This window comes from Lactobacillus sp. CBA3606 (genome assembly GCF_002970935.1).
Lineage (GTDB): Bacteria > Bacillota > Bacilli > Lactobacillales > Lactobacillaceae > Lactiplantibacillus.
In genome coordinates, this window is sequence record NZ_CP027194.1 from 1 (window position 1) to 230686 (window position 230686).

The 230686-nt window shown below is 42.7% G+C and carries 223 protein-coding genes, 16 tRNA genes, 3 rRNA genes, 6 pseudogenes, 1 riboswitch and 2 other annotated features; of the genes and pseudogenes, 204 read left to right on the plus strand and 44 right to left on the minus strand.

Features of this window, described 5'->3' with window-relative positions:
• Nucleotides 1-212: 212 nt before the first annotated feature.
• The 29 genes from rpsJ (at nucleotide 213) to rplQ (ending at nucleotide 14172) form a co-directional block, all read left to right on the plus strand.
• Nucleotides 213-521, plus strand: a complete 309-nt coding sequence (rpsJ, locus tag C5Z26_RS00005) for a 30S ribosomal protein S10 (protein WP_003638059.1) — start codon at nucleotides 213-215, stop codon at nucleotides 519-521.
• 34 nt (nucleotides 522-555) lie between these two features.
• Nucleotides 556-1185 (plus strand): 50S ribosomal protein L3, encoded by a 630-nt coding sequence (rplC, locus tag C5Z26_RS00010; RefSeq protein WP_105448014.1) that lies wholly within the window; start codon nucleotides 556-558, stop codon nucleotides 1183-1185.
• A gap of 18 nt (nucleotides 1186-1203) precedes the next feature.
• A complete protein-coding gene (rplD, locus tag C5Z26_RS00015) occupies nucleotides 1204-1827 on the plus strand; it encodes a 50S ribosomal protein L4 (protein ID WP_105448015.1) in 624 nt (207 codons plus the stop codon).
• Nucleotides 1827-2120 (plus strand): 50S ribosomal protein L23, encoded by a 294-nt coding sequence (rplW, locus tag C5Z26_RS00020; RefSeq protein ID WP_105448016.1) that lies wholly within the window; start codon nucleotides 1827-1829, stop codon nucleotides 2118-2120. The genes rplD and rplW overlap by 1 nt, the downstream gene beginning before the upstream one ends.
• A 25-nt stretch (nucleotides 2121-2145) precedes the next feature.
• The gene (rplB, locus tag C5Z26_RS00025) at nucleotides 2146-2985 is read left to right on the plus strand and encodes a 50S ribosomal protein L2 (RefSeq protein WP_105448017.1); all 840 of its coding nucleotides are present in this window, start codon (nucleotides 2146-2148) and stop codon (nucleotides 2983-2985) included.
• A 37-nt stretch (nucleotides 2986-3022) separates the two neighbouring features.
• Nucleotides 3023-3298, plus strand: a complete 276-nt coding sequence (gene rpsS, locus C5Z26_RS00030; protein ID WP_105448018.1) for a 30S ribosomal protein S19 — start codon at nucleotides 3023-3025, stop codon at nucleotides 3296-3298.
• 20 nt (nucleotides 3299-3318) lie between these two features.
• Nucleotides 3319-3666: a 50S ribosomal protein L22 gene (gene rplV, locus C5Z26_RS00035; protein ID WP_105448019.1), complete on the plus strand. Its 348-nt coding sequence runs from the start codon at nucleotides 3319-3321 to the stop codon at nucleotides 3664-3666.
• Nucleotides 3667-3678: 12 nt separating this feature from the next.
• A complete protein-coding gene (rpsC, locus tag C5Z26_RS00040; RefSeq protein ID WP_105448020.1) occupies nucleotides 3679-4335 on the plus strand; it encodes a 30S ribosomal protein S3 in 657 nt (218 codons plus the stop codon).
• A gap of 2 nt (nucleotides 4336-4337) precedes the next feature.
• Nucleotides 4338-4772, plus strand: coding sequence for a 50S ribosomal protein L16 (gene rplP, locus C5Z26_RS00045; RefSeq protein WP_105448021.1), 435 nt, complete (start codon nucleotides 4338-4340; stop codon nucleotides 4770-4772).
• Nucleotides 4762-4956 (plus strand): 50S ribosomal protein L29, encoded by a 195-nt coding sequence (rpmC, locus tag C5Z26_RS00050; protein ID WP_003638068.1) that lies wholly within the window; start codon nucleotides 4762-4764, stop codon nucleotides 4954-4956. The genes rplP and rpmC overlap by 11 nt, the downstream gene beginning before the upstream one ends.
• A 22-nt stretch (nucleotides 4957-4978) precedes the next feature.
• A complete protein-coding gene (gene rpsQ, locus C5Z26_RS00055; RefSeq protein WP_105448022.1) occupies nucleotides 4979-5248 on the plus strand; it encodes a 30S ribosomal protein S17 in 270 nt (89 codons plus the stop codon).
• Between the two features lie 42 nt (nucleotides 5249-5290).
• The gene (gene rplN, locus C5Z26_RS00060; protein ID WP_105448023.1) at nucleotides 5291-5659 is read left to right on the plus strand and encodes a 50S ribosomal protein L14; all 369 of its coding nucleotides are present in this window, start codon (nucleotides 5291-5293) and stop codon (nucleotides 5657-5659) included.
• Nucleotides 5660-5694: 35 nt separating this feature from the next.
• Complete coding sequence (gene rplX / locus C5Z26_RS00065; RefSeq protein ID WP_105448024.1) at nucleotides 5695-6006, plus strand: 50S ribosomal protein L24; 312 nt, start codon at nucleotides 5695-5697, stop codon at nucleotides 6004-6006.
• Between the two features lie 30 nt (nucleotides 6007-6036).
• Entirely contained in the window at nucleotides 6037-6579 is a 543-nt protein-coding gene (gene rplE / locus C5Z26_RS00070) for a 50S ribosomal protein L5 (protein ID WP_105448025.1), read from the plus strand.
• A 20-nt stretch (nucleotides 6580-6599) separates the two neighbouring features.
• Nucleotides 6600-6785, plus strand: coding sequence for a type Z 30S ribosomal protein S14 (locus C5Z26_RS00075; protein ID WP_003638073.1), 186 nt, complete (start codon nucleotides 6600-6602; stop codon nucleotides 6783-6785).
• A 34-nt stretch (nucleotides 6786-6819) separates the two neighbouring features.
• Entirely contained in the window at nucleotides 6820-7215 is a 396-nt protein-coding gene (rpsH, locus tag C5Z26_RS00080; protein WP_105448026.1) for a 30S ribosomal protein S8, read from the plus strand.
• A gap of 29 nt (nucleotides 7216-7244) precedes the next feature.
• The gene (gene rplF, locus C5Z26_RS00085; protein ID WP_105448027.1) at nucleotides 7245-7781 is read left to right on the plus strand and encodes a 50S ribosomal protein L6; all 537 of its coding nucleotides are present in this window, start codon (nucleotides 7245-7247) and stop codon (nucleotides 7779-7781) included.
• Between the two features lie 34 nt (nucleotides 7782-7815).
• Nucleotides 7816-8181 (plus strand): 50S ribosomal protein L18, encoded by a 366-nt coding sequence (rplR, locus tag C5Z26_RS00090; RefSeq protein ID WP_304466361.1) that lies wholly within the window; start codon nucleotides 7816-7818, stop codon nucleotides 8179-8181.
• A 20-nt stretch (nucleotides 8182-8201) separates the two neighbouring features.
• Nucleotides 8202-8702, plus strand: coding sequence for a 30S ribosomal protein S5 (rpsE, locus tag C5Z26_RS00095; RefSeq protein ID WP_105448029.1), 501 nt, complete (start codon nucleotides 8202-8204; stop codon nucleotides 8700-8702).
• Between the two features lie 13 nt (nucleotides 8703-8715).
• The gene (rpmD, locus tag C5Z26_RS00100) at nucleotides 8716-8898 is read left to right on the plus strand and encodes a 50S ribosomal protein L30 (protein WP_105448030.1); all 183 of its coding nucleotides are present in this window, start codon (nucleotides 8716-8718) and stop codon (nucleotides 8896-8898) included.
• A 31-nt stretch (nucleotides 8899-8929) separates the two neighbouring features.
• Nucleotides 8930-9361 (plus strand): 50S ribosomal protein L15, encoded by a 432-nt coding sequence (rplO, locus tag C5Z26_RS00105; protein ID WP_105448031.1) that lies wholly within the window; start codon nucleotides 8930-8932, stop codon nucleotides 9359-9361.
• Between the two features lies 1 nt (nucleotide 9362).
• Nucleotides 9363-10658, plus strand: coding sequence for a preprotein translocase subunit SecY (gene secY / locus C5Z26_RS00110; protein WP_105448032.1), 1296 nt, complete (start codon nucleotides 9363-9365; stop codon nucleotides 10656-10658).
• 64 nt (nucleotides 10659-10722) lie between these two features.
• Nucleotides 10723-11373, plus strand: a complete 651-nt coding sequence (locus tag C5Z26_RS00115; protein WP_304466367.1) for an adenylate kinase — start codon at nucleotides 10723-10725, stop codon at nucleotides 11371-11373.
• 178 nt (nucleotides 11374-11551) lie between these two features.
• On the plus strand, nucleotides 11552-11770 hold the full coding sequence (gene infA, locus C5Z26_RS00120; protein WP_003638082.1) for a translation initiation factor IF-1: 219 nt from the start codon (nucleotides 11552-11554) through the stop codon (nucleotides 11768-11770).
• A 36-nt stretch (nucleotides 11771-11806) separates the two neighbouring features.
• Nucleotides 11807-11926 carry a 50S ribosomal protein L36 gene (gene rpmJ / locus C5Z26_RS00125; RefSeq protein WP_003638083.1) on the plus strand — a complete coding sequence of 40 codons (120 nt, stop codon included), beginning with the start codon at nucleotides 11807-11809 and terminating at the stop codon, nucleotides 11924-11926.
• A gap of 30 nt (nucleotides 11927-11956) precedes the next feature.
• Nucleotides 11957-12322, plus strand: coding sequence for a 30S ribosomal protein S13 (gene rpsM, locus C5Z26_RS00130; RefSeq protein WP_105448034.1), 366 nt, complete (start codon nucleotides 11957-11959; stop codon nucleotides 12320-12322).
• A gap of 24 nt (nucleotides 12323-12346) precedes the next feature.
• A complete protein-coding gene (gene rpsK, locus C5Z26_RS00135; protein WP_105448035.1) occupies nucleotides 12347-12736 on the plus strand; it encodes a 30S ribosomal protein S11 in 390 nt (129 codons plus the stop codon).
• A gap of 86 nt (nucleotides 12737-12822) precedes the next feature.
• Nucleotides 12823-13767 (plus strand): DNA-directed RNA polymerase subunit alpha, encoded by a 945-nt coding sequence (locus C5Z26_RS00140; protein WP_105448036.1) that lies wholly within the window; start codon nucleotides 12823-12825, stop codon nucleotides 13765-13767.
• A 21-nt stretch (nucleotides 13768-13788) separates the two neighbouring features.
• Nucleotides 13789-14172 (plus strand): 50S ribosomal protein L17, encoded by a 384-nt coding sequence (gene rplQ, locus C5Z26_RS00145; RefSeq protein ID WP_105448037.1) that lies wholly within the window; start codon nucleotides 13789-13791, stop codon nucleotides 14170-14172.
• Between the two features lie 210 nt (nucleotides 14173-14382).
• Here rplQ and C5Z26_RS00150 read toward each other — a convergent pair whose 3' ends face one another.
• From C5Z26_RS00150 to C5Z26_RS00165, 4 genes are all read right to left on the minus strand, one after another.
• Nucleotides 14383-15372: a polyprenyl synthetase family protein gene (locus tag C5Z26_RS00150; protein ID WP_105448038.1), complete on the minus strand. Its 990-nt coding sequence runs from the start codon at nucleotides 15370-15372 to the stop codon at nucleotides 14383-14385.
• 6 nt (nucleotides 15373-15378) lie between these two features.
• Entirely contained in the window at nucleotides 15379-15948 is a 570-nt protein-coding gene (locus tag C5Z26_RS00155; RefSeq protein WP_105448039.1) for a Gx transporter family protein, read from the minus strand.
• 4 nt (nucleotides 15949-15952) lie between these two features.
• A complete protein-coding gene (locus C5Z26_RS00160; protein ID WP_105448040.1) occupies nucleotides 15953-16432 on the minus strand; it encodes a NusG domain II-containing protein in 480 nt (159 codons plus the stop codon).
• A 92-nt stretch (nucleotides 16433-16524) separates the two neighbouring features.
• Complete coding sequence (locus tag C5Z26_RS00165; RefSeq protein ID WP_105448041.1) at nucleotides 16525-18390, minus strand: NAD(P)/FAD-dependent oxidoreductase; 1866 nt, start codon at nucleotides 18388-18390, stop codon at nucleotides 16525-16527.
• A 285-nt stretch (nucleotides 18391-18675) separates the two neighbouring features.
• Between C5Z26_RS00165 and pplA the strand changes: the two genes are divergently transcribed.
• From pplA to C5Z26_RS00220, 11 genes are all read left to right on the plus strand, one after another.
• A complete protein-coding gene (pplA, locus tag C5Z26_RS00170) occupies nucleotides 18676-19602 on the plus strand; it encodes an extracellular electron transfer flavoprotein PplA (RefSeq protein ID WP_105448042.1) in 927 nt (308 codons plus the stop codon).
• Between the two features lie 142 nt (nucleotides 19603-19744).
• Nucleotides 19745-20857: an FAD:protein FMN transferase gene (locus tag C5Z26_RS00175; RefSeq protein WP_105448043.1), complete on the plus strand. Its 1113-nt coding sequence runs from the start codon at nucleotides 19745-19747 to the stop codon at nucleotides 20855-20857.
• Nucleotides 20858-20916: 59 nt separating this feature from the next.
• Entirely contained in the window at nucleotides 20917-21750 is an 834-nt protein-coding gene (locus C5Z26_RS00180; RefSeq protein WP_105450096.1) for an energy-coupling factor ABC transporter ATP-binding protein, read from the plus strand.
• A complete protein-coding gene (locus C5Z26_RS00185) occupies nucleotides 21726-22613 on the plus strand; it encodes an energy-coupling factor ABC transporter ATP-binding protein (protein ID WP_105448044.1) in 888 nt (295 codons plus the stop codon). Before C5Z26_RS00180 ends, C5Z26_RS00185 begins: the two co-directional genes overlap by 25 nt.
• The gene (locus C5Z26_RS00190; protein WP_105448045.1) at nucleotides 22603-23403 is read left to right on the plus strand and encodes an energy-coupling factor transporter transmembrane component T family protein; all 801 of its coding nucleotides are present in this window, start codon (nucleotides 22603-22605) and stop codon (nucleotides 23401-23403) included. Before C5Z26_RS00185 ends, C5Z26_RS00190 begins: the two co-directional genes overlap by 11 nt.
• Nucleotides 23404-23455: 52 nt before the next feature.
• Nucleotides 23456-24244 carry a tRNA pseudouridine(38-40) synthase TruA gene (truA, locus tag C5Z26_RS00195; protein ID WP_105448046.1) on the plus strand — a complete coding sequence of 263 codons (789 nt, stop codon included), beginning with the start codon at nucleotides 23456-23458 and terminating at the stop codon, nucleotides 24242-24244.
• 103 nt (nucleotides 24245-24347) lie between these two features.
• Nucleotides 24348-24791: a 50S ribosomal protein L13 gene (gene rplM, locus C5Z26_RS00200; protein WP_105448047.1), complete on the plus strand. Its 444-nt coding sequence runs from the start codon at nucleotides 24348-24350 to the stop codon at nucleotides 24789-24791.
• 13 nt (nucleotides 24792-24804) lie between these two features.
• Complete coding sequence (gene rpsI, locus C5Z26_RS00205) at nucleotides 24805-25197, plus strand: 30S ribosomal protein S9 (RefSeq protein ID WP_105448048.1); 393 nt, start codon at nucleotides 24805-24807, stop codon at nucleotides 25195-25197.
• A 301-nt stretch (nucleotides 25198-25498) separates the two neighbouring features.
• Complete coding sequence (locus C5Z26_RS00210) at nucleotides 25499-26245, plus strand: metal ABC transporter ATP-binding protein (RefSeq protein WP_105448049.1); 747 nt, start codon at nucleotides 25499-25501, stop codon at nucleotides 26243-26245.
• Nucleotides 26238-27107, plus strand: coding sequence for a metal ABC transporter permease (locus C5Z26_RS00215; protein WP_105448050.1), 870 nt, complete (start codon nucleotides 26238-26240; stop codon nucleotides 27105-27107). Before C5Z26_RS00210 ends, C5Z26_RS00215 begins: the two co-directional genes overlap by 8 nt.
• 47 nt (nucleotides 27108-27154) lie before the next feature.
• Entirely contained in the window at nucleotides 27155-28051 is an 897-nt protein-coding gene (locus tag C5Z26_RS00220) for a metal ABC transporter solute-binding protein, Zn/Mn family (RefSeq protein ID WP_370447990.1), read from the plus strand.
• 57 nt (nucleotides 28052-28108) lie between these two features.
• Here C5Z26_RS00220 and C5Z26_RS00225 read toward each other — a convergent pair whose 3' ends face one another.
• A complete protein-coding gene (locus tag C5Z26_RS00225) occupies nucleotides 28109-28420 on the minus strand; it encodes a hypothetical protein (protein ID WP_105448052.1) in 312 nt (103 codons plus the stop codon).
• A 65-nt stretch (nucleotides 28421-28485) separates the two neighbouring features.
• Entirely contained in the window at nucleotides 28486-29367 is an 882-nt protein-coding gene (locus C5Z26_RS00230) for a LysR family transcriptional regulator (RefSeq protein ID WP_105448053.1), read from the minus strand.
• Nucleotides 29368-29502: 135 nt separating this feature from the next.
• On the opposite strand from C5Z26_RS00230, the gene C5Z26_RS00235 reads away from it, so the two are divergent.
• From C5Z26_RS00235 to C5Z26_RS00250, 4 genes are all read left to right on the plus strand, one after another.
• Nucleotides 29503-31128: a malolactic enzyme gene (locus C5Z26_RS00235; protein ID WP_105448054.1), complete on the plus strand. Its 1626-nt coding sequence runs from the start codon at nucleotides 29503-29505 to the stop codon at nucleotides 31126-31128.
• 63 nt (nucleotides 31129-31191) lie between these two features.
• Entirely contained in the window at nucleotides 31192-32163 is a 972-nt protein-coding gene (locus tag C5Z26_RS00240; protein ID WP_105448055.1) for an AEC family transporter, read from the plus strand.
• A gap of 236 nt (nucleotides 32164-32399) precedes the next feature.
• Nucleotides 32400-33818, plus strand: coding sequence for an amino acid permease (locus C5Z26_RS00245; RefSeq protein ID WP_105448056.1), 1419 nt, complete (start codon nucleotides 32400-32402; stop codon nucleotides 33816-33818).
• 91 nt (nucleotides 33819-33909) lie between these two features.
• Complete coding sequence (locus C5Z26_RS00250; RefSeq protein ID WP_105448057.1) at nucleotides 33910-34497, plus strand: ECF transporter S component; 588 nt, start codon at nucleotides 33910-33912, stop codon at nucleotides 34495-34497.
• Between the two features lie 84 nt (nucleotides 34498-34581).
• Here C5Z26_RS00250 and C5Z26_RS12525 read toward each other — a convergent pair whose 3' ends face one another.
• Nucleotides 34582-34755 carry a hypothetical protein gene (locus C5Z26_RS12525; RefSeq protein ID WP_199774968.1) on the minus strand — a complete coding sequence of 58 codons (174 nt, stop codon included), beginning with the start codon at nucleotides 34753-34755 and terminating at the stop codon, nucleotides 34582-34584.
• A gap of 203 nt (nucleotides 34756-34958) precedes the next feature.
• Here C5Z26_RS12525 and C5Z26_RS00255 point away from each other — a divergent pair, with 203 nt between their 5' ends.
• The 4 genes from C5Z26_RS00255 (at nucleotide 34959) to cydC (ending at nucleotide 40944) form a co-directional block, all read left to right on the plus strand.
• Nucleotides 34959-36398 (plus strand): cytochrome ubiquinol oxidase subunit I, encoded by a 1440-nt coding sequence (locus C5Z26_RS00255; RefSeq protein ID WP_105448058.1) that lies wholly within the window; start codon nucleotides 34959-34961, stop codon nucleotides 36396-36398.
• Nucleotides 36391-37386, plus strand: coding sequence for a cytochrome d ubiquinol oxidase subunit II (cydB, locus tag C5Z26_RS00260; RefSeq protein WP_105448059.1), 996 nt, complete (start codon nucleotides 36391-36393; stop codon nucleotides 37384-37386). The genes C5Z26_RS00255 and cydB overlap by 8 nt, the downstream gene beginning before the upstream one ends.
• Nucleotides 37387-37465: 79 nt before the next feature.
• Entirely contained in the window at nucleotides 37466-39202 is a 1737-nt protein-coding gene (gene cydD / locus C5Z26_RS00265) for a thiol reductant ABC exporter subunit CydD (protein ID WP_105448060.1), read from the plus strand.
• The gene (gene cydC, locus C5Z26_RS00270) at nucleotides 39199-40944 is read left to right on the plus strand and encodes a thiol reductant ABC exporter subunit CydC (RefSeq protein ID WP_105448061.1); all 1746 of its coding nucleotides are present in this window, start codon (nucleotides 39199-39201) and stop codon (nucleotides 40942-40944) included. Before cydD ends, cydC begins: the two co-directional genes overlap by 4 nt.
• Nucleotides 40945-41028: 84 nt before the next feature.
• Here the strand turns inward: cydC and C5Z26_RS00275 are convergent, their stop codons facing one another.
• Entirely contained in the window at nucleotides 41029-42006 is a 978-nt protein-coding gene (locus C5Z26_RS00275; RefSeq protein ID WP_105448062.1) for a polyprenyl synthetase family protein, read from the minus strand.
• 123 nt (nucleotides 42007-42129) lie between these two features.
• Between C5Z26_RS00275 and C5Z26_RS00280 the strand changes: the two genes are divergently transcribed.
• Nucleotides 42130-43041 (plus strand): prenyltransferase, encoded by a 912-nt coding sequence (locus tag C5Z26_RS00280; protein ID WP_105448063.1) that lies wholly within the window; start codon nucleotides 42130-42132, stop codon nucleotides 43039-43041.
• 65 nt (nucleotides 43042-43106) lie between these two features.
• Here C5Z26_RS00280 and C5Z26_RS00285 read toward each other — a convergent pair whose 3' ends face one another.
• Complete coding sequence (locus C5Z26_RS00285; RefSeq protein ID WP_105448064.1) at nucleotides 43107-44081, minus strand: Gfo/Idh/MocA family protein; 975 nt, start codon at nucleotides 44079-44081, stop codon at nucleotides 43107-43109.
• Between the two features lie 203 nt (nucleotides 44082-44284).
• Between C5Z26_RS00285 and C5Z26_RS00290 the strand changes: the two genes are divergently transcribed.
• The 11 genes from C5Z26_RS00290 (at nucleotide 44285) to rlmD (ending at nucleotide 58274) form a co-directional block, all read left to right on the plus strand.
• Complete coding sequence (locus C5Z26_RS00290; RefSeq protein WP_105448065.1) at nucleotides 44285-44926, plus strand: glycoside hydrolase family 73 protein; 642 nt, start codon at nucleotides 44285-44287, stop codon at nucleotides 44924-44926.
• A 44-nt stretch (nucleotides 44927-44970) separates the two neighbouring features.
• On the plus strand, nucleotides 44971-45552 hold the full coding sequence (locus C5Z26_RS00295) for a xanthine phosphoribosyltransferase (protein WP_105448066.1): 582 nt from the start codon (nucleotides 44971-44973) through the stop codon (nucleotides 45550-45552).
• 106 nt (nucleotides 45553-45658) lie between these two features.
• Nucleotides 45659-46831, plus strand: coding sequence for a 5-(carboxyamino)imidazole ribonucleotide synthase (locus tag C5Z26_RS00300; protein ID WP_105448067.1), 1173 nt, complete (start codon nucleotides 45659-45661; stop codon nucleotides 46829-46831).
• A 152-nt stretch (nucleotides 46832-46983) separates the two neighbouring features.
• Nucleotides 46984-49242 (plus strand): DNA helicase PcrA, encoded by a 2259-nt coding sequence (gene pcrA, locus C5Z26_RS00305; protein ID WP_105448068.1) that lies wholly within the window; start codon nucleotides 46984-46986, stop codon nucleotides 49240-49242.
• Between the two features lie 27 nt (nucleotides 49243-49269).
• On the plus strand, nucleotides 49270-51306 hold the full coding sequence (gene ligA / locus C5Z26_RS00310) for an NAD-dependent DNA ligase LigA (RefSeq protein ID WP_105448069.1): 2037 nt from the start codon (nucleotides 49270-49272) through the stop codon (nucleotides 51304-51306).
• Between the two features lie 2 nt (nucleotides 51307-51308).
• Entirely contained in the window at nucleotides 51309-52484 is a 1176-nt protein-coding gene (locus tag C5Z26_RS00315) for a CamS family sex pheromone protein (RefSeq protein WP_105450097.1), read from the plus strand.
• 34 nt (nucleotides 52485-52518) lie between these two features.
• On the plus strand, nucleotides 52519-52833 hold the full coding sequence (gene gatC, locus C5Z26_RS00320; RefSeq protein WP_105448070.1) for an Asp-tRNA(Asn)/Glu-tRNA(Gln) amidotransferase subunit GatC: 315 nt from the start codon (nucleotides 52519-52521) through the stop codon (nucleotides 52831-52833).
• The gene (gatA, locus tag C5Z26_RS00325) at nucleotides 52833-54296 is read left to right on the plus strand and encodes an Asp-tRNA(Asn)/Glu-tRNA(Gln) amidotransferase subunit GatA (protein ID WP_105448071.1); all 1464 of its coding nucleotides are present in this window, start codon (nucleotides 52833-52835) and stop codon (nucleotides 54294-54296) included. Before gatC ends, gatA begins: the two co-directional genes overlap by 1 nt.
• Nucleotides 54296-55720: an Asp-tRNA(Asn)/Glu-tRNA(Gln) amidotransferase subunit GatB gene (gene gatB, locus C5Z26_RS00330; RefSeq protein WP_105448072.1), complete on the plus strand. Its 1425-nt coding sequence runs from the start codon at nucleotides 54296-54298 to the stop codon at nucleotides 55718-55720. The genes gatA and gatB overlap by 1 nt, the downstream gene beginning before the upstream one ends.
• A 39-nt stretch (nucleotides 55721-55759) precedes the next feature.
• Nucleotides 55760-56770, plus strand: coding sequence for a diacylglycerol kinase (locus C5Z26_RS00335; protein ID WP_105448073.1), 1011 nt, complete (start codon nucleotides 55760-55762; stop codon nucleotides 56768-56770).
• A gap of 133 nt (nucleotides 56771-56903) precedes the next feature.
• Nucleotides 56904-58274 carry a 23S rRNA (uracil(1939)-C(5))-methyltransferase RlmD gene (gene rlmD, locus C5Z26_RS00340; RefSeq protein ID WP_105448074.1) on the plus strand — a complete coding sequence of 457 codons (1371 nt, stop codon included), beginning with the start codon at nucleotides 56904-56906 and terminating at the stop codon, nucleotides 58272-58274.
• Nucleotides 58275-58375: 101 nt separating this feature from the next.
• Here rlmD and C5Z26_RS00345 read toward each other — a convergent pair whose 3' ends face one another.
• A complete protein-coding gene (locus C5Z26_RS00345) occupies nucleotides 58376-59125 on the minus strand; it encodes a DUF4811 domain-containing protein (protein ID WP_105448075.1) in 750 nt (249 codons plus the stop codon).
• A complete protein-coding gene (locus C5Z26_RS00350) occupies nucleotides 59122-60564 on the minus strand; it encodes an MDR family MFS transporter (protein WP_105448076.1) in 1443 nt (480 codons plus the stop codon). Before C5Z26_RS00350 ends, C5Z26_RS00345 begins: the two co-directional genes overlap by 4 nt.
• A gap of 266 nt (nucleotides 60565-60830) precedes the next feature.
• Between C5Z26_RS00350 and C5Z26_RS00355 the strand changes: the two genes are divergently transcribed.
• The 7 genes from C5Z26_RS00355 (at nucleotide 60831) to C5Z26_RS00385 (ending at nucleotide 67319) form a co-directional block, all read left to right on the plus strand.
• Nucleotides 60831-61388, plus strand: a complete 558-nt coding sequence (locus C5Z26_RS00355) for a TetR/AcrR family transcriptional regulator (RefSeq protein ID WP_105448077.1) — start codon at nucleotides 60831-60833, stop codon at nucleotides 61386-61388.
• A gap of 138 nt (nucleotides 61389-61526) precedes the next feature.
• On the plus strand, nucleotides 61527-61877 hold the full coding sequence (locus C5Z26_RS00360) for a PadR family transcriptional regulator (RefSeq protein ID WP_105448078.1): 351 nt from the start codon (nucleotides 61527-61529) through the stop codon (nucleotides 61875-61877).
• The gene (locus C5Z26_RS00365) at nucleotides 61870-63192 is read left to right on the plus strand and encodes a DUF4097 family beta strand repeat-containing protein (RefSeq protein WP_105448079.1); all 1323 of its coding nucleotides are present in this window, start codon (nucleotides 61870-61872) and stop codon (nucleotides 63190-63192) included. Before C5Z26_RS00360 ends, C5Z26_RS00365 begins: the two co-directional genes overlap by 8 nt.
• Before the next feature lie 128 nt (nucleotides 63193-63320).
• Nucleotides 63321-64649 (plus strand): PTS transporter subunit EIIC, encoded by a 1329-nt coding sequence (locus tag C5Z26_RS00370; RefSeq protein ID WP_234005695.1) that lies wholly within the window; start codon nucleotides 63321-63323, stop codon nucleotides 64647-64649.
• Nucleotides 64639-65511 carry an alpha/beta hydrolase gene (locus tag C5Z26_RS00375; RefSeq protein ID WP_105448080.1) on the plus strand — a complete coding sequence of 291 codons (873 nt, stop codon included), beginning with the start codon at nucleotides 64639-64641 and terminating at the stop codon, nucleotides 65509-65511. The genes C5Z26_RS00370 and C5Z26_RS00375 overlap by 11 nt, the downstream gene beginning before the upstream one ends.
• A 111-nt stretch (nucleotides 65512-65622) precedes the next feature.
• Complete coding sequence (locus C5Z26_RS00380) at nucleotides 65623-66501, plus strand: MurR/RpiR family transcriptional regulator (RefSeq protein ID WP_105448081.1); 879 nt, start codon at nucleotides 65623-65625, stop codon at nucleotides 66499-66501.
• A 41-nt stretch (nucleotides 66502-66542) separates the two neighbouring features.
• Nucleotides 66543-67319: a GH25 family lysozyme gene (locus C5Z26_RS00385; protein ID WP_105448082.1), complete on the plus strand. Its 777-nt coding sequence runs from the start codon at nucleotides 66543-66545 to the stop codon at nucleotides 67317-67319.
• A gap of 47 nt (nucleotides 67320-67366) precedes the next feature.
• Here the strand turns inward: C5Z26_RS00385 and C5Z26_RS00390 are convergent, their stop codons facing one another.
• A complete protein-coding gene (locus C5Z26_RS00390; protein WP_105448083.1) occupies nucleotides 67367-67750 on the minus strand; it encodes a DUF4828 domain-containing protein in 384 nt (127 codons plus the stop codon).
• A 218-nt stretch (nucleotides 67751-67968) separates the two neighbouring features.
• On the opposite strand from C5Z26_RS00390, the gene C5Z26_RS00395 reads away from it, so the two are divergent.
• The 9 genes from C5Z26_RS00395 to C5Z26_RS00430 all read left to right on the plus strand — a co-directional run bounded on the left by C5Z26_RS00395 (nucleotide 67969) and on the right by C5Z26_RS00430 (nucleotide 77366).
• Nucleotides 67969-68979 (plus strand): Gfo/Idh/MocA family protein, encoded by a 1011-nt coding sequence (locus C5Z26_RS00395; protein ID WP_105448084.1) that lies wholly within the window; start codon nucleotides 67969-67971, stop codon nucleotides 68977-68979.
• Between the two features lie 12 nt (nucleotides 68980-68991).
• Entirely contained in the window at nucleotides 68992-70341 is a 1350-nt protein-coding gene (locus C5Z26_RS00400) for a DEAD/DEAH box helicase (RefSeq protein WP_105448085.1), read from the plus strand.
• A 48-nt stretch (nucleotides 70342-70389) separates the two neighbouring features.
• Nucleotides 70390-70462, plus strand: a tRNA-Arg gene (locus C5Z26_RS00405).
• A 222-nt stretch (nucleotides 70463-70684) separates the two neighbouring features.
• Nucleotides 70685-71707 (plus strand): minor capsid protein, encoded by a 1023-nt coding sequence (locus C5Z26_RS00410; RefSeq protein ID WP_105448086.1) that lies wholly within the window; start codon nucleotides 70685-70687, stop codon nucleotides 71705-71707.
• Nucleotides 71704-71961: a hypothetical protein gene (locus C5Z26_RS00415; protein WP_105448087.1), complete on the plus strand. Its 258-nt coding sequence runs from the start codon at nucleotides 71704-71706 to the stop codon at nucleotides 71959-71961. The genes C5Z26_RS00410 and C5Z26_RS00415 overlap by 4 nt, the downstream gene beginning before the upstream one ends.
• A complete protein-coding gene (locus C5Z26_RS12470) occupies nucleotides 71961-72116 on the plus strand; it encodes a hypothetical protein (RefSeq protein ID WP_158682760.1) in 156 nt (51 codons plus the stop codon). The genes C5Z26_RS00415 and C5Z26_RS12470 overlap by 1 nt, the downstream gene beginning before the upstream one ends.
• A 191-nt stretch (nucleotides 72117-72307) precedes the next feature.
• Nucleotides 72308-72838, plus strand: a complete 531-nt coding sequence (locus C5Z26_RS00420) for a phage scaffolding protein (protein WP_105448088.1) — start codon at nucleotides 72308-72310, stop codon at nucleotides 72836-72838.
• A 547-nt stretch (nucleotides 72839-73385) separates the two neighbouring features.
• On the plus strand, nucleotides 73386-76463 hold the full coding sequence (locus C5Z26_RS00425) for a mucin-binding protein (protein WP_105448089.1): 3078 nt from the start codon (nucleotides 73386-73388) through the stop codon (nucleotides 76461-76463).
• A gap of 513 nt (nucleotides 76464-76976) precedes the next feature.
• Nucleotides 76977-77366 (plus strand): hypothetical protein, encoded by a 390-nt coding sequence (locus C5Z26_RS00430; RefSeq protein WP_105448090.1) that lies wholly within the window; start codon nucleotides 76977-76979, stop codon nucleotides 77364-77366.
• A gap of 655 nt (nucleotides 77367-78021) precedes the next feature.
• On the opposite strand, the gene C5Z26_RS00435 is transcribed toward C5Z26_RS00430, so the two are convergent.
• From C5Z26_RS00435 to C5Z26_RS00445, 3 genes are all read right to left on the minus strand, one after another.
• Complete coding sequence (locus C5Z26_RS00435) at nucleotides 78022-79632, minus strand: ABC transporter permease (protein WP_105448091.1); 1611 nt, start codon at nucleotides 79630-79632, stop codon at nucleotides 78022-78024.
• 13 nt (nucleotides 79633-79645) lie between these two features.
• The gene (locus tag C5Z26_RS00440) at nucleotides 79646-80527 is read right to left on the minus strand and encodes an ABC transporter ATP-binding protein (protein WP_105448092.1); all 882 of its coding nucleotides are present in this window, start codon (nucleotides 80525-80527) and stop codon (nucleotides 79646-79648) included.
• A gap of 214 nt (nucleotides 80528-80741) precedes the next feature.
• Complete coding sequence (locus C5Z26_RS00445; RefSeq protein ID WP_105448093.1) at nucleotides 80742-81182, minus strand: universal stress protein; 441 nt, start codon at nucleotides 81180-81182, stop codon at nucleotides 80742-80744.
• A gap of 143 nt (nucleotides 81183-81325) precedes the next feature.
• Here C5Z26_RS00445 and C5Z26_RS00450 point away from each other — a divergent pair, with 143 nt between their 5' ends.
• On the plus strand, nucleotides 81326-82621 hold the full coding sequence (locus C5Z26_RS00450; RefSeq protein WP_105448094.1) for a PTS transporter subunit EIIC: 1296 nt from the start codon (nucleotides 81326-81328) through the stop codon (nucleotides 82619-82621).
• Nucleotides 82618-83484, plus strand: coding sequence for an alpha/beta hydrolase (locus C5Z26_RS00455; protein WP_105448095.1), 867 nt, complete (start codon nucleotides 82618-82620; stop codon nucleotides 83482-83484). Before C5Z26_RS00450 ends, C5Z26_RS00455 begins: the two co-directional genes overlap by 4 nt.
• 97 nt (nucleotides 83485-83581) lie before the next feature.
• On the opposite strand, the gene C5Z26_RS00460 is transcribed toward C5Z26_RS00455, so the two are convergent.
• The gene (locus C5Z26_RS00460) at nucleotides 83582-83797 is read right to left on the minus strand and encodes a hypothetical protein (protein WP_105448096.1); all 216 of its coding nucleotides are present in this window, start codon (nucleotides 83795-83797) and stop codon (nucleotides 83582-83584) included.
• Nucleotides 83798-83995: 198 nt separating this feature from the next.
• Here C5Z26_RS00460 and C5Z26_RS00465 point away from each other — a divergent pair, with 198 nt between their 5' ends.
• Together C5Z26_RS00465 and C5Z26_RS00470 are read left to right on the plus strand one after the other, a co-directional pair.
• Nucleotides 83996-84442 (plus strand): hypothetical protein, encoded by a 447-nt coding sequence (locus tag C5Z26_RS00465; protein WP_105448097.1) that lies wholly within the window; start codon nucleotides 83996-83998, stop codon nucleotides 84440-84442.
• A 479-nt stretch (nucleotides 84443-84921) separates the two neighbouring features.
• Nucleotides 84922-85476, plus strand: coding sequence for a hypothetical protein (locus C5Z26_RS00470; protein WP_105448098.1), 555 nt, complete (start codon nucleotides 84922-84924; stop codon nucleotides 85474-85476).
• Between the two features lie 222 nt (nucleotides 85477-85698).
• Here the strand turns inward: C5Z26_RS00470 and gdhA are convergent, their stop codons facing one another.
• Entirely contained in the window at nucleotides 85699-87054 is a 1356-nt protein-coding gene (gdhA, locus tag C5Z26_RS00475; protein WP_199774969.1) for an NADP-specific glutamate dehydrogenase, read from the minus strand.
• 213 nt (nucleotides 87055-87267) lie between these two features.
• Here gdhA and C5Z26_RS00480 point away from each other — a divergent pair, with 213 nt between their 5' ends.
• The 3 genes from C5Z26_RS00480 to wecB all read left to right on the plus strand — a co-directional run bounded on the left by C5Z26_RS00480 (nucleotide 87268) and on the right by wecB (nucleotide 91233).
• Nucleotides 87268-88413, plus strand: coding sequence for a serine hydrolase domain-containing protein (locus C5Z26_RS00480; protein WP_105448100.1), 1146 nt, complete (start codon nucleotides 87268-87270; stop codon nucleotides 88411-88413).
• Between the two features lie 19 nt (nucleotides 88414-88432).
• Nucleotides 88433-89998: a serine hydrolase domain-containing protein gene (locus tag C5Z26_RS00485; protein WP_158682762.1), complete on the plus strand. Its 1566-nt coding sequence runs from the start codon at nucleotides 88433-88435 to the stop codon at nucleotides 89996-89998.
• 122 nt (nucleotides 89999-90120) lie between these two features.
• Nucleotides 90121-91233 (plus strand): non-hydrolyzing UDP-N-acetylglucosamine 2-epimerase, encoded by a 1113-nt coding sequence (gene wecB, locus C5Z26_RS00490; protein ID WP_105448102.1) that lies wholly within the window; start codon nucleotides 90121-90123, stop codon nucleotides 91231-91233.
• A 51-nt stretch (nucleotides 91234-91284) separates the two neighbouring features.
• On the opposite strand, the gene C5Z26_RS00495 is transcribed toward wecB, so the two are convergent.
• Nucleotides 91285-92226: a glycosyltransferase family 2 protein gene (locus C5Z26_RS00495; RefSeq protein ID WP_105448103.1), complete on the minus strand. Its 942-nt coding sequence runs from the start codon at nucleotides 92224-92226 to the stop codon at nucleotides 91285-91287.
• A gap of 123 nt (nucleotides 92227-92349) precedes the next feature.
• Between C5Z26_RS00495 and C5Z26_RS00500 the strand changes: the two genes are divergently transcribed.
• The 12 genes and pseudogenes from C5Z26_RS00500 to C5Z26_RS12810 all read left to right on the plus strand — a co-directional run.
• Nucleotides 92350-93276: a YihY/virulence factor BrkB family protein gene (locus C5Z26_RS00500; RefSeq protein WP_105448104.1), complete on the plus strand. Its 927-nt coding sequence runs from the start codon at nucleotides 92350-92352 to the stop codon at nucleotides 93274-93276.
• 165 nt (nucleotides 93277-93441) lie between these two features.
• Nucleotides 93442-94158, plus strand: coding sequence for a D/L-lactic acid transporter LarD (larD, locus tag C5Z26_RS00505; protein WP_105448105.1), 717 nt, complete (start codon nucleotides 93442-93444; stop codon nucleotides 94156-94158).
• 281 nt (nucleotides 94159-94439) lie between these two features.
• Complete coding sequence (gene glf / locus C5Z26_RS00510; RefSeq protein WP_105448106.1) at nucleotides 94440-95558, plus strand: UDP-galactopyranose mutase; 1119 nt, start codon at nucleotides 94440-94442, stop codon at nucleotides 95556-95558.
• 35 nt (nucleotides 95559-95593) lie between these two features.
• On the plus strand, nucleotides 95594-96253 hold the full coding sequence (locus C5Z26_RS00515; protein ID WP_105448107.1) for a Wzz/FepE/Etk N-terminal domain-containing protein: 660 nt from the start codon (nucleotides 95594-95596) through the stop codon (nucleotides 96251-96253).
• Nucleotides 96254-96257: 4 nt separating this feature from the next.
• Nucleotides 96258-96788, plus strand: coding sequence for a hypothetical protein (locus C5Z26_RS00520; protein ID WP_105448108.1), 531 nt, complete (start codon nucleotides 96258-96260; stop codon nucleotides 96786-96788).
• Nucleotides 96789-96899: 111 nt separating this feature from the next.
• Nucleotides 96900-97913, plus strand: coding sequence for a serine hydrolase domain-containing protein (locus C5Z26_RS00525; protein ID WP_158682764.1), 1014 nt, complete (start codon nucleotides 96900-96902; stop codon nucleotides 97911-97913).
• Nucleotides 97914-97917: 4 nt separating this feature from the next.
• The gene (locus C5Z26_RS00530) at nucleotides 97918-99105 is read left to right on the plus strand and encodes a hypothetical protein (RefSeq protein WP_105448110.1); all 1188 of its coding nucleotides are present in this window, start codon (nucleotides 97918-97920) and stop codon (nucleotides 99103-99105) included.
• Between the two features lie 6 nt (nucleotides 99106-99111).
• Complete coding sequence (pssD, locus tag C5Z26_RS00535; RefSeq protein WP_105448111.1) at nucleotides 99112-99570, plus strand: PssD/Cps14F family polysaccharide biosynthesis glycosyltransferase; 459 nt, start codon at nucleotides 99112-99114, stop codon at nucleotides 99568-99570.
• Entirely contained in the window at nucleotides 99570-100067 is a 498-nt protein-coding gene (locus C5Z26_RS00540) for a glycosyltransferase (protein WP_105448112.1), read from the plus strand. The genes pssD and C5Z26_RS00540 overlap by 1 nt, the downstream gene beginning before the upstream one ends.
• A 3-nt stretch (nucleotides 100068-100070) precedes the next feature.
• Nucleotides 100071-101207 (plus strand): CDP-glycerol glycerophosphotransferase family protein, encoded by a 1137-nt coding sequence (locus C5Z26_RS00545; protein ID WP_105448113.1) that lies wholly within the window; start codon nucleotides 100071-100073, stop codon nucleotides 101205-101207.
• Complete coding sequence (locus C5Z26_RS00550; RefSeq protein ID WP_105448114.1) at nucleotides 101194-102051, plus strand: glycosyltransferase family 2 protein; 858 nt, start codon at nucleotides 101194-101196, stop codon at nucleotides 102049-102051. Before C5Z26_RS00545 ends, C5Z26_RS00550 begins: the two co-directional genes overlap by 14 nt.
• Nucleotides 102052-102581: 530 nt before the next feature.
• A pseudogene (locus C5Z26_RS12810) lies at nucleotides 102582-102701 on the plus strand (IS30 family transposase); the annotation flags it as partial.
• Between the two features lie 220 nt (nucleotides 102702-102921).
• Here the strand turns inward: C5Z26_RS12810 and C5Z26_RS00560 are convergent.
• Nucleotides 102922-103938 carry a glycosyltransferase gene (locus C5Z26_RS00560; protein ID WP_105448116.1) on the minus strand — a complete coding sequence of 339 codons (1017 nt, stop codon included), beginning with the start codon at nucleotides 103936-103938 and terminating at the stop codon, nucleotides 102922-102924.
• Between the two features lie 199 nt (nucleotides 103939-104137).
• Here C5Z26_RS00560 and C5Z26_RS00565 point away from each other — a divergent pair, with 199 nt between their 5' ends.
• The 16 genes from C5Z26_RS00565 to C5Z26_RS00640 all read left to right on the plus strand — a co-directional run bounded on the left by C5Z26_RS00565 (nucleotide 104138) and on the right by C5Z26_RS00640 (nucleotide 120773).
• The gene (locus C5Z26_RS00565) at nucleotides 104138-105550 is read left to right on the plus strand and encodes an oligosaccharide flippase family protein (protein WP_105448117.1); all 1413 of its coding nucleotides are present in this window, start codon (nucleotides 104138-104140) and stop codon (nucleotides 105548-105550) included.
• 82 nt (nucleotides 105551-105632) lie between these two features.
• Nucleotides 105633-106031: a glycerol-3-phosphate cytidylyltransferase gene (gene tagD, locus C5Z26_RS00570; protein WP_105448118.1), complete on the plus strand. Its 399-nt coding sequence runs from the start codon at nucleotides 105633-105635 to the stop codon at nucleotides 106029-106031.
• Between the two features lie 208 nt (nucleotides 106032-106239).
• Complete coding sequence (locus tag C5Z26_RS00575; RefSeq protein WP_234005697.1) at nucleotides 106240-107439, plus strand: pectate lyase family protein; 1200 nt, start codon at nucleotides 106240-106242, stop codon at nucleotides 107437-107439.
• Nucleotides 107440-107529: 90 nt separating this feature from the next.
• A complete protein-coding gene (locus C5Z26_RS00580) occupies nucleotides 107530-108552 on the plus strand; it encodes an acyltransferase family protein (RefSeq protein WP_105448119.1) in 1023 nt (340 codons plus the stop codon).
• Between the two features lie 445 nt (nucleotides 108553-108997).
• Complete coding sequence (locus C5Z26_RS12765) at nucleotides 108998-109483, plus strand: IS3 family transposase (protein ID WP_158682768.1); 486 nt, start codon at nucleotides 108998-109000, stop codon at nucleotides 109481-109483.
• 166 nt (nucleotides 109484-109649) lie between these two features.
• Nucleotides 109650-109868: an IS3 family transposase gene (locus tag C5Z26_RS12560; protein WP_234005699.1), complete on the plus strand. Its 219-nt coding sequence runs from the start codon at nucleotides 109650-109652 to the stop codon at nucleotides 109866-109868.
• Between the two features lie 376 nt (nucleotides 109869-110244).
• On the plus strand, nucleotides 110245-111366 hold the full coding sequence (glf, locus tag C5Z26_RS00595) for a UDP-galactopyranose mutase (RefSeq protein ID WP_105448122.1): 1122 nt from the start codon (nucleotides 110245-110247) through the stop codon (nucleotides 111364-111366).
• 63 nt (nucleotides 111367-111429) lie between these two features.
• Nucleotides 111430-112557, plus strand: coding sequence for a polysaccharide biosynthesis protein (locus tag C5Z26_RS00600; protein ID WP_105448123.1), 1128 nt, complete (start codon nucleotides 111430-111432; stop codon nucleotides 112555-112557).
• A 12-nt stretch (nucleotides 112558-112569) separates the two neighbouring features.
• Complete coding sequence (locus C5Z26_RS00605; RefSeq protein WP_105448124.1) at nucleotides 112570-113214, plus strand: polysaccharide biosynthesis protein; 645 nt, start codon at nucleotides 112570-112572, stop codon at nucleotides 113212-113214.
• Nucleotides 113186-114478 carry a polysaccharide biosynthesis protein gene (locus tag C5Z26_RS00610; protein WP_234005700.1) on the plus strand — a complete coding sequence of 431 codons (1293 nt, stop codon included), beginning with the start codon at nucleotides 113186-113188 and terminating at the stop codon, nucleotides 114476-114478. The genes C5Z26_RS00605 and C5Z26_RS00610 overlap by 29 nt, the downstream gene beginning before the upstream one ends.
• Nucleotides 114471-115589 (plus strand): polysaccharide biosynthesis protein, encoded by a 1119-nt coding sequence (locus C5Z26_RS00615; RefSeq protein ID WP_105448125.1) that lies wholly within the window; start codon nucleotides 114471-114473, stop codon nucleotides 115587-115589. Before C5Z26_RS00610 ends, C5Z26_RS00615 begins: the two co-directional genes overlap by 8 nt.
• Nucleotides 115564-116652: an acyltransferase family protein gene (locus C5Z26_RS00620; protein WP_105448126.1), complete on the plus strand. Its 1089-nt coding sequence runs from the start codon at nucleotides 115564-115566 to the stop codon at nucleotides 116650-116652. The genes C5Z26_RS00615 and C5Z26_RS00620 overlap by 26 nt, the downstream gene beginning before the upstream one ends.
• A 217-nt stretch (nucleotides 116653-116869) precedes the next feature.
• On the plus strand, nucleotides 116870-117646 hold the full coding sequence (locus C5Z26_RS00625; protein ID WP_105448127.1) for a DUF4422 domain-containing protein: 777 nt from the start codon (nucleotides 116870-116872) through the stop codon (nucleotides 117644-117646).
• Between the two features lie 20 nt (nucleotides 117647-117666).
• The gene (locus tag C5Z26_RS00630; protein ID WP_158682770.1) at nucleotides 117667-118584 is read left to right on the plus strand and encodes a glycosyltransferase family 2 protein; all 918 of its coding nucleotides are present in this window, start codon (nucleotides 117667-117669) and stop codon (nucleotides 118582-118584) included.
• Between the two features lie 23 nt (nucleotides 118585-118607).
• A complete protein-coding gene (locus C5Z26_RS00635) occupies nucleotides 118608-119657 on the plus strand; it encodes a glycosyltransferase (RefSeq protein WP_105448129.1) in 1050 nt (349 codons plus the stop codon).
• Between the two features lie 6 nt (nucleotides 119658-119663).
• Complete coding sequence (locus tag C5Z26_RS00640; protein WP_105448130.1) at nucleotides 119664-120773, plus strand: glycosyltransferase; 1110 nt, start codon at nucleotides 119664-119666, stop codon at nucleotides 120771-120773.
• Between the two features lie 63 nt (nucleotides 120774-120836).
• Here C5Z26_RS00640 and C5Z26_RS00645 read toward each other — a convergent pair whose 3' ends face one another.
• On the minus strand, nucleotides 120837-122249 hold the full coding sequence (locus C5Z26_RS00645; RefSeq protein WP_105448131.1) for an oligosaccharide flippase family protein: 1413 nt from the start codon (nucleotides 122247-122249) through the stop codon (nucleotides 120837-120839).
• A gap of 364 nt (nucleotides 122250-122613) precedes the next feature.
• Here C5Z26_RS00645 and C5Z26_RS00650 point away from each other — a divergent pair, with 364 nt between their 5' ends.
• Nucleotides 122614-123594: a glycosyltransferase gene (locus C5Z26_RS00650; RefSeq protein ID WP_105448132.1), complete on the plus strand. Its 981-nt coding sequence runs from the start codon at nucleotides 122614-122616 to the stop codon at nucleotides 123592-123594.
• A 57-nt stretch (nucleotides 123595-123651) separates the two neighbouring features.
• On the opposite strand, the pseudogene C5Z26_RS00655 reads toward C5Z26_RS00650, so the two are convergent.
• A pseudogene (locus C5Z26_RS00655) lies at nucleotides 123652-124319 on the minus strand (sugar transferase).
• Between the two features lie 471 nt (nucleotides 124320-124790).
• On the opposite strand from C5Z26_RS00655, the gene C5Z26_RS00660 reads away from it, so the two are divergent.
• Nucleotides 124791-125096, plus strand: a complete 306-nt coding sequence (locus C5Z26_RS00660; protein ID WP_105448133.1) for a hypothetical protein — start codon at nucleotides 124791-124793, stop codon at nucleotides 125094-125096.
• A 128-nt stretch (nucleotides 125097-125224) separates the two neighbouring features.
• Here the strand turns inward: C5Z26_RS00660 and C5Z26_RS00665 are convergent, their stop codons facing one another.
• The 4 genes from C5Z26_RS00665 to C5Z26_RS00680 all read right to left on the minus strand — a co-directional run bounded on the left by C5Z26_RS00665 (nucleotide 125225) and on the right by C5Z26_RS00680 (nucleotide 126581).
• Complete coding sequence (locus C5Z26_RS00665; protein ID WP_105448134.1) at nucleotides 125225-125452, minus strand: DUF2922 domain-containing protein; 228 nt, start codon at nucleotides 125450-125452, stop codon at nucleotides 125225-125227.
• A 17-nt stretch (nucleotides 125453-125469) separates the two neighbouring features.
• A complete protein-coding gene (locus C5Z26_RS00670; RefSeq protein ID WP_105448135.1) occupies nucleotides 125470-125682 on the minus strand; it encodes a DUF1659 domain-containing protein in 213 nt (70 codons plus the stop codon).
• 82 nt (nucleotides 125683-125764) lie between these two features.
• Nucleotides 125765-125962 carry a DUF1659 domain-containing protein gene (locus C5Z26_RS00675; RefSeq protein ID WP_105448136.1) on the minus strand — a complete coding sequence of 66 codons (198 nt, stop codon included), beginning with the start codon at nucleotides 125960-125962 and terminating at the stop codon, nucleotides 125765-125767.
• Nucleotides 125963-126038: 76 nt separating this feature from the next.
• Nucleotides 126039-126581, minus strand: a complete 543-nt coding sequence (locus C5Z26_RS00680) for a sigma-70 RNA polymerase sigma factor region 4 domain-containing protein (protein ID WP_105448137.1) — start codon at nucleotides 126579-126581, stop codon at nucleotides 126039-126041.
• 200 nt (nucleotides 126582-126781) lie between these two features.
• On the opposite strand from C5Z26_RS00680, the gene C5Z26_RS00685 reads away from it, so the two are divergent.
• From C5Z26_RS00685 to C5Z26_RS00715, 7 genes and pseudogenes are all read left to right on the plus strand, one after another.
• The gene (locus C5Z26_RS00685; RefSeq protein ID WP_158682772.1) at nucleotides 126782-127606 is read left to right on the plus strand and encodes a hypothetical protein; all 825 of its coding nucleotides are present in this window, start codon (nucleotides 126782-126784) and stop codon (nucleotides 127604-127606) included.
• Nucleotides 127607-127662: 56 nt separating this feature from the next.
• Nucleotides 127663-128466: a recombination regulator RecX gene (recX, locus tag C5Z26_RS00690; protein ID WP_105448139.1), complete on the plus strand. Its 804-nt coding sequence runs from the start codon at nucleotides 127663-127665 to the stop codon at nucleotides 128464-128466.
• 102 nt (nucleotides 128467-128568) lie between these two features.
• On the plus strand, nucleotides 128569-129117 hold the full coding sequence (ntdP, locus tag C5Z26_RS00695; RefSeq protein ID WP_105448140.1) for a nucleoside tri-diphosphate phosphatase: 549 nt from the start codon (nucleotides 128569-128571) through the stop codon (nucleotides 129115-129117).
• A 179-nt stretch (nucleotides 129118-129296) separates the two neighbouring features.
• Nucleotides 129297-129549 (plus strand): annotated as a pseudogene (locus C5Z26_RS12815) (transposase); the annotation flags it as partial.
• Nucleotides 129506-130645, plus strand: coding sequence for an RNA-guided endonuclease TnpB family protein (locus tag C5Z26_RS00705; RefSeq protein ID WP_105448141.1), 1140 nt, complete (start codon nucleotides 129506-129508; stop codon nucleotides 130643-130645). The pseudogene C5Z26_RS12815 and the gene C5Z26_RS00705, both read left to right, overlap by 44 nt.
• A 217-nt stretch (nucleotides 130646-130862) precedes the next feature.
• The gene (locus C5Z26_RS00710; RefSeq protein WP_105448142.1) at nucleotides 130863-131228 is read left to right on the plus strand and encodes a helix-turn-helix domain-containing protein; all 366 of its coding nucleotides are present in this window, start codon (nucleotides 130863-130865) and stop codon (nucleotides 131226-131228) included.
• 174 nt (nucleotides 131229-131402) lie between these two features.
• Nucleotides 131403-131597, plus strand: a complete 195-nt coding sequence (locus C5Z26_RS00715; protein WP_105448143.1) for a type II toxin-antitoxin system Phd/YefM family antitoxin — start codon at nucleotides 131403-131405, stop codon at nucleotides 131595-131597.
• A gap of 114 nt (nucleotides 131598-131711) precedes the next feature.
• On the opposite strand, the gene C5Z26_RS00720 is transcribed toward C5Z26_RS00715, so the two are convergent.
• The gene (locus tag C5Z26_RS00720) at nucleotides 131712-132638 is read right to left on the minus strand and encodes an L-lactate dehydrogenase (protein ID WP_105448144.1); all 927 of its coding nucleotides are present in this window, start codon (nucleotides 132636-132638) and stop codon (nucleotides 131712-131714) included.
• Between the two features lie 166 nt (nucleotides 132639-132804).
• Between C5Z26_RS00720 and C5Z26_RS00725 the strand changes: the two genes are divergently transcribed.
• The 5 genes from C5Z26_RS00725 to C5Z26_RS12680 all read left to right on the plus strand — a co-directional run bounded on the left by C5Z26_RS00725 (nucleotide 132805) and on the right by C5Z26_RS12680 (nucleotide 137436).
• Nucleotides 132805-133989: an AI-2E family transporter gene (locus C5Z26_RS00725; RefSeq protein ID WP_105448145.1), complete on the plus strand. Its 1185-nt coding sequence runs from the start codon at nucleotides 132805-132807 to the stop codon at nucleotides 133987-133989.
• Nucleotides 133990-134080: 91 nt separating this feature from the next.
• Nucleotides 134081-134473, plus strand: coding sequence for a glycerol-3-phosphate cytidylyltransferase (tagD, locus tag C5Z26_RS00730; protein ID WP_105448146.1), 393 nt, complete (start codon nucleotides 134081-134083; stop codon nucleotides 134471-134473).
• A gap of 118 nt (nucleotides 134474-134591) precedes the next feature.
• Nucleotides 134592-136169, plus strand: a complete 1578-nt coding sequence (locus C5Z26_RS00735; protein WP_105448147.1) for a peptide chain release factor 3 — start codon at nucleotides 134592-134594, stop codon at nucleotides 136167-136169.
• Between the two features lie 135 nt (nucleotides 136170-136304).
• Entirely contained in the window at nucleotides 136305-137156 is an 852-nt protein-coding gene (locus tag C5Z26_RS00740) for a GRP family sugar transporter (protein WP_105448148.1), read from the plus strand.
• A 151-nt stretch (nucleotides 137157-137307) separates the two neighbouring features.
• Nucleotides 137308-137436 carry a hypothetical protein gene (locus C5Z26_RS12680; RefSeq protein ID WP_255414936.1) on the plus strand — a complete coding sequence of 43 codons (129 nt, stop codon included), beginning with the start codon at nucleotides 137308-137310 and terminating at the stop codon, nucleotides 137434-137436.
• Nucleotides 137437-137516: 80 nt separating this feature from the next.
• Here the strand turns inward: C5Z26_RS12680 and C5Z26_RS00745 are convergent, their stop codons facing one another.
• Nucleotides 137517-138569 carry a MucBP domain-containing protein gene (locus C5Z26_RS00745; RefSeq protein WP_105448149.1) on the minus strand — a complete coding sequence of 351 codons (1053 nt, stop codon included), beginning with the start codon at nucleotides 138567-138569 and terminating at the stop codon, nucleotides 137517-137519.
• Nucleotides 138570-138706: 137 nt separating this feature from the next.
• Between C5Z26_RS00745 and C5Z26_RS00750 the strand changes: the two genes are divergently transcribed.
• The 11 genes from C5Z26_RS00750 to C5Z26_RS00800 all read left to right on the plus strand — a co-directional run bounded on the left by C5Z26_RS00750 (nucleotide 138707) and on the right by C5Z26_RS00800 (nucleotide 149685).
• Nucleotides 138707-139588, plus strand: coding sequence for a LysR family transcriptional regulator (locus C5Z26_RS00750; protein WP_105448150.1), 882 nt, complete (start codon nucleotides 138707-138709; stop codon nucleotides 139586-139588).
• A 228-nt stretch (nucleotides 139589-139816) separates the two neighbouring features.
• Nucleotides 139817-140662, plus strand: a complete 846-nt coding sequence (locus C5Z26_RS00755; RefSeq protein ID WP_105448151.1) for a sulfite exporter TauE/SafE family protein — start codon at nucleotides 139817-139819, stop codon at nucleotides 140660-140662.
• Complete coding sequence (locus tag C5Z26_RS00760; protein WP_105448152.1) at nucleotides 140662-141039, plus strand: DUF1634 domain-containing protein; 378 nt, start codon at nucleotides 140662-140664, stop codon at nucleotides 141037-141039. The genes C5Z26_RS00755 and C5Z26_RS00760 overlap by 1 nt, the downstream gene beginning before the upstream one ends.
• Nucleotides 141040-141423: 384 nt before the next feature.
• A complete protein-coding gene (locus tag C5Z26_RS00765) occupies nucleotides 141424-143076 on the plus strand; it encodes a peptide ABC transporter substrate-binding protein (protein ID WP_105448153.1) in 1653 nt (550 codons plus the stop codon).
• A 160-nt stretch (nucleotides 143077-143236) separates the two neighbouring features.
• A complete protein-coding gene (gene opp3b, locus C5Z26_RS00770) occupies nucleotides 143237-144166 on the plus strand; it encodes an oligopeptide ABC transporter permease (protein ID WP_105448154.1) in 930 nt (309 codons plus the stop codon).
• Nucleotides 144167-144169: 3 nt separating this feature from the next.
• Nucleotides 144170-145204, plus strand: coding sequence for an ABC transporter permease (locus C5Z26_RS00775; RefSeq protein WP_105448155.1), 1035 nt, complete (start codon nucleotides 144170-144172; stop codon nucleotides 145202-145204).
• A gap of 15 nt (nucleotides 145205-145219) precedes the next feature.
• The gene (locus tag C5Z26_RS00780) at nucleotides 145220-146296 is read left to right on the plus strand and encodes an ABC transporter ATP-binding protein (RefSeq protein ID WP_105448156.1); all 1077 of its coding nucleotides are present in this window, start codon (nucleotides 145220-145222) and stop codon (nucleotides 146294-146296) included.
• 5 nt (nucleotides 146297-146301) lie between these two features.
• Nucleotides 146302-147261, plus strand: a complete 960-nt coding sequence (locus C5Z26_RS00785; protein ID WP_105448157.1) for an ABC transporter ATP-binding protein — start codon at nucleotides 146302-146304, stop codon at nucleotides 147259-147261.
• Nucleotides 147262-147427: 166 nt separating this feature from the next.
• Entirely contained in the window at nucleotides 147428-148363 is a 936-nt protein-coding gene (locus C5Z26_RS00790; protein ID WP_105448158.1) for a hypothetical protein, read from the plus strand.
• Nucleotides 148364-148471: 108 nt separating this feature from the next.
• Nucleotides 148472-148714 (plus strand): CsbD family protein, encoded by a 243-nt coding sequence (locus C5Z26_RS00795; RefSeq protein ID WP_105448159.1) that lies wholly within the window; start codon nucleotides 148472-148474, stop codon nucleotides 148712-148714.
• 113 nt (nucleotides 148715-148827) lie between these two features.
• Nucleotides 148828-149685 (plus strand): ribonuclease H family protein, encoded by an 858-nt coding sequence (locus C5Z26_RS00800; RefSeq protein WP_105448160.1) that lies wholly within the window; start codon nucleotides 148828-148830, stop codon nucleotides 149683-149685.
• A gap of 129 nt (nucleotides 149686-149814) precedes the next feature.
• On the opposite strand, the gene C5Z26_RS00805 is transcribed toward C5Z26_RS00800, so the two are convergent.
• Nucleotides 149815-152040, minus strand: a complete 2226-nt coding sequence (locus C5Z26_RS00805) for an ATP-dependent Clp protease ATP-binding subunit (RefSeq protein ID WP_105448161.1) — start codon at nucleotides 152038-152040, stop codon at nucleotides 149815-149817.
• A gap of 420 nt (nucleotides 152041-152460) precedes the next feature.
• Between C5Z26_RS00805 and C5Z26_RS00810 the strand changes: the two genes are divergently transcribed.
• The 7 genes from C5Z26_RS00810 to C5Z26_RS00840 all read left to right on the plus strand — a co-directional run bounded on the left by C5Z26_RS00810 (nucleotide 152461) and on the right by C5Z26_RS00840 (nucleotide 159660).
• A complete protein-coding gene (locus C5Z26_RS00810; protein WP_105448162.1) occupies nucleotides 152461-152658 on the plus strand; it encodes a protein YkzS in 198 nt (65 codons plus the stop codon).
• A 148-nt stretch (nucleotides 152659-152806) separates the two neighbouring features.
• Nucleotides 152807-153073, plus strand: a complete 267-nt coding sequence (locus C5Z26_RS00815; protein ID WP_105448163.1) for a phosphocarrier protein HPr — start codon at nucleotides 152807-152809, stop codon at nucleotides 153071-153073.
• Nucleotides 153073-154803, plus strand: coding sequence for a phosphoenolpyruvate--protein phosphotransferase (ptsP, locus tag C5Z26_RS00820; protein WP_105448164.1), 1731 nt, complete (start codon nucleotides 153073-153075; stop codon nucleotides 154801-154803). The genes C5Z26_RS00815 and ptsP overlap by 1 nt, the downstream gene beginning before the upstream one ends.
• 302 nt (nucleotides 154804-155105) lie before the next feature.
• Nucleotides 155106-156284, plus strand: a complete 1179-nt coding sequence (locus tag C5Z26_RS00825) for a glycosyltransferase family 4 protein (protein WP_105448165.1) — start codon at nucleotides 155106-155108, stop codon at nucleotides 156282-156284.
• An 11-nt stretch (nucleotides 156285-156295) separates the two neighbouring features.
• Nucleotides 156296-157318 (plus strand): glycosyltransferase family 4 protein, encoded by a 1023-nt coding sequence (locus C5Z26_RS00830; protein ID WP_105448166.1) that lies wholly within the window; start codon nucleotides 156296-156298, stop codon nucleotides 157316-157318.
• Nucleotides 157319-157320: 2 nt separating this feature from the next.
• Nucleotides 157321-158355: a lysylphosphatidylglycerol synthase transmembrane domain-containing protein gene (locus C5Z26_RS00835; protein WP_105448167.1), complete on the plus strand. Its 1035-nt coding sequence runs from the start codon at nucleotides 157321-157323 to the stop codon at nucleotides 158353-158355.
• A 54-nt stretch (nucleotides 158356-158409) separates the two neighbouring features.
• A complete protein-coding gene (locus C5Z26_RS00840; RefSeq protein WP_105448168.1) occupies nucleotides 158410-159660 on the plus strand; it encodes a D-alanyl-D-alanine carboxypeptidase family protein in 1251 nt (416 codons plus the stop codon).
• A 77-nt stretch (nucleotides 159661-159737) separates the two neighbouring features.
• Here the strand turns inward: C5Z26_RS00840 and C5Z26_RS00845 are convergent, their stop codons facing one another.
• Complete coding sequence (locus C5Z26_RS00845; protein ID WP_105448169.1) at nucleotides 159738-160925, minus strand: pyridoxal phosphate-dependent aminotransferase; 1188 nt, start codon at nucleotides 160923-160925, stop codon at nucleotides 159738-159740.
• Between the two features lie 187 nt (nucleotides 160926-161112).
• On the opposite strand from C5Z26_RS00845, the gene C5Z26_RS00850 reads away from it, so the two are divergent.
• From C5Z26_RS00850 to C5Z26_RS12565, 20 genes are all read left to right on the plus strand, one after another.
• Nucleotides 161113-161349: a YkuJ family protein gene (locus tag C5Z26_RS00850; RefSeq protein WP_105448170.1), complete on the plus strand. Its 237-nt coding sequence runs from the start codon at nucleotides 161113-161115 to the stop codon at nucleotides 161347-161349.
• Nucleotides 161350-161496: 147 nt separating this feature from the next.
• Entirely contained in the window at nucleotides 161497-163602 is a 2106-nt protein-coding gene (locus tag C5Z26_RS00855; protein WP_105448171.1) for an LTA synthase family protein, read from the plus strand.
• Between the two features lie 511 nt (nucleotides 163603-164113).
• A 16S ribosomal RNA gene (locus C5Z26_RS00860) occupies nucleotides 164114-165687 on the plus strand.
• An 87-nt stretch (nucleotides 165688-165774) separates the two neighbouring features.
• Nucleotides 165775-165848 (plus strand) — tRNA-Ile (locus C5Z26_RS00865).
• 29 nt (nucleotides 165849-165877) lie between these two features.
• Nucleotides 165878-165950: transfer RNA gene (locus C5Z26_RS00870), tRNA-Ala, on the plus strand.
• A gap of 158 nt (nucleotides 165951-166108) precedes the next feature.
• Nucleotides 166109-169029: ribosomal RNA gene (locus C5Z26_RS00875) — 23S ribosomal RNA — on the plus strand.
• A gap of 74 nt (nucleotides 169030-169103) precedes the next feature.
• Nucleotides 169104-169220 (plus strand): 5S ribosomal RNA (gene rrf, locus C5Z26_RS00880).
• Together the 16S, 23S and 5S rRNA genes with 13 tRNA genes alongside form the textbook arrangement of a ribosomal RNA operon.
• Nucleotides 169221-169225: 5 nt before the next feature.
• Nucleotides 169226-169298: transfer RNA gene (locus tag C5Z26_RS00885), tRNA-Asn, on the plus strand.
• A 17-nt stretch (nucleotides 169299-169315) separates the two neighbouring features.
• Nucleotides 169316-169405: transfer RNA gene (locus C5Z26_RS00890), tRNA-Ser, on the plus strand.
• 21 nt (nucleotides 169406-169426) lie between these two features.
• Nucleotides 169427-169499: transfer RNA gene (locus tag C5Z26_RS00895), tRNA-Glu, on the plus strand.
• A 4-nt stretch (nucleotides 169500-169503) separates the two neighbouring features.
• Nucleotides 169504-169576 (plus strand) — tRNA-Val (locus tag C5Z26_RS00900).
• A gap of 55 nt (nucleotides 169577-169631) precedes the next feature.
• Nucleotides 169632-169704 (plus strand) — tRNA-Phe (locus C5Z26_RS00905).
• A gap of 5 nt (nucleotides 169705-169709) precedes the next feature.
• Nucleotides 169710-169792, plus strand: a tRNA-Tyr gene (locus C5Z26_RS00910).
• Nucleotides 169793-169801: 9 nt separating this feature from the next.
• Nucleotides 169802-169875 (plus strand) — tRNA-Trp (locus C5Z26_RS00915).
• Between the two features lie 5 nt (nucleotides 169876-169880).
• Nucleotides 169881-169953 (plus strand) — tRNA-His (locus C5Z26_RS00920).
• 7 nt (nucleotides 169954-169960) lie between these two features.
• Nucleotides 169961-170032, plus strand: a tRNA-Gln gene (locus C5Z26_RS00925).
• A 21-nt stretch (nucleotides 170033-170053) separates the two neighbouring features.
• Nucleotides 170054-170124, plus strand: a tRNA-Cys gene (locus tag C5Z26_RS00930).
• Nucleotides 170125-170173: 49 nt separating this feature from the next.
• Nucleotides 170174-170258, plus strand: a tRNA-Leu gene (locus tag C5Z26_RS00935).
• A gap of 260 nt (nucleotides 170259-170518) precedes the next feature.
• On the plus strand, nucleotides 170519-170611 hold the full coding sequence (locus C5Z26_RS12485) for an IS3 family transposase (protein WP_158682776.1): 93 nt from the start codon (nucleotides 170519-170521) through the stop codon (nucleotides 170609-170611).
• A gap of 1394 nt (nucleotides 170612-172005) precedes the next feature.
• Nucleotides 172006-172290 (plus strand): hypothetical protein, encoded by a 285-nt coding sequence (locus C5Z26_RS12565; protein ID WP_234005701.1) that lies wholly within the window; start codon nucleotides 172006-172008, stop codon nucleotides 172288-172290.
• A gap of 56 nt (nucleotides 172291-172346) precedes the next feature.
• Here C5Z26_RS12565 and C5Z26_RS00950 read toward each other — a convergent pair whose 3' ends face one another.
• From C5Z26_RS00950 to C5Z26_RS00960, 3 genes are all read right to left on the minus strand, one after another.
• Nucleotides 172347-172868 carry a GNAT family N-acetyltransferase gene (locus C5Z26_RS00950; RefSeq protein WP_105448172.1) on the minus strand — a complete coding sequence of 174 codons (522 nt, stop codon included), beginning with the start codon at nucleotides 172866-172868 and terminating at the stop codon, nucleotides 172347-172349.
• Nucleotides 172869-172986: 118 nt separating this feature from the next.
• Nucleotides 172987-173820: a metallophosphoesterase family protein gene (locus C5Z26_RS00955; RefSeq protein WP_105448173.1), complete on the minus strand. Its 834-nt coding sequence runs from the start codon at nucleotides 173818-173820 to the stop codon at nucleotides 172987-172989.
• A gap of 318 nt (nucleotides 173821-174138) precedes the next feature.
• Complete coding sequence (locus tag C5Z26_RS00960) at nucleotides 174139-175518, minus strand: amino acid permease (RefSeq protein WP_105448174.1); 1380 nt, start codon at nucleotides 175516-175518, stop codon at nucleotides 174139-174141.
• Nucleotides 175519-175620: 102 nt separating this feature from the next.
• Between C5Z26_RS00960 and mmuM the strand changes: the two genes are divergently transcribed.
• Nucleotides 175621-176556, plus strand: coding sequence for a homocysteine S-methyltransferase (gene mmuM, locus C5Z26_RS00965; RefSeq protein ID WP_105450100.1), 936 nt, complete (start codon nucleotides 175621-175623; stop codon nucleotides 176554-176556).
• 92 nt (nucleotides 176557-176648) lie between these two features.
• Here the strand turns inward: mmuM and C5Z26_RS00970 are convergent, their stop codons facing one another.
• On the minus strand, nucleotides 176649-177368 hold the full coding sequence (locus C5Z26_RS00970; RefSeq protein WP_105448175.1) for a hypothetical protein: 720 nt from the start codon (nucleotides 177366-177368) through the stop codon (nucleotides 176649-176651).
• A 108-nt stretch (nucleotides 177369-177476) separates the two neighbouring features.
• Nucleotides 177477-177618, plus strand: a riboswitch (SMK box riboswitch).
• Here C5Z26_RS00970 and metK point away from each other — a divergent pair.
• Both metK and C5Z26_RS00980 read left to right on the plus strand, forming a co-directional pair.
• The gene (gene metK / locus C5Z26_RS00975; RefSeq protein ID WP_105448176.1) at nucleotides 177616-178803 is read left to right on the plus strand and encodes a methionine adenosyltransferase; all 1188 of its coding nucleotides are present in this window, start codon (nucleotides 177616-177618) and stop codon (nucleotides 178801-178803) included. (Overlaps the previous riboswitch by 3 nt.)
• Before the next feature lie 136 nt (nucleotides 178804-178939).
• Nucleotides 178940-180433: an MDR family MFS transporter gene (locus tag C5Z26_RS00980; RefSeq protein WP_105448177.1), complete on the plus strand. Its 1494-nt coding sequence runs from the start codon at nucleotides 178940-178942 to the stop codon at nucleotides 180431-180433.
• A 121-nt stretch (nucleotides 180434-180554) separates the two neighbouring features.
• Here C5Z26_RS00980 and C5Z26_RS00985 read toward each other — a convergent pair whose 3' ends face one another.
• Nucleotides 180555-181211 carry a phosphatase PAP2 family protein gene (locus C5Z26_RS00985; RefSeq protein ID WP_105448178.1) on the minus strand — a complete coding sequence of 219 codons (657 nt, stop codon included), beginning with the start codon at nucleotides 181209-181211 and terminating at the stop codon, nucleotides 180555-180557.
• 143 nt (nucleotides 181212-181354) lie between these two features.
• Nucleotides 181355-181560, plus strand: a binding site (T-box leader).
• 88 nt (nucleotides 181561-181648) lie between these two features.
• Between C5Z26_RS00985 and leuS the strand changes: the two genes are divergently transcribed.
• From leuS to C5Z26_RS01055, 13 genes are all read left to right on the plus strand, one after another.
• Nucleotides 181649-184072, plus strand: coding sequence for a leucine--tRNA ligase (gene leuS, locus C5Z26_RS00990; protein ID WP_105448179.1), 2424 nt, complete (start codon nucleotides 181649-181651; stop codon nucleotides 184070-184072).
• A 173-nt stretch (nucleotides 184073-184245) separates the two neighbouring features.
• On the plus strand, nucleotides 184246-185916 hold the full coding sequence (locus C5Z26_RS00995) for a putative polysaccharide biosynthesis protein (RefSeq protein ID WP_105448180.1): 1671 nt from the start codon (nucleotides 184246-184248) through the stop codon (nucleotides 185914-185916).
• Nucleotides 185917-185923: 7 nt separating this feature from the next.
• Nucleotides 185924-186664 carry a pseudouridine synthase gene (locus tag C5Z26_RS01000; protein WP_105448181.1) on the plus strand — a complete coding sequence of 247 codons (741 nt, stop codon included), beginning with the start codon at nucleotides 185924-185926 and terminating at the stop codon, nucleotides 186662-186664.
• A gap of 523 nt (nucleotides 186665-187187) precedes the next feature.
• Complete coding sequence (locus C5Z26_RS01005) at nucleotides 187188-188657, plus strand: MFS transporter (RefSeq protein ID WP_105448182.1); 1470 nt, start codon at nucleotides 187188-187190, stop codon at nucleotides 188655-188657.
• A complete protein-coding gene (aroC, locus tag C5Z26_RS01010) occupies nucleotides 188650-189816 on the plus strand; it encodes a chorismate synthase (protein ID WP_105448183.1) in 1167 nt (388 codons plus the stop codon). The genes C5Z26_RS01005 and aroC overlap by 8 nt, the downstream gene beginning before the upstream one ends.
• A 2-nt stretch (nucleotides 189817-189818) precedes the next feature.
• Nucleotides 189819-190346, plus strand: coding sequence for an amino acid biosynthesis protein (locus C5Z26_RS01015; protein ID WP_105448184.1), 528 nt, complete (start codon nucleotides 189819-189821; stop codon nucleotides 190344-190346).
• Nucleotides 190347-190357: 11 nt separating this feature from the next.
• On the plus strand, nucleotides 190358-191668 hold the full coding sequence (aroA, locus tag C5Z26_RS01020) for a 3-phosphoshikimate 1-carboxyvinyltransferase (protein WP_105448185.1): 1311 nt from the start codon (nucleotides 190358-190360) through the stop codon (nucleotides 191666-191668).
• Entirely contained in the window at nucleotides 191665-192762 is a 1098-nt protein-coding gene (locus tag C5Z26_RS01025) for a prephenate dehydrogenase (protein ID WP_105448186.1), read from the plus strand. The genes aroA and C5Z26_RS01025 overlap by 4 nt, the downstream gene beginning before the upstream one ends.
• Nucleotides 192762-193289 (plus strand): shikimate kinase, encoded by a 528-nt coding sequence (locus tag C5Z26_RS01030; RefSeq protein ID WP_105448187.1) that lies wholly within the window; start codon nucleotides 192762-192764, stop codon nucleotides 193287-193289. Before C5Z26_RS01025 ends, C5Z26_RS01030 begins: the two co-directional genes overlap by 1 nt.
• Nucleotides 193290-193427: 138 nt before the next feature.
• Entirely contained in the window at nucleotides 193428-194081 is a 654-nt protein-coding gene (locus C5Z26_RS01035; RefSeq protein WP_105448188.1) for an NAD(P)H-binding protein, read from the plus strand.
• 175 nt (nucleotides 194082-194256) lie between these two features.
• Nucleotides 194257-194616: a cyclophilin-like fold protein gene (locus C5Z26_RS01040; protein ID WP_105448189.1), complete on the plus strand. Its 360-nt coding sequence runs from the start codon at nucleotides 194257-194259 to the stop codon at nucleotides 194614-194616.
• A gap of 131 nt (nucleotides 194617-194747) precedes the next feature.
• The gene (locus C5Z26_RS01045; RefSeq protein ID WP_105448190.1) at nucleotides 194748-195353 is read left to right on the plus strand and encodes an NAD(P)H-binding protein; all 606 of its coding nucleotides are present in this window, start codon (nucleotides 194748-194750) and stop codon (nucleotides 195351-195353) included.
• Between the two features lie 248 nt (nucleotides 195354-195601).
• Nucleotides 195602-195967 carry a nuclear transport factor 2 family protein gene (locus C5Z26_RS01055; protein WP_105448191.1) on the plus strand — a complete coding sequence of 122 codons (366 nt, stop codon included), beginning with the start codon at nucleotides 195602-195604 and terminating at the stop codon, nucleotides 195965-195967.
• Nucleotides 195968-196178: 211 nt separating this feature from the next.
• Here the strand turns inward: C5Z26_RS01055 and C5Z26_RS01060 are convergent, their stop codons facing one another.
• Together C5Z26_RS01060 and C5Z26_RS01065 are read right to left on the minus strand one after the other, a co-directional pair.
• Nucleotides 196179-196721, minus strand: a complete 543-nt coding sequence (locus C5Z26_RS01060; protein WP_105448192.1) for a hypothetical protein — start codon at nucleotides 196719-196721, stop codon at nucleotides 196179-196181.
• 21 nt (nucleotides 196722-196742) lie between these two features.
• Nucleotides 196743-197567, minus strand: coding sequence for an NAD(P)H-hydrate dehydratase (locus C5Z26_RS01065; protein WP_105448193.1), 825 nt, complete (start codon nucleotides 197565-197567; stop codon nucleotides 196743-196745).
• Between the two features lie 126 nt (nucleotides 197568-197693).
• Here C5Z26_RS01065 and pepV point away from each other — a divergent pair, with 126 nt between their 5' ends.
• The 9 genes and pseudogenes from pepV (at nucleotide 197694) to C5Z26_RS01110 (ending at nucleotide 207827) form a co-directional block, all read left to right on the plus strand.
• Nucleotides 197694-199097, plus strand: a complete 1404-nt coding sequence (pepV, locus tag C5Z26_RS01070; RefSeq protein WP_105448194.1) for a dipeptidase PepV — start codon at nucleotides 197694-197696, stop codon at nucleotides 199095-199097.
• Between the two features lie 34 nt (nucleotides 199098-199131).
• Entirely contained in the window at nucleotides 199132-199638 is a 507-nt protein-coding gene (locus C5Z26_RS01075; RefSeq protein ID WP_105448195.1) for a universal stress protein, read from the plus strand.
• A 175-nt stretch (nucleotides 199639-199813) separates the two neighbouring features.
• The gene (locus C5Z26_RS01080; protein WP_105448196.1) at nucleotides 199814-201859 is read left to right on the plus strand and encodes a cation:proton antiporter; all 2046 of its coding nucleotides are present in this window, start codon (nucleotides 199814-199816) and stop codon (nucleotides 201857-201859) included.
• A gap of 175 nt (nucleotides 201860-202034) precedes the next feature.
• Nucleotides 202035-203147 carry an ABC transporter ATP-binding protein gene (locus C5Z26_RS01085; RefSeq protein WP_105448197.1) on the plus strand — a complete coding sequence of 371 codons (1113 nt, stop codon included), beginning with the start codon at nucleotides 202035-202037 and terminating at the stop codon, nucleotides 203145-203147.
• A pseudogene (locus tag C5Z26_RS01090) lies at nucleotides 203122-203843 on the plus strand (carbohydrate ABC transporter permease); the annotation flags it as partial. The gene C5Z26_RS01085 and the pseudogene C5Z26_RS01090, both read left to right, overlap by 26 nt.
• 278 nt (nucleotides 203844-204121) lie before the next feature.
• Nucleotides 204122-205260, plus strand: a pseudogene (locus tag C5Z26_RS01095) (RNA-guided endonuclease TnpB family protein).
• Between the two features lie 121 nt (nucleotides 205261-205381).
• Nucleotides 205382-205753 (plus strand): annotated as a pseudogene (locus tag C5Z26_RS01100) (carbohydrate ABC transporter permease); the annotation flags it as partial.
• Between the two features lie 59 nt (nucleotides 205754-205812).
• Nucleotides 205813-207120: an extracellular solute-binding protein gene (locus C5Z26_RS01105; protein WP_370447985.1), complete on the plus strand. Its 1308-nt coding sequence runs from the start codon at nucleotides 205813-205815 to the stop codon at nucleotides 207118-207120.
• 20 nt (nucleotides 207121-207140) lie between these two features.
• Nucleotides 207141-207827 carry a glycerophosphodiester phosphodiesterase gene (locus tag C5Z26_RS01110; protein ID WP_105448199.1) on the plus strand — a complete coding sequence of 229 codons (687 nt, stop codon included), beginning with the start codon at nucleotides 207141-207143 and terminating at the stop codon, nucleotides 207825-207827.
• 49 nt (nucleotides 207828-207876) lie between these two features.
• Here C5Z26_RS01110 and C5Z26_RS01115 read toward each other — a convergent pair whose 3' ends face one another.
• Both C5Z26_RS01115 and mscL read right to left on the minus strand, forming a co-directional pair.
• Nucleotides 207877-208524 carry a deoxynucleoside kinase gene (locus C5Z26_RS01115; protein ID WP_105448200.1) on the minus strand — a complete coding sequence of 216 codons (648 nt, stop codon included), beginning with the start codon at nucleotides 208522-208524 and terminating at the stop codon, nucleotides 207877-207879.
• Nucleotides 208525-208623: 99 nt separating this feature from the next.
• Nucleotides 208624-209004, minus strand: a complete 381-nt coding sequence (gene mscL / locus C5Z26_RS01120; protein WP_105448201.1) for a large-conductance mechanosensitive channel protein MscL — start codon at nucleotides 209002-209004, stop codon at nucleotides 208624-208626.
• Between the two features lie 154 nt (nucleotides 209005-209158).
• On the opposite strand from mscL, the gene C5Z26_RS01125 reads away from it, so the two are divergent.
• From C5Z26_RS01125 to C5Z26_RS01155, 7 genes are all read left to right on the plus strand, one after another.
• Nucleotides 209159-209980 (plus strand): Cof-type HAD-IIB family hydrolase, encoded by an 822-nt coding sequence (locus C5Z26_RS01125; RefSeq protein ID WP_105448202.1) that lies wholly within the window; start codon nucleotides 209159-209161, stop codon nucleotides 209978-209980.
• Between the two features lie 139 nt (nucleotides 209981-210119).
• Nucleotides 210120-210722, plus strand: coding sequence for a hypothetical protein (locus tag C5Z26_RS01130; RefSeq protein WP_105448203.1), 603 nt, complete (start codon nucleotides 210120-210122; stop codon nucleotides 210720-210722).
• A gap of 235 nt (nucleotides 210723-210957) precedes the next feature.
• On the plus strand, nucleotides 210958-212208 hold the full coding sequence (locus C5Z26_RS01135) for a sensor histidine kinase (RefSeq protein ID WP_234005702.1): 1251 nt from the start codon (nucleotides 210958-210960) through the stop codon (nucleotides 212206-212208).
• A gap of 6 nt (nucleotides 212209-212214) precedes the next feature.
• A complete protein-coding gene (locus tag C5Z26_RS01140; RefSeq protein ID WP_105448205.1) occupies nucleotides 212215-212982 on the plus strand; it encodes a LytR/AlgR family response regulator transcription factor in 768 nt (255 codons plus the stop codon).
• Between the two features lie 166 nt (nucleotides 212983-213148).
• On the plus strand, nucleotides 213149-213490 hold the full coding sequence (locus tag C5Z26_RS01145) for a hypothetical protein (RefSeq protein ID WP_105448206.1): 342 nt from the start codon (nucleotides 213149-213151) through the stop codon (nucleotides 213488-213490).
• 158 nt (nucleotides 213491-213648) lie between these two features.
• A complete protein-coding gene (locus C5Z26_RS01150) occupies nucleotides 213649-214011 on the plus strand; it encodes a hypothetical protein (RefSeq protein WP_105448207.1) in 363 nt (120 codons plus the stop codon).
• 480 nt (nucleotides 214012-214491) lie between these two features.
• A complete protein-coding gene (locus C5Z26_RS01155; RefSeq protein WP_105448208.1) occupies nucleotides 214492-215187 on the plus strand; it encodes a CPBP family intramembrane glutamic endopeptidase in 696 nt (231 codons plus the stop codon).
• A gap of 88 nt (nucleotides 215188-215275) precedes the next feature.
• On the opposite strand, the gene C5Z26_RS01160 is transcribed toward C5Z26_RS01155, so the two are convergent.
• On the minus strand, nucleotides 215276-215752 hold the full coding sequence (locus C5Z26_RS01160; protein ID WP_105448209.1) for a MarR family winged helix-turn-helix transcriptional regulator: 477 nt from the start codon (nucleotides 215750-215752) through the stop codon (nucleotides 215276-215278).
• Nucleotides 215753-215935: 183 nt separating this feature from the next.
• Here C5Z26_RS01160 and C5Z26_RS01165 point away from each other — a divergent pair, with 183 nt between their 5' ends.
• The 3 genes from C5Z26_RS01165 to C5Z26_RS01175 all read left to right on the plus strand — a co-directional run bounded on the left by C5Z26_RS01165 (nucleotide 215936) and on the right by C5Z26_RS01175 (nucleotide 216713).
• The gene (locus C5Z26_RS01165; RefSeq protein WP_105448210.1) at nucleotides 215936-216214 is read left to right on the plus strand and encodes a hypothetical protein; all 279 of its coding nucleotides are present in this window, start codon (nucleotides 215936-215938) and stop codon (nucleotides 216212-216214) included.
• 84 nt (nucleotides 216215-216298) lie between these two features.
• Nucleotides 216299-216382 (plus strand) — tRNA-Leu (locus C5Z26_RS01170).
• 258 nt (nucleotides 216383-216640) lie between these two features.
• Nucleotides 216641-216713, plus strand: a tRNA-His gene (locus tag C5Z26_RS01175).
• 55 nt (nucleotides 216714-216768) lie between these two features.
• Here C5Z26_RS01175 and C5Z26_RS01180 read toward each other — a convergent pair.
• A complete protein-coding gene (locus C5Z26_RS01180; protein WP_234005703.1) occupies nucleotides 216769-217206 on the minus strand; it encodes a hypothetical protein in 438 nt (145 codons plus the stop codon).
• A 142-nt stretch (nucleotides 217207-217348) separates the two neighbouring features.
• The gene (locus C5Z26_RS01185; protein ID WP_105448211.1) at nucleotides 217349-218359 is read right to left on the minus strand and encodes a hypothetical protein; all 1011 of its coding nucleotides are present in this window, start codon (nucleotides 218357-218359) and stop codon (nucleotides 217349-217351) included.
• 166 nt (nucleotides 218360-218525) lie between these two features.
• On the opposite strand from C5Z26_RS01185, the gene C5Z26_RS01190 reads away from it, so the two are divergent.
• Nucleotides 218526-218993: a GtrA family protein gene (locus C5Z26_RS01190; RefSeq protein WP_105448212.1), complete on the plus strand. Its 468-nt coding sequence runs from the start codon at nucleotides 218526-218528 to the stop codon at nucleotides 218991-218993.
• 46 nt (nucleotides 218994-219039) lie between these two features.
• Here the strand turns inward: C5Z26_RS01190 and C5Z26_RS01195 are convergent, their stop codons facing one another.
• The 3 genes from C5Z26_RS01195 to metE all read right to left on the minus strand — a co-directional run bounded on the left by C5Z26_RS01195 (nucleotide 219040) and on the right by metE (nucleotide 223645).
• Nucleotides 219040-219399, minus strand: a complete 360-nt coding sequence (locus C5Z26_RS01195; protein ID WP_105448213.1) for a DUF1516 family protein — start codon at nucleotides 219397-219399, stop codon at nucleotides 219040-219042.
• Nucleotides 219400-219468: 69 nt separating this feature from the next.
• Nucleotides 219469-221325: a bifunctional homocysteine S-methyltransferase/methylenetetrahydrofolate reductase gene (locus C5Z26_RS01200; protein ID WP_105448214.1), complete on the minus strand. Its 1857-nt coding sequence runs from the start codon at nucleotides 221323-221325 to the stop codon at nucleotides 219469-219471.
• A gap of 13 nt (nucleotides 221326-221338) precedes the next feature.
• On the minus strand, nucleotides 221339-223645 hold the full coding sequence (gene metE, locus C5Z26_RS01205; RefSeq protein WP_105448215.1) for a 5-methyltetrahydropteroyltriglutamate--homocysteine S-methyltransferase: 2307 nt from the start codon (nucleotides 223643-223645) through the stop codon (nucleotides 221339-221341).
• 51 nt (nucleotides 223646-223696) lie between these two features.
• Nucleotides 223697-223937, minus strand: a binding site (T-box leader).
• 408 nt (nucleotides 223938-224345) lie between these two features.
• Between metE and C5Z26_RS01210 the strand changes: the two genes are divergently transcribed.
• The 5 genes from C5Z26_RS01210 to C5Z26_RS01230 all read left to right on the plus strand — a co-directional run bounded on the left by C5Z26_RS01210 (nucleotide 224346) and on the right by C5Z26_RS01230 (nucleotide 230601).
• On the plus strand, nucleotides 224346-225962 hold the full coding sequence (locus tag C5Z26_RS01210) for a sulfotransferase family protein (protein WP_105448216.1): 1617 nt from the start codon (nucleotides 224346-224348) through the stop codon (nucleotides 225960-225962).
• A complete protein-coding gene (sat, locus tag C5Z26_RS01215; protein ID WP_105448217.1) occupies nucleotides 225962-227131 on the plus strand; it encodes a sulfate adenylyltransferase in 1170 nt (389 codons plus the stop codon). The genes C5Z26_RS01210 and sat overlap by 1 nt, the downstream gene beginning before the upstream one ends.
• Before the next feature lie 2 nt (nucleotides 227132-227133).
• Nucleotides 227134-227769 carry an adenylyl-sulfate kinase gene (gene cysC / locus C5Z26_RS01220; protein WP_105448218.1) on the plus strand — a complete coding sequence of 212 codons (636 nt, stop codon included), beginning with the start codon at nucleotides 227134-227136 and terminating at the stop codon, nucleotides 227767-227769.
• Nucleotides 227762-228694 carry a DHH family phosphoesterase gene (locus tag C5Z26_RS01225; RefSeq protein ID WP_234005704.1) on the plus strand — a complete coding sequence of 311 codons (933 nt, stop codon included), beginning with the start codon at nucleotides 227762-227764 and terminating at the stop codon, nucleotides 228692-228694. Before cysC ends, C5Z26_RS01225 begins: the two co-directional genes overlap by 8 nt.
• Before the next feature lie 164 nt (nucleotides 228695-228858).
• Nucleotides 228859-230601 (plus strand): aryl-sulfate sulfotransferase, encoded by a 1743-nt coding sequence (locus C5Z26_RS01230; protein WP_105448220.1) that lies wholly within the window; start codon nucleotides 228859-228861, stop codon nucleotides 230599-230601.
• Nucleotides 230602-230686 lie beyond the last annotated feature (85 nt).

The window sequence follows — 230686 nt, forward strand, 5'->3', positions numbered from 1 at the left end:
TGAAAAAAGTGTGGAAACACTTGCTATTGCAGAGCTTTTCAGTTAATATAGAATGTGCTTGGTATTTAGATGGGGTTTACCCCGACATCAAGTAACCGTAGTTAGCTTTGATGTGAAAGGTTGCGACACGCCCGGCTACATTGTCATGGGGTGCGGCGGTAATTTTCACGGAGCTAGTCTTATTTTCAAAATAGACGAAGGAGGTCACAACAATGGCAAAACAAAAAATTCGTATTCGCTTAAAGGCGTACGAACACCGTATTCTTGATCAGTCAGCTGACAAGATTGTCGAAACGGCAAAGAGAACTGGTGCTACTATTTCAGGCCCAATTCCCTTACCAACTGAACGGACTATTTATACCGTTCTACGTTCACCACATAAGTTTAAGGACTCACGTGAACAATTCGAAATGCGGACTCACAAGCGATTAATCGATATCGTTAACCCAACGCCTAAGACAGTCGATTCATTAATGAAATTAGACTTGCCTAGCGGTGTAGATATTGAAATCAAGCTTTAATTCAAACTAAAATCAATTAATTGGAGGTGTACTCATGACCACTAAAGGAATCTTAGGGAAAAAGGTAGGAATGACGCAAGTCTTCACTGAAGCCGGGGAATTAATCCCAGTTACAGTTATCGAAACTCAACCCAACGTTGTCTTGCAAGTTAAAACTGTTGAAAACGACGGTTACGAAGCAATTCAATTAGGCGTTGACGATAAGCGTGAAGTCTTAAGCAACAAACCTGCTCAAGGTCATGCAGCAAAAGCAAAAACGGCTCCTAAGCGCTTCATTCGTGAAATTCGTAATGTTGAGCTTGGAGATTACACAGTAGGTGACGAAGTCAAGGCTGATATCTTTGCAGTCGGTGACGCCGTTGACGTTACGGGTATCACTAAAGGTCATGGTTACCAAGGTAATATCCATAAAGACGGTCAAAGTCGTGGTCCTATGTCTCATGGGTCTCGTTACCATCGTCGTCCTGGTTCATTAGGTGCTATTATTAACCGGGTCTTCAAAGGTAAGAAATTACCAGGCCGGATGGGTAATCACCAACGGACAATGCAAAACTTGCAAATCGTTCGTGCTGATGTTGAAAACAATGTCTTATTAATTAAAGGGAATGTCCCTGGCGTTAACAAGTCATTTGTTATCATTAAAACATCTGTAAAAAGTAAATAAGAAAGGAGGACATAATACATGACTAGCGTAGCATTATACAAACAAGACGGTACGCAAAATGGTGACGTTACTTTAAACGATGCAGTGTTTGGTGTTGAACCAAACGAAAACGTTGTTTTTGACGCCATCTTGATGCAACGAGCATCATTGCGTCAAGGAACTCACGCCGTTAAAAACCGGAGTGCTCGTCGCGGTGGTGGTCGTAAACCATGGCGTCAAAAGGGTACTGGTCGGGCGCGTCAAGGTTCTATCCGTTCGCCACAATGGCGTAAAGGTGGGATTGTCTTCGGACCAACTCCACGTTCATATAGCTACAAATTACCAAAGAAGGTTATGCGCTTAGCTTTGAAGTCTGTCCTTTCTCAAAAGGTCTTAGACAATAGCTTAGTTGCTGTTGAAGGCTTAGCTTTCGACGCACCTAAGACTAAAGAATTTGCTAACGTATTAAATAACCTCAATGTCGACACCAAGACACTTGTTTTGGTTGAAGAGGACAATGAAAAGGCTGCTTTGGCAGGTCGTAACTTACCAAATGTTAAGATCCTAAAAGCCAAAGGTGTTAACGTACTAGATGTTGCTAATAGTGACAAATTAGTCGTTACCCAAAAAGCCCTCGATCAATTAGGGGAGGCGCTCGCATAATGGAAGCACGCGATGTAATTTTACGCCCTGTAGTTACTGAAGCATCAATGGCTAACTTGGATGACAAGCGTTATACCTTTGATGTCAACGTACAGGCAACAAAAACACAAGTTAAAAAGGCTATCGAAGAAATCTTCGACGTCAAAGTCGTTAAAGTTAACGTGATGAACGTTAAAGGTAAGTTAAAGCGTCAAGGTCGTTACGCCGGCTACACTAAGAAGCGTCGTAAGGCAATTGTTACCTTAACTCCTGACTCAAACGAAATTAAGTTGTTCAACGACGATCAACAATAAATCTAATTTTAGGAGGTAACTCATAGTGGGTATTAAGAAGTATAAACCAACCACTAACGGCCGTCGTAATATGACTGCTTCTGATTTCGCCGAAATTACTAAGACGAAACCTGAAAAGTCATTATTAGACTCACAAAGTCATACGGCTGGTCGTAACAGTTATGGTCACATTACTGTTCGTCATCGTGGTGGTGGTCATAAGCAACAATACCGTTTGGTTGACTTTAAGCGGATTAAAGATGAAGTTTCTGCAACGGTTAAAGCAATCGAATATGATCCAAACCGGACAGCTAACATTGCCTTATTGGTATATGCTGATGGTGTAAAATCATATATTTTAGCACCAAAGGGTTTGGAAGTTGGTATGCAAGTTCAATCAGGTGTTGAAGCTGACATCAAAGTTGGGAATGCTTTACCATTAACTAACATCCCAGTTGGTACTGTTATCCATAACATCGAACTGAAGCCCGGTAAGGGTGGCCAAATGGCCCGTTCAGCTGGTGCGTCTGCTCAATTACTTGGTAAGGAAGGCAAGTACGCTATCGTACGTTTGTCTTCTGGTGAAGTTCGTTTAGTTCTATTAACCGGCCGTGCAACTATCGGTACTGTTGGTAATGAACAACATGAATTGATCAACTCAGGTAAGGCCGGTCGTACTCGTTGGCAAGGTAAACGTCCAACAGTTCGTGGTTCTGTAATGAACCCTAACGATCACCCTCATGGTGGTGGTGAAGGTAAGGCTCCAATCGGTCATCCATCGCCAATGTCACCATGGGGTAAGAAAACCCTTGGTAAGAAGACTCGTAACAAGAAGGCTCGTTCAAACAAGCTTATCGTTCGTGGTCGTCGTCCAGGTAAACATTAATTCGCAATTACTGTAGTTCTCGAGAGGAGGTCACACGATGGGTCGTAGTTTAAAGAAGGGACCTTTCGCAGATGCGCATTTATTGAAAAAAATCGATGCACAGTCTGGTTCCGACAAGAAATCCGTCATTAAGACGTGGTCACGTCGTTCAACAATTTTCCCAAGTTTCATTGGTTACACTATCGCTGTTTATGATGGGCGTAAGCATGTCCCAGTTTATGTCCAAGATGATATGGTTGGTCATAAGTTAGGTGAATTTGTACCTACACGGACATTCCATGGTCATGGTACAGACGATAAGACAACGAAGTAATAGTTAGGAGGATATAAAGAATGGCTGAACAAGTAACATCTGCACGCGCAACTGCAAAAACTGTTCGTATCGCCGCTCGTAAGGTCCGCCTAGTTGTCGATCTTATCAGAGGTAAAAGCGTTGCCGAAGCATTAGCAATTTTAAAGTTCACTCCTCGGGGTGGCTCACCAGTAGTCGAAAAAGTACTACTATCAGCAGTCGCTAACGCTGAAAATAACTTTGACTTAGATCGTGAAGATTTAGTTGTCAGTGAAGCTTTCGTCAACGAAGGCGCAACCCTAAAACGGTTCCGTCCTCGTGCTAAAGGCTCAGCTTCACCAATCAACAAACGGACTAGCCACATTACGATCACAGTTACTGAAAAATAGGAGGGATAACGCGTGGGTCAAAAAGTAAATCCAACCGGATTACGTGTAGGAATCATTCGCGACTGGGAAGCAAAATGGTACGCTGAAAAAGATTTTGCAACCTATTTGAACGAAGATTTACGCATCCGTAAGTATATCGAACAACGACTTGCCGACGCTTCCGTCTCCACCGTTGAAATCGAACGCGCTGCAAATCGCGTGAACATTTCAATCCATACCGCTAAACCAGGGATGGTTATTGGTAAGGGTGGTTCTGAAGTAGAAGCACTTCGTAAAGAATTAAACAATTTAACTGGTAAACGTGTACACATCAACATCATCGAAATCAAGAAACCTGATTTAGATGCTAAATTAGTTGGTGAAAGCATTGCACGTCAATTGGAAGGCCGTGTCGCTTTCCGTCGTGCAATGCGCGGTGCTATGCAACGTACAATGCGTTCCGGTGCTAAGGGTATTAAGACACAAGTCGCAGGCCGTTTGAACGGTGCTGATATGTCACGTGTTGAAACATACTCAGATGGTACGGTTCCATTGCATACCTTACGTGCGGATATTGATTACGCATGGGTTGAAGCTCGTACAACGTACGGTAAGCTTGGCGTTAAGACATGGATCTACCGTGGCGAAATCTTGCCAGAAAAGAAATCTGCAGATAAAGGAGGAAAATAAACATGCTAGTACCTAAACGGGTAAAATTCCGTCGTGTTCATCGTGGTAAAATGCGCGGTGAAGCTAAAGGCGGTAAATCAGTTGCATTCGGTGATTATGGTTTACAAACACTAGAATCACACTGGATTAGTAACCGGCAGATTGAAGCTGCTCGTGTTGCTATGAACCGTTACATGAAGCGTGGCGGTAAAGTATGGATTAAGATTTTCCCTCACAAGTCCTACACTGAAAAAGGTGTCGGCGTGCGGATGGGTAATGGGAAAGGTACTCCTGCAGGTTGGGTTGCCCCAGTAAAACGTAACAAGGTTATGTTTGAAGTCGGTGGCGTATCTGAAGAAGTTGCTCGCGAAGCTTTACGCCTAGCAAGTACTAAGTTACCTGTAAAAACTAAGATCATTAAGCGCGAGGAAGTAGGTGGCGAATCAGATGAAGGCTAAGGAAATTAAAGCATTGTCCACTACTGAAATGCTCGAAAAAGAAAAGTCTTATAAAGACGAACTTTTCAACTTGCGTTTTCAATTGGCCACCGGTCAGCTTGAAAACACCGCTCGTTTAAAACAAGTTCGTAAGAATATCGCACGTATCAAAACTGCGTTGCGTGAACAAGAATTAAACAAGTAGAGTATAAAGGAGGCAATCACGAATGAGTGAAGATACTCGTAACAGCCGCAAGGTTATCCAAGGACGCGTTGTTTCAGATAAGATGGACAAAACCATCGTTGTTGTCCGTGAAACATACAAGAATCATCCTGTTTACGGCAAGCGTGTTCGTTATTCAAAGAAGTACAAAGCACATGATGAAAATAATGATGCTCATGTTGGCGATATCGTCCGGATCATGGAAACTCGTCCTCTATCAGCTACAAAGCGTTTCCGCTTACTTGACGTCGTTCAAAAAGCTGTTATTATCTAGTTTATTAGCTGAAGAATATTAAATGAAGGGAGGACACTTACTGTGATCCAACAAGAAAGTCGTTTAAAAGTTGCTGACAATTCCGGTGCCCGTGAAATCCTAACTATTAAAGTTTTAGGTGGTTCAGGTCGTAAGACTGCTAATATCGGTGATGTTATCGTTGCTACGGTCAAACAAGCAACACCCGGTGGTGTTGTCAAAGCTCATGATGTTGTTAAAGCAGTTATTGTCCGGACTAAGTCTGGTGTTCACCGGACTGATGGTTCATACATCAAATTCGATGAAAATGCTGCAGTTATTATCCGTGATGACAAGACACCTCAAGGTACTCGTATCTTTGGCCCTGTCGCTCGTGAATTACGTGATAAAGACTTCATGCGTATCGTTTCATTAGCCCCAGAAGTTCTGTAATCACACACCGTAAATATAAGGAGGTGCGCAACCTAATGTTGATTAAAACTGGTGATAAAGTTCGTGTAATCAGCGGTAAGGATCGTGGTCAAGAAGGTACTATTAAAAAAGTTATCTCTGCCAAGAACCGTGTCGTTGTTGAAGGTGTTAACAAGATTAAGAAACACCAAAAACCAACGAATGTTAACCCACAAGGCGGTATCGTTGATATCGAAGCACCAATTGATGCTTCTAACGTTATGTTCCTTGACCCATCAAACAACGAACCTACCCGTTTAGGTGTCCGTCGCGAAGATGGTAAGCGTGTCCGTTTCTCAAAAAAGAGCGGCAACGCTTTAGAAAACTAAGAGCCTAACTGAAAGGAGGAAGCAAGTTTCATGGAAAACCGTTTAAAAGCTCAATATGAAAAAGAAATCGTCCCAGCATTAGTTGACAAGTTTAATTACACTTCAGTAATGCAAGTACCTAAGCTGGCAAAGATTGTTTTGAACATGGGTGTTGGTGATGCAGTCACTAACGCTAAGAACTTAGACGAAGCCGTTGAAGAATTGACTTTGATCGCGGGCCAAAAACCTTTGGTTACTCGTGCAAAGAAATCTATCGCTGGTTTCCGTCTTCGTGAAGGTATGGCAATTGGTGCCAAAGTTGACTTACGTGGTGAACGTATGTATGACTTCTTGGATAAATTGATCAATGTATCATTACCACGTGTTCGTGACTTCCATGGTGTAAGCACTCGTTCATTTGATGGGCGCGGTAACTACACATTGGGTGTCCGTGAACAATTGATCTTCCCAGAAATCAACTATGATAATGTTAACCGTGTACGCGGTTTGGACATTGTACTCGTAACGACAGCTGATAGTGATGAAGAATCACGTGAGTTGTTAACTCAATTTGGCATGCCATTTGCTAAATAATCGAAGGGGGTTAATCGAAGTTGGCTAAAAAATCACAAATTGCTAAACAAAAGCGTGGCGCAAAGTTTAATGTTCAAAACTATACTCGTTGCGAACGTTGTGGTCGTCCACATTCAGTTTACCGTAAATTCCACTTGTGCCGTATCTGCTTACGTGACCTGGCCCACAAAGGTCAAATCCCTGGCATGAAAAAGGCCAGCTGGTAAAAAACGAACCCAAGTTAAAGGAGGTTAAACTTTCATGATGACTGATCCAATCGCAGATTTCTTGACTCGTATTCGTAACGCTAACATGGTACGTCACGACTCATTAGAAGTTCCTGCATCAAAAATCAAACGCAACATTGCTGAAATTTTAAAGAATGAAGGCTTTGTTCGCGACGTTGAATATATGGATGATGACAAACAGGGCATTATCCGTGTCTTCTTGAAGTATGGTAAAGACAACGAACGTGTAATTAGTGGTTTGAAGCGTATTTCAAAACCAGGTTTACGTTCATATGTTAAAGCTGATGCCGTTCCTAAGGTTTTAAATGGTTTAGGTATTGCTATCATTTCAACTTCAGAAGGCGTAATTACTGATAAAGAAGCTCGCGCTAAGAAGCTTGGCGGCGAAGTTTTAGCTTACGTTTGGTAATAAATAATTAAGACGGGAGGTGCAAGTAAGTGAGTCGTATTGGTTATAAAGTAATTGAACTACCCGCTGGGGTAGAGGTATCACAAGCTGGTGAAGTGGTCACAGTTAAGGGTCCTAAGGGAACGTTAACTCGGAACATTTCCAGTGATATCACAATGTCAGTTGAAGGCAATGAAGTTAAATTCACTCGCCCAACTGATGACTATAAGATGAAGGCAGTGCACGGAACTACTCGTGCTAATGTCAACAACATGGTTGAAGGGGTTACTAAAGGCTTTGCTAAGAATCTTCAATTGGTCGGTGTTGGTTACCGTGCCCAATTGCAAGGTAAGAAATTAGTATTAAGCGTTGGTTATTCACATCCTGTTGAATTCGAAACACCTGAAAACTTGACAATCGAAGTTCCTGACAACACGCATATCAATATCCTTGGTATTGGTAAGCAAGCTGTCGGCGATTTTGCTGCCGAAGTTCGGGCCGTTCGCTCACCTGAACCTTACAAGGGTAAAGGGATTCGTTACGTCGATGAATATGTTCGTCGTAAGGAAGGTAAGACTGGTAAATAATGCAGCCTAGTGCTGTCCATACTATATATTAGAGGTGACTATTGTGATTACAAAACCAGATAAGAATAAGACCCGCCAACGTCGTCACGCACGTGTTCGCGGTAAGATTTCTGGTACTGCTGAGCGCCCACGCTTAAATGTTTATCGTTCAAACAAAAACATCTACGCTCAAGTTATTGATGATGTAGAGGGTGTAACGCTCGCAAGTGCCTCAACATTAGATAGCGAAGTAACAGGCAACACAAAGACCGAACAGGCTGCTTCTGTTGGTGAAGTCGTTGCAAAACGTGCTGCCGAAAAGAAGATTGCTGACGTTGTCTTCGATCGTGGCGGTTACTTATATCACGGCCGGGTTCAGGTTTTAGCTGAAGCTGCTCGTGAAAACGGACTTAAATTCTAACAAAGGAGGAATAATACCACATGACTTTCATTGATCCATCAAAATTAGATCTTGACGATAATGTTGTTGCCATTAACCGGATTACTAAAGTTGTTAAAGGTGGTCGTCGTCTACGGTTTGCTGCATTGGTAATCGTTGGTGACCACAAAGGACACGTTGGTTTCGGTACTGGTAAAGCGCAAGAAGTTCCTGAAGCCATTCGGAAAGCTTCCGAAGCTGCTAAAAAGAACTTGATCACTGTACCAATGGTCGGTACAACCATTCCTCATGCAGCCCTTGGTGTTTACGGCGGTGGCCGCATTATGCTTAAGCCTGCTGTTGAAGGTTCCGGTGTTGCCGCTGGTGGCGCCGTTCGTGCCGTTATGGAATTAGCCGGTATTGATGATGTGACAAGTAAGCGTCTCGGCTCAAATACGCCTGTTAACGTTGTTCGTGCAACGTTTGAAGGCTTAAAGAGCTTGAAGAAAGCAGAACAAATTGCTGCTTTACGTGGCGTTTCAGTTGAACATTTAGCTGAATAGGAGGACAAACAACATGGCTCAATTAAAGATCACTTTAGTGCGCAGTGCGGCTCATCGTCTTCCTAAGCAACGTAAAATTGTTCAGGAACTTGGTTTAAACCGAGTTAACAGCTCAGTTCTAAAACCTGATGACGCGGCAACTCGCGGTGCAATCTTCCACATCGCTCATTTAATTGATGTTGAAGTAATCAAATAATTAAAATTTTTAAAGAGGAGGTGCCTACTAGATGAAGTTACATGAATTAACACCGAGTGAAGGTTCACGTTTTTCACGTCGTCGGATTGGTCGTGGCGATTCAAGTGGCCAAGGTAAAACTTCTGGTCGTGGTCAAAAAGGCCAAAAGGCGCGTAGTAAAGTACGTGTAGGGTTCGAAGGTGGCCAAATGCCATTGTACCGTCGGATTCCAAAACGTGGATTTACTAACATCAACCGTAAGGAATATGCGGTTGTTAATCTTGATGGCTTAAACCGTTTTGATGATGGTGCTGAAGTAACACCAGAATCATTAAAGGAAGCTGGCTTGGTTAAAAAGAGTTCTGCTGTTAAAGTTCTTGGTAATGGTAAACTCAACAAAAAGTTAACAGTTAAGGCAAGCAAGTTCTCCGAAACTGCCGTTAAGGCAATCGAAGCTGCTGGCGGTAAAACTGAGGTGATTTAACTTGCTGACTACCATGAAGAACGCTCTGAAAGTTAAGGATATTCGGAATAAAATTCTGTTCACGTTGGGCGTTTTGATTGTATTTCGTCTTGGCTCTTATATCACAGTTCCAGGGGTTAATGCAAAGGCGCTACAATCGGTTGCATCATCTGGACTGATAAGTATGTTGAATACATTCAGTGGTGGCGGCTTAACAAATTATTCTATCCTTGCTATGGGGGTATCCCCTTACATTACGGCACAAATCATTGTTCAATTGTTACAAATGGACATTGTTCCAAAGTTTGTTGAATGGGGCAAACAAGGTGAAGTTGGACGTCGGAAGCTTAATCAAGCGACGCGATATTTAACAATCATCTTGGCGTTCGTTCAATCGATTGGTATTACGGCTGGTTTTAACTCCCTAAGCTCGCTTAAATTAGTTAGCAATCCAAGCGTGTCAACCTATCTAACGATTGGGCTCATCTTAACTGGTGGCGCCATGTTGACAACTTGGATGGGAGATATGATCACTGATCGTGGGATTGGTAATGGTGTTTCTATCATTATCTTTGCTGGGATTATTGCGCGTACACCAACTTCGATTTATCAAATTTATCAAGAACAATTTGTCAATGTAGCAAAAAGTCAGTGGTGGTTGAGTATTTTATTTGTGGTTGGATTGTTACTCTTGGTCATCATCATCGTTATGTTTGTAACGTGGGTTGAACAAGCTAATGATCGAATTCCAATTCAATATACACGACGTGCAGCTGGTGCACCTGATAGTAGTTATCTACCATTAAAGGTGAATGTTGCCGGGGTTATTCCTGTTATCTTCGCGAGTTCCTTCATCGCAACGCCACAGACAATTTTACTTGGTTTCCAATCCAGCCATGGTGACGAAACTTGGTATACAGTTATGAGTAACATCTTTAATATGCAGTCAACGACTGGTGCGATATTATATACCGTATTAATTGTGCTTTTCACGTTTTTCTATGCGTTTGTTCAGGTTAATCCTGAAAAACTCTCTAAAAACTTACAAAAGCAAGGCAGCTATATTCCGGGCGTTTGGCCTGGTAAAGATACTCAGGGCTGGGTATCTAAATTGTTAATGCGGTTAAGTACGGTTGGTGCCCTTTACCTTGGATTAATTTCCTTGATTCCATTGCTTGCTTCAGATATCTGGGGTTTGGATGAATCAATCGGGTTAGGTGGGACTAGTTTACTAATCGTGGTTGGGGTTGCCCTTGAAACTATTCGTCAAATTAAAGGGTTAATGATGAAGCGCGACTATGTCGGTTTCATTCGTTAATTAGCGAATGTGTTGGGGAGACTCAACACATTCTTGCATTATAGGAGGAAAAAACATGGGAACAATGAACCTGATTTTAATGGGTCTACCAGGTGCTGGTAAGGGTACTCAAGCGCAGAAGATTCTTGAAGATTTTGATATTCCTCATATTTCAACGGGTGATATCTTCCGGGCAGCAATTAAAAATGAAACCAAGATGGGCTTGGAAGCTAAGAAGTATATCGACCAAGGTAATCTGGTTCCTGACGAAGTCACCAATGGCATCGTTAAGGATCGGTTAGCCGAAGCGGATACTGCTAATGGTTTTCTCCTGGATGGTTATCCACGCAATATTGATCAAGCACACGCTTTGTCACAAATCGCTAAAGATTTGGACAAACCGTTGGACGGCGTCATTAACATTCATGTTGAACCATCAGTTTTAGTTGAACGACTTTCGGGTCGTTTCATCTGTCGGACCTGTGGCGCAACTTACCACAAGTTATACAAGATGCCTAAAGTTGAAGGAACTTGTGATGTTTGTGGCGGTCATGATTTTTATCAGCGAGATGACGATAAGCCGGCAACCGTAAAAAATCGTTTGGATGTCAATGTTAAATTGAACACACCATTAATTGATTATTACGGTCAAGAAAAATTACTAGTCAATGTTGACGGTGATCGCGACATTGATGATGTCTATCGAGATATCAAGGCAATTCTTGATAACCTTTAACCGTAAGTCCCGTGAGTAGGAGCGTCATTTGCTTTTCAAATGCCGTTGTGATAAACTTATTCAGGTTTAGCCGTTGAATGATTTAGTATTTTTTAATATTATTTAGACAATGACTGGTTCGAAAAGCGGACCAAAAACGTGGCAGCACGAAACCAGATAATAAGGGAGGGACAATTACTTGGCAAAGGAAGACGTCATCGAAATTCAAGGCACCATTAAAGAAACGTTGCCCAACGCAATGTTTAAGGTTGAACTTGAAAACGGCGCTGAAATCTTGGCACACGTTTCAGGTAAGATTCGCATGCATTACATTCGGATTTTACCTGGCGACAAGGTAACAGTCGAAATGTCACCTTATGATTTAACTAAGGGTCGGATTACCTACCGTTTCAAGTAGGATCGACACTTTGTACCTTATAGGAGGTAAATATTCATGAAAGTAAGACCATCTGTAAAGCCTATGTGCGAACACTGTAAAGTTATTCGTCGTAAAGGCCGTGTGATGATTATCTGCTCTGCTAATCCAAAGCATAAGCAACGCCAAGGTAAATAATTTAACTAATAAGTCGGAGGTGAAAAATTAATGGCTCGTATTGAAGGAATTGACTTACCACGTGACAAGCGTATTGTCATCGGTTTGACTTACATTTTCGGTATTGGTAATACGTCTGCTCAAAAGATCTTAGCTGAAGCTGGGGTTTCAGAAGACGTTCGTGTACGTGACTTAACTCCTGAACAAGAAGATAAGATCCGTGCCGTCGTTGACGGTTACAAAACTGAAGGTGACTTACGTCGTGAAGTTAGCTTGAACATCAAGTTACTTCAAGAAATCGGCTCATATCGTGGGATGCGTCATCGTCGTGGTTTACCCGTTCGTGGTCAACATACGAAGAATAACGCACGTACTCGTAAGGGTAAAAAAGTTAGCATCGCTGGACGTAAAAAATAATAATAAGGGAGGTTTTCGAATTTTATGGCAACTAGAAAGACAACCCGTCGTCGTCGGGTAAAAAAGAACATTGAATCCGGTGTGGCTCACATCCATTCAACGTTCAACAACACACTTGTAATGATCACTGATATGCAAGGTAACGCAATTGCTTGGTCATCAGCTGGTTCATTAGGTTTCAAGGGTAGTCGTAAGTCAACACCTTTTGCTGCTCAAATGGCTGCCGAAGCTGCTGCTAAGGCATGTATGGAACATGGCATGAAGATTGTTGAAGTCGCTGTTAAAGGTCCTGGTTCAGGTCGTGAAGCTGCAATCCGTGCTTTACAAGCTACTGGTTTGGAAGTTAGTGCAATTCGCGATGTTACGCCAGTGCCTCATAATGGTTCTCGTCCTCCAAAGCGCCGTCGTGTTTAATCTGTGACGTTCATTTTGAGGGCAAACTTCATTTTGTGCGCACAACTACTAAACACCACGCGTTTTGAAAGGGGTAAAAGATAAGAATGATTGAATTTGAAAAACCTAACATTCATAAAATTGATGAAAACGACAACTATGGTAAGTTTGTTGTAGAACCACTTGAACGTGGTTATGGTACAACTTTAGGGAATTCACTTCGTCGGATTCTTCTTTCTTCTTTACCTGGCGCTGCTGTTACCAGTATTCAAATTGACGGGGTTCTTCATGAATTTTCAACGGTAGAAGGCGTAACTGAAGATGTTACGGCAATTATCTTGAATGTAAAGAAGATCGCGCTTAAATTAGAATCAGACGAAACCAAGGCATTGGAAATCGATGTTAAGGGACCTGCTAACGTTACCGCTGGTGATATCATTGGCGATGCTGACGTAGAAGTCTTAAATCCTGATTTAGCAATTTGTACTGTTGCAGATGGTGCACACTTCCATATGCGTATGACTGCTAATACTGGTCGTGGTTATGTTTCCGCTGAGGATAACAAACATCGTGAAGATGATATGCCAATTGGCGTTTTGCCTGTTGATTCATTATATTCTCCAATTGAACGTGTCAACTACCAAGTTGAAAACACGCGGGTTGGTCAACGTGATGATTTTGATAAGTTAACCTTAGACGTTTGGACAAATGGTTCAATCACTCCAAGTGAAGCCATTAGTCTATCAGCCAAAATCCTGACTGATCACCTTTCAATCTTCGTAAATCTCACTGATGAAGCTAAAAACACTGATGTGATGGTTGAGAAAGAAGAAACGCATAAGGAAAAAATGTTAGAAATGACGATTGAAGAGTTAGATCTCTCAGTTCGTTCATATAATTGTTTGAAACGTGCGGGTATTAACACGGTTCAAGAATTAACTAACAAAACTGAAGCTGATATGATGAAGGTTCGCAACCTTGGGCGCAAGTCGCTTGAGGAAGTTAAAGCTAAGTTAGCTGACCTTGGGTTATCATTACGCAAAGAAGACTAATACAAGGGAGGATATCCGTTCATGAGTTACCGTAAATTACAACGTACAAGTTCACAACGTCGTGCCTTACTTCGTGATTTGACTAGTTCATTAATCGTTAACGGTCGCATCGAAACTACTGAAGCTCGCGCTAAGGAAGTTCGTTCGACTACTGATAAGATGATTTCATTAGCTAAGAAGGGCGATTTACACGCTCGTCGTCAAGCCGCTACCTTTATGCGGGACATCGTTGCTGATGTTAAGGAAGAAGACGACAACGTAACTGTACAAACTGCTTTGCAAAAGCTATTTAGTGACCTAGGTCCTCAATATGCTGACCGCAATGGTGGTTATACACGAATTTACAAGACTATGCCTCGTCGTGGCGATGGTGCCCACATGGTTGTCTTGGAACTCGTTGACTAATTAAATTTTTTACGGATCACTGAGATTGATGGTTGACGGACGTTATGATGGTGGTTACCTAATTTGGTAACTAAGTCTAGTTCGGAAGTTATTTATGTTAAACATAGATGGCATATCGCAGTCTTAAGTGATTTTTTTGGTGCTAGTCAACTGAAAAAGCGTCTAGATTGAGTGGATTTAAACTCAATCTAGACGCTTTTTTTAGTTAAGTTAATTATGTCGATCCAATAGTTGCTGCGTTAATTGGATTAAAGTGGTGCGAGTTGCATTGTTTGGCAGTTTATTTAATAAATGTAAAGCTTGATTGGTGTAACGGGTGGCTAATTGTTTAGCCTGCTCAATGCCACCGGCGGCGATAACAATGGTCTGAACACGGTGACGGTCAGTCGCGTTAATTTGTCCTTGCTGGCGTAATAAGGGCAGTAACTCAGTTCGGTAGTCAGTTTGTAGGGCAAAGATGAGTGGCGATGTGTAGACACCCTCGGCCACATCTTCTAAGATTGGCTTTCCAATTTCCGGACTAACGGCTTGATAGTCGAGAATATCGTCTAGAATTTGAAATGCCATCCCAATGGCTAGGCCGATTTTACGAGCTCGAGCAGCAAATGGGGCGCTTTGACCGGATTCGTATGCGCCAAGGAAACAGCTCAATGCGAAGAGCTCAGCTGTTTTACCTTGAATTTGTTCTTGATATTGCGCCATCGTAATATCAATGCGGTAATGGCGATCTTTCTGTTGGACCTCACCAATTAGAATTTTTTCCATATTTTCGGAATTTAACTGGATGCTTTTAAAACTACTTGAGTATTGCGCTAGTATTTTAAATACGACGACGAATAGATAATCACCGGCATAGACTGCGACATCTTTACCGAATTGCTCTTGGATGCTGGCCTGATGGCGTCTAAGCTTAGCATCGTCTAAGATATCATCATGAATTAAAGTCGCTGTATGCAACGTTTCTAGCGCCGCTGCGAGGGCAATCATTCGCTGCCGGTCGGTTGTTTTAAATTGTGAAAATAACAGACAGTAGGCTGGCCGCAAGAGTTTACCACCACTGTGAATCATTTCGAGAATGGCACTAGTAATGGCGGTATCGGAAATATTAATATTAGCATCCATTAGTTGCATAACTTGCTGTAACTCTGGTTGTAAAGTTGGATAATCATGCCAAAGTGGATGTAATTGCGTTGCTTGCATGAAAAGTTACTCCTTTTTTTGACTTGGTCGTTGTTCATGATTAAAACGTAAATAGCTCAGACTGGTCACATGGGTAAAGAGGTAATTGGCGGCAATCCCGAGTGCACTACCGGCCGCTAAGCCAATGATTGATAGTACGGGTAGGTACAACATGACGGTCCAAGTCTGGGCGATAAAGCTGGCGACTAAAAGTTGACCGACATTGTGCATCACACCACCGGTGGCAGAAATGCCAATAATACTAACCCGTTTTGGTCCGAGTTGTTTAACAAGTAACATAGTAAATAAACTGAGAAAAGCCCCACCAAAACTATAGATAAAGGTTGATAGCGTCCCCCCTAAGAGGGCGGTTAAGATTAAGCGTAACCAGGTTAAGGTAATGACATCACGAAAAGATAGCGTGAAGATAGCGACAATGGTAATGAGATTCGCTAACCCCAGTTTCGCACCAGGAGCAAAGGCGAAAGGGAAGGGAATCATGCGCTCTAAAATGCCAATAATGACGCCCTGGGCCACTAAAAGGGCAATATAAATGTTTCGGTGTGTCTTATTTGATTGTTCATATGAATTATTCAAGATTTTACTCCGTAACCAGTCCGTTGCCGCCCGCTTTGACTTGACCGGTACTAGACTTGATTTCAATTAAGATCTTATGGGGCAAACAGACAATCGTCTGTCCCGGCTTATGAATCCAGCCCCGGCGGACACAAACTTGATCCGAACAGTTGGCCTTAGTAATCGCGACACGTTTGGCTTTAAATGTGATTTGATTATAGTGGCCAGCTTGATCACGATACGTATAGTGCTGGGTTTTAGCTAATGTCGTTAAATTAACCCGTTTTAAGACATGCCCATCATGTGAAACAACCGCAGTTAAGGTATGTGGCGTCTTTTTGGCACTTTGAGCGGCTTGGATAGCTTGTTGCCGTTGCTGGTAGGAGAAAACGGCCAAAGGTGCAAATGACAAAATGAGCAAGCATACAATAATAATGAAATCAAACGGACGTAACATTGCGCCATATCGTTTTAATAGTTGGTTGGTTGCACGTAAACGATGCATGCTTTGGCCTCCTTTTAGGTTGAATAAAAAATGGTTCAAGGTAAAAGCTACCCTTGAACCATCGGGAAACGATTTAATTAATTATACCGCAATTAACGGGTTTTAACACCATCATAGTGGGAACGAACGTTGCCGTACCACCAATGACCGAGATGTTTTTGTAACCACGGAACGACCCAATAATCCAACCCAAAGGTCCGACCAGAACCGTTCATTAATGCGATGGCAGCGAAAATCATCCACAAGTTGACCCAGTAGAACATCCCTGATAAACAGAAAACGATGACTAAACCAATTGTGATTCCGTTTGCTAACCAAGTGAAGAGGCCGAAGAAGATACATAACGCAACGGCGATTTCAACGCAAGTCATTAACTTCTGGAAGAAGAAAGCCATCTGCATGTTAGGAATAAAGATCTTAGTGACCGATTCAAACCATGCTGGCATCTTATCAAAGACGAGCAAGGGATCTTTTCCGTACATATAAGATAAACTAAAGATCCCTTTGGCGGCTTTAGAAGTTGATTCACTAGCACCACTAGTTGCAGAAACCTGTAACCAGGAGAAAGAGGTTAGTCGGAGTTTATCAACAAACCACGATTCTTTCCCTTGAACTTTAGTCCAACAATCCCAAAGCCACATTGCCCCGTAGAAGAACCGTAATGGCACACTCCATAAGACGTTGCCGGCTCGTGACGTCCAACCGCGGAAAACATTACGTTGGTTGCGTGTCCGGAAGAATTCGTGCATAAAGTACTGGAATAAATAATAGCCTGAGAAAATTTGAACATAGTACATCCAGTTGATAGCATGCTTCAAGAGGACGGCAATGAAGCCAGAAACGTTCCATTTTTCAAGGACTTGAGCGACGGCATACTTCGAACCAATCGAATCAACCGAAGCTTGGTAGGCCCCTTTAAATGGTTTAATGGTGACATCGGAATGATCAACATTTTTAATGATGCCTTGAACCGCAGTTGCCGCAGTTTCTTCAGCCCCTTGAACAATTTGTGGGACTGGACGTGGTTGATCGGGTTCTTGGTAGAACGTTGAATCACCAGCTAAGAAGATGTTCTTGCAGCCTTTAGCTTGCATGAATTCATTGGCAGCGAGCCGACCGCCACGACCAGTTTCGATACCAAACTTATCAACGACACCATTGGCGCGCACACCAGCAGTCCAAATCAAAGTATAAGTTGGTAAATCAGCTTGGTCTTTTAAGGTCACGTGATCTTCAAAGACGCCAGTAATCATTGAATTTGTCTTGATGGTAACACCATGTTTAATCATGTACTTCTCAGCTTTGCCAGCCTGAGTTCGATTTAACATGTTGATAATTGTTGGCGCAGCTTCAACGAGTTGTAACGTAATTTCGTTAGGGTCAAGCTTATTATCACGAGCTAAGACATCTCGATATTCGATTAATTCACCGACTAATTCAGAACCAGTAAACCCAGAACCACAGACGGTTAAAGTTAACATGGCTTTGCGTTTGGCTGGGTCTAACTCAACGGCCCCACGACGAATCACCGCTGCTAAGTGTGACCGGAGTGCCATCGCTTGTTCGAAGGACCACAATTCGAAACCGTGTTCCTTGACGCCAGGGGTCCCAAAGTCATTAGACTCGCCACCCAAACTAATGAGTAATTGGTCGTACTGGTAACTACCATTTTCAGTAGTAACCGTTTGCTTTTCTTTATCAATTCCCGTAACCGTGTCGGTAACTAAGCGGACATTCTTCCGACGAGAAAATAACCGTTGCAAATCATATTGAATATGCTCTGGATCAACTCGTTCAGTAGCAACTTCATGTAGTTCAGTCATGTACGTGAAGTATGAATGCCGGTCAATTAACGTGATTTCAACGTCAGCATTCTTTTTAAAATGCTTCGCTAATTTCTTTGTCGCGTAAACTCCGGCAAATCCCGCGCCGACAACGACAATATTTTTCTTTGCCATTGCGTAACAACTCCCTTGAATAATAATATTAAAATAATGATTCCGTCTTTAATTATATAAGTAATGTAAACGTTTGTCTATGAATTATTGGGAAGAATGAATAATAAATCACATTGTATTAGGCAGGAGATTTGTTAATCTAATGAAGAAAATGAAAAACGTTACCATTAGCGCTATCAATAGCCTAGAATGTCATTAAATTATTAATATTGTGTTGACTATTTGGGGAATACACGTTAAGATTAATGTGAATTTTCATACAAAAAGGTTGAGGAGTGGGATATTATGAAGTTTAAGTCAATTGTTACGGGTGCATCAGTAGTTGTTATTTCCGCATTAGCATTAGCAGGTTGTGGGAGCAGCTCATCGAGTTCAAGTTCGTCATCTTCAAAGAAAAGCAGTTCATCTTCGTCATCAGCTAAAACGACTAAGGTCGCTAAGTTAACGGCTGGTAGCAAGATGAAGGCTGGGACTTACAAACTTGAAGAAACAAACTATTCACATGGTTATCGGGCGAAGTTCAGTATTACCGTTAATAACAAAGGTAAAGTGACAAAGTCAGATTATGATCAAGTTAACAAGCAAGGCAAGTCTAAAGTAGATGATGCTTCTTACAATAAGCAAATGAAGAAGGTTTCTGGGACTAATCCTAAGACCTATGAACCAAAATTGAACAAGGCTTTAGAAGGCGCAGCAGCAACGGGGAATGTGGCATCAATTGATGTTGTTTCAGGCGCTACTGAATCATCAAAATCCTTCCAAAACTATGCGCAACAATTAGTTCAAGCTGCACAAGCTGGTAACACTGCGACGATTAAAATCAATAACGGTGCTAAGATGAAAGATGGGACGTATAACCTATCTGAAAAGAACTATTCACACGGCTACCGGGCAACCTTTGCTATTACCGTTAAGGATAACAAGATTACGAAGTCTGAATACGACCAAGTTAATAAGAAGGGCAAGTCAAAAGTTGACGATGCCGCTTATAACAAGCAAATGAAGAAGATTTCTAAGACGAATCCTAAGACTTATGAACCAGCTTTAAACAAAGCTTTAGTTAAGGATAGTGATCCAACTAAGGTTGACGTGGTTACTGGTGCAACTGAATCATCAAATACCTTCGTTTTATATGCGGAACAATTACAAAATGCCGCACAAAATGGCGATACTAAGGCGATCACAGTTGATAACATGGTCTTCTCTGACTAATCAATAAGCCATAACAATTTTTTGAGGCCTGAGGCGCTTTGTCTCAGGTCTTTTGTTTTAAATTTAGCCCAGAAAAATGGCATACAGTGGCTAGAAACTTTGGTATAATAACGATTGAAATTAGTTAAGGGGAAGTTACACGATGAAATTAAAAAAATGGCTCCAACTCGTTGTCGTCGTGGCCTTAATTGTGCCATTAACTGCTTGTGGAACTAAAACGGCACAGCAAAAAAAAGCGGCTCAACGACCTAAACCCACTAAAGTGGTGCAAACGCCAACCGAAGATACGCAATTTATGATGGGAACCGTTGTGACCTTACGGGTTTATAATAAGGGTAAAAGTGACGTGGTCGCCGGCGCATTTAAGTTATTGAAAAAAGAAGCTAAGGAAGTTACGACCAATGCGAAAGGCTCAGAAATCGATAAAGTTAATGCCGCTGCCGGTAAACATGCGGTGGTTGTCAGCCGGGATGTTTATCCAATTTTAAAGGCCGCCTATTATTATAGTAAGAATTCGGATGAATCCTTCGATATGGCGATTGGGTCGATTACGCAATTATGGCGAATTGGTTTCTCGGATGCTCGCGTCCCAAGTCAAGCTGAGATTGCGACTAATGTTAAGTTAGTTGATTATACTAAGGTTAAGCTCAACGACCAAAAGCGTTCGGTTTATCTGACGGAAAAAGGCATGAAGTTGGACTTAGGCGGGATTGCCAAAGGGTATATGACCGATCAAGTGCAAAAGTATTTCTTGAATCACGGCGTTTCAACGGCAATTATTGATTTAGGTGGCAATATTTATGTGATGGGCAACAGTCCTAAGAAAACGAAGTCTGGGAACTGGACCGTCGGCATTCAAGACCCGAAACAATCTCGGGGGACGTCAATTGGCTCATTGCCTGCTAAAAATAAATCAATTGTGACTTCAGGAATTTATGAACGCTACCTTAAAAAAGATGGTAAAGTTTATAGCCATTTGATGGATCCTAAAACAGGGTCGCCGTTTCAAAATAATTTGATGGGTGTTTCCATTATTTCGAAAAAGTCGACCGATGGGGATGGTCTATCGACCGCGACTTTTGACAAAGGGTTAAAGGCCGGGATGACCTATATCAATGGTAAAGCAGATCAAGGTATTGGCGCTATCTTTATTACTAAAGATAAAAAAGTTTATGTTTCGAATAATCTGAAAAAGAAATTTACGTTATTCAGTGATACTGGGTACCATTACGGACCAGCAAGTGATTTGAAATAGCGCAGTATGGTATGATAATAGGCATAAAATTAAGGAAATGAGGGACGACGGTGAGTCAGATGATTGACGTTGCACATTTAGATTATCGTTACCCGCAACAGTCGGCGGATGACCTAACGTTAAAAGATATTTCGTTTTCAGTCGCAGCTGGTGAATGGCTGGCAATTGTCGGACATAACGGGTCCGGTAAGTCGACATTGGCTAAAAACTTAAATGGCCTATTAGCGCCAGCAGCCGGCAAAATTACGATTGACGGGCAAGTGTTGTCTGAAACAACCGTCTGGGATATTCGAAAAAAGATCGGCATGGTTTTCCAGAATCCCGATAATCAATTTGTGGGTGCCACGGTTGCCGATGATGTGGCGTTTAGCCTCGAAAATCAAGGTGTCCCGCGACCTGAAATGTTGGAACGTGTGGCAACCGCGTTAGCCCAGGTTGGCATGAGCGACTTTGCGACCCGTGAACCGGCGCGCTTGTCCGGTGGGCAAAAGCAGCGGGTGGCGTTAGCTGGGATGATTGCGGCACGGCCACAAATCTTGATCTTGGATGAGGCCACGTCGATGCTAGACCCTCGCGGCCGGTATGATGTGTTACAGACCATTCGTCAGATGAAGGCCCAATCGAATTTAACGGTACTATCAATTACACATGATATTGATGAAGCGGCGAATGCCAATCGGGTGTTGGTCGTTAACGATGGTCAGCTGGTTGAAGAGGGCACGCCGGCCGAAATTTTCCAGCATGGTCCGGCTTTAATAAAAATGGGCTTAGACATGCCCTATGCTGAACGACTAAAGGCCGCGTTAAAACGACAAGGCGTGCAAGTGCCCACGGCATACTTAACGGAGAAAGGGATGGCGGACTGGTTATGGCAATTGATTTCAAACAAGTAGATTTTACCTACCAACCGGGCACCCCCTTCGAAACGCAAGCCTTGATGGACATTAATGTGTCGATTCCGACCGGTTCATATACGGCATTGATTGGGCATACCGGGAGTGGTAAATCAACATTATTGCAACATCTCAATGCCTTGTTGAAGCCGACTCACGGGACTGTAACGATTGGCGACCGGGTAATTACAGCTGCCACGAGTAATAAAGACTTAAAGTCGTTACGGCAACACGTGGGGATTGTTTTTCAGTTTCCTGAAAGCCAATTATTTGAAGAAACCGTTGCTAAAGACATTGCGTTTGGACCGCAGAACTTTGGTGCCAGTGAAACGGATGCGTTAGCGACGGCTGCTAAAATGTTAACTTTAGTGGGCTTAGACCAATCCCTGCTGGAACGGTCACCGTTTGACTTGTCCGGTGGTCAGATGCGCCGAGTCGCAATTGCCGGTGTGCTGGCTATGGCACCCAAAGTATTAGTCCTCGATGAACCGACAGCCGGGTTAGACCCGCAAGGACGCTTTGATATGATGGAGATGTTTGCCCGGTTACGCCATGAGCAACAGCTGACCATTGTGCTCGTCACACACCAAATGGATGATGTGGCTAATTATGCGGATCATGTGATTGTGATGGATCAAGGTCGCATTGCCAAAACGGGGACACCACGAGAAATTTTTAAAGATCCCGCATGGTTAGCGGCTCATCAATTGGGACTGCCCAAGACGACTGCTTTTGCCCAACAATTGGCGGCTAAAGGCTTGTTATTAGACCCACAGCCCTTAACGGAAGATCAGTTAGCGGCAGCCTTAGTTAAACAATTACCGGCCACGGCCTTTAGGACTGGTGACGCACATGATGAATAAATTGATTTTTGGGCGTTATATTCCTGGTGATTCTGTTATTCATCATATGGATCCGCGTGCCAAATTGTTATTGAGTTTTTATTTTATCGGTATTATTTTTATTGCGAATAATTGGCCAACTTATGTGGCGTTATTTGTTTTTACGTTAATTGCTATTAAATTATCGGGTGTTAAATGGTCCTTCTTTATTAATGGTGTCAAACCGTTGATTTGGTTAATCTTGTTTACAGTCGTGCTACAAGTCTTGTTTAGTGCGAGTGGCGGTCAGGTGTACTTTAAATGGGGGATTATCACAATCAGTCAATTAGGACTCGTTAATGGGATCTATATTTTCTGTCGGTTTGTGTTGATTATCTTTATGTCAACATTGCTAACCTTAACAACACCGCCGTTGGAATTGTCAGATGCGATTGAATATATTTTGATGCCTTTAAAAGTGGTCCATTTTCCGGTCTATGAAGTGGCGTTAATGTTATCAATTGCGTTGCGCTTTGTGCCAACATTAATGGATGAAACTGAAAAGATCATGAATGCGCAACGCGCGCGCGGTGTTGATTTTGGTGAAGGAAATATTTTTCAACAAATGCGTGCCATTGTCCCGTTACTGATTCCTTTGTTTGTGAGTTCCTTTAATCGCGCTGAAGATCTAGCGACGGCTATGGAAGCTCGAGGTTATCAAGGTGGCGAAGGCCGCAGCAAGTTTCGAATTTTGAAGTGGCAGCGGCGCGATACGTGGGCGACTGTGAGCTTTATCGTTTTAACGGGTGTGCTGATTTATTTAAGAGCCTAACCACTAGTTAGCCAGCCAATTGGGCATTTTTTGAGTTAAATGGAGGGAATTTTTGACAACGCGATATAAAGTAATTCTGGCTTACGATGGCACTAAATTCGCTGGTTTTCAGCGGCAACCGCATGAGCGGACGGTCGAGTTAGTGTTTAGTAAGGCGGTTAATAAAATGGCTAAAAATCCAGTGCCAGTGATTCCAATTTATGGTGCGGGACGCACGGATGCCGGAGTACATGCGTTGGGACAAGTGATTCATTTTGATCTGCCCAATGAAATTAATCCGGAGGGAGTTCGAAGAGGGTTAAATAGTCTCCTACCTATGGATTTACTGATTAAGCAAGTTGAAATCGTTCCCGCTGACTTCCATGCACGCTACGATACGGTCGGCAAATGTTATTGGTATCGTGCTTATCAAAATGAATTCGTTGATCCTTTTCGGCGCCAATACACTGGGCATTTTAAATTCACGGCGGATATTACTCGCATTCAACAAGCGTTACCGGATTTATTAGGGCGCCATGATTTTACTAGTTTTGTGGCATCTGGCTCGCAAGCGCACGACCATGTCCGCGAAATCTACGCGGCACGCGCGTGGGCGCTACCAACAACGCAAGAGATTCAATTTGAATTTTATGGGAGTGGCTTTCTCTATAATCAGGTACGTATCATGGTGGCAGTTTTGATGGAAATTGGTCAGGGGCGGCGCGCGGTTGACTGTATTCCACAGTTATTAGCGGCCAAAGATCGGGCGCAAGCACGCGGAACTGCGCCGGCAGCGGGGCTCTATATGAAAAAAGTGTATTATGATCAAGATGAGTTACAAAACGACCTAATTAAGCATTGACTTCTACCCCTAAATTAGGTAAACTAATCGTTGGTATTGTTTGCCCCACGATAAGCCCCGGAATCTTATTGAGTGTCAAACACAGAAAATGGAGGAACACAACGTGCGTACAACATATATGGCTAAACCAGGTGAAATCGATCGTAAATGGTATGTGGTTGATGCAACTGATATACCTTTAGGTCGTCTCTCAACCGTCGTAGCATCAATTTTACGTGGTAAGAACAAACCTACCTTTACCCCTAACGTGGATACTGGTGACAACGTAATTGTTATTAATGCAAGTAAGATTGCTTTAACAGGAAAGAAAGCAGAACGTAAGATTTATTATCATCATACTGCTTATGCTGGTGGTTTAAAGGAACGAACTGCTGGTGATTTCTTAGCTAAAGAACCTGAAATGTTAATTGAAACTTCAGTTAAAGGTATGCTTCCTCACAACTCTTTAGGTCACAAAATGGGCTTGAAGTTGCATGTTTATGCTGGTGCAGAACATACGCAACAAGCACAAAAACCTGAAGTTTTGGATATCACTAACTTAATCTAAGGAGGAAACTACATTGGCTCAAGTACAATATCGCGGCACAGGCCGTCGTAAAGATTCAGTAGCCCGCGTACGTTTAGTACCAGGTTCTGGTAAAATTGTCATGAATGACAAATCAGTTGAGGACTACATTCCATTTGCAGATGTTCGTAAAGAACTATTGCAACCATTTACGGTAACTGAAACAACTGATCAATATGATGTTTTAGTTAACGTTAACGGTGGCGGTTTCCACGGCCAAGCCGGCGCAACTCGTCATGGTATCGCTCGGGCATTGCTCGAAGTAGATCCAGATTTCCGCGGTCCTTTGAAGCGCGCAGGTCTTTTGACTCGTGACGCTAGAATGAAAGAACGGAAGAAGCCTGGTTTGAAGAAAGCCCGTAAAGCTTCACAATTCTCAAAGCGTTAATATTTTTAGAAAAAACGTTGTTCTATCAACATTTTCTGAACTATTAGAAGCTCTTATCCGCAAGGATGAGAGCTTCTTTTTTGGTCTGTTTTGAGTGAGTTTCAGGAAAAATAAAACATGTTTCTAGTTTCCTCATTGTAATTTGCCTATCGCTGTGTTGTTGCGCCAAGCTGCCAGTCACAATTGTCGTTTACGAAAAAAGTTAACCGCACCTAACAATTATTTGAACTCGTGTTAACAATCGGTTATACTGACTATTAGAAACGATGCAAGGTAACCGGCAATGAAACGGAGGAACTTAATGTTAGTTGTTAAGAATCTCACCGTTGCTTACGATGACACACCAGTTTTTACTGATGTTGCCGTGAATTTTAACACAGGCAAGATTACTGGAATCATTGGACCAAACGGTGCGGGAAAGTCAACTTTAATTAAAGCAATGTTAGGGTTGATCAAAGTCAAACAGGGGACGGCGACAGTCGATGGTCAGCCGTTAAAGCAGTTACGTCAAAAAGTCGCCTATGTGGAGCAACGTAAGGAACTCGACTTAACCTTTCCAATCAATGTATTTGAAGTGGTGCTAACGGGAACTTACGGCCGTTTAGGCTTATTCAAAAGTCCTGGTAAGGCTGAGCGTCAAGCGAGCCAAGCGGCATTAGCACAAGTGGACTTAACGGCTTTTGCTAAACGCCAAATTGGAAATCTATCTGGTGGGCAATTACAACGGGTCTTTGTGGCCCGGGCAATTGTACAACAGGCAGAGCTGATCATTCTTGATGAACCTTTTGTCGGGATTGATTTACAAAGTGAAACAGCGATTATGGCGATTTTGAAGCAGTGGCGTGACCAAGGTAAGACGATTATTGTGGTGCACCATGATTTGAATAAGGTTTCACGTTATTTTGATGATTTAGTTATTTTGAATCATGGCATTGTTGATTTTGGCCCCGTTGAAACGGTCTATCAAGCGGCTAACATTGAAAAGGCGTTTAGTGCTGATCTTTCGGCGGTTTTATTTGCACCGACAGGAGGGCTTCATGATGACTAGTATTTCAATGTTTATTGCCGCATTAGGCAAGTATGATTTTTTACAAAGTGCTTTAATCACTGCCATCATGGTCGGGGTGATGTCCGGATTGATTGGGTGTTTTATCATTTTACGCGGGATGTCGATGATGGGAGATGCCATTTCGCATGCGGTTTTACCCGGGGTGGCTGTCGCTTATATGTTTGGGTTGAATGTCTTGATTGGGGCTTCGGTGTTTGGCGTTTTGGCAGCGGGCCTGATTGGGCTAGTTGCGACGCACAGTAAAATTAAAACAGATACGTCAATTGGGATTGTCTTTAGTGCCTTTTATGCGCTGGGATTTATTCTGATTTCGATGGCGGAGAGCGCAACGAATTTACATCATATCTTATTCGGTAATATTTTAGCGGTTAGTGACGCTGATATGATGACAACGGTCGTGGTTTTGGGACTGGTAATCGTCTTCATTGTCTTCTTTTACAAGGAGCTCCTCATTACGTCATTTGATGCGACTTTTGCCCGTACGTACGGCTTAAAAGTTCGGTATTTGCATTATGCCTTGATGTTAATCCTAACGCTGGTCACGGTTTCTGCCCTACAAACGGTCGGGATTATCTTAGTCGTGGCCATGTTAATCACCCCCGCAGCCACTGCTTTTCTGTGGACCGATAAATTAGTCACGATGCTGATTTTGGCTGCCACGGTGGGGGCGGGAGCTTCAGTCGTAGGGCTCTATCTGAGTTATACGCTCAACTGGGCTTCGGGGCCGGCCATTGTATTGGTGGCGGCTGGTTGTTTTGGCATTTCATTTATTTTTTCGCCCAAACAAGCGCTATTACCACGGTTATGGCGGCAACCAAAACCACGGCGGTCAGTGGCATGAAACTAAAAATAATCACGTTGCTAGCCGTGGTTGGGTTAATCGGTGGGATGGCCGCTTTTTTACACCAACGTCAAACGGCAACTGTCACTAAAAATTCAGCGACGAGTAAACTCCGGGTCGTTAGCACTAATTCGATTTTAGCTGACATGGTTGAAAATGTTGGTGGTGATAAAATCGAAAGTTACAGTATCGTTAAACGGGGGACTGATCCGCATGAATATGAGCCCCGTCCTACTGATATTGCAGCGACGGCCGAAGCTGATGTCATCTTCTATAATGGGCTTAATTTAGAAACGGGGGGTAACGGTTGGTTCAAGAAGCTGATTAAGGCGTCTAAAAAGAATTTTAAAACGGATGTTTTTGCGGCGAGCCAAGGGGTTAAAGTCAAACGGCTCACTACGAATCAACAAGAACCTGATCCACATGCTTGGCTTGATTTAGCCAACGGCAGTCAATATGTTCAGAACATGAACAAGGTGTTACAACAAAAAGACCCCGAAAATGCCCGTTACTATCAACGGCGTACCGATCGTTATGTGGCAAAACTCACTAAGTTGCATCAAGCGGGGCAAACTAAATTCAAACAAATCCCGGCATCACAACGCTTGTTAGTGACTTCAGAAGGGGCTTTTAAATACTTTTCTGCGGCGTATCAAGTGCCCACGGCATATATCTGGGAAGTGAATACGGAGTCGCAAGGGACGCCTAACCAAATGCGGACCGTCTTAAAACAGATTCAAGCCTCCCAGATTAAAGGACTCTTTGTGGAAACGTCGGTGTCGCCTAAGTCCATGCAGAAGTTGGCGCAAGAAACTGGTTTGCCGATTCGGGCAACCATCTTCACGGATTCGCTAGCGCCCGCGGGGACGACGGGGGATACTTACTTTACGATGATGCAATGGAACCTTAATCAGATTTATACCGGGCTATCCAAATCAGAGTGACGGCAAAAAAACAGCCACTGTCAGAAGTAATAACTTCTGGTAGCGGCTGTTTGGCGTTTAGTCTTCTTGTTCAAAAGACAATTCACTCATGGATAATTCTAAGTCATCTAGGACGTCATTTTCACTTAAAAATTGCGTCCAAGCTGCGACGGTTTGTTCACGGGTGTGTGGCGCGATTTTGTCGTGGATGTTTTCGAGGACGCTAACTAACATTTTTTCAGCTTGGCGATTAATCTCGGCATCGTTAAAACGACGTGCGGGTAACCGGGCCTGATTTTGCTGATTTAAAAAGTCGGTACACTTGCTCATGAAAATGGCGACGACTTGAGAGTTGTCTTCGAGGTATTTTTGTAAGGTTTCTGTATCCAAATTATGCGCCTCCTAAATAGGCATCAGCTTTATCACTACTATAACACAGCTAGTCGGGGTTAAGTTTATTCTAAGGCTGAATGTAGGATTTCTAACAGCTTTAATTGCACTGGTGTCAGGATATGAGTGGTTCGATAAACAATACTTGTAATGAATTCGGGTTGTTCATCATCTAGTAAATCAAGGCGGACAACATCATCACGATAATGATCGACGACGTTGGTTAAAAAACCGATGCCGACATTTTCAGCAATCAATTTCATTAAGACGTGGGTATCATTAGAACGAAAGACGATGTTAGGTCGGAAATGATTACGCCGAGTCAATTTATTAAAAGCCGTGTTATGGACAAAGTTACTATTGAAGAAGACAAATTTTTCATCACGGAGTTCGCTAAAATAAATACGTTTGCGATGCGCTAACGGGTGGTGTTTTGAAACAAAAATGCTGAATGGTTGGCGATCAAACTCTTCAGCGAGTAGGTTGCGGTAAGAGAGGGGCTCCACCGAGCCAAGGAGGGTCATATCGACGCGGCCATTCTGGACGGCATCCCGTAACGAAATCGACCCACCCTCAACGGTTTCGATGTTAGCCAACATGCCAGCTTGGGCGAGTTTAGCGGCAACTTTGGGAAAATAATGATTTTCAATAATTGGGGGCAGCCCTAAAACAATCTGTTGTTGGGTTAAATTATTGATTTCTTCATGTGCCACTTGGAGTTCCCGTAAGATGATCGCCGCATGTTCAGCCAATTGCTCGCCACTGGCGGTGATACTAACTTGGTTGTGGACGCGATCACGAACGACCAGTTTTGCATTGAATTCAGTTTCTAAACGTTTGATTGCGGTCGTGATGGTGGGCTGGGTCACGCCAAAAAAAACAGCAACTTTTGAAAAATTTTTTTGAATAATTAATTGGTCAAAATAAGCCAAATCTTTTGTGTTCATAAAGAAAGCCTCTATATCAATGATTTGTGGAACCATATAAAATATATTTATATAATAGCATATATTTGACTATAAGTGGTTCAGCACGTTAAAGTGTTATTTGTAAATTGAAATAACGAATTGGAGGAATTAAATATGACTCAAGCAGATACAATTTTAAACAATCCATTTTTAAATAAAGGGACTGCCTTTACGAAGGCAGAACGGCAATCGTTAGGCTTAACTGGGACGCTCCCAAGCCAAGTTCAAACCATTGATGAACAAACGACACAAGCTTATGCGCAATTCCAAAGCAAAGCAACTCGGTTAGAAAAACGAATTTTCTTAATGAATTTATTTAACGAAAACCGGACGTTGTTCTTCCATTTAATGGATGAACATGTGGTTGAATTTATGCCAATCGTTTATGATCCAGTGGTTGCCGATTCAATCGAACAATACAATGAATTATTCTTGGACCCACAAAATGCGGCCTTCGTTTCAGTTGATGCGCCTGAAGATGTGGAAGCCACCTTGAAGAATGCGGCTAGTGGCCGTGATATTCGCTTGGTTGTTGTGACCGATGCTGAAGGAATTCTTGGCATGGGTGATTGGGGTGTCAACGGGGTTGATATTGCTGTTGGTAAGTTGATGGTTTATACGGCTGCTGCCGGTATTGACCCATCACAAGTGTTGCCGGTTAGCATTGACGCTGGGACGAACAATCAAAAATTACTCGATGATCCATTGTACTTAGGCAATCGTCACAAACGGGTTTATGGCGATCAATATTACGATGTCATTGATAAGTTTGTTGAAGCTGAACAAAAATTATTCCCAGAATCATTATTACATTGGGAAGACTTTGGTCGTTCAAATGCCCAAGTGATCTTGGACAAGTACAAGGACCAAATTGCCACGTTCAATGATGATATTCAAGGGACTGGGATGGTTGTTTTAGCTGGGATTTTAGGGGCTTTGAACATTTCTAAGGAAAGTATCAAAGATCAAAAGATCTTATCATTTGGTTCAGGAACGGCCGGCATGGGCATTGCCAACCAAATCATGGACGAATTGATGCAAGCTGGGTTAACTGAAGCTGAAGCCAAACAACATTTCTATGCCGTTGACAAGCAAGGCTTGTTATTTGACGATACGGATGACTTAACGCCGGCCCAAAAAGATTTCACGCGTCAACGTAGTGAATTTAGTAATGCGGATGAATTAACGAACTTAGAAGCAGTTGTTAAGGCCGTTCATCCAACAGTGATGATTGGGACGTCAACGCAACCAGGTGCCTTTACTGAAAGTATTATTAAGGAAATGGCTGCACATACGGAACGCCCAATCATCTTCCCATTGTCTAACCCAACTAAGTTAGCTGAAGCTAAGGCTGAAGATTTAATCAAATGGACTGATGGCCGTGCTTTAATTGCCACTGGGATTCCAGCTGACGATGTTGAATACAAGGGTGTAACTTACCAAATTGGTCAAGGCAATAACGCCTTAATGTACCCTGGTTTAGGCTTTGGGTTGATTGCTTCAACCGCTAAAGTCTTGAACAGTGCCACGTTATCAGCAGCTTGCCATGCCTTAGGTGGTATTGTTGATACTGACAAGCCTGGTGCTGCTGTCTTACCACCAGTTTCAAAAATCACGTCATTTTCACAAAAATTGGCTGAAGTCGTGGCGCAAAGTGTCATTGATCAAAAGCTTAATAAAGAACCAATTGCGAGTGCCAAGCAAGCTGTTGCTGACATGAAGTGGGTTCCAGAATATTAATTAACGTGGTTTGCATAAGAGAGCGTATTAATTAAAAAAAGTAGGAAGTGGGAATAAAAACTCATGGTTGTTTTATGGAATTCAATTCAAAGTGTGCTAGTCGTTGTTCTGATTATGATTTTAGGTTATGTTTTACGGCGGACCGGTTGGTTCTCAGATAGTTTTGCCGGCAATATCTCTAAATTTATTAAGAATATCGCGCTACCAGCATCAATTTTCGTCTCTGTTCTTAGTCGGTTAACGCGCGGTCAGTTAGGGTCGTTTTCGGGGTATTTAGCCTATGCCTTCTTAGCGGTGATCATTGGCTATCTAATTGCCTTTGCCTTAGTTAAAATCATGCGGGTTCGACCCGGACGCAAAGGGATTTTCATTAATGCGATTGTCAACGCCAATACAATCTTCATTGGGTTACCATTGAATATTGCCTTGTTCGGTGAGAATAGTATGACTTACTTCTTAGTTTATTATATTGTGAACACTGTTTCGACTTGGGCTTTCGGGGTCTTCTTGATTTCGAATGATGATCCAACTAAGTCTAAGGAAAAGACGCACAATAAGATTGACTGGAAGAAAGTTATTCCAATGCCACTAGTTGGTTTCTTGGTTGCCTTGGTCTTCTTGTTACTAAACATCCCAGTATTAAAGGTTTCATTTATTAGTTCAACCTTAACTTACGTGGGTAACTTAGTGACGCCATTATCCTTAATCTATATTGGGATTGTGTTAGCCGACGCTGGCTTGAAGAGCATTCACTTTGACCGGGATACGGTTGTGGCCTTGATTGGTCGCTTCATCTTATCACCAATCGTGATGATTTTGGTAATCATGGTCGCTGGTAACTTTGGGGCTAGCTTCCCAACGATGGCCTCACAAACTTTGATTGTTCAGTCCGCAACACCAATGCTCGCGGTCTTACCAATCTTAGCTAATGAAGCCCATGGGGATGTCGAATATGCCACTAACATTGTGACAACGAGTACCGTGTTGTTCATTATCGTGGTACCAATCTTGATGTCTTTGATCCAATTTATCTAGCATTAAAAAATAATGAAAGAGCAGTCGCTATGAATTGGCGATTGCTCTTTTTTTGATGGCCATTTGTGAAATGTCAAAATTTAGTGATAATGACTAAAAACTTTAAAACCGTGACTTATCCCACTTTTGACTGCTGATTAGGTGAAATAATACTGAATTTGCTTGACTATTCATGTGAAAATCAATAAAATGAACAACGTTACATTAATAAGAATTTAATTAGGAGGCAACACTAAATGCGAGCGTCACAACGATTATTGGTTAAAAAAGCAGTTAATCCGGCCAACTTTAATAAGGGCGGCCTAGCTAAAACGTTAAATGCTTTTAGTTTAACGATGATGGGGGTCGGCGCAATTGTTGGATCAGGGATTTTTATTACGCCAGGGATTATTGCGGCGAAGTATGCTGGTCCCGCCGCAATGCTATCATTTGTGATTGCCGCCGTAGTCTGTTCCTTAGCGGCGCTATGTTATGCTGAGTTTTCGTCGACGATTCCATTAGCCGGTAGTGCCTATACGTATGTTTATACGGTCTTCGGTGAATTTTTAGCGTGGATTTTAGGCTGGTCACTGATTTCAGAATATTTATTTGCCGTATCTTCGGTGGCGGTTAGTTGGTCGGCCTATTTTCAAAATTTATTACGGGGATTTGGTCTAGCTTTGCCGACCTATTTATCGGCTGCCGTTGGGACCGCTGGCGTCCAGCATGCTGGTTTTAACCTCATCGCTTTTGTGGTCGTTTTAGCGATTTCACTATTATTAGTGGGCGGGTTACAATCTTCCACGCGAGTTAATTCGATCATGGTCATTGTTAAGATTTTAGTGATCGTGCTTTTTATTGGCGTGGCAATTTTCTTTGTCCGGCCAGCTAATTATCAGCCGTTTATGCCGCATGGCGCGCATGGCCTAGTCAAAGGTGCATCGTTAGCCTTTTATGCGTATATCGGTTTTGACGCTGTTTCAACGGCTTCTGAAGAAGTTAAAAATCCTAAACATGATATGCCAATTGGCATCATTGGCTCGCTTGTCGTAGCGTCGATTCTCTACGTGGCGATGGCGACAGTCTTGGTCGGCGTGGTTCATTATACCCAATTAAATGTTGGCGACCCAGTGGCCTACGCTTTAAGTGTGATTCATCAAAATTGGGCCGCCGGCATCGTGTCATTAGGTGCGGTGGTTGGGATGACGACTGTGCTCATCGTGATGCTTTATGGTGGGACCCGGTTATTGTTTGCGATTAGTCGCGATGGGTTATTACCACGAACTTTTAGAACCTTGAGTCCCAAGACCAAGGTTCCCGTTAAGAGCACGTGGATTTTTGGGGTAATCGCCAGTATCTTTGCGGCGGTGATTCCGCTTGATAAGATTGCTGAATTAGTCAATATCGGGACCTTGTTTGCTTTTGCAATGGTTTCAATCGGGGTTATTTTCTTACGACGACATGAAACGTTGCAACAAATTGAGAGTTCCTTTAAAGTGCCCTTTTATCCCGTGTTACCGATTGTCTCTTTCTTAGCGTGTCTCTATTTAATGCTCAATTTACAAGCTTTTACGTGGAAAATGTTTGGTATTTGGTTAGCTATTGGCCTCGTGATTTACTTTACGTATAGTTTTCGGCATTCAAAGATTCGCGCCGCTTTACGCGCCAAAGAGTAAGTTATCCTTGGCAGCTTAACTGCTTTTTGCTGGTCACCCATGCTATAATTAGAAGGATTAAAAATTGTGAAGTAGGGTGGAGGTGGCGTAGATGAAGCAACGATCAAACGCCTATCATATTAGTGTATTAGCCGTGTTAATTGCGATTGTTATCATTCAAAATATTGTGCCATTTTTCGGGTATATTCCGATTATGGGGTTAAGTTTAACGACGATTCATATTACAGTAATTATCGCCGCAGTCATTTTGGGCCCACGCGATGGCGCAATTATTGGCGGTGCTTGGGGCTTGCTTGATTGGATTCGTGCCTTTGTAGCGCCAACCAGCCCGTTAGCGCCATTGGTTTTTACAAATCCTTTGGTGTCAGTGTTGCCGCGGATTTTGATTGGGGTGGTCGCTGGCTGGGTCTTTATCTGGTTTCGGCGGCACAAAAAAACAACTTTGGGGCTAACGCTAGCTGGTATTGCCGGGTCGTTAACGAACACGTTATTAGTTTTAGGCTTAATTGGCCTGTTGTATCGGCAACAGGCAGCGGGCTTCTACCAGGTTGATCTTGCCAAGCTAATGCCATATTTATTAACGATTGTTGGGACAAACGGGGTCCCGGAAGCAATTTTGGCCGGTCTTTTGACCCCCTTAATTGGATTACCGCTACTACGATTTCGCCATGCGGCTTAAGTAAGTGAATCAAGTTCATTAGTTATGTAAAAAAACCAGTTAGCATGTTGCGCAACATGCTAACTGGTTTTTTGGTGCCTAGGCCTAGACTGGTCGTACTTTTTTCTGACTAATAATAATTTTATCATGATATTTATCCGTGATGTCTGGATCAGTACTGGTGAAGGTAATTAAATAGGCGTTCGTGTAGGCCTTCGCAATTTCACCAGTGTAGGGGTTACCCGCTAAGTTAAAGGTGACTTTGGTCCCAATTTCCATCAAGCCGCACCTCTTTTCTGAGTCTGTCGTTAATATAGCATGGTGGTTAATAATGTCAACCGGCGCAGCCCAAAAAGCTAATTTTAAAAATAAAAGTTAAGATTGTTTGAATTTTCACTTATCGCTTGATATGATAAAGGCAAAGTTATTGATTCCGCTTACTTTTTGGGGAATCTAACAGTCGCATTAAAGGGGGGACCACCATGAATTTAGGATTGAGTATTTTATCCTTAGCTCGTTTTCAGTTTGCGATGACGACGGTATTTCATTTTTTCTTTGTGCCATTATCAATTGGGTTAGCTTTAATCGTCGCTATTATGGAAACAATTTACGTTGTTAAGAAGGATGAGTTATATAAACATATGGCGCAATTCTGGGGACGAATCTTTTTACTTAGCTTTGCCGTTGGTGTTGTTACTGGGATTATTCAAGAATTTCAATTTGGGATGAATTGGTCAGATTATTCACGGTTTATGGGTGATATTTTTGGTGCGCCATTGGCAATCGAAGCGTTGGTGGCGTTCTTTATGGAGTCAACGTTTATTGGCCTGTGGATGTTTGGTTGGGATCGATTTAACGCAGGAATTCATTGTGCGTTCATTTGGCTAACTGCCATTGGGACGATGATTTCCGCAATGTGGATTTTAGCGGCGAATAGTTTCATGCAAAATCCCGTTGGGTTTATGATTAATGCCAAAACTGGCCGGGCTCAAATGACCAGTTTTTCAGCGGTCATTAAAAATCCACAGTTATGGTATGAATTACCCCATGTGTTGTTTGGCGCTTTCGTAACCGGTGCCTTTGTTGTGGCGGGGATGGCAGCGTTTGGTTTACTCAAAAAACGAAACGTTCAGTTCTTCCGCAAATCTATCACGATCAGTTTACTCGTTGGTCTGATTGCGACCATTGGGGTGGTTGGCATGGGCGATTTGCAAACCCGTTATATTATTAAAGAACAGCCGATGAAGTTTGCAGCGACTGAAGGGTTGTATAAGGATTCAGGCTCACCGGCACCTTGGGCGATTATTGAGGGCTTAGATACCAAAAATCACCAAGCCAAATGGTCAATTGAAGTGCCGTATGTCTTAGATATCTTGAGCTATCATAAGTTAAGTGGGAATGTAAAGGGCCAAAACCGGCTGAACAAAGAATTACATGCGAAGTATGATCATAAATTTGGTAAAAGCATGAATTACTATGTCCCAGCTAAAACATTATTCTGGAGTTTCCGGGTCATGGCAGTGTCTGGCGGCCTATTCGCGTTAATTGCGATTGTCGGCTTATTCTTTAACCGTGCCAGTTCAACGTTGATTGAACGGCAGCGTTGGTTCTTATGGGTTTTAGGAATCTGTACGTTCTTACCATTTGCTGCGAATACGGCGGGCTGGTTCATTACTGAATTAGGTCGTTATCCATGGGTCGTTTATGGGTTGTTAACAATCGCGGATGCCGTCTCACCAAATGTGAGCGTGGCGTCACTATTGATTTCAAATATCATTTACTTCTGTTTATTCAGTGGCTTAGGCGTTGTTATGATTGTCTTATCACGGCGGACGTTACGTCAGGGTCCGGATGATTTGTTACAAGCGGCCGATGATGCACCATATGATCCATACGGCAAGGGGGCCTTCAGTCATGAGTAACTTACAATTCTTATGGTTTGTGTTAGTTGGCGTTTTGTTTAGTGGCTTCTTCTTCTTAGAAGGATTTGACTTTGGGGTTGGGATGACGATTAAGAGCTTAGCCCAAACAAGGCAAGAACGGGATGTTGTGATTCATACGATTGGTCCGCACTGGGACGCTAACGAAGTTTGGTTGATCACTGCCGGTGGTGCCATGTTTGCATCGTTTCCAATGTGGTATGCGTCATTATTTTCTGGCTTTTATCTAATTCTGTTATTTATTCTGGTGGCTTTAATTATGCGTGGCGTCTCCTTTGAATTTCGGAGTCGGATGGCAACTGCTGCTGGCCGCAACTTTTGGGAATGGGCCGCTGCAATTGGTAGCTTTTGTGCCGCATTCTTGTTTGGCATGATGTTCACTGCGCTCGTTAAAGGGATGCCGATTGATGCAAATGGTAATCTCACCGCCCACTTTACGGATTACGTCAATCCGTTCACGTTAGTTGGTGGGGTGGCGGTTACCTTACTATGTTACTTACATGGCTTGAATTTTATTCGGTTAAAGACGACGGGAACTTTACGGCAGCGCGCACTTCAGTGGGCTAAACCCCTTTATTGGGTCTTGTTCGCTGGTGAGGTCTTGTTCGCAGTCTTACTCTATTTCAATACCGACTTTTTCACGAAACGGCCAGTGTCAACGTTGATTTTAGTGGTTGCCCTAGTGGCGTTGACGGTCTTAGCGACGTGGGGTGTATATGGCAATCATGAATGGTTATCCTTTATCGGCAGTGGCTTATCATTGATTGATGTCGTGGTCTTATTGTTTAATGGCCTGTTCCCACGGGTGATGGTTGCCAACAATGCCGCTCACAGTATTCTAATTAAGAATGCGTCGAATTCACCATATACGCTACATGTGATGACTATCATTACTCTGACGGTGTTACCGATTATGTTGGCTTACTTTATCTGGAGTTATTGGGTATTTTATAAGCGCCTAGCATCGTAAAAGTTGTTTGAATCAGATCGTGACTTAGCAATGAATAAGTCACGATCTTTTGTGATTTTTGAGTGAGGAGGGATGGTCAATGTTTGATCCAGCACTATTTAAGCTTCCAGGCATGCGCCGACTCGCCGTGTTATTGACGGTGTTGGCGTTATTTGAGGGAATCTGTATTATCATGCAAGCCCAGTTTTTGGCGGTGGCAATTGTGGGCCTATGGCGGCGCCAAGCGTTGACAACTGTCTTACGACCAATGTTGTTTTTTGCCATTGCGTGGGTGGGCCGACAATTGTTAGTGGTCATTAAGAATCATTTGATGTATCCACTGGTTGCCAAGACGACTGGGGCATTACGGCGCCAAGTCATGCAAAAGCTTTATCGCTTAGGACCGAGCTATGTCGCCAAAATGGGCACGGGTAACGTGGTGACGACTGCCTTAGAGGGGCTTGATAAAGTTCAGACGTATTTGATGTTGGTCGTCATTAAAGTGATTGATATGATGGTGATTCCCTGGGTGATTTTAATTTATATTGCCTTTTTACGCTGGCGGGAAGCCTTGTTTCTATTGGCCATTTTTCCATTAATTATTTTATTTATGATTATTCTTGGGTATGCGGCCCAGGCCAAGGCAGATCGGCAATATGCAGGTTATCAGCGATTATCCAATCATTTTGTTGATACGTTGCGTGGGTTACCGACGTTAAAACAGCTGGGCTTGAGTAAGCGCTATGCCAAGAATGTGTATCAAGTAAGCGAAAGTTATCGTCAGCAAACACTGGCAGTCATTAAAGTAGCCATGTTATCGACGTTTGCCTTGGATTTTTTCACGACGTTATCCATTGCAGTGGTTGCCGTCTTTTTAGGCTTTGGCTTAATTAATGGCACGATTACCTTATTGCCGGCGCTAGTGATTCTAGTCTTAGCACCAGATTACTTTTTGCCCCTGCGAACGTTCGCTAATGACTACCATGCAACCTTAAATGGTAAAAATGCGTTTACCGCCGTTAAGACGATGCTGGCATTACCGTTACCGACGCAACAAGCCCAACTAGGCACGACGCCGTTAACTTGGCAAGCAGATAGTACGTTAAGTTTGAAAGCTGTCGATTTTGGGTACACGACTGATCAGTTAGCCTTAACGAACCTCGATTTTACGGCTAAAGGTTACCAGCGAATTGGGATTATTGGGGCCTCAGGTTCTGGCAAGTCAACCTTGATTAAGTTATTAGGTGGCTTTTTGACGCCCACCCCGAACCAGGGGACGCTGGCAGTTAATGGGCAACCGATTCCACATCTTGATCAGACTGCTTGGCAACAAAGCTTTTTCTATATTCCACAAAATCCGTACTTGTTCCATGCGACTGTCGCTGAAAACATCGCTTTTTATCAGCCACAGGCGACACCGACTGCAATTGCCCAAGCTGCTGAGCGAGCCGGCTTAACGGCTTGGTTACAGACTTTGCCAGCAGGGCTAGCCACGCCAATTGGGGAAGGCGCGCGAGGGGTCAGTGGCGGTCAAGCACAACGGATTGCGTTGGCCCGCGCGTTCTTAGATAATTCACGGCAGATTTTATTATTTGATGAACCGACAGCGCATTTAGATATTGAGACTGAAGCGGCCTTAAAACAAACGATTTTGCCAGTATTTGATCAACATTTGGTCTTTTTTGCAACACATCGATTACATTGGTTGAATCAAATGGATTATGTGCTGGTCTTGTCACATGGTCGTATCGTTGAACAAGGGGTGCCAGCGCAATTAGCAACACACGCCGGACCGTATCAACGGCTATGGACTGAAATGGGAGGTGCGACCGAATGAAAAACTTTTTTGCCACGTTTCAACATGATACTTGGGTGATGCCGTACCTCCGCAAATATAAGAAATTACTAGCACTTACGCTCTTTTTAGGTCTGATGACTTTTTTCTGTGGCTCGGCATTAATGTTCAATTCAGGCTATTTAATCAGTCGTGCGGCGCAACGACCAGAAAATATTTTATTGATTTACGTCCCGATTGTCTTGACTAGAGCTTTCGGTATCGGCCGGCCAGCATTTCGGTATGCGGAACGGATTACGAGCCATAACTGGGTTTTAAGAATCGTCTCAGATTTTCGGAAGAAGCTCTATCAAGCGGTGGCTAAACAAGCCGTCGCCATTCGGCAGAATTTTCAAACTGGAGATGTCTTAAGTTTGTTGGCCGATGATATTGATCACATTGAAAACCTCTATTTGCGGACAGTTTTTCCAACAGTTATTGCGTGGACCATGTACGTGATAATTGTACTTGCACTCGGCTATTTCAGCTGGTGGTTCGGGTTATTGATGGTAGTCTTATTAGGGCTAATCGTGGTCGTGATGCCATTGTGGTCCGTCTTAATCAATGGTGCTAGGGAAGCCAAAAGTCGTAAAATTCAACAACAATTTTATACGCAATTGACCGATTCAGTGATGGGACTCAGTGACTGGGTGATTGCTGGGCGTCAAGCGGATTTTAATGCGCAGCAAACAGCACCCATCGAGCAAATAGAAGCACTCCGGCAAGCGGACCATCAATTTCAATGGTGGCGTGATTTTACCATTCAATTATTGTTCGGTGTGATTTGCTTGGCCTTATTAGGGTGGAGTAGCTTGTATTGGACCACTAATCCGGCTAGCGTTAACTGGATTGCTGCCTTTGTGTTATCGGTCTTTCCGTTAGTTGATGCGTTTCAGTCAGTTAGTCAAGGTGTCAGCGAGTGGCCCAGCTACCAACGGTCGATTAAGCGGGTTAATCAGCTGGATACGACGCCACCAGATGAGTCGCAACAGACACAACTCACTGAACCATTCCAAACACTGCGGGTGACTCAGCTTGGCTTTCAATATGACGCCACCCAACCAGCTATTTTTGACCATTTGGATTTAACGCTGCAAGCTGGTGAAAAAGTGGCCTTACTCGGGCCTTCTGGCACTGGCAAGAGCACGTTACTTAAATTGATTTTAGGTGATTTGACACCCAATGCTGGGACTATCCAGTTAAACGATGTGCCGATTAGTCGCTTGCAAACGGCGCGAGCTGCTTTGTTTGGCGTCTTAGACCAGCAACCTTATTTGTTCAATACGAGTATTCTAAATAATGTGCGCATGGGGAATTTGCAGGCCACGGATGCGGCCGTTAAAGCCGCGTTAGTTGCAGTGGAATTAGGACCGTTAATCGATGCGTTACCAGCGGGAATGGCGACGCTAGTCGAAGAAGGCGGGACCCGGTTTTCGGGCGGTGAACGCCAACGGATGGCCTTGGCGCGTATTTTATTACAAGATGCGCCGATTATCATTTTGGATGAACCTACAGTTAGCCTAGATCCGATTACAGAAGCACATTTGTTAGCTACTATTTTTCGGGTGTTACAAGATAAAACCATTCTCTGGGTGACTCATCATTTAGCTGGGATTGATTATGTTGATCAAGTGCGCTTTTTAGAGGCGGGACGGTTCGATATGGCTGGGACGCCTGCCGAATTATATGCAACTGCGCCGCGATTTAAGCGGTTGTATGATTTAGACCGCGGTCGTGATGCTTGACATTAACTTAGGCCAAAAAATGCGGCAAGAATCTTATGAATTCTTGCCGCATTTTTTGGGTTAAATCACCTTTTAGGCCTTGGATTAATGGTTGCGAACTAACAATTGTGTCACGAGGTGTCTTAGGGCTTGTTGACTGCTGCCGGCGGGTAAGCGATTAATCAGGCTTAAGGCTTGTTGTGTATACGTGGTAGCCAATTGTTGGGTCTGCGTGACCCCGCCTAAGGCAATCACTTGGTCGCGAATTGCGAGCAGGTCCTGATTAGTTGGGTGACTGCCTGGCATGGGAAGCTGTTGTGCCAAGCTCGGGTCACGTTGTAGCGCATAGATTAAAGGCAAGGAATAGACCCCCACCTTTAAATCAGCCAAGACCGGTTTATGGGTCAAGGCTTCATCACCGGTGTAGTCCAGAATATCATCTAACATTTGATAGGCAAGACCAAGTTGTTGACCGATTTGTTGTGCCAAGGTTTCCACAGCAGCTGGTGCCACGGCTAAATGTGCACCTTGCTGGCAACTGAGGCTGAATAAGCGGGCTGTTTTACCTGCGACGACTTGTAAATAGTCATTAAGCGTAGTGGTCGGTTGAAAGTTATGGGCCATTTGATCTAGCTCACCTTGTAACACTGCCCGCATGGCAGCAGTGTTGCGCTTCACATCAGCAGGGGTACGGGCAGATAAGACGACTTGGTCGAAGTAACACGTGAATAAGAGATCGCCCGCATAAATGGCATTGCGTTGTCCGTAATCTTGGTGAATAGTCGTAATTTGTCGGCGCTTAGGGGCTTCATCAATGACATCATCATGAATTAAGGTGGCAACATGTAAAAGCTCCATTGCCGCCGCACCAGCTTGTAACCGGACTGGATCTTGATCAGCGCCAAATTGGCTGAATAAATAAAAGAAGCCTGGGCGTAAAAATTTACCGCCAGCGGCTAATAGCGTGTGCACCCGGTCATTGATGGCCGCATTATCAATCTGCACATTTGCCAGTAAATAAGGTTTTAGCGCTGTTAATTGGTCGTGAATTTGAGTATTGGACCGCCAAATATTTTGAATCATGCACCGTCACTCCATACGGGTGGGCTGAATCAACCCTTGCAGCCCCACCTATTCTAAAATACAATCTATATTAAAGGTACAAATAACTGGAAACGTTGTCAAATAAAAGGGGGAGGCATTTTCTTGAAACCGAAAGTTTTTCTGGAATTTGTGGAGATTAAGTCGTTGATTGCTAGCATTTTACCATTTGTTTTAGGCAGTTTGTACGCAAGCTATAACTATCATCAAATTCATTTGGGCTATCTGAGTTTGTTCTTTGTGGCATCTTCGTTATTCCATATGGCGACTAATGCCAATGATAACTATCAGGATTTTATCCATGCGCCACGTAATGTGGATAATCAGGACTTTTTGGAAGCGACTAATGTCGTCGGGGTGCAGCAGATTTCGATTCGCCAAGCACGCACTGTGACTTTTGGCTTGGCGGGGCTGTCATTACTTTTGGGCCTGTGGTTAGTGACTAAGACGGGGTGGCCGCTATTGTGGATGGGCGTTTACTCATATGCTGTCGGGTATTTTTATGCCGGTGGTCCCAAGCCAATTTCAACGGGACCGTTTGGTGAATTCTTTTCAGGATTTACCATGGGTTTCATGATTTTTTGGATTGCCGTCTATATAAATACGTTTGATGTCGCCCCGTTGACCTGGGGTGCAAGTCTGAAAGTATTGGTGGCGTCTGGCTTAGCAATTTTTGCCATTGCCAATATTATGCTGGCCAATAATATTTGTGATCAGGCCGAAGACTTAGCCTTGGGCCGACACACGATTTTGTATTATCTAGGCAAGCCAGTGATGCTGCAAGTCTTTGCCTGGAGTTATGTTGCCGGTTATGGTTGCTTAGTCGGCGCGGTTGGGCTGGGTGTTTTACCGCCGTTAAGCTTGCTGACCTTGTTAAGTGCTATCCCAGTTTTCAAAAATACGCGTGTCTTTATGCAAAAACAAGTCAAACGGGAGACCTTTAGCTTATCCATTAAGAATGCAACATTAATTTGTTTATCATTTATCGTTTTTATGGGAATCGGGCTCATCGTTTAACGGCAAAACGCCATAACTTAGGCCCACAAACTGTGTCGGGTACCTAAATTATGGCGTTTTAAGCTTTATTTTTCAAAAGGATACCGATAATCCCATTGATTACGCGCGGCGGTCATGACGGCCATCACATCCGTTGTCTTGGCTAACGTTGTGTTGGCGAGTTGACCGGCGACCGTTTTTTGCATGTCAGCAATTTCATAAGCCATGGCTTGTGCAGTTGTACCGGCTTGGATGAGTTCAGTTGCGCCATTAGCGGCGGTGAAACGCGCTTGGTCGGCCCGGGGGTAAGAATCAATCGTGAAAAACCCATTTTCGTAGGCGACGATGCCTTGTTTGGGCATCTTAGCGCGAAACGTTAAAGCCACCGTTGCGAGTTCATCATGCGCCGTTCGGAGTGTAATCGTTTCGGCTTCATCCACGCCACTACTGAAACGATGCATCGTTGTCCCAGTAATCACGGGCGTTGCCGTTAAAAATTCACGGACAAAAGCGAGGGCGTAGACGCCAATATCAAGTAGGGCGCCGCCAGCAAGTTGGGGATTGAAGAACCGGTTAGTCGGATCGGGATCTTTGAAGCTACCGAAGCTAGCCTGAACCATTTTCAAAGCGCCTAATTCGCGTTCAGCCGCAAAATCATGCAGTCTTTGATACAATGGCATGTGATAAAGGGTCATTGCTTCAGTTAATATCAAGTGATTTTTGGTGGCGAGGGCGGTGGCTTCAGCGAGTTCAGCGCTAGTTAAAGTAATGGCTTTTTCGCTAAGGACGTGTTTGCCGGCTCGAAGCGCTGGTAGAATCGTGTCGATATGATAGTTGTGTGGCGTGGCGACATACACAATGTCGACTTGGTCATCCGCTAATAACGTTGTTAAATCGCTATAAGCTTTCGGGATACCATGGTCGTGCGCAAAGGTCGTGGCTTTGGCTTGCGAACGTGAACAAACGGCATACAGTTCACCATCTGGTTGATCAAAGGCAGTGACAAATTGGGTTGCAATATTGCCAAGCCCAACAATAGCCCACCGATAAGTTTTTGACATGAAAAAAGTCCTCCTTAAAATTCGAGTTTGGTCTGTCTCTAGTTTAGCAGGTGAAAAAGTTTTAGCAATCCGCTAACCGATATTTTATTCTGTGATGAAAGTCTGTAGAATAGAGGTAGCTGCTGATGCCAGTGAGGTGTCGGTTGCGTGAGTACATAGGTGAGTTAGTCGGCGACAAGTGGTACGACGAAGGGAGCGGATGAATGGCATTCAAAATTAAACGGCGGGCCAAAGGTGATACGGGTGGCTTATTAGTCCACCATGGTCAACCGCAATGGTTGAATATTTTTATTCTATGTTGTCTGATTGGTGGGGTTGTCTGGCTAGTCAGAGGGCACCAGTCACAACCAACCACGACAGCTAAAGCACAGCCAGCGGTGACGACGCATGCTGGCTTTATCAAAAAGCTCGCACCATCTGCCCAGCGCATGCAGAAAAAATACCATGTGTTAGCGAGTATTAGTTTGAGTCAAGCCATTTTAGAATCGGATTGGGGTCAAAGTACTAATGCCACTAAGAATTATAATTTATTCGGGGTTAAGGCAACAGCCGCTGAACCAGGCAAATTAATGATGACCAAGGAATATTATGATGGGGCTTATCATCAGGTTAAACAACGGTTTCGGGTCTATTCAAGTTGGGATGCGTCAATGGTTGGTCATGCCAAACGACTTGCCAATGGGCCGAGTTGGGATGCGACTCATTATCAGGCGGTCATTCAGGCCAAAGATTATCAGACGGCGGCACGGGCTTTGGTCACTGCGGGCTACGCAACTGATCCGAATTATGACCAAAAATTAATTAATATTATTCAAAAATATAACTTACAAAGGTATGATAAGTAGTAAGTGTTTTATAATAAAAAATATCACATCATCAGGAGGACGCTATGCAACAGCTTGAACAACGGATTTTACAGGACGGTCGGGTCTTACCTGGCGAAGTGTTAAAAGTGGATGGATTTTTAAATCATCAGGTCGATCCGGACCTAATGTTTGCAATGGGGTCTGAATTTGCGCAGTTATTCCGTGAAATGGGAATCACTAAGATTTTGACGGTGGAATCATCTGGGATTGCCCCCGCCGTGATGACCGGCCTGCAATTGCACGTGCCAGTGGTCTTTGCCCGGAAACACAAGTCAGTCACCTTGGTTGACGATCTATTTACTGCGGAAGTCTACTCTTATACTAAAAAAACGTCGAATCATATTTCGATTTCCAAGAAATTTTTAAGTGCAACGGATAAGGTTTTGATTATTGATGACTTCTTAGCAAATGGACAAGCCGTTCAAGGGTTGTTTGATATTTGTGATCAAGCGCAGGCGGCCATTGCTGGAGTTGGGATTGTCATCGAAAAAGTCTTCCAGACTGGGCACCAATTAGTTGAAAAACGGGGCGTCCGCCTAGAATCCTTAGCACAAATCACCTCATTTGAAGGCGATCGGGTTCACTTTGCTTCTGAACAAGCGTAGGTAAACATGATTAAAACTTGCAAGCAACGCGGGTGAAACGTATGATTATAAACAGATAAGCTTTTTAATTAGATGACTATTTATTGACAAGAAAGTAGGGACGGATGTGGACAACTCAGTTTTAAATCCAGGCGGTACTTTAGGTGTTATTGGCAATAGTACCAACGGTGTTGGATTGGTAATTGCCGCGCGTAATGCTGGCATTAATGTCGGGGTTTACGGTGATAATGAAAATACTGAGACCATGGAACTGGCAGATTTTCGCGTTGTCGGGGCCCTAAAGGATCAGCAACAATTACAGAATTTTGCGGAACGTTGCGATATGGTAACGTATGAATCTGAAACGATTGATGCATCAGTTGTTAGTTTCTTAGCGGCGCACACCCGCGTGCCTCAAGGAACCGATGCCTTAGAAATCATGCAAGATCGATCATTGGAACGGGCCTTTTTCAGTCAACTGAACTTAAATGTTGCGCCCTCAGCAACGATTGTTAGTCTGGATGATGTCTATCAATCAATTGGGTCGATTGGGTACCCCAGCATTTTAAAGCCGATTCAAAAAGGATTAGGGCAAAATCGGCAACTCGTCATTAAGACGCAGACCGATATTGTAAAAGCCGCTGATTTATTGGATTGGGGCACTTATTTATTGGAATCACTAATTCCTTATCAAAAAGAGTTGTCCGTGATTGTGGCAAAAACGGCGACGGCGACAGAATTTTTCCCAATTGTTGAGAATCGATATCGTGACCATGATTTATTGGAAACGATTGTCCCGGCGCAGATTGATGCCGCCGTTAATGATGAAATCTTACGAATTACGACTGAAATTAGCGATAATTTAACTTATACTGGGATTTTTGAAGTGGCCTTTTTCTTAACTGCCAGTGGTAATTTATACATTAAACGGATTGTTCCGGCCATGCATCAGGCTGGGTACGTCTTTGACCGGGCGACGAATATTAGCATGGCGGAGCAGCATTTGCGGGCAATCGCTGGCTTGCCATTAATGCCAATTAAACAAGTCATGCCGATTGTGGCCGTCTACTTCACGTCAGCCCAACTTAATGGGATTCGGACGCAATGGCAGATTAAACCAAATTGGTTCTTTAATTTTTACCATCGAACAAAATTACAAGCTGAAAAAGCGGTATTAGCCGGGCACGTCTTAATTGAAGCCGATAGCGTGAAAGATGCCTTGGATCAAGTTGATGATACTGGCATTTGGCGCTTAGGCGCTGCTACGAATGCAGCTGATAGTGACGCGCAACGTGATTAAATTTGAATCAAATGAGATAGTCGTCAGGCCAAGGAGCCGAGACGGCTATTTTTTGAGTTTCAGTGTGGTTTTTACACGCTAAAACTAAGCATTGACGGCCAAAATTTGCTATAATATTTGGTGACTGATTTTTAGAAAGGGTGGCGAACAGCGTGTCAAAAGAAAGCTTATTGGCTGGAATGAATGACAAGCAACAAGAAGCCGTTTTAGACACTGAGGGGCCGCTATTAATTATGGCCGGCGCTGGCTCAGGCAAGACGCGAGTGTTAACGCATCGCGTGGCTTATTTAATTGAAGAATGTGGGGTCAATCCCTGGAATGTTTTAGCAATTACATTTACTAATAAGGCCGCTCGTGAAATGCGTGACCGGGTTGGAACTTTATTAGGCGAAGCAGCCCGTGACGTCTGGGTCTCGACGTTCCATGCGTTATGTGTGCGAATTTTACGCCGCGATATTGATAAGATTGGCTATAACCGCGCATTTACCATTGCGGGGACTAGCGAACAACGGACCTTAGTGAAGCGGATTTTGAACGATCAAAATATTGATGCCAAAAAATTCGATCCCAGGTCAATTCTATCAGCAATTTCGAATGCGAAGAATGACTTACAGACGCCAGCAATGTATCAAGAAGCTGCGGCTAGTCCATTTGAGAGCATTGTAGCGGACGTTTACACCCAGTATCAACGGGAATTAGCTGCGGATCAAGCGGTTGATTTTGATGACTTAATCATGTTGACCATTCAATTGTTCCGTAGTGATGCTGAGACGTTAAGCTGGTATCAAAATAAATTTCATTATATTCACGTTGATGAATATCAAGATACCAATAATGCACAATATACGTTAGTCAATTTATTAGCCGATAAATACCATAACTTGTGTGTCGTGGGTGATGCTGACCAGTCAATCTATGGCTGGCGTGGTGCCAATATGGAGAACATCCTGAACTTTGAGCAGGATTATCCCCAAGCTGATAGCGTGATGTTGGAACAAAATTACCGGTCAACCAAAACAATTTTGGCAGCCGCTAATAAAGTAATTAATAACAATACGACGCGTAAGCCGAAAAAATTATGGACAGAAAATACCACTGGTGATCAGATCTCTTATTACCGGGGCCAAAGTGAAAATGACGAAACTCACTATGTCATTGCACAAATTCAAACCGAAATGGCTGAAAATCATTATAATTATGGTGATTTTGCTATTTTGTATCGGACGAATGCGCAGTCACGAGTGATGGAAGAGTCCTTAGTTAAGGCGAACATGCCATACATGATGGTCGGGGGCAATAAATTCTACGATCGTAAAGAAATTCGCGATGTGTTGGCGTATTTAACTTTGATTGTCAATGATCAGGATTCACTTAACTTTGAACGGGTGGTCAATGAACCGAAACGCGGCATCGGTCAGACGAGTGTCGATAAGTTACGGGCTTTTGCTGATGAAGCGGGTTATTCGATGTTAGAGGCCGCTAGCAACGTGGATATGGCGAATGGCATTTCTACCCGTGCTAAGGGGGCGTTAACCCAATTTGCTACTACCTTGAATGAATTACGGGCAATGCGGGCGTATCTCTCCGTTACAGATTTAACGCAAGAAATTTTAAATCGGACTGGCTATATGAAGGCGTTAAAGAACGCTAAAGCTACCAAGTCACTTGAAGCCCAGGCCCGGATTGAAAATATTGAAGAATTTTTATCCGTTACGAAGCAATTTGATGATAGCTACCAGCCAGAAGAAGAAGATAGTGATAAGTATGTCGACTTTTTAGCTGACTTAGCGTTAGTTTCAGATGTTGATAATGTCGAAGAAGAACCACAAGCGGTGACGTTAATGACGTTACATGCTGCTAAAGGTCTAGAATTTCCAGTGGTCTTCTTAATTGGGATGGAAGAAGGCATCTTCCCGTTGTCACGGGCGATGATGGATGAAGACGAGCTTGAAGAAGAACGGCGATTAGCCTATGTCGGGATTACGCGGGCTGAAAAGAAGTTGTATCTGACAAATGCGTATTCACGGATGTTATACGGGCGGCGTCAAAGTAATCAAGCCTCACGTTTTGTGGAAGAAATCGATCAAAGTTTGATTAAAAATGATAATACGTTAGATGGGTCACAAGGCAGTCAATTAGATGTCCCATTTGCAACCAAGAAGGCGTTGACGCCAGCTTATAAGAAACACCCAGTTGGCACGCGGGCAACGGTTAAAAAGGCCAGCGGTACTGGTGCTGATAAGAATAGCTGGTCAATTGGCGACAAGGTAACCCATCGTAAGTGGGGGACTGGGACGGTGGTTAAGGTCACCGGTGCGGGCGAAGATGCTGAATTGGATATTGCGTTTAAATCTGAAGGAATCAAACGATTGCTCGCAGCCTTTGCACCGATTAAAAAGGTCCAAGCCTAGAATTTTTGTTAGAGGAGGTTAATTAACATGGCAGAAACGCCCATCACACAGTTAGACGCGGCTAGTGCTGCAACTGAGGCTGGTCAATTACGACTTGAACTGAATCAGTGGCGGCAAGATTACTATGATCATGATGCGCCCCAAGTTGACGATGCAGTTTATGACCAAGTGTATGCCCGGTTAGTGGCTTTAGAGACGGCTTTTCCGGCCATAGTCACGCCAGATTCACCCACACAACTGGTTGGTGGTACGGTCAAGGCTGGTTTTGCCAAAGTATCGCATCCGATTCCGATGTTGTCGTTAGGCGATGTATTCTCACAAGCTGAATTACAAAGCTTTGATGAGCGGTTACGCCAAAATGTTGATGACCCATTTGATTATAATTGCGAATTAAAAATTGATGGTTTAGCACTATCCTTACAATATGAGAATGGGCGTTTAGTCCAAGGTTCAACGCGTGGTAATGGGTCCGTTGGCGAAGATATTACACGCAATATTATGACGATTGCGTCAATTCCACACCAACTAACACGCCCGTTAACGGTGGAAGTTCGAGGCGAGTGTTACATGCCTAAAGCTGCATTTGCGGCCCTGAATGAACGACGAGAAGCCGCTGGCGAGAGTGTCTTTGCGAATCCTAGAAATGCTGCTGCAGGGACGTTACGCCAACTAGATCCACGGGTGACAGCTGAACGTCAACTCAGTACTTTTATGTATAATGTCGCTGACTATGCGCCCTTAAAGGCCCGGACGCAAAGTGACTTGTTAACTGAGTTTGCGGACTTGGGCTTAGCGATTAATCCGACGTTCAAGGTGGCTCATACGATGACTGAGGTCTTTGACTATATTGACCAGTATCAAAATAAACGGGCGGACTTAGCTTATGGGATTGACGGGATTGTGATCAAAGCCAATCCGTTACCCTTGCAGCGCGCCTTAGGAGCCACGGTTAAGGTGCCACGCTGGGCCATTGCGTTTAAATTTCCACCAGATGAACAGCCGACCCGATTAGAAGCCGTTGAATGGACGATTGGACGGACGGGGGTCGTTACCCCGACTGCCGTTATGACCCCGGTGCAGTTAGCTGGTACCACGGTGGCGCGAGCTTCCTTACACAATCCGGACTATGTGCAAGCCAAAGATGTCCGGATTGGAGATACGGTATTGTTGCATAAGGCTGGCGATATTATTCCAGAAATTTCAGCCGTTGATTTGACGAAACGACCAGCGGCAGCCGTCGCTTTAGCAATTCCAACCAATTGTCCCTCATGTGGGGCACCGTTGGTTCATTTAGAAGATGAAGTGGCCTTAAGGTGTATTAATCCGAAATGTCCAGCTCAGGTTCAAGAAGGCTTAGTCCACTTTGCATCACGTAATGCGATGAATATTGAGGGCTTAGGACCTAAGTTGATTGCACAATTGTATACCAATCACTTGATTAGTGATGTCGCTGATTTATATCGGTTAACGAAAGATCAACTACTCGCTTTAGATAAAGTAAAAGATAAATCTGCTGAAAACCTCTTGACAGCGATTGACCGTAGTCGCAATAATTCACTTGAACGATTATTATTTGGTTTGGGTATTCGGCACGTGGGCGCCAAGGTTGCCCGCTTAATTGCGCAACACTTTGGCACGATTGATGCGCTGATGACTGCTGATCAAGCTGAAATTGCGGCGATTGACTCGATGGGCGATATTATTGCCAATGCAGTTGTCCAGTATTTCGGCAGTACGGCAGTGCAAACCTTAATTACCGAGTTACACGCTGTTAACGTTAATACCACTTACCAAGGTCCCAGTGCAACGGTTGCCAATGATAGTGACAGTTGGTTTGCTGGAAAACGGGTGGTCTTAACGGGGAAGCTACAGCGGTTCACGCGTACGGATGCTAGTCAGTGGTTAGAAGCACACGGGGCAACCGTGACCGGCAGTGTTTCTAAAAAGACTGATTTAGTGATTGCGGGTGAAGACGCGGGCAGTAAATTGCAAAAAGCAGAACAGTTGAACATTACGGTTTGGGATGAAGCCCGGTTCAGCACAACAATGAGGGAGGATGCATGAGCGTGAATGTCAAACGCATACGCACGATTGGCTTAGTGGCAGTTGCCGCAATCGTATTAGCCGCTTGTGGTAATTTAAAGAGTTCGTCATTTGGATCAAATAGCACGAGTACCACGACAACGGGGTCGAAAACCACGACCACGACCGGATCGACAGACTCAGAATTCTATCAAGGGGTCATTAAAAACGGCCAGTACCGGACCAGCAAATCACGGGGCGTCAATGTGTCTCAAAATGATAACGTGATGAACTTGAAGAGCTTTGAAACGGGTTTATTAGACGTTTCAAAGAAAGAATTCTCAACCAGTAAATACGTTTATCAAGAAGGGCAATATCTAAGCACGTCGACGGTTGAAGATTGGTTGGGCCGCAAGTCCAAGAGCAATGCGACCGGCTTAAACCCCGCTAGCAATGGGAAAACCGGTGCTAGTACGCGAAATCCAATTTATTTGCAACAATTGGAAGAACAAGACTATATGATTCAAAGTGGCAGTAAGCTCACCTTAGGTGGCGTGACCGTTGGGTTAGGTTTGAACTCAGTCGATTACTACACGAAAGTCGAATATGGCGCAACCTATGAGACCAATATCTCAACGACGGAACTTACAGCGCAAGGGAAGCGGATGGCTAATACCGTCTTACAACGCTTACGGCAAAAGTCGGCCTTGAAGAGCGTGCCAATTGTTTTGGCTCTTTACAAGCAGTCTTCAAATGATAGTCTAGTAGGTGGGAACATGGTGGCTTATGCCGTTTCTAAGAACGGGTCGACCAGTGTTAGTGATTGGAAAGCCCTTAATTGGAATAATTATGTCTTCCCAGCAACGACTGAATCGAAGAACGCCGGTGCCAATAGTACGGATACGTCTGATTTCAGTTCCTTTAAGACGCATGTTCAAAACTTCTTCCCGAACTTATCGGGCGTTACGGCTAATGCGCACTACAAAGACAAGTCATTGAGTAAGTTGAGTGTTAATATCACGACTAAGTTCTACAGTGAGACTGAAATCATCAGCTTTACGCAATACTTGGCAACGGCTGCCAAACGCTACTTACCATCAGGCGTACCGGTTGAGATTACGGTTAAGAGTGCGAATGGTGATATTCAGAGTTTCTTAGCTCGAACCGCCAAAGGGAGCGCTTATTACACCCATGTCTTTAGTGATCAAGGTAATAATTAAGTTAAATGATAATTGGTAGAAAGAAGGAAAATTGATGGCTGAAGAACGCATTGATGCTGAACAAGTTGCCCATGTGGCTAGCTTAGCGAAGCTTGAATTTACACCAGCACAACTTGAAACTTTTACGGGCCAACTTGAAAAAATCATTGGTATGTTTGAAGAATTAAGCACAGTTGATACGACGGGGGTTCCGGTGACTTCACAAGTGAGTGACCGACGGAATGCCTTACGCGCGGATGTTGCTGTTAAAAGTGATGACCGGGCGGCCTTATTAGCGAATGCCCCTGAAACGCAAAATGGGCTAATTAAAGTGCCAGCAATTATTGATGAAAGTGGGGACGGTGAATAATGGATTTCTTTGACCAAGATTTAACAAGTCTCCATGCAGATTTAGTGGCTAAAAAGCTCAGCGCCACCGAATTAACGCAAGCAACTTTTGCTAATTTGGCGAAAACTGATGCCCAAGTCGATGCTTTTCTAGGCTTGAATGAAGCGGCTGCGTTAACTAAGGCCCAACAATTAGATGCTGATGGGATTAACGCTGACAATGTCTTAGCTGGGATTCCAGTTGCAGTTAAGGATAATATTGTTACCAAAGGGCTCACGACCACCGCAGCTTCTAAGATGCTGGCTAATTTTGTGCCCGTCTATAATGCCACAGTCGTGGATCAGATGTTAGCTCATGATATGATTATCGTTGGTAAGACTAACATGGATGAATTCGCCATGGGTGGTTCGACTGAAACCTCAGCGTTTAAAGTAACGAAAAACCCTTGGGACTTGACGCGGGTCCCCGGTGGTTCTTCGGGTGGTTCAGCAGTCGCAGTCGCAGCTGGTCAAGTCCCGGTTGCCTATGGTTCTGATACGGGTGGTTCAATTCGGCAACCGGCTTCATTTAACGGCATTGTTGGGATGAAACCCACTTATGGTCGGGTATCACGTTGGGGCTTAATTGCCTTTGGGTCATCACTAGACCAAATTGGACCAATGACGCGAACGGTTAAGGATAATGCAACTGCCTTGAACTTGATTGCTGGTAATGATGCGCACGATGGCACGAGTTCTAAACGAGCTGTGCCAGACTTTACCGCCGGATTAACCGGCGATATTAAAGGCATGAAGATTGCGTTACCTAAGGAATACATGGGTGCCGGGATTGATCCTAAAGTCCGGGCAGTCATCCAAGCAGCTGTTAAACAGTTTGAAGCTTTAGGGGCAACAGTTGAAGAAGTCTCATTACCAAATAGTCGATATGGGGTCGCTGCTTACTACATTATTGCGTCCTCAGAAGCTTCTTCAAACTTACAACGGTTTGATGGAATTCGGTATGGTTTCCGGGCCCAAGACGTTAAGAACCTAGAAGATGTCTATGTTCGGAGTCGTTCTGAAGGTTTTGGTGATGAAGTTAAACGGCGGATTATGCTGGGCACTTTCTCATTGTCAGCTGGCTACTATGATGCCTATTTCCATAAAGCTGGACAAATTCGGACGATGATTATTAATGACTTTAATAAAGTCTTTGAAGACTATGATTTGATTATCGGACCAACTGCGCCAACACCAGCCTTTAAGTTGGGTGACGAAATTTCTGACCCGATTACGATGTACATGAATGATGTCTTGACAATTCCAGTTAACTTAGCTGGATTACCAGGGATGTCTATTCCAGCTGGCTTTGCCGATGGCATGCCAGTAGGCTTACAATTGATTGGGAAGTCCTTTGATGAAAGCACGCTTTATAAAGCGGGCTATGCCTTTGAGCAAGCGACCGACTTTCATCAAGCAACACCCACGTTAGGAGGGACGCATTAATGAATTTTGAAACGACTATTGGGCTAGAAGTCCACGTTGAATTAAAAACCAATTCAAAAATCTTTAGTCCGTCACCCGTTCAATTTGGGGCGGAACCTAATGCCAATACGAACGTGATTGACTGGGGCTATCCGGGGGTTTTACCCACGGCTAACCAAGGGGTTGTCGAAGCTGGGATTAAAACGGCCACGGCCTTACATGCCCAGATTGAATCTGAAACTTATTTTGATCGTAAAAACTATTTTTATCCAGATAATCCGAAAGCTTATCAAATTTCACAGCATGAAAAACCATTAGCTCATGATGGCTGGCTTGAAATTGAAGTCGATGGTGAAAAGAAACGAATCGGTATCGAAGAAATGCATATTGAAGAAGATGCTGGTAAGAATACCCATGAAAATGACTATTCTTACGTGGATTTGAACCGGCAAGGGACACCGTTAATTGAAATCGTGTCGAAGCCAGAATTAAGTTCACCAGCAGAAGCTTATGCTTACTGTGAAGCCTTACGGCAACGGGTGCAATTTACCGGAGTTTCCGATGTTAAGATGGAAGAAGGGTCAATGCGGGTTGATGTCAATATCTCGATTCGACCAGCAGGTTCAGATAAGTACGGTGTCAAAACCGAAATGAAGAACTTGAACTCTTTCAACTATGTCCGTAAGTCCCTCGAATTTGAGGAACAACGCCAACAACGGGTCTTAATGTCTGGTGGCAAAGTTCAACAAGAGACCCGCCGTTTTGATGAAACCACAGGTCAAACTATTTTAATGCGGGTTAAGGAAGGTAGCGATGACTACCGTTACTTCCCAGAACCAGATGTCCCCGTTGTTGAAATCAGTGATGACTGGATTGCTGCAATCAAGCGTGACTTACCCGAAATGCCAGGCTCACGGCGCGAACGTTACGTGCACGACTTTGGCTTAACGGCATATGATGCCGGTGTTTTGACCCAGACTAAAGAAATGTCAGACTTCTTTGATGCCACGGTGGCGGCTGGCGCAGATCCTAAGTTGACTTCGAACTACTTGCAAGGGGACGTTAATGCGTTCTTGAACGAAAATCGGGTCGATTTACAAGCGACGCAGCTTACGCCAAAGAACTTAGCTGGTATGATTAAGATGTTGACGGACGAAACAATTTCAAGTAAAATCGCGAAGAAAGTCTTCAAGGCAATCATGCAAGGTGAAGATCCGGTTAAGTGGGTCAACGACAAAGGTTTAGTTCAATTGTCAGATCCAGCTAAATTACAACCCATTATTGATGGTGTTTTGAGCAATAATCAACAATCAATTGATGACTTTAAGAATGGGAAAGACCGGGCAGTTGGTTTCTTGGTGGGTCAAATCATGAAGCAAACCCATGGTCAAGCTAATCCCAAAGTCGTTAACCAATTATTAATGACGGCTTTAAAAGCACGGTAAGTTCTAAAAATTTTGGTCAGACGCGGAGGAAGAATTAACATGCGTAAACGGGCACGAATCATTTATAACCCGACATCTGGTCGTGAAGCTTTGGCTCATGACCTCGTTGAAATTTTAGATATCTTTGAACAAGCCGGGTACGAAACCAGTGCCTATGCCACCACGCCAGCACCCAATTCAGCAGCTGATGAAGCTCGCCGGTGTGCGAAAGATGGCTTTGAATTACTCGTTGCCGCTGGCGGTGACGGGACCATCAATCAAGTGGTTAATGGGATTGCGGGGCTGAAACGGCGGCCTAAAATGGCAATTATCCCAGCTGGAACGACGAATGATTATGCTCGAGCGTTACGTATTCCCCGTAATGATCCCGTGGCAGCGGCTAAAGTTGTTTTAAAGAATCAGACAGTTAAGATGGATATTGGTCAAGCTGGTGAGCAGTATTTTATTAATATTGCTGCTGGGGGCCTATTGACGGAATTGACCTATGATGTCCCGTCACAATTAAAATCAATCTTTGGTTATGCGGCTTACTTAGCTAAGGGCGCCGAGTTATTGCCACGGGTGAAGCCCGTTGAGATGGACTTGAAATATGATGATGGTCATTTCACTGGCAAGGCATCGATGTTTTTCTTAGCTTTGACTAATTCAGTCGGCGGTTTTGAACAAATTGTTCCAGATGCATCGTTGGATGATGGCAAATTTACGATGATTATCGTGAAGACGAGTAATCTCGCCAAAATTTTACATTTGATGACGTTGGTCTTAAACGGTGGTCGGCACATCAATGATCCTAGTATTATTTATGTGAAGACTAACAAGGTGGTAGCCAAGCCAGTTGCTGACCGCTTAATGATTAACTTGGATGGGGGATACGGCGGCGATGCGCCGATGATTTTCCGTGACTTGAAGCAACATATCGAGATGTTTGCGGATACGGATCGGATTCCTGATGAAGCCATCACGGACCCTGAGATTCAAGATGCTGAACGTAATTTCGTTTCTGCGGTAGACCAATTACCAAAGGCCGTGGCTGATTCAGAAACTGAATAGCTTGCTTAAATTACCGTTTACCGATACAATGGTGGACGGTAATTTTTTTAACACGGTTAGTGGAAAATGGCTAACCGAGACCGTTTCAAAAAAATAAAAACTCATCTAATCAGAAAGAAAAAAGAGGAAATTAATGAAAACCACTTTACCAGTTTATAAGGACCAAGTCTTAGATGTCGAGATTATGGATCTGACTTATCAAGGCATGGGGGTTGCTAAAGTCGACAACTATCCTATTTTTATTGAAAATGCCTTACCAGAAGAAAAGATGTCTATTAAGGTCACTAAAACGACGAAAAACTTTGCGTTTGGTGAAATTGACCAAATTAAACAAGTTAGTCCACATCGGGTGAACCCTAAAGGCCGGGTTTATCGTCAGACCGGGATCGCACCGTTACAACATTTGGAATACAGCGAACAATTAAAGTTCAAGCAACATCAGATTGCCGAATTATTCACTAAGATTCATATGGACGATGTGGAAGTCTTACCAACCATTGGGATGGAAAATCCAACGCAATATCGGAATAAGGCACAAGTTCCCGTCCGCCAAGTACAAGGTAAGTTAACGACTGGCTTTTACAAAAAAGGTAGCCATCAATTAATGCCAATCGAAGATTATTATATTCAAGACCCTGAGATTGATAAGGCGATTGTTATCGTGCGCGATATTTTACGGAAGTACCACGAAACGCCATTTGATGAATTTCATCATAGTGGGACGATTCGGACGATTATGGTGCGCCGGGGGTACTACAGTCATGAAATGATGATTGTGATTGTCACCCGGACGAAGCATTTGCCAATGGCTGATGTGGTTGTAGAAGAGATTCAAGCAGCTTTACCAGAAGTCGTTAGCATTATTCAGAATGTCAACCAAAAGCGGACTAACGTCATTTTAGGACCAGTTAACAACGTGCTAGCTGGTAAGTCCACTATTAATGACCAATTGTTAGGCTTGACGTTTGCGATTTCAGCGCAATCATTTTACCAAGTGAACCCACAACAAACTGAAAAGCTTTATCAGTTAGCTATCGACCAAGCTAAGTTGACCGGAAATGAAACTGTGATTGATGCCTATTCTGGGATTGGGACTATTTCATTAACCATGGCGCAACATGCTAAGCAAGTTTATGGGGTCGAAATTGTGCCTGCTGCGATTGATAATGCCCGCCAAAATGCAGATAAAAACGGCATTAGTAATGCTAAGTTTGTCTTGGGCAGTGCTGAAAAGGTGATGGCTAAGTGGCAAGAAGACGGCGTTAAACCGGATGTTGTTGTCGTTGATCCACCACGTAAAGGGCTTGATGAAGCCTTTATTGAAAGTGCTGCTGCCATGGCACCTAAGCGGGTGGTTTACATTAGTTGTAACCCATCGACTTTGGTTCGTGACGTACAACGCTTTGGCGAACATGGGTACCATGTGAGTGCGCCAATTCAACCAGTGGACCAATTCCCACAAACGCCACATATTGAAAGTGTTACGGTCTTAGAACGAAACTAATCAAATTAAAGTCTGACTTAAGGGTCAGGCTTTTTTTGTTTCGGCGTGATCAAGCTAAAAAAGCTGCCGCGACTGTATCGCAGCAGCTTTTTCGTAATTAATTAATGAATAGACCGGGCTTGCGCTTGTTTAACTAATTTGGTAATCATCGCTGGGGCTTGTTGTTCGGCCTGAGCGGTGGCTTTTTGGGTGACAGTTTTAGTTAAGGCGGCAATCTGAGCCTTAGTCATGTTGGGTTGTGCGGCAACAGCTTGCTTAACTTGGGCCTGAACAGCTGCCGTAACTTGCGTTTTGGCCTGAGCGTCAATTGTTTTAGCCTGACTAGCCAACCATTTAGCTTGACTCACACTTAAGGTGGCCCAGGTGCTCGGGACTTTAAAAGTATTGTGATGACTGATTAAGGTCTGGTGCGTCCCAGTCCAGCGATAGAGTTCACGCCAAACGTTGTTATTATAAGTCCAGCGTTTCGTCGTCGTGACGAGTTGTGCCGTCGTGCCTGTCGTCGTAGCAATGTGGTTAGTGGTCGTCAAACTAACGGCGGTGTGCTGTTGTTTAGTCGATGACGGGGTTCGGTAAACATAAACTTTTTCAGTGTTGGATTTTTTAATGGGTTCATAAAGTAATAGTGAAACATAATTGTTTTTAACTGCAGAGCTTAAGGTCGTGGTGGTCGTGGCCGTCGTCGTGTGCATGCCCCAATGCCAATTATCATTACCAATCATCATGATGGCAGCGATAGTTAAGACCAGCAGACCACCACCGCCAATCAGCACCTGCCGAACAGGGTGATTCAAGGCTAAGAAGCCTACAATAAAGCCGAGCAAACCGATTATTAGGATAATTAAAATCATACGGTTTTACCTCCTTTAGGCGTGTCCTTAACCATGAAGGCAAAGATTAGCCCCACTAAGCCAATGGCCGTTGCAACGAGAAAGGCCGCGTGAAAGCCTTGCATGGCAGCGCTGTAAGCTTGTTTTTGATAGGCTAACGGTGCCGTGTGTAGCAAGTGTTTGACGGGATTCGCATTACTCGTCACGTTCGCTAAGACACTCCCTAAAATGGCGGTCCCCATGGAAGTGGTCACTTGGCGCATCGTACTATTAATGGCGGTCCCATGACTGAGTTGAATCCCTTTGAGATCAATCGAACTGGCAGCAGTTAATGGCATTGTCACTAAGCCCACGCCACTCATTAAGATAATGTATTCAAAAATAATGTAGGTGTACGGCGTGTGCTGTGTGAGCATTGAAAACGGTAGCGTGCCTAACGTTAACAAGAACATGCCCATTAAGGCCAACCGCCGACCACCAATTTTGTCATAGGCCCGGCCACTAAGCAAACTGATTAGGCCGTAAAGTAAGGCCCCTGGCAGAATCGTTAAGCCAGAATCTAACGGACTGAGTCCACGGACATTTTGCAGATACATTGGCAAAACAACTTGTACCCCAATCATCGCAGTATTGGCTAATGCGGTGATAATGGAGGCAATTGTAAATGAGGGGATTTTTAAGAGCCGGATGTTTAATAATGGGGCTTTCCGTGGCCATTCACGCCAAACAAATAAACCAATAAAAATCAGGCCGATAATAATACTGATAATGACAATACCGGATGTCCAGCTGTGATTACCAACGGATGAAAAGCCATATAACAAGCTCCCAAAGCCAATGGTCGATAAGGCGATTGCCCAGGCATCAATGGGGGATTTTTTAATCGGGATGACCGGTCTAACTGTAAAGCAAGCGAGCACTAAAATAATGGCAACCGGTGGAATCATCATGCCAAAAAGATCTCGCCAGCTGGCATTGTCAAGAATCCAACCAGAAACAGTGGGTCCTAACGCTGGCGCTAGCCCGATGACAATCCCGCCTAGCCCCATCATTGTGCCACGTTTTTCCGGTGGAAAGATGACTAAGAGGACGGTTTGAATCGTGGGAAAAGTGATTCCAATCCCGATGGCTTGTACCAGCCGACCGAGTAAGATTAGTTGGAAATTATGCGCGGTGTAACTAATAATTAGGCCAATTAAAAAACAACCTAAAGCGGCGGTATAAATGAGCCGTAAACTAAAATTATTGAGCAACCAGGCGCTGACCGGAATCATAATGCCCATAACGAGCAAGAAGCCGGTGGTTAACCATTGTACGGTCGCGCTAGAAATTGAAAAGCGCGCCATTAAGGTGGGATAAGCGGTCACGAGCATGTTAGTCGTGAGCGCTGTACAAAACGTTCCCAGTAATAAGGTGATTGTTAGCCAGACTTGGCTGTAACGTTTACCATTGGTATCCATCGATGCAACCTCCGTTGCTTTTATTTATAAACTGTCCAAATCAGTTTGAGGCTAGTATAATCCTTTTGGTCAAAAAATTAAACTGTGCAACGATGTTTATGTAAATTAACTAATAATAGAATTGAAATTTAATAAAGCTTAAAGTTCGCAATTGTAACCGATTTAAATGTGGTTTAATTCCGGTTTTAGCGGTATGCTGAAAGTCACATTTAAAGCAGTTAATGCGTTATAATAATAAACGAATTAATTTTGAGAGTGGGGATCACATGATAAAGAGAAGAACATTAACGCAAGCCAAGGTATTGGCAACCGCCAATCAATTAATTGAAACTAATGGATTGGGTGGATTGACCATCCGTGATTTGGCGATGGCCTTAGATGTCCGGCCACAATCAATTTATAATTATGTGGATAGTTTGAGTGATTTACTCGATCAGGTTGGGCTACAGTTCGTTCAGAGTGTTTCTGATCGTTTGGTCGATAAGCTAGCTGAAACCGGTGAAGAAGAAAAATTAATGGTTTTCGCACAAGAGTTTCGAGCAGCTTGTAAGCAACACGTGGGGTTAGCTCCATTATTGTTGAATTTAAAAGATGATTTGAAAAGTCCGCGTACCCAAAAAGCGTTGATTAAATTGTATCAAGATATGTTTCGGCCTTTGCAGCTCGATGATAGTGCTCGGGTTGAAAATACCTTATATCGGTCGACTTTATTTGGGTTTATTCTCCAAGAAATCGGCGGCTTCTTTACGATGCCAGCGGATGCATTAGACGTGCGTTTTACGCAAACGATGCAATTGGCTATCGATCAAGAAAAATTAACTTAAGTTGGTGCGGATGTTTGGGTGCAATCCCAAGCATCTTTTTTTATACCAATTACTTTGACACACACAGTAATTGGTGTTACATTATTAACATTGAATTACTGTGTGACACATAATAGTTGTTTTGAAAGGAAGTTAAGCATGAAGCCGGCGATTTCAAAAGAGATCATTCGTGGGCATACGACCACGATTGTCCTCAATATTTTAAATCAGGGTGATAGTTACGGTTATGCGATTGCGAAGACGATTAAGACGTTGAGCAATGCCGCTTACGATATCAATGAAGCCACGTTATATACCGTTTTTCGACGGTTAGAAAAAAATGGTGACATTACGAGTTATTGGGGAAATGAGACCCAAGGCGGTCGCCGTAAATATTATCAGATTTCAACTCAAGGCCAACAAACTTTGGCCCATAATACTGAAGAATGGCAATTTGCCAAACGTGTGATTGATGATTTGATTTTAGGAAGGATTGATAAGCATGAGTGAGAAGATTGAACAATTGGTGGCGATGCGCTTAGCCACGTATTTTAAGCAGCAGACGATGACCCCCGCTTTAGCGGAGTTAAAGACTGAATTAGCAACAGATTTAAATGAGGCGGCTAATGATAAGCTGGCAACGAGTGGTAGTGCTGAAGCGGCTGTAGCCGAAGCTTTTAGTGATTTTGGTGATATCCATGACTTGATTGCTCAAGTTAATGCTGAAAATGGAACGAATGCTGATTTACATGCCCATCGGGTGGTGATTGATGACGACAGTCTAATGATTGATGATGGTGAAACGCTAAAGATGGATGCGACGGGTGTTTCGATTAATCATGGCGCAATTAAGGCGGATGCGTCCGGTTTAAAGCTTGGTAAGGTCGTCTTTAATGAAGATGGGATTAATATTGAAGGGCGACCGGGCGTTAAGCCTAATTTTGGTGATCCCGTGCAACCGTTGAATTTGGCGGGGGAATATCAAGACAACCTGCGTTTGGTTAATGAACAGCGGTTTGAAGTGGCGGCGCTGACAACACTGTCGATTGCTTATCGTTCAGCACGGGTAAAAATTTTACCGACCGTGGGCGCAGATGATGAAATTATTGTGCGCGAATACATGAATCATAATAATGCCGCCTATTATGCGCAAACGACTCAAGTCGGAAGTGCTTTAAGTGTGGCCCAAGGTAAAGTGCCCTTCCTGATTCCATTACGGGTGCACGTTCAGATTCATGTGCCAGCTAAATTTATGGGGGACCTCAGTGTGGCTAGTCGCTCAGGTGCTTTGTTAATGGCCGGATTGGAAAATTTAGGCGTGGTGAGTTTACGGGTCGTTAGTGGCAGTTGTCGGATTGGAACGGTCAGCGCTCGTGCCTTAAGCGCCGACATCGTCTCGGGCAGCTTACAATTAGATCAATTGCGTGTGACTGAACAGTTAGGCATGCTAGTTAAGAGTGGCCGGTTACGGTTGGCCGATGTTCAAGCCGGCCAATTTACCGCAACCGCAACGAGTGGCAGTATTCAAGGTACGCAATTAGTTGGCGGTGGGAGTTGGAATGCCAAATCTGGTGCGATTAAACTTAGCTTTGATCGTTTAACGGGCGATATTAATTTGGATGCCAAAAGTGGCGCGATTAAGTTAGCCTTACCGGCCGATACCAGCTATTGGTTTGAGTTGGAGGCTCATAGTGGTCGCGTAGTTGCCCCCGCTAATGCAGTTAAGGATCATATTGCCGATGGCTATCAAGCGGGGCAAGTCGGTACGACGCCGCACTACCAAGTCAAAGGTCGGACGACATCGGGATCAATTCGATTATATTAACTTGTCATCATCAGGAAACGTTTGGGTTGTCCAAACGTTTTTTTATATTCAGAATAAGTTTACTACCAGTTTAAGGGGGAAACGGCCTATAATCTAATTAGGCTATTTAGAGGGAGTGGGGGGACAAGATGTTGGGGATTAGTGAACAGCAATTAATTAAGCGATTAGTACCAACCATTGTGCGTATGCGGCAAACGAACTTTTATCAAATTGTGCAACGGACTGTTATGCTGACATTTCCATTTGTATTGATTGGCTCGTTTAGTCAAATTATTCAAGTGACGGTATTAACCAAAACAGGGTTCATCGCCAGTATTTTTCATTTATCGAAATGGGTGCCATATTATCGCTATTGGCATTATCCGTTTGATAATTTAACGAATTTAACGTTGAATAGTGTCGCTGTTATTGCGGCTTTTGGGGCGGCCAAGTATCACGCCAAATTGCACCACCGTGATGACCAGTTAGCTGGCTTGACTGGCGCAATTGCGCTATTGCTAGTGGCCTATCGGTATACCGACCAATCACATGGTATCTTTACCACGGCGCTGTTAGGGGCTAACGGGATTACCGGTGCCATTTTAGTGGGCAGCGTGACCGGTGCTTGCTTTCAGTGGCTAGGACAACCAGCACCGCACACTAAAGTAACGGTAAATCCGCCAATTTTAAAGCGTACGTTAGGGGCGTTATTGCCGATGACATTGGTCTTGGGACTGGCTGTCGGGGTCAGTTTAATTTTAAATTGGGTCTTTATTGTCAATTATCCGGAGCAATTATTAGGTACGGTTCAAAAAGTTGCGACCACGAGTCATAGCTTGTGGTTGACCTTTAGTATGGCAATCTTGACGTTATTATTAGAAATTTTAGGCTTTGCGGGACCGTACCAACAACGTCTGATGGTTAGTAGCCCGGCCACGACGGCTAATTTGAATTATGCTTTGAGTCATCATTCCGCGATGCACGTGCCATATCCAGATACGGCCAATACCCTTTATCATGCTTTCGGGACTTTTGGTGGGACTGGGATGTTACTGGCCTTAGTCATCGCAATCTATTTACGTGGTCAACAACCCCATTATCGGATTGTCGCTAAGCTGGGCGTGTTACCCGCGTTATTCAATAATAACGGGCCCATCATGACCGGGCTACCAATCTTATATAATCCCATTTATTTGATTCCCTTTGTGTTAGCCCCGGTGGTCAATATGGGGTTAGCGGCCCTAGTCATCGCCGCCAAATGGTTGCCGCCGATGGTCTATCCGGTGCCGATTGGGACGCCCGGACCATTGGTGGCCTTTATTGGCACTAATGGTAACTGGGTCGCCTTAGCGTTGGGCATGATTGATCTAGGCTTGTCGGTGTTAATCTATCTGCCGTTCATGCGTTTGGCAGAAGCAACCATCCAAGCGGCGGAAGTCGAAAGTCGCCGGCGGGAGGTGACTAATCATGAAAGCTAAATTAACACAACGGCGGCTCTTAGTCGTCCTCGGGATAGCGGTGCTTTTTTTGGCTGTGTTAGTCTGGCCGGCTTACACGTGGACTAGAAGTAACGTGGCGTCGATGACGGGGCGACATGATTCACAGCTCTCACCCGTAATCATGATTCCTGGGAGTAGCGCAACTCAGAATCGATTTGACACCCTCGTGACCCGGCTAAACAAAACGACGCAAAAAAAGCATAGTTTAATTAAGTTAACCGTGCATACCGACAATCGGATTACGTCTTCGGGGGCCTTACGTCCGCGCGATAATGAACCAATTATTGTGGTCGGTTTTGAGAATAATAAAGATGGTTATAATAATATCAAGAAACAAGCTTATTGGTTTTCACTGGCCTTTAAGCAGTTGGCTAAAAAATACCAATTTAATAATTTTAAAGCGATTGGTCATTCCAATGGTGGCTTAATCTATACGTATTTTTTGGAGCATTATTTTAATCGTGATGATATTACGGTGAAACGGATGATGACGATTGGATCACCTTATAACTTCTCGGAAGCCAATTTAAGTCATAAGACACAAATGCTGGCTGATTTTATTAAGTATCGCGAAAAAATACCAAAAAAATTGGCGGTCTATTCAGTTGCGGGCACGGAAAACTACGATACGGATGGCTTAGTCCCTGCGCGTAGTGTTGAGGCTGGCAAGTATGTGTACCAGGGCCAAGTCAAACATTACACGGAAATTACGGTGACGGGTGGCGATGCACAGCATTCAGATTTACCGCAAAATCAGCAAATCGTGCATCTGATTCAAGAATATATTTTGAATCGTCAAAGTAGTAAGCAGAAGCATCTAATCAGTGCGACGGATAATTAAAAGGCACCGGCGGCAGTTGAGCTTGATGATGCCAGTAAACCAGGACGGGTTAGGTGTAAGCTGTGGTCGGTTGCGAAACTGTGGTAAAATTTGGTCATGGAGGTGGTCAGATTGCCTAGACAAGCACCCACACATCGTAATCGGGTTTTGACCTTGATTCGGTCGTATTATCCTAATTTAAGTCCGACGGATCGAAAAATTGCCGATTACATTATTCAGGACCCCGTTAAGACGGCGGCCCAATCAATTTCGAGTTTGGCGGCAGCCGTGGGCATTTCAACGGCCACAGTATCACGGTTCGTCAAACGTATTAACTTTAATAGCTTTCGTGATTTTTCACGTGAATTAACGGCTGCAGAACCGTTAGAACGCACCAATGCCGAAGCGTTTCAAGACGTCGAAAAACAAACGACGTTTAAAGGTATTGCTGAAACTGCGTTTAATAGTATTCGTAGTTCACTCGATCAGACCAGTCAAGTGATGACTGAAGCTGATTTAAAACAAGCGGTGCACTTATTGTTAGGTGCGCGGACGATTGGTTTTTATGGTCTGGGGGGCTCGGCGGTAGCGGCCCTTGATGGCTATCATAAGTTCATCCGTACGGGGATTTCTTGTGCCTATAACAGTGATTATGATATGCAACTGATGCAAGCTGCACAGATGACCACTAAGGATGTTGCAGTGGTTATTTCACATACCGGTCGGAATCAGCAGACCTTACAACTTTTAAGTACGCTGACAAGCCAACAAGTGCCGGTTATTGCTTTAACCAGTTTTGGCAATTCACCATTGGCTAAAGCGAGCACGGTAGCTTTCATTTCAGTCGCCGAAGAAGTGAATTATCGCTCCGAAGGCTTGACTTCGTTGATTGCGCAAATGAGTATTATTGATAGTTTATTTTTGATGACGGCGGTGCACGGAAATATTGAGATGGCGGCTAGTTTGGGCCGTGTCCGGGATGCAATCAGTCAAACACGAACAGAACTCTAGCCTGCGTTAGGTCAGTATTTTCAAGATGGGATGATTGATAGATGGCAAAACGACAACCTTTTAAACCAATTTATGCCCAGACGCGTGCTGCTAAATGGCGACGACGCTTGGGCTGGTGGGCCGTGTTATTAGTGATATTAGGGCTGATCTTTGGGGGCTGGCAGTGGCTACAATTGAAACGAAGTGCCGTGGTTAGTGGCTTTGATGTCCGTGGCGTGGCCGTCACACAGGCGGATGGGTATTTAGACTTTGCGGCCTTACAAAACGATGGCTTAAAATTTGTTTACCTCAAGTCAACGCAAGGTGCGAGTTATACGGATGATAACTTTTCGAATAATTATGCGCGGATTTTGGGAACGAGTTTAGGTGTCGGCGTGTATCACGTGTTTAGCTTTTCAACCTCGGGACAAGCGCAGGCCGCTTACTTTGAAAAAACAGTTAACGACAATATCGGGAATCTCCCCATCGGGATTCAGGTTCAGTATTATGGTGATTATACGGCGAAGACCCTTGCAACCAAACGGGTGCAACGCCAGTTACGGCAGTTGGTTTTAAAGTTGACGGCCTATTATCAGCGGCAGTGTGTGATTTGGGTCACGCCGAGCTTAGCCAAGACGTTAGTTAAGCCAGTCATCAAAAAAACGCCGTTGTGGTTAGATACGGCGCAGACACATGGTCGCTCACAACGCGTCATGTTTATGAGTTATGCGAAGCGCGCCGTTTATCGTCAAAGTGGTGTTAGTCAAGAATTTACGGGTTTAATTTATAATGGCGATGAGTCAGCATTTCAAAAATTAATTGGCGTTGGTTTGAATTAAGCCGTTTGAGCAGTCAAAATTAGCCTGGGTTTTAGCCCAGGCTAATTTTAGTCACTGATTTTATCAAGTTGATTAGGCGATAAAATCACATAATTACGATTGTCGGCCTCATCAAATAACGTAACAGGCCGTTGTTCGTTGGCTTTAATTTCTAAATGAAAGCCATATTTATCAAGTAAGACTAGGGCACTGGGTGAAATCGATTCCACCGTTGCCGGCATTGCGCGACCATCGATCCGGATAATCATATTAGGGTCAATCTCTAATTTGTGGTCCCGGTGATGGTCTTCATCGCGATAGGTCCAAGTCCCAGCGTAAAAAACAGCTAAATCGCCACGGTTTGTTTTTGAAGGGTGTTGTTTGCGGATGAGGGTGCTTGAGAGTCCTGCCAGTAAGGATAAGCCAAATAAAATGGCGCCACGTCGCTTCACCGGATCAACCTTCTTTCATAATAGTTTACCTCTAAAATATACCACTAAAGAATGGGTAACGTCACGAAATATGGTGTTTTTAGTAAACCATTTAAACTAGTGTTACTTTTAGGTAATATAGTAATATTTATGCCATAAAACTGTTAAACTGTAATCATAAGTAATCTGACTGATATCAAAATTAAACCGGTTACAAAAAATCGAGAGGGGGTCTTAGTATGTTAAAATTAGGAATCATTGGGACTAACTGGATTACGCAACAATTTATTGATGCGGCCCATGAGTCGGGTGACTGGCAGCTAACGACGGTCTATTCGCGTGATTTAGACCGGGCTAAAGCATTTGCCACTAAAAACGGGGCGACGAACACTTTTGATAACCTTGACGATTTTTTCAAGGCGGCGACTTTTGAAGCAGTCTATATTGCTTCTCCAAATAGCCTCCATTTTAGCCAAGCGCAACAAGCGATTGAAAATGGCAAGCATGTCATTGTGGAAAAGCCAGCGGTTGCTAACCAAGCCGAGTTTGAACAATTGGATGAGTGTTTAAAGGCTCATCCGCAAGTGTTGTTGTTCGAAGCGGCTCGTCAGATTCATGAAGAAAACTTCAAACGCGTGCAAGCACAAATTGCCAAGCTTGATCAGCTTCAAGGGGCGACCTTAACTTACATGAAGTATTCTTCACGCTATGATGCGGTGCTGGCCGGGAAAGAACCGAATATTTTCTCGCCAAAATTTGCGGGTGGCGCCTTGCAAGACTTAGGTGTTTACTTGGCTTATGATGCGGTTGGTTGGTTCGGAATGCCTGATGAAGTGGCTTATTATCCGACTTTAACCAGGACCAAGGTTGATGGTAAAGGGGTTGCCGTTTTGCGCTACCCAAGCTTTACAGTCACTTTGAATGTGGGGAAGACGAGTAATTCTTATTTGCCATCTGAAATCAATGGTCTGCGCGATACAATTGTCATGGACAATGCGGCGGAGTTGGGTCGAGTCACATACTACGATGCCGATGGGTTAGCCATTAATCTCGGGGTGACCCCGGATAAGAATCCGATGATCGCCGAAGCACGTGATTTTGCGGCCGTGATTAATGACCCTACGACCCATCAGGCCGACTATCAAGCTTGGCGACAACTCAGTCGCAACGTTAATAAACTATTATTTAATTTACGGCAATCCGGTCGGCTTTATTTTAAGGCGGACGAACGGGATACGCCGGCTAATTAGAAATGAGGAACTATGTTAGACGTATTTAAAGAAAAATTTACTGCGCAAGGTTTTACTGAGCAGTCACCAATTCAAACTGCAGTGGCGGAACCAATGGCGGCGGGAACGTCTGTCTTAGGGTTAGCACCAACCGGATCAGGAAAAACGTTGGCATTTACTTGGCCAATGTTGGCTGGTTTAACGGTTGGGGCTGGTACTCAAGCGTTGATTCTAGCACCTTCGCAAGAACTCGCCATGCAAACAACCGCCGTGGTTCGGGACTGGGCCCAATTAATTGATGCTAAAGTTCTGGCCATTACCGGGGGCGCTAATATTAAGCGCCAACTAGAAAAGCTCAAGCAACATCCAGAAGTAGTCGTTGGGACCCCTGGTCGGGTGACTAATCTGATTGCGGATGGCAAGCTCAAGCTGGGCCATTTAAAGCTGATGATTATTGATGAAGCGGACGAATTATTGACGGATGAGACGTTGGATCAAATCCGAGAAATTCTAGATGCTACTTTTGCTGAGACGCTACAATTAGGCTTTTTCTCTGCCACCGAAACTAAAATTTTAGATGAATTACCACGTTGGTTTGGTCAAAAAGTTGAAAAAATTGACGTGCGGGCGATTGACCAGACCCAAGGGGTTGTTCGCCATCGGACGTTACAAGTTGGGAACCGTCATCGTGTTGACTTATTGAAACGGATTAGTCGGGCCGATAAGTTCCGGGCCTTAGTTTTCTTCAATAAGATGCAAGAGTTACAACACGTGGCATTGGAATTACGGCATCAACATGTGAGTTATGTCGCTTTGACGAGTGGGCAACGCCAAGTTGAACGTGAAAAAGCGCTACGGCTGTTCCGGCAAGGAAAAGTCGCCTTATTGTTAACGACTGACTTAGCGGCGCGTGGCTTAGATTTACCAAAGCTACCCGCAGTGATTAACTATCAGTTGCCTAAAGATGTGACCACCTACATTCATCGTAGCGGTCGGACCGGTCGGATGGGAGCCGCTGGCTTAGTCTTAACGATGGGAGACGATCATGATGTGCGGGACTTCAAGAAGTTGATGAAGCCCACGGATTATGAGATTAAGCCAGGCTATTTGGTGGATTATCAGATTGTTGATACAAAACCCGCCAAAGTACAACCAGTGGCACCAACCCAGCCGACGACTGCCACTGCCGCATCATCGGTTAGTGGGCAAGCTGTTAAGGCTACCTCAACTACGGTTACCGGTAAAGCTAAGCCTTTGGCGACATCAGCACCTACTGAGTCAGCAGCGCCAATGGCTAATGAAAAAAAGAAAAAGGGTCACAATAAGCATTCCAAGAAAAAAGGGATGCGGAAGAAGAATCGTGACCGCTTCGGCGATAAGTAATTGTAATTTATTTCAATCCGTGAGATGATATTTGACGGATTGATTTTTGGCCTCATAGCACAACTGGATAGGGCACCCGCCTCCTAAGCGGTTGATTCCGGTTCAAGTCCGGATGGGGTCATTTGAATATTAGCCTAACCGCTTCATATCAACGCAAAACGTTGATATGAAGCGGTTTTTGTTTTTTATAAAATGTTAAAAGAGGTATAAAAAGACATTCTGGTGCACATTAAGCATTTTTAGAAGATTTATGCACCAAACCATCCATCGAGCTTAGAGCCACAGGGAGTATTATCGCTCACGTTTGGCCCGTTTGTCATCGCTAGAGTCACAAATGAAATAGTTGACCCAAAATCTGGCTCAAAGTCAGACTAAAAGCATGGGCACCGCATTAGCCGAGCAATACAATGACACGTATATGAGAACTACTTACGATACCCAAGCTCAAAAGGGTTCGTTTACAGCAGATTTTGCACGGTTTAATGAGACTCAGCTAAAGATGGTGGTGTCTTCACCATGGGCCAAGGATGGTAAGGACTTTTCTAAACGGATTTGGAAGAACTACCAGCAAGAACTACCCAGCTATTTGATGGATGCTATCTTTAGAGCGACAGTGATGGGCTGGGGACCACAAAAAGTTGGTCAGCTCATGCACGCACAATTCCAAGACGTCAAGCGGAATAAAATTCACAACTTGGTTGCATCCGAGATGGGGCATGTTGCCGAGGAAGCGACTGCGAAGAGTTATGAAGAGAGCGATATTGACCAATACGAGTACATGGCAACGCTGGAAAGCCATACCTGTACTGTTTGTGGTCACTTAGATGGTCGACACTTTAGAATGGCTGAACGTAAGGCAGGGATTAACTGCCCATTGATTCATCCCCGTTGTCGATGTACTACGGTGCCATATATTGCAGATTTGCCAGAGATTGGGGAGCGTTGGATGCGTGACCCCGAGACTGGCAAAGGTAAGATTATTAAGAATATGTCTTTCAATGAATGGAAAGATATGATTAATCAAGAACATGAAGAAAAACTAAGCTCGGGAACTTATGGAACTAATTTAAAATATGTTCGTAGTAAGTCGTTTGAAGAAAAGATTCATTCAAATGAAAGATTGTCACAAATCAGTCTAGAGATTGCTAAGATTAGCCGTAAAATGCTTCAGCATAGAAATGGAACCCCTTTTGAAGACTATTATCTATTGGATATGAAATCGGGTAAGACAATTGCCCTATCTAATAAGGCGACTAAAACTAAAGGGGTTGTTTATAATAATCAAGTACGAGAACATTTAAATCTGGTTCTGAGAATCAATATATTTCATTACACAGTCACCCTTCAGGATATCCACCTTCATTGAGTGATATTTCAGCCTTGAGTCAAAAATCAAAAGAAGGAACTGTTGGAATTGGGTTAACAGTTGGGCATGATGGATCAGTATATTGGTATACTGGGAATTTAATCAAATTTAATAAAAATGATAATAGATTGTATGGTACTAATATTAAGAAATACATGCATATGGGTTATAATGAAGTAAGAAGTCAAGAATTAGCATTAAGCGATTATGCTAAGAAATATAAATTTGAATTTGGAAAGGTGGGTGGCGACTGATGCTAGAGCCAAGTAAAGAAAGAAAGTTCTGGATTGCAACGCAATTGTTAAATGATCCTGATGATAATTTTCCATCGGAAGAAGAGAATGATAATTTAAACATTCCTAGATGGTTGGATCAGTTAGATTCTAAAGAATTAGGTTATCTGGATTAGATTCTACCCAGCTTGATGAATTAGTGAATATTAAAAAATAAAGCACCCAACAATTGAGTCGAGTGCTATTTTTATACCCAAATTGTCCCTAGCAAGACGTAAAAAGGTTTATTTATTTTGCCTTGAGTTGCGGTCGCACCGCGTAATAAAAGCGTGAAAGGATTGGTTAATAATGAAACGTGAAGCATAAAATGGGTCTGACCGAAGAACAAATCAACGCCATCATGGAGACTAACGGCCATGATATCGAAAACGCTAAGGCATCACTTGGTGACATTGACAGTATCAAGCAAGAAAATGAAACGTTGAAGGGCCAACTAATCACTCGTGACAAGGATATGAAAGTCTTGAAGAAACAGGTCGGGGACAATGAGGGCCTAACCAAGCAGGTTACTGACCTACAAGCCAAATACGACCAGGATACTCAGAGTTTAACAACGCAACTTGCACAGACCAAACTAAACGGCGTATTAGAGTCCGCATTGACTGGCGCTAAGGCACGCAATCCCAGAGCAGTCCGTGGTTTGCTTGATATGGATAAGGTCAAGCTGACGGATGATGGCAAGTTAGAAGGCTTTGATGATCAAGTAGCAGCGTTAAAGGAATCCGATGGCTATTTATTCGATGAAGGTAAGCAGACTCATTATGAGCCAAATGGTGGCGGTGGTCCCCAAGATGACAACCCTACCCAAGCCATGGTAGACGCATTTAAACAACAATAAGAAAGAAGGAACTTAAATTATGGCAACAATTAACTATGCAGACGCTTATCAACAATTGGAAAAACTTTCTATGTGTTTATACTTATCTAAATAATTCCTTGGAGTTCGTTTGCTGAAATTCTTTAGTTATGTATTGTACCCGCATAGGTATTGGTGCACATTGCAGAACTAAACACTGTAATATCAGTGCATAAATAGGACATTGTACTCTAAATGGGGTCATTTGAGATTGTATTTTCGGTTAATTTTTGTTCAACAGTTAGGGTTCAATTCAGTGATGAATTGGGCCTTTTTTGTTTGCAATAAATCAAACTATTGTCAATAATCAAGACTTATCCTGATTATTGTTAATAAAAACTATGTTATTTTTTATTCATAATTATGGTATTAATCGTAATTATATGATGAATATAGACATTAATCAGGTGATGGCATATAATTGATTAAGGTGATAAATCTATAAGCACACTAATCTAAAAACACGAGAACTTAAAAGGACTGTAATGATTAACTGGGGTAGAATCAATAAACTTAGGGGGAAATCCAGATGTGGATGTATAGTCGATTAGCAAACACCAAAAATGAGTCAACTTGGTTAACAACTAGTGTTGTTGTCGCGTTGTCTTGGACAATTTTTGCTGTACAAGATCGTGTGCAAGCAGCGACGACTCCCATCACGGGGACAACTGATACCGCTCAAAATGATCAGCAAACTAATCAACTTCAACAAAGTGAAGTGTCGTTGAAAGCGACTGAAAGTCAAACGCCAGTTAGTGCAACAGATACGTCACAAGCGAGTGTGGCTAGTATTGCGGCCAATTCGACAACCGCTAATTCAGCGGCTTCAGTGACCACAACTAGCTCAGTTTCAGCTGGGGTGGCTTCTGCTTCAGCAAGTACATCACTTGCAACTAGTGCGACGTCAGCGGTAGCCGCACCCACGTCGTCAACGGTGCCCAGCAGTGCTGCGACAGCAACCAGTGAAGCGACCCAAAGTCAGACCGGTGTCGCTAGTGCTACTACTGCTGATGTAAGTGAGGCCACAACTCAGTCCACAACGAAGGCTATGGCTGCGGCAGTAACGTCAACCGCTGTGGCAACCACCGTTGATGATGATGCAACTGTAGTAATGATGGCGGATGCTAATTTGTTAGCGGGTGTTAAGAATAGCCTAGGTCTGGCGGCCGATGCGTCGTTAACGATGGGGGACATTCGTCATACCAAAAAGACTAGCCTAACGATTAGTCAGACTAGTGAGACTAATCCTGAGATTACGTCGCTAACTGGTTTGGAAGCCTTGGCAGAACTACCAACCAGTGTGAAACTTTCGTTAGAGCTAAAAATTCAGGCTGAAAACGGGTTTGATTTGGCACCATTAGAAAATATCAATTTCAATAAATTATCCTTGTATACGCGATATTTCAGTAAAGTTGATTTAACGCCGTTAACCAAAATTGCGACGGCCAACTTACAGTATGTGACGTTAGCGGCAAGTAATACTGATATCTATGCAAACTATCATCAAAATTTTGATGGCATGACCAATGCTCAGTTGGCCCAAATTAGTGGTTGGGTAACGGATTTCTTGAACAATGGCTATCAATACACTAAACCAAGTGTCTTTCGGGAAGTAAACTTATCTGGAAATTGTTTAACCGATTTTTCAGTGTTAGGCGGTATCAATCAGTTAGCGAATGTTTGGGTATTTGCCGTTGCTCAGACTTATCTTAGTCCTAATCCGATTAATGTTGTGACTGGTCAGCCGCTGGTCTTCAAAGCGACTGAACAAATTGGGTTAGCTGGTGAGACGTTATACCATCAAAATACGCAATCTAACAGTGTTCCCAGAAATGGTAGTGAGTGGGATCCAATTACTTATTTAGGTGATGGCGAGTATCGAATTGATGCGCCAGTCCAAACAGATGATTACTTATCGTATGGTCAATGGGGTTATTTGCATCAGGCCGACGCTGCTGGCACGTATTATTTTAGGATTCCTTATGGTGATGCAACTGGTCAGCGGTTGCTACTAATCACGGATGCCATGATTTACCGGCAGGCGAATTGGCAGGATAATCCTAGTATTCAAGTTAATTATTTAGATGCCACGACTGGCGAAGTGATTAAAAATCCTGAAACATTAGGGGTTAATCAAAAACTTGGTGATACGGTGGATCTAACCCAATATACGGCTCTGACTGGTTACGATTATGTCAAAACGGATGCCGACAACTTGGTACGGACGTATACAGCTGATCCACAAACGATTAAGTTGTATTTTTCGCCGGTGGCTAAGCAAGCGGCGGGTGATGTGAAGGTTCAGTATGTTGATGAAGCTGGCAACGTGTTAGCAACTGATACGGCAACCTATCCGGCGGGGCAATGGGTTGATGAAGCCTATACTACAACGGCACGGACCATTGAGGGCTATACCTTTAAAGCAATTGACAGCCATGGTTTAGCAGCCAATGGGACATTAACGCAAGCTGGTGGGACCGTGACTTATATTTATCAAAAAGATGCGAGTGTCCCAGTCGCGGATGGGCAAGTAACGATTGTTTATGTTGACAGTACTACGGGTCAGACTTTGACTGAACAAATCATTACTGGCGTACAGGGCAGTACCAGTGCGTATCAAACTGATGCCATGATTCAACATTATTTTAATTTAGGCTACGAATTGATTGAAGATGGTTTTCCCAGTGCCGGGATAATTTTTGATGATCAAGCCCCAACTTATACGGTGCGATTGGGTCATCAAATTGTTGATATAACTGAGACCAAGACCGTGACCCGAACCATTCATTATGTTTATGCTGACGGCACTTCGGCGGCCGCTGATAAGATCCAGCAGCTCTTATTTACGCGGACCGGTCAACGAGATTTAGTAGACTGGGTAACTAGCTGGTCGGCTTGGCAAGCACCCCAAACGAGCTTTGCTGCGCAGACTTCGCCGGTGATTGCTGGTTATCAAGCTGACCAGTTGACGGTGCCGGTGATGAGCGGGGTTACTGCTGATCAGGATGATAGTCAAGTTACGGTTACTTATCAGGCAATCACTGATCCTAGCACACCAGATCCAGACCCGGACCCGGAACCAACACCAGACCCAGACCCGGACCCAACACCAGACCCGGACCCAACACCGGACCCAGAGCCAGAGCCAGACCCAGACCCAGACCCAGACCCAGACCCAACGCCAGACCCAGACCCAACACCGGATCCGGACCCAACACCGGATCCGGACCCAACGCCAGCACCGAATCCAGAGCCAACACCGGATCCAGAGCCAACACCGGATCCAAAGCCAGTACCAGACCCAGAGCCAACACCGGACCTGGATTCGAAGTCAGACGCTGGTTCAAATGCCGATACAGTGAATACTGTTTCAAAGCCAGAGTCAGTATTAGCAACGACTTTAACGGCCGATACTGTTCAAGTAGTGACTAACGAGCGGCAGACTGGATTAACGCCAATGCAACCAGCAATGATACGACCGACGAAAACACAATCGGCGACGGTTTTACCACAAACGAATGAGACGTCGACTGGTTGGTGGGCGGTATTAGGTGGTTTAATGCTGACTTTACTTGGCCTTTCTGGTTACTGGTACCGTAAGCGTTAATCAAAGTTGTGAGATTAAGATAAGATAGTTAAAATCAAAAGGATTCTGTGCTAATCGTTGTTGGTAACGATAAATAGGTGTGCTTTTTTCAGGACCTCTAGTTCGTTATCAATAGTTAAGAGATCGGTACTGATAAATTGAATAAAGATTAGTCCTGAAGTTCATGTAGGCTTAATCAATAAGTGGAAGTCTTGCTGCGGCAGGGCTTTTTTATGTGAGATAAATTATGTTGGCAGATTTATCTAGTTGATATTACAGATTCAGAATAGACTTTAAGGTGAATTGAGATTGATGTTGTTGGTAGTGATGGGTAGTGCTAAAATTTGACTGGGTATGGGTATCTTTTTTATTCATAAAAATGGATGACGCAATTTCAAGTTGTAAAAAGGGTATACGTGACCTGTTGAACGCTAATATTGATTGAAAAGAGAGTGTACCAGTCTTCCTTAAATTCGATCTATAAATTAGCAATTTTGTTTGATAAAAATATTGAAAGAATAATGGGAGGGACAAATGAAGCACAAATTAATTTTCTTAGTACTAAGCTTGATGTTTGTTGTTTTTTCTTTCTTTACGGTAAAAGATTATCTGGCTACCTTACCGGTTGCAAAGGACTTACTAGTTGCGTTGTCCTTTTTGATTCTGGCCGTCTTAAACTTTAAAGATAGTTCTGTAAATGCCAATAGTAAATACGATGATGAGCGCGTTAGCTATCTATCTGATCATAAAGCAATAGTTTTTTTAGAATGGTTTTCTTTTTGCTCATTCGTGATACTTATTGGCATTTATCAATTAATAAATTCAAATCTTATTATCGGTGTAATAGCATGCATATGTTTGCTATATTGGTCCTTGATTAATGTATTTAAAATTATCATATACTTATTTCTAATGAGAGAATAACTGTATAAAAGCGCCCTAAATCAGTGAAATCAAAGACTACAAAATATATATCATTAGCTGGATTTATAAAAGCAATCGATCATTATACAGGTACTGAGGGGCATGTCATTAATTCAGCCTGTAGAAAAGTGGAAATGTTAACGAGCTGGCTAAATATTGTAATTAAAACTATTACCTTGTTTATCTAATTTGACTTAGGTTAAGCTATAGGATAGCTGGTTTTTACTATATTCAGTTTTAATTTTTAACTGTTTTTGACCGCTTATAGCATAGTCAGGTTTAATGTATTATCTTTATAATCATTTATTTCTTTAATGAATAGGTGTGTGGATGTTAAGGGTGACAGGCAAATGACGCAGGTATCATGTTAGATATCTGTTATGCCGTTGGTTGGTTGTGTTGATAAGCCCCCACCTCTTAATTGAGTTAAATTTGCCTATTAATTCTGAACTTTTTAGCTGGTCAACTTGAAAGTTATGATGTTTTAAAAATACACCCAACGACATCATCAAGTCGCTGGGTGTATTTTTCTAAAATTTAATCTAAGGGCGAGCCATCGTGATACTTCTTGTTAAAAATAATACTCATTATATAGTAAAATTTTCAGGCTTCCAAAATAACAAAAAAATATATATTATCATGCTTAAATGTAAAATCAAGCGCCAATCACCATGTCACGGTGACGGTAGCCGACCCAGCCGATTACCATTAACCCAATACTGATTAAGGTAATGGTGATAAACGTTGGGCCATCAAAGTTAGCGATTGGTAAGCGTGGTAACCAAGTTTGAATTGCGGTTTTAGCGAACCAATCGGGGAGCTGCAACAGCTTACCGAAGTAATTGAGAGCAAAGGCATAGCCCAGATAGACGTAACTGATTTTACTGAGGCGTGGACACCAGCCCAGCAAGAGACTAGTCAGCCCGAGTATAAATAATACACTAGGAAAGAGGTTAAAACCCGCTGCCCAAAAATCGGTTAGCATCAGTGTCGGATGCGATAAGCTATGCAAAGCGACCAGTCCTAAACTTGTTGTGGCAATCACGGTGCCGACGAGGCCAGTGACTAAAGCCAGTCCCAGCGTTGACCAGTATAATTGACCACGACTGATTTTAGTAGCGAAGAGTTGATCCAAATGACCACGACTTTCTTCAGTGAAGAGCTTGATCGTAATCATAATCGGTGGAATCGCAACTAATGCTAACATGACCAGCATAATAGTGCTTGTAAAGGCGGCTTCGATTGACTGGTTAGCGGCAGTGAAAACTTGTTTGATTAAAGGATTGCTAGTGATAAACGTGTGTAAGTCACCATAGATGGACCCATAGGCTGCACCCATGACGATAAAGCCTAGTAGCCAACTTATGAGTGGTCCCTGATTCAAACGCCAGCTAAGCCCGGGAATTGAACGTAGGATTATTCCGGCATGGGCGCGGCCAGCGAATTCTGGTAAGAAACCAGCGCCCATATCACGATGACTGCCGAGAATAAAGGCGATGATGATGAGAATGGCACTAAAGCCCAGACTATACCAGAGTGGTAACCAGTTGTTGTGTGTAAATGGGGCAGTGAGGTAAATCCAACTCATTGGATTAAACCATGACGCCTGTAGATGACTAATATCTGTGCCGGCTCGACTTAAATAAAGCAGGCCAATAAGACCTAATGAGGTGCCGGTAGCGCCGGCTGCTGTTGGCATTAGTTGGGCACAAACAAGTGCCAAGCTCGCACCTAAAATGCCGGCTAAGGCAAGGGCACTGCCGAATAACAATGCCCCAGATAATGTGATTGATTTAACGCCGAAGCTAACCATCACGCTAGCAGTTAACAAGCCTAATAGGGCATTGATGACAATGGTTTCTAAAATAATAGCCAACGCATTCGCTTGCCGACCGACCTGATAGGAACGCACGAGTTCAGTTAAGCCGCGTTCTTCTTCCTGGCGAGTATGGCTAATCACGTGTAAGGCGGCGATAATCATGGCAAATAAGCCACAGAATAAGAGCATTTCATTTGCATACATTGCGCCAATCGTATAATTGGCAGCGTGTTTGATGGGGGTGGGCCCAACCATCGCAATCATCGCTGGGTTTTGCATGGTGAGATACATGCCGCGCAGGCCTTGACCTTGACTGATTGCTTTAAAAGCAGGAACATAGGCGCCTGAAAATAGGCCCAGCCCAACGACCCAGACCAGTATTTTTTGCCAATCTCGACGGATGGCTTGCCAACATAACTGTGGCCAACGACCAAAACTTTCTTGCATTTTAGGTCCCTCCTTAGTCCTGATAATGCCGCATGAATAAGTCTTCAAGTGTCGGTGGCGTGGAAGTAAAGGTTTTAACATCAAATTTAGTTGCGGTTAATAAAACGGTGTTAAGGGCCTCATTATCGACTGAAAAAGTGGTGTGCGTGCCTTTTTGGACCCAATCATGCACGCCGGGTAAGGCCTGTAAGCTGCTGGAATCTTGCGCTGTGACCATTGTAATCGTGGCCCGGGTTAAATGCCGGAGTTGGGCGAGTGATCCGGATTCGACGATGGTGCCTTTGCGAATGATGACGACCTTATCTGCTAGCCGTTCGACTTCACTTAAAATGTGTGAGGATAGCAAAATGGCTTTGCCAGCGGCTTTTAGTTGGGCCACCTCTGTTTGAAAAACAGCTTCCATCAAGGGGTCTAACCCAGAAGTGGGTTCATCAAAAATATAGAGGTCAGCATCGACGGATAGGGCGGCGATCAATCCAACTTTTTGGCGATTTCCTTTAGAGTAATTTTTCGCTTTTTTCTTAGGATCAAGTTCAAAGCGTTTGATGAGTGCGGCCCGCTTTTCGGGGTGACCGTGACCATGTAGTCGCATAAATAGATCGATAATCTCACCACCAGTTAGGTTTCCCCACAGCGCAACGTCACCGGGGACGTATGCGACCCGTTGATGGATTTTCACACTATGTTGCCAGACATCTTCGCCAAAAATCGTGACGTCACCGGCATCGCGGTTGATGATTCCTAATAGGGTACGAATCGTGGTTGATTTACCGGCCCCATTCGGTCCAATAAACCCCACCACTTCACCGGCATTAACGGTAAAATTAATATCTTTTAACGCTTGAAATTTGCCAAACTTTTTTTGTAGTCCTTGGACGTTAACAATTGCTGTCATTATCAGCACTCCCTTCAAAATTAACTTAATTGATGAATCCCATCATAGTCATTGTTGACTCGCTAGTCAATAGCAATCAAAAAAATAATAACCGGATTTTCGGCCTAATTGATAAAGGCAAACCAATCCTTGTCATCAGTGATGATTGCGGCTGTCATACAACCTAAAAAACCGCATGTGAGCGCTTTTCTCAACACCCGGTTTTTTAGTTGAACTAGCGAATAACGGTGACTGTACAGGGGGCTTGGTCCACGACATAGCTTGTGGTGGAGCCCACTGCGACTCGATGTGGCGAATCTTTGCCGGTTGCCCCCATCACAATCAGGTCAATGTCAGGGTGTTGTTTAGCATAATCACGAATGGACCGTTTCGGATTGCCATAGGTAATTTCGGTTTTAAAAACAGGAACGGGGGTGGTTGCCACAAATTGTTGGCGGTCATGCATATCGGCCCGAGCATGTGCAGCCTCGGCATCCAGTAATTCATTGAGGACCGGATCTAAAGCTGGCGCATGATAGGCATTGTCATCAACCACATAAAGCGCGGTTAAGTTAGCGTGATGGCGTTGCGCAATGTTCACGGCGGCTTCAAAGGCCACCTGAGCTTGGGCGGAACTGTCAACAGGAACTAAAATGTGTTTGTAGTTGTTAGGCATGCTGCCCACCTCCAGTAATTTCTTTTTATCATACCTGATGGCGTGCTGCTTGGAAAGTTAAATGCACCTTTTCAAGTAATTCCAGTAGGCAGTGTCGTTGGGGTAGCGTATATTTAAAATAGGTTAAGAGGGGAGCTCAGCGGATGATGTATCGAATGGGGCAACAATTACTGAAAATGGAAGCTTGGCTGAATCGACGACGGTATTTTCAAGCGATTCAAGCCACTTTGCAATTATTATTTCCAGTCGTCTTACTTGGGGCTTACGTGGACAGTGTGAATCAAGCAGTCTTTCAAAAAAATGGCTTTCTTAATCAAATCTATGCCATCAGTCAGTGGTTACCCGGGTTTTCACATTTTGCTCGGTATACCACGTTATTAAGTGCTAGTCTGAATGGTTTGATTGCGGTTGCCGCAGCGTTTGCGGTGGCAAATTTTGTTGTGCGGTCGGCCCAACGGGACTATTTATTAGCTGGGCTGACGGCAACCTTGAGTTTTATGATGTTGAATTTTAACTTTGGAATCGCAACTAAAACGGATCAAGCGGCAGGGACATCATTTTTAACCACTAATTTAGGGATGCGGGGCTTTTTGCTCGCACTATTGGTCGGATTAATCACCGGCGCTTTGTTTAATAAGTTGACGGCGCCTAGTCAGTCGATTTTTAACGAACGCCAGTGGTTAGCCCGGGTTAAAATGAATTGGCTACCGTTAGTTTTGACTTTAGGTGGGTTCAGCTTGCTAAGCTATGGGAGTAGTCTGGTGAATAAGACCGGTGTAAATGGCTTGTTTTATCTCGTTAGCCAATGGCCGTTTGTAAATCCTGGCACCGTGCTGGGTGCTATTTTAGGCGTCACATTTTTAAGTAATAGCTACTGGCTACTCGGGTTAGTTGGGCCCCTTGATTTTAGTGGGGACAGTTCGGTCAGTACGATTCAAAACTTAGAATATGCGCTCCAACATGGGTCGGCCTGGGGGGCGCCTAATCCAGTGACCGTGCAGACGATTTTTGATAGTTTTGCGAATGTGGGTGGTCCGGGGATGACGCTGGCGTTAATTATTGCCATTCTTTGGCAATCGCGGCATCGCCGGTATCGTCAAGTGGCTAAAGTCAGTTGGCTACCCAGTTTGTTTAACTTTAATCAGCCCTTGTTATTCGGGTTACCCTTAATTTTGCGACCGATTTTAGCGATTCCGTTTTTAGTGGCGCCTTTAGTGACGACCCTCATCACATGGACTGCATTGAAGTTACAATGGATGCCACCAGTGGTTTATCCATTGCATCGCACCACACCAGGATTCTTGATGGGTTGGTTGGGGACCGGAGGCGATTGGCACGCCTTACTTGTGAGCGGGGTGAATCTCGTGGTCGCCACGGCTATTTATTTACCTTTCATTTGGTTAGACAATCAAGCAGTCAAAGGGGGAGCTAGCCGATGAAGCATAATTGGTGGCGTTGGTTATTAGGTATTGTTATTTTAGTGGGGGTCAGTTGGCCGGCTTATAACTGGTCAAAAGCTAACATTAAAACGTTGAAGAATGCAGGTCGAACGCGGATGGCACCGGTCATCATGATTCCGGGGTCCAGTGCGACACAGAATCGCTTCGATACCCTGATTACGGAATTGGGTAAAAAGACACCGCAAAAACACAGTGTGCTGAAGTTAACGGTTAAGACGGATGGCACGATTCAGTATCGTGGTAATCTGAGCCGCCGTGATACGGCGCCCTTTATTGTGATTAGTTTTGAAAATAATAAAGACGGGCAAGCTAATATTGATAAGCAGGCGGTTTGGTTGAATACAGCGTTTAAAGCGTTAGTCAAAACATACGGGTTTAATCATTTTCGGGCGTTGGGGCATTCTAACGGTGGCCTAATCTGGACACTGTTTTTAGCGCGCTATCTAAAGCAATCACCGCAAGTCAGAATTGATCGCTTAATGACGATTGGGACGCCATATAATATGGAATCCACGAGTACCACAGCTAAGACCGGGATGTTTAAGGAGCTGTACCGGTATCGCGAAGGCTTACCGAAAGCTTTAACGGTCTATTCAATCGCGGGAACCGAAAATTACACGAGTGATGGGACGGTTCCATACAATAGTGTGAATTATGGCAAGTACATCTTTCAAGACCAAGTGAAACACTTTACTGAAGTGACCGTTACGGGTGCAAATGCCGTGCATTCTGATCTACCACAAAATAAACAGATTGTGGCGTTGATTCGACAGTATCTGCTTGATGAAAATGTCTCGGATAAAATTAGGCGGCAAAATGCGCAACAAATGAAGCCGCAATAGTTGCAAACTGACTTTTGGCAACTATAACGATAAAAAATAAGTGCTGCAAGAATTTTTTGGTTTCCGGCAGCACTTATTTTTCAAATCAGTTTTCGTGTTAACGACGATGATGGCTGGAAACGTGATGTTTCGTCTCAACTTTTTTCTTAGTAGTTGACCGGTGCTTGGCTGGCCGTTTGATTTTCAAGCGTAAGCGTAGCAAGGTTCGCGGCATGGGCCGGCGAGCGGCATCAATCGTGGTGGTTGGTGTTAAAGCCAGACTGCCACCAATTCCTATAATGAGGATCAGTGTCATGAGTCGTCGTGTTTTCAAAATTAGTTTCCCCCTAACTAAACTGCTCCATTAGTTTATAAGTAATTGTGGTCGCCGTCAATCTAGGAGGATAATGATGACGTTTACAATCTTTTTACCGCCTGTTAACAAAGAATTAACGAAAACCGATGAAATGTGATTGTATTTTAGGCGTATTTCCTTTATGGTGAAGATATTATAAAAAAGGGGTTTACTTAAATGAATATTGAAATTTTAAACTCAGCGATTCAAGATTTACATTTTCAAATTATTTATGACCGTGATGAAACGAAAGATGAACCCGGCCAAGGGCAATTTAGTTATACACCAGCTAATCCAGATGTTAAAAAAACCTTTGGGGATGACGTCGTGCAAGCCCAATTAGACGTGACCTATAAGGAAGAAATGTACGATTTATCAGCAACGGTCTTTGCCATTGTGCGTTTAAGTGGTGAAATGGTCAGCATGATTGAACGGCAAGCCAGTAACAAGCCGTTAGAAGATGATGAAAAAGGGATGCTAGATAACCTAAACGGTGCGATTATTCCCGCTTTATCAGCTAAAGTACGGGCCTATGCTGCCTTGTTCTCAACGGAAGCTAGCAATTTTGCAGTGATGCCAGCGGATTTTGATGATAGTCAGGAAAATGCCCCTAAACCAGCCTAAGCTTTAGGTGGTTAATAAAATAATGCTCCTTAGTAATGGCGTTTGAGTGCTGCTCAAACGTTATTTTTTATGGGCGAGTCATTTTGTTAAGTGAAAAAACGAAGTTACAAAACCATTTGTGCAATTATTAACAATCGTGATATAATGGGAATTGACCTCAATAGCAGTTGCTAGTTGGGATTAGGTCAAAAGGCGTTGTTAGCGTTAGCTTGCAATTATCTACGGACTGACGGCACCCTTGGTTGTCAAAGTTGGGGGTGGCGGTTTAACGAGTGTTAATCCGTCAGCACACATACTTTTAAAAGCACGATGCGCACATAGGATGAGAACCCCGGGTGTCCGCAAGGTCAATGGCGATTGAATTACAACTTGGTAATTCGGTAGCCATTTTTGATTACCCTGAGGGTTAAATTAATGCGATTAAAAAGCTGTAAAAATGATAATGAAAGCGTATACTAACGGTGAGAGGAGTGACGATCATGTTTAAACCAATGGCATCAATTTTTACAAATCATCAGATTGCTGGTCATTATCGTGCGATTGACCGAGCCAAACAATGTATTGTGCCGTTTCATTTTGAAATTCAAGGCACTGAATATCCACAACCGGTACCGGAAAAGAACTGGTTACGCCGGCTATCGGGGACCCGGAGCGAGCACTATGCGATGGTTGAATTGACACCGACAAAAGTGATTTTATGGTCGCCAGAGCGCCGGAATTTGGGTGAAATGGCGTTAACCGATATTAAACTTATTCAGGTGGGGGCTATTCGCTGGCATGTCACTCAAGGACTCGATCCGCGACATGCTTTTCGCGCAACTATTTTTGTTGTGACGGATGCGGGGAACTATTATTTTGCAAATTCAGATATGGAAGTTTTACCAGCTATTTTTAAGTTCGCCCATGCACACAGCATTCCGGTTGAAGACCCCTTACGTTTAATTCCATTATTGAAGGTTGGGTGGCAAGTCGCCGCTAAGACACTCCATGAAACCTATGCCCAGTTAGCGAAACATACTGGCTATCCAGATTAATAAATGACGATTAGCTTAAAATAAGCATCGGACTAGTTAGCTTAGGCCATGTGATCAGGCCGCACATAACTTATGATAATTGTCTATTTGGCATGTAAATGTGGTTAATGTTGTTGGTCTCAACAGCTATCAGTCACTTAAACAAATAACCCCGTTCCAAGTCGCCGTTATCGTAACGGTCCTTGGAATGGGGGTTTTAGGGTTGAGTTAAATTAGGGACTTTTAAACCAGCCCTTGGGCAAGCATGGCATCAGCAACTTTTGTGAAACCAGCAATGTTAGCGCCACTTAGGTAATCGCCACTAACGGCATATTCATCGGCTGCGGCGACGGACTGGGCAAAGATAGTCTGCATAATCGTCTTTAGACGGTTATCGACTTCTTCGAAAGACCAGCTCAAACGCATACTATTTTGGCTCATTTCCAAAGCAGAGACGGCGACACCACCAGCATTGGCTGCCTTAGCGGGACCATATAAGACATCAGCTGCTTGGTAAGCCGCAATCGCTGCGGGCGTGCTAGGCATGTTGGCGCCTTCAGCGACGGCTTTAGCCCCGTTAGCGATAATGGTTGCTGCGTTGTCAGCATCAATTTCATTTTGCGTTGCGCAAGGTAAGGCAATGTCATAAGCAAGCTCAGCAGTCCAAACGGAACCTTCATGATAGGTCGCACTTGGGACTTGATCAGCATAGGCTTTAATGCGGTCACGATCGACTTCTTTAATCTGTTTAACGATTTCAAAGTCAATCCCGTTTTCATCCACGACATATCCGTTGGAATCAGAACAAGTGAGCACTTTACCACCAAGTTCAGTGACTTTTTGAATCGCATAGATGGCCACATTACCAGCACCAGAAATGGCGACCCGTTGATTCGTAAAGCTGAGGTGGTTGGCTTTGAGCATTTCAGCGGTATAGTAGGCCAAGCCATAACCAGTAGCTTCGGTTCGTGCTAAAGAACCGCCATAGGTTAAGCCTTTACCGGTTAAGACGCCCCGGTCGGCACCACGCAGCCGCTTATATTGGCCGTAGAGATAGCCGATTTCACGGCCACCGACACCAATATCACCAGCGGGAACGTCCGTATCTAGTCCGATATATTTGCTTAATTCCGTCATGAAACTTTGACAAAAGCGCATAATTTCGTGGTCAGATTTACCTTTAGGGTCAAAATCTGAGCCCCCTTTGCCGCCACCAATTGGGAGGCCAGTTAAGGCATTTTTAAAGATTTGTTCGAACCCTAGGAACTTAACGATACTTAGGTTGACGGAAGGGTGGAGTCGTAAGCCGCCTTTATAAGGACCAATGGCTGAGTTGAATTGGACTCGAAAGCCCCGGTTGACCTGAGCGTGACCGGCATCATCTAACCAAGGCACACGGAACTGAATGACCCGTTCTGGTTCGGTTAGGCGTTCCAAAATGTTGGCGTCAATGTATTCTGGATGTTGCTCGAAGACCGGCGTCATCGTTTGAAAGAAGTCATGGACGGCTTCTAAAAATTCAGCTTGGTTCGGATCACGGTGCTCAATCACCGTATAAACATGTTGTAAATAATCGGTTGCTTTACTCAATATAATCATCCTTCCATACATAAGTTAACTATCATTCATATTTTACTGGTTTTGTTCGGTAATTGCACGAGTTAAATCGCCTAATTTGCACCGGAATTTTGGTGATTATACCCGTCAAATTGAAAAATGGTTCGGTCGCTTAACACAAAAGGATGTTTGCGTGCATTCTGCCAAGTGGAGCCGTATCCTTACAACAATAAGAATTGGGGGATTATAGTAATTATGAAGCGATGGCGGTTGACCTTGGAAATAGTAGTCGGTAGCGTAGTCGTGGTTAGTCTGATGGGACTGGCATTTCATGGTATTCGGACGACGCGGGTTAATTCGGCAACGGCGTCTAAACCATTGGTCAAAAAGACCGCGATGGCTGATACGGCATCAACGCGGCAATTGACGCAAGCCCAGGCGATGACTAAGATTACGGCCCTGGTTAAGCGGCGGCGAATTATGGGAACGTTACTAGTGACGAACAATGGACCGACCGGTGTTCAGATTAAGTCATTTGGCGCGGCCAACGTAGCGCCACTTGAACCGAATACCGCGAATGAGGCCTATCCGCTGGCATCATTACAAAAAGCCGTGACGGGGGCCATGATTCAACAGCTAATCAATGAAAAACGATTGTCAATGAGCACCCCACTAAGTACGTATTTGCCGCAAGTGCCCTATGCAAAGCAGATTACGATCCGTGAGTTATTAGATCACACGTCTGGTATTCGGATGAAGGAGACCACCCCATCAAAGCTGCTGCCAACGGAAACCGCGCAACTTAATTATACGTTGACACATTTAATATCAACGAATCATCATACTTATGCGTATTCTAATGCGAATTTTACGGTGTTAGCTGGGGTCATTCGCCAAGTAACCGGTCGCTCCTATCAAGCTAATTTACAAGCCAAGGTGTTAAAGCCACTGGGAATGCGGCATACGTACGCTTATAATGAGGTTCCAGCTAATGTCGTCAATCCAGTCGGCTATCGGCGGACCAATCTGGGGTTGCAACGGGTATTTTTGTCGAAACCGTTACAGTCTAGTGAGCTAGGATGTGGGAGCTTATATGCGAGTGTGGGCGATTATTATCGGTTTATGCAGGCGTTACTATCCGGTCGATTAGTTGGTCAGATGGGCCTTAACATGTTGACGGCGAATCAGCATTTGACCTACGCAGCGGGGGTTTATTATTTGGGTCAAGACAAGGTCCGCATTGGTGGGAGCGACAATGGCTTTCACACGTATTATATGGGGACGACGGATGGCCGTGTGGGCGTTGTCTTATTCGATAATCAAGGGAATTTTAAACGAGATAACGCCGTTGGTTATGAGATTCAAGCAATTTTAGAACGGGCTGAACGGTTTAAACGTTAGCAAAATGGGGGATGTTAAGATGTGGTTGCGTCGACTGAGACAAGTGGGGGTCGTCATTGTGAGTGGTTTAATCGGCCTACAATTGGGGGGCTTAGTTGCGACCGAGACCCGTGACGTAGCGGTGTACTTTAAAGTTAAGTCAGCGCGGGTTCAAGTGCATACCACGTTGGCAAAAGCGTCAGCTGGTCAGTCACAATCACGAGCGGTGCGATCGGGGCAACTATATCGGGGCACGCTCCCCGTCACCAGCCAGCACACCACTTACCGTTATTTAAAAACGTTAACCGGTCAGCCACGCGGATGGGTCAAGCAAGCAGACCTACAGCCGGTTCAACCAGCGTTAGTCGCAGGTCATTTAAAGCGCTGGGGCACGCACAAGCGTAACGGTCATTTGGTCTTAAGCCAACCAAATCAGCAGGTTACGGTTACTTTAGCTGGACCGCCGGGCACAATCAAAACTGCGGTGACACAGCGCGTAGCTGCGAAGAAGTTAACTGAGCCGGCAGTTCAGGTGATTGGCACTACGCAAACGAGTGTTGGGCAGTATTACTTATTACAAATCAATCAGCATCGGTATGGTTGGGTAGCGGCATCACCGTTCGATTATCAAGCTGCCATGGTGACGCCGATTAAGGCTAAGACTTGGCGGCAAATCGACCAGTTAATTGCGACCCAATCAATTCAAGGAACGTTGTTAGTTGCTAAAAAAGGCCAGACGATGCCGACTGTCCGAGATTATGGTACGACTGATCGGCCATCGGCAACCTTGGATAAGCCGACAACCATTTATCCGATTGCGTCGTTGCAAAAAGCAATGACCGGCGTCATGATTGGTCAGTTGATTCAAAGCCATCAGTTAACGTTGACCACGACGTTGGCAAAATTTTACCCGCAGATACCGTATGCGAAGCAGATCACGATGCAACAGTTGTTGGATCATACTTCCGGTATTACGATGAATGAGGTGGCCCCAACGCGACCTTTGTCGGAAGCAGCAGCCGTGCAATGGGCGTTGAAGTACCTAACGTCCACCAACCAGCATCATTGGCATTATTGTAGTGCCAACTATACGTTATTGGCAGGGGTCATTCGGCAAGTAACGAAAAAAACATATGCAGAAAACTTGCAGCAACGGGTCTTGAAACCAGCCGGAATGACGCAGACGGCGCCTTGGAGTCAGTTCGCACATCAAGAGATTGCGTTACCCTATGTGGCGACGGCCCGGGCCACAACGCCGGCACGGCACATTTCATTGCCGTTGTTGTCTAGTGAATTAGGGGCCGGCGATATTGGGACTACGGTGATGGATTATTACCGATTTGTGGCGGCTTTTAACGACGGGACCTTGTTATCGCCCCACATGCGTACGCAGTTGACGCGAATTCGGGCGAAAACTTACGCTGCCGGGTGGTATTACGGCACCGGTGGCGGGCAACACGCTTCAGGCTATGATAATGACATCAGTAATTTTTATCAGCGAACCGCAGCCGGTGGGGTGACGGTCGTCTTTTTCATGAATCAAGCGAACCATCAGTTGGCTCAGCAACTGGTTCAGCGAATTGCCAATTTGATTGCGGCAGATTAGGGTTTAGAATTTGTTAAATGTGTCGGTTGTGGTGGCTAGTTATTGCGTTTAACGGTATCATAACGGTAACTAGTTTAATAAATTTGACGAAAATTATCATGAGAATATAGGTGAACATAAGGATGACTAAAAAAATTAAAGTAATGACTATTTTTGGGACCCGGCCGGAAGCCATTAAAATGGCCCCAATCGTGCTACAGTTGCAGCAATCGGCGCAATTTACGCCCATTACGGTAGTGACTGCGCAACATCGTGAAATGCTGGATCAAGTGTTGACCATTTTTAAGATTAAACCGGATTATGATTTAAATATTATGCGGCCCAATCAAACTTTGGCCGGGATTACGAGTCGGGTGTTAACGAAATTAGATGCAGTATTAGCAACTGCCAAACCGGATATTATTTTAGTTCACGGTGATACGACCACCACCTTTGCCGCCAGTGTTAGTGCTTTTTATCATCAAATTCCAGTGGGACACGTGGAAGCGGGCCTACGAACATGGGATAAGTATTCACCTTATCCGGAAGAGATGAATCGCCAGCTAACGGATGTGTTGGCTGATATGTATTTTGCGCCAACTACGCTGAGCCGCGCCAATTTGCTCAAAGAAAATCATCCAGCAGCGCAGATTACGATTACTGGGAATACGGCAATCGATGCGCTAAAGCAAACGGTCAGTGCGGACTATCAGCATGCGGCGTTGGACTTGATTCAACCGGGGCACCGCATGATCTTGTTAACCATGCATCGACGTGAGAATCAAGGTGCTCCGATGGAAGCGGTCTTTGCGGCCATTAAGCGGGTCGTCTTGAGCCATCCCGATGTGGAAGTCGTGTATCCAGTCCATTTAAGTCCAGTTGTACAAGCGATTGCGCAGCGGGTACTAGGTCAAACTGACCGGATTCACTTGATTGAGCCGCTAGATGTCGTTGATTTTCATAATATGGCGGCTCGGAGTTACTTTATCATGACGGACTCTGGTGGTGTACAGGAAGAAGCCCCGTCACTCAATAAACCTGTTTTGGTTTTACGGACAACGACTGAGCGCCCAGAAGGGGTTGACGCGGGTACTTTGAAGTTAGTGGGGACGGATGGTGCCCGGGTTGAAGCCGCCATGACGCAGTTGTTAGATGATCAGGACGAGTATGATCGGATGGCAGCGGCCAAGAACCCCTATGGTGACGGCCATGCAGCGACCTATATCTTAAAGGCAATTGTCGAACATTTTAACTAAACTAAAAAATGAGCCAGCGATTAATTTCGCTAGCTCATTTTTTGATTTAACTTACTTTTGTTCTTGTACGATATATTGCGGCCGATGTTTGGTTTCCAAGTAGACTTTGCCGAGGTAATTCCCAATAATTCCCATACAGAAGAGTTGGATACCACCAGTAAAGAGTAGGATGGAGACCATCGAGGCCCAGCCACCAACGCTGTTACCGAAGAGAATCTTGCGGATGATAACCACAATCATACTAACCACGGAGATAGCGGCGAATAAGCCCCCGATGAATGTGGCAATCTTTAAGGGAACGTCGGAAAAGTCAACAATGGCTTCAATCGAGTAGTTGAATAACTGCCAGAAAGACCAATGGGTTTCACCAGCGGACCGGGGAGCATTCTCGAATTTGAGATAAGTCGTGCGAAAACCGACCCAATTAAAAATCCCTTTCGAAAAACGATTATATTCTGGTAATTCAAGAATAGCATCCACCATTTGACGAGTCATTAAGCGGTAGTCACGGGCATTCGGGATGATTTGAACCTTTGAAATCTTATTAATGACGGCGTAAAATGACCGTGAGAAGAAGGAACGGATGGCGGGTTCACCTTTGCGGTCTTCCCGCATCGTGCCAACACAATCATAATCGCCGGTCTCAATCGTGGTTAACATTTCTGGTAGTAATTCTGGAGGGTCTTGTAAGTCGACATCCATCACGGCCACGTAATCCCCATGCGCATGTTGTAAACCAGCCGCTAAGCCAGCTTCCTTGCCAAAATTACGTGAAAATGAAATATAGTGGACGATATCCGGATGGGCGGCCTGTAGTTTACGGAATTCTTTCAGGGTTCCATCGCTTGAGCCATCATTAATGAATAGATATTCATGATGAATGGCTGCAAATTCAGTCGGATGTGCACTGATCACCTTTTCAACGGTGTTAAAGAAAATTTCAATTGTGGGCTCTTCATTGTAACAGGGCACAATTAAACTCATAGTTTTCATAAATATTAAGCTCCTAACTCCCTTTTTGACTACTTAATAGCTTACCACAATGTATTTAAGCTGTTTCGATTTTCAATCCATTGTATAATGGAAAGCACTAACTAAATTAATGGAGAACATCAGATGAGCCTTAAAACACGCTACCCCAAAACTGCTAAATGGATTGAAATAATTGTGAGAAGATATAATCAAGCTAATGTAAGTAACAATGCCATTATTTTAGCCTATTATGCCTTAATGTCAATTGCACCGATTATTTTGATTGTTGGTAATATCGTGGCCCGGTTTGATTTAAAAACCGGCCAGATTTTAGCTTACGCTAAAGAGTTTATTCCAAGTAACATTTATTCAATCTTTAAACCAATTTTAGTTTCTTTCCTATCTTCTAGTGGGAGTGGTAGTTTGTCGATTGGGATTGTGGTGACCATCTGGTCGGCATCACAAATTATCGCAGCTGTCCGGCGCAGCTTGAATGAAGCGTATGGCGTTAAGGATACACAGGGAGCCATTGTGACGCGACTGATGGCGTTCTTACTGACCTTGGGTCTATTAGTGCTCATCGTTGGACTGGCAATCTTCTTTACGCTCAGTCAGGTGATTATGGATGCTATCTTGCAACTGACGAATACATCTGAAGCCTTTATTCCGGGGTGGTGGACAAGCTTGCTAGCCAATAAAAACTTAATTACCTTTGTGGGGATGTTTGTATTGGCGTTATTGCTATATTATTTTGTCCCGAATGCTGTCGTGAAGCTCCGCTATGTGTGGATTGGCTCGTTAGTCACAACGGTTGGCTGGATTGTGATCTCACAAGGATTCCGATTGTATGTCGAGCTCTTTGCACAACGGGTGACATCATATCAGACGATTGGTAGTCTGATTGTCTTAATGTTTTGGTTGAACTTCTCTGGGATGTTGCTGATGTTTGGTGGGGTCGTAAATGCTACCGTTCAGGAATGGTTTGAACAGACGATTCAGCCAAAGTCACCACGGATGATGAAACGCATTTGGCGGCGACTAGGGCGGGTCCGTAAGTCAAATAAGGGCTAAATTTGCGCAGAAAGTGGCAATTTTATCAATTTCACGTATTAAACGGTTAGTTTTTTGTGTATAATGGTGTTCGTGTGAAAAAAGACGCGTTACTTTCAGAAAGTTAGTTAACGGTACTTAATTCAAAATAAAACGGCGTCACGAACGCCACAGGAGGACAATATAGTGATTCATCAGCTGCTGGCAGAGTTCATGGGAACCGCCTTGATGATTATTTTTGGTGTTGGGGTCCATTGTAGTGAAGTTTTAAAGGGGACCAAGTATCGTGGTTCTGGGCATATTTTTGCGATTACCACTTGGGGTTTTGGGATTACCATTGCGCTCTTTATTTTTGGGAATGTCTCGATTAATCCGGCCATGGTTTTTGCGCAATGTCTTTTAGGGAATATCCCTTGGAGCATGTTTATTCCTTATTCCGTTGCTGAAGTGTTAGGTGGGGTTGTCGGTGCCGTGATTGTTTGGATCATGTATGCTGATCACTTTGCTGCTTCTGCCGGTGAAATTTCACCAATTACAATTCGAAACTTATTCTCAACTGCACCAGCCGTTCGGAACTTACCACGGAATTTCTTCGTTGAATTTTTTGATACTTTTATTTTTATTTCTGGGATTTTAGCTATTTCTGAAGTGAAGACACCGGGGATTGTACCAATCGGCGTGGGGTTGTTAGTTTGGGCAATCGGGATGGGCCTTGGTGGGCCAACCGGATTCGCCATGAACTTAGCCCGAGACATGGGGCCACGGATTGCACATGCTATCTTGCCAATTAAGAATAAAGCTGACAGCGACTGGCAATACGGGATTATCGTTCCTGGGATTGCCCCATTCGTTGGGGCTGCTTGTGCGGCGCTGTTTATGCATGGGTTCTTTGGAATTGGATAGGTAAAATAAATACTGATTGATTTTAACATCTATGCCTGTTGATACGGGGTAGGTGTTTTTATTTTGAAATTTAATCGGTAACAATTGTCTATATTAGTAGTAAACGACTGTTATCGGATAGGTACCAATTAGTATAGGAAATGCAGGTTTACATAAAAAAATGATTTAAATTTATAAATCTAATTGGAATTAAAGTATTATTATCCTGTGCTAAACTTCATTTTTAATATTTTTCTGATATAATACTAAAATAATAGTCTTTAATTTTGGAGGAAGTCAATTTGGAAAAAAAATATGATTATTTAATTGTTGGAGCCGGTTTATTTGGTGCTGTTTTTGCACATGAGGCCGCACTAAAAGGTAAGAAGGTTAAGGTGATTGATAAACGTAATCATATTGCCGGTAATATTTATACGAAAGAAATTGATGGTATTCAGGTTCATCAATTTGGCGCGCATATTTTTCACACTTCAGATAAAAAAATATGGGATTATGTCAACCAATTTGCGGAATTTAATCGGTACACAAATAGTCCAGTAGCTAACTATAAGGGTAAAATGTACAATTTACCTTTTAATATGAATACTTTTAATGAGTTGTGGGGAGTTAGAACACCGGCTGAGGCTAAAGCTAAGATTTTAGATCAGAAAGATGCTGCTAAACTTGAAGGACAGCCTAAAAATCTTGAAGAACAGGCGATTTCTCTAATCGGTACTGATGTTTATGAAAAACTGATTAAGGGCTATACTGAGAAACAATGGGGACAGAAAGCTACTGATTTACCAGCTTTCATTATTCGTCGCTTACCAGTACGTTACACATATGATAATAATTATTTCAATGACACTTATCAAGGAATTCCAATTGGTGGATACACCCAAATTGTTGAAAAAATGTTAGATCATCCACAAATAGATATTGAAACTGGTATCGACTTCTTTACTGATAAGGACAGGTATTTGGCGAACTTTCCTAAGATTATCTTTACTGGGATGATTGATCAATATTTTAATTATCAATTAGGTGAATTAGAATATCGATCACTACGATTTGAAACTGAAAAGTTAGATGTCGATAATTATCAAGGAAATGCGGTCATTAATTATACTGATTCTGAAACGCCGTATACTCGGATTATTGAACATAAGCATTTTGAATTTGGTAAAGGTGATAAAAATAAGACTATTATTACCCGCGAGTATCCAGCAAACTGGAAACGTGGGGACGAGCCATATTATCCAGTAAATAATAGCCGAAATAATACACTTTATAAGCGATATACTGAGTTGGCTAAAAAGGAAAGTAATGTTATTTTTGGTGGACGCTTGGGGCAATACCGATATTATGATATGCATCAGGTAATCTTAGCCGCTTTGAAGTTGTCTCAAACAGAACTATAAGATAATTTTGGCTAATTAAATTTAGAGGAGAACTAATGGAATTAAGAATTAAATTACGGAATATAATACGGATTATTATCAGACATAGTATCTTACTTGTGGGGGTTACCTGTGTTGCAGTTGTAGCAGGAATTGGATGGACTTCCTTTGTTGAAAAGCCAGAATACAAGTCAAATGTACAGTTTCTACAGACGGATAATGATACATCCAAAATAAGTGTTTATGATCAGGTGCTTAATTTACAATCATTTAAAACGGAGCTAAACACTGCATTAAAGCAGAAAAACATCGCTTCAGTTTTTAGTAATTCAAAAATTAGTAGCATGTCAATTGAATCTTCAGTTAATTCACCTATATTTTCATTAACAGTTGTGACTGAAAACCCTAAATTTGCACCATATGCTGCTACTCAAGTAGCTCAAAATTTAATTAACTTTGTTGGTAAATATCAGAATAACGTGAGTTTAGCAATTGTTTCAAAAAGTTCTTCTGATGCTAAGCCAGTAAAGAAAAGTTTAAAAAAAGTCATTTTTATTTCTGGCGCAATTGGTTTAGTCCTTTCGCTATTACTGATTTTTTTAAAGGAGTTTTATGGTAAAAAAATGACCAGTCAATATTTAAATGATGTTTTTGGCATTGAATATTTAGGTAGTGTGGAGCTAAATAGTAAGGAAACTCAGCAAACAAGGAGTTAAATCTATGGGTAATGATAATAATAAATTTAAAAATGAAATAACATCGATTTCTGAAAAAATAGATTTGAAGTTAGCCAAAAAAAATAATAATAAATTATTAGTATGTTCTCCTGAGGCTGAGGAGACACGAGCTGTTGTAACAGCAAATTTGGTTTTGTATTGGATTAATAAGCAAGAAAAAGTATTACTAGTTGAAACTGGAGAAAGTGAAAAATATGCGAATGCGTTTGGTTTCGAAAAAAATGAAAACGAAGCACTCTATAGATCAAAAATAAATCAATTATTCATGATGAGACTTAATTCAATTAATCCCGAAAAAAAGTTGCGTAATATTTTTGATAATAGTATGAATTTTGACAAAATTATTGTTGATATTTCAAGCGATTTAGACGAACAGAATTTCAGCTTGTTAGTTGCGAATGTAAAGAATGTTTTACTTGTTACTAAGGAAAACGGTGATAAACATAGAATGCGTAAACAACTTCGGATGATCGATGATTTTAGCAAAATAATTGGTTACGTTGCTATAAAGTAGGGAGTGAGTTCTATTAAAAAGAAGATATTTTCTATTATAGGCATAATTGTTTTCACGGTGTTTTTTTGTATTAGTGCACGATTATTTCGTAGCCAAAGGACAATATCGCAGGTGGAAAATTCTGTTTCAGCGACTCGAACTTTGAATGTGTCAGGTTTGAAAAATTCGAATATGTATGGTGCTAGTAAAGATTACGTTTCATTTCAAAATAAATACTTAGCATTAATGAAGCGTAAACGTGTTAATTCCTATATCATGGCTGTGAATAAAGGTGCTGTTAGAGTACAAACGGCTAATGGAGTGGCAAAAAAAGGTGTGAATTGGTCAGGAAAAACGCAATTTCGGGTAGCAAGTTTACAAAAATTATTAACAATAGATTTAGTTTTACAATTGAATAATTCAAATAAATTGGCACTAACTGATACAATAGGAAAACTTATTCCAGAGCTTAAGAATTCAAAAATTTCAGATGTAAGTGTAAATAGTTTGTTAACCAATAATAAGAATATTTATGCTTCAAAAAAGATTGTTATAAATAAGGATTATTATGATTTGCTTGCCCAATTTAAATTGAAAAAAAATTTGTTTGAGCAAGGTACCGATAGCTTGAATATAAATTATCTATTACTTGCGATGATTATTCAGCGTGTCAGCGGAGAACGTTATATCGATTTTGCTCAGAAGCAAGTTTTATTAAAGAATGGTATGAATCAGACCTCATTTGTCTCAACGGATGAGATTAATGCGCAATTAGCTATTCCATATCATCGGGATGGAAGTTCTGTTGACTATAATAATCCATATGATAATAGTGATTTTGTTTTTGGATTAGATGATTTATGTATGAGTACGACAAACATGTATGTATTATTAGATAAGTCTGTGGATAAATATGCGGACTCTAAACTACGTGCTACGTTTGATACAGCATACAAAAAAATATATGGTCCAACTTCAATCAGGAATGGAGTATATGTTGCGTCCAATAAAAACCAAGGCTATGAGAGCTACTTAATTGTACAGCATTTGAATAATACTGGTCTAGTCTATAACATAACTTCTAAGCCTGATTCTTATAACGCAAAAAAGGCTGCTGAAAGTTATTATAGTAATTTAGGAGATTAAAATAATGGATCAGGTATTACTTGATGAAAGAAAGAATAGGCAAGAAAAGTTTTTTCTGGGTCTTTATGGTGTTAATTTGGTAGCATGGTTTATCAACTATTCCATGTTAAATACGATGATACCTGAACTGGCGAAATACATGGCAGTTTTTAATGTATTGGCGTTTTTTGTTTATGTATTTATGGGTTTTCAAATTGACGAAAAAGTCTTATGGTTATGTTCACTCTTTTTGTTTTGTACGTTAGTTAGTTATTATACTTCTCGTGATGTGGTAATTATAGGAATTGGTATTTTGATTTTTACTTCGCAAGGAATAAAACGAAAGAAAATATTGCAAGAATATGTTGTAATTTCCATAGTAATGACAAGTGCTATTTTTATATTAAGCCAAGTTGGTATAATACAAGATTTGGTATTCATTCGTGGTGGGGTGGAAAGGCATGCATTTGGAAGTATTCAACCCACAATATTATCTGCACAGTTGTTTTCATTATGTGTAGCAGTTGCTTGCTTAAAATATAAAACAATTAAATATTTTGAAATAATTAGTATGGTAGTCTTGGCAACGGTGTGTTATTGGTATCTGAATGCCAGAAATGATACAGTATTCATCTTATTAATTGTTATCACATTATTGTTAGGAAAGTGGAAAGTAAAAATTAGATTTACTGTGCTCAGGGATTTGATGGTGTTTCTAATGCCGATATTAAGTTTAGGAGTTTATAGTCTGGCGGTTAATTATGATGCTTCAAACACTATAATGAGTAGATTGAATGATATTTTATCCAGTCGCCTACAATTATCTAATATAGCAATTTTTCGGTATCCGATAAAATTATTTGGTCAAAAAACCATCGAAAATGGTAATGGTGGAGGAACACAAATAGCAACCAACAATTATTTCTTTATTGATTCATCATACTTACGCTTGCTACTACGATATGGGGTGGTACTATTTGTTTTTGTATTGACTTTGTATATGATAACAATGGCCATATTATTAATGAAAAATGAGTATACTATTTTTGTTTTATTGGTTATTATGTCCATTCAAGTGATGTGGGAACAATCGCTTATGAGTGTCTGCAATGTTTTTATTTTTTATATGTTGATGGATACTGACGATTATCATAGTTTATATCGAATTGTTAAATATAGAAGCCAAAATTTTTTTAGATTCATAGAGGAGTAAGTGAAGATGCAAAAAAATAAAATATGTTTAGTCGGATCTAGTGGTGGTCATCTAACGCATTTGTATAAACTGAAATCAACGTGGGAAAATTATGATCGTTTTTGGGTAACTTTTGATAAAGAAGATGCAAATGATTTGTTATCAAATGAGCGAGTCTATCATTGTTATTTTCCAACTAATCGAAATATTCATAATTTAATTAGAAATACATTTCTTGCTATTAAATTACTCTGGAAAGAACGACCAAAGGTAATTATTTCTTCAGGTGCTGCGGTTGCGGTGCCGTTTTGTTATTTTGGTAAGTTGATGGGAGCTAAGATTATTTACATTGAAGTATTTGATCGTATCGATCGCCCCACTATTACAGGTAAATTAGTTTATCCAATATCTGATGAGTTTATCGTTCAATGGGATGAAATGAAGAAAATATATCCCAAGGCAAAAAATTTAGGGAGTATCTATTAATGCTTTTTGTAACAGTCGGTACGCATGAACAACAGTTCAATAGGTTAGTCAAATATATGGATGATTATCAGAAACAGCATCCGGATGAGGAGGTCGTTATTCAGTCTGGATATTCAACATATGAATGTAATTTTGCGAAATCGTATGATTTTATTAGTCCTCAAGCAATGGATGAATACATGCTGAAAGCAAGTGTCATTATTACCCATGGTGGTCCATCTAGCTTTTTAGCTGCTTTAAAACATAATAAACCAGTAATTGTTGTACCTAGAATGTTGAAATTTGAAGAACATGTTAACAATCACCAAGTAGAATTTTTACGCAGGTTGGCGCCTCAATATAAAGATGCATTATTTCCAGTGTATGAAATAGATAATTTAAGTGATACGATTTTTCGTGTTATCAATAAGCATTCTGCTATCAATCCAGTAAAGTGGCATAATACTGAGTTCAATAATGAATTAACTAAGATTGTCGTAAAGATGATGGAGAAATAGATAATGTTAAAAAATATCAAGCATAATGAAAGCTTCATTAAACTTTTTAGTTTCTTAGGTGGTATGGTCAATCACTTAATAGCAAAGAAAAAGCGTATTGTTCTATACTCAAATTGGGGATTCCGAGATAATGTAAGATATCTTTATGATTATTTAATCGATAATAGTTATGATAAAGAATATGAGATTATCTGTGCTTCAAATGATTTTTATGGACTAGATGAGATAGCATCCAAGAATATTATTTTTATAAAGAGCAAAGTGAAAATTTTAAAATATTTTTTGACTTCAAAATATTTTTTCTATTGTTTTGGTGGAATTCCAATTAGATCTGCTAGAGGACAAAAAGTGATTAATTTGTGGCACGGTATGCCCATAAAAAAAATCGGTCGGTTAGAATCAGGTATGTCTCGAGATTTGAATTACTTTGATTATTTACTGTCGTACTCAGATTTCTTTTCATCGGTTTTACAGCAATCGTTTGATATAAACCCAAGTAAAATCATGATTGCTAATGCACCACGTAATGAACCTTTTATCAAAATAGATACCAGAAGGGTTAACAATAGAAAAACAATTGCATGGCTACCAACGTATCGTAAGTCTACAAAGTTAGCATCAAGCAATGGTGATTCAGACGAAATAATTCCACTTTTCTCTGATTCAAAGGACTTTGAATCATTTGACGATTTTTTAGGTACAAAAAACATCTGTATGTATATCAAATTACACCCTTTACAAGATACAATTAATATTCCACGAAATTTAAAAAATATAACTTTTATTAATGACACATGGTTATTTGAAAGAAATACGGATTTATACAAGTTTTTAGCGAGAACTGATGCATTGATTACTGACTATTCATCTATTTCAATTGATTATTTGCTCTTAGATAGACCGATTTTTTACGTGATGAATGATCGTGAGAGCTATTCGAATTCACGTGGCTTTAATTTTACCATTAATCAATTTGTTGCTGGGGAAATCGTGGAAAATATGAATCAATTTAAAAAAGCAATTTCTGATTTCTCTGCTAATAAAGATGAATTTATCACGTTAAGACATGGAAAATTAAATGATTTTTATGCTAATGGTTCGAGTGGTATTAAGGAATTACTAGATTTTGTCGGAATTTGAAAGGAATGGTTCCATGAAAAGGATACCTTTTATTTCAATTGTGATTCCAGCGTACAATGCGGCTAAAACAATTGGGAATATTATCTTATCTTTAGAAACTCAAAATTTTAATGACTTTGAGTTAATCATCATCGATGATGGTTCAATAGATGAAACAGAATCTATTGTTCGAGAATATGCTCAGAAATATACTAATATTAACTTTTTTTCACAAGTTAATAAGGGTGTTAGTAGTGCACGTAATGCAGGTTTCGAAAAAACGAGTGGTGATTATGTACTATTCTTGGATTCAGATGATAAAGTAAGTAGTCATTTATTAACGACGGTTTATGCAAAAGCTCAATCGGGTCATTTTAGAGATGACTTAATTATTTTTAGCAAAAAGAATGTCAATTTTGCTGGAAAAATTGTTAGCATTAATCAAGTTCCTGAGATGAAATCGACTATAATTGATGCAAGTATATTTAATACATTACTCAAAAACAATCTTTTACCAACAATGTATAATAAGGTAGTCAAAAAGGAATTTATCAAAAGTATTAGATTTAAGAATCTATCTGTCGGTGAAGATTTTCAATTTGTATTAGATATTATTCAGTTGAAACCGTTGACCGCATTCATTAATACAGTTTTATATACTTATGATTTAGAGTCTAATGATTCTATCATGCAGAAGTATAATTCAAATCGATTACAGAATTTCATTATGCAAAAACCGCAACTTGAAAAAATTGTTGCTTCACTGGCTAATTCTGAAGCAGAACGAGAACAAGTAGTAGATGCTATTAATTTAGATACGCTGAATAGAGTTATTACTAACACTTTTCGTAAACGGGGGGGTTAGCGTTTAAACATAAATATGAAGAATTAAACAGAGCGTATCGATCTTTCCCTGTAAGTTCTTTACTAATTAATAAAAATTATCATGGTATTAAGAAAGTGAAAATGTTGCTTGCTGTTAACTGCAATCCGGTTAAGTTCATATTTTTGAATGGATTGTATTTACTGAAATAGATGGAAGTTAAACTTGTTCTTGTTTTATAAGTGAAAAATAATAATTAATTGATTTTGTTGTGTTATAGTTTCCTAAAGTTTGACAGATGAAAAAGTATAATTCGTCTGTCAAACTTTAGGGAACTTTTATTTTGATGGCGAATTGTCAAACCAAGTGTAACACTTTCTTGAACAAAGGCTCCGATGGTATACAATATGCTAGAATCCTTTTAGGACGATATTTTAACTTCTATTGGACAATATTTCACTGCTAATTTCACCTTGGACAGTGTCTAACTCTCAATGGACAATTCGTTTATGATTATTGATGTAATTTGGCCACTTATGAATCGAGATATAATCGATCCTGATTCTTGATGATTGCATGGTCTTAATGATCAAGAAATCGTTGCGTCCAGAACGGACTTAAATAATCATTCACGCAAGGTATTGGATTGGAAAAGTTCAAGTGAGGTTTTCTTTGGTAAAAAGTTGTGTTTGAATTTGATAATTCGTCATATTTCTTTTATGGATATTGTATCTTATTTTAAAAGTATAAAAAATTGCCAGTAAACAAGTATCGTCTTATTTACTGGCAAAACAGGATTATAGAATCTATTTTATAGTTTGAAGGGTTTGAGACAGCTATATATGATTGAAAATTTAGGTATCTGCAAAGGGATAACTAGTGTAAGATATCTAAAAAATATGGGTTAAGTCTTTAAAGATTATTAAATACGTTGGTAGTAAAAGTACCATTAACTAACTTATTTTGAATGTTACGGACATTATCTATTATTTTAAAATAGTCGTTGGTGGTTATGGACGTCATTAACTGATCAATATCATTAATAGATGATATTGTGTATCCCAAATGATTCGAGGTTACAAATGTTGCTTCTGCAGCCTTATCCCATATTATAACGGGAATACCGGCAGCTAGATAGAATGATAATTTATAAGGATTATTATACAAAAGATAATTTCCAAAAGAGACATCATTTTTATCAGAAATTTTGGCGTCAGGGCCATCCCATATCAGTCCAAAACCATTATTTACTTTTTTCAGCAGTTCGTCTGAAGGTAAACTACCTTGGTACATAGTTTCAACTTTATCTCGATTTTGATCTAGGGGGCCAAATAACTTGAATGTGGAATTATCAGTATTTTGTAGTTTGAAAATAAATTTAGATTTATTTAAATTACCAGTAAAATAAATATTGTGAGAGTATTCAATTTCTTTTGTAGTTACATCGATTTCTGTAAGGTAATCAAAAATATTCAAGTTAGAGCAATTAGTTTTTAAACCATTATTTTTCAATAACTTAGTCATGGTATCGTTTGGTGAAATCACGGTATCTAATTTATTGAGCAAGTGAATTTCGTATTTTAATCCTTTACCAAATGGCTGTTTAAAGCGAAGGGCATCAATATCGTGTATTAATGCAATAGTATAAATGTGTTTGTGACGGAGTGCATTTAATAGTGTGATATCAAACAATGTCCCCATGTATGTAGGGTATTGAATAACTAACTTATCATCTGCAGTTAATTGTTTAAGCAAATTTTTAATAGCAGGTAATGATTTTAGAAGTTTTTGTTTTTTTCCGGTCAATAATGATGTTTGAATTGTATTGTAACCATTATTGGATAAAATACGGTTGATATCATTTTTGGGCTTGCTTAACCCACTATTTGATGTTTGGGTTCTAATTATATTTAAGACATGTTTTGTCATTCTAGTATATAACTCCTATTAATTTTTTAACTACTTAAACATTATATCAAAGTTGAACAGTATTAATATAGGGGAGTATAAATAAGTCTATCTAAATAGAAATTTCTGGATTTTTTTGAAAGATAGTTTTTCGGTTGTCGATATGCTAAAATATAAGTTATGTGTTATTTTTTTAATTTAAATATTAGTGGGGAAAAATATGAAAATAGTTAAAAATTACTTATATAATGTTGGCTATAATATATTAATTTTACTAACACCATTATTGACAGTACCGTACATTTCACGTGTGCTTGGACCAACAGGTGTTGGAATTAATGCAACTACTAATTCTGTTATTACATATTTTTTACTTGCTGGTACTGTTGGGATAACAATTTATGGCAATCGTGAAATTGCTTTTATTCGAGAAAATAGGCAGAAGAGGTCACAAACTTTTTGGGAAATTGAGTTTCTGCAGATCCTTATGATTACACTTGCGTATCTTGCTTTTTGTGTATTTCTTTATTTTCAAAATCAACTAAAAATTTACTTTTTTTACCAGTCTTTTTATATTATTGCAGGTGCTTTTGATATTTCTTGGTTTTTTATGGGATTGGAAGATTTCAAAAAAACTGTTATTCGTAATATGATTGTAAAGCTGTTATCACTATTAGCTATTTTTACGTTTGTTAAAACAAAAAATGATGTTGGAATCTATATTTTGATTTTATCTGTTTCACAGTTGTTAGGAAATGTTACATTATGGCCATATTTACCTAGGATGGTTTATGCGCCGAAACTTTATAGTTTGAAAATATTTCGTCATCTAAAACCGTCACTTTCGCTGTTTATTCCACAAGTGGCCATTACTGTTTACTTAGCTGTTAATAAAACAATGTTGTGGAAACTAGATTCAGTTACAGCCTCAGGCTACTATGACTATTCAGATAAATTGATTAAATTAGTATTGGCTATTGTTACTTCAACAGGGACGGTTATGTTACCACATATTGCAAATTTATATGCTAAAAAGAAAATGCATCAAGTTAAGGAATACTTGTATACATCGTTTGATTTTGTGTTATCAATATCAATACCGATGGCATTTGGGGTAGCATCTCTCGCAACGGCGTTAGCCCCCTGGTTCTTTGGTGAAAAGTTTACGCTAGTTAATAAGTTGTTAATGCTTGAGTCTCCAGTTATTGTATTGATTGGATTGAGTAATGTCATTGGGCAGCAATTCCTGTTACCTACTAAGAAAACTAGAACATATACTATATCAGTTGTTTTGGGAGCACTTGTGAACATTATTATTAATGTGCCATTGATTTTGAATTTAGGTGTATATGGAGCGATGATTGCTACAATGGTGTCAGAATTGACTGTAACTTCTTATCAATTATATAAAGTCCACTCGTCGTTAAAATTTAGTAGATTGTTTACTAACTTATATAAGTATGTGATTGCAGGTGTTACCATGTTTATACCGGTTTATTTTTTGAATGCTTCAATGAAAATTTCATCAGTTAGCCTGGCTATGCAGATTATGATGGGAATCTTATTTTATGTAGGGATGTTGTTTATTTTACAACCAAGTATATTTAAAAACTTAAAAAAGTTAAGACATTAAATTTACTATAAGATAAAGTAAAAGGATGATATACTATAATTATTAATAACAAAATTAATTTTATTTTTCAGGGGAATAATAATTGAAAAAGGTAATTACGTATGGCACGTTTGATCTACTTCATAAGGGACATATTCGTTTATTGAAGCGTGCTAAGGCATTAGGAGATCATTTAACGGTATGTGTGTCTACTGATGAATTTAACGCATTGAAAGGAAAACGAGCATATACTTCATTTGAGGACAGGAGATATATTTTAGAAGCAGTTCGTTATGTTGATGAAGTTATTCCTGAAAACAATTGGGATCAAAAAATTGGAGATGTTGTAGATAATGACATTGATATTTTTGTAATGGGTGATGATTGGAAAGGCAAGTTTGATTTTCTAAAAGATTATTGCAAAGTTGTATATTTGCCACGTACTGAGGGGATTTCATCAACAAAAATAAAGACTGATTTGGGAATGAAATCGACTAATTAAATAGTATGCCTTTTACATGGGGCATGTTTTAAACTATTTTTACATCACGACGAAAAGTCACTTCATTGGTTATATCTAAAATTCAATGATGTTTTACTTTTTTGTTTAGATGTTTTTTATTTTGGAACTAAATTAAAAATAATATAATCAAAATTTACAGAAACAAAAAGTTATATGTAACATTTTCATGTTTTGGGAGAAGTGAACGATGAATACTGATTGTTTGAAATTGGTTCGTAGAGTTATATTAGGTGCGATTGTTTTTTGGGGATACGTTATTATTATGAATGTATGTGCATTAGCAGATTCATTTATCAATGTTCAAAATGAGGGTATGTCAACTGATGAAAAGGTAGATAATAATAAATCACTGCAAAAAATCATTGATCAACATAGAAATGGTCAGACAACAATTTATATTCCTCGAGGTGTGTATTGTTTTAACAGTGGTGCAATAGTCTTGCATTCAAATTTGCACTTTAAATTTGAAAACGGAGCCGAATTTGTGATATATGATAATCAATTATTGAGTTTTTCGTACCCTAGTCCAGCTAATGGATATGATGGGGGAATTAATAATATTAGTTGGACGAATGCTACTTTTAGAGGATCAGATATTAATGGTCAAAGTTCGTTTGTTCAGAGCATGAATCATGCTCAGAACATTTCATTCGATAAATGTGTGTTTTATAATTCTGAGAACCCTGAAGGGCATGTTTTGGATATTGGTGGTAGTCGGAATATTAGTGTAAAACGGTCTAGTTTTATAGGGTTTAATTTTATTTCTAAGAGTGATTATAAGGAAGCTATACAAATTGATTATTCTAATAAAAAAGCTATGTCCTATATATTGCGTGATGATAAATATGATGATTTACCATCATACAATATTTATATAAATGATAACCAATTCTTGCCGATTATGAAAAAAAACAAAATAAAGTATTATGCACCAAATCCTATAGGTGAGCATATTATTTACAATAATGCGAAGGCGGGAATAGTCCATGATGTGCATTTTGATAATAATGAGGTTGTGAATAGTATTCCTCGGCGTCAAATGCAAACAGGAATAGTGAATTTTGAAGGTGCATCGAATATATTTATCTTTAATAATAATTTTAGCAATACAGTTGCAGCTGGTCCAGCGAGTTATATTAGGGTTCATAATCCGTTAAAGACATACAAGATGAGTGGGATATATATTGCTGGAAATACTTTTTCTAACATTAATCCTACCCGACAGTATATTATCATTCAATCTATTCGACAGAATAATCCTTTTCGTCAATCTTATGTGAATAATAATGAGGTGATCTCAGATTGGAGAAATTCTGTATTTATTAACGGAGGTAACAGGGGAACTATACAAAAAAATAATAAAATATTAGATGTAATTACTAGATAGTAATTACAACAAGAAAATGTACATTTAATACGTCCCAAGTCTGTATATACTGGGATCAATCGGGCTATAAAGAGTATGGAGGAATGTTAATTGAAAAATTTTTTAGTCTTCACGTTGGTGTTAATATTGGTTGGAATAGTTAGTGCGACAGTTACACATGATCGATTGATATTCTTTTCGAGAAATCACACAACGCTTTTAAAAGGTATAGCAATTCTAACAGTGTTGTGGGGACATATTGGCTTAGCGTATCATTTTTATAGTATTCAATGGATTGCTGGAATTGGTGTTACCTTGTTTTTAATTTGTTCTGGTTATGGATTGGAAGCCTCGTTCAATAAGAATGGGTTAGCACACTACTGGAAAAAGCGAATAATTGCTGTAATAATTCCGTATTGGATAGTGTATTTGTTGGCAGGAGTATTGTTAAATTCAAATTTTAACATGAAGGTTGTTATTGAAATTTTAATATTTATTAGAGCTAACTGGTACATACCATACATATTAATAGTTTATGTTATTTATTGGTGTCTCAAATTTTTAACTGTAAGATTTAAGCTTAGTAAAAAAAAGTTTTACTTAATGTTATTTACTAGTTTTACAATTTGGTTTGTAATAGTTTCGTATTATTTTATTATACCGAGTGCGACGTCTTTACTTGCACGACAAATGTATGCTTTTCCACTGGGCGTGATTTTTTATGATTATTATAAAAATGTGGAATCTATTTTTATTGAACGCTCATGGAAAAGTCATGTACTATTTGGTGGATTGGCCATATTTAGCTTAGGGGTAAATGTTTTGACAAATGTATCAGATATTTTTTCTTCTTGGCCAAATTTATTGAATAATGTTTTATCGTTGTTTACTATTGTTCCGCTGGCAATTGTTTTGATTAGAATTTCTTGCATTGCTTATCCTTTATTTTCAAATGGCTTATTTAAATATTTAGGAGTAATTTCATATGAAATCTATTTAATACAGTACTTTTCACGTGGGATAGTTAATGAAAATCCGATTTCACTATATTTTTGTTTTCTCGTAACAATATTTTTAAGTTGGATTTTTTATTTGGCATATATGCGTATTAAAAACTTAGTTTTAAAAAAGTAGTTTGAAGTAAACCCCCAAGGTTGGACAAAAAATCCAACCTTGGGGGTTTTACTATGGTTAAGTTTAATTTAGGATTATAGTTGTCACCGAATATTTGAGTGGCATCGGGTCAACTTCATTGGCAAAAAAACATGACATCAGCGCATCAGCAAGGAAATAACCATCCTTCTTTGGGTTAGTCGCTTCCAGAGATACGGTGTAGACGGATTGAAGTTAAAACATTGTAAGGCAGAATATTCTAGTCAGTTCAAAGTTACTGTATTAAACCGGATAAAACAACACCAGGCCACGTTTCCGGCAACAGTGCTACACTTCAATCTATCTTCGTCAAGCGTTATCTGGCAATGGGAGAAGCGCTTCAAGGAGCATGAAATCGCTGGCCTTGAACGAAGGCGAGGAAACCCTAAAACTATGGCTAAACATAAAACAAGAAATCTCATAAATAGTGACCGAGTTAAGGCAAGTCTTTCAAGTTCCCATCAAACTTCTACTCAGAGTAGTCAAGGTTATAAGAAGTACGTACTATTACGCACGAGCACATCAGCAGCATGAAAGGCTAGCTGATTGTCGAATCGATGAGATCCGGCAGGAAGACGCTAAATACACTAAGAAGTATGGTTACCGACGACTAACTGAAGCTTTACAGGAACATGGATTTACCGTGAATCATAAGCGAGTTTTACGCATAATGCGTGAGCATGATTGGCTTTGTTTAGCATACAATCGGCAAAAACGGAAGTACAATTCGTACAAAGGCACCATTGGAAAAGTTTCGCCAAACCGATTAAATCGAAGATTTAAAACGGACCGCCCTTATCAAAAACTCGTCATAGATGTCAGCGAATTTCGATACGGTGGTATGAGTCAAAATGAACGGATCTATTTAGAACCAGTCATTGACCTTTTTTCAGATGAAGTCTTAGCTTTTTAACATCAGTGATCATCCAACAGTCAAGTTCGCCTTAAAACCGCTTAAAGAAGTCTTAGCGGGATTACCCAAGTTAGGGTATCGAACGACGGTCCATACAGATCAAGGTTTCCAATACCAACATAAACTTTGGCGGGAAACACTCAAAGAACATCGCGTCTTTCAAAGTATGTCGCGCAAAGCAACGTGCCTAGATAATGCGGTGGTTGAATCATTTTTCCACATCATGAAAGTCGAAGTCATGGATGAACATTTTGAGAACAAAGAAGACCTGATTCAAGCCATGACTGACTGGATTAACTTCTACAATAAACGGCGAATCAAAATAAAAATGGACGGCAAGTCTCCGGAAGAATACCGGGAACTCGCCATCCAGCAAGCAGCGTAAATTCTGTGTCCAACTTTAAGGGTTCACTTCAAACAACAGTTGACAGAGAACCGATATTTATCAGTTTAGATTACCAACAACTGTTTTGGGGGGATATTTTTTAATTTTTTTCTACCCATAAATAATTACATCACGCCATCATCCATGCCAAAAATATTATCCAAATCACATCAGCTAAAAATACATACTATGTCTACAAATCATTTCCTGATTTTCAAAAAAGCAAATATTATTATTTCATTATTCAAGAAAGTAAAGTTAATTAAAACAACCAGCAAAAAGCCGTCGTAACAGGGATACCCGCATGTAAATGGCTTCTTTTCGTGCATTTCTTTGATATAATATCACGATAAAAGTCTATTTGGGGGAAACCAATATGAATAAGAAATATGACTATCTTGTCGTGGGGGCTGGATTGTTTGGGGCCGTCTTTGCGCATGAAGCTGCGCTGCGTGGCAAGCACGTTAAGGTGATTGAAAAGCGTGATCACGTTGCCGGTAATATTTATACGAAAGAAATTGCCGGCATTCAGGTTCATCAGTATGGCGCTCACATTTTTCATACGTCAGATCAAAGTATCTGGGACTATGTGAATCAGTTTGCGACGTTCAATCGGTATACAAACAGTCCGATTGCGAATTATCACGGACAAATGTATAACTTGCCATTCAATATGAATACCTTCAGTAAGTTGTGGGGGGTGCGTACTCCCGCGGAAGCCAAGGCAAAGATTGAAGCTCAAAAAGCGGCGGTTCAAGCTAGCGGGCAACCTAAGAATTTGGAAGAACAAGCCATTGCGTTGATTGGAACCGATATTTATCAGAAGTTAATCAAAGGATATACCGAAAAGCAATGGGGGCAAAAAGCAACCGATTTACCGGCATTTATTATTCGACGTTTACCTGTACGCTATACCTATGACAATAATTATTTCAATGACACTTACCAGGGGATTCCTGTTGGTGGCTATACGCAAATCGTTGAAAAAATGTTAGCTCATCCCGAGATTGACGTTGAAACAGGGGTCGATTTCTTTGCGCAAAAGGCTGATTATCTAAAAATGGCACCAAAAGTGATCTTTACCGGCATGATTGATCAATATTTCGACTATCAATTAGGGGAGTTAGCTTATCGTTCTTTGCGCTTTGAAAGTGAAACGTTGCCCGTTGATAACTATCAAGGTAATGCGGTGGTTAATTATACGGACGCCGAAACGCCATATACGCGGATTATTGAGCACAAGCACTTTGAATTCGGCAAAGGGAATCAAGATAAGACCGTGATTACCCGGGAATATCCCGCCGATTGGCAACGGGGTGATGAACCTTATTATCCGGTAAATAATACTCGAAATAATACGTTGTATAAGCAATATGCGGCGTTAGCCAAACAAGAAGGCCACGTCATTTTTGGTGGACGCTTAGGGCAATATCGGTATTATGACATGCACCAAGTCATACACGCTGCACTAGTGACTGTGGCGGCCGAATTGAATTAAATCGGCATAAAGTAGAAAAACACCTACAGAAATTGAGGTCAATTTTCTTCTGATGGGGGTTATATGAAAAAGAGATTAGCAGTAATTATTGTTGGCATGCTTGGATTCATCGCAATCTTAGGTTATTCAATCTATGCAATTAGTATTCAAAAGGGACAAGATACCGTCATTCAAATTTATCAAAATGATGAGAATGGTACGCCGATTGTATCGCCGTCACCTATCAAGTTGGTGGGGAAAGCCGGGCATCGCAATCTGTTTAAGGCAACGCTTAGTGGCTATGAATTAACCACGACTAATCCGTTATCTACGCGGTTACCCCGGCAGAATCAAGTGGTGCATTTAACCTATAAGTCGACTTTAAGCCAAACGCAGATTCAGCATCGGTTAGCGACAGCTAAATATCTGAGTGTTGAGACTCAATCAGTCAATCAGCCAGTGCTAAATGGGCGTCAACTGGTTAAGGTGAACAATAAAAACACCGTGGCACGCCTTAGTACAAGTCATGATGGGCAGACTTGGACCAAATTACCGATTAGTTATCCTAAAACTCAGTTGGCTAAGCCAGTCATGATCTATATACAGCAACACTTGTATTTATTTGATGGCGCCAAGACCTACATGACCACGAATTTTGTTGATTGGCATCAAAGCACCACGACTTTTAGTAATGCGGTGTTTAAGGATGGTCAGGTCGTTGCGACGATGCCCGCCAAGACTGGGGCGGCAACGTTAGTGGTAACTGGTAAAAGTCGCCGTTCGGGGAAGCGTCAGTATTATGCTGGGCGAGTTAAGTCGGCCCGGTTAACGGTTGCTAACTGGCAATCACTTAACCTGAAATCGACCATCAAACCCGCTACATTTACCATGAATCAGCGTAATCAGCGGATTTATACTGTTCAGGCGACCAAACGATATTTTAATATTTATCAGGCGAAAAAACTAACGGCGCCTTTTAAATTAGTGAAGCGGGTTAAACGGCCGGCTAAAGTGACGGTTAATTCAGTAGCCTTGTTGCCTAAACGCAAAAATGGGTATCGCTTGGTTTACAACGTGATTAATCGTCAAGGCGTCCAGTCAGGGCCGGTTTATCGGGATTTAATGGCCAATTTTAAGCCGACTGGGCGGCAACGTAACCTGATAACCGATTTTCCATGGTATCGATTTGAGGTCGTTAATCATGAGTATTAGTGAGGAATGCGAATGTTAGTCTATAAACCTAAAGCGCGATTACGACTGGCTTGGAAGTGGTTACCAATCGAGTTATTCGTCTTACTACTTAGTCTTGGTAGTGGTTGGCTGGTTAATCAGACAGTAGCTAAGCCGGTATATACGGCCCGAGTTGATATTAGCATTCAACAGACCACCACTAAGCGGCAAACGCAGCAGCAACGTCAAAAAATGCATCGCCAAGACATTAAAAATGTTACTCAATTCAATGTTATGCCACGTCAACCGGATGTTTTGTATACTGCTAGTGAGTATGCTTATATGCGGTTTGGCATTTGGCAACCAGTTGGTGACTTAAGCGAGTCCGTTCAAGCCGTGGCTCGTCATCAGCAACCCGTGTTACGGCTATCAGTTTCAAGTACGTCTAAACCGATTGCCCAGCAAAATGCGGCGGCGTTTGATTATGCGGTGACGAAGTCGTTACGGCACTTAAAACGGTATCGAATCAGGTCAACGACTCGGGCAGTGATTTTTGAACCTAATAGAATCTCAGGCTCAGTTTATAAATTCTCATTAATTGTGGGTCTTATCTTGGCACTATTGGTGCCGTACGTCAGTGCGTATCTCACTGGCGAGAAAGGTGGGTGGCATGCAAAAAATAAAAAAACAAGTCGCTAACAGCCGCCTCCTAAAACCAGAGAATTTATATCTCATCACCCTAGCTGCTTACTTGATTTCGGTCACCATTCAAACGACGACGTTTAATGCGTATTACCCGCAGATTGTTGGTTCGGTGATTCAGTTAGGCACGATTGCAATCATGCTTGTCAAAATTGTTGGATTTGATGACTTAACCAGTGGTCAAGTGATACAACAGCTTAGTCTATTAGGATTGATCGTGGTGGTAGCCCTCACATCTGGGGCGCATTACTTAATGACAACGGTGTTATTAGCCATGGGCGCCCGCCAAGTCTCTTTTAGACAAATTCTTAAGTTGTACCTGATGATTGTAGGGACCATTTTATTGGTTGCCTTTATTGCAGCCGAATTGGGGTTAATTGCCAATATTACGTTTGCGACCAGCGATGGTGTCCGGCAGTCTTTTGGGGTGGTGTATACGACCGATTTTGCGGCCCATATTTTTTACTTGAGTTGTGCTTATTTATATTTGCGGGCCAAAGCTTTTCGACTGATTGATTTGTTGCCGGTGGGGTTAGCGTTAATGGTTATTTACCTATTTACTAAGACGTTAACCGATGTCTTAGCAATGCTAATTTTACTAGGATTGTACGTCATTTACATTTATCGGCGTCAATTAAATCAGCGTTGGTTCATCGCCGTGATCCTACGCTATGCGTTTTTAGCGATGCCAATTATGAGTGTGGTGATTGTGCAGTTGTCGGCCGGCTTTAACTATCACGAGCGTATTTTTCTGAAATTAAATACGTTGTTTTCATCACGGTTATCACTGGGCAACAACGCAATTTTAGCCTATGGATTTAAATTACTGGGGCAATCGCCAATTTATGTGAATGGTTGGGGTGGGTCTCGCGTAGCCACGTTTAAAAATGGCATTGGCGATTTAACCTATTTCTATATTGATTCTTCTTATTTGAATATGTTGATTGCGTATGGGGTCTTACTGACGTTAGTTATTGTGATTGGGACGAGCTTTTTCCTCTATCAGCGTAGTAAAGCTAACGACTACTTGCTCCCCATTATCTTTGTCGCTATTGCCTTTAGTAGTGGTTTCGATCAACACTTATTGGAGGTGACTTACAATATCTTTATTCTGGCGTTCTTTGCGATTTTACCTCGTTATCAGACACAGATTGGTCCAGCATTTGAAAGGCAAGTCGTGACGCAATCAACTCGTACAAATGTGGCAACTGAACAGGGCAAGTCGCAACGGCAACCAAATTTTAGGAGGCACTATGAGTAGGCGACAATTTTATTGGTTACAGTACACCGTAGTTTTATTGGCAATCTTTCTAATCCTGCTTGCTAGTACGGGAAGTGATGGTTTGTTTGCTTTCGCTTTACAACCAACTAAATTGGGATTTTATCCACAAATGGTGGTGACCATGTTAGTTGCGGCGGGGCCTGACCTATTGTTAATGGCGCTAGGTGCTTATCAATTAAAGCAGACGAATTATTCTTTTGCCCGCTTGGTCCGCTATATTATCACTATCATTGGTGGGATTACCTTATTTTCGTTAATTTATTACGTTTATGGGTTAGCCACAACGCAACAATTGCATCATTTTAATTCGGCAACCTTTCTCTCAGAGCTCGTTCAGGGGCCGTTCAGTACGTATGATACGCTGTATGGCATTATTGCGTTCTTTGTCACACTACCGATTTTGAGAGTAGTTGCTAAGCATGCTGATGCGATGACAATCAAATATTTAGTGATTGTCGAATTGATTTTTGTGGGCGTTTTCCCAGTAGTGGGGTATTTATTGGGGCTATCGAGTATTTATATTAATATCCCGGTTGCGTTACAGGGTGGGGCATTCTTCCCCTTAATGGGGTATTGGTTAGTCCATACGGATTTTGTGCGTAAGATTACCCGGGAACAACTACTCATTGCGTGGATTTTATCACTAGTTTGTTACACAATTATGATTGCCGTTACACTGTATCAATCAGTACTTGAAGGTGATTTCGGTGTCATTGCCACACAAAACTTTACGCAAACTTTTCAAGCGATTCCTTGCCTAACTTTCTTTATCACGATTGAAACGTTTATTTTAAATCGACCATTCAGTACGCAGCATCGGTTACGTCCAACTAATTTTTTACGCCTGAGTTATGGTGTTTTATTGATTACAGGGGTCGTGCTGGCACCGTTAAAAGTAATCTTAATGGGTTTAACGCCGTATCTGGGGCCTTTTATTGGTAGTCTAATTTGGGTGCTGACCACGATTTTAATAAGTTATTTAGTTGCAATGGTATTAAGTCACATTGCAGGTATTACCAAGCTGTTTCCAAGCATTTTCATGGACTTTACGGAGGCCCACAATAATGAAATCAAGGATTCAATGGATTGATATTGCCCGCGGCATTGCCATTTTAGCAGTCATCGTGGGGCACACGTTAGGCCCTTATACCGGTGGCTTTCTTGGCAGTTTGATTTTTACTTTTCACATGCCAATTTTCTTTGTCTTGAGTGGCTACTTATATCATCAGCGGCCACTACGGCGAGAATTGAAAAATGGCAGTTTGAATTTATTAGTACCTTACGCCATCACCAGTGTTTTAGTGCTATTAATCAGCATGGTGGCCCTACAATTGCCAGCTAATCCGTTGATTATGGGGTATTTTACGTCAACCAAGGCGGGTGTCATTTCGATTTTATACGGTGCGGGATCGGCCGTCTTCGCACCATGGCAATTAACCGTCCAACCACTTGGGGCACTGTGGTTTTTGTTGAGTATGTTTCTTGCCATGCAGTTTTTTAATGGTGGTATGCGATTTGCTGAACGGATGCGTTATCCCGTGGTGGTTCGTTTAAGTTGGGTGGTTGGATTAACCGTTTTAGGCGGTCGATTAGGACAGGTCATCTATTTACCGTGGGCCTTGAATGCGGCATTATTTGCGCAATCATTTTTATATGCGGGCTTTTTAATTAAGCAGTATCACATTTTGGACTGGCTTAAATTTTGGCACTATGTTGGGTTCATCCTGTTGTGGGTGATCAGTGCGAAATCGGGGTACTTTAATCTGAATGTACCGAATTCGCCCAACTTATTATTAAGTTTTGGGGGCGGCATCGCAGGCAGTCTCTGTATTTTTAAAGTGAGTGCATGGCTAGCACAGTTTGATGGCCGTCCTGGTTTAAAGTTACTCGAACAGTATGGCCGTCTCTCATTAATTATTCTCTGTTTTCATCTGATTGATTTGAACGTGATTGGGATTGAGGGGCATCTATATCATCGGGCTAGCTTGTTAATGGGGGCTGGCGGAGCCACAGTGGTCACAATCTTATATCGGATTGGTTTTGTGACCATTGCAATGTTCTTGGTGCCGAAAGTGCCTGTTATCCGGAGTTGTTATTTAATGCGGCAATATCCATTTACCCTTAATTTACGGCGGAAAATGGTTAAAGATTAACGGAAACACAGACTGATCGGGTCTGTGTGACTATGTACAACACTGAAATGAATTGGTATATCAAAAAGTTTAAATTCGCTACGAACATTGTAAGTTAAACCACTTTTTTAATTTAGCCTTTTAGCAGTTTAATGCTATGGCAACACCGCTTTTCTTTGATAATTATTGGGGAATACATCATGATTAATAAAAACGTAGTCAAAAGAATGGGGACACTATGACAACTAAAATATTTGTGGCAGCACATAAAAACTACCAAATGCCAATTGATAAAACCTATCAACCAATATTCGTTGGGGCGGATATTAATGGGACGTTACCAATGGGCTATCAAGCAGACAATACCGGCGATAATATTTCAGCTAAAAATCCAAATTATAACGAATTAACGGCGCTTTATTGGATTTGGAAGAATTGCCATGCTGAAGTAAAGGGGCTCATGCAGTACCGGCGTTATTTAGCGTTGACACCGAAAGATCGGTTAACTGGTATTCTGACCCAGACGGAAATTGATCGGTTATTACATGATCGGACAGTCATTGTCCCTAAAAAGCGGCATTACTATATTGAATCGAATTATTCACATTATATTCATGCCCATCAGGCGGCACCACTCGATGAAGCTCGCGTCGTGATTGCAAAGCTCTGTCCGGCTTATTTGTCCAGTTACGACACGGTGATGCATCGGACCTCGGCCCATATGTTTAACATGATGATTATGCCAGCTAAAGATTTTGATGCCTATGCGCAATGGTTATTTTCAATTCTGTTTGCAGTGGACGCAGCAATCGATATTTCGGACTATGATGCGGTTGAGGCTCGGGTATTCGGTTATTTGTCAGAATTATTACTAGATGTGTGGTTGCATAAGAATCAGATTTCCTGTGCCGAAGTTCCAGTGATGTATATGGAAAAACAACAATTAGTGGCAAAAGGATTTAATTTATTAAAACGAAAATTTTTACCGAACGCCAAAAAGCGCACTCATTTTTAATGATTGGAGACCTAATCGAAATGAAATATGTGTCAGTAATTGTGACTTTTAATCGGCAAGCGCTATTAAAGCAAGCCATTGAAAGTCTGTGTAATCAAAGTTTGCCACCACAGCAGATTATTGTGGTGGATAACGCTTCAACCGATGGGACGGCTGCAATGATGGCGAACTATCAAGATGAGCAGTTACACTATATTCGGTTACCACAGAATGTCGGGGGTGCCGGTGGGTTTTACCAGGGGATTAAAGTGGCGAAGCGTTATCGGACGACTGCTGATTGGGTGTCACTATCAGATGATGACGCTATTTTTGAACCTGATTATTTTGAAAAAATCGCCCAAGCTGCCAAGCAACATCCAACTATTAAAGCTTTTGCGGGGACGGTTGAATTTGTGGATGGGACGAAGCAATTAGATCAACGGCAACGATTGAAAAATTGGACGCATTTTGATGCGCAAGCCGTGCCGGAATTAGATTATCAGCATGATTTTTTCATCGATTTATTTACCTTTTGTGGTTGTGTGATAAACTTTGATTTAATGATTAAAACGGGGATGCCACGGCAAGATTTCTTTATTTGGTGGGATGATATTGAATATTCAATTCGCTTACGGAAAAATTCAGAAATTTTGAACGTGTCACCAGCGGTATTAGTCCATCATACCGACAAACCACGATCGGATGAAGGGTACCAACAGAATTGGAAAGAGTATTATTGGTTCCGCAATCGGACAGTAACCGTGCGCGAACTTGGTCGGCATCGCCTTGGCGCTAATTTATGGGCCATGGGGCAAATTGTTGAGCGCGGGATTGAAATTATCCGTGATGGCCGACGGTATCGCGGGCAACGCGGTGCAGCATTACGGGTGACAACGAGTGGTGTTCTGGACGGCTTTCGGCATAAGATGGGGGCTAATCATGATTATATGCCGAAATAAAGATAGGGATATGGGTGAGTGTAATGAATAAGTTCGTCTTGAATGTGGTTTACGATGAGAAAAATAATGCCGGTAGCAAAGCTAAGGCTGATGTGACGACAATTTTATTAAACCAATTACAGTTTAAAGAAATTAAGCAAGTTCAATTCCGGTCTAAACTGGAAAAGTTACAAGGTCAGCACGTGGTCAATCAGATCTGTGCCCAAGTTGAGGCTGGAGATGTCTTATTAATCCAGTATCCGACGTATTTTGGTCATTTCTGGGAAAAACGGTTATTTAAGCAATTAGGGCAAAAAAACGTTAAAATCATTATCTTGTTACATGACGTGGATGTACTCCGGGTCGCTAATTTACCACGGTATAAAAATCTTGAATGGGTCACGCGGTTATTAAATATGGGGACAGTTTTAATTTCGCCTAATCAAGCCATGAGTCGATTACTCACAGCCCATGGGTTAACGTTACCCATGATTACGCTAAAAATTTATGATTATTTGCAGGCGCCACGGCACACGCCACGGGTACAGCCAGATCAAAATCAAATTTCTTTTGCAGGTAATTTGAATAAATCGTCATTTTTGTATCAGTTACCAAGTACTGATGCGTATCAATTATTTTTGTTTGGCATGTTGGATAACCAACGGCAATTTGAACAAGCTAATTTACATTATCAAGGGATCTTTCCCCCGGATGACTTAAAAGACCGCTTACCAGATGGGTTTGGCTTGGTCTGGGATGGTGGCACACCGGATGAACTAACTGGTTTGGCTGGTCAATATTTAAAGTATAATAATCCGCATAAAGTCTCGTTGTACTTGTCATCGGGGTTACCGGTGATTGTGCCAGCGGTGGCTGCAATTGCTGATTTTGTCACGACACAGCAAGTTGGCCTAGTGATTTCAGGGTTATCAGAATTACCGGCTAAGTTAGCAACAGTCACGGCCGATGAGTATCACACGATGCAGGGACAAGTGGCTAAAGTCGGAGCCCAGCTACGAGCCGGCACATATACGGTTACCGCAGTTGAGCAAGCTTTAGCACAGGTAACCGCTATTCCAGATGAAGTTAGGTGACTTAATTTGACAGCTAAGGTTCAATCCAAACGAAAATCGATCACTGCCGTCGTGATGGCACCGTATCTAACCGGCCATGGGGGTATGGAAACTGTCTTGACTGCCGTGGTTAATCATTATAATCAGGATTCCCAGATTAAGCTACAGGTCTATTTTAGTCAGGGCTTGGGAAACAAGGACTTTTTACGGCGCTTTGTGAATCGGCATCAAGTGTTAAATGATCCGAAATTGGAACAACAATCCACCTTTAAAAAGGCGGCCAATGTGCTGCGAATTATGAATTTCTTACGCCAGTCACAAGCAGATGAAATCATCTGTATGAGTACCCGCTTAGTTTATTTGGCGGCCCAGGTGAAACGTTTGTGGCATAAGTCGTATACGGTCATTTCATGGGTACATTTTTCGTTAGTTGGCGGGGACGTGGTTTCAACAGGTTTACTAAAGTACGCCGATTACCATTTAGCAATTAGCCGTGGCATTCAGCAGCAACTAATGGACTTAGGGATTCAGCGCCAACGAATCACGGTAATTTATAATCCGATTAATTTGGATGTGCCACTGGTACCGATACGGCAGGCAACAACGCCGGTGACGTTCCTATATATTGGTCGGATTCAGTGGCAGCAGCAAAAAAATCTACAAGAGTTATTTAACGTCTTACCAAAGTTACATGGACCGTGGCAATTAAAGGTCATTGGGTCCGGTGATGATGACGAAACGGTTAAGCAGTTTATTCAGCAAGCACATTTAACTGATAAAGTTAAGTTATTAGGCTGGCAAGCTGCACCTTGGCCAAGGTTAACGGATATCAGTTGTAGCGTGTTAACCTCGAAATTTGAAGGATTACCGATGGGCTTAATTGAGTCTTTAATTCGGGGAATTCCAGCAGTCGCCAGTGATTGTCCGACTGGTCCGGCTGATTTGATTCAGTCGGGAACAAATGGCTTCTTGTACCCGATGGGGGATAGTGTGCGGTTAACGACTATTTTACAAGACTTCATTGATGGTCAAGTTGATTTTGAACGAGCTAAGGTTCGTGACAGTATGACTTGGCTAAGCACGGATGCGTATTATACGCGACTTTCGACGCAACTGATGGCAGTAGCAGCACCTTGAAAAAACGCGTCATTCGACTGGCATGGCTCCCTCGAATGACGCGTTTTTATCAGCCAACAGTAGTTATGCGCGTAAATGGTGCGCTTCGGCTAAAATTTTTGGTTGTAGAATGAAGATGAATCCCAGATAGACTAATAGGCCAATGACGATTTGTTCAAAGAGGCTCACCGCTGAAATTAACATGACTTGATTCAACGCATAGACCACGAGAAACATGGCTAGCCCGGCGATGAGATATTGACCAAAGCAACTCATTAAGCGTCCTAATTGTAAATCATGGCGGGTCACAAAGAGCTGATAAACCGTCACACAAATTTCTGACAGGAGGGTGGCTAACATGGCGCCTTGCACATGCCACATGAGAATTAGTGGGATGTTGCATAAAATATTAACGCCAGCCCCAATTGTGACTGAAATCGTGTAGTCCCGTGTCCGTCGGGTCGGAAGTAAGAATTGCTGACCTAAGACGTTGCTCATCCCGATTAAAACAATGACTGGTGCTTCGATCATCAAGAGGGTGTTAACGGCTGTGAACTGGGAACCGAAGAACCACGGTGCTAACGAAGTCGCAATGGCAGCAATCCCAAAGGCCATTGGAATCGAGATACTTAGTACAAAATCAAATGACGCGTATAAGTATTCTTTGACCTTAGTCATCTGTTGTTTCATGTAAAGGTTCGCAATATGTGGTAGCATTACGGTCCCAGTAGCGGTGACTAAGGCTAACACGAGCTTGATGAGCTTATCAGAGTAGTCATAAAAACCAGAGGCCGTCACGGAATCCAATTGCCAAAGCATGGTTTTATTCAAAGCCAGATAAACGGTCGTGGCAATTTGGGGAATAAATAAGGCAATGGATGGCCGTAAATGACGAAATAAGTGTAATTTGGCCCATACCGGTCGATTAACTGACCGCCGCAAATAGGGCCAAAGGGTCAGATTACCGAGTAATTGTGATAAGGATAAAATTAAAATATAAATACCGGTATCTTGGCGGGTCTTAACAAAGACAAAAATAGCGACCAGTGAGGCCAACTTAACTAAGGTGTTACGTAAAACCGTTTTTTTAAAGTCTTCCAGGCCCATAAAATACCAAGAAATATCAAATGCACCAGCAATAATGTAAAAAGACTGATAAAAGAAATAAACTTTGAATTGCTGTTCAACCAATAAGAAAATTAAGAAGCCGAGGTAGGCGAGGCTAATCGTAATCAGCTGTAATCCCTCAATCTCCCAAAAGGTTTGTGAGCGTTTAGCACGATTATCACGGATAAAGGCGATTTCCCGGTTACCATAAATGGTAATCCCGACCGTCCCAAAAAGTAAAAAGTAAGTAATGACCGAATTGGTGGACGCATTAATTCCGACCCCAGTTGGGCCTAACACCCGTGAAATGTACGGTACTGTTAATAATGGTGTTAATAAGATTAAAATATTATAACCGACCGTATAAAAGTAATTCCTGATAATTTTCATGTCCAAGCTCCTAAGTCATATAAAGGTATCGCAGTCGCCTACGAATGGGCGTAAACCGCGACATCCTTAGTATTGTATCATAGTAACTCACTATAAAATAGAAGTACAAAAATGGGAATTGTAAGTTTTTTAGTCGTTATAAATATGTTAATTGATGATAAATAATTTATATTATTTTGAACTTTAGCGCTATTTAATAGACTGGACAGAAAGTGGTTGGGACCCTTACTAGGCGGTTATTCTTAGTCAGTCGCCGGATTAATCAGGATGACATTGTGACTGCTTAGATAGGGGAAAGCCAGATGAATTAACAAACGTCATAAAATATTGACCCTAATTGGGTTTAGAGAGTTAGGTGAACGTGATGGTAAAAATTAGTATTATTATTCCAACTTATAATTCTGTCGCAACCATTGATCGACTGATTACCTCAATTATTCAACAGACGGGTTTTCGGGATTATGAGATTATTTGTGTGGATGATGGGTCGACCGATCAGACTTGGGTGCGGCTACAACAATTAGCTAACCAATATTCTGTGATACGTTGCTATCGACAGACCAATCAAAAGCAAGCCGCTGCACGTAATAATGGTCTCCGACATGCGCTAGGGGACTACATCATGTTTGCGGATGCGGATGATTATTGGCTACCAGGCTTATTCGAAGCGGTAGTTCCAGATTTGAAGCATGCCTTAACGATTTTTGGTATTCAAAAGGACTATGACCAAAAGCAAGTTTTAGAAGTGCAATCAGGCACTAAAGGGAGTCATAATCAGCAACAGCTTATTCAAAATTATTTGGCGAAAAATGTTGAAATGGATGTTGGTGTCTGGAATAAAGTGTTTTCAAAAGCGATGATTGATCATTATCAGTTTCAATTTTCAAATGGTAATTTCTTTGAAGACAGTAGCTTTGTCTTAGCCTTTCTGGCGCATGTCACCCCTAAAGATATTCGTTACATTGAAAAGCCATTCTACGTCCTGAATAAGCATGCGAATACAACGACTAGCCAGTTTTCACCGGCGATTATTGAACGGGCACAGCGGTATTATCAAGGGGTGGCGACAACTTTGACGGAGTTGCACTATGCCGACCAGACACAGCGCACTATTTTAACGGCATTGCGTTGTCGCTTGTTATTACACGTCAGTCATCATTATTTGGTGAATAATCCCCAATGGTCACCGCAGTGGGAACGCCATTTTCTAGCAGCTCGGCTTAAAACGCTGCCGATGTTAATTAATCGGCTGATTAGTTGGAAATATAAATTAGCGTATTTGACGTTACGGTATGTGCCACGGGTTTATCGGCGTGCCTATCTTAACTATAAGCCTGAAATCTAAGGCAAAAAATAAGCCACTCTGAATTTTTCTCAGAGTGGCTTATTTAAATGGTTTTAATTAAAAGGCACCATTGGGCCGAATAAAAACCATGACGGTTTTAAAGAGGACGTACAAATCAAAGCCGACGCTCCGGCGAGAAATATAAATCAAATCTAACTTGACCATTTCGTCAAAGCCAACACTGTTACGGACTGTAGCTTGCCATAAGCCGGTACAACCGGGCTTAACGGTGAGCCGTTGCTTATCATAATCAGTATATTCAGCAACTTCACGTGGCAACGGTGGCCGTGGTCCAACTAAGCTCATTTGGCCCAAAAGAACATTGAGTAATTGTGGCAGCTCATCAATACTATACTTACGGATGAAGCGCCCAGTCCGAGTGACCCGGGGATCATCGCGCATTTTAAACATGGCGCCATCAACTTCATTTTCTGTGAGTAGCTTTGCCAACAATTCATCAGCATTAGAAACCATGGAGCGAAACTTGTACATTTTAAATGGTAATTGGCCTTGGCCAGTCGAATCTGTGAGTAGAATACGCTCCCCTTAGGGTCTTCTACTTTAATGGCGATTGCGACGACTAGAAATAATGGTGATAAGAGCACTAAGCCCACTAAACTGGCCACGAAGTCGAATAGTCGTTTTACTAGGCGATAGCCATAGCGATGGTGCTGACTTTCAACATCAATTGTAATTGGTCGAATTTCCCGTTCTTTGTATTCCATTAGTAACACCCTAGACTTCCTTCTGATTATTCCCCGATTACTACAAAAGTTCAAACTGTAATTAGAATGACATGTGTGCCCAGCACACGCGGGGTGGCGTTTAAATGAAAAGTATAATGCGAACTTATACTAAAGTAAACACGATTTAATTCATGAATCCAAACTTCTAATTGACTACATTATACCAAAAATGACTTGTTTGGGAATACTATTTTTGTTTCCGGAATGTAAAAATGATGCGTAAAACGGCCAAATTGCTTGGTATATCTGTATTTTAAGGTTATTAATAAAGCTTAATAACAATTTGTTTTTTGGTGATTTAAGTAAATTACTGCCAGTTCACGGATTAGAAATAGCTAAGGGGTCGAAGTCGCGGTTTCATTTTGGAGTGTTCTTTTCGCTTGGTTCACGGTACAATTGAACTAATGAATGAACGCGTGAAAAAACTTTAGCAAAAAGGATGTTATGAACATGAACGATGATGGTATCACAGTTTTTCCAGCGGATTTCAATTCCTCATATCATTTAATTCTTCAACGAGGAACGGCGCATTATGCCTATTATTATTTCAAAATTGATAAACTCGATCAGCGGGTTATTTTTTATGATGATTTGGAACGGAGTGGGATTTCAATCAAAACGCAGATTACGCGTCATTTTATGCGACGGTTGGTGAAAGCCATTGATTGGCATCCGGTAGGGAATAGTATCATTGTTGAAATTTATAATGTCCAACGAGAGACCACGAAGGCGACTCGGTTGGCGTGTGATATTTAAAAAATAGGCGTTACTGGTAAACTGTAACTTTGTCAGTCAATATAAATGTGGCTTAAAATAAATAGTCCGGTCCACACCCAAGTTTCAGGTGTGGACCGGACTATTTCGTAGCAGTAATAGGGAGTTAATTAAGCAGTTGGCGCATCAATAATGGGTGTCTCAAGGGTTTCAACATACTTAGCAGCAACTGGTTCCACAATCAGGTTTTCGCCGTCTTTGTTGAACAGGTTAGCGGCAACTAGATCAGCCATCGCTTTGGTGACCACTTCTTTAGTCAAACCATCACTGGCGTAGTGTAACTTTAAGTGATGAATCTTATTGGTACTCGTTTTGAAGCTCATATCTAAGATTTTCATTAATTAAGTCCTCCTAATTAGACGGTCGTAGCGGCGTTATAGTCGTAATAAGCAATTACTTCAGCGTTGACAAATTGATGAGCCGTTAAGGTTTCCAAGGCCTTACTAAAGGTGGTCAATTGGGCATCCGTCGCGTCTTGCGCAATGGCCGTAAACAGTTGTTTATGCGTTTCACCGGCGGCATTTTGCAATTCAACGGCTAAAGCCGATTTTTTCCAAATCTTATTCATAGGTGAGTCCTCCTAGCGTTTTTAGTAGGCTGGCCAGCTTACATAGATAGAAACGGTTAGCTGGCAATAAAAGTGCAGGTGATTAGAAAGTAAATTGGCGGGTCGTTTTTAGGGTGGCACCAGTAAACGGTGCGGCAACTAGGGTGGCGACTAATTGACCTAAATCGGTAACTTGTGCAACCGTGATTGCTTCGTTCAAGTTATTGAAAGTTCGCTTAATGGCTTTGGGGTTGTCCGCGGCCACTGAAATGGTTAATTGATTTGCACGCCAATTCTGCATGAGGGTCAGCTCCTTTCAGTTGTCTGTTTTTGTAAGCTTACGGGATACTAACGGTTAGGTCATCGTAAAAGTGCACTTAGCGGGCTTGTGCATAGATAGCTCGGGCTTTGACGAGGAGGCTCGCGCGCCAATTATAGACGGTCCGGCGACTAACGCCATGGGTCCGCATGATCATCGGAACGGTCTGTTCAGCTAAGAAGAATTCCACTAAATAAATTCGTTCCCCAGGGCGACATTGTGCGAGTAGCTGTGTTAATAAGTCGGTCAATTGCCAAGCTTGTTCGCACTGCGTCATTGGCGTGATGCTTAATTCAGCGGCTTTTTCCAGTGGTACTTGTGCTTGGGTCCGTAAGGTTTGTTTGCGAAGATAATCGACCGTGCGCCATTTAATTCGGCGAAAGGCAAATTTACGAAAGTCTGGTAAGTTTTCTGGTAAAGCAGGCGCGTAATTTTGATAAGCTGCGAGCCAAGTTAAATGAGCGACAGTCACACAATCCTCAAATTGAGGATGGCCCTTGGTCACATTGGCGGCTTTTAAAGCACCATATAGGAGGCGTTGATGAGCTGGTTCAGCTAATAAGTTAAAGGCAGTTTCGTTTTCAAAACGATCAGTGTGCATGATTAAGTCCTCATTTCTTAAGTGCCCTTGGCCAAGGTTGTGCTTAGTATAACCAGCCGGTCGTGATGCTGGCGACTTGAAAAAATACGGCTAAAAACGCAATTAACGAACGCTTTTATGGTAGTACCCTAAGAATGTAAAGAGAACTCAATTAAGTTATCGCTTGTTGCGTACAAAACAGGTATAGTATGGGTAACTTGATGAAAGCGGCTGTTACGGTTATCACAACTGCACGCCCATCTGGTGTTAATGTCGGCTTAATCGGCAATTGGAGGAATTATCCATTGAATGTCATCAAGCATAATCAGTTCAATTATAACGATTTAGTGTGGTCGAAATTACCAGACGTCTTTGATCTTAACCACCCGCTGGCGATTGTTGCCTGGGCGCAACCGGTTGAGAGTGTGCAACTTAGCTTTTTAAATACTTTTTTTGTCCTTGACGTCAGTCAGGAAAACTGTACCGCCAATACGGTTATTTTTGATACGCAGCGTGGTCTCCTTAAAACCGACAAAACGAGTCGCCGCTGTCTCCAAGCAGTTTGGCTACGAGCTGATTTTGGCTTGAAGCAAGACATCGAACGCTTGGCCTTGTATCTTAACCAAACCCAACGTAAGCTGCCATTTATTAAAGGCGATGTGCGGTTATTACCGTTAGGCGCTGTGACACGGGCCTCAACCAGTTGGTTAGGCGCGCATCAGTTAACGGATCAGTTGGCCTTGCCAGCCCGGCGGACAGAGTTGGTATTTTGCCGCCGCATTCATCTAAAAACGCCAGTTAACTTTAAAATGTTGATGGGGCAGTTGGAACGGGCCCAAGCCCTCCAAATGTTGCTCTTAGCCGAACGAGCCGGGGAGCATCCCTTTTATTTTGAACAGCCAGTGGTCATGACGCAACCGATTTTTTCTCGTGAGCTGGCGCGAGATCGATTCCGACAATTTGCGATTGACCTGATGCTTCAGACCCAGCATCCAACGACTGCGCAAGATATTGAAGGTTATCTAAACAGTTACTTTGGTAAATGACGTCAAATTTGGTAAATTATAGAAGCAGAGTAATTTACGGAGGCATCAAAACAACCATGGTAAAAAAGATTACAAAAATTATGGCGCAAAAGCGTCCTGGACGTTTTAACGTTTACTTAGACGATAAATACGCATTTCCAATGAGTGAAACGGTTATGATTAAGTTTCGCGTTTTCAAGGGGATGGAAGTTGACGAGGCGCTGCAAGCAGAACTAATCGCCGCTGATGACATCTCTAAAGCTTATTCACGGGCATTGGATTACCTCTCAAGCCAGTTACGAACGGAAAAAGAAGTGCATGATAAGCTACGTGATGAGGACTTGGATGAAGGGGTCATTGCGACGACCATGCAACAACTGCGCGAGCTGAACTTGTTAGACGATGCCCAGTATGCGGCCGCCTATGTGCGGACAGTTAAGGCGACGGCGGATAAGGGGCCCTATGTGATTCGGCAAAAGTTACGCCTTAAAGGGGTGGGCGAGCAATTGATTGACGATGCCTTAGCGACGCAATTTAGCACGGATGATCGGCTTGAGAATGCCACTGCGGCTGCCCAAAAGCTGGTTAAACGTTATCAACGGCAAGCGTTTAAAACGATGCAACAAAAAGTCCGGCAAGGCTTGATGACCAAAGGCTTTGATGGCGAGACAATCACAGCTGCCATTGCGGCATTAGCTTTAACCCCGGATGCGGACGCCCAATGGGATGCCCTGGTGGCGCAAGGTGAGAAGTTATGGCGTCGTAATCGGAAGTATCCATTTTCAGAACGACGGCAGCGTACTAAGCGTAATCTGTATCAAAAAGGTTTCTTAATGGATGATATTAATAAATTTATTGATGAACAGGTTGATGGTGAGTGAAAAGCGACAAATAGCTACACGCAGCCCATTAAAATCTGGTATAATGTTTATTGAAATTCGATGAATTTTTACCCTATTTTTTGGAAAGTTGGGCTAAACAACATGACGCGCGAAGCTAAAGGACCTAAGGAAGGCGACTTCATTACGATCAAAAGCTATAAGCACGACGGGAGTTTACATCGAACTTGGCGCGATACAATGGTACTCAAAACAAGCGAAAATGTCTTAATTGGTTGTAACGATCACACGCTGGTCACCGAAGATGATGGCCGTCGGTGGGTGACCCGCGAACCGGCAATCGTTTATTTTCATAAGCATTATTGGTTTAATATCGTGGCGATGATTCGCGATAACGGCGTTTCGTATTATTGCAACTTAGCGTCACCATACGTTTTAGATAAAGAAGCCTTGAAGTACATCGACTATGACTTGGACGTCAAGGTCTTTCCGGATGGTGAACGTCGCTTATTGGACGTTGATGAGTATGAGGAACATGGGGCTAAGTGGCAATATCCAACTGAAACCGATCAAATTCTAAAGGCTAATGTGAAGGTGCTCGTTGATTGGATTAAACATAAAAAAGGGCCTTTTTCACAAGAATATATTGATATTTGGTATAGCCGTTATCAGGAATTATCACGTCGGCAATAGCTCTGCTGGCGGTTAGCCAGTGGCGTAATTGAATACTAAAAAGACATCCAGTGGGTGTCTTTTTTTGAAATTAGGCGAGGAAACACGTTCTTTTAAGGACGTGATGAATCGCTTTTTAGTTTGTAAGTAGCGTATATTTAATAGAAATCGTTTCAAAATGCGTATTTAGTATTGAATAGATGGAAATTGGTCCGGACGATCATAGCCACTTATTAGTTAGTGCGCTGCCGAAGCTATTGGTGACCAACATTGTCTGTTGGCTAGAAGGAATTAGTGTTTGGCGGTTGTTTCGAGAATGTCTAGAACTTCAAAATAGTTATTGGCACTACTGACCAGCAAGCAGTTGCTAAGTATGTCGATGACCAACGAATAAAAGAGGTGCTTATAGATGACACTGCGGGCAATAAAAACAAGGATCTATCCCCAAATTAATCAACAAGAAAAAATCATTAACAATTTTGGTTGCTGTCGTTTCGTTTGGAACCAGTTATTAAGTATGCAAATTGAGCGCCATAATAACGGTGGATCCTACGTCAACGAGTTTGGCATGAATTATCTGATTAAGTGTCTTAAACAGGAATATCCATTCCTCAAGCAAGCGGAATCAACTAGTCTTTTACATGTTAGTCGTGACTTGCATCATGCTTTTCAGAAGTTATTTAAGACGCATGTTGGTTTTCCGAAGTTCAAATCACGAAAATTCCCCAAACAGAGCTATCAATCTAATGCTGTCAATCACAATGTTATTCAAATTAATCAACATTATATCAAATTGCCAAAATTAGGCCGTATCGTATTTAAATCCGGCCGACAACTCACTGGTAAGATTAAAAATGTCACAATTCGGCTATCCGCTACCGGTAAATACTATGCTGTTTTGTTAGTCGATAATGATGTGCGAGAACTGCCGAAAACTAAGCAAGCGGTGGGAATTGATATGGGTGTAACGGATCTAATGATTACCAGTGATGGTGTCAAATATCCCACCATTCGTTTTGACAAGGCCCTATCGCAAAAGAAACACTATTGGGAAAAACGGTTAGCTCGTCGAAGATTACAAGCCATGAGAGAAATTGCGTGGGATAAACACAATCAAGTCTTAGAACCACGTGAACTGAATGACTTCAGCAATTATCGTAAGGCGCGTCTCATGGTTGCCAAATATAACGAAAAAATCGCTAACCGGCGAAATAATTATTTACATCAGCTCACTAAGAAACTAGTAATGCTGTACGATGTGATTAAAATCGAAGATTTGAAAACCAAAAATCTTCTTAGGAATCATAAGCTCGCTCGCGCAATTGCCAATCAAGCTTGGCGGGAATTACGCACTCAGCTTGAATATAAATGTGCTTGGTATGGTAAACAGCTGGTCACTGTGAACCCCAGGAAAACTAGTCAAATCTGTGCTGACTGTGGTTACGATGACGGCAAACATGGGCTAGCTATCCGGCAATGGACATGTCCGAAATGTGGCATTAACCATGATCGGGACATTAACGCCGCCAAAAACATATTGCATGCTTAAAGAAAAGACTAACCAGGCTCGGAACGAGCCGTGATAAATAGCTGTAACCGCTGGGCATAGTGTTCGCACTATTGTGTAAGTTGGCAGTGTTCTCAGAAGCGCGGTCATTTATGGCCGAGTAGTTCACAGCGGCTGTGGTCATTTTAATCATGGCACTTGCTTTTTAATCAGTTTCTGCGTATATTGCATTAAGATAGATAGAAACGGAGGAACTCGGATGGCCTTCATGAAGCTAGATAATGGCGAATTATTAAAAAATATTCGGCGGTTTGCGAAAAAAAACGGCTTAACTTTAGCTGAGGTTGCGACGCTAGCTGGTCTAAGCGTCAGCGCGATATATAGTTGGAAGCAACATACGCCTTCAAAAGGGACTTTGAAAGAAGTTGCCCAAGTTCTCGGGACGAGCTATGCCAAGTTAGTGGGTAAAGGGTCGCGGAATGATCAAGTGACGGCAGTTGATTTAAAAAAGGTCATTGAAAATCAGAAAAATGAGTTTGAATATAATGGGCAACCGGTCTCACCAGCGCAACTTAAAATTATCCGAAATGTGTTAAAAACGATGTTTGAGCGGCGACAATCTTAATTTCTTCTTTAATTGCGACCAGATTAAGTGCAACCCGGGAATAGTTAGTGTAAAATTGTCATCAGTTATTCAAGTCATTTTCCAGTCGTCAAAAAGCTTTCGAAAATGCTTGACGTGTCTATTAGATTGAGGCACAATATCCTCAATCAGTCAACAAGTTGGGAGATGGCGCAGATGAAAAAAGTCACAAGTACCTTGGCAAAGAAAAATATCAACCAGCTGTTAACAATCGTTAACCAAGGCCATGATACGATCGAGGTTGAGAATCCTAATACGCAGGATTCGGCTGTGATGGTTAGTATGAAAGATTGGCTACAGATTGTCGCAACCTTAGCCAAACAAAATAATCATGATATGGAATTTAGCTAACGCATTGACTTGAAAATAAACCAACGAGCTTGGGGTTAACCCTAGGCTCGTTTTTGTGGCCTAAAAATCCCTTACACAGCAAGCCTTAAGTTGCCGGTGTAAGGGATTTTTGCATTAATCAGTTTGGCTTTCAGCAAACTTTGTTTTGATGTAGTCCGCTGAAACTTGTAGTTTTTGTAACTCTTCAGGAGTGAGGTCGAGCTGAACCTGTTCGACAATCCCGTTACGGCCGACAATGGCTGGATAGGAGAGGTAGACACCGTATTCGTCACGATAGTTAGAGACTGGTAATTCAGTTAGGGCATCGTTTAAAATAATATTGGTGAGGCGTACTGCGGCGGTCGCAACCCCATAACTCGTGTACTTCTTACCATGGAAGATGGTGAAGCCACCCCGACGAGCTTCCGTATCTAATTCCGCTAAATCCAACCCACGGTCAGCGGCTAGCGTTGTAATCGGTTGGTCGAAGACGCGAACCGTTGACCAAGCGGTAAATTGAGAGTTCCCGTGTTCACCTAAGTTATAACCAGTCACGGAGCGGGGATCCAAGTGGAGGCGGTCAGCGACGGCTCGTTTCATCCGTGCTGAGTCTAATAAAGTTCCCGTGCCAATCACGTGGGCTTTAGGTAGTCCAGTGACGGCTTGATAGATGGACGTGGTGACATCGACTGGATTCGTGATGGCAACAATGATGCCGTTAAACCCGCTGGCCTTAATCTTAGTAGCGACTGCTTTGACTTGTTGGCTGGTAAAAGGAAGCTCGGCGAAGCGGTCATCGGTTGGGTTATCTTGAAGCTTAATATTCCCTAGCGCAGAAATGATGACGTCGGCGTCTTTTAAGGCGGCGTAATCGTTAACAATGAGATTGGTGTGGGTCGGTAAGTTGGACATGGCATCCTTGAAATCCAAGGCATCTGCTTCAACTTTACCCGTATTAGGGTCAATCAGGACTAAATCATCGGCAAAACCGTTGGCAACGATGTAATGGGCAGCGGTCGAACCAACATGGCCCATTCCAATAATGGCAATTTTTCGTGACATATGAGTAACACTCCTTTTGATTTTTAACACTTCTTAACTAAACTACCATTATTCTCATTAAATATAAATACTTTTCGTGATAATGGAGTGGCATGGGTCCCACTAAAAGTAAAATTAGGTTATAATTAAAACCATTATTATGGGTTATTTTAAAGGAGGGGCAGCTTTGCTTAAGCGCCTAAGAGAGTCTTCACTAATGTTTTGGTCGCTCGAAATTTTGATTGTAGCGGCTTTGATTTGGGTTTGTACGAAACTTGGCTTTTTATTTCAGCCGATTGGCACTTTTTTGAATGTGGTTTTCATGCCCATTGTTATTTCGGGATTTTTATTTTATATGCTCAATCCGCTCGTGAAAATGTTAACCAAGGTCCATTATAAGCGGTTTCGAATTTCTCGAACGGGGGCAGTTACCATTGTCTTTGTGCTGCTAGTAGGGGTACTTGCTTATGGCGCCGTATCATTAATCCCGCGGCTGGTGACACAGGTCACACAGTTAATTTATAATTTGCCAAGTTTGACGACGGAGATTCAAAAGGCCGCCACTAAAATGATTAATAATAGTAGTATTTTGAAAAAAGTTGATTTGAGTGCTTATGTGAGTCAATTCAATGGCGAAATTAGTAAGTACGCGCAAAACTTTTTAGCCTCATTATCGACTAGTATCGTGACCGTCATTTCAACGATTACTAGTGTGACCATCATGGCAATCACGATTCCAGTCGTGTTGTTTTACATGCTAAAAGATGGCGAGAAGTTCATTCCGGCCATCAGTCGTTTTTTGCCACGGAAACAACGGCCGGAAATCGTCGGCCTCATCCAAAAAATGGGCGATACGATTTCTAGTTATATTGGTGGTCAAGTGATTGAATGTATCTTCGTTGGTACCTTTACTGCGATTGGCTACATGCTGATTTCACAACCATATGGCTTATTACTTGGGGTAGTCGCGGGGTTAGCGAATATCATTCCTTATCTGGGACCGTATATTGGGATTGCGCCATCGTTAATTGTTGCGTTTACGCAATCACCGATGCAAGTCGTCTATGTGGTGATTATTGTGGTCATCGTGCAACAAGTTGATGGGAACTTAATCTACCCGAACATTATTGGGCGGACCCTGAAAATTCATCCATTGACCATTATCATCCTCTTATTAGCGGCGGGCAATATTGCAGGGATTTTAGGGATGATTTTAGCGATTCCATTCTACGCAGTGGTACGGACAGTCGTTGTTTATCTGTTTAATATTGTCCAATTGCGAAATGCGGAAAACTTACGGATGCAGACCACCGTGTATCAACCACAACGAGCTAAAGCCACGCAACCGGCCACTAAAAAGACCAAAGCATAAATATCTGAATCTGTGATTAACCGATGGAATGGCTATGCTATAATGAATACTAACGATCAACATCCTGGCGATGTAGCAGGGAGTGAGTTTTTTGAAAAAAGTAATTACGTATGGCACCTTTGACCTATTGCATAAGGGTCATATTCGACTTTTAAAACGGGCTAAAGCGCTGGGTGACCATCTTACCGTTTGTGTTTCGACGGATGAGTTCAATGCGCAAAAAGGCAAACATGCGTATACCTCCTTTGAGGATCGCAAGTATATTTTAGAAGCCATTAAATACGTTGATGAAGTGATTCCAGAAACATCGTGGGATCAAAAAATTAGTGACGTGGTGGATCATCAGATTGATGTTTTTGTAATGGGGGACGATTGGGAAGGTAAGTTTGATTTCCTAAAGGATTACTGCGAAGTCGTTTATCTCCCGCGTACAGCGGGCATCTCAACCTCCAAAATCAAAAAAGATCTCGGTGTTCCAGATTGAACTGAATAGGTCACCAACTTAAGATCCAGTGTGGGTAGCATTGGATTTTTTTGGGGCAATCAGACCGATGACGAATTAAGTAAGTGAATAAAAGACAGTTTTTTTGAAAGGAATTTTTATGAATAAATCAGAATTAGCAGCGGCAGTTGACACCCGCCGGACGTTTGCAATTATCTCTCATCCGGATGCTGGGAAAACAACGATTACTGAACAGATGCTGTTGTTTGGGGGCGTTGTGCGCCAAGCTGGGACGGTTAAAGCCCGTAAAAGTGGCAGTTTTGCCAAATCTGACTGGATGGAAATCGAAAAGAAGCGGGGCATTTCTGTCACGAGTTCGGTGATGCAGTTTGATTACGATGGCAAACGCATCAATATTTTGGATACCCCTGGACATGAGGACTTTTCAGAAGATACTTATCGGACGTTAATGGCCGTTGATTCAGCGATCATGGTCATTGATTCAGCCAAAGGGATTGAACCACAAACGAAAAAACTCTTCCAAATTTGTAAAATGCGGGGGATTCCGATTTTTACCTTCATGAATAAGTTAGATCGCGATGGCCGTGAACCGTTAGACCTCTTAAATGAAGTCGAAGAAGTCTTGGGCATTGAAACGTATCCAATGAATTGGCCGATTGGGATGGGTAAAGGGTTAAAAGGCTTATACGACCGGTATAATCATCGGATTGAACTCTACCATAACGAAGCCCATGGGCGGACGTTCTTACCATTGAATGAAGCGGGCGAAGTCACGGTTGAAAATGACCTGACGAAGGATAGTATTTATCGAGATGTCTTGGATGAGATGGAACTTATTGAAGCCGCCGGTAATGAATTCGATGAACAAAAAATCGCTGATGGGGATATGACCCCCGTCTTCTTCGGATCGGCCTTAACTAACTTTGGGGTTGAAACCTTCTTGAAGACTTATTTAAAATATGCGCCGAAGCCAAATGTGCATAAGACACGCGCCGATACGATTATTAAGCCAACTGATGATGAATTTTCAGCATTTGTGTTCAAAATTCAGGCTAATATGAATCCTAATCACCGTGATCGGATTGCATTTGTTCGGATTTGTTCCGGTGAATTTGATCGTGGCATGGACGTCTTCTTACAACGAACCGGGAAGAAGATGCGGTTGAATAATTCGACACAATTCATGGCTGATACCCGTGAGACGGTTGAAACTGCGGTTGCGGGAGATATTGTCGGGTTATATGATACTGGGAATTTCCAAATTGGCGATACCATTTATGATGGTAAACAAGCGATTCAGTTTGAAAAGTTGCCACAATTTACACCGGAACTCTTTATGCGCGTCACTGCGAAGAACGTCATGAAACAAAAGTCCTTCCATAAAGGGATTGAACAGTTGGTTCAAGAAGGGGCTGTCCAATTGTATACCTCGTATTCAACGGGCGACTATGTGTTAGGGGCTGTTGGTCAACTTCAATTTGAAGTCTTCAAGTTCCGGATGCAAAATGAATATAATTCAGAAGTTGTCATGGAACCGATGGGGAATAAGACGGCACGCTGGATTGATCCGGCCCAACTAGATGAAAAGATGTCTAGTTCACGTAACTTACTTGTGAAGGATCAAGCTGGCGCCCCACTGTTCTTATTTGAAAATGCGTTTGCCGAACGTTGGTTCAGTGAGAAGTATCCAGACGTGAAGTTAACGGCTAAATTATAAATTAACGGCTTAAATGGGGATTACAGCAATTGATTGCGGTAAGCTCCGTTTTTATTTAGTTAAGCTTTTGGTTGGATAATGTTAAACTAGTTAAGATAACTTTTTTGATTACCATGATTGTAGGAGGCTATTTTTTTGAATATTTTGATTGCGCTCATCCCGGCATTAGGTTGGGGATTAAATCCATTGTTATTATCGAAGATTGGCGGGAAGCCTGCCAATCAAACGCTTGGAACTGGAATTGGGGCGGTGATCGTTGGGATTATTGTCCAACTCATCTTTCAACCCACGGTGTCAACGACCACTTTCTGGCTAAGTGCCTTGTCAGGGGCTTTTTGGGTGCTCGGTCAAATTGGCCAGTATACGTCGTATTCACGAATGGGTGTTAGTTCGACGATGCCAATTTCAACCGGACTTCAATTAGTCGGGACTTCCGTAATCGGGGTTTTGATGTTTGGCGAATGGTCAGGGGTGACAGCGAAGTTAGTTGGTTTTGCGGCGATTATTATTATGATTGTTGGGGTGGCCTTAACCGCGGTCACTGATAACTCAGATAGTCGGGCCGGGTTAGCCAGCGGATTAATGATCCTAGTGCCAACGACGATTGGTTATTGGATTTACAGTGCGTTACCAAAAGCAGTTTCGGCGTCTGGCGTCGCTATTTTCTTCCCGCAGATGGTCGGGATGTGTTTGGCCGCCGTCTTGTACGTGCTTTTGAGTCATCACGTGGTGGCATTTAAGCAACGGACCAGCTGGTTGAATGTGTTTGCCGGGTTAATCTTTGGGTTATCTGCTTTAGCGTATATCTTCTCAGCTAAAGCCAATGGTGTGGCAACGGCCTTTGTGATTACCCAGTTGAGTGTGGTTATTTCGACCTTAGGTGGCATGCTAGTGTTACATGAGACGAAATCACGGCGAGAATTACGGCTGACTATTATTGGGTTGGCTTTGATCGTAGTCGGCAGTGTGATGACGGCTTTCTTATAAAAAAATTTTTCGAGGCGTTTGGGCTAAAAACTCAAGCGGCTTTTTTTGTTGGCATAAATTAATTGTCTAAACAATGGTCATGACGTGAAAAAAACGGTGGACCTGAACTAAACTAGCCCTTGAGATGAGCTTTTTGATTTGGGGGATGCGGATGACAAAATGGCAGTGGCAAGTGGTACTCATTATTATTAGTAGTATTATTTTATTAATGCCGGCGCACGTGCGGGTGTTTTCGACGCCAGTGGTCGGGCAAGCGAGTAGGATCGTCGCGCCTGATTAAATCAGAGCACGGTTTGTTAACCAGCAATGATGATGAAAAAACGAGCTTGGGGGAAAAATCCTCAAGCTCGTTTGGCGTTATTAATAAATAAAATCAGCGGGATCTAAATCGGTTAAATAACGACCGGGTAAGTACCCACGGTCTTGAATCTGATACCACACCACGCCGTTGTCATCAACTAGGCGTTCAGTTAATGCGACCCGCTCACCGTGAGTGACCGTGGTTAGGTAACGCCCATAAGGTTCCAAATAAGTATGCACCTGCTTATTTGGAACAAAGCTGACGCGACCAGTTTGGCGAACTTGACGTTTATTGCGCGCCCGATAACTCACGGGGAGCTTTGGTAATAATTGTTGACTATTAGTTAATTGTAAATGACTTTCAGGAATCCACTGATTATCACCAATCATGTACCAAATCGTCTGATCAGTGAGTTGTACCCGCATATACGTTTTATAAATACTCCCAGGTTGTAACGCCGTTAAATAAGTAGTCGTCGTGGCTCCTGGGGTTGGCAAAACTGGGGTGGTCGTTTTTATTTGAATAAAGCCGGTGCTTAAATCGGTTTTAAGCCAAGTCTGATTGCGATAAAAAAAGAGCACGGTTTTTGAATGGGTCGTATATTCACCGTTCAAGTCCCCGACGGAGCGTAGTAGTTTAAAGCCAGCGACAGTGGGTGCCGTGACTTGGTAAGGCTGGCCTAATTTGCCCCGGGTCATGGTAGGGAGTCCAATGAGTTGACGTTGGTCAATATCATAGGCATAAACCCACACCGGTTGTCCGGCTTGGCGCTCATAGGTTAAAATGATTTGGGCTTGCGGTGCGGTGAACCACCGGGTTAGGCCAGCAATGTTGACGAGATGATAGCCAGCAATGGTAACTTCAGGCAGGTGAATCTCGGCGCCGACAAAACCGGCAATCATTTCAGTGGGTTGTAATTCATGACCAGCGGCATCCAAGTGATGGACTAGGATTAAGGCATCCGTGTGTTGGACAGCAGGTGTCGCAGCTTGGTCGCTAGCTGGGACTGTTGTGGTCGTTTCGGCAGCTGTCGCAGCGACCACTTTAGGTCCGGCGCCGACCGGATTATTGAGGTCGTGCAACATTGATTTTAAACGATCGAGAAAATGCACAAGACCACTCCTTTCATAAAAAAGTTTATTAAGTATAGTATAACGCAATCATTACCGTTCTGGCATGGTTTAAGTGAATTGTAAAAAGTGCGTCGTCAATCTCGTGTATACTAAGATCAAATAGGGGGAAGTTGGCAATGAATTTAAAACAGTTACGGTATTTTTTAGCAGTGGCTGAAGAGGGCCAGATGACAGCTGCCGCGAAGCGTTTGCACGTGGCACAACCACCCTTGAGCTATCAGATTAAACAACTAGAGTTGGAACTCGGTGTAGTCTTATTTAAGCGACTACCCCAAGGTGTTACGGTGACGGCGGCTGGGCAATTATTAGTTGGCTACGCCCAGCAGCTGACGCAGTTGTCGGCGACCGCTGAAAATAAGGTCCGGGCGTTGGCGCAGGGGATTACGGGCACTTTGAATTTAGGGACGGTCTCATCATCGGCGGGCGTCATGCCGAATCAGGCACTGTTGCAGTGGTTGAAACAACATCCAGATGTTCAGTTAGACTTAACCGAGGGGAATACATATGAATTATTAGATGATCTCCATAAACGACTGTTAGATGTCGCTATCTTGCGAACGCCGTTTAATCAGCAACACTTAGTTTGTCGCTATTTTCCGGCGGAACGAATGGTTGCGGTGTTGCCTCGCCGTTATTCGCAATTCGCACAGCGGCGGCAATTACGATTAAGCGACCTTGAGCAGTTACCCCTAATCAAATATCGGCGTTTTAATGAGCTATTTCATATGGCATTTTTGGAACAAGCGTTTGAACCAAGCTATGTGATGACTTGTGATGATGCACGGACAGCGATGCATTGGGCTGAACAACAGATTGGGGTGGCCCTAGTACCCCGTACTTTAGCCGAAACGTATGACGGTGGTCAAGTGATGATTCGCTCGTTAGCTGACCGGCGATTCGATACACAATTAGTCTTAGCGACAACCCCAGAGTCACTGGCAACGCCTATGGTGGCTGGTTTGCTGGCCCAATTCCCCCAAGCTCAAGCGCTAGACTGATTTTTTGAAATCGATATCTAATTTTTTAATGGCTATTCTGTCAGAAAAGCTGATTGATTAGGACTGTTGACGGTTACATCATCTTTTAAGCCCATCGTTTAATGAGCTTAGAAGATGGGGTAATTGCTTGATGTGACAAGGATTTGCTGATGTATTCTTAATCATTAGGTCGTCGTGAAATTAAATGGTACACTAACAATTGAAACTTAAAAGGTGAGGGTGACACACGTGACATATTCATTATTATTATTGTTGGGCGTCGGCTTATTAGCTGGCATTTTTGGTGCAATTCTAGGGATTGGTGGGGGCTTAATTATTACGCCGGTCCTGACGTTAGGGATGGGACTAGATATTAAATATGCGATTGGGGCCAGTATCATTGCCGTAATTGCGACTAGTTCAGGCGCGACAATTGCGTATTTAAAAGACGACATGTTGAATTTAAGAGTGGCCATGTTCTTAGAGATTGCAACCACCGTGGGGGCAGTTTTGGGGGCCGTGTTGACGGGCCTTGTTCATGCGAACTTTCTTTATTTCTTATTTGGCGCACTATTAGTTTTCACAACTTACAATATGATTCGCAAGTTGCTCAGTAAAGCCAGCGATGCACAGAATGTGCAAGCGGATCAGTTAGCGACGAAGCTCAATTTAAATGGGACTTACTATGATAAGGCGCTTAAAGAACAAGTTGATTATCAAGTTCAAAACGTTCCGGGCGGATTTACCATGATGTTTGGTGCCGGCTTTGCGAGTGGGTTATTAGGTATCGGTAGTGGGGCCTTCAAGGTGTTAGCTATGGATACGATTATGCATATGCCGCTCAAGCCATCATCCGCGACGTCCAACTTAATGATGGGCGTTACTGCAGCGGCCAGTGCGATGGTTTACTTCTTTAATGGGTCAATTAAACCTGGAATTGCGGCGCCGTTAGCGATTGGCATCTTAGTCGGGGCCTTAATTGGAACCCGGATTATGGAGCATTTAAAACCACGTTTAATTCGGATGATTTTCGTACCGGTCATGCTTTACTTAGGCATCCAAATGATTGCTAAAGGATTTGGGGTGACCATCTAATGATTCAAAAAAACAGTAAAGCGGCTGAGATGCGGCAAGTCGAACGACTAATTGGCCGTATCTTACGTATTGGGGTCATTGTTTCGGCGTTAGTGATTGGTCTGGGCCTTATTTTGATGGTGATGCGCGGTAATGGTGGCTATCCCAATGGGATTCAACCGACCGGATTCCGAACTATTTTTAATGGTGTCATGGCTTTAAAACCCTATGCAGTTATTATGTTGGGCCTATTTTTACTGATTTTAACGCCTACCTTGCGGGTAGTGGTGTCAATCTATGCCTTTGCGATCGAAAAGGATCACCTCTACGTTTGGATTACGACGTTAGTCTTAGTCATTTTAATCATTGCGTCAGTCATCGGTTATTTAGGGCATTAAATTTAATATAATAAGAGAACGCTGATAATTATTGTCGGCGTTCTCTTTTGTTTTGGCTTTTTAGTTGTTTTAACCAAGTCTTTTAACGGCTTTTTAGAGGGTATTTAAGTGATTTTGACTTATTTATTAAAAAAATTGGCAAATTATTTTACCGCGGATAGTAAAAAAACAAATCAAATTAAAAAGCTGATATTAAGGCGTTTGTAAGCGCAAAAAATGATTTTTAAATGCTGGTAATTCAAATTAACTAAGTGAATTATGACGAAATGATGATAAAAATTAGAGTTTAGCATTGATTTTAATTTATTTATAATATACAATTACTTTAACTTTTCGAGGGAAAAGCACACACACGACATTAAAAGTCAGAGGGGTTGGGGTTTTATGAATTTAAAGACAGCTGCTAAAGTAACTGTCGTTGCCGGGGCATCCTTGTTGTTCTTGGCAGCGTGCGGTTCAAAGAGTAACTCATCATCAACATCAAGTAAGCAGACCGCGACGATCACTGAATCGGCCGAATTGCCAACGATGGATTTATCAAAATCAACTGATGTGGTTAGTTCCAACATGTTGAATAACACCAATGAAGGGTTATACCGGTTGGGCAAAGATAGCAAGATCACACCTGGGATTGCTAAATCAACGACCGTTTCCAAAGATGGTAAAACATATACGTTCACGTTACGAAAGAACGCCAAATGGAGCAATGGCGAAAAAGTTACTGCCAAAGATTTCGTTTATGGTTGGCAACGAACTGTTAATCCAAAAACTGCGTCACAATACGCATACTTATATTCAGGCATCAAGAATGCTGACCAAATCGTGGCCGGCAAAAAACCTGTTTCAACCTTGGGGATTAAAGCGGACGGCGATTACAAGTTAACTGTTACGTTGGATAAGCCAATCTCATACTTCAAGAAATTAATGGGCTTTGTTAACTTCTTCCCACAAAATGAAAAAGCCGTTAAGCAATATGGGTCTAAGTATGGGACGACGAGTTCAGCAATGGTCTACAACGGTCCTTACAAGATGACTGGTTGGAAAGGGACTAACTTAACTTGGACCTTGCAAAAGAACAAGGATTACTGGGATGCTAAGAACGTTAAGATGAGCAGCCTGAAGTTCCAAGTTGTTAAGGATGCTTCAACTGGTTTGAACTTGTTCAACTCAAACAAGGTTGATGATATTACCCTTTCTGGGACCCAAGTTAAGAGCTACAAGAACAACAAGAACTTTATTGCCCGTAAGAGTGCGTCAACCTTCTATGTTGAATTCAACCAAAACGATAGCAATAAAGCGTTAGCTAAGGCCTTCAAGAATAAGAAGATTCGTCAAGCCTTATCAATGGCAATCAGCCGGAAACAATTCGTCAATGATGTCTTGGCTGATGGCTCAACCGCTGCTAAGGGTTATGTGTCATCTGATTTAGCTAAGAGTCCAACCAATAAGAAAGACTTTGCGGATGATGCCTACGTTGCTAGTGGTGTTGAATACAACATGACGAAGGCCCGTAAGTTACTTAATGAAGGGCTTAAAGAAGTCGGGGAATCTAGCTTAAACATTAAATTACTTTCTGATGATACTGATGGTGGTAAGAAGTCGACTGAGTACTTACAAGGTCAATGGCAGAAGCTTTCATCTAAGATCAAGGTTACTAACCAAAACGTCCCATTCAAGACACGTTTACAACGGTCACAAAATGGCGACTTTGATACGGTAATTTCTGCATGGAATGCCGACTTTACTGATCCAATCTCATTCTTGTCACTCTTCACTTCTGACAACTCATACAACAATGGTCGCTACAACAGTGCTGCCTACGATACAGCGGTTAACAATGCTGAAGGCAAAGATGCTAACGATACCACGACCCGTTGGAATGACATGGTCACTGCTGAAAAGCAATTAATGACGGATCAAGGGATTGCACCAATCTATCAAAAGACGGAAGCGCACTTGATGCGGACCAATTTGAAGGGCATCATCTACAATACCGCGGGTTCACAATATAACTACAAGTACATGTACGTTAAGTAGAACCAAAAGAGATTGTCAGTAGTGTGTGTGCTTTAACTTAACGAATGTGAAACGAAAGGGGTAAGGATTGACACATCATTGTTAATCCTTACCATTTTGTTTTATAATCAAACATGTCATTATTTTTTAAGGCTAATTTAATAGAATGCGAGGAATTTTAATGAGAAAGTATCTCTTAAAGCGGATATTTTACTTGTTCCTGACATTATTCATTGTGGCTACGGCCACGTTCTTCCTGATGAAGCTAATGCCCGGAACGCCGCTACAAAATGAAGCCAAGTTGACTGCTAGTGAAAAAGCGTCGATTTTAGCGCAATATGGATTAGATAAACCGGTCTGGTTACAATATCTGGTTTATATTGGCGGTATCTTTAAAGGTAGTCTCGGGTTATCCTTCCAATTTAGCGATCAAGCCGTTAGTTACTTGATTGGTAGTCGGATGGGGCCTTCCATGCAACTTGGTGGGCAAGCCATGGTCGTTGGGGTTGTCTTTGGGATTATCCTTGGTGCCATTGGCGCCATTCGGAAAGATACTTGGGCAGACCGTTTGGCGACGGTGGTGTCAATCTTAGGGATTGCGGTACCAAGTTTCGTTTTGGCGATTCTATTGCAATACTATCTTGGCTTGAAGCTCAGTTTGTTCCCAGTTGCTGGGTGGGAGGGCTTTGCGTATACCGTCTTGCCAACCTTAGCGTTAGCGGCCAGTCCGTTAGCCGAAACTGCCCGTTTCATTCGAACCGACATGGTGGATGTTTTGAGCTCAGATTATATTGAGTTAGCCAAGGCGAAAGGCCTGTCGAAGTTCGGGATTGTTTACCATCATGCGTTGCGGAACAGTTTGATTCCAATGGTGACCTTGATTGGACCACTCGCCGCCGCTTTGATGACGGGGTCGATGGTTGTTGAAAACATCTTCTCAGTTCCTGGGATTGGGGAACAATTTGTCAAATCAATCCTGGTCAATGACTACCCAACGATCATGGGTGTGACGATCTTCTATTCTGCTTTACTTTGCTTGTTATTATTATTGACTGATATCGTCTACGGCATCATTGATCCGCGGATTCGTTTAAGTGGAAATGGGGACTAGTTCATGGCAGATAATGTAAATGATGTTGAAATTAAGCCCGGAGCTTTTGAACCATTAGATAAGCAGGCCGGGCCCGATAATGAAAAAATTGCCGCACCTTCCTTAACTTTCGGTCAAGATGTTTGGCGGCGGCTTAAGTCGAATAAAACGGCTTTTACCAGTTTTATCGTCTTAATTTTACTTTTCTTGATGGCCTTTGCTGGGCAAACGGTCTATCATCACAATCCAAATGATCAATCACCGAAGTATGCGAACTTACCACCGAAGATTCCGGGTGTCGGTATTCATGGCTTGAATGGGCATATTACCCAATCGGGTGAAGATGTGGATGCTTATAAGCAAGCCGGTGCGAGTTCCAACGTTCATTACCTCTTAGGGACCGACTATTTAGGTCGTGACTTATTGGCACGGATTATGTATGGGACCCGAGTTTCATTAGAAATTGCTTTAATTGCGACGCTGATTGATTTGACCATTGGGGTCGGATTCGGGATATTCTCCGGTTGGCGTGGTGGGCGCGTGGATTTGTTTATGCAACGTATTATTGAAATCCTCTCGTCCATTCCCGCGCTAGTTGTGATGGTTTTGATGGCGACCGCTTTCCAAAAAACCGGGATGGCCTCAATCATTGCAGCGTTGGCTTTAATTAACTGGACCACGATGGCCCGCCTAACGCGAGCGCAGACGTTACAATTGAAAAACCAAGATTTTATTTTGGCAGCGCGAACGTTGGGTGAGTCTTCAACCAAGATTGCTTGGAAGCACTTGTTGCCAAACCTATCAAGTATCATCATTATCCAAACGATGTTCACGATTCCAAATGCGATCTTCTTTGAAGCGTTCTTGAGTTATATTGGGATTGGGATTAGTTCACCACAAGCGTCATTAGGGACTTTGATCTCCGATGGGCAAAAGAACTTCCAATTCTTACCATACCAAATGTGGTATCCAGCAATTGTCTTGATTGTCTTGATGCTGGCCTTTAACTTATTAGGCGATGGTATGCGGGATGCATTTGATCCGAAATCGAAACGATAGGGGTGTGGCAACAACATGGAAAATCCTGAAAATGTCATTGAAGTTCGTCATTTAAAAATTGATTTCCACACCTATGCAGGTGAGGTTAAAGCGATTCGTGATGTCAGCTTTGATTTACGTAAAGGTGAAACATTAGCCATCGTTGGTGAATCCGGTTCTGGTAAGTCAGTTACCACCCGGTCATTAATGGGGTTACTAGCACCAAATGCCGAAGTAAAAGGCGGCAGTATTATGTTTCACGGCGAAGATATTATTAAAAAGTCTGAAAAAGAAATGCAACATATTCGTGGTAAAGATATCGCGATGATTTTCCAAGATCCAATGACGTCATTGGACCCAACGATGCGGATTGGGATGCAAATTGCAGAACCGCTAATGAAGCATAAAGGGTTGAAGAAAAAAGAAGCCATTGCGCAAGCTTTGGAAATGTTAAAGTTAGTCGGGATTACCAATCCAGAAGGTCGGATTAATGATTATCCGTATCAATTTTCCGGTGGGATGCGGCAACGGATTGTGATTGCTATCGCATTAGTTTGTTACCCCGAAGTCTTGATTGCTGATGAACCAACGACGGCTTTAGATGTTACCATTCAAGCGCAAATCTTGGATTTGATGAAAGATTTACAAAATCGAATTGATACGTCAATTATTTTCATCACCCATGATTTAGGGGTAGTTGCTGGGATGGCGGACCGCGTGGCAGTCATGTATGCCGGCAAGATTGTGGAATATGGGACGGTTGATGAAATCTTCTTCAATCCGCAACATCCTTATACTTGGGGCTTGTTGAACTCGATGCCAACGTTGGATACGGACAGTGGCTCGTTACAAGCGATTCCTGGGACACCACCAGATTTATTGGAACCACCTGTGGGTGATGCCTTTGCGGCCCGGAGTGACTATGCGATGAAGATTGATACGGAACAAGAACCACCGTTCTTCAAAGTATCTGATACGCATTATGCGGCGACGTGGTTATTGCATCCCGATGCACCTAAAGTAACGCCACCAGCTGAAATTGTGCGGCGGCAAAAGAAATTTGCGACGATGCAACGACCAGAACCACCGATTAAAAAAGCAACGAAGGAGTAATCATGATGCCAGATGAACGTAAAAAAATTCTAGAAGTCCATCATTTAAAGCAATATTTTAATGTTGGCAAAAAAGACGAAGTTCGGGCGGTTGATGACGTCTCCTTTGATATTTATGAAGGCGAAACGTTCGGGTTGGTTGGTGAATCTGGTTCCGGTAAGACCACCACTGGTCGTTCTATCATCCACTTATATGAACCAACTGATGGTCAGATTCTCTTTGATGGTCAAGATGTTTCTAAGTTGCATACTAAGGCGGAAAAGCATGCTTTTCGGCGTAACATGCAGATGATTTTCCAAGATCCATATGCCTCCTTGAATCCTCGGATGAAGGTCAAAGATATCGTAGCCGAAGGGATAGATATTCATGGCCTGGCTAAAGATGATGCTGATCGGACGAAACAAGTAGAAGATTTGTTGGAAACCGTGGGCTTAAATAAGGACCATTCGAGCCGTTACCCACATGAATTCTCTGGTGGTCAACGACAACGAATCGGGATTGCCCGGGCTTTAGCGGTTGAACCGAAATTTATCATTGCGGATGAACCAATCTCGGCCTTAGACGTGTCGATCCAAGCCCAAGTGGTTAACTTGATGAAAGAACTACAAGTGAAGCATAATTTGACTTACTTGTTTATTGCCCATGATTTATCCATGGTTAAATATATCAGTGATCGTATTGGGGTGATGCATTACGGGAAGATTCTCGAAATCGGTCCCGCGGATGAAGTCTATACCCATCCGTTACATGCCTATACCAAAAGCTTGATTTCAGCTGTTCCGGTGCCAGATCCTGAATTTGAACGGAATCGGAAGCAAGTGCCATATGATGATTCCCGTGAAATGGATGATAAAAAGCGGCGGATGGTCGAAATTGCGCCAGGACACTTTGTTCGGGCCAGTGAAGATGAAATTCCAATGTATACTGAACGGGCGATTAAAGCCGGTTTAGTGACTTCTGATTAGGGTGTGACTTTTCAAAAACCGTTGAGCAAATTAGCTCAGCGGTTTTTTTGTGAGGATGATTTATTTTTTGTATAACTTGTTTTTTTGAATAGCTGATGGGATGGATTGGCAGAGCGGGGTATAATGAATTATTGGAAACCAGTTTCAAAAAGGAGTGAGTTAGATTATGTCTAGATTGACGGAGAAAGATTTAACACCCAGCTATGATTTAAAACGGATTTTACTTGGTAATGATGAAAACGGAAATTATGATGAGAATGAGCCTATAAAAAATATACTAATGGCAAAAGATAAAAAATATTATCTAGATACACCTGACAAAAAAGGTGTATCTAGTGATTATTGTGGTGGTAACCGTGGTGATGTGGAAAACTATAAAGTGGTAGACGGTGCATTTAAAGAATTAACAGATAATAAGGCTACTACCCACAAGGATATACTACACTCATTTTGGATGACATATAAAATCCTAATGCAAATAGAAAAACCAGAGTTGTTTAGACCCTTAGGTAGTTTGGAGGACGGAAAAGCTTTAAAAAAACCATTGAAAGATGAACTTCCAGCTTTAGATAAAGGTTATCCGCCATTTTACTCTGTTAAATATTTAACTATGGATGAAAAATATATAACTTACTTCAAGAATTATTTTTCAACGTATTTACCAGATTCGCTTCCTGACAAATATACATGGATCGACTTCTTGCTCTACAATAATGATGTGTTTGACAAAGAAGTGTATTGTAAGTATCCTGATTTGAAAGAATTTGCAAAGTTAACGCATAGTATCGCAAATATTATTGTTGTTCCTAAGGGGTTTAATGAGAGCAGGGGTGGTTATGATTATGGTGATTTTGCCTTGAATAGGTTAAAGGACTTTTTAGCATCATTTGATGCTTGGAATAAGTATGTTGAAACATTCCAGTTGCAATCTTTTTTAGATAAAGATTACATGCCTACTTCATTATGGGATGGTCATTTAGCTACTGATGAAAGCTTGTTTGTTCAAAATCCAGCGGAAATTAGGTGTTTTTTGCAGACGACGGTTAACTCTATTCAAGCAAGAGCAGCTGCTTTAAGCGAGTTAACTATTTTCAAACATTAGCTTTTAAATATTATATTAACGATAAGCATATCCTTTGAAATGTAGTGTTGGTTTTAGTATAGTAAATGACAAGCAAGTGATGTTACTAGCCAACTAGGAGGGCACCTCATGAAGAAATTACTGATGTTTATTGTTTTAGTGTTAGGTGGTAGTGGGGTTTATTGGCTGTTTCGCAATAAGGAACGACTGGAAGCTCAAGCTCATGGCTTGGACGACGAGCTTTTAGGTAAAGCGGAACAAGTTAAAGTTAGCCTGAATGGGGATACCAAAACTAAATTGCGTGGTAATTGGCGTGAAGGGCGCGGCCATGTCAAACAGCAATTGAGTCGTTGGCAAGCGGCGCAGCAGTAATGTCAGCTACGGTTAACATCTTTTTGTGATGTTAACCGTATTTTTTTGCCGCCTAATTAATGACGAATCGCGGTATAATAAAACCTACTAGTTATCAGAAAGTTGAGATTATAATGGCAAAAAAACAATTTTATGCGGTTCGCGCCGGTTATAAAACAGGGATTTATCAGACTTGGGCGGCGTGTCAGCAGCAGATTAATGGCTATAGTGGTGCTCAATATAAAGGATTTATGACTCGTACGGAAGCCGAAGCGTATCTGCACGGTCAAGCAAGGCCAACTAAGTCAGGTCAAACGGTTAGAACCAGTCCAAAAGTGAGTGCGGCTAAAGAAAGTGAGATTACTGTTTATACGGATGGCGGTAATCGAAATACTGGGAATGTCCAGGGGGGCCAAGTGCGGTCGACCGACAAATCAGCTTGGGCGTATCAGATTCAAACTGCCGATGAGCAATTAACGGGAACCGGTGGCGAGTGGGGGGCCACAAATAACCGGATGGAAATCATGGCTTTGTTACAGGCACTTGATCGGTTAACTAAGTTAAATAAAACGACTGCAACAATTTTAGTGATTATGGACTCAAAATACGTCTTGGATGCCATTCAAAAGGGGTGGTTAACAAGTTGGCGGCAACACGGCTGGCGGCGAGCTAAAGGTGAACTGATTAACGCCGAACTTTGGCAGGCCCTTTATCAGCAGTTACAGCCCTTTAAGCACTTGGACTTTAAATGGGTTAAGGGACATGCCAATACTAGTGGCAATAATGCCGTCGATCAGTTATTGAACACGACGATGGACCAAATGAAAGCGGGACAACCGATTCCAGTTCAAAATGCGACGGCCAAGTTAGCCCCAACGCGCCCTCTAACCATGAGCAGGGGGATTTACTTGCAAAGAAGGCCTCACAAGCAACGACTAAGTCGGCAGCGGCATCGCTGCCAGTTAATGACCAACAAAAACAACAGTCAGTAGCTGCAATGACAACCATTGTCGACAATTGGAAAGCGGAACAAACTAAAAAGTAAGGTGTGCGTCGTAATTATCACCGCAACAAAAAACGCGCCATTGGCCTTAACGGCTAATGACGCGTTTTTAACTAGCTTATTTAGTGGCTTTGGGTTCTTCCGCCGCCAATGTAATCTTACCATCTTCAACTTTGGCAACCATGTTTTTAACATCGCTGTGATCCAAGTAGAAGTCGGCAATCCGATCTTCAATCTGTTCTTGAATAACACGCCGTAATGGCCGTGCGCCCATTTGGGGGTTGTAGCCAAGATTGACTAGCTTTTCTTGCACTGGTTCAGTAACGTGGACATGTAAGTCCTGGTTGGCAAGCATGCCGTTGACATCATCAATCATCAAAGCTACAATCTTCATCAAGTTTTCCTTGGAAAGGGCATTGAATTGGATAATATCATCAAACCGGTTTAAGAATTCTGGCTTGAAGTATTGAGTTAAGCGGTCAATAATATCATGCGTCTTGCCTTGAGCAGCGGCACCGAAACCAACATTAGCTTCAGCATCGCCAGTCCCAGCGTTTGACGTCATAATGATAATGGTATCTTTGAAGCTGACCGTACGACCTTGTGAATCGGTCAAACGGCCATCATCTAAGATTTGTAAGAACATGTGCATGACATCCGGATGGGCTTTTTCAATTTCATCTAATAAAATCAAGCTATACGGATGACGCCGAACTTGTTCGGTTAATTGGCCGGCTTCTTCATAGCCAACATAGCCAGGTGGTGACCCGATCAGCTTCGCCACTGAATGGGGTTCCATATACTCACTCATGTCAAAGCGAATCATCGCATCCGCTGAACCAAAGAGTTCATTAGCAAGCTGTTTGGCTAGTTCAGTCTTACCAACCCCAGTAGGGCCGACAAACATGAAGGAGCCAATTGGCCGACCAGTGCCGTTCAAGCCGATTCGATTACGGCGAATAGCGCGAGAAACGGCTTCAACTGCTGGATTTTGACCAATTACGTTGGCCTCCAAATCAGCCGCTAAGGTCTTCATTTGAGCTTGTTCCTTCGCTTGTAGTTCGCCAACTGGAATATCGGTCTTTTCTTCGACGATTTGTTGCATATCAGCCACGGTGACTACTGCTGCATCAGCACTGTCAGCCTTAGCATTAGCGTCTGGTTTGGCCTTTTCTAACTTGGCCACTTGATCACGATAATAAGCTGCTTTTTCGTAATCTTCCTTTTTCAAGGCGTCTTGCTTTTGCTTTTCAGCGGCATCGATCTTTTCTTGAATGGTTTGAGGATCAACCGTCTTCAAGGTTAAGTTCTTACGTGAGCCAGCTTCATCGAGCAAGTCAATCGCTTTATCCGGTAAGAAACGATCTTGAATATACCGGTTAGATAGCTTGACCGCCGCAACGATTGCATCAGCGTTATAGGTCACGTGATGGTAGTCTTCATATTTCTTTTGAATCCCTTGTAAAATCTTGATGGATTCATCGACACTGGGTTCATCAACCGTTACTGGTTGGAACCGCCGGGCGAGGGCCGCATCTTTTTCGATGTCGCGGTATTCGTTTAAAGTCGTGGCCCCAACTAATTGGAAGTCACCACGGGCTAATGCTGGCTTCAAAACGTTACCGGCGTCCATGCCACCTTCAGCGTTACCGGCGCCCATAATTTCGTGGATTTCATCAATGAAAAGCACGATATTCGGATTAGCCTGAACCTCTTTCATGAGTTGTTGCATCCGTTGTTCAAATTGGCCCCGAATACCGGTGCCTTGAACGAGTGATGCCACGTCTAACCGAATAATTTCTTTATTTAATAGTTTTTGGGGAACTTGTCCTGAAACAATCTTCTGTGCGAGGCCTTCGACGACCGCCGTCTTACCAACCCCAGCTTCACCGATTAAGACCGGGTTGTTCTTTGTCCGCCGGTTTAAAATCTCAATGACGCGGTTGATTTCGTTATCCCGACCGATGACTGGATCGACTTTGCCTTGCTTGGCTTGTTCCGTCAAGTTGTAGCCGTATTGGCCGAGGAGGCCGCCGCCGTTATTGTTACCACGACGGTTACCACCATTAGTTGGCCCAGCTGGCTGCGTCGGCTGTTGCCGACTCGTCGTATCATCGGGGGTGACGCCACCGCCTTGCATTGCGCGGAAAATGTCGTCAAGACCGCCAAAACCAAATGGATCTTGTGCCATATCAGTACCTCCAACTCCGTTATTTGGATGCTGTTCCTGATTCTTTAGTAGTTGATAGCAATTCTGACAAAGATTAATTTGTCGCCGCTGACCGTTGACGTTCGTATATAAATGAATCGTCGCTTCGTTCTTATGGCAGTTGTCACAAAGCATTTTGCTGTCACACCTTTCATATCAGAAATATAACTAAATTTAGGTTCAATTTAGCTAAAGGTTCAAAAGCTGTTTGACCTTTGCTGACCTTTGACTATTAGTATAATGATTTTTAACCGTGATGCAACTCAAAAGTCTTGACGAGCAAGACCGGCTTGCAACCAGGCTTCGTAAGACTAATCAAGTCACTGCGCCAATCAATTTAATTATTTCTGAAGTCTTTTTACGTCCTAGTCAAAAGGCTTGTCATTCACAGAAATCAGTTGTATATTAAACTTCTGATTAGACGAGCCGTTGAACTAGCAACCTAATTATATTATAGTACAAACCGTTAGTTTTGCATGGCAAAAGCCCGTGTTAGGCTAGTCTAAGGCAGATAAATTGATCCCGATAACCGGGCTTGTAGAAGGGGGTAACTTAGTGGCACCAGATTTTGAACAGTTAATGGAAGACTTGCGGACGGGAAAACGAGAAAATTTTAGCGTTGATCCGGACGACTTTATGGCGTTTCATGATGCTTATATGGGTTATGAATATCGCAAACGAATCATTGGTATGGCGGAATTAGACGGCCATATTGTTTACCACTTTGACAAGGATGGTAAGGCTACCAATTAATCGCAATTGAATGAATGAAAGGGCTTGTATTTCAATTGGATAATTGCTATCATCAATACTAAGGGCTCTAGAGCAAATGTGTTGGCGGCAACTCGGTTTGACTCAGAACCAATTTAAATTTTACATCTTTGAAGGAGATCGAATAACTATGGAAAAGAAAGAATTTCACGTAATCGCAGATACAGGTATCCACGCACGTCCAGCTACTTTATTGGTACAATCAGCAAGTAAGTTCAACTCAGAAGTTACGTTGCAATATCAAGACAAGTCAGTTAACTTGAAGTCTATCATGGGTGTAATGTCACTCGGTGTTGGTAAAGATGCAGATGTTACGATTTCTGCTGAAGGTGCTGACGAAGCTGACGCAATTGCAGCTTTAACTGATACGATGAAGAAAGAAGGCTTATCTGAATAATGGCTGAAAAGGTACTAAAAGGAATTGCTGCCAGTGATGGGATTGCAATTGCTAAGGCCTATATGCTAGTTGATCCAGATTTGTCATTCGAAAAAACGACGGTTTCCGACTTTGATGCCGAAATCCAACGGTTACATGACGCTTTTGATGCTGCTAAAGCTGAGTTAAAAGTCATTAAGGACAAAGCAACTCAGAATTTAGGTGCCGAAGAAGCGGAAGTTTTTGAAGCTCATATCACAATTTTATCTGACCCCGAAATGTTAAGTCAAATTGAAGGTAAGATTAAGGATGATAAAGTCAATGCTGAAGAAGCTTTGAAGGAAGTTACTGATACTTTCATCGCCATGTTTGAAGCAATGACGGACAACGCATATATGCAAGAACGAGCTGGCGACATTCGCGATGTAACTAAGCGCGTGATGAGTCACTTGTTAGGGGTTACCCTACCAAGTCCTGCCTTAATCGATTCTGAAGTTATCGTAATTGCCCATGATTTAACGCCTAGTGACACGGCCCAACTTGATCGTAAGTTTGTCAAAGGGTTCATCACCGATATTGGTGGTCGGACAAGTCACTCTGCGATTATGTCACGGACGCTTGAAATTCCAGCCGTAGTAGGTTCTGAAACTGCAACGACTGAAATTAAAGCCGATACGACGGTTATCCTTGATGGGATTAACGGGGAAGCTTTAGTCGCCCCAACCGATGCTGAAATCAGTGACTATCAACAAAAAGCCAAAGATTTCGCTGCGCAAAAGGTTGAATGGGAGAAGCTTAAGAATGAAGCGACCGTTTCAAAAGACGGTAAGCATTTTGAATTAGCTTCTAACATTGGGACGCCAGACGATATGGATGGTGTCTTGGAAGCTGGTTCTGAAGCAGTTGGCTTATTCCGATCAGAATTCTTGTACATGAACAGTGCGGAACTACCTGATGAAGATACGCAATTCGAAGCCTACAAGAAGGTTGTTGAAGGCATGCAAGGCAAGCCAGTGATTGTGCGGACCATGGATATCGGGGGCGACAAGCATTTACCATACTTGCCACTACCAGACGAAATGAACCCATTCTTGGGCTATCGGGCGATCCGGATTTCACTTGATCGTGACGATATCTTCCGGACACAATTACGGGCATTACTACGGGCTTCACACTATGGTCAATTACGGATTATGTTCCCAATGATTGCTACCTTAGATGAATTCCGTCAAGCTAAAGCCATCTTTGAGGATGAAAAGGCGAAATTAGTTGCTGCCGGGACACCAGTTGCTGATGATATCAAGCTTGGTATCATGATTGAAATCCCTGCTGCTGCTATTTTAGCTGACCAATTTGCTAAAGAAGTTGACTTCTTTAGTATTGGGACCAACGACTTGATTCAATATTCCTTTGCTGCTGATCGTGGTAATGAACGCGTTTCATACTTGTATCAACCATACAACCCATCGTTGTTACGGTTAATCAAGCATGTTATTGACGCAGCCCATGCCAATGGTCGGATTGCTGGGATGTGTGGTGAAGTTGCTGGGGACCAAATCGCGGTGCCATTATTAATGGGCTTAGGTTTGGATGAATTCTCAATGAGTTCAACTTCAGTGCTGAAGACGCGTTCATTGATGAAACGCATTGATACGACTGAAATGGCTAAATTAGCTGATAAGGCCGTTAATGAATGTGTTACCAATGAAGAAGTTAAAGCATTAGTTGAAAAGAACGTTTTTAATAAATAGGCGCTTCTTTAAACGGGTGGATCATCATGATCCATCTTTTTTTATACATAAATAGGGTTTGTCATTTTTTTGTGAGCAGTCACGATTAGCCTAAAATTAGGCCAGCCAGTGCTGGAATCCACAGGGAACTCTTAATTTATCTTAAGATTATTTGCAACTCTGATACTGAACCAATATAATTGTTATAATTAATTATTAAAAGTGATCGAGAATGCTCAATCAAATGGACTTAAGGGCTGATTGAAGCAACGAAGACTAATTGGTTTTTTCAATTAGTTCTCGGAAATAAAGGGAGAATCTACGTGAATATCGGGATATTTACAGATACATACTATCCACAAGTTAGTGGGGTAGCAACGTCGATCAAGGTGCTGCGCAATCAACTTGAGCGGGCTGGTCATCAAGTGTATATCTTTACGACCACGGATCCCCATGTTGATAAGACTATCTATGAACGCAATATTTTTCGGTTTACCAGTATTCCGTTTGTGTCCTTTACGGATCGGCGGATTGCTGTCCGTGGGTTATTCAAGGCCTATCAAGTTGCGAAAGATTTAGGTTTAGATATTGTGCATACCCAAACTGAATTTTCGATGGGCATGATTGGTAAGTTCGTCGCGAAACAGTTAAAGGTGCCCTGTATTCATACCTACCATACGATGTATGAGGACTATTTACACTATATTGCTAACGGTAAATTATTGAAGCCTTACCACGTTAAAGAAGCGACACGGGCTTATTGTTACCATTTGAATGGCATTGTGGCGCCCAGTCAACGGGTAGCGAATACATTAAAAAAATATGGTGTGAAAACACCGAGTCGGATTATTCCGACCGGGATTGATATTAATCAATATGAACAGGCGCCAACTGCTGATTATCGGCAAAAATTAGGCTATGCAGCGACAACACCGGTGCTATTATCGTTAAGTCGATTAGCCTATGAGAAGAATATCCATGAAGTCATTGCGGCCTTGCCAGCAGTATTGGAGCAAGTACCAGCGACACAACTGGTGATTGTCGGTGACGGGCCAGCGCGTGAAACGTTGGAAAACCAAGTTAAGGCTGCCAATCTGAGCGAACATGTGCAATTTACTGGTGAGATTGATAATGATGAAGTTTATAACTACTATCAAATGGCTGATTTATTTGTGGCGGCCTCTAATTCGGAGTCACAAGGGTTAACTTATATCGAAGCCATGGCGGCAGGGCTTAAAATGGTGGTTGCTAGCAGCCCGTATACGGATCAATTGTTAGATGATCCTTCATTAGGGACAACGTTTACTAGTGCGTCAACCCTAGTTCGTGACGTGGTTCGATATTTACAGCACCCGCATGCATTTGATGATCCAAAACCACGCCAAAAAAAGCTCTATCAGATTTCAGCCGAGTATTTTGGCAAGCAAGTAATTAATTACTATCAAGATGTTCAGTTGACCTATTCAGAATCAGCAGGGAAGTCAGCCGATATCAGTGACTAAGGGGACGAATTATGCTAAACATTACGATGTTTTCGAAAGCTGACTCAGTTAAAGGTCAAGGGGTCGGGAGTGCGTACCAAGAATTAATGCGGTTATTGCAAACTCATTGGCAGGACGAGTTCAAGCTTAAAGTGAATCGTTATGGTCGTTCGACGATTTCGCATTATCATACGGTTAATCCGCTGTTTTATTTGTCGACATTTATGCCTAACCGGGGACGTAAAATTGGTTACGTCCATTTTTTACCGGAAACTTTAGCCGGAAGTTTGAAGTTACCAAGGCCGTTGCAAGCGATTTTTAACCGTTATTTGATTTCATTTTATAAACGCATGGATCATATTGTTGTCGTTAATCCGACGTTTATCCCTAAGCTGGAAGCCTACGATATCAAACGGGCGGATGTGACCTATATTCCAAACTTTGTTAGTAAACGTGAGTTCTATGAAATGACGCAACCAAAACAAACTAAATTGCGTCAAGCCTATGGTTATGACCAAAATAAATTTATGATTTTGGGGACCGGTCAGATTCAAGAACGTAAAGGCGTACCAGATTTTATTAAGTTAGCCCGTCAAAATCCAGATATTCAATTTGTCTGGGCCGGGGGCTTTTCGTTTGGGCGAATTACGGATGGTTATCAAGACTTAAAAAAAGTAGTCGATAATCCCCCTGCCAATCTGTCGTTTCCTGGCATTGTCGATCGAGAAAAATTAGTTGATTATTATAATATGGCGGATCTATTCCTCTTGCCATCGTACAATGAACTATTTCCCATGTCAGTACTAGAAGCATTTAGTTGTGGGACGCCCGTTTTGTTACGGGACTTAGACTTATACCGCGCAATCATTGATGGGTATTATCAAGCTGCGGCGGATGTTGATGAGATGCAACAGCAGATTTCACAGTTGCGTCAGAATCCAGCTGGCTTACAATTTTTACATGATAAAGCGGTGTTGGCATCAGCAGACTATTCTGAACAGCGGTTAGCTAAAATCTGGCATGATTTTTACTTGCAGCAGGCAAAAGAGGGGTAGCCATGACTAGAAAAAATGTGTGGTCTTTACTAGCCATGATTTTAATTGGGGTCGCCATTTCGTGGTATTCACTACGTAATGTTCAACTCAGCCATTTAATGGCCGATATTCTCCAGTTAAATTGGTGGTGGTTATTGGTAGCACTGGGGTGTGTGGGACTCTACTATGGTTTAGAAGCGGTTGTGGTCCAAAAGTTTGTCCGTCATCGCTATCGGCACTATTCTTTTAAGAGTGCGTTGCGAGTTCCTTTAGCAGAACAGTTGTTTAATGGGATTACGCCGTTTTCATCCGGGGGCCAACCGGCGCAGATTTTTGTGATGGCCCAATCGGGTATTGATGCGGGGCGCGCGAGTTCCGTGGCGTTAATGAAGTTCGTGGTGTTTCAAGCGATGGTCGTCTTGAATTTCTTAGTCGCCATGCTGGTTGGGTTTCATTATTTAGCTGAAAAGTTAAGCTACTTATCGTTGTATGTGTTATTGGGCTTTTTGATTCATTTTGCCGTCATTGTCGGCCTGTTATTAGTGATGTATTGGTATAACTTCACTAAAAAAGCGGTGAAGATTGTTTTAATTCCCGTTGGCTGGTTCATGAATGACGACCGGTTTACCCGGTTACAAGCAACAATCAGTGAAAAAATCGATTCATTTTATGAAGAAAGTGTCCGCATGACGAAGGACTGGCGGATGTTAGTGGAAATTTCGTTGATTACGTTCTTTCAACTATTGTTTTACTATATGATTCCGTATTTTATTATGCGGGCCATGGGGTATCATGGCATTAATATTATTATGGTCACTAGTTTGAACGTTTTGATTTTCTTAGTAACCTCGTTATTTCCAATTCCTGGCGGTGCTGGCGGCGCTGAATTTGGGTTTACCGAGCTATTTGCCAAATTTATTCCTAGTCATAGTAAATTAATTTTGGCCATGCTTATCTGGCGGATTTTAACTTATTATTTGGGCTTGTTCCTAGGGATGTTTGCAATGGCCATGCGTCCAGAAAAAGCGGAAGAAATTAAAGATAGGCCGAATGAGTAAGGATGAAGCGCTAGCGACTTGCCAGCGCTTTTTGTCGATTAAAGGGGAGTCGGGATGTTGAAGTTGAAAAAACGCCAACGGCTGTGTGTCTGGTTAATGTTAGGGTTGGGATTAAGTGGTGTGGGATTAATTACCCAGCCAGTCCATGCCCAGAAAAGTCAAGCGGATGCGGTTAAGGCGGCGTATATTGTTGATGCCAAGTCTGGTCAGGCGGTCTACGCGCAAAATGCAGATCAAAAATTGCCGATTGCGTCGTTGAGTAAGCTGATGACCTTATATTTGGTCGAACAAGCGGTCAAACAAGGTAAAATTAGTTGGACAGATAATGTGCCAATCAGTAAACAGGTGCGTAAGATGGCCAGTAGTGCCACGTTATCCACGATGCCGATGGCGGCTAATGATCGGTTTACTGTCAAAGAGCTTGTTGCGGCGACTTTGGTGGGTTCGTCCAATAGTAGTGCGATTGCGCTGGGTGAATATCTAGGTGGCAGTAATACCAAATTTATTCAGTTAATGAATCAGCAGGCCCAAAAATGGCATTTAGCGGCTAACTTTGTGAGTGCATCGGGGTTAGATAATACGGATTTAACGACGTATCATTATAATTTACCGGGGACGAATGATCAGGCTCAAAATATGGTTTCAGCACGGGCAATTACGACGATTGCGCGCCATTTGGTCAATGAATTTCCAAGTATTGTGCAGGTTTCTAACCAGAGTGCGGTTAAAATCCATAAATATCGGGTTCCAACGTCGGTGTTAATTTTAAAGGGACAATCTTTCTATGATGGGCGCGTGCCCGTAGACGGCTTAAAAACGGGGTATACGGCGCAAGCTGGTGGGTGCTTAGTGGCGACGTTCCACCAAAATGGTCGACGGATGATTGCGACCACATTAGGGTCAACTTGGAAATTTACGGCGAATAACAATTTGCGGCTCAAGCTAAAACAGCAAGAGCAGTATCGCACGGTAGTCCCCAAAACGCTCAATTATCAGATTCCGGGGACACAAACAACCGTCAATTTAGTGGCGCAATCGGACGGCCATCGTTGGACGAATCAGCAGCAGCCGATGCAAAAAACGACGGTGGCAGTTTGGCCGATGCATCGTGACCGGCCTAATTATTTAGCGGCACATACGACGGTGATGAAAGTCCGGTTAACGGATCCGTCATCAGGAGCTACCAGTACGGTTAAGTATCAAACACCGCAAGCTGTGACTTTGTTAGGACCGCTGCAATGGGCAACAACGGACAATACTAAGTCAACTTTAAATTTGAACACCGCTTTTGCGTTGACCAAATAAAAAATAACGCCGCAATTAAATTTTGGCGATGAAAAAACGAGCTGGGAAATTTTCCCGAGCTCGTTTTTAGATTGTTGTTAAGCAGTTCGATTAGTCGGGTCTTGCATGTAGGCAGTTAGTCGGGCCATTGCTTTTTGCAATTTTTCCATGCTAGCTGCATAGCTTAGGCGGACGTAACCTTCACCTTGAGTGCCAAAACCAGTCCCAGGAATAATAGCTAGCTTATTTTTGCGGGCTAGGTCGTTACAAAAGGCCATCGCATTTTGGTTGAAGCCAGCTGGGATTTTAGCAAAGATATAAAAGGCTCCCGTTGGTCGCGCAATTTTGAAGCCTAAGTCGGCCATTGTCTTGTAAACAAAATCCCGGCGCGCTTGATATTCGGTCCGCATCGGCAACGCATCATCAATGCCGTTAGTTAAAGCTTCGATCCCGGCCTTTTGGGCAATTGTGGTGGCGGCGGTAACGTAATATTGATGAACTTTCTTCATTTGGTCGGTCATTTCTTTTGACGCAAACAAGAAGCCAATCCGCCACCCAGTCATCGCATGTGATTTTGACAACCCATTGATTAAAATAACTTCATCCGGAATGTATTTTGCAATTGAAACATGAGTACTCCCATAAGTTAATTCACTGTACACTTCGTCAGAAACAACCCAGAGGTTATGGCGTTTGAAACAAGCGGCTAATGCTTTGATTTCATCTTCAACGTAAGTCACCCCGGTCGGATTATTAGGATAATTCATAATAATACCTTTGAAGTGTTCATCAGGGTGTGCTGCAATAAAGTCGTCGACTAATTTTGGGGTAATCACAAAGTCATTGACACCAGTATCCATAAACAGGGGTGTTGCCCGCGCTTCTTGAATGATTGGAATATAAGCCGGGAAGATTGGTGAGGGGACGATAATGGCATCGCCAGGATTACAAATGGTCGTTAATGCCGTGGCAATCGCTTCGGTTGCGCCTACTGTGACTAAGACTTGATCGGCCGCATTGTAATGGAGCCCATATTTTTTCGCTTGGAAATTAGCGGCAGCTTCACGTAGTTCTAGTAAACCGGCCATCCCAGTATAGTGTGAAAAATTATCATCAATGGCCTTTTTGGCGGCATTTTTCACGTGTTGAGGGGTATTAAAATCGGGTTCCCCTAAAGTTAATTTAACCATATCAGGAATCGCACTGACTGCTTCGTCAAATTGACGAATGGTGGATACTTGAATTTGAGCAATGGTATCGTTGAGATCATCTCTAAACAATGTCATGAACAAGACTCCTTTGTTTTATAAATTGTTTTAAGTTTATCACATCTTCACAAGGACAAACGGTTGCTTTGCGGTATAATTAAATGTGATAATTTGCTTTGAAACGGGGCTACTCACTAAAAAGACGTGCCATTGGTCTCATTTTTTGCTAGAATAAAAACAAAACTTAAGGAGCGAGATTATAATAATGGAAAAATCTGAATTATCAGCAATTCTCAAACGATTAGAAGCAATGCGGACCTCGGAAGCAACAGAAGTTCAATCACGACGGTTCGAAAAGGAAGGTGTTGAACGCGGTCAGGTTGCTTATGACCCAGCAACATCAACGTATACGCTCCAAGAATTTAACCCTGATCAAACGTTCGAATTCGATAACATCGACTTAGTTGCGATTGAACTATATGACTTGTTAACCGATAATTAACATTTCCGCCAATTAGATATTTTAAAAGACTGATCCATATTATGCGTTGAATAGTGAAGAATTGTTGAAGAAATCTTCAAGATATTGCTAACTAGCCCTCAACCGTTATAATATGGATTTGTTAATAGCAATGACGGAGGAATTATGATGCCCAAATTTATAAAAAACACGGTTGGAAAGGTCAATACAACCCTTGGCTTCTTTATCCTAACGGTGGTCTTATTTTGGCTAAAGACGTATATCGCCTATCAAACTGAATTTACGCTCGGGGTAAAAGGCGCCGTGCAGCAATTTATTTTGATTCTTAATCCGTTTCCAACAGCGATTGTGCTGTTGGGGGTGGCGTTATACTTTAGAGGTCGCTTAAAATATTGGATGATGATGATCATCGATGCTTTACAGACAACCTGGTTGTTTGCCAATATTTTGTATTATCGTGAGTTTTCTGATTTTATGTCGGCTGGTGTAATCAAGAGTTCAGGCGCTTCCAGCACTAATCTGGGCACTAGTTTAAGCCAGATTATCCGGGGCACTGACTTCTTAGTTTATGCCGATGTCGTGATACTCATTTTATTATTAGTATTTAAGGTAATTCGGATTGATCCTCGGCCATTCAAGCTTCGCTATGCAGCAACGCTAACGATGATTGGGGTCGCTTTGTTTGCAGTTGATTTGGGGATGTCAGAGCATGACCGTTCTGATTTACTAACCCGGACTTTTGATAATAATTACATCGTGAAGTATTTAGGGTTAAATACTTACGCGGGTTATAGCTTTTATCAGACTGAAAAAGAAAGTGCCACGCGAGCTCAGGCCAGCAGTAGTGATATGAAGAGTGTGCTTGCTTATCTAAAGAAGAATCAGGCTAGTGAGAATATCAAATACTTTGGTAAAGCTAAAGGTAAGAATGTCTTCGTGATTCATTTGGAGAGTTTCCAGCAATTTTTAATTGATTATAAGGTTGATGGTAAGGAAGTTACGCCGAACTTAAACAAGTTCTATCATAATAAGAACACGTTGAGTTTTGATAACTTTTATCATCAAGTGGCCCAAGGGAAGACTTCAGATGCAGAAATGATGATGGAAAACTCCTTATTCGGGTTACCAACTGGTTCAGCGATGACACAGTACGGGACGTCGAATACCTTCCAAGCAGCGCCGGCAATTTTAGCGCAAAAAGGCTATACGACGGCGGCCTTTCATGGGGATGTTGCCAGTTTCTGGAATCGCGACAATGCCTACAAATCATGGGGATATGATTACTTCTTCTATTCATCGTATTATAAAGAGAAGGCTAGTTATAATATTGGCTATGGGTTGAAGGATAAAATCTTCCTAAAAGACTCAGTGAAGTATTTGGAACAACTTCCGCAACCATTCTATGCGAAGCTGATTACATTGACTAACCACTATCCCTATACATTGGATAAACAAAATCAATCTATTGATAAGACGACGACCGGTGATTCTACCGTCGATGGCTATGTGCAAACCGCCCACTATTTAGATCAAGCCTTTGCTGAATTCATTAGTTATTTGAAGAAGGCTGGCTTATATAAGAATAGTATGATTGTCTTGTATGGGGACCATTACGGGATTTCGAATAATCATCGTGCGGCAATTGCGCAGTTATTGGGTAAGAAGTCCGTTAACAATTTTGATTTAGCACAGTTCCAGAAGGTACCATTTATGATTCATGCTGATGGAATTAAGGGTGGGGTTAACCATACCTATGGTGGCGAAATCGATGCTTTGCCAACAATCTTTGATTTATTAGGGATTAAGAATAAAGGGTACATTCAGTTTGGAACTGACTTACTGTCGAAACAACACGATCAAACAGTTGCCTTTAGAAATGGTGATTTTGTGTCGCCAACTTATACGAAGCTCGGGGGGACGGTCTATGACACGAAGACTGGTGATCAGTTGAAAAATATGACCAGTACCCAAAAGCAGACAGTCAAGCAGATGCAGAACCACGTGACAACGGAACTGTCCTTGTCTGATCGTGTTATTCAAGGTGATTTGTTGCGTTTCTATACGCCGAAGGGCTTTAAGAAAGTCAATAAGTCTGATTACAGTTATAAGATTACGAAGACTTTGAAATCGTTGAAGGAACTTCAAGCTGAGAAGCAGACCAGTGTCTTGTCGAAGCACAAAGGCAAGTCGACGGTTGATCTGTATAAGACGGATGCACCAGAACTATCTAGTTCCAGTGCTGATTCAAGTTCAGATTCAAGCGTAAGTAATTAGTTGTTCAAAGAGATGTCGTTTATGCGGCATCTCTTTTTGTATCTGTAAAGGGTTTTAAGCCTAAAAATGTGGCTTGCAGTTTGTCACTATTCGCCGTAGAATGATAGATATTGTCATGACTAAGGGCTTTTAAACTTTTTTCGCAATTAATTAGGAAAAAGGCTTGACCCGAGTCGTAATTATTGATATTATATTTCTTGTCGTTAAGAACGGCATGCAACAATACTCATTATTTTGAATATATCAGGGCGGTTTAACCGCTATCTTGAATTTTTATTCAAAATAAGTTATAAAAAGTTGTTGACATGTTCTTCTGATGATGATAAACTTTAGTAGTTGTGTTGAGGTAATCAACCAACGAATTAGACCTTTGAAAACTGAACAAAGTTTCGACAAATCAAATGTGTAGGGTCTATCAATTCTTGAATTGGTAGCAAACATTTGCGAAGTCAATTCGTAAACAAACAATTTTTAAATCAAGTACTAAATGAGCTTTTTTAGAACTCATCATTAATTTGAGAGTTTGATCCTGGCTCAGGATGAACGCTGGCGGCGTGCCTAATACATGCAAGTCGAACGAACTCTGGTTATTGAATGACGGTGCTTGCACCTGAGTGATATAGCATTTGAGTGAGTGGCGAACTGGTGAGTAACACGTGGGAAACCTGCCCAGAAGTGGGGGATAACACCTGGAAACAGATGCTAATACCGCATAACAACTCGGACCGCATGGTCTGAGTTTGAAAGATGGCTTCGGCTATCACTTTTGGATGGTCCCGCGGCGTATTAGCTAGATGGTGGGGTAATGGCTCACCATGGCAATGATACGTAGCCGACCTGAGAGGGTAATCGGCCACATTGGGACTGAGACACGGCCCAAACTCCTACGGGAGGCAGCAGTAGGGAATCTTCCACAATGGACGAAAGTCTGATGGAGCAACGCCGCGTGAGTGAAGAAGGGTTTCGGCTCGTAAAACTCTGTTGTTAAAGAAGAACATATCTGAGAGTAACTGTTCAGGTATTGACGGTATTTAACCAGAAAGCCACGGCTAACTACGTGCCAGCAGCCGCGGTAATACGTAGGTGGCAAGCGTTATCCGGATTTATTGGGCGTAAAGCGAGCGCAGGCGGTTTTTTAAGTCTGATGTGAAAGCCTTCGGCTCAACCGAAGAAGTGCATCGGAAACTGGGAAACTTGAGTGCAGAAGAGGACAGTGGAACTCCATGTGTAGCGGTGAAATGCGTAGATATATGGAAGAACACCAGTGGCGAAGGCGGCTGTCTGGTCTGTAACTGACGCTGAGGCTCGAAAGTATGGGTAGCAAACAGGATTAGATACCCTGGTAGTCCATACCGTAAACGATGAATGCTAAGTGTTGGAGGGTTTCCGCCCTTCAGTGCTGCAGCTAACGCATTAAGCATTCCGCCTGGGGAGTACGGTCGCAAGACTGAAACTCAAAGGAATTGACGGGGGCCCGCACAAGCGGTGGAGCATGTGGTTTAATTCGAAGCTACGCGAAGAACCTTACCAGGTCTTGACATACTATGCAAATCTAAGAGATTAGACGTTCCCTTCGGGGACATGGATACAGGTGGTGCATGGTTGTCGTCAGCTCGTGTCGTGAGATGTTGGGTTAAGTCCCGCAACGAGCGCAACCCTTATTATCAGTTGCCAGCATTAAGTTGGGCACTCTGGTGAGACTGCCGGTGACAAACCGGAGGAAGGTGGGGATGACGTCAAATCATCATGCCCCTTATGACCTGGGCTACACACGTGCTACAATGGATGGTACAACGAGTTGCGAACTCGCGAGAGCAAGCTAATCTCTTAAAGCCATTCTCAGTTCGGATTGTAGGCTGCAACTCGCCTACATGAAGTCGGAATCGCTAGTAATCGCGGATCAGCATGCCGCGGTGAATACGTTCCCGGGCCTTGTACACACCGCCCGTCACACCATGAGAGTTTGTAACACCCAAAGTCGGTGGGGTAACCTTCGGGAGCCAACCGCCTAAGGTGGGACAGATGATTAGGGTGAAGTCGTAACAAGGTAGCCGTAGGAGAACCTGCGGCTGGATCACCTCCTTTCTAAGGAATATTACGGAAACCTTACACATGATTGTTGAAACTTTGTTTAGTTTTGAGAGGTCTAACTCTCAATTTAATAACGCTTTTGGGCCTATAGCTCAGTTGGTGAGAGCGCACGCCTGATAAGCGTGAGGTCGATGGTTCAAGTCCATTTAGGCCCATCGAGGATTTTTTGTCCTTGCATCACTATGGGGAATTAGCTCAGCTGGGAGAGCACCTGCTTTGCAAGCAGGAGGTCAACGGTTCGATCCCGTTATTCTCCATTGACAGCTTTGGTTGTCAATGAAACTTGTTCTTTGAAAACTAGATAATATCAAATATAATTTTTCATAATTAAACCGAGAACACCGCGTTTTTTGAGTTTTTTAAAGAAGTTTTAAATCGCTAAACTCATTAATCGCATTTTCCGTTAGGAAAATGAGGTTAAGTTAACAAGGGCGCATGGTGAATGCCTTGGCACTAGGAGCCGATGAAGGACGGGACTAACACCGATATGCTTCGGGGAGCTGTACGTAAGCTATGATCCGGAGATTTCCGAATGGGGCAACCCAGCAGTTTTAATCAACTGTTACCGCTAGATGAATACATAGTCTAGTCGGAGGTAAACGCTGTGAACTGAAACATCTCATTAGCAGCAGGAATATAAAGAAATTTCGATTCCCTAAGTAGCGGCGAGCGAACGGGGAACAGCCCAAACCAGAGAGCTTGCTCTTTGGGGTTGTAGGACTGAACATTTGAGTTACCAAAACGTTTGATAGTCGAAGGATTTGGGAAAATCCGCCATAGATGGTGATAGCCCAGTAGATTAAATTAGACGTTCTCAGTTCAGGATCCTGAGTACGGCGGAACACGTGAAATTCCGTCGGAATCCGGGAGGACCATCTCCCAAGGCTAAATACTCCCTAGTGACCGATAGTGAACCAGTACCGTGAGGGAAAGGTGAAAAGCACCCCGGAAGGGGAGTGAAATAGTTCCTGAAACCATGTGCCTACAATAAGTCAGAGCGCGTTAATGCGTGATGGCGTGCCTTTTGTAGAATGAACCGGCGAGTTACGATCCCGTGCAAGGTTAAGACTTAAAAGTCGGAGCCGTAGCGAAAGCGAGTCTGAAATGGGCGTTTTTAGTACGAGGTTGTAGACCCGAAACCAGGTGACCTATCCATGTCCAGGTTGAAGGTGCGGTAAAACGCACTGGAGGACCGAACCCGTGTAAGTTGAAAATTGCTGGGATGAGGTGTGGATAGCGGTGAAATTCCAAACGAACTTGGAGATAGCTGGTTCTCTCCGAAATAGCTTTAGGGCTAGCCTCGGATGAAGGATCATGGAGGTAGAGCACTATTTGGACTAGGGGCCCGTCTTGGGTTACTGAATTCAGATAAACTCCGAATGCCATTGATTCATATCCGGGAGTCAGACGATGAGTGATAAGATCCACCGTCGAAAGGGGAACAGCCCAGATCACCAGTTAAGGTCCCTAAATGTATACTAAGTGGAAAAGGATGTGGAGTTGCACAGACAACTAGGATGTTGGCTCAGAAGCAGCCACCATTTAAAGAGTGCGTAATAGCTCACTAGTCGAGTGATTCTGCGCCGAAAATGTACCGGGGCTAAGTATACTACCGAAACTGTGGATGTGACCATTAGGTCACGTGATAGGAGAGCGTTCTAAGGGCGGTGAAGCAAGATCGTGAGGACTTGTGGAGCGCTTAGAAGTGAGAATGCCGGTATGAGTAGCGAAAGATGGGTGAGAATCCCATCCACCGAATGACTAAGGTTTCCTGGGGAAGGCTCGTCCTCCCAGGGTTAGTCGGGACCTAAGTCGAGGCCGAGAGGCGTAGACGATGGATAACAGATTGATATTTCTGTACTAGTTAAATGCGTTTGAACGATGGAGGGACGCAGTAGGCTAAGATGTGCATCCTGTTGGATTAGGATGTCCAAGCAACAAGTCTTTTGATGAGTCAAATGCTTATCAATTTAAGGACAAGTTGTGATGGGGAGCGAAATTTAGTAGCGAAGCGTCTGATGTCACACTGCCGAGAAAAGCTTCTAGTGAGTATTTAACTACCCGTACCGCAAACCAACACAGGTAGTCGAGGAGAGAATCCTAAGGTGAGCGAGTGAACTCTCGTTAAGGAACTCGGCAAAATGACCCCGTAACTTCGGGAGAAGGGGTGCTGATCGCAAGATCAGCCGCAGTGAATAGGCCCAGGCGACTGTTTATCAAAAACACAGGTCTCTGCAAAATCGTAAGATGACGTATAGGGGCTGACGCCTGCCCGGTGCTGGAAGGTTAAAAGGATGGGTTAGCTTCGGCGAAGCTCAGAATTGAAGCCCCAGTAAACGGCGGCCGTAACTATAACGGTCCTAAGGTAGCGAAATTCCTTGTCGGGTAAGTTCCGACCCGCACGAAAGGCGTAACGATCTGGGCACTGTCTCAACGAGAGACTCGGTGAAATTATATTGTCCGTGAAGATGCGGACTACCCGCGACAGGACGGAAAGACCCCATGGAGCTTTACTGTAGCTTGATATTGAGTGTTTGTACAGCTTGTACAGGATAGGTAGGAGCCATAGAAACCGGAACGCTAGTTTCGGTGGAGGCGTTGGTGGGATACTACCCTCGCTGTATGACCACTCTAACCCACACCACTTAGCGTGGTGGGAGACAGTGTCAGGTGGGCAGTTTGACTGGGGCGGTCGCCTCCTAAAGAGTAACGGAGGCGCCCAAAGGTTCCCTCAGAATGGTTGGAAATCATTCGCAGAGTGTAAAGGCACAAGGGAGCTTGACTGCGAGACAGACAGGTCGAGCAGGGACGAAAGTCGGGCTTAGTGATCCGGTGGTACCGTATGGAAGGGCCATCGCTCAACGGATAAAAGCTACCCTGGGGATAACAGGCTTATCTCCCCCAAGAGTCCACATCGACGGGGAGGTTTGGCACCTCGATGTCGGCTCATCGCATCCTGGGGCTGTAGTCGGTCCCAAGGGTTGGGCTGTTCGCCCATTAAAGCGGTACGCGAGCTGGGTTCAGAACGTCGTGAGACAGTTCGGTCCCTATCCGTCGCGGGCGTAGGAAATTTGAGAGGATCTGTCCTTAGTACGAGAGGACCGGGATGGACATACCTCTGGTGTACCAGTTGTGCCGCCAGGCGCATCGCTGGGTAGCTACGTATGGATGTGATAAACGCTGAAAGCATCTAAGTGTGAAACACACCTCGAGATGAGATTTCCCATTCCTTTATGGAAGTAAGACCCCTGAAAGATGATCAGGTAGATAGGTTAGAAGTGGCAGCACGGTGACGTGTGAAGCGGACTAATACTAATCGGTCGAGGACTTAACCAAGTAATTGGTGTTCCGGTAAGATGAAAAATACAATTTGATATTAGCTAGTTTTGAGAGCACAAGTTTCTCAATAGTGTGGCGACGATGGCAAGAAGGATACACCTGTTCCCATGTCGAACACAGAAGTTAAGCTTCTTAGCGCCGAGAGTAGTTGGGGGATCGCTCCCTGCGAGGGTAGGACGTTGCCATGCAATATTCCGACATAGCTCAGTTGGTAGAGCGCTTGACTGTTAATCAAGATGTCGACGGTTCGAGCCCGCCTGTCGGAGTTATCTACGTAAGCCATGGAGAGTTGTCCGAGTGGCTGAAGGAGCAGCATTGGAAATGCTGTAAACGGGTTATACCTGTTTCAAGGGTTCGAATCCCTTACTCTCCGTTAGTTAGATATAATAAATATGACCCCTTGGTCAAGTGGTTTAAGACACTGCCCTTTCACGGCAGTAACATGGGTTCGAATCCCGTAGGGGTCATCATGGAGGATTAGCTCAGTTGGGAGAGCGTCTGCCTTACAAGCAGAGGGTCACAGGTTCGAGCCCTGTATCCTCCATTTAATGGCTTAGGCTGTTAGAAAAATTAAATAGACTTCATCATAATGATTATTTGGCTCGGTAGCTCAGTCGGTAGAGCAATGGATTGAAGCTCCATGTGTCGGCGGTTCGATTCCGTCCCGCGCCATTTATGGAGGGGTAGCGAAGTCTGGCTAAACGCGGCGGACTGTAAATCCGCTCCTTCGGGTTCGGTGGTTCAAATCCACTTCCCTCCATTTTTTCATAGGGATATAGTTTAATGGTAGAACAACGGTCTCCAAAACCGTCGGTGTGGGTTCAACTCCTACTATCCCTGCCATGTTGGCGGTATTGGCGAAGTGGTTAACGCACCGGATTGTGGCTCCGGCACGCGTGGGTTCGATTCCCACATACCGCCCTTTGATTGGGTTATAGCCAAGTGGTAAGGCAATGGACTTTGACTCCATCATGCGCTGGTTCGAATCCAGCTAACCCAATTGGGTTGGGCAAAAAATGATGGCGGTATAGCCAAGTGGTAAGGCAGAGGTCTGCAAAACCTTCATCACCGGTTCAAATCCGGTTACCGCCTTTCCTGAAAAGGTTATAATCCTGATCAGTTTCATATTTAGTTTCATTTTGCCGGCGTGGCGGAATTGGCAGACGCGCTGGACTCAAAATCCAGTTCCCGTTGAGGGAGTATCGGTTCGACCCCGATCGCCGGTACTAATAGCTATTCAGGTAGCTTTCGGTACCTTTGCATGGTCTTCATATCCTTGATATGGAGGCTTTTTTGTATTTTCAAAAGTCATGCGAGACCATGCAAAGTGAAAGCCCGGAGCCGGCGTGACACATCGTATGTCTCGTCCGGGAATACCTGGTGACAATAGGCCGATGGAAAGCCTGTGGAGCCATATGAAGACGGAATATTTTGACTTTGAGAGGCCATTAGTATTGAAAGCGATATTGGGTTAGTGGTGAATTTTATGGATTGGTATAACAATTCTCGCCGTCAAACAACACTAAACGGCATGACCCCAGTAGAATACCGAAAGCATGCCGTCAAGAAAATTGCATAATAATTTTAATTATTTGATTGTCTACTTGACGCGGAGCCGCGCCGGCTGACCTTTCATCGTAGTTATCTATTGTGAATTAAATAATTCACGATTTTAGTGCTACCTATAACTATTACAACAGGAATAGAAAATATAAAGAGAATCCCATGTAAGGCCCAAATAACTAGCATGTTGGTTATATCATCGCGAAATTTTAGCTGATCGTGTAGTATCGTATGTCGTGGATAATTACTAATTTCCCGTGTAACATAGGATTGCATGTAAAGGGAATTATTGTTCAAGGCAGGTAACTAATGCAGGGCCACCGGATAGGTTATCAAGTAGGAAAATAGAAGTAATAGATTGAGTGGATTCAAAATAAAAATAAAGTGACCGCTAGGCTGAGCTGTTACAAAGTAAAAACTAATTATGAAGATTGGTAAGCTAGATAAGTAGTCTTTAAATAACTGAAGTAGTTCATGCACATCGCTCACCATATTTCTTAAATTAATAAAAAGTAAACGTATTAAAATGTAGATTTCATGACTATATCCTCCGTGTAAAATTAATTTGATGCTGGGAGTATAGGTCCAAATATTGATTAAGTAACTATAGATTTTAGTGTTTTGGTAGCCGTGTGGATAGAACACAAGAAACCTAAAATTAAGGGTGTTTAATTTTAGGTTAGTAATGAAATAATTCCCTGAGCTTAATTAAGTTAATTCACAGAAGGCGTGTTAACTTAACTGACTTTTTTAGACAAAAATGGTAGTTGTGCGATATTAACTAAGTAAACGAGGCGTGAGAGTAGCTTCTTGACAGTGCTGACGAATGAACAAATTGAAGCAATTGCAATCCTAGGGGCCAACGCAGGAGTTAAGGCTTATCGTGATAGCCATAAACGTGCGCTGAAGTCCGAGTATCAAAAAACCGACGTCATACAAAGCTAGTGTTGACTAATTATCATTATTTGGAAGATAACGTGAACGTCGGTTTACCAGAGTTAATGGATGATGATGTTGAATATGCAACGGCTTTGCCTAAAGATCAGTTGTCTATTCAGTCATGACTAGGCTAGAGTGCCTTTATGATGTAGGTCGCCTAACGTGCGTGTCACGTTGACCACCCAAATCACCAGCTGGATGTTAAACACTAGCTAATTTAAGCGATAGATACACTTACCAAAAAAGAGGGGATAAATTGACCTTAACGATATATGATTCAGATCTACAACCTTACTACTATCACTACATCCAGAAAATACGCAAGCTATTATTAACCAGACGAAGATTATTGAGTATCGCCGGCGCTTCTATCAAAAACCGTTTCAAGCGTTCGTTTATACTACGGGCGCTGCAGGAGGGATCGAGCTGTTTATTAAGTGCAATCAGCCCATTACTGGAGATGCGGCTACTTTGGCACAGCTGGGGCAACAATTTCAGCATGATGACTATCATGAAATTAAAGCTTATTTTGCTGCTAAGAATACGGGTCTAATTATACCAATCACAGCGTTTACTCAAATTCCTAAAATTAGCTTAGCGATGTTGAGGCATCGGTTTGAAAACTTTGTGGCGCCACGGCAGTATCTATTTTTGGATCAGCCAACTCGACAAGCTCAGTTGGCTTTTTTGTTGCAACAACCTGGGTTTAATCAGACCAACATCGACTGGCAATCCAAATACGAACACTTGGTTTAAAAAACACCGATTAATCTAACAGACGGACTGGTCTGAATGATTAATCGGTGTCTATTTTACTTAATTAGCTTCTCATAGACGTAGCAGGTATCATCTTGATGGTAAACCCCAACCATCTCGCCAACGCGCTCAAATTGCATTTTAGCAATCAAATGCTGCATGGCTAAATTATCGGCATGGGTATCAATTCGGATACTTTTAATAGCCGGATGTTCTTCGGTAATATGGGCAATGATTTTTTCAAAAAGTTGGGTGGCGTAACCATGACCCGCATGGCTAGAATGAATCGCCACACGGTGGATAACGACATATGGCGCCGTGGTGTTTAACCAAGTAGCATTAGCCGTGTCGTAGGTGGCGTCTGGTGACGGTACTACGGCGACGGCACCTACTGTGGCGTTATCATCCGCATTGAATAAGTAGGCGGATCCTTGCATGATATCGGCGGTAATCTGATTGCGTGATGGGTAATCGCCTTGCCATTGGTTGACACCGGCCTCGGCTAATTGATTACGCCCATCGCTTAAAATATCGATGATAGTGTCAATGTCATCAAGAGTTGCTTTTTTAAAATACATTATCTGTGACTCCTCTCTTAACTGCCCAACGTTTGTGTTTAAAACGCTGACTTTAACAGTATACAGAAGTCACACGAGATTGGTACTATTTTAGCTTGTTTCTTAGTAATTTTTCAATTTAATTGTTGGTTGCCAGAATGGCTTGTGCGCGGGCGGCCATTGCATGAGCATCATTATAGGCAGCCACGGCATCCGGGGTGTACTGGTAAGTATTCGTACGTAGTGTTCGGTCATAGAAGTCTAAATAGGGTAGGGCATGGTCCTGTGCGATTTTGATGGCTTGTTGCCAGTCAAAAGCCACTTGTCGGTAGTCAATACTAGTTAGGCCCTGGTCGTCAAAGGTTAGCAATAAATACATGGCTCGTGGTGAGCGTAACGCCGGCCATGGTGCAGTCGGTAAGCCAATGGTTCCGGCATTTAAAATCAATTGGCCCGCCGTGGAATACCGCATTAAGGGTTGATGGGTATGGGCATAGATGACGATATCCGGCTGCCCGGTCGCGGCTTGGTCAAAGTTGGCTTGTTCAGCAGTCGGTGCTAAGGCATGACCACGAGCACGCTGTGGCAAGACATGTTGCAAACGAATCGTGAGCGGGCCGACGTGCTTAGTGACCGTTAAGGGTAAGTGTAAAAGTTGCGTAAAGTGTGCTGAAGTTAATTGTTGGCGATCGTAAGCGGTTAAGATGGTCGCCATAATTTGCTTGGGTTGATTAAAGTCAGTGGGAGTGGCGGCTAAAACTTTACCATAATTTTCTTCATGATTCCCACGAACGTAAGCGGTTGGCTGGACTTGATCGAGTAAAGCCATACACCGCTCGGCTTCAGGGCCACGAACGGTTATATCGCCAACGGTCCAGTATTCGGTTACCCCTTGTGCCTGAGCATCGGCTAAAACGGCAGCGAGGGCGGTCGCATTGCCGTGAATATCAGATAAAACTGCAATTTTTTGCATCTTAAAGCAATCCTTTCATGAATAACAGTTGTTGTGGTTAGTAAAGTTTACTATTCGTTAAAAATCGGTTAGCAACTCACGCTGATAAATACAACGCCGCTTAAATCTGGTATACTATACTACGGAACGAAGTAATATATTAGCACGTATATTCAAGCCAATTCGTTTCAAAGCCGTAGTTGTCCTCCGGGATAACGACGGTTTTTATTTTAGCATAAAATGCAGTGTGACGGTGTCGTGTGGTTAGTTAGTCTAATGCTAGTAATAGTGGGGTTGTGTCCAAACTAAAAAAGCCTGACAATTTGTCAGACTTTTACATTAGTTTTGACGATGCTGTTTGATTTTTTGACTGAGATAATAGCCGAGATAGCAAATTGCAATAAAGGGTAACGTGTAGTAGAGAGCAATACGCTGATTAGGGTCAAACCAAATCAGAATGCAGGACAGACCACTTAAAATAAAGGTCAGCCAAGGCACGACCGGGTAGCCAGGCGTTTTATAGGTTAAGTCGGCCAGATTTTTGCCACTCTTAACGTAAGCTTTACGAAAATTAATTTCTGATAAGGCAATTGCCATCCAAACAATGACCACTGCTAAACCGGAAATTGAGACTAAAACGAGATAAACGGAACCGGCCGCATACACACTAGACAGTAACGCGAGAATACCACCTAACATACTCGTTATTAGGGCAATCAAAGGAACGTCACGGCGAGTGGTCCGTTTAAAGATTTTAGGAATTGTGCCTTCATTGGCGAGCGACCATAACATCCGCGTTGAGGCATATAGGCCGGAATTAGCGGCAGACATAATCGCAGTCAATACGACAAAGTTCATGAGGTCGGCTGCATACGGAATGCCAATTTCTTTGAAGACCAAGACGAAAGGACTTTGCGTGACCCCGGCCTTTTGATAAGGAATTAAAGCAGCCATCACGAACATACTACCGACAAAGAAAATAATCAAACGCCATAACGTGGTCCGAATGGCAATTGGAATCGTATGGGCCGGATCTTTGGCTTCACCCGCGGTAATGCCGATGAGCTCGGTTCCTGAAAAGGCGAAATTAACGGTGAGCATCGTCGTGAAGACCCCGCCAAAACCATTGGGAAACCAGCCATTTTTGTAATAGTTAGCCAGTAAGGGGGCACTCGAATGGCCCTGCAATGGGAGTAAGCCGATAATTGCTAAGCTACCTAAAATAATAAAAACGATAATTGCAACGACCTTGATACTGGCAAACCAAAATTCGGCTTCAGCGAACCAGCGGACCGATAAGGCATTAACGGTAAAGATGACGACCATGAAAAGTAAGCTCCAAAGCCAGGTGGCAACGTGGGGAAACCAGTTCTGCATGATTAGCCCTGCGGCGGTGAATTCGGAACCTAGCGCAATCGTCCAAGTCAGCCAATATAGGATTGCGACTGTGAAACCAGTCCCAGGGCCGATATATTTTTTTGCATAGACATGAAATGCCCCGGTATAGGGCATGGCGACCGCTAGTTCACCCAGACACAACATCACTAGGTAGACTAAGACGGCACCGATGGTGTAAGCGAGTAGCGTTCCAATGGGGCCCGCTTCATGAATGGTATAACCAGAACTGAGAAATAGTCCAGTTCCAATGACCCCACCGAGTGAAATCATTAGGACATGCCGTGACTCCATTTGGCGATTAAGATGAGTTTGTTTAGACATAAATAAAGGCGCTCCTTGCAAGTTTAAAATAATTAGAATAAGATGAGTAAACTATTAATGCAATTAGAATACCATAATTTTGGGTCAGAAAGGAATATTAGTATGGCAAAAAAATCATTGAAAGCGTTATTAAAAATGGGTCCTGTCGTCTTGGATGGTGCGATGGCAACTGAATTAGAAAAACGAGGTGTTGCGACCGACAGCGCTTTATGGTCAGCGACGGCGATGCTCACTAAACCCGCAGCAATTACGGCGGTGCACCAGAGTTATTTTGCCGCTGGGGCGCAGATTGCGATTACGAATACGTATCAAGCTAATGTACCTGCCTTTGAAGCTGCTGGGATTCCAGCAGCGCAAGCGCGACAGTTAATTCAGTCAGCGGTCCAACTCGCAAATCAGGCGCGTGATGACTATGCGGAGCAACACGCTGATTTTACGGGGATTGTGGCCGGCAGTATCGGTTCTTATGGGGCCTATTTAGCGGATGGCAGTGAATACACCGGTCATTATCAGTTAACGGCGCAGGCCTATCAAGCGTTTCACCGAGAACGGCTGGAATTAATGATGGCGGTTGGGGTTGATACGCTGGCCTTAGAAACGATGCCAAACTTTAAAGAAGTTCAAGCGTTGGTGCGCTTAGTGACAACAACTTATCCCACCCAGCCTTACTGGGTTAGCTTCAGTATTCGTGATGCGCAAACGTTGTGTGATGGGACTAGCCTGGCTAAGGCCGCACGGTGGGTTGCTGCACAGCCCAATGTGGTGGCAGTTGGCGTGAACTGTACCACTTTGGAAAATATTGAACCAGCGCTGCAAACGTTGCGAGCAGCGGTGACAGTGCCATTGATTGTGTATCCAAATTCAGGCGATGAATATGATCCGATGACAAAAACGTGGCAATCGACTACCTTAAGTCATCAATTTTCGTCATTTGTACCGGCTTGGTTGGCTGCTGGTGCCCAAATTATTGGTGGTTGTTGTCGGACGACCCCGACCGATATTCAGACCGTTGCTAGCTTGATTCATGAGTCAGCTTAAGGCCGCAAAAAAATAAAAACAGGCTTTGCAAGCAGTTATGAACGACTTGCAGGGCCTGTTTTTATTTGATTATCAGGAAGGTCAAACTGAACTTAATAAAGTAAGAACATTAAAATTAGTTGAACGGCTGCATTAATTAGCAAATGAAACCGCATCCGTCCGACCGATTGTTGACTAAACCAAACGGCGATTGTGACTAAGATTGCCAGGATAGTCTGCCAAGTCAAAGGTTGTAAAAAGATGACGATCACTAATAAAAGACCGGTAATCGCCGAAATGAGCTGGTTGATCTGGCGTTGATGGCTAAAACTTGGCACGTATAAGAAAAGATAGCTTGCCATTAACGGGGCTAATTTCCATAAAAAGGTCGTCGATAAATAATTATTTTGCAAATAAAAAACGGCCACTGGAATCGTATACGTCATGACAATGCTGAAGACGGTTAACCCGAAATAGTTTTGCATGCCAAAGCGGGGGATTGCCATAATTAGTAACCACGCGCTTCCGGTTAACAATAAATATAATAGTTCGGATTCCTTAGCAATGATGCTTGTCAGAGCCAGAGCTACTGAAATCCCAATGGCGACTAAACTCCATTGGGGGGCAATCCGCCGGTCTAAAATAATAAAAATCGTTGCCGTAATGGCTAACGTATACCCGATGAGCGGGAGTTGTGCGGATGAAAATTGTGCGGTTTGGAAGGAACGCCCGTAATCTAGCGCAGCCCACCAACAAATGATACTTTGAACAACCATGAAAAGGACCAGGTGAACATAGTCACGGTTTAATTTTATTTTTCCAATTCGAATCATATGGCCAACGTCTTTCTGTAGGTATTATTACAATCCTAACGATAGACGGCGAGCCAGTCAATAATTTGGTAAGATTCTTTAAAAATTCTGTTGATTGTGATAGTGTAATATAGTTATGAGCCGTTCCCGAGAGGATAAGAGGTTGGGACTGGAAACGTCACAACGGACTAGCAATGGCTATGAAAACAGTCGTGGTAGTTACTCTTAGATGCCTTGTAACCGCAATTTTTCAAGGGGGAATTTTAAAGTGAGTGAAAGACACCTATTTACATCTGAATCAGTTTCTGAGGGCCATCCCGATAAAATCGCGGATCAAATCAGTGATGCCATTTTAGATGCCATGTTAGAACAAGATCCACAAGCTCGGGTTGCTGTTGAAACTTCAGTAACTACGGGGTTAGTATTAGTCTTTGGTGAAGTATCGACCAAAGCCTATGTTGATATTCAAAAGGTTGTGCGTGACACGATTAAATCAATTGGCTATGTTGATGGTCAATATGGGTTTGATGGTGATAACTGTGCCGTTTTAGTTTCGTTGGATGAACAATCACCAGATATTGCCCAAGGTGTTGATGATTCTTTGGAAACTCGTGAAGGTGACGCGGACCCATTGGATCAAATTGGAGCCGGCGATCAAGGGATGATGTTTGGCTATGCCATTAACGAAACACCTGAGTTAATGCCACTTCCAATCGCTCTAAGTCATCGGTTAATGCGCCAAATTGCAACTTTGCGCAAGACTGGGACCATCAACTGGTTGCGGCCAGATGCGAAAGCGCAAGTTACGGTTGAATATGATGCTCAGAATCAACCTAAGCGGATTGATACCGTCGTCTTATCAACGCAACATGATCCTGACGTTTCGTTAACCACGATTCGGCAAACGGTGATTGATCAAGTGATTAAGGCGGTTATTCCTGCTGATTTGTTGGATGATCAAACCAAATACTTGGTCAACCCAACTGGCCGCTTTGTTATCGGTGGCCCCCAAGGGGATGCTGGCTTAACTGGGCGGAAAGTTATCGTTGACACTTATGGTGGGTTCGCCCATCATGGCGGCGGGGCTTTCTCTGGTAAGGATGCGACCAAAGTGGACCGTTCAGCAAGTTATGCGGCGCGCTATATTGCGAAAAATTTAGTTGCTGCTGGCTTGGCTGATCAGGTTGAAGTCCAATTAGCGTATGCTATCGGAGTTGCTGAACCAGTATCAATTGCGGTTGATACGGCTGGTACCGGTAAGGTCAGTGATGATGCCTTAATTACAGCGATTCGCCAAAACTTTGATTTGCGGCCCGCTGGAATTATTAAAATGTTAGACTTACAACGCCCAATTTATCGGCAAACTGCTGCGTACGGTCATTTCGGTCGGACGGATGTTGACTTGCCTTGGGAACATACTGATAAAGTAGCGGCTTTAAAAGCTGAATTTAACTAAATAAACGTAACGACTTTTCGTTACGGTCTGTAGGTACTCGACGCTAAAAGCGACCTTGTTTTAACAGGTCGCTTTTTTTGCGGTCTGCGTCGCCATTAAAGCGGGTCATTTTTCAAACATAGAAGGAGTAAATGACATGCAACAACGTAAAACCAACGTTATCGCAGTTACCATTGCGATATACGTGGCCACGTTCATGAGCGCGATCGAAGGGACCATCGTGTCAACGGCCTTGCCGACAATTGTCGGTGACCTGCACGGGGTTGCTTTAATGAACTGGGTTTTTTCAATTTATTTATTGACCAATGCCATGATGACGCCAATTTATGGCAAGTTAACGGACTTAATCGGTCGTAAACCGGTCATGCAAGCGGGGTTGATTATCTTTATTATCGGCTCGATGATGAGTGGCTTATCTGATTCCATGCCAGTCCTGATTTTCTGGCGCGCCGTCCAAGGGATTGGGGCTGGTGCACTGATGCCAGTCTCCATGACTATTATTGCGGACATTTATTCATTTGAACGGCGAGCCAAAGTTCTGGGCTTTAATAGTTCGGCTTGGGGGATTGCCTCAGTCTTGGCGCCTTTAATTGGGGGCATCATTGTTGATAAGTTAAGTTGGCATTGGATCTTTTTCATCAATGTGCCCGTGGGCTTGATTACCTTAGTTTTATTTCAAGTTTATTTACGAGAACCTAAGCGCCAGCGACAAGGTAAAGTTGATTATCTGGGTAGTTTCTGGTTAATGCTATTTTTATTGTGTTTGATGTTGAGTTTCCAATTACTTGGAAATGCCACAATTAGTTGGGCCACAGTTATCATGGCATGGGTATTAAGCGGCTTTAGCCTGTGGTTATTTATTCGCCGTGAGAGTCGAACCGCAGAACCCGTGATTTCGTTGGACTTATTCAAAAATCATACGTTTGTCATTCAAAATGCCGTGGCAGCGTTAGTGAGCGGGTTCTTGATGGCCGTCGAAGTATACATTCCCACGTGGACGCAGGGAATTCTGGGTGTGCCAGCGTCATTAGCGGGCTTTGCAGTAACGCCAAGTTCGTTAATGTGGATTATTGGGTCCTTCGTGACGGGCCGATTATTGGCTAAATGGGCGCCACGAAAAATTATCTATTTAAGTTTAATGTTTATTTTGATTACCAGTATTTGCCTGGCTCTCTTACCGGTTTCAACCGTCTTTGGTTGGTTCTTCTTGATTACCGCCATTGGAGGCGTTGGCTTTGGGATTACCATCACTGCAACGACAGTAACGTCACAGCATCTCGTCGCACCAGAAAATGTGGGTGTGGCGACGTCGTTTAATACATTGAGTCGGACAATCGGCCAGACCTTAATGATTTCGATTTTTGGGATTGCCCTAAACGTCGGGATGAATCAAGGCATTCAACAGCATGCTGGCACTAATATGGCAATGATGAATAAACTGATTAATCCACAGACGGCAACGAGTTTGCCAGCTAAGCGCTTACCAACGCTACATGGAATTCTGTACACCGGGTTACATTGGGTCTATCTAATTGGCCTTGGTCTGGTGATTTTAGCGCTAATCGTGAATAGTTTTGACCGAGGCAAACAGATGACTGCGGCGCAACATGCAGCTAAGTTAAAAAAGTAAATTAGGTGACCTAAAGCCGCGTAAAAAGCTTTGGAAAAAATAAAATAATTGTAGCAAGAAGTCACACAATTCTTGCTGCAATTATTTTTTGTTTTCAAGCATACCAAAATGGGTGCGTAAACTAGTCGACTTTTTTAGGGGTTAAGGGGCCAATTCGTTGGCCCTGGCTCAGGCGGGTACTCAAATATAAGAGACAGCTCCCAAGTAGAACGCCCCCCACAGTATCACTGGGGTAATGGACGCCGACGACGATGCGACTGATCATCATTAGTAAAATCAGGGCGCAACCACCGACTAATAGGCCACGTTTTAACGAGCGGTGCTGTAGCTGATCATAGGCGATAACTAATAAACTACCGACTAATACGGTCGCTGTTGTGGAATGTCCGCTGGGATAACTATAGCCCCCAATCTCAATAAGCCGCCATGCCGTTGGGCGAGGTCGTTGAATCAATTGTTTGATAAAATAATTGCCATAAGCAGCTAAGCCCCAAGTATTAACCCAAAAAAACAACGTGGCTCGTTGTTGTTGGCGCCAAACTAATAGCAAACCAATGACGACGGTAATGCCAGTCACTGGCACTGAATTCCCCAACTGTGTATAGGCCACTAGTCCAGTTTGTAACCAGGCCGGACTTTGATGCAGCGGCCATGCGATGTGCGTATCGAAAGTTTTAATAAACGGGGCTTGGCGCCAAACCGCCCAGGTCCAACCGAGCCACAGTAAAAATACCAGTAACATTGCCCAGTCACGCCGGCGCCAATGAATTTTAGCCATCGGAGTCCTCCAATCAAGATTTCTTGTCCTGATTATAGCATGTTTAACAATTTCAACCGGGCCCAGTGCATGAAAAGCCACGTTTTTGAGCGTGTTCGCTCTTGAAAAAGTAAGCCGAATTTGCTAACATAGGTAGCAATAACTTTACGACTCTGACAAGGACTAGTAAGCCAAGCTGATTTTCAGAAACCTCGTGGGCGCTGAAAACGAGGAATTAGCGACGCTGAACTTACCTTCGAGTCTTCCGGCTCAACTTACAAGACGGACGTGGTTTCGCGTTAAGATTCCCAAGAGGCCACGGAAACGTGGAATCATAGGTGGTACCGCGGAACCTGTTTTCGTCCTATAAGCGCTTTTTGCTTATAGGCTTTTTTTGTAACTTGAGCCGGTAACTGATACTTAGTTACATAAACCAGTACCAAGAGAGGGGCACTAGCATGGCATATAATCATCAGATTATTGAACGCAAGTGGCAACATTATTGGAAAGCTAACAAAACGTTCAAGACGTTAGATACAACGGATAAAAAGAAATATTACGCTTTGGATATGTTCCCATATCCATCTGGTCAAGGCTTACACGTCGGTCATCCAGAAGGCTACACTGCGACGGATATCATGTCACGGTTGAAACGGATGCAAGGGTATAACGTGTTACATCCAATGGGGTGGGATGCGTTTGGGTTACCAGCTGAACAGTATGCGTTAAAGACGGGCCACAACCCGAAGGACTTTACAGCGCAAAATATTAAGAACTTTAAACGTCAAATTCGGTCATTGGGCTTTTCCTATGATTGGGATCGTGAAGTTAATACCACGGACCCGACATTCTACAAATGGACTCAATGGATTTTTGAACAATTATACAAACGAGGCTTGGCCTATGAATCTGAAACGCTAGTTAACTGGGCACCAGATATGATGGGCGGGACTGTGGTCTCAAACGAAGAAGTCATTGATGGCAAGACTGAACGGGGCGGCTACGACGTTTATCGGGTGCCAATGAAACAATGGAGCTTAAAGATTACGGCGTATGCTGATCGATTGATTGATGATTTAGATGATATTGATTGGCCTGAAAATATTAAAGAACAACAACGGAATTGGATTGGTCGTTCGGTCGGAGCTGCGATTAAGTTTAAAGTTGCGGACCATGACGATCAGGTCATCGAAGTCTTCTCAACTCGGCCAGATACGCTATACGGCGCTAGTTACATGGTGTTAGCACCAGAACATGCCCTCGTTGAAAGCTTAACCACGCCAGCGCAAGCGGCTGCGATTAAAGCTTATAAAGCTAAGATTGCGACTAAGTCTGATTTGGAACGGACCGATCTTAACAAAGATAAGACCGGGGTCTTTACTGGGAGCTATGGCATCAACCCAGTTAATGGCGAAAAGTTGCCCATCTGGATTGCTGATTATGTTTTAGCTTCTTATGGGACCGGGGCCATTATGGCTGTACCAGCGCATGATGACCGTGATTTCGAGTTCGCCCAGAAGTTCGACTTACCCATCAAACCCGTTATTGCCGGTGAGAATGACTATGCTAGCCAGTCTTACACGGGTGATGGCGTTCATATCAATTCTGGCATTGTCGATGGTCTCGAAAAACAACCCGCGATTGATAAAATGATCGACTGGTTAGTTGCCCATAACTGTGGTGAAAAGAAAGTCAATTATCGGTTACGAGATTGGATTTTCTCACGGCAACGCTATTGGGGCGAACCGATTCCGGTGATTCATTGGGAAGATGGCGAAACCACATTAGTGCCAGAAGATGAATTGCCGTTACGCTTACCCGCAACTAAGAACTTGGAACCTTCCGGAACCGGTGAAAGTCCATTAGCTAACATTGACGATTGGGTTAATGTGGTCGATGAAAATGGCCGTAAAGGGAAGCGTGAAACGAACACGATGCCACAATGGGCAGGGAGTTCGTGGTACTTCTTACGTTACGTTGATCCACACAATCCAGATGCCTTGGCCGATTATGACAAGCTCAAGTATTGGTCACCTGTGGACTTGTATGTTGGCGGGGCTGAACATGCAGTGCTCCATTTATTGTATGCACGGTTCTGGCACAAGTTCTTATATGATTTGGGTGTGGTTCCAAACAAAGAACCTTTCCAAAAGCTCGTTAACCAAGGAATGATTTTAGGCGATAACCATGAAAAAATGTCTAAGTCACGTGGCAACGTCGTTAATCCAGATGATATTGTGGACCAATATGGGGCCGATACGTTACGTCTCTATGAAATGTTCATGGGACCATTGGAAGCGTCAATTCCATGGAGTACGGATGGCTTACATGGTGCTAACAAGTGGATTGAACGGGTTTGGCGGTTAATTGTGGATGAAAATAATCGTGTCCGTGACCGGGTAACGACTTTTAACGACGGTAAGTTGACGAAAGTCTATAACGAAACAGTTAAAAAAGTGACGGCCGACTATGAAGCAATGCGGTTTAATATTGCCATTTCACAAATGATGGTCTTTGTTAACGAAGCTTACAAAGTAGATGATTTACCGATTATTTACATTGAAGGACTCGTCAAGTTAATTGCGCCAATCATGCCGCATTTGGCTGAAGAACTCTGGTCATTGTTAGGTCATGAAAAGACGATTACGTATGCGATGTGGCCAACTTATGATGAATCTAAGCTCGTCGAAGCAACGGTGCAAATTGTCTTGCAAGTCAATGGTAAAGTCCGTTCACATGCGGAAGTTAGCAAGGATCTCGGCCAAGCTGAACTTGAAAAACTAGCTTTAGCGGATGCCAAGGTACAAGAATTTACAGCGGGTAAAACGATTCGCAAAGTGATTGCGATTCCTGGTAAATTAGTTAATATTGTCGCTAATTAAAGGTGATAATAACGCGAAAAGTCTGAGGCGAAGTCTCAGGCTTTTTTGGTCTAGTCAGATTGCGGTTCGTTAAGGTTCGATTAAAGTCGTCCAGAAGTTTAGAATTAAATTGCAAGTTCACTATATTTCATCTAAAATAGTTAAGATTGAACTAAGAAAGTGGGTTACAAAACATGTCTGAGGAACCAAAAGCCGATCAACCGCAAAGTGGCCACGTTAATTCCGAAGCTGACGCACATCAAAAAATGGTGCGCGGGTCAGCTTGGATGACGGCGGGCAGTCTTTTCTCACGAATTCTTGGCGCCATTTATATTATTCCATGGGTCATGTGGTTAGGTAGCAATTCGATGCAAGGTAATGCGCTATATGCCAAAGGCTATAATATTTATAGCTTCTTCTTGTTGGTGGCCATCGGTGGCATTCCTTCGGCCATTTCTAAACAAATTTCTGAATATAATGCGATTAATGAATATGGTGTCGGCCAACGGCTCTTTAAACGCGGGCTATTATTAGCTGGTGCGATGGGGATTGCCTCTGGAGCCATTCTTTGGTTTGGCGCACAACCGATTGCTTTGATCTTTGGCGGTGGCGATCCGCATGTGATTCCGGTGTTACGGGCTTTGGCGATTGCCTTGGTGATTATTCCACCGATGGCTTTAATGCGAGGCTTTTTTCAAGGCTACCAGCAAATGGCACCGTCTGCGGTTTCTCAGTTTGTTGAACAGGTTTTTCGGGTCGTCTACATGTTGGCGGCCACCTATTTTATCATGCGTATTCAAAATGGTAACTGGGTTAATGCAATTACGCAATCGACCTTTGCGGCCTTTATTGGGGCCGCTGCCAGTTGTTTACTGCTAGGGTGGTATTATTACCGCCAACGTCCTGAACTCAATCGGTTGGCGGCTCAGAGTGAAGCTAAGCTGGTTATTCCGGTATGGCAGTTATTTAAAGATATCATTGTGCAAGCCATTCCGTTCATTGTGATTGATACGGCTACGACGGTCTTTAACTTGTTAGATCAAGCGACTTTCCAGCCAATTATGCAGGCAACTTTTCATATTAAGGTGGAAAGTATCAATACGCTTTATGCGTTATTTGCCTTTAATTCCAATAAATTAGTGATGATTATTGTCTCGTTAGCTTCCGCGATTGCAATTACCGTGGTGCCATTATTATCAGAATCATTAGCAGCGCAAAATTTACGCAATATTCGCCAACAATTAGAAGATGCGATTATTTTGTTCCTGTTCATTATGATTCCGGGCGCCTTAGGGATGGCAGCGGTCGCGCAACCGTTGAATACGTTATTTTATGGTTACGATCAAACGGGGGCCGTGATTTTACAAATTGCCGCTTTTACGGCGATTATTCTCGGGCTCTTTACTGTCGTTTCAGCGTTAATGCAAGGGTTGTCGCGCAATCGAGATGTTATTCGATTTTATTTGATTGGTCTAGGAGTCAAGCTAGTTCTACAATGGCCTTGTATTGTGTTACTTTCAGCGGCCGGTCCATTAGTAGCGACAGCAATTGGGATGTTGGTAGCGAGTCTTTTAATCTTGCATGACTTAGAGGTTAACTTTGGCGTTCGTTATGTGAAATTATTGCCTAAAATCAATCGGATTCTCATGTATTCGATTGTGACTTATGTGGCTGCTAAAGTTGCCGTATATGGGCTAAATTTAATATTTAACGAACAACGTCAGACGCAAGCATTAATTATTTTATTAATAGCGGTGGCAATTGGTGGCGGCGTGTACGTATACTTTGCTTTGCGGTCTCGTTTGGCAGATATAATGATTGGAGCTAAGGCCGATGGATTGCGGCGCAAGCTCCGGATTAAGTAGGTGAATGATGCGAATTGATAAATTTTTACATGCGATGCGAATTGGGACCCGAACCCAAGTCCGCCGTTTGATTAAAGACGGTCATATTACGGCCAATGGTGAGCGCGTTTTATCGGGGAAGCAACAAGTTAATCCGGTCAATGATGTGGTTAGCTTAGATGAGCAGCCTGTCAGTTATCAACAGTATTTTTATTATGTGATGAATAAACCAGTTGGGGTTATCACCGCAACGGTTGATGATCAAGCGAAGACGGTCTTGGATTTATTTAATACGACGGATTATCGTGACGACTTGTTTCCAATTGGTCGCTTAGATAAGGATACGGAAGGTGTATTGGTGATTACCAATGATGGGGCGTTGTCCCATGCCTTGTTGGCACCAGCCCATCATGTTACTAAGGTATATGAAGCTGAAGTAACTGGTGAAATTACGGCTGCGCAAGTGGCTGGTTTTAATGATGGCATTACTTTAAAAGACGGGACGCAATTGCAACCCGCAGCCGCTGAAATTGTTGCTTTTCATGAGATTGAAAACTTTACGACATTACGGATTAAAATCCATGAAGGTAAGTATCATCAAGTTAAACGGATGGTCGGGACTTTAGGCGAGCGTGTCGTGCAGTTGCGACGGATTGCCTTTGGTTCTTTAGAATTACCGGTTGGGTTACTTGCAGGTAATTACCGAGCGTTAACGGATGCTGAACTAGTGGCGTTAAAGGCGGATGCTGGGCATCCTGATGAAGATTAAGGCGTCAAAAAGTCTGAGTGTGACAGCTTAGGCTTTTTTTGTTCGATTATGTGTTGCACTTCAATTGTAAATTCGTCCTTCAAACAAGTGAAAGATTACATAGATAATTAGTAGCTGTAAGATTACAGTTTTAATTCGACAAAGTGTTGCACTTGGTTTGACAAGTCGTCACCCGTTAAATTAAATTTTAATTAGTATTGACTTTGTAAAATGAGAATGATTTAATGTAAACAACAACAAAACGGAAAGGATCGATCGCAATGACGAAACTATTACCAACTAATGCTTATTATTTTGGCTTTTATTACTTTAGGTAGCGTTCGTATTGGTTCCTTAGATACGAACGTCACGCACGTTCGTGTCTAAGGTTAGCGAAGTCAGATTTGTCTTGGCCAGCTAGACACGGGAAGTCTAGCTGGTAATAATAGTCACTTGCATCGTTTTTGATGAGGTGTCGCCTGCTAGATTTCTAAAATCTAGCAGGCTTTTTTTATATTGTTGGACCTTTGAAGGAGGAAATGCTATGACTAAGCGCCATCGTAAAACGTTATCACTAAGCTTGTATTTAAATTACTTTGTCCACGGGTTGGGATTGATTATTTTAACGCAGAATATGCAAGCACTGAGCCATCATTGGCAAACCCCAATCGAAACGGTTTCTTATGTTATTTCAGGAATTGGGATTGGTCGGTTATTAGCTTATTTCATATTTGGGCAATTATCTGATCGATACGGTCGCAAAGTTTTCGTTAATTTAGGGATGTTAAGTTATTTTATCTTTTTCTTAGGAATGGCCTTTGTGCGCGATAGTCAAGTGGCCTATGGCTTAGCGATATTGGCTGGGATTGCTAATTCGGCCCTTGATGCCGGTACTTATCCGACCTTCATGGAATTGAATGGCAATCAAGGTGCATCCAATGTGTTGTTAAAAGCATTCATGTCGGCCGGTGAATTTTTATTACCGCTGTTGATTGCGTCATTGGAAACGGCTCATTTATGGTATGGCTGGTCTTTCATGGTTGCCGCATTTATTTTGAGCCTTAATTTTTGGCAGTTAAATCGACAAAAATTTCCGCCAAAGAATCAAGCCTCAGCAGCAGTCGTTAAGACTAGTGCACCGTTATCAAGATTACGCCGTTGGCTAGCAACTATCGGTTTAGCTGGCTATGGTTACACCTCGATGGCATTAATGATTTTATATACGCAATGGATTAGCTTGTTTGTGACTCGTGAACTGAACTATTCGTCAATTACCGCGCACTTATTGTTGTCGCTTTATAGTATTGGGTCAATCAGTGGGGTTGTGCTCATCTTTATGAGTTTACGTTGGGGTGTCGCTGAAACAAAGCTATTGATTGGCTTGAATCTCGGCGCATTCAGCGCATTATTGGTGGTTTGTTTCACTACTTGGCCGTGGTTATCAATGGTGGCAACGTTTATCTTTGGGTTTACAGCGGCTGGTGGTAGCATGCAAATCGGCTTAAATTTGTTGCTTAAATTATATCCACAAGCTAAAGGTCGTGTGATGGGGCTATTCTTTACGCTCGGTAGTGTTGCCTCTTTTACGATTCCGTTGATAACCGGGTGGCTTTCAAAACAGCACATTGGTCGTGCGATGCGGTTTGATTTAGTCATTAGTCTGGTCGGCGTGGGTTTGGTCTTACTCGCAATCTGGGCTTTAGGGCCACAGCAGTCACTAGTACAGCAACGTCACCGGATTAATCGAATTGACCACCACTTGGTTAGTTTGTTGAACCAACGATTTGATGCTGTCACAACGATTGGCGGGTTAAAGCAACAGGCGCAGTTACCAGTATTGGATGCTAAACGCGAAGATCAAGTGTTAGCCCGAATTGCCAAACAGAGTCGCTCAGCAGCACAAACGCCGTACTTACAAGCAATTTACCGAGAAATTATGCTGAATTCGCGTACGTATCAACAAGTAGAACCTATTAAAATAATGAAGACTCAGGAGGACTTAACACATGATTGATTATATGACAGCTGGTGAATCTCATGGCCCACAATTAACAGGAATTTTGACTGGCATACCTGCTGGTTTATCGATAGATGTTGATCAGATTAATGCTGGTCTAGAAGAACGACAAGGTGGTTTTGGGCGCGGCAATCGCCAACAAATTGAACACGATATGGTGACGATTACTGGCGGATTGCGCCATGGGGTCACGCTAGGGTCACCGTTGGCCTTAGTCATCCAGAATCGTGATCACGCCCATTGGCACGAAATTATGAATCCGATTAGTCCAGCGACTAATGATAATACGTTGCGGCGAGTAACCCGACCACGACCAGGGCATGCGGACTTGGTCGGCGGGATGAAATATGGTCATCGTGATTTGCGCAACGTGTTGGAGCGATCATCCGCGCGCGAAACGGCGATGCGGGTTGCTATTGGTCAAATTTGTAAACAGCTACTAGGTCAATTAGGCATTGAACTCGTCGGCTATGTTCAACAAATTGGGCCAATTATGACAACTAGCCAGTCCTTATCGGTTGCCGAATTAACAAAGCAGATTAAGAAAAATGATTTACGGTTGGTCGATCAAACTAAGGTTGCGGCCAGTCATGACTTGATTACAGCGACTAAAAAAGCTGGTGATACGTTAGGTGGTGTGATTCGGGTGGTCGCAACGAATGTGCCAGCTGGATTAGGGAGTTATGCAACTTGGAATACAAAGTTAGATGGTCAATTAGCGGCGGCGGTCATGGGCGTCAATGCAATCAAGGGCGTTGAAATTGGTGATGGCTTTATAGCCGCTGACCAGTATGGTAGTCAAGTCATGGATGCCATTGACTGGCAGGCTGATACCGGCTGGTCACGGTTGACGAACCATCTTGGCGGTTTTGAAGGTGGCATGACTAATGGGATGCCGATTGTTATTAAGGCGGCCATGAAACCAATCCCAACGTTATATCGACCACTGCAAAGTGTAGATATTCAAACCAAAGTGGTTAAAAAAGCGAGTGTAGAACGTTCCGATACGACGGCCATCGTGCCAGCCGCCGTGGTTGTTGAAAGTGTCGTCGCCATTGAATTAGTGCGGGTGTTAACAGCCACTTTTGATGGTAGTAACTTAACGCGGTTACAGCAGATGCTCCAAAACTATCGGGCTGAATTGCAGGCCTATTAGCGATGCGGATTCAAACTTTGGGTCCGCAAGCTACCGATAGTTATGCTGCTGCTGAACAATATAATCAACAACACTTTCAAGGACGCGCCGAAATCCAAGGTCAATCAAGTTTTGAAGCTATATTAAGGCATTTGGACCGCGATACAGGTGATTATTTAATTATGCCAGCCGCCTTTAAATCGACTAGTTTAGATGCAAGTTGGGGCGACATTCATTATGCATTGTCAGCACAAATGACGTTGGTAGATTGTTTCATAACACAGCTTGACCCGTTAGTGGTCGTTCAGCGCATAACGGCTAAAAATCGGTTGGGCTATACTCATGCCGCTACTGCTCAGCTATTACAACGGACGGTGAACATGGTGACAGTCCAAACGGCGCCTAGCAAAGTCGTTGCTTATCAGTTATACGTTAAAAATCAAGCCGCTTACGTGTTGACTAATCTAAAAAATGTGACGCTGACGTCAACCGAACAGATTATCAAACAATTGACACCAGCGATGGTGTGGTGTGTTTATCAAATCAATTAAGGAAGTTTACGATGATGAAAAAATTAATGACGAGTCCACAAAATGGATTACAGGGGACGCTTACTGTGCCAGGGGATAAAAGTATCTCACATCGCAGTTTGATTTTAGGCGCAATTAGTCATGGCGTGACGCACATTGATCACTTTTTAGTCGCCGATGACTGCCTCACAACTTTAACCGCGTTACAAGCCTTGGGGGTAGTCATCGAACGGGCAGGGACTACGGTCAAGGTTGATGGGGTTGGCTTAGCTGGGCTACATCCGGCGGTTGGGGCGCTACAAATGGGAAATGCCGGGACAGCCACCCGTTTAATGGCTGGACTATTAGCTGGTCAGCCATTTGATAGTACCTTAGTTGGTGATGCATCGTTGAGTCGCCGGCCAATGGAACGGGTTCGGCAACCCTTAGCAACGATGGGGGCACAAGTAACGTTGACTGCCGGGGCGTTACCGATGCATATTCATGGACAGCCCCTAAAACCAGCTAATTATGCCCTAACGGTCGCCAGTGCGCAAGTCAAAAGTGCCTTAATATTGGCGGCATTACAGGCATCTGGGCCAAGTACGATCATTGAAAAACAACCCACTAGAGATCATACCGAACGCTTATTAAAGCTATTTGGTGGTGATATTACGACTGCCGCCGATCAACGGACCATTACCGTACAACCACAGCCAAATTTACAAGGTCAGCATGTCATCGTGCCAGGAGATCTGTCATCAGCGGCCTTTTTCTTAACAGCCGCAAGTATTGTACCCAAGTCACACCTGTTGCTACGACACGTGGGGCTTAATCCTACGCGAACGGGACTGTTAAACGTATTACAGCGCATGGGTGGAAACGTGAAAGTGACACAATTAGTCAGTGACGGTGAGCCGGTCGGTAATATTGAAGTGATGGCAAGTTCATTGCGACCGATTAAGTTAACGGCTAGCGAAATTCCCGCAGTGATTGACGAATTACCGTTAGTGGCATTATTGGCCGCTACGGCGGATGGTGTGAGCACCATTAGTGGCGCTGCCGAATTACGGGTTAAGGAAACGGATCGGATCAAGGCAATCGTGACTGAATTTCGGCAATTGGGTATTGCAATTACCGAACGTCCCGATGGCTTTACGATTGATGGTCGGCAAGCGTGGCACGTCAAATCACCGATCCTTACTAGCCATGGTGATCATCGCATTGGAATGATGTTGGCGATTGCTGCTTTGCGGATCAACACCCCATTACAATTGGCAGGGGCGACTGCGATAAATATCTCATACCCCACCTTTTTTAGCGATTTGCAACAATTGTTATCAAGAAAGGAGCGCCTTAAATGACTCAGGTTTTAATTAATGGACTCGGCCTGATTGGTGGGTCATTGGCGTTAGCCATTCGACAAGCACATGCTGATGTGTGGCTTATGGGGAGTGATCGGCAAGCTAGCTGTTTGATGTACGCTAAACAACACCGAATTATTGATGAAGTTGTCACTGACTTTGCAACTGCCGCCATCAAAGCGGATGTGATTATTTTAGCGGGACCGGTTTCAGTGATTCGGGCTGACTTAAGTCTCTTAGCAACCTTAGCCTTGAAACCACAAGTGTTAGTAACTGATGTTGGAAGTACCAAACAAACGATTATCGCAGCGGCGCAACCTTTACAGGCACGTGGTATTAGTTTTATCGGTGGTCATCCAATGGCTGGTTCACAGCGAACTGGTGTGGCTGCAGGCCGTGCGGATTTATTTGAAAATGCCTTTTACTTTTTAGTACCGGGACTCACGCCGCCCTCAGCAATGACGCAGTTAAAAAAGTTACTTAGGGCAACTAAAGTTAAATGGTTACCAGTAACGCCACTGCAACATGATCGTTTGGTGGGCCAGCTGAGTCATCTTCCACATGTGGTCGCGGCCACTTTAGTTAATCAGACGCACACGGCTTTGGCCGATTCGCCAATGGGGTTACGGTTAGCGGCTGGTGGGTTTAAGAGCTTAACCCGGATTGCTTCAGCTGACCCGGCGATGTGGACGGCAATTTTATTGAATAACACTGAACTGGTGTTGAGACAGTTAAGTCAGTTTAGCGGCGCATTGGCACAGATTGAACAGGCGATTCAGGGCCAGGATGCAGTAGCGATTGAGGCCTTCTTTACGCAAGCTAAGGTGACTCGTGACCAACTTGGGCCAGAACACCTGGGCCAGTTGCCTAATTTTTATGATTTGTTTTTAAATATTCCAGATCATCCTGGGGTTTTAGCAACGATTATGCAGCAATTGGCTCAAGCAAAGCTGAATTTAATTAATTGTCATATTTTAGAGGTGCGTGAAGAAATTGATGGGGTACTACAACTAACCTTTGGCACTGCCAAAAGTCAAGCACAAGCAGCAGGACTGTTAAAGGCCGCTGGCTATCAGATTGTGAGGAATCGTTAATGCAAGCAATTTTAATTGGATTCATGGGTAGTGGCAAAACGACAGTTGGTCGATTATTAGCGCAGCAGTTACAGACGCAAGCTGTTGATTTGGACGATCTGATTGTCACACAAGTGGGTCAACCTATTACGCAAATCTTTAGTGAACAGGGCGAGACTGGGTTTCGGCACTTAGAACAAGCGACGTTATGTCAAGCGTTGACACAGCCGGGGGTCTTATCTACTGGTGGTGGCACACCCACTAGTCAAAAAAATGCTGAAATCTTGATGGCGAGTTCAATTCCAGTGATTTGGCTGGCGGCTGCAGATCAAACTATTTTGCAGCGACTTGCTAACAATCGTGACCGACCGTTAGTTAACACCTTGGCATCAGCTGACTTGTTAGCGTTGAAGCATCGACGGGCTAGTATATATGAGGGCACAGCTGATTTAATTGTGTCGACGGATGCGTTGACTCCGCTAGCAATCGCGACGCAAATTGTGACTTGGCTGATGCGGCGGACGATGCCAGTTGAATTGAGTCGTTAAGCATTGAAAAAATTTAAAACTTATTTAGCAAGGCCCTTGCCTTAAAGCGCACATTAAGGTTTAACGTATAGTCATTGATTAAGCTAATCCATTTGGTTTAATCACCACTAAATTCGGTTATCAAAGGGGTTTTAACTCATGAAAAATGTTTTAATTTTAGCAGCTAATGGTCAAATTGCCCAAATTGTTGAACAACGGTTATTGCATGAATCAGCATTTAGCACAGTCAATTTAACTTTGTTTTTACGCAATGCGCAGCGCTTAGACAAGTTACAAGCTAATGATCGAGTCACCTTAATTGATGGTGATATGACTAACGAAGCCGCTATCGATCGAGCGATGGTCAATCAAGATATTGTTTTTGTGGCGGCTGTGGATCACGATTCACGCAATCGGTTAACTAAAAATGTTATTAAGGCAATGCAGACGAATCATGTCAAACGAGTCTTATTCACTAATGTACTTGGCTTGTACGACGAAGTTCCCGGTGAATTTGGTCGATGGAATGCCGAAATGATTCGTTCTGGAATGGCATCGGCACGACAATCTGACCAGCTATTAGCAGCATCGGGGTTAGATTACACGACCTTGCGTTTGCCGTGGTTAAATAATCATGATGAAATTAAGTATTTAGTCACGACTCGTAATGAACCGTACAATGGTGTTTCTGGATCGCGGGCCAGTATTGCGGCTGTCGTGGTTGACCTAATTAAGAATCCTGACAAGTATGTAAGCGACAGTATTGGGATTGCTGATCCTGATACTCAGGGGGAGAAACGGCCCGTCGATTAAGTCATATTTGAGGATAAGTATCAGGACGATTGATAGAATCACACTAAGCTTAGATGATGTGTATTATCTGGTTTTAGTGTGATTTTTTTAATGAAACACACCTAATAGTGGTTGACCTTAAAGTAACTGGAAGGTTATGCGGTGCCGTTGGTTCAAAGTTTCAGGAGGATTTGATATGAATAAAATTAAAGTAGTTATTCAAAATAAAATATTCTGGGTCAGTTTATCTGAAAATGCAGTTGTGACTGATATCAAAAAACAATTCCCATTAACTTTGACGCTGAATCGAAGTGGTATTAATGAGTATTATAAGCCATTACCCAGCAAAGTTGCGGCAACTGCCATTGGTACTAGTCAAGTGAAAGCGGGTTTCGTTTATTATTTTGCGGGGCGTAATGCATTTTCACTCAACTTTGCTGATCTAAATATCGCGCCTTATCAAGTTATTGAACCTGGTCGTTTTGACGATGCGACCGCAAGTCAATATTTAGCAAAAGGACCGCAACTGATTACAGTGACGGTTTCGGAAAAATAAAATTAAAATAAAGCTGGCCTTATAGTAACTTGAATGGGTTACGCTATAGTCATCAACTAGTCAGTAGTAGTTTAGCTAAATTATTTGAATTGAAACTGTTATTAATTAACACTGTGATGGAGGAATGAATTATGACAAATATTTTAATTATTGGGGCAACAGGTACGGTTGGTAGCACGACTCGGCAATATTTCTTAGATCATACTGACGACCAATTAACTTTGATGGCTCGGCATACCCAGCGATTAGGTCAGATTGACACGAACCGTGAAAAAGTTATTGCTGGTAGTGTAACTGATTCGACGGCACTTCAAAATGCCTTGGCTGGTCAAGACGTTGTATTTGCTGCATTAAGCGGTAATTTGCGTCAGATGGCACAAGCCCTAATTGCAGGTATGGACGAAGTGGGTGTGAAACGGCTCTTATTCATTACGTCAATGGGTATCTACAATGAAATTCCGGCTTCGATGGGTGCCAGTGGTAATCTGGTTGCCAATCCAATGTTGAAAACTTATCGGGATGCGGCCGATGTTATCGCTGCTTCTGACTTGAATTATACGACGATTCGTCCTGGATGGTTTGACGGTGGGGCTGATATTGATTATCAGGTCACCCGTAAAGGTGAACCATTTGGGGGTCACAATGTCTCGGTGACCAGCATTGCTGATTTAGTCGTAAAATTGGCGCATGATGATAACTATGGCGCGCGTGATAGTCTAGGAATTAATCGTCGATAAGAAAGGTTGCTAGGCAAAATACCAAATAAAGTTGTACCACAAGAGAATTGCTAACCTTTTCCATGTTGATTTCAATGCGTGGGGCTGATTCACAAGTGAAAGGACATATTGCTGCTAATGCCAATGTTGGCAATAGTAAGCAATTGTTAATTGATGTTATTACGGTGTTACTGCCATTTATTGGCTAGCCACGTGTGTTGACTGCGCTTAGTCTATTAAATGAAATTATTGAAAAGTAGGTCGTTATTATGGAAAAGAACAAAGCGATTGATGGTTATCGACAATTTAATGTTGCCATGAGAAACAGTGATGTAACCACATTAAAACAATTACTGTCATCTGATTTTACGTTGACGCATATGAGTGGATTTGTCCAACCCATTGATCAATGGTTGGCTCAAATTGCGAATGGACAAATGCATTATTTTTCATCAAGAGAACAGTCTGTTAATGCTCGTGCCATAAAAAATGGTTGGCAAGTAACGGGAAATAATATCGTCAATGCTCAAATTAATCGCGGCATCCGAACTGATTGGCAGTTACATACCGTTATGGAAATTATTGAAAAAGATGGGATTCCTGTAATTCAGAAAGCGGTAGTAACGCCATATTAAAATTGTATTTGGAACCATCTATTGTGGCAACGATCAGTTCCTACTTTAGCGGCCAAGAGCATATTTGTTAGGGTTGCTCGGCAAATGACCGGTAAAACATCAGCAAATCAGCGGCAAACTGGTCACCACCAGCGCCCACGTTAAATCAACCCAAAAACGACCAGCTAGCTATTACTAGGTGGTCGTTTTTTGATTGGAGCGGTTAGATTAATCAGTTGCCTGCTTGTCTTGGTGTATTCAGAATGAGTTGGTTTTGCAAGTGTCGAACGCGGTTGGCCGCCCGCTCTGAATTGAGTTGGCTAACTACTTGGTCGAGGGTAGTGGTGGCGGTCATTGCCTTTTGAAACGAGTGTACTGTATAGCTGTGAAACTTAATGTGGTCGGTTGTCGTTAACTCAAACCAATTTGGTTCTAACGTTTTGGCGGCGGCTTTAATCTTTTTATCCGGCCAAACTAAATATTGCGTCGTGGCACCATGGGGGTAAATGTCAACTTGCCAGCCACGTTTAACATCAGCGACTTCTTGCCAACGCTGGATTCTTAGGTGATTGATGGCATAGTAAATAATGCTACAAATCAGTAATGACGGCTTCCTCTTTAGTTCTGCCGATGTTAACGGCATCATCACTTCTTTATGAGTTGTTGGTACTGTTTTAGATTGCGGATTAGTTGGCGTTACTGGTCTAATGGTTAACATCATGCTGATTGTTAAGATAACCAAGCCTAACCCACTAAATTTTAAACTTTTTTTCATAATTTGGAATTTACCACGCTACTATTGCGCGAAATCATGCATGTATTTAGGGATAGCATGACTGATCTGATGAGGTAAGACCACGTACTGATCTTTGGCGAAGTCATCGGCAATTGCGCTGTGTAGGTAGACGGCACTCAAAATGGCAGCCGTAAAATCAGTGAATTGACCGGCGAAACCACCAATCATGCCGGCTAAAGTATCGCCCATGCCACCAGTTGCCATGGCTGGCGTGCCACCGAGATTCTCCCAAGCATCAGTGTCCGTATAAACGGTTGTATGATGGGCCTTAACGACTGCAATGGCATGCAGGCGTTGTTGGGCCGCCTGATTAGCAACTGGTGTTTGGTCAGCGATTTTTAAGCCACTCAAACGTTGCCATTCCATCTGATGAGGGGTGACGACGATTTGTGCGACGGGTAAGACGGTCTGTGCTGCGGCTAATAAGGTGATTGCGGAGCCATCAATAACTAACCGTTGTTGGGGTGTCACTGTTTGTAACACGTGTTGTAACAACTGAGCCGCTAAAGGTTCGGTGCCGAGTCCAGGACCAATAACAATAACACCCATGGTCGGTAATAACGCTAATACAGCCGTTGTTTGGGTATAATCTAATACCATTGCTTCTGGCAGATGGGCGTGTAAGCTAGTAAAATTACTGGCGGCCGTGGCTACTGTGACTAAGCCGGCTCCACTATAAGTGGCAGCCATTGCGGCCATGATAATGGCCCCGCCGAAGTTTTCATTACCACCAATTAACATGACCCGACCAAATGTCCCTTTATAAGAGTCAACCGGCCGTTTGATAATTGTATGGCGGACTAGTGCTGATGTGATTGGTTTCAAAATAACGCCAGCTTTCTTATTTTAGTCGAGTATACCATGATTATTGAGACCGGTTGCGTCTGATTATTAAGTTAGCGTGACCTATGCTAAAATTAAGGTATTAATACTTTTGGGAGGAACCAATAGATGACAATTGATTGGCAAGCACTAGCGGCTGAACACAAAGCGGATTATTTAACTGACTTAACGACCATGTTACGCGTACCGAGTTTTCGAGATGATAGTCAAGCAACGGCAGAGGCACCTTTAGGGCCAGGCCCCAAAGCAGCTTTAACCACGTTCTTAGCGATTGCGGCACGTGATGGCTTTAAGACAAAAAATATCGATAACTTAGTGGGTTATGCGGAATATGGCGAAGGCGATGAAACGTTGGCAGTTTTAGCTCATGTTGATGAGATGCCTGCTGGTAATGGTTGGGATACCGATCCTTTTGAACCGACGATTAAAGATGGTAAGCTCTATGCACGTGGGGCTTCTGATGATAAAGGCCCGGGTATGGCAGCTTACTATGGCTTAAAATTAGTTAAAGAATTAGGGTTAAAATTAAATAAAAAAGTTCGGTTTATTGTTGGTACTGATGAAGAAAGCAATTGGACTGGGATGAAGCGTTACTTTGAAGTGGAACCAGCGCCAACGTTAGGATTTTCACCGGATGCGGAATTTCCATTAATCAATGGTGAAAAAGGTAATGTTAGCTTACAAGTTCACTTTGGTACCACGGATACCGGTGATTTTAACTTAGTTTCATTTGATTCTGGGCTACGTGAAAACATGGTGCCACGTGAAGCAGTCGCAGTTGTGACTACTTCGGCTAATGAACAATTAGCTGCTGATTTTACGGCATTCTTGGATCAACAACCGGTTACTGGTGAATTAAAAGTAGTTGCTGACGGGGTTCAACTAGAAGTGATTGGTAAAGCGGCGCATGGCATGGAACCTAAAAACGGCATCAATGCCGGGACTTACCTTGCAAGTTTCTTAAATCAATATCCTTTTGCTGGTGATGCACGAGACTTTCTAGCATTTACTGCCAATCAATTACATGATGACTCACGGGTGCATCAATTAGGACTCGCTTTTACGGATGAAGTGATGGGTGATTTGACGATGAACGTCGGCTTATTGCACTTTGACCACCAAGCTGGTGGCGACTTAACCTTAAATTTCCGTTATCCTAAGGGGATTGAACCACAAGAATTAACGGCTGGCGTCCAAGCTAAATTACCCGCACAGGCGACGGTTAGCCAAGGTGACTTTATGGTACCGCACTACGTTGATCCCGAAGATCCGATTGTTAAGGATTTAATGGCTGTTTATCGGCGCCAAACGGGTGATCATGACTCACAACCAGAAATTGTGGGCGGTGGGACGTACGGCCGGATGATGAAGCGTGGCGTGGCTTTTGGGGCTTTATTCCCCCACACTGAAGATACGATGCATCAAGCGAATGAATTTCAACCAGTTGATGACCTGATGGCTGCAATGGCGATCTATGGAGAATCAATTGCCGTCTTAGCGACAGACAAGTAAGCAACTAGGCACTATAATTTGAGGAGGCTATCCTATGACCCAATATAAAAAGATTCTCGTTGGTATCGATACTTCTGAACAATCACAACTTGCCCTAGATAAAGCAATTGCGATTGCGAGTCAAAATCAAGCCACTTTAGACATTGTGACGATTATTAACACGGAAAAGTTTATCGGCATTACACAAGGACCAATGGGGTTTGGTGCCACGAATCCCCAAATTTTAGATGACCTAACAACTGATTTAAAGGCGAACTTGGCCGCTGCTCGTCAGACCGCTGAAAAAGCTGGTGTGACTGAGGTCCGGGTGCATTTGCATTCTGGTAATTCCAAGTTGCTATTGGCGACGACATTACCGGAACTGTATGGCAACGATTTAATTATTGTTGGCGCTACGGGTCTAAATGCCATTTCTCGTATCTTGATTGGATCGAATGCGGCCTATGTGGTTCGCAATGCGGCTTGCGATACGTTGATTGTCCGAACTGATTTGAACCAACAGGCGGTTGCACAGCAAAAACGGTTGATCCGCAAACTTTAATAGCAGTTCATGTTGTGAATATAGAGTTTGGGCTTAAAATCCCAAGCTCTTTTTTGATTATCGGCGGTTGCCTTTGGTGCTGAAAAAAATGACTATCAGGTGGTGTAATCGGGCAATTACGAGTATTATGTGAGGATAACGATTTGTTAAATTTTAGTTATTAGGAAGATAATCAATGTCAGGATTCTATACGGTTGCCGGGCTCTTATTGGGTGTTGTCGGCGCCAATATTTTAAAACGTTTTTTACCAATGGTACCGGAAGTTTTTATTTTAATCGTCACGGGAATTGGTCTATCCTTTGTGCCAATATTAAAGGGGACTAGCCTAGAACCTGAATTTTTTATGTTAGTCTTTATTGCCCCATTGATGTTTATTGATGGGCAAAAGCAATCTTTTAACACTATTCGGTCAAAATTTCGTGGCATCTTATTAATGTCAGTTGTTTTGGCAGTGGTAACTGTGGGTGCGGTGGGGGTGACCGCCAATGGTATTGAGGGCCAGTGGACCTTGCCGCTAGCCCTAGCGCTGGCGGCAATTGTGACCCCAACGGATGCCTTAGCCGTAGAATCACTAACGCGTGATCGCGACATGCCAGCAGGGGTTGAGGATGCTTTGTCGTTGGAGTCGCTATTTAACGATGCTACTGGGTTAGTTTTATTGGATTTAGCACTGTCAGTCTTGACTAAAGGTACGTTTTCACTGGCGAACGGGATTGGTCATTTCTTATTCGTTGCGATTGGCGGCATTTTAATCGGTGGTCTGGGTGGCCTAGGCTTAGTGATGTTACGCTATAAGTTAAATCGAATGGGAAACAATCCCGAAATCATCACGATTCCAATTAGTTTATTAACCCCTTTTTTAATTTATTTATTAGCTGAACACTTTGGCACGTCAGGCATTTTGGCGGTCGTCGCAACCGGGATTGAACATAACTGGGAGGCTAATCGCCTACGCTTAACTTCCACCAATGTTCAATTGGCAACGAAAGTGATCTGGACGGTAATTACGGATGTTTTGAATGATGGGGTCTTTTTATTTCTAGGGTTATCACTACCTTCAATCTGGCAAGATATTCGGCAGTTAGGGTGGGGGTCGACACTGAACTTAGTTGGGTTAAGTGTCTTTATTTATGGGGTCATGTTTGTCGTGCGCTATGTTTGGTCAGTGACTAATCGCGATATTCACAGGGTCTTTTGGCCACAGCAATCTAAGTCACAGAATCGGTTTAATGCCCGGATTTTTGCTATCAGTGGCGTTCATGGTTCGATGACACTAGCGCTGGCGTTCTCGTTGCCTAAAACCTTGGGCGGGCAGCCTTTTCCGTATCGTAATGAAATTATTATTTTGACCACGCTAGTTATTTTAATTAGCATGTTGGTCAGTGCGGTGATTTTACCAGTTATTTTGCCTAAAAAGGTTGACGCCTATACTGCAGATGAGGTCGACCACGTTCGGAATAAAATGGTTGATTTTGCGATTCTACAAATGCGGGCCACGATTGATGATCATATGATACGAGAGCTGTTAACTGATCAGTTACAGTCGCAAAAAAATAGTGAGGTTACCAGCAATCGTCACAATTTATCCAATAATTTTTATTTGCTATTTGATGAAACGAAAAGCTTGATTGATGCTTTTATTCATAGTGCGACAGTGACAGCTAATTATAGTAGTCAAAGTATTAATCGCTATGATCGACTTGTTAATCGCTTACTGGTGGAACAGCATCGTTTTAAATTCAAGCATCGGCTAAAACATCTGGAAAAAGAAGTGATTTGGCATACGAAGAATGGCGTCTTTACGCAACGACAACGCCGTTCGTTTCGAGATCACCGCTTAAGGACTGATACCGATTATGCTGCTAAGGTCCAAAACTGGCAAGCCACGCGCCAAGACTTATTAAGGTTGAATCAAGCCGTCATCAAAGAAGCTGATCAGTATTTAGATGAGGTGCTACGGGCCCGGCTGGTACAACAGCATAGTGATAACAATTATATTTACATGGTACAAAAGACGATTGACCGCTTCTTTGAAGGTATTCAACATGAATATCAACCCGAAATGCAACCGATTGATGCCGATTATTATGTACGCGCCTTTCAGTATGAGTATGACTTTATTCAGCGAGGAATTGATCAAGGGTTTATCACCAAAGCCGTTGCTAGTAAGCTATATACCGAAATTAATCAAGCGCAATTATTACGGATTCAAATTAATTGAAACGTTATTGATCTACTCTATCGGTTAAAACGATGTTGTAGATCTTTTTTAATATTTACATAAGTTATACATGAATTTTACAGCAATACGACAGGATTGACACGTTTATCTGGCATGATTTAAGAAGTGGCTCGCGCATCAGAATTACAACTAAATTGTGGGGAGTGAAGACGTTATGGGAATTGAATTACGGGATGTTACCAAGACGTATAATCAGACAGAACCACCAGTATTAACAGCAATTAATGCTGAGATTCAGGATGGTGAGTTATTTGTGATTGTCGGGCCATCCGGGTGTGGTAAGAGTACGTTACTGCGGATGATTGCGGGAATTATTCCAATTTCAGCAGGCGTGTTAAAGATTAATCAACAGGTGATGAACGATGTTTCACCAAAAGATCGGCAATTATCAATGGTTTTTCAAAGCTATGCGCTCTTTCCCTTTTTAAACGTGGCCGATAATGTTGCTTTTGGTTTAAAAGCCCGAAAAGTTGCGGTTGCTGAACGGCGGCGCCGGGTTGATGAGGCTTTAGCTTTGGTAGATTTAACCAAATATCGAGACCGGAAACCGCGAGAGCTTTCTGGCGGTCAACGCCAACGGGTGGCCTTAGCTCGAGCAATTGCGAGTGATGCTAAAATTTGCTTGATGGATGAACCGCTATCTAATCTTGATGCACAATTACGGGTGCAAATGCGGTCTGAAATCCGTCAGTTGCAACGAAAATTAGGGTTAACCCTGATTTATGTCACGCATGACCAAACGGAGGCTATGACGATGGCTGATCATGTGATGGTTTTAAATGACCAGCATGTGCAACAGATTGAGACGCCATTAGGGCTTTATAACCAGCCAGCAAATCAATTTGTCGCCCAGTTTTTCGGCACGCCCCAACTCAATCTATTGCCAGCAATATGTCGTGATTCTGAAACTAAGCCAACTTTAGTTGTGGCTGATACTATTCAAGTCACTTTAACGACGTCAATACCAGCGGGAACGTATACAGTCGGTATTCGACCGAATCAATTAGCCGTGACCGCCGTGACGACACCGATCGCTGGTAATGCCACTGTCGTCAATGTCGAAGTGTTAGGCGATCAGACCATTGTGGCAGTCGTCATGGATAATGGGGCGGAAGTGCGCATTGTTAAAAACGGTCAAGCAATCTTAACATTAGCGCAACGAGTCACCGTCACTGCCTTAGGCCCAGTCCTCATCTTTGGAGCGGATCAAACTTTAATTATGGCACAAGGAGGGTCAAGCGATGATCAACTCGTTACGCTCAACTAAAGGCCCCGTTACACCTAAAAAAACAACAGTGATAACACCGGCTAGCACTACTTTAACGCAACAACAGCACGATCAGCGCTATGCGTGGTTATTTTTAGGCCATCGCTAGGCTTATTACTGGTCTTTGTTTTTTATCCGATGTTGCGGACGTTTTATCTGAGTTTGTTTTTAACGAACAGTTTAGGTCAGCCCACGGTATTTGTTGGGTTACAGAATTATTTTAATTTATTGACGGCCAGTGATTATTTAGCCAGTCTGAAGGCAACTGGCTTATATGTTGTCGGTGTTACCGCTTTTACCTTGCTGGTTGGGTTATTGTTAGCGGCTGCTGCTAATCAAAAAGTTCGTGGTATTGCCTTTTTTCGCACGATTTTTACGGCGACGATGGGGGTATCAGTCTCGGTTTCGGCTATATTTTGGTTATTCATGTTCAATCCATCAATCGGTATCTTGAATCAACTGGCAACGCTGCTGCATTTACCGCTAATTAATTGGTTAACTAACCCTAACTGGGCTATGGTAGCGATAATTATGACCAGTGTCTGGATGCATTTGGGCTTTACCTTCCTCATTTTCTTTGGGGCACTACAATCGGTGCCCAAAGGACTGTACGATGCCGCTGATATCGCTGGGGCTAGTCACCGTTATCAGTTTTTCCATATCACGGTCCCGATGATTTCACCCACCTTATTTTTTGAAATCTGGCGAGGAAATACGTTCTTTTAAGGACGTGATGAATCGCTTTTTGTTTTGTACGTCGCATATGTTTAATAGAAATCGTTTCAAAATGCGGATTTAGTATTGAATAGATGGAAATTAGTCACGACGATTATAGCCACTTAGTTAATGTATCGCCAAAGTTATCGGTAAAAAACTAATTGTCACTGGTGGTTACCTAGTTATGATATCGAAAGCATTAGTACCACATTACCCAACAAGTATTGATGACCAACGAATAAAAGAGGTGCTTATAGATGACACTGCGGGCAATAAAAACAAGGCTCTATCCCCAAATTGACCAGCAAAAAAAATTATTAATAACTTTGGTTGCTGTCGGTTCGTTTGGAACCAGTTATTGAGTATGCAGATTGAGCGCCATAATAACGGTGGCGCTTACGTCAACGAATTTGGCATGAATTATCTGATCAAGTGTCTCAAACAGGAATACCCGTTTCTCAAGCAAGCGGAATCAACCAGTCTTTTACACGTTAGCCGTGATTTACATCATGCTTTTCAGAAGTTATTTAAGGAGCATGTTGGTTTTCCGAAGTTCAAATCACGTAAGTTCCCCAAACAGAGCTATCAATCTAATGCCGTCAATCACAATATTAGTCAAACAAGCCAACACCTGATCAAATTGCCAAAATTAGGTCATCTTGCATTTAAATCTGGCCGACAACTCATTGGTGAGATTAAGAATGTGACCGTCCGACTATCAGCTACGGGTAAATACTATGCAACAATATTAGTCGATAATGACGTGCAAAAACTGCCTAAAACTAAGCAAGCGGTGGGAATTGATATGGGGGTAGCGGATTTAATGATTACTAGTGATGGGGTAAAATACCCGACTATTCGCTTTGATAAAGTCTTATCGCAAAAGAAACATTATTGGGAAAGACGGCTAGCCCGACGTCGGTTACAAGCTATGAAGGAAATTGCATGGGACAAACACAATCACGTTTTAGAACCCCGTGAATTAACGGATTTCAGTAATTATCGCAAGGCGCGTCTCATGGTTGCCAAATATAACGAAAAAATCGCTAATCAACGTAGTAATTATTTGAATCAGCTTACCAAGAAACTGGTAACGCTGTACGATGTGATTAAAATAGAAGATTTGAAAACCAAAAATCTCCTTAGCAATCATAGGTTAGCTCGAGCAATTGCCAATCAAGCTTGGCGTGAACTACGCACTCAGCTTGACTATAAATGTGCTTGGTATGGTAAACAGTTGGTCACTGTGAACCCTAGAAAAACTAGTCAGATCTGCGCTGACTGTGGTTACGATGACGGTAAGCATGGGCTAGCTATCCGGCAATGGACATGTCCAAAATGTGGCATTAACCATGATCGGGATATTAATGCCGCCAAGAACATATTGAATGCTTAAAGAAAAGACTAACTAGGTTCGGAACGAGCCGTGATAAATAGCTGTAACCGCTGGGCATAGTGCTCGCACTATTGTGTAAGTTAGCAGTGTTCTCAGAAACTTGGACATTCATGGCCGAGTAGTTCACATGTTACGGCAAGCGTTTAAACAACTCCCACGCGATTTAAAAGAAGCGGCCGATATTGATGGTTTGACGCACTGGCAGTTTTATTGGCGTGTTGCCTTACCTTATTCACGAATTAGTGTGTTAACGCTGGCAGCTTATAGTTTCTTAGGCAGTTGGAATCAATATCTCTGGCCCATGCTAACGACTTTTAGTGATCGGCTGCGGCCAGTTCAAGATGGTCTGCGCCAATTACATTCGGAAGAGACCGCGACGAACTGGGGGCTGATTCAAGCGAGTGCAGCCATTGTGGTCATTCCCACGTTAATTGTGTTGTTTATTGGGCAGCATTATTTTAAATCCGGTTTAAATGAGGGGTCCGTCAAATGATGAAGCTAAAGCAGATGGGTCAACGTTATCGGTACGGATTGACAATTTTAGGGATTATGATGCTTGCACTGGGTGCTTGGGGCTATGCGCGGAATCAGGCTCAAGCTGCCGCAATGCCAAAACGAACAAAAGTGGTCTTTTGGCATGAGATGAAAGGCCCTGGTGTTGAACAAATTGCCGCAACTGTCAAAGCCTTCAATCGGCAGCAAACAAAGTACGAAGTGGTCGCCGAGTTTGAGGGGGGCTACAATGATGTGATTCAAAAGATTCTTAATACACATGGGACGGCGGCTTCGCCAGCATTATTTCAGTCAATGGATATTTCAACGAGTCAGATGTATCACAGTGGGTTTACGACCCCTATGCAAAAGTTTGTTGACCAAGAGGGGTATGATTTGAAGCAGATTATTCCAGGTGCGAAGGCCGTTGTCACCCGCAATCATCAATTATTATCAATGCCCTTTAATGCCTCGCAAACCGCATTATATTATAATAAAGCCGTCCTCCGGCGATATGGCATTACACCACCGCCAGTTGATCCGACATATCAAGATATTACGCGGGTGGCTAAAGCGATTCATGATCGGTCGCACGGTAAAGTTAGTGGCATGACCATGGAGGCTTACTCGTGGTTATTTGAACAATTATTAGCGAATGCGGATACCGCCTTTGCTAATCACAATAATGGTCACACGGGAAATGCGACCAAGGTTGATTTTACCAGTCCAGCGGCCATTCAAGCTATGAATTGGGTTAAAACTAATATTGATTATGGTGATTTTATGAACTTTGGTTCGGGTGGGAATGCGTCGGCCAACGAAGCGGCAGCCTTTCTATCCGGACACTTAGGGATTTTTATGCAATCATCAGCTAAAACGGGTCAGTTAGCGAAAATCTTGAAGCAGGATTTAGGTGTGACGTACTATCCACATCCAGATGGGCAAAAAGCGAATGGCATTGCGGTTGGTGGGGCCTCATTGTGGATTACAAACGATAAGTCGGCGGCCGTTCAAAAAGGTGCCTGGGAATTCACGAAATTTTTAGTGAATGCAAAAAATCAAGCTAATTGGCAAGCTAAGACGGGGTACCTAGCAGTGAATCAAGCTTCACAAGCGGAACCAGTATTGCAAGCGTTATTCAAGCAATCACCCGCACTAAAAGTTTCCAGTGATCAGATGCGGCGGACGGTGCCGAATGGCACTAATTCAGGCATTTTTATTGATGGACTGGTCCCAGCCCGTACGGCGATTCAAACGGCAATGCAAAAGATTTTTGCTGGTCAAGATAGTTATCGCGCGTTAAAAACTGCTGAAAATTCGTATAATCAAGTGTTAAAATCGAATAATCGTGCCAATGGTCGTAACTAAAAGAAAAGAGTTGAATTTTAGTGACAGTTAAATCATTAATTTATGGGCATCGCGGGGTGCCCGTTAAGTTTCCCGAAAATTCGTTGGCGGGGTTCGCCTATGCCATTAGTCAGGGGATTGATGGGTTAGAATTTGATGTGCATCTGACTAAAGATCAAGTTCCTGTTATTATGCATGATGAGACCATTGATCGGACAACCAATGGGCAGGGAGAAATTGCGGCCTATCGTTATCAGGAACTACGTCAATTTCGGTTAACTAATGGGGAGCCGGTGCCAGCTTTAGCCGAATTATTGCAGCTAGTCAGCGGGGAGCCGGTTCGGCTGAATCTAGAGTTTAAAACGGATCGGCATTACTATCAAGGGATTGAACGAATTGTTTTACGATTGGTTCACCAGACGGATTTAGTTTATCCGGTGGTATTTTCCTCATTTAATTTACGGAGTCTTGAACGGGGCTATCGAATTGATGCCAATCAGAAATACGCTTTCTTGTCAGCGGCGCGGATTGGTGATCCTGAGGGGTTCTGTGCAGCCGAACATTTGGAAGGGTTACATTTAGAGCACTATCAAGCCATGCGTCATGTTTCAGAACGGGTTTGGACAGTTGATGACCCCGATGCCATGCGCCAACTGTTTGATCATCAGGTGAGTGCGGTTATTACGAATAATTTTGAGTTAGCCCAAGATGTTCGCGCTGAAGTTTAGATAAAAAATGGTTCTCGCTGAATAATTTCAACGAGAACCATTTCTTTAATTAAACATTAGTTGGTTTCCGCACCGTGGCTAGCTTAGCATCAATTTGAGCTAAGACAGCTTGTTGGTTAGCGGGATCTTCTAAGTTATAAGTTTGTAGATCAAGCTTCATCTTAGGACTTGCATCGTAAGCATCAAACCATTTACGGTAGGCTGTCCACATCTTATAGTAGTAGGATTCCAATTCAGGATTGTGATCAAATTGCTCGTAATCCCGACCACGTTTTTTGATGCGATAAAGGATGGTTTCAAAATCGGTTTCTGAATAGACCATCAAATCAGGTGCTTTCTTAGGTAATTCAGTTAATTCAGTCATCATATTATCCAACAATTGCAGATAAACATCTAATTCCGTATCTGAAATATTACCTTCAGCGTTGTTTTCGGTCGTAAATAAAGCATCTTCATAGATTGAACGGTCGAGGACATTATTATCATCGGCCAATGCTTTTTTGATCATTGCGAAGCGTTTGTTTAGGAAATAGATTTGTAATAGGAAACCATAGTTCTTAGGATCCGAATAGTATAGTGGCAGAACTGGGTTGTCGCCAACGGGTTCGTAGAAAGCCTTAGTTCCAAGGTGATCGGCAATTAAACCAGTTAAAGTAGTTTTGCCGACCCCAATCATTCCTGCTGTTATTATCACCATGATAGCCCCTCTTTATAGAAAATTGCACTACATATTGTATAACAAAAAAAGTTTCAATACCATATAGACTTTTGGGCGAAACTTTGCTTGGGGTTAAAATTAATGTTTGTTTTCAGCTTGTGCTTTCAATAAATCGCGGATCTCAGCTAAATATTGAGCGGATAAGTCGGGCTCTTCTTCAGCGACTGGTTCCGGTTTAACGAGGCGATTAATAATTTTAACTAAGATAAAGACGACGATGGCAACAATAAAAAAGTTAATGACGGCATTTAAAAAGGCGCCGTAGCGAAAGGTGGCTTCACCGATACTAACTTTAAGGTTAGATAAATCAATCTGGCCTAGAAAAATTCCGATAAAAGGGTTAATTAAGTTATTCGTCAAGGATTTAACAATCGAGGTAAATGCCGACCCGATAATAACCCCGACCGCTAAGTCGATGACGTTGCCCCGAGCAATAAATGTTTTAAATTCTTCAATCATGGTGTAAGTGCTCCCTTCAATTTGTCATTAATAGTATAGCTAAATCTCCTAGGAGACTCAACTGCTTTGCGTTAAATGGTTGAATAAAGCGGTTGCAATTGCCGGCCGACTTCGATAAAGTAAAAGGTAGATTAAGAATTGAGAGGGTATTGGCATGTATAAAATGATCGTATGTGATTTGGACGAAACTTTAATGAACGATGACGGCACGCTTTCGGCGGCCAACGCGGCAGCGATTCAGGCGGCCACAAAAAAGGGTGTGTACTTTGTGCCTAATTCAGGCCGGAGCTATACATCGTTTCAAAATGATTTAGCACAGATGCATTTAAAAGACCAAGCGGATCAATATTCGATCTCGTATAATGGTGGTTTGATTTTGGAAAATGCTGGGAATCGGGTGATGGCAGTAAATGCGATGCCATTTGAAACGGCGAAAAAAGTCTTTGCAATTGGCGCAGCTCATCCCCAAGCGGCGACCCATGTTTATACGCAGGATACCCTCTATATTTATCATGCCACCCCGGATGATTCGGCTTATTTGACTAATCGGGGCGTCACATTCACGGCATTAACCACAGCGGACTTCGATTGTTTCAAGACGGCGAACGTGATGAAAGTGATTATGGCGTTGCCAACAATGGCGCAAAGACGGCAGATGCAAACTGCCGTGGAAGCACAAGTTGATCCAGCCGAATTGGCCGTGACGTATTCTTCGGACCGTTATGTGGAATTTAATCGCGCTGGTGTCAATAAAGGGACGGCGTCGATTCAACTGGGCGCACAACTGGGAATTAAACCCGCTGAAATCATTGCTGCCGGGGATAATAGTAATGACTTGCCAATGCTAACGGCTGTGGGCTTGCCAATTAGTGTAGCTAATGGCATTGCGTCAGTTAAAGCTGCCGCTAAATACGTGACGGTTGCGACTAATAATCAAGATGCGATGGCTGAAATTATTAATAAATTTATCTTGTAAATAAAATAGTAATCGGACTATAATGGTGTGTGTTTGGATTGAAGCTTTTACAAGTGGTATGATAACTAATGAAAATAAGATAAAATCTATAATTTTGCCAGTGATCACTCACTGGACATTAATAAATGGGGGAACGCGCATGAGTGCGATTCAAGACAATTTAGCCCAAGCCATTAAAAACAAACACCTCGTTGAGATCTATGCTAAAGGGACCAACGAACAATTTAGTGTTGGCTATGTGATACAACAAGATGAAAAGTTTGTTTTAGTCGAAACCATTAATGTTGACGGTGAGTTAGATGGACTAGTCGTTTTTCGGAAGGCCACGTTGGCTAAAGTAGTGACTGGGACCGATTATTTAAAGAGTATGGCGACAATCGTCAGTTTAGCGCAACAACGAGGCTATTTCGATGTTTGGAATACCGAACGCTTGGTCACCAAGTTTTTGAAAAAAGAGTCCAAGCATTCTTTACTCAAACAACTACTTAAAATGGCCTTCAAGCAAGACCAAGTCATTCAGCTGTCTGGTCGGATTAAAAAGCACGGTGATAGTTATACTGGCTTTATTCATAGTGAACATAAAAAATATTTGGAATTCAATTATGTGGATTTGTTTAACTTGGCTAAACGGCCCCAAATTGCTGTTCGTTATGCAGAAATTGACGAAGCGAGCTTGCATAGTTTTGAAACTTTTAATATTACGGCTGTTATTGAGCGCTATATGCCCGGTGACTTCCATTAATTAAGTCCTAACACATCGAACTGGTCATAGTTCGATGTTTTTTTGATATGACCAAAACTCGAAAAGATTAGTTAAAGATTGTTAAGTTTCCATCAGATGAAATATACAAATGGTCAGGGATTCGATACAATAAGACTATTGGTTTATCGGTACTCTGGGGAGGGGCTTAATCATCGTTTATGTCTATTGGTATATCGCAGCAGTTGATCATTGGTATTCGGTCATGCTGGTTTTTATGCTACAAATTTTGATTAATCGAGAATTACGGCAACGGCGTGTTTATCTTGCCGTGGTTTTAATGGCAAGCTTCTTAACTGGACTTTACATGTTATATGATAATTATTCTGATATTGCGACTTTTATGGTCAATTTAGGGCTACTGTGGTTTGTTCGGGATAAAAAATATTTTGTCGTGACGAGTTTAACAGCGACGCTCGCTTATATTTTATTTAGTTTCTTTGGTAATTTTGCAACGGAAACAATTTTTCATTTGTGCCACTTAGGTATTGATCAGTGGAGTGGCTGGTTATTTGAAATTGTGGGCGAGACGATTGTGACGGCCTGTATGTTGGCGGTCGCGGTCAGTTTTCAATTGTTGTATAAGCGTCATGTCAAACAATTTCGCGACGAAGTCATGCTCAATGTTATTATGAGTGCGTTAGTGGTCGCAACAATTGCTTTCTTTACGATTGCTACGGCGGCGGACAACTATAACATTGGTTCTGGATTCTTAGGGATTCTAATGTTGATTTTGATTGCCATTCTGTTAATTAACGGTGGAACCTTTATCTATCTTTTTTACAGTTATACGATGCGGGTACAGGCCCATCGGCAGGCGTTAGAACGGCATCAATATGATATTTATGTTAAAAATCTAGAAAATAGCTATCAAAATTTACGTAAATTTCGCCATGACTATCAAAATATTTTATTATCACTAGGAGAATACATCCAAGCAACTGATAGTTCCGAATTAAAGCACTATTTCAATCAAGTGGTTGACCGCTCTAAGCAGAGCTTGACGCGTGACTTTGGTCATTTTGATAATTTAGATCGCATTAAAGATAAGTCGTTAAAGGCGATTATTCAAAACAAGTTTTCGATAGCTCGGCAGGCGGGGATTCAGGTTCGCCTAGAAGCGACCGATACAATTACTGATTTAGCCATTGATCCTGTAACATTAGCGCGGGTCAGCGGCATTTTATTGGATAATGCAATTGAAGCTGTCACGGGTCAAAGCGGTGGCGAAATTGCGGTGGCAATTGTCAAATACCCACGGATGGTTGAATTGCTTTTTACTAATTCGTTACAAGGCCCGATTAAGCGGTTAGACGAATTATTGGTCGCCGGACATACCTCGAAAGGTCAAGGTCATGGTCAGGGATTAGCTACCGTACGAGAATTACTGGATCCCTTAGAAAATGTGACTTTTGAGTTAGGGGCCAGCCAGCAATTTGAATTTGTGATCAGTATTGAAAGTGAGTGAGGGCGCGTGTTAAAAACTTTTGTAGTTGAAGATGATCCCGAGCAATTAGCAACGTTAAAAGCAGTTATTAATAATCACATTATGATTAATGACTTTGAAATGACATTAGCTTTGGCCACGAATCAGGCACAAGTGTTACTGGATTATCTTGAAAAACAAGGGGCGGTTGAAGGCCTGTACTTTTTGGATATTGAGTATCCAGGGCAGGCATTAAATGGCTTAGGGTTAGCGACCAAGATTCGTGAATTAGACGTCAATGCCAAGATTGTCTTCGTGTCAACCCATTCAGAAATGGCTTTTTTAACGTTTGAACGGCGAATTGAACCGCTGGATTTTATTGTTAAAGATTTAGGACAGGCAACAGTAAAGGAAAAAGTCGAGAAAGATATTCGGATTGCATATGCCCGTTACTTGAAGCAAGGGGTCGTCAGCAAGGCCATGTTTGCTTATTCTAAGGGGGGCCAGTTATTCAATCTACCGGTGAACCAGGTTTTATTTATTGAAACTGGCGCTAGTCGAAATAAATTGATTTTGCATTTAGTGGATCGGCTTGTACAGTATAATGGCAAAATAATTGATGAGACGGTGGCGCATCCGGAATTGTTTCGAGTGCATAAGAGTTTTCTAGTTAATCCTGAGCGACTCGTTCGAATTGATAAGCAAGCACAGTTGGGCTGGTTTGCGAATGATGAGACGGTGGCAATTTCTTCACGAAAAATGCATGATTTATTAGTCTTAATCAAACAAGCTCAGCTAACCGTTAAACTAGATTAATAACCTTAATGTAACAAAATCGTGCCACTGATTAAAATAAGAGTGACGTTGGTGCAAGCTATTTCAGGCTTTGCACCTTTTTTAGTTTTTTTGGGACCGAATCGACTATGATAAACCTATCGAAATAATTAGCCATGGGAGCTAGTTATTAGAGGGGGATATAGGAATGAGGCAATTCTGGTCATTAACATTGATGGTACTCGCCGGATGCTTATTAATTCTCGGTTCGGAATACAGCTTGCAAGGTGATGATCACCATTATCGACATCAAGTCGTGGCCAAGATAGTCTATAATCAAAAGCAGCAACAAGCGACGATTACCGGGCGAACCAAGCAAGGTGTGATTGTGACGATTCGTGGCGGTAAGCAGGTCCGACAGGTGATTTCGAACAAACAAGATGGTCGGTTTTTAGTGCGACTAGCCGTTAAAGGTCAAAAACGAGTCGTTGTGCAAGTAAAAGGCTTAAAGGCAGTTGCGTTAACCGTGCCAGTAGTGTCAAAGCGTTAGGTGAATAAGTAATTATGGGTTGATCCGGAAGGAAACTTGCGGGTCTTTTTTTGGCTGTTTTTTGCTAAAAAAGCCTTAAGCTTCTAGTTGATTAGTAGGCGTGCTGATGGAAATACGGTATGGTTAATGGGACAATAAGAGGGAGTCGTGAAATAACCATGCTAATCGTTGGCATTATTCTAATCGTGGGGCTGATTGGAACGGGCATCTTACGGTTTAAGTACCATTACCGTTTATCAATGGGTGCTGTCACCGAGACGGCCTTTGCCTGTGCACTATTAAATATCGGTGTCTTTTTATTTTTTGTTTTATTAGGGCAACTATTTGGGTCAGCTTTAGCGGCTAATACGGTGTATCTATTGATTTATCGGGGATTACAAGGGGGGCTCATCCCACTAGTCGGTATGGGACTGGCCGGCTTTGGTATGTGGCGTGAGCGAGGGCTCATGAATTGGTGGCTGTTACAATTCAATCTATTATTCCTGTTTTTTGATGTGCTATTAGTTTGGTCCACAAGTTGATTTTTTTATAAGTGATTAAATCCTTATGTTTCTAATAACAAATGGAACCATCAGTAATAATTTTAAAATAATTCTAATATTTACAGTGCCTTTTGACTTAAAATTCACAATTTCTTCACATTTATATAATAATATATAAATGTACCTAATAATTATACAACTTGTCCATTTTACTCCCCCAAAGTGGGTGGGCAAGTAAGTACAATCCCCCATATTGTACTTAAACCTAACTCTTTGGCCCTACTGCCCCGTGCAGTAGAGTCATTTTTTTATGCTGTGCGGCCCCCCCAAATGGACGCCAAATTTTTTGGCCAGTTAAAGCGTTAAGTGTGGCAGCCAATTTTATTAGCAACCTAAATAGCATGCATTAAGCATATAATTTTCAATATTTAATAAATTAATATCGCTAAACTTAGACATGTGAAAACGTGTAACTCGCGGATGACTGCGGTAGAATAAAAATTGAAGAGGTGAAGGTTAATGCAAGTGGTTGATCGTGGGTTGAGTTGGCTATGGCGAGTGATAATTATGGTGGGCTTAATTGTTGGGGTGACAGTGCCACCAATGTTATTAAGACTAATTAATACGCTTAATCAGCAATCCGGAACTGACATTTGGCAGCTAGTCCTAATTGTATTGTATTTCCTAGTTTATTTGGGTGTTATTAGTCTGGCAACGGTGGTATACCGACATTATAGTGGCACTTACCGACTAAAACGACTACATCATGAGGATGTTGGCTTCGTCTTTGGCGGTTATTTAGCCATTATTTTATCTGAGGGCCTGCTCCAAATGATCAATGTTTTAGTGTACCAGCAAACGCAGACTCAAAATAATAATGCGATTAAAACATTAATGAGTGGGAGTTCCATTGCGATGTGGCTCATGGCTATCGGGGCAGTTTTTTTAACACCAATAATGGAAGAATTAGTCTTTAGAGGGGCCTTAACGAATTTATTTTTTAAGCAAGAATGGTTAAAAATTGGGTTGAGTGGGTTGGTTTTCGGTAGTCTGCATAGTAGTTCGACTATTCCTAGTTTTTTAATGTACGTGATGATGGGTCTGGTGTTAGCTAGCGTTTATCGGTTATCTGGCAAGATTCAAAATTCGATTATTATTCATTTTTTAATCAATGCCGGTGCGATGGCCTTGATGTTAGGATCGTTACTGCTTTAAAAGCATGATTGCGACCAGGTCCAGTTTTACGACGTAAATTGCGATAAAAAAAGTGGGCTTAGGTTTTATCCCAAGCTCACGCAATTAATTAAAAGTCGTTGCCAGTGTATTTAATCTTTTGGGGATCGGCGTGCTTAATCCGATCGGCCGCAAAGTTGACCGTTTCACGAGTTTCATTGTAAGTCTTCTCGTCCATGCCAAGTAATTCCATGCAAGTATTCACATGAGCAAAAATTTCTGGTTTGGCGTCAATGGCTTTAGTTGAAAGTGAAATGTTAACTTGACGTTCATCATTTTCATCACGATTGCGTTCAACCCAGCCTTGGGTTTGCATCCGCTTAAGTAGTGGCGTTAAAGTGCCACTATCTAAGTTAACGTGCGAGCCTAGTTCCCGGACAGTCATCGGGCTGTTTTCCCAAAGGGCTAACAGGGTGATGTACTGGGGATAGGTAAGCTTGAATGGCGCGAGCGCTTCTGCGTAAAAATGATTAAAGCGTTTGCTGGCAGTATATAAAGCGAAACACAATTGTTCATCAAGTAAAATATTTTTTGTTGGCGTAGCCATTAAACCAACCTCCTTTTTATATTCTATTATATTGTACGCAATTAATTCGTTAATTGCAACTTATATATTGCTTATAGTTATAAAAAAATAAATATAGTTTTAAAAGTAGCTTGAAGACGACTAGTTGGGATTGCAGGAACCCATAATTTCAAGTAAACTTAAAACAAAACGGGAGGTAACGGAATGTTTTTAACAACTGGTGATTTACAACGTTCACATATGATTAAATCAGTCGTATCCGCAACGTCACATTTAATGTTTCAGTCCGATAGCATTGATCAATTTGAACTGTTTGATGATTTAATCGAAAAAGTTAAGCAGGCCCTGATTGAGAAGGCCGAAGCGTTAGACGGCGACGGCCTGATTTATGTTAATTTTAATACTGAAATCGCTCAAATGAGTGTGGCACCACGATTTTTAGTGGTAACCGGGTACGGCACCGTTGTGAAACTCGCGGATTAGCGGGGGAAATGGTTTAAATCTAGAAAAAGGTTTATTTTTAAAGCAAGTTTCGCTATAATTAAGACTGTTGCTGAATAACCACTTGCCCCAGTGGCGGAACTGGCAGACGCGCAGCGTTCAGGTCGCTGTATTGGCAACAATGTACAGGTTCGAATCCTGCCTGGGGCATTTTAGGATAAATGAGAACATTTTAAAAAAGTAGTAATCCCGGTAAATCAACGTTTCTCGGGATTGCTACTTTTTTGATGGTATGAGAAAACATGACATTTTAAACAATCGGTGCACAATCGGTGCACATTTTGAGTACTCAGTCCCACAAAAACGGCGCATTTTGGCCGTAACTACCGACATTCTAAAAAATAAGTAGGTTTAAGTGCCAAAGTAGTGTATACTTAACTTTGTTGGTTATTACTAACTAACTTGTTGGCGGTAGTGGCGAAGTGGTTAACGCACCGGATTGTGGTTCCGGCACGCGTGGGTTCGATTCCCACCTACCGCCCTTAAGCTAAAAAAGCTGGTCACCTGAGCAAAATCAGGTGACCAGCTTTTTTGTGTCAGTCGGCTTGTTTAGTTGTAATGACGCCATTAGGATAAACAAAGTAACTTTGTAAGCGATGTCCACGTTGACCGGTCGCAGTGAGTACGTAAGCATCAACTTGATAGTAATGATGTCCTTGGGCATCCGTACTGATAGCGGGGACGGGTTGGAACAAACGCTGGCGAGGGTTAGCTAACACCTGTTTGACGGCAGCGGCGGCACTAGTGGCGCTGGTAATATGATCATTAGCGGCGGTATACTGCTTGCCAGTACGCTTGGCGGCGCTAGTGTCTTGCGCTTGAGCGTTAACCGTTGCCTCGGATTGACGATTAGCGGCCGCAATTTGGGCGGTCTTTTTTGCCGTAATGTGTGGCTGCACGGTCGCGGCACAACCGCTAAGTAAGCCGACCAGTGCAACTAAACTGACCCAGCTACTTAAATGACGTGCGAACAAGTTGACCATCTCCATTCATTGAACTTGTGAGAGACTAGGATAAGTGGCCGTGGAGATGATTTGATAATCCGCATGAGCCATTATTAAGATACTAATCAGTAAGAGCACAGTTAATAGTAGTTTTTTCATCGGTGCGCTCCAATCATTTCCAGTTAGGAACCCAAATAACGCGATCAATTTGGTCCGAGGTCACGCGAATTTGGTCACCAGTATTAGGACCAGCTTCGACCGCTACCATATAAGCGGTCGGATTACTCAGGACTGTCACGACAGAACCTCGTTGACCATCGACGGTGTCTACCAGACTATAAAGTGGAATCTGATTTGTTGCGACGGCCATTTCATATAAAGTAAATTGTAGAAAGTAGGATTTTTGACTCGTTTTGATTTGTAATGGTGTATCTGCAGCACCATAATCGGGGAGGGCCCGATTTTGAGCATTCGGATCATTCATGTATTGGATTTCGTCAACGGCATCAATTGCCATCTTCCATTGTCCCCCAGTTAAACGGGTTTTGGAGGATAGGGTCATGACCGAGTTGGCATAAATATCAATTACATTGAATGCTTCATTGACTTGCTTTTTGGGTAGGTAGCCAATTACATAGCCATGTTCAGCAATCTTTAGTTCAACCCGCACGGAACGTTGGGCGCCGTCAACTTCTTCCACCAATTGAATTTCACCAATATTGGCGTTGGCGTCGACCCGATATTTTTTGGCATATAAATAGTCTGCTTTTAAGCCGGCTTCATTGTAATTATCATAAGGCTTAAAATAACCGCGTTGACTAGCATCCGTTAGAGCGGCCTCGAAGTTTTTTTGGTAATAGTCCAGGCCAACCACATAAGAGCGGAAGATGGCCCGTGAATTTGCATCAATACGGTGATTTTGGGGACTGTTAGCAGTCTGCGTACTTGTTTTGACTAAACTAGTTTTGAAGGCCGTATTTTGTTGTTGCAATTCAGCAATCGTGGTTTCTTGACGCTGAGTTAATAAAGTTTGTCGTACGAGTTTAGTGCGAATCGTTTTTAATAACATGGCCTGATCGCCAGCAGCGTTTTTAACGCGATGCAAATGGACGCCAATAATCAGTAAAGCAATCAATAATATGCCGGCGAGTAGGCCGAAAATGAGCATCAAATAAATTGTCATAAAATTTCACTCCAAGAATAATTGCAAATTAGTTTCAGTATAAAGGACTGCGCCGACTAGCGCCAATTTTGCGCCTGAACTTGTCAGTTACTAGTCAAATAGGTTATGATAAGCCATAAATGACTTTTAATTATTACTATTTTATAGGAAATGGCGGCGAACGGCAGTGCGAGCGGTAACAAAAATCTACCGGCGATATCGGTATTTCTGGAAATATGCCTTGTTTGGCTTTATGGGAGCGTTAGTGAACGTCCTAGCCTTTTGGGTCTTACATTCGGTATTGCTAGAACATTATTTGTTTTCTAATACGATTGCTTGGATTTTAGCAACTTTATTCAGCTTCTTTACGAATAAAGCCGTCGTGTTCCAATCAAAATCTAAAAATTTTTGGCAAGGATGTCGCGAGTTCATTAGTTTTATGTTGACGCGCGGCCTATCTTACCTATTTGATACATTGTTAATGTTTGTGGGGATTTCAGTTTTATTCTGGGGTCCCATGTTAGTTAAAATTATTGATCAGCTGTTAGTGGGACTGTTCAATTATGGCACGTCACGGTTGATCTTTATGGAACATAATCAAAAAATGCGTATTCGTCAACAACTGATGAAACGACTCAATAATCGCAACGAGTAGTGTTTTGGCCTAGGTCGAAACACTTTTTTAACCACCAAAATCAGGCTTAAATCACTTGCCCAGTCAGTAACCAATGTAACCCGACACCACACAGTAGGGTCAAAAGTAGGCTACTGACTAAAACCGTAATCAATTGGCGGGAGAGATGACTTTCCTGCTTGCGTGCAAAGGCAACCTCAATTAAGCCAATTGACCCAATCCCTAAGACGGATTTTAATAAGGTTAAGGCCCAAGCTTGGCCGACCGTTTTAGTCGCTAAGTAAACGCCACTAATAATTAATAATAAGTAGCCTAATCGACTCAAGATTAAATAACGATTGGCTAATTTAACGGAATGCCGGGTTAACCCGAAGCTAACCATGATGACTAGCCAGAGCCAACTTAATAAATGAATCCATAAAAACATCTTAACGCCTCCAATCAACCTAACATGTCTAATTTTAGCATGAAAGTGTTGTTCGGAGGCGTTAAGATTTTATTTGGTTACCGTTAAATTTTTTTGTTGCACGTAATTGACTAACTTAATGATTGTTTTGAACCGATTAAACGGTGTGACGAGGTGCACGCCGTTAAATTCAGTACAGATGCCATCAATTAATTCTTTAGCGATTTGGAGACCAACCGCGGCTTCGTTGCCATCAAGTTCCGCCTGGGCCATCCGCGCGCGAACGGCTACCGGTAAACGGATGCCATGGACTTCATGATGCAAGAATTCCGCGTTTCGTTTTGAAACTAACGGCATTACCCCGATAAAAACGGGGATTTGTAAGTGACGCGCGCGTAAAGCTGCTGCTAAGTCGTGGACTTTTTCCAAATCAAAGACGGGTTGGGTAATGAGATAGTCGCAGCCATAAGCCAGCTTACGTTCAATCGATTTGGTCGAAACGGTGGTTCGAACGGCATTGGGATTAAAAGCCCCGGCTACCCGAAAGTCGGTGGCTTGTTTGAGTGAATTTCCAGTTGGGCCAATCCCACTATTGAATTGTTTAATGAGTTTCATCAGTTCTACAGAACGGACATCGCCAACTGAAGTGGCACCTGGAAAATCGCCTAATTTAGCCGGATCACCGGTCACCGCTAAGATATCTTCAATGCCTAAACTGTGTAAGCCCATGATTTCAGATTGCAATCCAATTAGATTTTGATCGCGCGTCGTCAAATGGACAATCGGTGTGATGCCGTAATTGAGCTTGAGTTGTGCAGCAATCATGGTGTTGGCGATGCGGACACTTGCCAGCGAATTATCAGATAAGGTGATGCCGTCCACGCCAGCCGCTTTCAACCGTTGCGCCCCTTTGAAAAAATGAGCAGTTGCGAAGTCTTTCGGCGGATCGAGTTCCACTAAAACGGTTTTTTGTTGCGTGACCTTTTTTAAGAAATCATGGTGACCAACAGTAGGGGTCAGGGGCGTCGCAATGGGCGGAACGCCTTGATTTGAATGTGGGACAATGGTGCGACTAACCAGACCGCGTACTAATGCGGCGGTGTGTAAGGGGGTAGTCCCACAACAGCCGCCAATTAAGTTCAAGCCTAATTGGCGGAAGCGCTCCGCATATTCTTCAAAATAACTGGGTTCGCCATCGTAGACCACCTGTCCGGCTTGGTTGGTACCTGGCAGGCCGGAATTGGGATAGACGGCCAACTGGACGTTAGCTGGAATCGGCAGGTTCTCAAACGATTGTGCTAAATAGTAAGGCCCTAACCGACAATTAGTGCCGACCACCGCAGCTCCAGCGGCTGCCAGTTGAATGACTGCATCGGCAAACGTGGTCCCATCACGCAAGACGCCTGGCGCTAACATTGAAACATTCGTGATTACTGGCAGTGTCGTGTGGGCAGTGACAATCTTTAAAGCGGCTAATAATTCAGGCAAATCATAGTAGGTTTCTAATAAAATACCGTCTAAGGCTTTTGTCGCTAATAACGCATTTAATTGTTCCGTTAAGCTAGCAGTGATGGCAGCAGGCGTCGCTTGTTGAACGGTCTGATCGGTATCGCCAGCGAGGCCACCGATAGTTCCGAGTAAATAGACCGGATGATCCGCGGCTTGTTGGGCGGTTACTGCCAATTTGACGGCGGCTTGGTTAATTGCAACGACTTGGTCCTGTAAGTCATACCGTGTTAACTTTAAGCGATTGGCCGCATAAGTGTTGGTCTGAATCACATCCGCACCAGCATTAATGTAAGCTTGGTGAACCCGTAAGATCGTATCCGGATGGGTCAAATTCAGATTTTCAAAGGCGGATGAGAGACCATAATTGCCATATAGTAGGGTTCCCATCGCCCCATCTGCAACTAAGACCCGTTGTTTTAAAGCTTGGCGTAAGTTCATTTTGACCACTTCCTTACTGCACTGACGCCGGTAGGGCTGCTCGAATCGCATTGCGAGCCGCCACCATGTTCTTCAAAGCTGCGACTGTTTCAGGTGCTTGTCGAGTTTTAAGGCCACAATCGGGATTAATCCAAAATTGATGCACATCAATCACCCGTAATGCCCGTTGAATATTGGTTTCAATTTCGGCCACACTGGGAACTCGCGGACTATGGATGTCGTAGACGCCTAACCCGATTGCTTGGTCATAACCAGTCTGTTCAAAGGCACTAATCAATTCGCCGTGACTACGAGAGGTTTCAATTGAAATGACGTCAGCATCGAGTGCTTTGATCGTTTCAATAATATCTGCAAAATTGGAATAGCACATATGGGTATGAATTTGCGTCTCATTGGCAACGCCCGTTGTCGTAATTTTAAATGAATAAACGGCTTCTTGCAGATAGGCTTGCCAGTGGCGGTGTTTGAGCGGTAGGCCTTCGCGGAGAGCTGGTTCATCGACCTGAATCAATTTAATACCGGCTTTTTCTAGATTTTGAACTTCTTGACGTAAAGCTAAAGCAATCTGATTTTGAACTTGCGCTTTCGGTAAGTCATCACGGACAAAGCTCCAATTAATCATCGTCAAGGGAGCTGTCAACATGCCCTTCACTGGTTTATTCGTGAGGCTTTGCGCATACACCGCGGTCGCAACCGTGATGGGCTTCGTGTAAGCAACATCGCCAAAGATAATTGGTGGCCGCACTGCCCGCGAACCATAGGATTGGACCCAGCCATTTTGCGTTGCGTAAAACCCGGTTAATTGTTGGCCAAAATATTCAACCATATCCGTTCGTTCAAATTCACCATGGACCAAAACATCTAAGCCCAGATCGGTCTGTAATTGAATCCAGCGCTTAATTTCAGCTTTTAGAAAGGTTTGGTAGTCAGTTTCACTAAGCTCGCCATGACGCCAAGCAGCTCGCTTTTCACGGACTTTAGGACTTTGTGGAAAGCTACCAATCGTTGTAGTCGGTAGTAAGGGAAGCTTGAGCTTGGCCTGTTGTAAACGTCGCCGAACCGCAAAGGGAGCCTGGCGTTCAAAGGTTTGTTGCGATAGCTGTGCTTCAGCTGTACGGACCGTCTGATTATTGCGATGGCTGGAAGCATTCAGGGCGTGCAAGGCGGCTTGATTTTGATCAAAGGCGGTTTGGACGGCTTGAATACCGTGATTAGCGGCTGTCGTTAACGTGGTCAATTCTTGTAGCTTCTGGTCAGCAAACGCTAAGCCATGCCGTAAGACGGGATCAGCTTGTGATTCATTAGCGGTAGTGATGGGGACGTGAAGTAATGAATTGGCTGGTTGTAACCACAAGTGATCTGTTGGCACTAAGGATTGTAAGGTCTGGACTAAGTCGAATTTTTGGTGCAAATCACTGGCCCAAACGTTGTGACCGTCAATAATGCCCGCAGCTAAAATTTTATCGCTAGGGAAACCCGCAGTTTTTAGGTGCGCGAGATTTTCACCGTGGTCGTGCACAAGGTCTAACCCGATTGCTTGGACCGGCAGTTGGACCACTTGATCATACAAATCTAAGCTGTCAAAGTAAGTCTGTAGTTCAATATTTAACGTTGGTACGGCCTGATGTAAGGCAGTTAAGGCTGTTTGATAGGGGGCCAGTTCAGCTACCGTCGTTGTTTGGACTAATGTTGGTTCATCTAGTTGTATCCAGTGGGCGCCGGCAGCGACTAATTCTTGACAGACTTGCGTGTATAACGGTAATAGTTGCGGTAACAAGGCCGTGATTGCGGCGGCATCCAGATATTGGCCGTGGCGTTTGCCCAGTTTTAAGAATGAAACTGGGCCTAAAATTACCGGTTTACCATCAATACCAAGTTCGGTTTTAGCTTCTTGGTAGTAGCGTAACCAGCGATTGTCGAGTAATTTAAATTGAACGTCATCGAATTCTGGCACGATGTAATGGTAGTTGATGTTGAACCATTTTGTCATTTCAGCGGCGACGACGGTAGCTGTACCGCGAGCAATCGCATAATAATCGGTCAAGTTTAACCGGTGATTGAATGAGCCAAACCGTTTGGGAATCGCCCCAAAGGCGGTCATTGTATCTAAAACGTGGTCATAGTCTGAGTTATCAGCCACAGGAATGTAAGTCACACCCAAGGCTTGTTGTTTCTTTAAATTGATTAAGCGTAATTTTTTAGCAGTGGCGTGAAATTCTGGCGCAGTTAACCGTTGTTGCCAGAAATGTTCCAATAAATGCTTCCATTCTCGATGTTCACCTAAGCGGGGATACCCCAAATTACTACTAATTACTGTCATCTTGACCACTCCTTTAATCTAATTGAACATAAAAAAACGGTAACCGCGTCGCAAAAGGACGAAGTTACCGTTCGTGGTACCACCTTAATTCATCAATATCTCATGATATTGATCTTATCCCGTACATATCATACGGTAGCGGGGTAACAGTGGCTGGCTGTCATCACTTGGCAAAAAGCTCAGTGGTGCCGTTTAGAGGCCATTTTCGTTGCATCGTTGCCTGGCTTGTTTTGCACTAATCCAAGCTCACTGTTCAGGACGACGCAATTACTTTCCTCATCAAAACGTTGTTATTTTTAGGTTGCTTAGAAAATACCACCTAAATTAACTAAAGTCAAATCTAATTTTAATCATTTAGCCATTTTTATCAGTCTAACCTCATCATACGAGCGCCTCGTTCACGTGACAGAGCAGGTTTTTCAAGCTTTTTTGGCTTACTAGATAGTTAAGCCCAATCATTAATCTAACTGACGCCTTTAAAAGGAAGATCGTAGCGGGTTCCTAAGTGACTCATTGCACAGCAATGAGCAATTTAGGAACCCCATTTTTTCGAGCGACCGTACGCTGACCAACGGTGGTTAGTCATAAATTAGTCATATTATTTTCGAGATATGGTTATAGCTTTAAACAAAGTTATTGCTAGGATATTGTTTGAGCCCACTTAAGTCAGTTAAAAAAATAAAAAATTAGGATGATCAAAATGACGAAAAGTATATTACAGCGACTATTTGCAAAACATCAAACTAAAAAAGCGGTGCTGATTTTAGGGAGTGGTCGTTCTGGCACGTCGGTTTTGACCAGATGTATTAATTTGATGGGTATTTCGCTAGGGACGGACAATTTGTTGGCCCCCAGCAAGAAGATTAACCCGAAAGGCTATTTTGAGAATAAGGATATTATCAAAATTCATAAATCATTAGGTGGTAAGTTACGGTACCGGCCAGCTTTTGAAGGGTATTATGACAGCCCTAAAATTAAGCAGGACCGGCAGGATTTGACGAATTATCTCACTAACTTTTTTGAAAATGAGTCCTATTTAGCGATTAAAGATCCGCGCATGAATGATTACATCGACTTATGGCAACAAGTGTTAGCCGAGATTGACGTTCAACCGGCTGAAATTATTTTATTACGTCATCCACTGGACGTCGTTAGTTCCAATGAACGGGCTTGGCACCGGGATACAACGTTGGCGATGCGGCAATGGCAAGTACGGACGCTATTATCGTTACGCGATACCCATGCGCAAAATCGGATTTTAGTGACGTATGAGGATTTATTCAATCAGCCACTGGCAACCTTACATCGCATCGCTGATAAATTAGGCTTGCCTTGGCCAACTGATGAAGCGGCTTTGAGTGCTGAGATTGATGATTTCATTGATCCCAAGCTACAGCAGAGTGATAGTGGCGAATCCGTCGCCGCCTTTGCGGCCCGCACGGATGTCGCACCGGATGTTAAAGCATTGTATCTATTAGGCATGCAAGCAGCCGATGATGAAACTTTCTTTGAATCAGCAGATTTCAATCAACAAATTCAAGCACTGACGACGGCCTATCTGACAGACTATGGCGCTTTATATCGTGATTTCAACGCCAAGATTACGCATGAAACAGTTTTTGTTTTTGGCAATCATCAAACTGAAATTAATCAAGTTAATGCACAATTGATTAACAATGGTGTGGTCATGGAAAATGATCAGACGGCTGATAGTCATGATGATGTTGTTGCCTTGACGCAGTCACTAAAGGCTGGGGTGGCTGATATTAAGACATATACTAAGGACTTTTCGTTAGTCGAACGGAAAGAGAACCTGAACAATTATTTACGACGTCATGCCAAACGTACGGAACGGTGGGGCGTTGGCGATGCCGCGATGATGGCAGTTCCCGAAATGGTCACCACAGTAAGTGCTGAGATTGGTGCTGATACGCATCATATCGTGATTGCTGAAGACTACATGGCAATCGAAAATCAAGCTCAATTACAAACAGCGTTGCAGCACTTAATTCGAACGGTGCAAGCCGTTCAACAACGGCCTTACTTAGTCGTCCTAGCCGAGGAGCTGGAGAGCGACGCAACGGCACAGCGTATTCAAACGTTTATCAATACAGCAGCGGTGGCGCAACCGGCAGTACTGGCAACCGCAACCAGCAAACCAATCATGTTGAAAACACCGCTTGATTGGCAACAAGTCGCCGAAAATGTGACCCGTTTATGCGAAGTGGCTAGTCAAGGTCGCGCGGGTCAGGCCGAATTAAACCAATTTATTGATGTGAATGCCACCAAAATTTTAAAACAGATAGGTGATAAATAATGGAAAAAGTATATGGTATTACCCCACATGGGGGTCAATTAATTAATTTAGAAGACTATTCAGTTGTGGCTCAAACTGAGGCAGCCCAATTGCCTAGCTTAACAATCAATGCTTGGAATTTATCTGATTTAGAACTAATCGGCATCGGCGGTTTCAGCCCTTTGACCGGCTTTATGACTAGTGATGATTACCATGCTGTGGTTAACACGATGCATTTAAATAACGGGGTTATCTGGAGTGTGCCCATCACGTTGCCAGTATCAAAAGCGGTGGCGGCAACAATTGAATTAAACCAAAAAATTGCCTTAAAAACTGCGGATGGCACCATTTATGGCACGCTCTTAGTTGAAGATAAATATGTGCCAGATAAGCAACTTGAAGCGCAGCATGTGTATGGGACCACTGAAGTTGCCCATCCTGGGGTTAAACGGTTATTTGAAAATGGTGACGTTTATTTAGGCGGTGCCATCAAGTTACTTAAAAAGCCTAGTCATGGTGATTTCAATGAATTTTATATGGCGCCAATCGAAACCCGAAAAATGTTCCATGACTTAGGGTGGCAGACTATCGTGGGCTTCCAAACTCGGAATCCCATTCATCGAGCCCATGAATATATTCAAAAATTAGCCTTAGAAAATGTTGACGGCTTATTCCTCAATCCATTAGTTGGCGAAACTAAGGCTGATGATATTCCGGCGGATGTTCGAATGGCAAGTTATCAAACCATTTTGAAGTATTACTATCCGGCTGATCGGGTTCGGCTAGTCATTTATCCCGCAGCTATGCGGTATGCCGGGCCTAAAGAGGCCATTTTACATGCAATTGTCCGCAAAAATTATGGGTGTACTGACTTTATCGTGGGCCGTGACCATGCCGGTGTTGGCGATTATTATGGTACTTATGAGGCCCAAGAGCTGATTGCGACTGTCGAGGATGAACTAGGGATGCATTTCTTTAAGTTTGATAATGCCTTCTATTGCCAAAAATGTGGCGCCATGGCGACCAGCAAAACTTGTCCGCACGATGATGTCGATCATGTCTCATTAAGTGGAACTAAAGTACGGCAGATGCTGAGTGACGGCGTTGTGCCACCAAAAGAGGTCTCTCGTCCAGAAGTGGCCCAAGTCTTAATTGATGGTTTGCAGCGTAAACGCGAAATGGAGGTCTAAGGATGGCTAAAGCTGAAAATATTACGTGGCAGGATTCAAAAGTGAATAAGATCCAGCGGCAAGCGTTGATGGGTCATAAGAGTGCCGTACTATGGTTCACTGGATTATCCGGTTCAGGAAAGTCAACAATAGCTAATGAAGTTGAAAAACAACTTTTCAGTCAACAAATCGGCAGTTATGTCTTAGACGGCGATAATATCCGTTTTGGGCTAAACAGTAATTTGGGATTTTCAGCTGCTGAGCGGCAAGAGAATATTCGTCGCATTGGTGAAGTTTCCAAATTGTTTATAGATGCCGGTGTGCTGACGCTGACGGCCTTTATTTCACCTTACCGTGCTGACCGTGATCAGGTTCGGGCCTTACTAGCAGCGGATGAATTCATCGAGGTTTATGTCGATACGCCGATTGAAGTTTGTGAACAGCGCGATGTTAAGCAGTTGTATGCGAAAGCGCGGCGTGGTGAAATCACCGGTTTTACCGGCATTGATGCGCCCTATGAAGCGCCAGTTAATCCAGAGATTACGATCAATACCGCTGAACAACCATTAGCTGCTTCTGTCGCTCAGGTGTTGGACTATTTGCATGAAAATGCGTATATCGACTTAGCTCATGCCAAGGATTTTGAAGCGATTGATTAGCGCCATCATGGCGACCATCAAAGCGTATGATCGGATTTTCGTTTACCGCCATACGAACCCTGATCCGGATGCGATTGGCACGCAATTTGGGTTAGTCACAGTGCTCCAGCAAGCTTTCCCAGCTAAAATGGTGATGGCGATGGGGACGATTCCACCGGCCCTGCAGTGGTTGAGTGAACCAATGTCCACGGCCATCACGGCCACGGCCACTGATTTAGTGATTGTGGTTGATTGTGCCAATCAAAAGCGGATTGATGGCAGACTGCCGGCTGGTGCCAAGATCATCAAAATTGATCACCATCCTAACCATGATCCTTATGGTGATTTGAACTGGGTGGACGAGCAAGTGGCGAGTTGTGCCGAATTAATTGCTAGGCTCGCACAAACGGCCCAGTTACCGGTGACACCGGTTGCGGCGACCCGATTGTATGCGGGGATTATCGGCGATACGGTTCGATTCTCAACCCCGGAAACGACGGCGCAAACCCTGCAAATCGCTACTGACTTAGTCGCAGTTGGTGTGGATGTGGCGCAGGTTAGTCATCACGAAATGGATTTGTCACCAGCACTGAGTAAGCTATTTGGTTATGTTTTAAGTGAAATCCAAGTGGATGCGGCCGGATTAGGTCAAATTGTTTTAACCCAGTCGCAATTAACGGTGTTTGGCTTGTTACCTGGTGAAGAAGATGCGGTTGTTAAATTACCGGGACAGTTGACTAATGTCGCTGTCTGGTTATTGTTTATTGAACAACCAGATGGTCAATATCGGGTACATTTCCGGTCTAAAGCACTGGCGATTGATTCAGTTGCCCGAGCTTATCATGGTGGCGGTCATCCGCTAGCGAGTGGGGCGTTTATCCCCGATTTAGCAACGGTCCAGTCGGTGGTTCAGCATGTTCAGGCGCTGATGAAAAAAACAAGTTGATGACGTAACCAAGTGTCTGCGAGCTAACCAATCATATTAACCATTTAAACCCCGTAATAAAATTATGGGGTTTAAATGGTTTTTAACGGTAATTTAAAGCATAATGAAGGTTGCTTTAATTAATAAAAAAATTATATTGAGAGATATTAGGAGGAAATCGCGACATGCGAAAAAAAGGCATAATTATTTCGGTAATCGTGGTGATTTTAGTGGCAATTGGTAGTGGCTATGGTTACAAGCACTATCAGTCAACGACTACCACTAAGCAGACTACGACAAGTAATATTCGATCTGATCAAGCAGTTAAGAAAGATATCAATACGCGGTTGGTGACTAATGAGAGTAAAGCGCAGTCAGGTATGAAGACTACTTTGAAAAAAGCAGTCAATAATAAGCAGTATACGGTCAATAACATGTATACCAAGGTCAATCCATACGGCACCTCCCCGTTGTCAGCAGTAGTGATTTTTCAAACGACTAAAGCGGCTAAAATTAGTTATACTGTCGCTGGTAAGAGCAAAGCGACTTCAATTACGAATACACAAAGTAAGTATTCAACGCACCACCAGCTACAAGTGTTGGGATTGTATGCCAATACCAATAATCAAGTGAAGGTGAAAGTAACCTATAAAGATGGGACCAGCACGTCGAAAACGATTCATTTACAGACGGCTAAGTTGCCGAGTTCGTTAACCAGTATCAAAATTAATGTTAAAAAAGCGAACAAACAAAAGATGGTTGTGGGCACTGGTAACTCGAAGTTAACGTTTATGGTGCGGACGACGATTTCTGGGAAGAATCAAGCAAAGAACTTTACCTTTGGACTTGATGCGGATGGCGCGATTCGCTGGTATACTACAAAACCAACGTCGCATATTTTTAAGCAATTAACCAACGGGCATTTGTTGATTTGGACGAAATCCAAGAGTAGTCATTCTTATTTCGATGAATTAGTTGAAATGGATTATACCGGGAAAGTCTATAAGACTTACAAGTTCAATCATAAGGCCTGGGGTAAAACGAAGGGTTCAAAGAAGCAAAATCATAACCAAGTCCATCATGATGTGACCGAGTTAGCGAATGGCGACTTGATTGCCACGGTATCTGATGGTGGCCGGACTTACGTGGAAGATACGATGATTGTGATTTCGCATCGGACGGGTAAAATTATCAAAGTCATTAATTTGAAAAAAATATTACCGGCGAAATTCTATACGACCTATAATGCGACAAGTTCAAATAAGTATATGGGCAAAAAGGATTGGTTCCATCAAAATTCAGTTTATTATACGAAGTCGGACAATAGTCTGATTATCTCTAGTCGAAACCAGAACTTAGTGATGAAGATTAACTATAAGACGGAAAAGATTCAATGGATTTTATCGGGTAAAAAGCGTTCAGCTTGGCCGAAATCATACCGGAAGTATCTATTGAAGGCGAGTGGTAAGATTGCCTGGCCAGGTGGGCAACACGCGGCAATTGTTGATCCAACGACATTAAAAAACAAAAATTCCTTAAAACTGTTGATTTTTAACAATAATATCGCAGTTGGAACGACTAAAAAGTCCTTAGCTGCTTCATCAGGGAAGTATTCTGAAGGCGTTGAATATCGCATCAATGAAAAGACGAAGACCATTAAGCAAGTGGCTAGCTATGGAAAATCATTAGGTAAGGCCAACTTTGCCGATATCATTGGCTCTAACCGGTACTTGAGTGCGACTAACCGGCTGATTGATTTTGGTTGGCTAGATAGTGGTAAGGCCGCTAATATTATTGAATACGATCAAAAGACGCAACAAGAAGTCTTTAATGTGAAGTTGACGAATCTTGGTAGTGGCGGGTACGTTTATCGTGCTGAACGCTTCTCACTGTATCCGACTAAGCATGCTTATGGGATTAACGAATAGTATTTTGTGAACGTGAAAAGTCGATTTGAAGCCTGATTATGAGGGCTTTAGATCGACTTTTTTTTGCGTTCAACTTTTAGTCAAA

What these genes read in the sequence shown, in the direction of transcription:
- rpmJ (WP_003638083.1), top strand. Translation starts at nt 11,807, where the DNA reads ATGAAAGTAAGACCATCTGTAAAGCCTATGTGCGAACACTGTAAAGTT.
- C5Z26_RS12470 (WP_158682760.1), top strand. Translation starts at nt 71,961, where the DNA reads ATGCTAGAGCCAAGTAAAGAAAGAAAGTTCTGGATTGCAACGCAATTG.
- C5Z26_RS00255 (WP_105448058.1), top strand. Translation starts at nt 34,959, where the DNA reads ATGAATTTAGGATTGAGTATTTTATCCTTAGCTCGTTTTCAGTTTGCG.
- rplQ (WP_105448037.1), top strand. Translation starts at nt 13,789, where the DNA reads ATGAGTTACCGTAAATTACAACGTACAAGTTCACAACGTCGTGCCTTA.
- C5Z26_RS01005 (WP_105448182.1), top strand. Translation starts at nt 187,188, where the DNA reads ATGACTAAGCGCCATCGTAAAACGTTATCACTAAGCTTGTATTTAAAT.
- ligA (WP_105448069.1), top strand. Translation starts at nt 49,270, where the DNA reads ATGGCAGAAACGCCCATCACACAGTTAGACGCGGCTAGTGCTGCAACT.
- C5Z26_RS00420 (WP_105448088.1), top strand. Translation starts at nt 72,308, where the DNA reads ATGGGTCTGACCGAAGAACAAATCAACGCCATCATGGAGACTAACGGC.
- C5Z26_RS00630 (WP_158682770.1), top strand. Translation starts at nt 117,667, where the DNA reads ATGAAATATGTGTCAGTAATTGTGACTTTTAATCGGCAAGCGCTATTA.
- C5Z26_RS12560 (WP_234005699.1), top strand. Translation starts at nt 109,650, where the DNA reads ATGTCGCGCAAAGCAACGTGCCTAGATAATGCGGTGGTTGAATCATTT.
- C5Z26_RS00560 (WP_105448116.1), bottom strand. Translation starts at nt 103,938, where the DNA reads ATGACAAAACATGTCTTAAATATAATTAGAACCCAAACATCAAATAGT.
- rplO (WP_105448031.1), top strand. Translation starts at nt 8,930, where the DNA reads ATGAAGTTACATGAATTAACACCGAGTGAAGGTTCACGTTTTTCACGT.
- rplE (WP_105448025.1), top strand. Translation starts at nt 6,037, where the DNA reads ATGGAAAACCGTTTAAAAGCTCAATATGAAAAAGAAATCGTCCCAGCA.
- C5Z26_RS01200 (WP_105448214.1), bottom strand. Translation starts at nt 221,325, where the DNA reads ATGAACTTACGCCAAGCTTTAAAACAACGGGTCTTAGTTGCAGATGGG.
- C5Z26_RS00540 (WP_105448112.1), top strand. Translation starts at nt 99,570, where the DNA reads ATGCTTTTTGTAACAGTCGGTACGCATGAACAACAGTTCAATAGGTTA.
- C5Z26_RS00645 (WP_105448131.1), bottom strand. Translation starts at nt 122,249, where the DNA reads ATGAAAATTATCAGGAATTACTTTTATACGGTCGGTTATAATATTTTA.
- rplP (WP_105448021.1), top strand. Translation starts at nt 4,338, where the DNA reads ATGCTAGTACCTAAACGGGTAAAATTCCGTCGTGTTCATCGTGGTAAA.
- C5Z26_RS00620 (WP_105448126.1), top strand. Translation starts at nt 115,564, where the DNA reads ATGAAATCAAGGATTCAATGGATTGATATTGCCCGCGGCATTGCCATT.
- glf (WP_105448122.1), top strand. Translation starts at nt 110,245, where the DNA reads ATGAATAAGAAATATGACTATCTTGTCGTGGGGGCTGGATTGTTTGGG.
- C5Z26_RS00675 (WP_105448136.1), bottom strand. Translation starts at nt 125,962, where the DNA reads ATGCAGAATTGGCGTGCAAATCAATTAACCATTTCAGTGGCCGCGGAC.
- C5Z26_RS00500 (WP_105448104.1), top strand. Translation starts at nt 92,350, where the DNA reads ATGAGCCTTAAAACACGCTACCCCAAAACTGCTAAATGGATTGAAATA.
- C5Z26_RS00765 (WP_105448153.1), top strand. Translation starts at nt 141,424, where the DNA reads ATGAATTTAAAGACAGCTGCTAAAGTAACTGTCGTTGCCGGGGCATCC.
- gatB (WP_105448072.1), top strand. Translation starts at nt 54,296, where the DNA reads ATGAATTTTGAAACGACTATTGGGCTAGAAGTCCACGTTGAATTAAAA.
- C5Z26_RS00185 (WP_105448044.1), top strand. Translation starts at nt 21,726, where the DNA reads ATGGCAATTGATTTCAAACAAGTAGATTTTACCTACCAACCGGGCACC.
- C5Z26_RS01185 (WP_105448211.1), bottom strand. Translation starts at nt 218,359, where the DNA reads ATGACAATTTATTTGATGCTCATTTTCGGCCTACTCGCCGGCATATTA.
- C5Z26_RS00400 (WP_105448085.1), top strand. Translation starts at nt 68,992, where the DNA reads ATGTTAGACGTATTTAAAGAAAAATTTACTGCGCAAGGTTTTACTGAG.
- C5Z26_RS01160 (WP_105448209.1), bottom strand. Translation starts at nt 215,752, where the DNA reads ATGGCTACGCCAACAAAAAATATTTTACTTGATGAACAATTGTGTTTC.
- C5Z26_RS00290 (WP_105448065.1), top strand. Translation starts at nt 44,285, where the DNA reads ATGGCATTCAAAATTAAACGGCGGGCCAAAGGTGATACGGGTGGCTTA.
- C5Z26_RS00375 (WP_105448080.1), top strand. Translation starts at nt 64,639, where the DNA reads ATGAAAGCTAAATTAACACAACGGCGGCTCTTAGTCGTCCTCGGGATA.
- C5Z26_RS01130 (WP_105448203.1), top strand. Translation starts at nt 210,120, where the DNA reads ATGAGTGCGATTCAAGACAATTTAGCCCAAGCCATTAAAAACAAACAC.
- C5Z26_RS01210 (WP_105448216.1), top strand. Translation starts at nt 224,346, where the DNA reads ATGACGAAAAGTATATTACAGCGACTATTTGCAAAACATCAAACTAAA.
- C5Z26_RS01055 (WP_105448191.1), top strand. Translation starts at nt 195,602, where the DNA reads ATGGAAAAGAACAAAGCGATTGATGGTTATCGACAATTTAATGTTGCC.
- mmuM (WP_105450100.1), top strand. Translation starts at nt 175,621, where the DNA reads ATGGCAAAAAAATCATTGAAAGCGTTATTAAAAATGGGTCCTGTCGTC.
- rpsH (WP_105448026.1), top strand. Translation starts at nt 6,820, where the DNA reads ATGATGACTGATCCAATCGCAGATTTCTTGACTCGTATTCGTAACGCT.
- C5Z26_RS00450 (WP_105448094.1), top strand. Translation starts at nt 81,326, where the DNA reads ATGATGTATCGAATGGGGCAACAATTACTGAAAATGGAAGCTTGGCTG.
- C5Z26_RS01040 (WP_105448189.1), top strand. Translation starts at nt 194,257, where the DNA reads ATGAATAAAATTAAAGTAGTTATTCAAAATAAAATATTCTGGGTCAGT.
- C5Z26_RS01045 (WP_105448190.1), top strand. Translation starts at nt 194,748, where the DNA reads ATGACAAATATTTTAATTATTGGGGCAACAGGTACGGTTGGTAGCACG.
- C5Z26_RS00175 (WP_105448043.1), top strand. Translation starts at nt 19,745, where the DNA reads ATGAAATTAAAAAAATGGCTCCAACTCGTTGTCGTCGTGGCCTTAATT.
- C5Z26_RS00600 (WP_105448123.1), top strand. Translation starts at nt 111,430, where the DNA reads ATGAAAAAGAGATTAGCAGTAATTATTGTTGGCATGCTTGGATTCATC.
- C5Z26_RS00685 (WP_158682772.1), top strand. Translation starts at nt 126,782, where the DNA reads ATGAAAGCGGCTGTTACGGTTATCACAACTGCACGCCCATCTGGTGTT.
- C5Z26_RS00850 (WP_105448170.1), top strand. Translation starts at nt 161,113, where the DNA reads ATGGAAAAATCTGAATTATCAGCAATTCTCAAACGATTAGAAGCAATG.
- rpmC (WP_003638068.1), top strand. Translation starts at nt 4,762, where the DNA reads ATGAAGGCTAAGGAAATTAAAGCATTGTCCACTACTGAAATGCTCGAA.
- C5Z26_RS00140 (WP_105448036.1), top strand. Translation starts at nt 12,823, where the DNA reads ATGATTGAATTTGAAAAACCTAACATTCATAAAATTGATGAAAACGAC.
- C5Z26_RS01125 (WP_105448202.1), top strand. Translation starts at nt 209,159, where the DNA reads ATGTATAAAATGATCGTATGTGATTTGGACGAAACTTTAATGAACGAT.
- wecB (WP_105448102.1), top strand. Translation starts at nt 90,121, where the DNA reads ATGACTAAAAAAATTAAAGTAATGACTATTTTTGGGACCCGGCCGGAA.
- C5Z26_RS12680 (WP_255414936.1), top strand. Translation starts at nt 137,308, where the DNA reads ATGACAAAATGGCAGTGGCAAGTGGTACTCATTATTATTAGTAGTATT.
- C5Z26_RS00495 (WP_105448103.1), bottom strand. Translation starts at nt 92,226, where the DNA reads ATGAAAACTATGAGTTTAATTGTGCCCTGTTACAATGAAGAGCCCACA.
- C5Z26_RS00250 (WP_105448057.1), top strand. Translation starts at nt 33,910, where the DNA reads ATGAAGCAACGATCAAACGCCTATCATATTAGTGTATTAGCCGTGTTA.
- C5Z26_RS00660 (WP_105448133.1), top strand. Translation starts at nt 124,791, where the DNA reads ATGAACGATGATGGTATCACAGTTTTTCCAGCGGATTTCAATTCCTCA.
- cysC (WP_105448218.1), top strand. Translation starts at nt 227,134, where the DNA reads ATGGCTAAAGCTGAAAATATTACGTGGCAGGATTCAAAAGTGAATAAG.
- C5Z26_RS00955 (WP_105448173.1), bottom strand. Translation starts at nt 173,820, where the DNA reads ATGCAAAAAATTGCAGTTTTATCTGATATTCACGGCAATGCGACCGCC.
- C5Z26_RS01150 (WP_105448207.1), top strand. Translation starts at nt 213,649, where the DNA reads ATGCTAATCGTTGGCATTATTCTAATCGTGGGGCTGATTGGAACGGGC.
- C5Z26_RS00625 (WP_105448127.1), top strand. Translation starts at nt 116,870, where the DNA reads ATGACAACTAAAATATTTGTGGCAGCACATAAAAACTACCAAATGCCA.
- C5Z26_RS00735 (WP_105448147.1), top strand. Translation starts at nt 134,592, where the DNA reads ATGAATAAATCAGAATTAGCAGCGGCAGTTGACACCCGCCGGACGTTT.
- C5Z26_RS00520 (WP_105448108.1), top strand. Translation starts at nt 96,258, where the DNA reads ATGGGTAATGATAATAATAAATTTAAAAATGAAATAACATCGATTTCT.
- rpsS (WP_105448018.1), top strand. Translation starts at nt 3,023, where the DNA reads ATGGGTCGTAGTTTAAAGAAGGGACCTTTCGCAGATGCGCATTTATTG.
- C5Z26_RS00275 (WP_105448062.1), bottom strand. Translation starts at nt 42,006, where the DNA reads ATGATTCAAAATATTTGGCGGTCCAATACTCAAATTCACGACCAATTA.
- C5Z26_RS00350 (WP_105448076.1), bottom strand. Translation starts at nt 60,564, where the DNA reads ATGGATACCAATGGTAAACGTTACAGCCAAGTCTGGCTAACAATCACC.
- C5Z26_RS00605 (WP_105448124.1), top strand. Translation starts at nt 112,570, where the DNA reads ATGTTAGTCTATAAACCTAAAGCGCGATTACGACTGGCTTGGAAGTGG.
- C5Z26_RS00780 (WP_105448156.1), top strand. Translation starts at nt 145,220, where the DNA reads ATGGAAAATCCTGAAAATGTCATTGAAGTTCGTCATTTAAAAATTGAT.
- C5Z26_RS00995 (WP_105448180.1), top strand. Translation starts at nt 184,246, where the DNA reads ATGTCTGAGGAACCAAAAGCCGATCAACCGCAAAGTGGCCACGTTAAT.
- C5Z26_RS01105 (WP_370447985.1), top strand. Translation starts at nt 205,813, where the DNA reads ATGCTTGCACTGGGTGCTTGGGGCTATGCGCGGAATCAGGCTCAAGCT.
- C5Z26_RS12525 (WP_199774968.1), bottom strand. Translation starts at nt 34,755, where the DNA reads ATGGAAATTGGGACCAAAGTCACCTTTAACTTAGCGGGTAACCCCTAC.
- C5Z26_RS00210 (WP_105448049.1), top strand. Translation starts at nt 25,499, where the DNA reads ATGTTAGTTGTTAAGAATCTCACCGTTGCTTACGATGACACACCAGTT.
- C5Z26_RS00680 (WP_105448137.1), bottom strand. Translation starts at nt 126,581, where the DNA reads ATGCACACTGATCGTTTTGAAAACGAAACTGCCTTTAACTTATTAGCT.
- C5Z26_RS00795 (WP_105448159.1), top strand. Translation starts at nt 148,472, where the DNA reads ATGAAGAAATTACTGATGTTTATTGTTTTAGTGTTAGGTGGTAGTGGG.
- C5Z26_RS00465 (WP_105448097.1), top strand. Translation starts at nt 83,996, where the DNA reads ATGAATATTGAAATTTTAAACTCAGCGATTCAAGATTTACATTTTCAA.
- C5Z26_RS00960 (WP_105448174.1), bottom strand. Translation starts at nt 175,518, where the DNA reads ATGTCTAAACAAACTCATCTTAATCGCCAAATGGAGTCACGGCATGTC.
- C5Z26_RS00575 (WP_234005697.1), top strand. Translation starts at nt 106,240, where the DNA reads ATGAATACTGATTGTTTGAAATTGGTTCGTAGAGTTATATTAGGTGCG.
- metE (WP_105448215.1), bottom strand. Translation starts at nt 223,645, where the DNA reads ATGACAGTAATTAGTAGTAATTTGGGGTATCCCCGCTTAGGTGAACAT.
- C5Z26_RS00840 (WP_105448168.1), top strand. Translation starts at nt 158,410, where the DNA reads ATGTTGAAGTTGAAAAAACGCCAACGGCTGTGTGTCTGGTTAATGTTA.
- rpsQ (WP_105448022.1), top strand. Translation starts at nt 4,979, where the DNA reads ATGAGTGAAGATACTCGTAACAGCCGCAAGGTTATCCAAGGACGCGTT.
- pplA (WP_105448042.1), top strand. Translation starts at nt 18,676, where the DNA reads ATGAAGTTTAAGTCAATTGTTACGGGTGCATCAGTAGTTGTTATTTCC.
- C5Z26_RS01015 (WP_105448184.1), top strand. Translation starts at nt 189,819, where the DNA reads ATGCGGATTCAAACTTTGGGTCCGCAAGCTACCGATAGTTATGCTGCT.
- C5Z26_RS00335 (WP_105448073.1), top strand. Translation starts at nt 55,760, where the DNA reads ATGCGTAAACGGGCACGAATCATTTATAACCCGACATCTGGTCGTGAA.
- C5Z26_RS00395 (WP_105448084.1), top strand. Translation starts at nt 67,969, where the DNA reads ATGTTAAAATTAGGAATCATTGGGACTAACTGGATTACGCAACAATTT.
- rpsM (WP_105448034.1), top strand. Translation starts at nt 11,957, where the DNA reads ATGGCTCGTATTGAAGGAATTGACTTACCACGTGACAAGCGTATTGTC.
- pepV (WP_105448194.1), top strand. Translation starts at nt 197,694, where the DNA reads ATGACAATTGATTGGCAAGCACTAGCGGCTGAACACAAAGCGGATTAT.
- C5Z26_RS00485 (WP_158682762.1), top strand. Translation starts at nt 88,433, where the DNA reads ATGTGGTTGCGTCGACTGAGACAAGTGGGGGTCGTCATTGTGAGTGGT.
- rpsK (WP_105448035.1), top strand. Translation starts at nt 12,347, where the DNA reads ATGGCAACTAGAAAGACAACCCGTCGTCGTCGGGTAAAAAAGAACATT.
- C5Z26_RS00950 (WP_105448172.1), bottom strand. Translation starts at nt 172,868, where the DNA reads ATGTATTTTAAAAAAGCAACTCTTGATGACATTGACACTATCATCGAT.
- C5Z26_RS00245 (WP_105448056.1), top strand. Translation starts at nt 32,400, where the DNA reads ATGCGAGCGTCACAACGATTATTGGTTAAAAAAGCAGTTAATCCGGCC.
- C5Z26_RS00295 (WP_105448066.1), top strand. Translation starts at nt 44,971, where the DNA reads ATGCAACAGCTTGAACAACGGATTTTACAGGACGGTCGGGTCTTACCT.
- C5Z26_RS00800 (WP_105448160.1), top strand. Translation starts at nt 148,828, where the DNA reads ATGGCAAAAAAACAATTTTATGCGGTTCGCGCCGGTTATAAAACAGGG.
- C5Z26_RS01035 (WP_105448188.1), top strand. Translation starts at nt 193,428, where the DNA reads ATGAAAAATGTTTTAATTTTAGCAGCTAATGGTCAAATTGCCCAAATT.
- C5Z26_RS00665 (WP_105448134.1), bottom strand. Translation starts at nt 125,452, where the DNA reads ATGAAAATCTTAGATATGAGCTTCAAAACGAGTACCAATAAGATTCAT.
- C5Z26_RS01025 (WP_105448186.1), top strand. Translation starts at nt 191,665, where the DNA reads ATGACTCAGGTTTTAATTAATGGACTCGGCCTGATTGGTGGGTCATTG.
- C5Z26_RS00635 (WP_105448129.1), top strand. Translation starts at nt 118,608, where the DNA reads ATGAATAAGTTCGTCTTGAATGTGGTTTACGATGAGAAAAATAATGCC.
- C5Z26_RS00115 (WP_304466367.1), top strand. Translation starts at nt 10,723, where the DNA reads ATGAACCTGATTTTAATGGGTCTACCAGGTGCTGGTAAGGGTACTCAA.
- C5Z26_RS00785 (WP_105448157.1), top strand. Translation starts at nt 146,302, where the DNA reads ATGCCAGATGAACGTAAAAAAATTCTAGAAGTCCATCATTTAAAGCAA.
- ptsP (WP_105448164.1), top strand. Translation starts at nt 153,073, where the DNA reads ATGGCTGAAAAGGTACTAAAAGGAATTGCTGCCAGTGATGGGATTGCA.
- C5Z26_RS01030 (WP_105448187.1), top strand. Translation starts at nt 192,762, where the DNA reads ATGCAAGCAATTTTAATTGGATTCATGGGTAGTGGCAAAACGACAGTT.
- C5Z26_RS00165 (WP_105448041.1), bottom strand. Translation starts at nt 18,390, where the DNA reads ATGGCAAAGAAAAATATTGTCGTTGTCGGCGCGGGATTTGCCGGAGTT.
- rplD (WP_105448015.1), top strand. Translation starts at nt 1,204, where the DNA reads ATGACTAGCGTAGCATTATACAAACAAGACGGTACGCAAAATGGTGAC.
- C5Z26_RS00775 (WP_105448155.1), top strand. Translation starts at nt 144,170, where the DNA reads ATGGCAGATAATGTAAATGATGTTGAAATTAAGCCCGGAGCTTTTGAA.
- C5Z26_RS00360 (WP_105448078.1), top strand. Translation starts at nt 61,527, where the DNA reads ATGAAGCCGGCGATTTCAAAAGAGATCATTCGTGGGCATACGACCACG.
- C5Z26_RS00160 (WP_105448040.1), bottom strand. Translation starts at nt 16,432, where the DNA reads ATGCATCGTTTACGTGCAACCAACCAACTATTAAAACGATATGGCGCA.
- C5Z26_RS00215 (WP_105448050.1), top strand. Translation starts at nt 26,238, where the DNA reads ATGACTAGTATTTCAATGTTTATTGCCGCATTAGGCAAGTATGATTTT.
- C5Z26_RS00470 (WP_105448098.1), top strand. Translation starts at nt 84,922, where the DNA reads ATGTTTAAACCAATGGCATCAATTTTTACAAATCATCAGATTGCTGGT.
- C5Z26_RS00670 (WP_105448135.1), bottom strand. Translation starts at nt 125,682, where the DNA reads ATGAATAAGATTTGGAAAAAATCGGCTTTAGCCGTTGAATTGCAAAAT.
- C5Z26_RS01165 (WP_105448210.1), top strand. Translation starts at nt 215,936, where the DNA reads ATGTTTTTAACAACTGGTGATTTACAACGTTCACATATGATTAAATCA.
- C5Z26_RS01075 (WP_105448195.1), top strand. Translation starts at nt 199,132, where the DNA reads ATGACCCAATATAAAAAGATTCTCGTTGGTATCGATACTTCTGAACAA.
- C5Z26_RS00815 (WP_105448163.1), top strand. Translation starts at nt 152,807, where the DNA reads ATGGAAAAGAAAGAATTTCACGTAATCGCAGATACAGGTATCCACGCA.
- C5Z26_RS00720 (WP_105448144.1), bottom strand. Translation starts at nt 132,638, where the DNA reads ATGTCACGAAAAATTGCCATTATTGGAATGGGCCATGTTGGTTCGACC.
- C5Z26_RS00440 (WP_105448092.1), bottom strand. Translation starts at nt 80,527, where the DNA reads ATGACAGCAATTGTTAACGTCCAAGGACTACAAAAAAAGTTTGGCAAA.
- C5Z26_RS01135 (WP_234005702.1), top strand. Translation starts at nt 210,958, where the DNA reads ATGCTACAAATTTTGATTAATCGAGAATTACGGCAACGGCGTGTTTAT.
- rplV (WP_105448019.1), top strand. Translation starts at nt 3,319, where the DNA reads ATGGCTGAACAAGTAACATCTGCACGCGCAACTGCAAAAACTGTTCGT.
- C5Z26_RS00515 (WP_105448107.1), top strand. Translation starts at nt 95,594, where the DNA reads ATGGAATTAAGAATTAAATTACGGAATATAATACGGATTATTATCAGA.
- rplW (WP_105448016.1), top strand. Translation starts at nt 1,827, where the DNA reads ATGGAAGCACGCGATGTAATTTTACGCCCTGTAGTTACTGAAGCATCA.
- rlmD (WP_105448074.1), top strand. Translation starts at nt 56,904, where the DNA reads ATGAAAACCACTTTACCAGTTTATAAGGACCAAGTCTTAGATGTCGAG.
- C5Z26_RS00835 (WP_105448167.1), top strand. Translation starts at nt 157,321, where the DNA reads ATGACTAGAAAAAATGTGTGGTCTTTACTAGCCATGATTTTAATTGGG.
- C5Z26_RS01060 (WP_105448192.1), bottom strand. Translation starts at nt 196,721, where the DNA reads ATGAAAAAAAGTTTAAAATTTAGTGGGTTAGGCTTGGTTATCTTAACA.
- C5Z26_RS00565 (WP_105448117.1), top strand. Translation starts at nt 104,138, where the DNA reads ATGAAAATAGTTAAAAATTACTTATATAATGTTGGCTATAATATATTA.
- cydC (WP_105448061.1), top strand. Translation starts at nt 39,199, where the DNA reads ATGAAAAACTTTTTTGCCACGTTTCAACATGATACTTGGGTGATGCCG.
- C5Z26_RS00355 (WP_105448077.1), top strand. Translation starts at nt 60,831, where the DNA reads ATGATAAAGAGAAGAACATTAACGCAAGCCAAGGTATTGGCAACCGCC.
- C5Z26_RS00615 (WP_105448125.1), top strand. Translation starts at nt 114,471, where the DNA reads ATGAGTAGGCGACAATTTTATTGGTTACAGTACACCGTAGTTTTATTG.
- C5Z26_RS00435 (WP_105448091.1), bottom strand. Translation starts at nt 79,632, where the DNA reads ATGCAAGAAAGTTTTGGTCGTTGGCCACAGTTATGTTGGCAAGCCATC.
- gdhA (WP_199774969.1), bottom strand. Translation starts at nt 87,054, where the DNA reads ATGATTATATTGAGTAAAGCAACCGATTATTTACAACATGTTTATACG.
- pssD (WP_105448111.1), top strand. Translation starts at nt 99,112, where the DNA reads ATGCAAAAAAATAAAATATGTTTAGTCGGATCTAGTGGTGGTCATCTA.
- rpsJ (WP_003638059.1), top strand. Translation starts at nt 213, where the DNA reads ATGGCAAAACAAAAAATTCGTATTCGCTTAAAGGCGTACGAACACCGT.
- C5Z26_RS00980 (WP_105448177.1), top strand. Translation starts at nt 178,940, where the DNA reads ATGCAACAACGTAAAACCAACGTTATCGCAGTTACCATTGCGATATAC.
- cydD (WP_105448060.1), top strand. Translation starts at nt 37,466, where the DNA reads ATGTTTGATCCAGCACTATTTAAGCTTCCAGGCATGCGCCGACTCGCC.
- C5Z26_RS01000 (WP_105448181.1), top strand. Translation starts at nt 185,924, where the DNA reads ATGCGAATTGATAAATTTTTACATGCGATGCGAATTGGGACCCGAACC.
- C5Z26_RS01085 (WP_105448197.1), top strand. Translation starts at nt 202,035, where the DNA reads ATGGGAATTGAATTACGGGATGTTACCAAGACGTATAATCAGACAGAA.
- C5Z26_RS00370 (WP_234005695.1), top strand. Translation starts at nt 63,321, where the DNA reads ATGTTGGGGATTAGTGAACAGCAATTAATTAAGCGATTAGTACCAACC.
- C5Z26_RS00220 (WP_370447990.1), top strand. Translation starts at nt 27,155, where the DNA reads ATGGCCGCTTTTTTACACCAACGTCAAACGGCAACTGTCACTAAAAAT.
- C5Z26_RS00855 (WP_105448171.1), top strand. Translation starts at nt 161,497, where the DNA reads ATGCCCAAATTTATAAAAAACACGGTTGGAAAGGTCAATACAACCCTT.
- cydB (WP_105448059.1), top strand. Translation starts at nt 36,391, where the DNA reads ATGAGTAACTTACAATTCTTATGGTTTGTGTTAGTTGGCGTTTTGTTT.
- C5Z26_RS00845 (WP_105448169.1), bottom strand. Translation starts at nt 160,925, where the DNA reads ATGACATTGTTTAGAGATGATCTCAACGATACCATTGCTCAAATTCAA.
- gatC (WP_105448070.1), top strand. Translation starts at nt 52,519, where the DNA reads ATGGCTGAAGAACGCATTGATGCTGAACAAGTTGCCCATGTGGCTAGC.
- gatA (WP_105448071.1), top strand. Translation starts at nt 52,833, where the DNA reads ATGGATTTCTTTGACCAAGATTTAACAAGTCTCCATGCAGATTTAGTG.
- opp3b (WP_105448154.1), top strand. Translation starts at nt 143,237, where the DNA reads ATGAGAAAGTATCTCTTAAAGCGGATATTTTACTTGTTCCTGACATTA.
- recX (WP_105448139.1), top strand. Translation starts at nt 127,663, where the DNA reads ATGGTAAAAAAGATTACAAAAATTATGGCGCAAAAGCGTCCTGGACGT.
- C5Z26_RS00985 (WP_105448178.1), bottom strand. Translation starts at nt 181,211, where the DNA reads ATGGCTAAAATTCATTGGCGCCGGCGTGACTGGGCAATGTTACTGGTA.
- C5Z26_RS00430 (WP_105448090.1), top strand. Translation starts at nt 76,977, where the DNA reads ATGAAGCACAAATTAATTTTCTTAGTACTAAGCTTGATGTTTGTTGTT.
- C5Z26_RS00285 (WP_105448064.1), bottom strand. Translation starts at nt 44,081, where the DNA reads ATGTCAAAAACTTATCGGTGGGCTATTGTTGGGCTTGGCAATATTGCA.
- C5Z26_RS00650 (WP_105448132.1), top strand. Translation starts at nt 122,614, where the DNA reads ATGGTAAAAATTAGTATTATTATTCCAACTTATAATTCTGTCGCAACC.
- C5Z26_RS00235 (WP_105448054.1), top strand. Translation starts at nt 29,503, where the DNA reads ATGACTCAAGCAGATACAATTTTAAACAATCCATTTTTAAATAAAGGG.
- C5Z26_RS01115 (WP_105448200.1), bottom strand. Translation starts at nt 208,524, where the DNA reads ATGGTGATAATAACAGCAGGAATGATTGGGGTCGGCAAAACTACTTTA.
- C5Z26_RS00760 (WP_105448152.1), top strand. Translation starts at nt 140,662, where the DNA reads ATGATTCAAAAAAACAGTAAAGCGGCTGAGATGCGGCAAGTCGAACGA.
- C5Z26_RS00705 (WP_105448141.1), top strand. Translation starts at nt 129,506, where the DNA reads ATGACACTGCGGGCAATAAAAACAAGGATCTATCCCCAAATTAATCAA.
- C5Z26_RS00530 (WP_105448110.1), top strand. Translation starts at nt 97,918, where the DNA reads ATGGATCAGGTATTACTTGATGAAAGAAAGAATAGGCAAGAAAAGTTT.
- aroA (WP_105448185.1), top strand. Translation starts at nt 190,358, where the DNA reads ATGATGAAAAAATTAATGACGAGTCCACAAAATGGATTACAGGGGACG.
- C5Z26_RS00240 (WP_105448055.1), top strand. Translation starts at nt 31,192, where the DNA reads ATGGTTGTTTTATGGAATTCAATTCAAAGTGTGCTAGTCGTTGTTCTG.
- C5Z26_RS00425 (WP_105448089.1), top strand. Translation starts at nt 73,386, where the DNA reads ATGTGGATGTATAGTCGATTAGCAAACACCAAAAATGAGTCAACTTGG.
- C5Z26_RS00445 (WP_105448093.1), bottom strand. Translation starts at nt 81,182, where the DNA reads ATGCCTAACAACTACAAACACATTTTAGTTCCTGTTGACAGTTCCGCC.
- C5Z26_RS00790 (WP_105448158.1), top strand. Translation starts at nt 147,428, where the DNA reads ATGTCTAGATTGACGGAGAAAGATTTAACACCCAGCTATGATTTAAAA.
- C5Z26_RS12485 (WP_158682776.1), top strand. Translation starts at nt 170,519, where the DNA reads ATGGATTGGTATAACAATTCTCGCCGTCAAACAACACTAAACGGCATG.
- C5Z26_RS00830 (WP_105448166.1), top strand. Translation starts at nt 156,296, where the DNA reads ATGCTAAACATTACGATGTTTTCGAAAGCTGACTCAGTTAAAGGTCAA.
- C5Z26_RS00190 (WP_105448045.1), top strand. Translation starts at nt 22,603, where the DNA reads ATGATGAATAAATTGATTTTTGGGCGTTATATTCCTGGTGATTCTGTT.
- C5Z26_RS00970 (WP_105448175.1), bottom strand. Translation starts at nt 177,368, where the DNA reads ATGATTCGAATTGGAAAAATAAAATTAAACCGTGACTATGTTCACCTG.
- rpmD (WP_105448030.1), top strand. Translation starts at nt 8,716, where the DNA reads ATGGCTCAATTAAAGATCACTTTAGTGCGCAGTGCGGCTCATCGTCTT.
- aroC (WP_105448183.1), top strand. Translation starts at nt 188,650, where the DNA reads ATGATTGATTATATGACAGCTGGTGAATCTCATGGCCCACAATTAACA.
- rpsE (WP_105448029.1), top strand. Translation starts at nt 8,202, where the DNA reads ATGACTTTCATTGATCCATCAAAATTAGATCTTGACGATAATGTTGTT.
- rplX (WP_105448024.1), top strand. Translation starts at nt 5,695, where the DNA reads ATGTTGATTAAAACTGGTGATAAAGTTCGTGTAATCAGCGGTAAGGAT.
- ntdP (WP_105448140.1), top strand. Translation starts at nt 128,569, where the DNA reads ATGACGCGCGAAGCTAAAGGACCTAAGGAAGGCGACTTCATTACGATC.
- C5Z26_RS00385 (WP_105448082.1), top strand. Translation starts at nt 66,543, where the DNA reads ATGGCAAAACGACAACCTTTTAAACCAATTTATGCCCAGACGCGTGCT.
- C5Z26_RS00345 (WP_105448075.1), bottom strand. Translation starts at nt 59,125, where the DNA reads ATGATTTTAATTATCCTAATAATCGGTTTGCTCGGCTTTATTGTAGGC.
- C5Z26_RS00750 (WP_105448150.1), top strand. Translation starts at nt 138,707, where the DNA reads ATGAATTTAAAACAGTTACGGTATTTTTTAGCAGTGGCTGAAGAGGGC.
- C5Z26_RS00805 (WP_105448161.1), bottom strand. Translation starts at nt 152,040, where the DNA reads ATGCTTTGTGACAACTGCCATAAGAACGAAGCGACGATTCATTTATAT.
- mscL (WP_105448201.1), bottom strand. Translation starts at nt 209,004, where the DNA reads ATGATTGAAGAATTTAAAACATTTATTGCTCGGGGCAACGTCATCGAC.
- C5Z26_RS00455 (WP_105448095.1), top strand. Translation starts at nt 82,618, where the DNA reads ATGAAGCATAATTGGTGGCGTTGGTTATTAGGTATTGTTATTTTAGTG.
- C5Z26_RS00180 (WP_105450096.1), top strand. Translation starts at nt 20,917, where the DNA reads ATGATTGACGTTGCACATTTAGATTATCGTTACCCGCAACAGTCGGCG.
- C5Z26_RS00610 (WP_234005700.1), top strand. Translation starts at nt 113,186, where the DNA reads ATGCAAAAAATAAAAAAACAAGTCGCTAACAGCCGCCTCCTAAAACCA.
- C5Z26_RS00480 (WP_105448100.1), top strand. Translation starts at nt 87,268, where the DNA reads ATGAAGCGATGGCGGTTGACCTTGGAAATAGTAGTCGGTAGCGTAGTC.
- leuS (WP_105448179.1), top strand. Translation starts at nt 181,649, where the DNA reads ATGGCATATAATCATCAGATTATTGAACGCAAGTGGCAACATTATTGG.
- C5Z26_RS01080 (WP_105448196.1), top strand. Translation starts at nt 199,814, where the DNA reads ATGTCAGGATTCTATACGGTTGCCGGGCTCTTATTGGGTGTTGTCGGC.
- C5Z26_RS00150 (WP_105448038.1), bottom strand. Translation starts at nt 15,372, where the DNA reads ATGCAAGCAACGCAATTACATCCACTTTGGCATGATTATCCAACTTTA.
- C5Z26_RS01155 (WP_105448208.1), top strand. Translation starts at nt 214,492, where the DNA reads ATGCAAGTGGTTGATCGTGGGTTGAGTTGGCTATGGCGAGTGATAATT.
- C5Z26_RS00545 (WP_105448113.1), top strand. Translation starts at nt 100,071, where the DNA reads ATGTTAAAAAATATCAAGCATAATGAAAGCTTCATTAAACTTTTTAGT.
- C5Z26_RS00365 (WP_105448079.1), top strand. Translation starts at nt 61,870, where the DNA reads ATGAGTGAGAAGATTGAACAATTGGTGGCGATGCGCTTAGCCACGTAT.
- C5Z26_RS00715 (WP_105448143.1), top strand. Translation starts at nt 131,403, where the DNA reads ATGAAAAAAGTCACAAGTACCTTGGCAAAGAAAAATATCAACCAGCTG.
- C5Z26_RS00710 (WP_105448142.1), top strand. Translation starts at nt 130,863, where the DNA reads ATGGCCTTCATGAAGCTAGATAATGGCGAATTATTAAAAAATATTCGG.
- C5Z26_RS01145 (WP_105448206.1), top strand. Translation starts at nt 213,149, where the DNA reads ATGAGGCAATTCTGGTCATTAACATTGATGGTACTCGCCGGATGCTTA.
- sat (WP_105448217.1), top strand. Translation starts at nt 225,962, where the DNA reads ATGGAAAAAGTATATGGTATTACCCCACATGGGGGTCAATTAATTAAT.
- C5Z26_RS01230 (WP_105448220.1), top strand. Translation starts at nt 228,859, where the DNA reads ATGCGAAAAAAAGGCATAATTATTTCGGTAATCGTGGTGATTTTAGTG.
- C5Z26_RS01195 (WP_105448213.1), bottom strand. Translation starts at nt 219,399, where the DNA reads ATGTTTTTATGGATTCATTTATTAAGTTGGCTCTGGCTAGTCATCATG.
- C5Z26_RS00230 (WP_105448053.1), bottom strand. Translation starts at nt 29,367, where the DNA reads ATGAACACAAAAGATTTGGCTTATTTTGACCAATTAATTATTCAAAAA.
- rplC (WP_105448014.1), top strand. Translation starts at nt 556, where the DNA reads ATGACCACTAAAGGAATCTTAGGGAAAAAGGTAGGAATGACGCAAGTC.